Annotated in this window: 219 protein-coding genes and 9 tRNA genes; 160 read left to right on the plus strand and 68 right to left on the minus strand. The window is 48.5% G+C overall.

What is annotated here, in order from left to right:
* Positions 1–81 precede the first annotated feature (81 nt).
* Positions 82–510, plus strand: coding sequence for an IS200/IS605 family transposase (gene tnpA / locus BFC17_RS05430; RefSeq protein WP_070174559.1), 429 nt, complete (start codon positions 82–84; stop codon positions 508–510).
* Positions 511–551: 41 nt separating this feature from the next.
* A complete protein-coding gene (gene tilS, locus BFC17_RS05435; protein ID WP_175439532.1) occupies positions 552–1,916 on the plus strand; it encodes a tRNA lysidine(34) synthetase TilS in 1,365 nt (454 codons plus the stop codon).
* A 37-nt stretch (positions 1,917–1,953) separates the two neighbouring features.
* Here the strand turns inward: tilS and BFC17_RS05440 are convergent, their stop codons facing one another.
* Positions 1,954–2,853 (minus strand): GGDEF domain-containing protein, encoded by a 900-nt coding sequence (locus BFC17_RS05440; RefSeq protein WP_139142008.1) that lies wholly within the window; start codon positions 2,851–2,853, stop codon positions 1,954–1,956.
* Between the two features lie 176 nt (positions 2,854–3,029).
* Between BFC17_RS05440 and BFC17_RS05445 the strand changes: the two genes are divergently transcribed.
* Positions 3,030–4,970 (plus strand): cation:proton antiporter domain-containing protein, encoded by a 1,941-nt coding sequence (locus BFC17_RS05445; protein ID WP_070176241.1) that lies wholly within the window; start codon positions 3,030–3,032, stop codon positions 4,968–4,970.
* A 3-nt stretch (positions 4,971–4,973) separates the two neighbouring features.
* Here BFC17_RS05445 and BFC17_RS05450 read toward each other — a convergent pair whose 3' ends face one another.
* Positions 4,974–5,861: a GGDEF domain-containing response regulator gene (locus tag BFC17_RS05450; protein WP_070175461.1), complete on the minus strand. Its 888-nt coding sequence runs from the start codon at positions 5,859–5,861 to the stop codon at positions 4,974–4,976.
* 194 nt (positions 5,862–6,055) lie between these two features.
* Positions 6,056–6,292: a hypothetical protein gene (locus BFC17_RS05455; protein WP_070175462.1), complete on the minus strand. Its 237-nt coding sequence runs from the start codon at positions 6,290–6,292 to the stop codon at positions 6,056–6,058.
* A 223-nt stretch (positions 6,293–6,515) separates the two neighbouring features.
* Here BFC17_RS05455 and tadA point away from each other — a divergent pair, with 223 nt between their 5' ends.
* Positions 6,516–7,007: a tRNA adenosine(34) deaminase TadA gene (tadA, locus tag BFC17_RS05460; protein ID WP_070175463.1), complete on the plus strand. Its 492-nt coding sequence runs from the start codon at positions 6,516–6,518 to the stop codon at positions 7,005–7,007.
* A 215-nt stretch (positions 7,008–7,222) separates the two neighbouring features.
* Here tadA and BFC17_RS05465 read toward each other — a convergent pair whose 3' ends face one another.
* Positions 7,223–8,497 carry a membrane-bound lytic murein transglycosylase MltF gene (locus tag BFC17_RS05465; protein ID WP_070175464.1) on the minus strand — a complete coding sequence of 425 codons (1,275 nt, stop codon included), beginning with the start codon at positions 8,495–8,497 and terminating at the stop codon, positions 7,223–7,225.
* A gap of 209 nt (positions 8,498–8,706) precedes the next feature.
* Between BFC17_RS05465 and purL the strand changes: the two genes are divergently transcribed.
* Positions 8,707–12,594 carry a phosphoribosylformylglycinamidine synthase gene (gene purL, locus BFC17_RS05470; RefSeq protein ID WP_070175465.1) on the plus strand — a complete coding sequence of 1,296 codons (3,888 nt, stop codon included), beginning with the start codon at positions 8,707–8,709 and terminating at the stop codon, positions 12,592–12,594.
* Positions 12,595–12,773: 179 nt separating this feature from the next.
* The gene (locus BFC17_RS22510; protein ID WP_175439533.1) at positions 12,774–12,911 is read left to right on the plus strand and encodes a hypothetical protein; all 138 of its coding nucleotides are present in this window, start codon (positions 12,774–12,776) and stop codon (positions 12,909–12,911) included.
* A gap of 47 nt (positions 12,912–12,958) precedes the next feature.
* Here BFC17_RS22510 and smrA read toward each other — a convergent pair whose 3' ends face one another.
* Positions 12,959–13,555: a DNA endonuclease SmrA gene (smrA, locus tag BFC17_RS05475; protein ID WP_070175466.1), complete on the minus strand. Its 597-nt coding sequence runs from the start codon at positions 13,553–13,555 to the stop codon at positions 12,959–12,961.
* 69 nt (positions 13,556–13,624) lie between these two features.
* Positions 13,625–13,700: transfer RNA gene (locus BFC17_RS05480), tRNA-Arg, on the minus strand.
* Between the two features lie 128 nt (positions 13,701–13,828).
* Between BFC17_RS05480 and BFC17_RS05485 the strand changes: the two genes are divergently transcribed.
* Positions 13,829–14,827, plus strand: coding sequence for a restriction endonuclease (locus tag BFC17_RS05485; protein WP_070175467.1), 999 nt, complete (start codon positions 13,829–13,831; stop codon positions 14,825–14,827).
* Between the two features lie 52 nt (positions 14,828–14,879).
* Here the strand turns inward: BFC17_RS05485 and BFC17_RS05490 are convergent, their stop codons facing one another.
* Entirely contained in the window at positions 14,880–16,061 is a 1,182-nt protein-coding gene (locus BFC17_RS05490) for a flagellar assembly protein T N-terminal domain-containing protein (RefSeq protein ID WP_083271608.1), read from the minus strand.
* Positions 16,062–16,357: 296 nt separating this feature from the next.
* Between BFC17_RS05490 and BFC17_RS05495 the strand changes: the two genes are divergently transcribed.
* Positions 16,358–16,840: an LPP20 family lipoprotein gene (locus BFC17_RS05495; RefSeq protein WP_083271665.1), complete on the plus strand. Its 483-nt coding sequence runs from the start codon at positions 16,358–16,360 to the stop codon at positions 16,838–16,840.
* A 101-nt stretch (positions 16,841–16,941) separates the two neighbouring features.
* Positions 16,942–17,382 (plus strand): SRPBCC family protein, encoded by a 441-nt coding sequence (locus tag BFC17_RS05500; protein WP_070175469.1) that lies wholly within the window; start codon positions 16,942–16,944, stop codon positions 17,380–17,382.
* A gap of 62 nt (positions 17,383–17,444) precedes the next feature.
* Here BFC17_RS05500 and flgN read toward each other — a convergent pair whose 3' ends face one another.
* The 3 genes from flgN to flgA all read right to left on the minus strand — a co-directional run bounded on the left by flgN (position 17,445) and on the right by flgA (position 19,078).
* Positions 17,445–17,876 (minus strand): flagellar export chaperone FlgN, encoded by a 432-nt coding sequence (gene flgN, locus BFC17_RS05505; RefSeq protein ID WP_070175470.1) that lies wholly within the window; start codon positions 17,874–17,876, stop codon positions 17,445–17,447.
* A 13-nt stretch (positions 17,877–17,889) separates the two neighbouring features.
* A complete protein-coding gene (gene flgM, locus BFC17_RS05510; RefSeq protein WP_070175471.1) occupies positions 17,890–18,231 on the minus strand; it encodes a flagellar biosynthesis anti-sigma factor FlgM in 342 nt (113 codons plus the stop codon).
* A 112-nt stretch (positions 18,232–18,343) separates the two neighbouring features.
* On the minus strand, positions 18,344–19,078 hold the full coding sequence (gene flgA, locus BFC17_RS05515) for a flagellar basal body P-ring formation chaperone FlgA (RefSeq protein WP_070175472.1): 735 nt from the start codon (positions 19,076–19,078) through the stop codon (positions 18,344–18,346).
* A 146-nt stretch (positions 19,079–19,224) separates the two neighbouring features.
* Between flgA and BFC17_RS05520 the strand changes: the two genes are divergently transcribed.
* The 13 genes from BFC17_RS05520 (at position 19,225) to flgL (ending at position 31,884) form a co-directional block, all read left to right on the plus strand.
* Positions 19,225–20,151 carry a chemotaxis protein CheV gene (locus BFC17_RS05520; protein ID WP_070175473.1) on the plus strand — a complete coding sequence of 309 codons (927 nt, stop codon included), beginning with the start codon at positions 19,225–19,227 and terminating at the stop codon, positions 20,149–20,151.
* Between the two features lie 19 nt (positions 20,152–20,170).
* Positions 20,171–21,004 carry a CheR family methyltransferase gene (locus BFC17_RS05525; RefSeq protein ID WP_070175474.1) on the plus strand — a complete coding sequence of 278 codons (834 nt, stop codon included), beginning with the start codon at positions 20,171–20,173 and terminating at the stop codon, positions 21,002–21,004.
* A gap of 100 nt (positions 21,005–21,104) precedes the next feature.
* Positions 21,105–21,509 carry a flagellar basal body rod protein FlgB gene (gene flgB, locus BFC17_RS05530; RefSeq protein ID WP_070175475.1) on the plus strand — a complete coding sequence of 135 codons (405 nt, stop codon included), beginning with the start codon at positions 21,105–21,107 and terminating at the stop codon, positions 21,507–21,509.
* The gene (gene flgC, locus BFC17_RS05535; protein WP_070175476.1) at positions 21,506–21,928 is read left to right on the plus strand and encodes a flagellar basal body rod protein FlgC; all 423 of its coding nucleotides are present in this window, start codon (positions 21,506–21,508) and stop codon (positions 21,926–21,928) included. Before flgB ends, flgC begins: the two co-directional genes overlap by 4 nt.
* Positions 21,929–21,953: 25 nt before the next feature.
* On the plus strand, positions 21,954–22,646 hold the full coding sequence (flgD, locus tag BFC17_RS05540; protein WP_070175477.1) for a flagellar hook assembly protein FlgD: 693 nt from the start codon (positions 21,954–21,956) through the stop codon (positions 22,644–22,646).
* A 14-nt stretch (positions 22,647–22,660) separates the two neighbouring features.
* Positions 22,661–24,046 carry a flagellar hook protein FlgE gene (gene flgE, locus BFC17_RS05545; RefSeq protein WP_070175478.1) on the plus strand — a complete coding sequence of 462 codons (1,386 nt, stop codon included), beginning with the start codon at positions 22,661–22,663 and terminating at the stop codon, positions 24,044–24,046.
* Between the two features lie 124 nt (positions 24,047–24,170).
* Positions 24,171–24,914: a flagellar basal-body rod protein FlgF gene (gene flgF, locus BFC17_RS05550; RefSeq protein ID WP_070175479.1), complete on the plus strand. Its 744-nt coding sequence runs from the start codon at positions 24,171–24,173 to the stop codon at positions 24,912–24,914.
* 47 nt (positions 24,915–24,961) lie between these two features.
* Positions 24,962–25,750, plus strand: coding sequence for a flagellar basal-body rod protein FlgG (gene flgG, locus BFC17_RS05555; RefSeq protein ID WP_070175480.1), 789 nt, complete (start codon positions 24,962–24,964; stop codon positions 25,748–25,750).
* 16 nt (positions 25,751–25,766) lie between these two features.
* The gene (flgH, locus tag BFC17_RS05560) at positions 25,767–26,450 is read left to right on the plus strand and encodes a flagellar basal body L-ring protein FlgH (protein WP_070175481.1); all 684 of its coding nucleotides are present in this window, start codon (positions 25,767–25,769) and stop codon (positions 26,448–26,450) included.
* Positions 26,451–26,460: 10 nt separating this feature from the next.
* Positions 26,461–27,570 (plus strand): flagellar basal body P-ring protein FlgI, encoded by a 1,110-nt coding sequence (locus BFC17_RS05565; protein ID WP_070175482.1) that lies wholly within the window; start codon positions 26,461–26,463, stop codon positions 27,568–27,570.
* The gene (gene flgJ / locus BFC17_RS05570) at positions 27,570–28,523 is read left to right on the plus strand and encodes a flagellar assembly peptidoglycan hydrolase FlgJ (protein ID WP_070175483.1); all 954 of its coding nucleotides are present in this window, start codon (positions 27,570–27,572) and stop codon (positions 28,521–28,523) included. The genes BFC17_RS05565 and flgJ overlap by 1 nt, the downstream gene beginning before the upstream one ends.
* Entirely contained in the window at positions 28,520–30,652 is a 2,133-nt protein-coding gene (gene flgK / locus BFC17_RS05575; RefSeq protein WP_070175484.1) for a flagellar hook-associated protein FlgK, read from the plus strand. The genes flgJ and flgK overlap by 4 nt, the downstream gene beginning before the upstream one ends.
* 5 nt (positions 30,653–30,657) lie before the next feature.
* Positions 30,658–31,884, plus strand: coding sequence for a flagellar hook-associated protein FlgL (flgL, locus tag BFC17_RS05580; RefSeq protein WP_070175485.1), 1,227 nt, complete (start codon positions 30,658–30,660; stop codon positions 31,882–31,884).
* Here flgL and BFC17_RS05585 read toward each other — a convergent pair.
* Entirely contained in the window at positions 31,872–32,801 is a 930-nt protein-coding gene (locus tag BFC17_RS05585; RefSeq protein WP_070175486.1) for a hypothetical protein, read from the minus strand. The two genes, flgL and BFC17_RS05585, sit on opposite strands and share 13 nt — an antisense overlap.
* A gap of 247 nt (positions 32,802–33,048) precedes the next feature.
* On the opposite strand from BFC17_RS05585, the gene BFC17_RS05590 reads away from it, so the two are divergent.
* The 38 genes from BFC17_RS05590 to BFC17_RS05775 all read left to right on the plus strand — a co-directional run bounded on the left by BFC17_RS05590 (position 33,049) and on the right by BFC17_RS05775 (position 74,795).
* Positions 33,049–33,873, plus strand: a complete 825-nt coding sequence (locus tag BFC17_RS05590) for a flagellin N-terminal helical domain-containing protein (RefSeq protein WP_070175487.1) — start codon at positions 33,049–33,051, stop codon at positions 33,871–33,873.
* A gap of 351 nt (positions 33,874–34,224) precedes the next feature.
* Positions 34,225–35,055, plus strand: coding sequence for a flagellin N-terminal helical domain-containing protein (locus BFC17_RS05595; protein WP_070175488.1), 831 nt, complete (start codon positions 34,225–34,227; stop codon positions 35,053–35,055).
* Positions 35,056–35,515: 460 nt separating this feature from the next.
* Positions 35,516–36,346: a flagellin N-terminal helical domain-containing protein gene (locus BFC17_RS05600; protein ID WP_070175489.1), complete on the plus strand. Its 831-nt coding sequence runs from the start codon at positions 35,516–35,518 to the stop codon at positions 36,344–36,346.
* A gap of 892 nt (positions 36,347–37,238) precedes the next feature.
* Positions 37,239–38,066: a flagellin N-terminal helical domain-containing protein gene (locus tag BFC17_RS05605; RefSeq protein ID WP_070175490.1), complete on the plus strand. Its 828-nt coding sequence runs from the start codon at positions 37,239–37,241 to the stop codon at positions 38,064–38,066.
* A 107-nt stretch (positions 38,067–38,173) separates the two neighbouring features.
* Positions 38,174–38,611, plus strand: a complete 438-nt coding sequence (locus BFC17_RS05610; RefSeq protein WP_070175491.1) for a flagellar protein FlaG — start codon at positions 38,174–38,176, stop codon at positions 38,609–38,611.
* Positions 38,612–38,620: 9 nt separating this feature from the next.
* Positions 38,621–40,072: a flagellar filament capping protein FliD gene (gene fliD / locus BFC17_RS05615; RefSeq protein ID WP_070175492.1), complete on the plus strand. Its 1,452-nt coding sequence runs from the start codon at positions 38,621–38,623 to the stop codon at positions 40,070–40,072.
* A 27-nt stretch (positions 40,073–40,099) separates the two neighbouring features.
* Positions 40,100–40,528 carry a flagellar export chaperone FliS gene (gene fliS / locus BFC17_RS05620; protein WP_070175493.1) on the plus strand — a complete coding sequence of 143 codons (429 nt, stop codon included), beginning with the start codon at positions 40,100–40,102 and terminating at the stop codon, positions 40,526–40,528.
* The gene (locus tag BFC17_RS05625) at positions 40,525–40,842 is read left to right on the plus strand and encodes a hypothetical protein (protein ID WP_070175494.1); all 318 of its coding nucleotides are present in this window, start codon (positions 40,525–40,527) and stop codon (positions 40,840–40,842) included. The genes fliS and BFC17_RS05625 overlap by 4 nt, the downstream gene beginning before the upstream one ends.
* Positions 40,843–41,142: 300 nt before the next feature.
* Positions 41,143–42,147 carry a UDP-N-acetylglucosamine 4,6-dehydratase (inverting) gene (gene pseB, locus BFC17_RS05630; RefSeq protein ID WP_070175495.1) on the plus strand — a complete coding sequence of 335 codons (1,005 nt, stop codon included), beginning with the start codon at positions 41,143–41,145 and terminating at the stop codon, positions 42,145–42,147.
* Entirely contained in the window at positions 42,144–43,289 is a 1,146-nt protein-coding gene (gene pseC / locus BFC17_RS05635) for a UDP-4-amino-4,6-dideoxy-N-acetyl-beta-L-altrosamine transaminase (RefSeq protein ID WP_070175496.1), read from the plus strand. The genes pseB and pseC overlap by 4 nt, the downstream gene beginning before the upstream one ends.
* On the plus strand, positions 43,286–43,987 hold the full coding sequence (gene pseF, locus BFC17_RS05640) for a pseudaminic acid cytidylyltransferase (protein WP_070175497.1): 702 nt from the start codon (positions 43,286–43,288) through the stop codon (positions 43,985–43,987). Before pseC ends, pseF begins: the two co-directional genes overlap by 4 nt.
* Positions 43,980–45,059 carry a pseudaminic acid synthase gene (gene pseI / locus BFC17_RS05645; protein WP_070175498.1) on the plus strand — a complete coding sequence of 360 codons (1,080 nt, stop codon included), beginning with the start codon at positions 43,980–43,982 and terminating at the stop codon, positions 45,057–45,059. The genes pseF and pseI overlap by 8 nt, the downstream gene beginning before the upstream one ends.
* The gene (gene pseG, locus BFC17_RS05650; RefSeq protein WP_070175499.1) at positions 45,056–46,105 is read left to right on the plus strand and encodes a UDP-2,4-diacetamido-2,4,6-trideoxy-beta-L-altropyranose hydrolase; all 1,050 of its coding nucleotides are present in this window, start codon (positions 45,056–45,058) and stop codon (positions 46,103–46,105) included. Before pseI ends, pseG begins: the two co-directional genes overlap by 4 nt.
* Positions 46,099–46,683: a GNAT family N-acetyltransferase gene (locus BFC17_RS05655; RefSeq protein WP_070175500.1), complete on the plus strand. Its 585-nt coding sequence runs from the start codon at positions 46,099–46,101 to the stop codon at positions 46,681–46,683. Before pseG ends, BFC17_RS05655 begins: the two co-directional genes overlap by 7 nt.
* A gap of 7 nt (positions 46,684–46,690) precedes the next feature.
* Positions 46,691–46,933 (plus strand): acyl carrier protein, encoded by a 243-nt coding sequence (locus tag BFC17_RS05660; protein ID WP_070175501.1) that lies wholly within the window; start codon positions 46,691–46,693, stop codon positions 46,931–46,933.
* A complete protein-coding gene (locus BFC17_RS05665) occupies positions 46,914–47,681 on the plus strand; it encodes an SDR family NAD(P)-dependent oxidoreductase (RefSeq protein WP_083271609.1) in 768 nt (255 codons plus the stop codon). Before BFC17_RS05660 ends, BFC17_RS05665 begins: the two co-directional genes overlap by 20 nt.
* Positions 47,678–49,051: an AMP-binding protein gene (locus BFC17_RS05670; protein ID WP_070175503.1), complete on the plus strand. Its 1,374-nt coding sequence runs from the start codon at positions 47,678–47,680 to the stop codon at positions 49,049–49,051. The genes BFC17_RS05665 and BFC17_RS05670 overlap by 4 nt, the downstream gene beginning before the upstream one ends.
* Positions 49,045–52,545, plus strand: coding sequence for a motility associated factor glycosyltransferase family protein (locus BFC17_RS05675; RefSeq protein ID WP_070175504.1), 3,501 nt, complete (start codon positions 49,045–49,047; stop codon positions 52,543–52,545). The genes BFC17_RS05670 and BFC17_RS05675 overlap by 7 nt, the downstream gene beginning before the upstream one ends.
* A gap of 48 nt (positions 52,546–52,593) precedes the next feature.
* The gene (locus tag BFC17_RS05680; protein ID WP_229680892.1) at positions 52,594–53,700 is read left to right on the plus strand and encodes a LuxE/PaaK family acyltransferase; all 1,107 of its coding nucleotides are present in this window, start codon (positions 52,594–52,596) and stop codon (positions 53,698–53,700) included.
* 12 nt (positions 53,701–53,712) lie between these two features.
* On the plus strand, positions 53,713–54,924 hold the full coding sequence (locus BFC17_RS05685; RefSeq protein WP_070175505.1) for an acyl-CoA reductase: 1,212 nt from the start codon (positions 53,713–53,715) through the stop codon (positions 54,922–54,924).
* A gap of 5 nt (positions 54,925–54,929) precedes the next feature.
* On the plus strand, positions 54,930–56,831 hold the full coding sequence (locus tag BFC17_RS05690; protein WP_070175506.1) for a sulfatase-like hydrolase/transferase: 1,902 nt from the start codon (positions 54,930–54,932) through the stop codon (positions 56,829–56,831).
* Complete coding sequence (locus BFC17_RS05695) at positions 56,828–59,152, plus strand: HAD family hydrolase (RefSeq protein WP_070175507.1); 2,325 nt, start codon at positions 56,828–56,830, stop codon at positions 59,150–59,152. Before BFC17_RS05690 ends, BFC17_RS05695 begins: the two co-directional genes overlap by 4 nt.
* Before the next feature lie 35 nt (positions 59,153–59,187).
* On the plus strand, positions 59,188–61,422 hold the full coding sequence (locus tag BFC17_RS05700; RefSeq protein WP_070175508.1) for a class I SAM-dependent methyltransferase: 2,235 nt from the start codon (positions 59,188–59,190) through the stop codon (positions 61,420–61,422).
* Positions 61,423–61,443: 21 nt separating this feature from the next.
* A complete protein-coding gene (locus BFC17_RS05705) occupies positions 61,444–62,712 on the plus strand; it encodes a hypothetical protein (RefSeq protein WP_070175509.1) in 1,269 nt (422 codons plus the stop codon).
* Positions 62,709–63,647 carry an NAD-dependent epimerase/dehydratase family protein gene (locus BFC17_RS05710; protein ID WP_070175510.1) on the plus strand — a complete coding sequence of 313 codons (939 nt, stop codon included), beginning with the start codon at positions 62,709–62,711 and terminating at the stop codon, positions 63,645–63,647. The genes BFC17_RS05705 and BFC17_RS05710 overlap by 4 nt, the downstream gene beginning before the upstream one ends.
* Positions 63,644–64,207 carry an SIS domain-containing protein gene (locus BFC17_RS05715; RefSeq protein ID WP_070175511.1) on the plus strand — a complete coding sequence of 188 codons (564 nt, stop codon included), beginning with the start codon at positions 63,644–63,646 and terminating at the stop codon, positions 64,205–64,207. The genes BFC17_RS05710 and BFC17_RS05715 overlap by 4 nt, the downstream gene beginning before the upstream one ends.
* Complete coding sequence (locus BFC17_RS05720; RefSeq protein WP_070175512.1) at positions 64,204–65,193, plus strand: GDP-mannose 4,6-dehydratase; 990 nt, start codon at positions 64,204–64,206, stop codon at positions 65,191–65,193. The genes BFC17_RS05715 and BFC17_RS05720 overlap by 4 nt, the downstream gene beginning before the upstream one ends.
* A 13-nt stretch (positions 65,194–65,206) precedes the next feature.
* Positions 65,207–65,860 carry a class I SAM-dependent methyltransferase gene (locus BFC17_RS05725; protein WP_070175513.1) on the plus strand — a complete coding sequence of 218 codons (654 nt, stop codon included), beginning with the start codon at positions 65,207–65,209 and terminating at the stop codon, positions 65,858–65,860.
* Positions 65,857–66,816 carry a thiamine pyrophosphate-dependent dehydrogenase E1 component subunit alpha gene (locus BFC17_RS05730; protein ID WP_070175514.1) on the plus strand — a complete coding sequence of 320 codons (960 nt, stop codon included), beginning with the start codon at positions 65,857–65,859 and terminating at the stop codon, positions 66,814–66,816. The genes BFC17_RS05725 and BFC17_RS05730 overlap by 4 nt, the downstream gene beginning before the upstream one ends.
* A complete protein-coding gene (locus BFC17_RS05735; protein ID WP_217494016.1) occupies positions 66,791–67,882 on the plus strand; it encodes an alpha-ketoacid dehydrogenase subunit beta in 1,092 nt (363 codons plus the stop codon). The genes BFC17_RS05730 and BFC17_RS05735 overlap by 26 nt, the downstream gene beginning before the upstream one ends.
* A 5-nt stretch (positions 67,883–67,887) precedes the next feature.
* Positions 67,888–68,667: an SDR family NAD(P)-dependent oxidoreductase gene (locus BFC17_RS05740; protein ID WP_070175515.1), complete on the plus strand. Its 780-nt coding sequence runs from the start codon at positions 67,888–67,890 to the stop codon at positions 68,665–68,667.
* A gap of 5 nt (positions 68,668–68,672) precedes the next feature.
* Positions 68,673–69,443 (plus strand): transketolase, encoded by a 771-nt coding sequence (locus BFC17_RS05745; protein WP_070175516.1) that lies wholly within the window; start codon positions 68,673–68,675, stop codon positions 69,441–69,443.
* Positions 69,440–70,369, plus strand: coding sequence for a transketolase family protein (locus BFC17_RS05750; RefSeq protein ID WP_070175517.1), 930 nt, complete (start codon positions 69,440–69,442; stop codon positions 70,367–70,369). Before BFC17_RS05745 ends, BFC17_RS05750 begins: the two co-directional genes overlap by 4 nt.
* Positions 70,356–71,507 (plus strand): class I SAM-dependent methyltransferase, encoded by a 1,152-nt coding sequence (locus BFC17_RS05755; protein WP_070175518.1) that lies wholly within the window; start codon positions 70,356–70,358, stop codon positions 71,505–71,507. Before BFC17_RS05750 ends, BFC17_RS05755 begins: the two co-directional genes overlap by 14 nt.
* A 2-nt stretch (positions 71,508–71,509) precedes the next feature.
* A complete protein-coding gene (locus BFC17_RS05760) occupies positions 71,510–72,361 on the plus strand; it encodes an FkbM family methyltransferase (RefSeq protein ID WP_083271611.1) in 852 nt (283 codons plus the stop codon).
* Entirely contained in the window at positions 72,355–73,218 is an 864-nt protein-coding gene (locus BFC17_RS05765; RefSeq protein WP_070175519.1) for a hypothetical protein, read from the plus strand. Before BFC17_RS05760 ends, BFC17_RS05765 begins: the two co-directional genes overlap by 7 nt.
* Entirely contained in the window at positions 73,211–74,011 is an 801-nt protein-coding gene (locus tag BFC17_RS05770) for an SDR family NAD(P)-dependent oxidoreductase (protein ID WP_083271612.1), read from the plus strand. The genes BFC17_RS05765 and BFC17_RS05770 overlap by 8 nt, the downstream gene beginning before the upstream one ends.
* Entirely contained in the window at positions 74,001–74,795 is a 795-nt protein-coding gene (locus BFC17_RS05775) for an SDR family NAD(P)-dependent oxidoreductase (RefSeq protein WP_070175520.1), read from the plus strand. The genes BFC17_RS05770 and BFC17_RS05775 overlap by 11 nt, the downstream gene beginning before the upstream one ends.
* Position 74,796: 1 nt before the next feature.
* Here the strand turns inward: BFC17_RS05775 and BFC17_RS05780 are convergent, their stop codons facing one another.
* Genes BFC17_RS05780 through BFC17_RS05790 form a run of 3 tightly spaced genes read right to left on the minus strand, consistent with a single transcriptional unit; the run spans position 74,797 to position 78,049 of the window.
* Positions 74,797–75,513, minus strand: a complete 717-nt coding sequence (locus tag BFC17_RS05780; protein ID WP_070175521.1) for a nucleotidyltransferase family protein — start codon at positions 75,511–75,513, stop codon at positions 74,797–74,799.
* Complete coding sequence (locus tag BFC17_RS05785) at positions 75,510–76,997, minus strand: PfkB family carbohydrate kinase (RefSeq protein WP_070175522.1); 1,488 nt, start codon at positions 76,995–76,997, stop codon at positions 75,510–75,512. Before BFC17_RS05785 ends, BFC17_RS05780 begins: the two co-directional genes overlap by 4 nt.
* Before the next feature lie 2 nt (positions 76,998–76,999).
* Positions 77,000–78,049, minus strand: coding sequence for a zinc-binding dehydrogenase (locus BFC17_RS05790; RefSeq protein ID WP_070175523.1), 1,050 nt, complete (start codon positions 78,047–78,049; stop codon positions 77,000–77,002).
* Positions 78,050–78,346: 297 nt separating this feature from the next.
* Between BFC17_RS05790 and BFC17_RS05795 the strand changes: the two genes are divergently transcribed.
* The 38 genes from BFC17_RS05795 (at position 78,347) to BFC17_RS05980 (ending at position 119,250) form a co-directional block, all read left to right on the plus strand.
* A complete protein-coding gene (locus BFC17_RS05795) occupies positions 78,347–79,147 on the plus strand; it encodes a flagellin (RefSeq protein ID WP_070175524.1) in 801 nt (266 codons plus the stop codon).
* A 325-nt stretch (positions 79,148–79,472) separates the two neighbouring features.
* Positions 79,473–80,906 carry a sigma-54 dependent transcriptional regulator gene (locus BFC17_RS05800; RefSeq protein ID WP_070175525.1) on the plus strand — a complete coding sequence of 478 codons (1,434 nt, stop codon included), beginning with the start codon at positions 79,473–79,475 and terminating at the stop codon, positions 80,904–80,906.
* Between the two features lie 198 nt (positions 80,907–81,104).
* Positions 81,105–82,253 carry a sensor histidine kinase gene (locus BFC17_RS05805; protein ID WP_083271613.1) on the plus strand — a complete coding sequence of 383 codons (1,149 nt, stop codon included), beginning with the start codon at positions 81,105–81,107 and terminating at the stop codon, positions 82,251–82,253.
* 3 nt (positions 82,254–82,256) lie between these two features.
* Positions 82,257–83,603: a sigma-54-dependent transcriptional regulator gene (locus BFC17_RS05810; RefSeq protein WP_070175526.1), complete on the plus strand. Its 1,347-nt coding sequence runs from the start codon at positions 82,257–82,259 to the stop codon at positions 83,601–83,603.
* A gap of 223 nt (positions 83,604–83,826) precedes the next feature.
* Complete coding sequence (gene fliE / locus BFC17_RS05815; protein WP_070175527.1) at positions 83,827–84,165, plus strand: flagellar hook-basal body complex protein FliE; 339 nt, start codon at positions 83,827–83,829, stop codon at positions 84,163–84,165.
* A gap of 18 nt (positions 84,166–84,183) precedes the next feature.
* On the plus strand, positions 84,184–85,872 hold the full coding sequence (fliF, locus tag BFC17_RS05820) for a flagellar basal-body MS-ring/collar protein FliF (protein WP_070175528.1): 1,689 nt from the start codon (positions 84,184–84,186) through the stop codon (positions 85,870–85,872).
* Positions 85,873–85,887: 15 nt separating this feature from the next.
* Entirely contained in the window at positions 85,888–86,931 is a 1,044-nt protein-coding gene (gene fliG, locus BFC17_RS05825) for a flagellar motor switch protein FliG (protein WP_070175529.1), read from the plus strand.
* A gap of 18 nt (positions 86,932–86,949) precedes the next feature.
* Entirely contained in the window at positions 86,950–87,732 is a 783-nt protein-coding gene (gene fliH, locus BFC17_RS05830) for a flagellar assembly protein FliH (RefSeq protein WP_070175530.1), read from the plus strand.
* Positions 87,722–89,056 (plus strand): flagellar protein export ATPase FliI, encoded by a 1,335-nt coding sequence (fliI, locus tag BFC17_RS05835; RefSeq protein WP_070175531.1) that lies wholly within the window; start codon positions 87,722–87,724, stop codon positions 89,054–89,056. The genes fliH and fliI overlap by 11 nt, the downstream gene beginning before the upstream one ends.
* A 3-nt stretch (positions 89,057–89,059) precedes the next feature.
* Entirely contained in the window at positions 89,060–89,524 is a 465-nt protein-coding gene (gene fliJ, locus BFC17_RS05840) for a flagellar export protein FliJ (protein ID WP_070175532.1), read from the plus strand.
* A gap of 122 nt (positions 89,525–89,646) precedes the next feature.
* Complete coding sequence (locus tag BFC17_RS05845; protein WP_070175533.1) at positions 89,647–91,773, plus strand: flagellar hook-length control protein FliK; 2,127 nt, start codon at positions 89,647–89,649, stop codon at positions 91,771–91,773.
* Positions 91,774–91,853: 80 nt separating this feature from the next.
* Complete coding sequence (gene fliL, locus BFC17_RS05850) at positions 91,854–92,387, plus strand: flagellar basal body-associated protein FliL (RefSeq protein ID WP_070175534.1); 534 nt, start codon at positions 91,854–91,856, stop codon at positions 92,385–92,387.
* A 12-nt stretch (positions 92,388–92,399) separates the two neighbouring features.
* Positions 92,400–93,458: a flagellar motor switch protein FliM gene (gene fliM, locus BFC17_RS05855; protein ID WP_070175535.1), complete on the plus strand. Its 1,059-nt coding sequence runs from the start codon at positions 92,400–92,402 to the stop codon at positions 93,456–93,458.
* A 32-nt stretch (positions 93,459–93,490) separates the two neighbouring features.
* Positions 93,491–93,901 carry a flagellar motor switch protein FliN gene (gene fliN / locus BFC17_RS05860; RefSeq protein WP_070175536.1) on the plus strand — a complete coding sequence of 137 codons (411 nt, stop codon included), beginning with the start codon at positions 93,491–93,493 and terminating at the stop codon, positions 93,899–93,901.
* A complete protein-coding gene (gene fliO / locus BFC17_RS05865; RefSeq protein ID WP_139142009.1) occupies positions 93,861–94,343 on the plus strand; it encodes a flagellar biosynthetic protein FliO in 483 nt (160 codons plus the stop codon). The genes fliN and fliO overlap by 41 nt, the downstream gene beginning before the upstream one ends.
* A gap of 22 nt (positions 94,344–94,365) precedes the next feature.
* Positions 94,366–95,094, plus strand: a complete 729-nt coding sequence (gene fliP, locus BFC17_RS05870) for a flagellar type III secretion system pore protein FliP (protein WP_229680905.1) — start codon at positions 94,366–94,368, stop codon at positions 95,092–95,094.
* 4 nt (positions 95,095–95,098) lie between these two features.
* Complete coding sequence (fliQ, locus tag BFC17_RS05875) at positions 95,099–95,368, plus strand: flagellar biosynthesis protein FliQ (RefSeq protein ID WP_070175538.1); 270 nt, start codon at positions 95,099–95,101, stop codon at positions 95,366–95,368.
* Complete coding sequence (gene fliR / locus BFC17_RS05880) at positions 95,369–96,151, plus strand: flagellar biosynthetic protein FliR (protein ID WP_070175539.1); 783 nt, start codon at positions 95,369–95,371, stop codon at positions 96,149–96,151. It begins immediately after the preceding gene.
* 15 nt (positions 96,152–96,166) lie between these two features.
* Entirely contained in the window at positions 96,167–97,291 is a 1,125-nt protein-coding gene (flhB, locus tag BFC17_RS05885; RefSeq protein ID WP_070175540.1) for a flagellar biosynthesis protein FlhB, read from the plus strand.
* A gap of 165 nt (positions 97,292–97,456) precedes the next feature.
* Positions 97,457–99,556 (plus strand): flagellar biosynthesis protein FlhA, encoded by a 2,100-nt coding sequence (flhA, locus tag BFC17_RS05890; protein ID WP_070175541.1) that lies wholly within the window; start codon positions 97,457–97,459, stop codon positions 99,554–99,556.
* A gap of 31 nt (positions 99,557–99,587) precedes the next feature.
* Positions 99,588–100,940 (plus strand): flagellar biosynthesis GTPase FlhF, encoded by a 1,353-nt coding sequence (gene flhF, locus BFC17_RS05895; protein ID WP_070175542.1) that lies wholly within the window; start codon positions 99,588–99,590, stop codon positions 100,938–100,940.
* On the plus strand, positions 100,937–101,797 hold the full coding sequence (locus tag BFC17_RS05900; RefSeq protein ID WP_070175543.1) for a MinD/ParA family protein: 861 nt from the start codon (positions 100,937–100,939) through the stop codon (positions 101,795–101,797). The genes flhF and BFC17_RS05900 overlap by 4 nt, the downstream gene beginning before the upstream one ends.
* A gap of 1 nt (position 101,798) precedes the next feature.
* A complete protein-coding gene (locus tag BFC17_RS05905; protein WP_070175544.1) occupies positions 101,799–102,527 on the plus strand; it encodes an RNA polymerase sigma factor FliA in 729 nt (242 codons plus the stop codon).
* 47 nt (positions 102,528–102,574) lie between these two features.
* Entirely contained in the window at positions 102,575–102,958 is a 384-nt protein-coding gene (gene cheY / locus BFC17_RS05910) for a chemotaxis response regulator CheY (protein WP_070175545.1), read from the plus strand.
* Between the two features lie 35 nt (positions 102,959–102,993).
* Complete coding sequence (locus BFC17_RS05915; protein WP_070175546.1) at positions 102,994–103,743, plus strand: protein phosphatase CheZ; 750 nt, start codon at positions 102,994–102,996, stop codon at positions 103,741–103,743.
* Between the two features lie 12 nt (positions 103,744–103,755).
* Positions 103,756–105,966, plus strand: coding sequence for a chemotaxis protein CheA (locus BFC17_RS05920; protein ID WP_070175547.1), 2,211 nt, complete (start codon positions 103,756–103,758; stop codon positions 105,964–105,966).
* Between the two features lie 32 nt (positions 105,967–105,998).
* Positions 105,999–107,159, plus strand: coding sequence for a protein-glutamate methylesterase/protein-glutamine glutaminase (locus BFC17_RS05925; RefSeq protein ID WP_070175548.1), 1,161 nt, complete (start codon positions 105,999–106,001; stop codon positions 107,157–107,159).
* A gap of 31 nt (positions 107,160–107,190) precedes the next feature.
* The gene (locus tag BFC17_RS05930) at positions 107,191–107,958 is read left to right on the plus strand and encodes a ParA family protein (protein WP_070175549.1); all 768 of its coding nucleotides are present in this window, start codon (positions 107,191–107,193) and stop codon (positions 107,956–107,958) included.
* A 1-nt stretch (position 107,959) separates the two neighbouring features.
* Positions 107,960–108,751: a chemotaxis protein CheW gene (locus BFC17_RS05935; RefSeq protein WP_070175550.1), complete on the plus strand. Its 792-nt coding sequence runs from the start codon at positions 107,960–107,962 to the stop codon at positions 108,749–108,751.
* An 18-nt stretch (positions 108,752–108,769) separates the two neighbouring features.
* The gene (locus BFC17_RS05940) at positions 108,770–109,258 is read left to right on the plus strand and encodes a chemotaxis protein CheW (protein WP_070175551.1); all 489 of its coding nucleotides are present in this window, start codon (positions 108,770–108,772) and stop codon (positions 109,256–109,258) included.
* Positions 109,259–109,285: 27 nt separating this feature from the next.
* Positions 109,286–109,711 (plus strand): DUF2802 domain-containing protein, encoded by a 426-nt coding sequence (locus BFC17_RS05945; RefSeq protein ID WP_070175552.1) that lies wholly within the window; start codon positions 109,286–109,288, stop codon positions 109,709–109,711.
* 242 nt (positions 109,712–109,953) lie between these two features.
* Positions 109,954–110,892 (plus strand): homoserine O-acetyltransferase MetA, encoded by a 939-nt coding sequence (gene metA, locus BFC17_RS05950; RefSeq protein ID WP_070176248.1) that lies wholly within the window; start codon positions 109,954–109,956, stop codon positions 110,890–110,892.
* 3 nt (positions 110,893–110,895) lie between these two features.
* A complete protein-coding gene (locus BFC17_RS05955) occupies positions 110,896–111,951 on the plus strand; it encodes a homocysteine S-methyltransferase family protein (protein ID WP_070175553.1) in 1,056 nt (351 codons plus the stop codon).
* Between the two features lie 9 nt (positions 111,952–111,960).
* Complete coding sequence (metH, locus tag BFC17_RS05960; RefSeq protein ID WP_070175554.1) at positions 111,961–114,585, plus strand: methionine synthase; 2,625 nt, start codon at positions 111,961–111,963, stop codon at positions 114,583–114,585.
* A 5-nt stretch (positions 114,586–114,590) separates the two neighbouring features.
* Positions 114,591–115,184: a DUF938 domain-containing protein gene (locus BFC17_RS05965; RefSeq protein WP_070175555.1), complete on the plus strand. Its 594-nt coding sequence runs from the start codon at positions 114,591–114,593 to the stop codon at positions 115,182–115,184.
* Positions 115,185–115,389: 205 nt separating this feature from the next.
* Positions 115,390–115,920 carry a PAS domain-containing protein gene (locus BFC17_RS05970; RefSeq protein WP_070175556.1) on the plus strand — a complete coding sequence of 177 codons (531 nt, stop codon included), beginning with the start codon at positions 115,390–115,392 and terminating at the stop codon, positions 115,918–115,920.
* A gap of 13 nt (positions 115,921–115,933) precedes the next feature.
* Positions 115,934–117,427: a methyl-accepting chemotaxis protein gene (locus tag BFC17_RS22900; RefSeq protein ID WP_083271614.1), complete on the plus strand. Its 1,494-nt coding sequence runs from the start codon at positions 115,934–115,936 to the stop codon at positions 117,425–117,427.
* Positions 117,428–117,579: 152 nt separating this feature from the next.
* The gene (locus tag BFC17_RS05980; RefSeq protein ID WP_217494017.1) at positions 117,580–119,250 is read left to right on the plus strand and encodes a vWA domain-containing protein; all 1,671 of its coding nucleotides are present in this window, start codon (positions 117,580–117,582) and stop codon (positions 119,248–119,250) included.
* A gap of 35 nt (positions 119,251–119,285) precedes the next feature.
* Here the strand turns inward: BFC17_RS05980 and BFC17_RS05985 are convergent, their stop codons facing one another.
* Together BFC17_RS05985 and BFC17_RS05990 are read right to left on the minus strand one after the other, a co-directional pair.
* On the minus strand, positions 119,286–120,131 hold the full coding sequence (locus BFC17_RS05985; protein ID WP_175439534.1) for a cupin domain-containing protein: 846 nt from the start codon (positions 120,129–120,131) through the stop codon (positions 119,286–119,288).
* Positions 120,132–120,255: 124 nt separating this feature from the next.
* Complete coding sequence (locus BFC17_RS05990; protein ID WP_070176250.1) at positions 120,256–120,597, minus strand: hypothetical protein; 342 nt, start codon at positions 120,595–120,597, stop codon at positions 120,256–120,258.
* 219 nt (positions 120,598–120,816) lie between these two features.
* On the opposite strand from BFC17_RS05990, the gene BFC17_RS05995 reads away from it, so the two are divergent.
* Positions 120,817–121,719, plus strand: coding sequence for a hypothetical protein (locus BFC17_RS05995; RefSeq protein WP_070175559.1), 903 nt, complete (start codon positions 120,817–120,819; stop codon positions 121,717–121,719).
* 124 nt (positions 121,720–121,843) lie between these two features.
* Here BFC17_RS05995 and BFC17_RS06000 read toward each other — a convergent pair whose 3' ends face one another.
* The 3 genes from BFC17_RS06000 to BFC17_RS06010 form a co-directional block, all read right to left on the minus strand.
* Positions 121,844–122,617 (minus strand): fibro-slime domain-containing protein, encoded by a 774-nt coding sequence (locus tag BFC17_RS06000; RefSeq protein ID WP_070175560.1) that lies wholly within the window; start codon positions 122,615–122,617, stop codon positions 121,844–121,846.
* 328 nt (positions 122,618–122,945) lie between these two features.
* Positions 122,946–125,021, minus strand: coding sequence for a M13 family metallopeptidase (locus BFC17_RS06005; RefSeq protein ID WP_070175561.1), 2,076 nt, complete (start codon positions 125,019–125,021; stop codon positions 122,946–122,948).
* A gap of 2 nt (positions 125,022–125,023) precedes the next feature.
* A complete protein-coding gene (locus BFC17_RS06010) occupies positions 125,024–126,262 on the minus strand; it encodes a GNAT family N-acetyltransferase (protein WP_070176251.1) in 1,239 nt (412 codons plus the stop codon).
* A 92-nt stretch (positions 126,263–126,354) separates the two neighbouring features.
* On the opposite strand from BFC17_RS06010, the gene BFC17_RS06015 reads away from it, so the two are divergent.
* The 8 genes from BFC17_RS06015 to BFC17_RS06050 all read left to right on the plus strand — a co-directional run bounded on the left by BFC17_RS06015 (position 126,355) and on the right by BFC17_RS06050 (position 132,046).
* Entirely contained in the window at positions 126,355–126,810 is a 456-nt protein-coding gene (locus BFC17_RS06015; protein ID WP_070175562.1) for a regulatory protein RecX, read from the plus strand.
* Between the two features lie 202 nt (positions 126,811–127,012).
* On the plus strand, positions 127,013–129,610 hold the full coding sequence (gene alaS, locus BFC17_RS06020) for an alanine--tRNA ligase (RefSeq protein ID WP_070175563.1): 2,598 nt from the start codon (positions 127,013–127,015) through the stop codon (positions 129,608–129,610).
* Between the two features lie 126 nt (positions 129,611–129,736).
* The gene (csrA, locus tag BFC17_RS06025; protein ID WP_070175564.1) at positions 129,737–129,928 is read left to right on the plus strand and encodes a carbon storage regulator CsrA; all 192 of its coding nucleotides are present in this window, start codon (positions 129,737–129,739) and stop codon (positions 129,926–129,928) included.
* A 279-nt stretch (positions 129,929–130,207) separates the two neighbouring features.
* Positions 130,208–130,298, plus strand: a tRNA-Ser gene (locus tag BFC17_RS06030).
* 21 nt (positions 130,299–130,319) lie between these two features.
* A tRNA-Arg gene (locus BFC17_RS06035) sits at positions 130,320–130,396 on the plus strand.
* Positions 130,397–130,415: 19 nt separating this feature from the next.
* Positions 130,416–130,492: transfer RNA gene (locus BFC17_RS06040), tRNA-Arg, on the plus strand.
* A 23-nt stretch (positions 130,493–130,515) separates the two neighbouring features.
* Entirely contained in the window at positions 130,516–131,133 is a 618-nt protein-coding gene (locus BFC17_RS06045; RefSeq protein ID WP_070175565.1) for a hypothetical protein, read from the plus strand.
* A gap of 118 nt (positions 131,134–131,251) precedes the next feature.
* A complete protein-coding gene (locus tag BFC17_RS06050; protein ID WP_070175566.1) occupies positions 131,252–132,046 on the plus strand; it encodes an SDR family NAD(P)-dependent oxidoreductase in 795 nt (264 codons plus the stop codon).
* A 4-nt stretch (positions 132,047–132,050) separates the two neighbouring features.
* Here BFC17_RS06050 and BFC17_RS06055 read toward each other — a convergent pair whose 3' ends face one another.
* From BFC17_RS06055 to BFC17_RS06080, 6 genes are all read right to left on the minus strand, one after another.
* Positions 132,051–133,016: a hypothetical protein gene (locus BFC17_RS06055; protein WP_139142010.1), complete on the minus strand. Its 966-nt coding sequence runs from the start codon at positions 133,014–133,016 to the stop codon at positions 132,051–132,053.
* On the minus strand, positions 133,013–134,380 hold the full coding sequence (locus BFC17_RS06060) for a hypothetical protein (RefSeq protein WP_070175568.1): 1,368 nt from the start codon (positions 134,378–134,380) through the stop codon (positions 133,013–133,015). The genes BFC17_RS06055 and BFC17_RS06060 overlap by 4 nt, the downstream gene beginning before the upstream one ends.
* Positions 134,381–134,492: 112 nt before the next feature.
* Positions 134,493–134,834: a nuclear transport factor 2 family protein gene (locus tag BFC17_RS06065; protein ID WP_070175569.1), complete on the minus strand. Its 342-nt coding sequence runs from the start codon at positions 134,832–134,834 to the stop codon at positions 134,493–134,495.
* A gap of 123 nt (positions 134,835–134,957) precedes the next feature.
* Complete coding sequence (locus BFC17_RS06070) at positions 134,958–135,551, minus strand: hypothetical protein (protein ID WP_070175570.1); 594 nt, start codon at positions 135,549–135,551, stop codon at positions 134,958–134,960.
* The gene (locus BFC17_RS06075; RefSeq protein ID WP_083271616.1) at positions 135,548–136,102 is read right to left on the minus strand and encodes an RNA polymerase sigma factor; all 555 of its coding nucleotides are present in this window, start codon (positions 136,100–136,102) and stop codon (positions 135,548–135,550) included. Before BFC17_RS06075 ends, BFC17_RS06070 begins: the two co-directional genes overlap by 4 nt.
* Positions 136,103–136,117: 15 nt before the next feature.
* A complete protein-coding gene (locus BFC17_RS06080; protein WP_070175571.1) occupies positions 136,118–136,756 on the minus strand; it encodes an energy transducer TonB in 639 nt (212 codons plus the stop codon).
* 195 nt (positions 136,757–136,951) lie between these two features.
* On the opposite strand from BFC17_RS06080, the gene BFC17_RS06085 reads away from it, so the two are divergent.
* A complete protein-coding gene (locus tag BFC17_RS06085; RefSeq protein WP_070175572.1) occupies positions 136,952–137,335 on the plus strand; it encodes a hypothetical protein in 384 nt (127 codons plus the stop codon).
* 63 nt (positions 137,336–137,398) lie between these two features.
* On the opposite strand, the gene BFC17_RS06090 is transcribed toward BFC17_RS06085, so the two are convergent.
* Both BFC17_RS06090 and BFC17_RS06095 read right to left on the minus strand, forming a co-directional pair.
* Positions 137,399–138,106 carry a response regulator transcription factor gene (locus BFC17_RS06090; RefSeq protein WP_070175573.1) on the minus strand — a complete coding sequence of 236 codons (708 nt, stop codon included), beginning with the start codon at positions 138,104–138,106 and terminating at the stop codon, positions 137,399–137,401.
* Positions 138,103–139,614, minus strand: coding sequence for a HAMP domain-containing sensor histidine kinase (locus BFC17_RS06095; RefSeq protein ID WP_308421319.1), 1,512 nt, complete (start codon positions 139,612–139,614; stop codon positions 138,103–138,105). The genes BFC17_RS06090 and BFC17_RS06095 overlap by 4 nt, the downstream gene beginning before the upstream one ends.
* Before the next feature lie 246 nt (positions 139,615–139,860).
* Here BFC17_RS06095 and BFC17_RS06100 point away from each other — a divergent pair, with 246 nt between their 5' ends.
* On the plus strand, positions 139,861–141,606 hold the full coding sequence (locus tag BFC17_RS06100; protein WP_070175575.1) for a PAS domain S-box protein: 1,746 nt from the start codon (positions 139,861–139,863) through the stop codon (positions 141,604–141,606).
* Between the two features lie 6 nt (positions 141,607–141,612).
* On the opposite strand, the gene BFC17_RS06105 is transcribed toward BFC17_RS06100, so the two are convergent.
* Positions 141,613–142,806 carry a diguanylate phosphodiesterase gene (locus BFC17_RS06105; protein ID WP_070175576.1) on the minus strand — a complete coding sequence of 398 codons (1,194 nt, stop codon included), beginning with the start codon at positions 142,804–142,806 and terminating at the stop codon, positions 141,613–141,615.
* A gap of 266 nt (positions 142,807–143,072) precedes the next feature.
* Here BFC17_RS06105 and BFC17_RS06110 point away from each other — a divergent pair, with 266 nt between their 5' ends.
* On the plus strand, positions 143,073–143,708 hold the full coding sequence (locus tag BFC17_RS06110; RefSeq protein ID WP_070176253.1) for a phosphoribosyl-AMP cyclohydrolase: 636 nt from the start codon (positions 143,073–143,075) through the stop codon (positions 143,706–143,708).
* Between the two features lie 44 nt (positions 143,709–143,752).
* Here BFC17_RS06110 and BFC17_RS06115 read toward each other — a convergent pair whose 3' ends face one another.
* Positions 143,753–144,631 carry a 5'-methylthioadenosine/S-adenosylhomocysteine nucleosidase gene (locus BFC17_RS06115; RefSeq protein ID WP_070175577.1) on the minus strand — a complete coding sequence of 293 codons (879 nt, stop codon included), beginning with the start codon at positions 144,629–144,631 and terminating at the stop codon, positions 143,753–143,755.
* A gap of 17 nt (positions 144,632–144,648) precedes the next feature.
* The gene (locus BFC17_RS06120) at positions 144,649–145,911 is read right to left on the minus strand and encodes an NRAMP family divalent metal transporter (protein ID WP_070175578.1); all 1,263 of its coding nucleotides are present in this window, start codon (positions 145,909–145,911) and stop codon (positions 144,649–144,651) included.
* Positions 145,912–146,204: 293 nt separating this feature from the next.
* Here BFC17_RS06120 and BFC17_RS06130 point away from each other — a divergent pair, with 293 nt between their 5' ends.
* The 4 genes from BFC17_RS06130 (at position 146,205) to BFC17_RS06145 (ending at position 151,741) form a co-directional block, all read left to right on the plus strand.
* On the plus strand, positions 146,205–146,735 hold the full coding sequence (locus BFC17_RS06130) for a nucleotidyltransferase family protein (RefSeq protein ID WP_070175580.1): 531 nt from the start codon (positions 146,205–146,207) through the stop codon (positions 146,733–146,735).
* A 136-nt stretch (positions 146,736–146,871) separates the two neighbouring features.
* Positions 146,872–149,934 (plus strand): DUF748 domain-containing protein, encoded by a 3,063-nt coding sequence (locus BFC17_RS06135; protein WP_070175581.1) that lies wholly within the window; start codon positions 146,872–146,874, stop codon positions 149,932–149,934.
* Positions 149,935–150,007: 73 nt separating this feature from the next.
* Positions 150,008–151,141 carry a PocR ligand-binding domain-containing protein gene (locus BFC17_RS06140; protein ID WP_070175582.1) on the plus strand — a complete coding sequence of 378 codons (1,134 nt, stop codon included), beginning with the start codon at positions 150,008–150,010 and terminating at the stop codon, positions 151,139–151,141.
* Between the two features lie 90 nt (positions 151,142–151,231).
* Positions 151,232–151,741: a GNAT family N-acetyltransferase gene (locus tag BFC17_RS06145; protein WP_070175583.1), complete on the plus strand. Its 510-nt coding sequence runs from the start codon at positions 151,232–151,234 to the stop codon at positions 151,739–151,741.
* 74 nt (positions 151,742–151,815) lie between these two features.
* Here BFC17_RS06145 and BFC17_RS06150 read toward each other — a convergent pair whose 3' ends face one another.
* The 7 genes from BFC17_RS06150 to miaB form a co-directional block, all read right to left on the minus strand.
* A complete protein-coding gene (locus BFC17_RS06150) occupies positions 151,816–152,271 on the minus strand; it encodes an Hsp20 family protein (protein WP_070175584.1) in 456 nt (151 codons plus the stop codon).
* A gap of 196 nt (positions 152,272–152,467) precedes the next feature.
* Positions 152,468–153,742: a Xaa-Pro dipeptidase gene (locus BFC17_RS06155; protein ID WP_070175585.1), complete on the minus strand. Its 1,275-nt coding sequence runs from the start codon at positions 153,740–153,742 to the stop codon at positions 152,468–152,470.
* Between the two features lie 110 nt (positions 153,743–153,852).
* Complete coding sequence (gene lnt / locus BFC17_RS06160; protein ID WP_070175586.1) at positions 153,853–155,370, minus strand: apolipoprotein N-acyltransferase; 1,518 nt, start codon at positions 155,368–155,370, stop codon at positions 153,853–153,855.
* 5 nt (positions 155,371–155,375) lie between these two features.
* Positions 155,376–156,239 (minus strand): CNNM family magnesium/cobalt transport protein CorC, encoded by an 864-nt coding sequence (gene corC / locus BFC17_RS06165; RefSeq protein ID WP_070175587.1) that lies wholly within the window; start codon positions 156,237–156,239, stop codon positions 155,376–155,378.
* A 101-nt stretch (positions 156,240–156,340) separates the two neighbouring features.
* Complete coding sequence (gene ybeY / locus BFC17_RS06170; RefSeq protein WP_070175588.1) at positions 156,341–156,814, minus strand: rRNA maturation RNase YbeY; 474 nt, start codon at positions 156,812–156,814, stop codon at positions 156,341–156,343.
* Positions 156,815–157,867, minus strand: a complete 1,053-nt coding sequence (locus BFC17_RS06175; protein ID WP_070175589.1) for a PhoH family protein — start codon at positions 157,865–157,867, stop codon at positions 156,815–156,817.
* Positions 157,868–157,883: 16 nt separating this feature from the next.
* Positions 157,884–159,320 (minus strand): tRNA (N6-isopentenyl adenosine(37)-C2)-methylthiotransferase MiaB, encoded by a 1,437-nt coding sequence (miaB, locus tag BFC17_RS06180; protein ID WP_070175590.1) that lies wholly within the window; start codon positions 159,318–159,320, stop codon positions 157,884–157,886.
* Positions 159,321–159,613: 293 nt separating this feature from the next.
* On the opposite strand from miaB, the gene BFC17_RS06185 reads away from it, so the two are divergent.
* Both BFC17_RS06185 and BFC17_RS22515 read left to right on the plus strand, forming a co-directional pair.
* Positions 159,614–160,786 carry an FAD-dependent monooxygenase gene (locus BFC17_RS06185; protein WP_070175591.1) on the plus strand — a complete coding sequence of 391 codons (1,173 nt, stop codon included), beginning with the start codon at positions 159,614–159,616 and terminating at the stop codon, positions 160,784–160,786.
* Positions 160,786–160,962, plus strand: coding sequence for a hypothetical protein (locus BFC17_RS22515; protein WP_175439535.1), 177 nt, complete (start codon positions 160,786–160,788; stop codon positions 160,960–160,962). Before BFC17_RS06185 ends, BFC17_RS22515 begins: the two co-directional genes overlap by 1 nt.
* Positions 160,963–160,985: 23 nt before the next feature.
* Here BFC17_RS22515 and BFC17_RS06190 read toward each other — a convergent pair whose 3' ends face one another.
* The gene (locus tag BFC17_RS06190) at positions 160,986–161,561 is read right to left on the minus strand and encodes a TetR/AcrR family transcriptional regulator (protein ID WP_070175592.1); all 576 of its coding nucleotides are present in this window, start codon (positions 161,559–161,561) and stop codon (positions 160,986–160,988) included.
* Between the two features lie 113 nt (positions 161,562–161,674).
* On the opposite strand from BFC17_RS06190, the gene BFC17_RS06195 reads away from it, so the two are divergent.
* Positions 161,675–162,223, plus strand: coding sequence for a carboxymuconolactone decarboxylase family protein (locus tag BFC17_RS06195; protein ID WP_070175593.1), 549 nt, complete (start codon positions 161,675–161,677; stop codon positions 162,221–162,223).
* A 45-nt stretch (positions 162,224–162,268) separates the two neighbouring features.
* Here the strand turns inward: BFC17_RS06195 and BFC17_RS06200 are convergent, their stop codons facing one another.
* From BFC17_RS06200 to BFC17_RS06225, 6 genes are all read right to left on the minus strand, one after another.
* Entirely contained in the window at positions 162,269–163,672 is a 1,404-nt protein-coding gene (locus BFC17_RS06200) for an alanine/glycine:cation symporter family protein (protein WP_070175594.1), read from the minus strand.
* Positions 163,673–163,775: 103 nt separating this feature from the next.
* Positions 163,776–164,681: a CE1 family esterase gene (locus BFC17_RS06205; RefSeq protein WP_070175595.1), complete on the minus strand. Its 906-nt coding sequence runs from the start codon at positions 164,679–164,681 to the stop codon at positions 163,776–163,778.
* 108 nt (positions 164,682–164,789) lie between these two features.
* Positions 164,790–164,865 (minus strand) — tRNA-Gln (locus tag BFC17_RS06210).
* Positions 164,866–164,911: 46 nt separating this feature from the next.
* Positions 164,912–164,987: transfer RNA gene (locus tag BFC17_RS06215), tRNA-Gln, on the minus strand.
* A gap of 2 nt (positions 164,988–164,989) precedes the next feature.
* Positions 164,990–165,074, minus strand: a tRNA-Leu gene (locus BFC17_RS06220).
* 47 nt (positions 165,075–165,121) lie between these two features.
* Positions 165,122–165,198: transfer RNA gene (locus BFC17_RS06225), tRNA-Met, on the minus strand.
* 260 nt (positions 165,199–165,458) lie between these two features.
* Between BFC17_RS06225 and BFC17_RS06230 the strand changes: the two genes are divergently transcribed.
* Complete coding sequence (locus BFC17_RS06230; RefSeq protein WP_139142011.1) at positions 165,459–166,130, plus strand: hypothetical protein; 672 nt, start codon at positions 165,459–165,461, stop codon at positions 166,128–166,130.
* Positions 166,131–166,189: 59 nt separating this feature from the next.
* Here BFC17_RS06230 and ychF read toward each other — a convergent pair whose 3' ends face one another.
* The 9 genes from ychF to lolB form a co-directional block, all read right to left on the minus strand.
* On the minus strand, positions 166,190–167,281 hold the full coding sequence (gene ychF / locus BFC17_RS06235; RefSeq protein ID WP_070175597.1) for a redox-regulated ATPase YchF: 1,092 nt from the start codon (positions 167,279–167,281) through the stop codon (positions 166,190–166,192).
* Between the two features lie 24 nt (positions 167,282–167,305).
* On the minus strand, positions 167,306–167,893 hold the full coding sequence (gene pth / locus BFC17_RS06240; protein ID WP_070175598.1) for an aminoacyl-tRNA hydrolase: 588 nt from the start codon (positions 167,891–167,893) through the stop codon (positions 167,306–167,308).
* Positions 167,894–167,898: 5 nt separating this feature from the next.
* Positions 167,899–168,531, minus strand: a complete 633-nt coding sequence (locus BFC17_RS06245; protein ID WP_070175599.1) for a 50S ribosomal protein L25/general stress protein Ctc — start codon at positions 168,529–168,531, stop codon at positions 167,899–167,901.
* Positions 168,532–168,687: 156 nt separating this feature from the next.
* Positions 168,688–169,080, minus strand: a complete 393-nt coding sequence (locus BFC17_RS06250; protein WP_070175600.1) for a hypothetical protein — start codon at positions 169,078–169,080, stop codon at positions 168,688–168,690.
* 189 nt (positions 169,081–169,269) lie between these two features.
* The gene (locus BFC17_RS06260) at positions 169,270–171,207 is read right to left on the minus strand and encodes a sensor domain-containing diguanylate cyclase (RefSeq protein WP_070175602.1); all 1,938 of its coding nucleotides are present in this window, start codon (positions 171,205–171,207) and stop codon (positions 169,270–169,272) included.
* A gap of 129 nt (positions 171,208–171,336) precedes the next feature.
* Positions 171,337–172,284 (minus strand): ribose-phosphate pyrophosphokinase, encoded by a 948-nt coding sequence (locus tag BFC17_RS06265; RefSeq protein WP_070175603.1) that lies wholly within the window; start codon positions 172,282–172,284, stop codon positions 171,337–171,339.
* 32 nt (positions 172,285–172,316) lie between these two features.
* A tRNA-Gln gene (locus BFC17_RS06270) sits at positions 172,317–172,392 on the minus strand.
* A 6-nt stretch (positions 172,393–172,398) separates the two neighbouring features.
* A complete protein-coding gene (gene ispE / locus BFC17_RS06275) occupies positions 172,399–173,271 on the minus strand; it encodes a 4-(cytidine 5'-diphospho)-2-C-methyl-D-erythritol kinase (RefSeq protein ID WP_070175604.1) in 873 nt (290 codons plus the stop codon).
* Positions 173,256–173,855 carry a lipoprotein insertase outer membrane protein LolB gene (gene lolB, locus BFC17_RS06280; RefSeq protein WP_070175605.1) on the minus strand — a complete coding sequence of 200 codons (600 nt, stop codon included), beginning with the start codon at positions 173,853–173,855 and terminating at the stop codon, positions 173,256–173,258. Before lolB ends, ispE begins: the two co-directional genes overlap by 16 nt.
* A 116-nt stretch (positions 173,856–173,971) precedes the next feature.
* On the opposite strand from lolB, the gene hemA reads away from it, so the two are divergent.
* From hemA to kdsA, 6 genes are read left to right on the plus strand one after another with little or no spacing between them, the layout of a single operon-like run.
* Entirely contained in the window at positions 173,972–175,228 is a 1,257-nt protein-coding gene (hemA, locus tag BFC17_RS06285) for a glutamyl-tRNA reductase (RefSeq protein ID WP_070175606.1), read from the plus strand.
* Between the two features lie 51 nt (positions 175,229–175,279).
* Entirely contained in the window at positions 175,280–176,365 is a 1,086-nt protein-coding gene (gene prfA, locus BFC17_RS06290; RefSeq protein WP_070175607.1) for a peptide chain release factor 1, read from the plus strand.
* Between the two features lie 2 nt (positions 176,366–176,367).
* Entirely contained in the window at positions 176,368–177,231 is an 864-nt protein-coding gene (prmC, locus tag BFC17_RS06295; protein ID WP_308421321.1) for a peptide chain release factor N(5)-glutamine methyltransferase, read from the plus strand.
* Between the two features lie 45 nt (positions 177,232–177,276).
* Positions 177,277–178,821, plus strand: coding sequence for a DUF3369 domain-containing protein (locus tag BFC17_RS06300; RefSeq protein ID WP_070175608.1), 1,545 nt, complete (start codon positions 177,277–177,279; stop codon positions 178,819–178,821).
* A 34-nt stretch (positions 178,822–178,855) separates the two neighbouring features.
* Positions 178,856–179,227, plus strand: a complete 372-nt coding sequence (locus BFC17_RS06305) for a SirB2 family protein (RefSeq protein ID WP_070175609.1) — start codon at positions 178,856–178,858, stop codon at positions 179,225–179,227.
* 17 nt (positions 179,228–179,244) lie between these two features.
* Positions 179,245–180,096 (plus strand): 3-deoxy-8-phosphooctulonate synthase, encoded by an 852-nt coding sequence (gene kdsA / locus BFC17_RS06310; RefSeq protein ID WP_070175610.1) that lies wholly within the window; start codon positions 179,245–179,247, stop codon positions 180,094–180,096.
* A gap of 74 nt (positions 180,097–180,170) precedes the next feature.
* Here kdsA and BFC17_RS06315 read toward each other — a convergent pair whose 3' ends face one another.
* Positions 180,171–180,446: a hypothetical protein gene (locus tag BFC17_RS06315; RefSeq protein WP_070175611.1), complete on the minus strand. Its 276-nt coding sequence runs from the start codon at positions 180,444–180,446 to the stop codon at positions 180,171–180,173.
* A gap of 219 nt (positions 180,447–180,665) precedes the next feature.
* On the opposite strand from BFC17_RS06315, the gene BFC17_RS06320 reads away from it, so the two are divergent.
* From BFC17_RS06320 to BFC17_RS06355, 8 genes are all read left to right on the plus strand, one after another.
* On the plus strand, positions 180,666–181,565 hold the full coding sequence (locus BFC17_RS06320; protein ID WP_070175612.1) for a transcriptional regulator GcvA: 900 nt from the start codon (positions 180,666–180,668) through the stop codon (positions 181,563–181,565).
* Entirely contained in the window at positions 181,558–182,187 is a 630-nt protein-coding gene (locus tag BFC17_RS06325; RefSeq protein ID WP_070175613.1) for an alpha/beta family hydrolase, read from the plus strand. Before BFC17_RS06320 ends, BFC17_RS06325 begins: the two co-directional genes overlap by 8 nt.
* The gene (locus BFC17_RS06330) at positions 182,184–182,573 is read left to right on the plus strand and encodes a DUF423 domain-containing protein (protein WP_070175614.1); all 390 of its coding nucleotides are present in this window, start codon (positions 182,184–182,186) and stop codon (positions 182,571–182,573) included. Before BFC17_RS06325 ends, BFC17_RS06330 begins: the two co-directional genes overlap by 4 nt.
* Positions 182,570–183,655 (plus strand): 23S rRNA (cytidine(2498)-2'-O)-methyltransferase RlmM, encoded by a 1,086-nt coding sequence (gene rlmM / locus BFC17_RS06335; RefSeq protein WP_070175615.1) that lies wholly within the window; start codon positions 182,570–182,572, stop codon positions 183,653–183,655. The genes BFC17_RS06330 and rlmM overlap by 4 nt, the downstream gene beginning before the upstream one ends.
* A 153-nt stretch (positions 183,656–183,808) precedes the next feature.
* Positions 183,809–185,896 carry an elongation factor G gene (fusA, locus tag BFC17_RS06340; RefSeq protein WP_070175616.1) on the plus strand — a complete coding sequence of 696 codons (2,088 nt, stop codon included), beginning with the start codon at positions 183,809–183,811 and terminating at the stop codon, positions 185,894–185,896.
* 234 nt (positions 185,897–186,130) lie between these two features.
* Complete coding sequence (locus tag BFC17_RS06345) at positions 186,131–188,302, plus strand: SUMF1/EgtB/PvdO family nonheme iron enzyme (protein WP_070175617.1); 2,172 nt, start codon at positions 186,131–186,133, stop codon at positions 188,300–188,302.
* Positions 188,303–188,625: 323 nt separating this feature from the next.
* The gene (locus tag BFC17_RS06350; protein WP_175439536.1) at positions 188,626–191,022 is read left to right on the plus strand and encodes a CHAT domain-containing protein; all 2,397 of its coding nucleotides are present in this window, start codon (positions 188,626–188,628) and stop codon (positions 191,020–191,022) included.
* A gap of 106 nt (positions 191,023–191,128) precedes the next feature.
* Complete coding sequence (locus tag BFC17_RS06355) at positions 191,129–191,374, plus strand: hypothetical protein (protein WP_070175619.1); 246 nt, start codon at positions 191,129–191,131, stop codon at positions 191,372–191,374.
* Positions 191,375–191,381: 7 nt separating this feature from the next.
* Here BFC17_RS06355 and BFC17_RS06360 read toward each other — a convergent pair whose 3' ends face one another.
* Positions 191,382–192,239 (minus strand): TraB/GumN family protein, encoded by an 858-nt coding sequence (locus BFC17_RS06360; protein ID WP_070175620.1) that lies wholly within the window; start codon positions 192,237–192,239, stop codon positions 191,382–191,384.
* Positions 192,240–192,340: 101 nt separating this feature from the next.
* Positions 192,341–192,835, minus strand: coding sequence for a DUF2244 domain-containing protein (locus tag BFC17_RS06365; protein WP_070175621.1), 495 nt, complete (start codon positions 192,833–192,835; stop codon positions 192,341–192,343).
* Between the two features lie 134 nt (positions 192,836–192,969).
* Here BFC17_RS06365 and BFC17_RS06370 point away from each other — a divergent pair, with 134 nt between their 5' ends.
* The 15 genes from BFC17_RS06370 (at position 192,970) to BFC17_RS06440 (ending at position 207,048) form a co-directional block, all read left to right on the plus strand.
* Complete coding sequence (locus tag BFC17_RS06370) at positions 192,970–193,869, plus strand: sulfite exporter TauE/SafE family protein (RefSeq protein WP_139142012.1); 900 nt, start codon at positions 192,970–192,972, stop codon at positions 193,867–193,869.
* A 106-nt stretch (positions 193,870–193,975) separates the two neighbouring features.
* Entirely contained in the window at positions 193,976–195,292 is a 1,317-nt protein-coding gene (locus tag BFC17_RS06375) for an alpha-amylase family glycosyl hydrolase (RefSeq protein WP_070175622.1), read from the plus strand.
* Between the two features lie 65 nt (positions 195,293–195,357).
* Complete coding sequence (gene yoaA, locus BFC17_RS06380; RefSeq protein WP_070175623.1) at positions 195,358–197,295, plus strand: DNA repair helicase YoaA; 1,938 nt, start codon at positions 195,358–195,360, stop codon at positions 197,293–197,295.
* Positions 197,296–197,298: 3 nt separating this feature from the next.
* Complete coding sequence (gene tsaB, locus BFC17_RS06385) at positions 197,299–197,979, plus strand: tRNA (adenosine(37)-N6)-threonylcarbamoyltransferase complex dimerization subunit type 1 TsaB (protein ID WP_070175624.1); 681 nt, start codon at positions 197,299–197,301, stop codon at positions 197,977–197,979.
* 98 nt (positions 197,980–198,077) lie between these two features.
* Positions 198,078–198,380 (plus strand): hypothetical protein, encoded by a 303-nt coding sequence (locus BFC17_RS06390; protein WP_070175625.1) that lies wholly within the window; start codon positions 198,078–198,080, stop codon positions 198,378–198,380.
* Between the two features lie 245 nt (positions 198,381–198,625).
* The gene (locus BFC17_RS06395) at positions 198,626–199,327 is read left to right on the plus strand and encodes a Slp family lipoprotein (protein WP_070175626.1); all 702 of its coding nucleotides are present in this window, start codon (positions 198,626–198,628) and stop codon (positions 199,325–199,327) included.
* A gap of 162 nt (positions 199,328–199,489) precedes the next feature.
* Positions 199,490–200,335 carry an alpha/beta fold hydrolase gene (locus tag BFC17_RS06400; protein WP_070175627.1) on the plus strand — a complete coding sequence of 282 codons (846 nt, stop codon included), beginning with the start codon at positions 199,490–199,492 and terminating at the stop codon, positions 200,333–200,335.
* Positions 200,336–200,459: 124 nt separating this feature from the next.
* On the plus strand, positions 200,460–202,112 hold the full coding sequence (fadD, locus tag BFC17_RS06405; protein WP_070175628.1) for a long-chain-fatty-acid--CoA ligase FadD: 1,653 nt from the start codon (positions 200,460–200,462) through the stop codon (positions 202,110–202,112).
* Between the two features lie 57 nt (positions 202,113–202,169).
* Complete coding sequence (rnd, locus tag BFC17_RS06410) at positions 202,170–203,324, plus strand: ribonuclease D (RefSeq protein WP_070175629.1); 1,155 nt, start codon at positions 202,170–202,172, stop codon at positions 203,322–203,324.
* 6 nt (positions 203,325–203,330) lie between these two features.
* Positions 203,331–203,624 carry a YcgL domain-containing protein gene (locus BFC17_RS06415; protein ID WP_070175630.1) on the plus strand — a complete coding sequence of 98 codons (294 nt, stop codon included), beginning with the start codon at positions 203,331–203,333 and terminating at the stop codon, positions 203,622–203,624.
* A 10-nt stretch (positions 203,625–203,634) separates the two neighbouring features.
* Positions 203,635–204,618, plus strand: a complete 984-nt coding sequence (locus BFC17_RS06420; protein ID WP_070175631.1) for a lytic murein transglycosylase — start codon at positions 203,635–203,637, stop codon at positions 204,616–204,618.
* Positions 204,618–205,283, plus strand: a complete 666-nt coding sequence (locus BFC17_RS06425; protein ID WP_070175632.1) for a fumarylacetoacetate hydrolase family protein — start codon at positions 204,618–204,620, stop codon at positions 205,281–205,283. Before BFC17_RS06420 ends, BFC17_RS06425 begins: the two co-directional genes overlap by 1 nt.
* A gap of 1 nt (position 205,284) precedes the next feature.
* Positions 205,285–205,779 (plus strand): YcgN family cysteine cluster protein, encoded by a 495-nt coding sequence (locus BFC17_RS06430; protein ID WP_083271618.1) that lies wholly within the window; start codon positions 205,285–205,287, stop codon positions 205,777–205,779.
* Positions 205,780–205,957: 178 nt separating this feature from the next.
* Positions 205,958–206,191: a hypothetical protein gene (locus BFC17_RS06435; protein ID WP_070175633.1), complete on the plus strand. Its 234-nt coding sequence runs from the start codon at positions 205,958–205,960 to the stop codon at positions 206,189–206,191.
* 164 nt (positions 206,192–206,355) lie between these two features.
* Entirely contained in the window at positions 206,356–207,048 is a 693-nt protein-coding gene (locus BFC17_RS06440; protein WP_070175634.1) for a hypothetical protein, read from the plus strand.
* A gap of 8 nt (positions 207,049–207,056) precedes the next feature.
* Here the strand turns inward: BFC17_RS06440 and BFC17_RS06445 are convergent, their stop codons facing one another.
* From BFC17_RS06445 to nhaB, 3 genes are read right to left on the minus strand one after another with little or no spacing between them, the layout of a single operon-like run.
* A complete protein-coding gene (locus BFC17_RS06445) occupies positions 207,057–207,605 on the minus strand; it encodes a GNAT family N-acetyltransferase (protein WP_070175635.1) in 549 nt (182 codons plus the stop codon).
* Positions 207,602–208,126: a disulfide bond formation protein DsbB gene (dsbB, locus tag BFC17_RS06450; RefSeq protein ID WP_070175636.1), complete on the minus strand. Its 525-nt coding sequence runs from the start codon at positions 208,124–208,126 to the stop codon at positions 207,602–207,604. The genes BFC17_RS06445 and dsbB overlap by 4 nt, the downstream gene beginning before the upstream one ends.
* Positions 208,127–208,140: 14 nt before the next feature.
* Entirely contained in the window at positions 208,141–209,718 is a 1,578-nt protein-coding gene (nhaB, locus tag BFC17_RS06455; RefSeq protein WP_070175637.1) for a sodium/proton antiporter NhaB, read from the minus strand.
* A gap of 446 nt (positions 209,719–210,164) precedes the next feature.
* Between nhaB and fadR the strand changes: the two genes are divergently transcribed.
* The 5 genes from fadR to BFC17_RS06480 all read left to right on the plus strand — a co-directional run bounded on the left by fadR (position 210,165) and on the right by BFC17_RS06480 (position 214,888).
* Positions 210,165–210,875 (plus strand): fatty acid metabolism transcriptional regulator FadR, encoded by a 711-nt coding sequence (fadR, locus tag BFC17_RS06460; protein ID WP_070175638.1) that lies wholly within the window; start codon positions 210,165–210,167, stop codon positions 210,873–210,875.
* Between the two features lie 121 nt (positions 210,876–210,996).
* Positions 210,997–211,356 (plus strand): phasin-related domain-containing protein, encoded by a 360-nt coding sequence (locus tag BFC17_RS06465; protein ID WP_070175639.1) that lies wholly within the window; start codon positions 210,997–210,999, stop codon positions 211,354–211,356.
* Between the two features lie 47 nt (positions 211,357–211,403).
* Positions 211,404–211,937, plus strand: a complete 534-nt coding sequence (locus BFC17_RS06470; protein WP_070175640.1) for a hypothetical protein — start codon at positions 211,404–211,406, stop codon at positions 211,935–211,937.
* Positions 211,938–212,350: 413 nt separating this feature from the next.
* Positions 212,351–214,084 carry a hypothetical protein gene (locus BFC17_RS06475; protein ID WP_070175641.1) on the plus strand — a complete coding sequence of 578 codons (1,734 nt, stop codon included), beginning with the start codon at positions 212,351–212,353 and terminating at the stop codon, positions 214,082–214,084.
* A gap of 30 nt (positions 214,085–214,114) precedes the next feature.
* Entirely contained in the window at positions 214,115–214,888 is a 774-nt protein-coding gene (locus BFC17_RS06480; RefSeq protein ID WP_070175642.1) for a hypothetical protein, read from the plus strand.
* Between the two features lie 142 nt (positions 214,889–215,030).
* Here the strand turns inward: BFC17_RS06480 and BFC17_RS06485 are convergent, their stop codons facing one another.
* From BFC17_RS06485 to BFC17_RS06510, 6 genes are all read right to left on the minus strand, one after another.
* Positions 215,031–215,537 (minus strand): DUF2059 domain-containing protein, encoded by a 507-nt coding sequence (locus BFC17_RS06485; RefSeq protein WP_070175643.1) that lies wholly within the window; start codon positions 215,535–215,537, stop codon positions 215,031–215,033.
* Between the two features lie 75 nt (positions 215,538–215,612).
* Positions 215,613–216,671 carry a hypothetical protein gene (locus BFC17_RS06490; RefSeq protein ID WP_070175644.1) on the minus strand — a complete coding sequence of 353 codons (1,059 nt, stop codon included), beginning with the start codon at positions 216,669–216,671 and terminating at the stop codon, positions 215,613–215,615.
* 82 nt (positions 216,672–216,753) lie between these two features.
* Positions 216,754–217,230 (minus strand): LabA-like NYN domain-containing protein, encoded by a 477-nt coding sequence (locus BFC17_RS06495; RefSeq protein WP_070175645.1) that lies wholly within the window; start codon positions 217,228–217,230, stop codon positions 216,754–216,756.
* A gap of 36 nt (positions 217,231–217,266) precedes the next feature.
* The gene (locus BFC17_RS06500) at positions 217,267–217,842 is read right to left on the minus strand and encodes a sugar O-acetyltransferase (protein ID WP_070175646.1); all 576 of its coding nucleotides are present in this window, start codon (positions 217,840–217,842) and stop codon (positions 217,267–217,269) included.
* 100 nt (positions 217,843–217,942) lie between these two features.
* Positions 217,943–218,272: a DUF2834 domain-containing protein gene (locus tag BFC17_RS06505; protein ID WP_070175647.1), complete on the minus strand. Its 330-nt coding sequence runs from the start codon at positions 218,270–218,272 to the stop codon at positions 217,943–217,945.
* Positions 218,273–218,308: 36 nt separating this feature from the next.
* Entirely contained in the window at positions 218,309–219,781 is a 1,473-nt protein-coding gene (locus tag BFC17_RS06510) for a DUF3336 domain-containing protein (protein ID WP_070175648.1), read from the minus strand.
* A gap of 229 nt (positions 219,782–220,010) precedes the next feature.
* Between BFC17_RS06510 and BFC17_RS06515 the strand changes: the two genes are divergently transcribed.
* From BFC17_RS06515 to BFC17_RS06545, 7 genes are all read left to right on the plus strand, one after another.
* On the plus strand, positions 220,011–221,222 hold the full coding sequence (locus BFC17_RS06515) for a DUF445 domain-containing protein (protein ID WP_070175649.1): 1,212 nt from the start codon (positions 220,011–220,013) through the stop codon (positions 221,220–221,222).
* A 13-nt stretch (positions 221,223–221,235) separates the two neighbouring features.
* Complete coding sequence (locus BFC17_RS06520) at positions 221,236–221,892, plus strand: TetR/AcrR family transcriptional regulator (RefSeq protein ID WP_070175650.1); 657 nt, start codon at positions 221,236–221,238, stop codon at positions 221,890–221,892.
* Positions 221,892–223,334, plus strand: a complete 1,443-nt coding sequence (locus tag BFC17_RS06525; RefSeq protein ID WP_070175651.1) for a wax ester/triacylglycerol synthase domain-containing protein — start codon at positions 221,892–221,894, stop codon at positions 223,332–223,334. Before BFC17_RS06520 ends, BFC17_RS06525 begins: the two co-directional genes overlap by 1 nt.
* Before the next feature lie 35 nt (positions 223,335–223,369).
* Positions 223,370–224,194, plus strand: coding sequence for a putative RNA methyltransferase (locus BFC17_RS06530; protein ID WP_070175652.1), 825 nt, complete (start codon positions 223,370–223,372; stop codon positions 224,192–224,194).
* Positions 224,195–224,281: 87 nt separating this feature from the next.
* Positions 224,282–224,719, plus strand: a complete 438-nt coding sequence (locus BFC17_RS06535) for a DUF3291 domain-containing protein (protein ID WP_070175653.1) — start codon at positions 224,282–224,284, stop codon at positions 224,717–224,719.
* Between the two features lie 280 nt (positions 224,720–224,999).
* Entirely contained in the window at positions 225,000–225,242 is a 243-nt protein-coding gene (locus BFC17_RS06540; RefSeq protein ID WP_070175654.1) for a type II toxin-antitoxin system ParD family antitoxin, read from the plus strand.
* A complete protein-coding gene (locus BFC17_RS06545; RefSeq protein ID WP_070175655.1) occupies positions 225,239–225,541 on the plus strand; it encodes a type II toxin-antitoxin system RelE/ParE family toxin in 303 nt (100 codons plus the stop codon). Before BFC17_RS06540 ends, BFC17_RS06545 begins: the two co-directional genes overlap by 4 nt.
* Positions 225,542–225,846: 305 nt before the next feature.
* On the opposite strand, the gene BFC17_RS06550 is transcribed toward BFC17_RS06545, so the two are convergent.
* Positions 225,847–226,590, minus strand: a complete 744-nt coding sequence (locus tag BFC17_RS06550; protein ID WP_083271619.1) for a hypothetical protein — start codon at positions 226,588–226,590, stop codon at positions 225,847–225,849.
* Between the two features lie 182 nt (positions 226,591–226,772).
* On the opposite strand from BFC17_RS06550, the gene BFC17_RS06555 reads away from it, so the two are divergent.
* Positions 226,773–228,386 (plus strand): GMC family oxidoreductase, encoded by a 1,614-nt coding sequence (locus tag BFC17_RS06555; protein WP_070175656.1) that lies wholly within the window; start codon positions 226,773–226,775, stop codon positions 228,384–228,386.
* A gap of 119 nt (positions 228,387–228,505) precedes the next feature.
* Here the strand turns inward: BFC17_RS06555 and BFC17_RS06560 are convergent, their stop codons facing one another.
* Together BFC17_RS06560 and BFC17_RS06565 are read right to left on the minus strand one after the other, a co-directional pair.
* Complete coding sequence (locus BFC17_RS06560; protein ID WP_070175657.1) at positions 228,506–229,078, minus strand: cytochrome b; 573 nt, start codon at positions 229,076–229,078, stop codon at positions 228,506–228,508.
* A gap of 224 nt (positions 229,079–229,302) precedes the next feature.
* Positions 229,303–230,589 carry a cation:proton antiporter gene (locus BFC17_RS06565; RefSeq protein WP_070175658.1) on the minus strand — a complete coding sequence of 429 codons (1,287 nt, stop codon included), beginning with the start codon at positions 230,587–230,589 and terminating at the stop codon, positions 229,303–229,305.
* Positions 230,590–230,686 lie beyond the last annotated feature (97 nt).

Here is a 230,686-nt window from a genome sequence, read left to right on the forward strand (position 1 = left end):
TTTATGTGACCGGTCGCGAAGCGACAGAACACCACGGGTTTACCCGTGGATGAATGAGTCCGAGGCCTGTATGCTACGAAGATGGAAGTTCGAGTCTCATCACATGGTCTATATAGACTTCAATATCACGTCGTCTGGGTAACCAAATACAGGCGTCGGATACTGAAGCCTTTCGTCGTGGAGTATTTGCGCAAAGTGTTGCCGAAGCTGCTTCGAAGTATGCCCGGCGTAACGATAGAGCGAATGGGCTTTGATAATGACCATATGCACATGTTGATGGTCATTCCACCGAAATACTCGATAGCAGAAGTGATGGGTAAACTCAAAGCCCAGTCAGCGTCAAACATGAGAAAGACATTCAAATGGCTAGGAAAGGTCTATTGGAATGAAAATATTGTTTGGTCGCCGGGTTACTTTGTAAGCAGCGTAGGCTTAGACGAGCACACAATACGGAACTACGTTGAGCATCAAGGTCGGAAGGATTCAGATCAGCTCCGAATGGAGCTGTAACAGAAAGAACCCCGGGCATGCCCGGGGGAATCTATTCGTTATTGACAGGTATCACCCCATCCATGGACCCGATTGCCCACGCGCTAAAAATCAGCCTCAGCAGACTTACCGAGGAGCATCGGCCCGAACGTCTTATCGTTGGGCTTAGCGGTGGCGTGGATTCGGTGGTGCTGTTACATGCACTGACCCGATTACAAACCAGCGATGAAATACCCGTGGTAGAAGCGGTATACATTAATCACGGTTTAAGCCCTAATGCGGCCTCATGGCAAACATTCTGCGCAAGCTTTTGCGCTTCACTGGCAGTGCCGTTTACGGCTTACACGGTGGAAGTGATGCCAGCGCCGCGAGAGAGTCTGGAAGCCTGTGCCAGAGAACAGCGTTATGCCGCATTAACCCGGCATGCAAAAGCCTGCAACGGCGTAATTCTGACAGCCCATCATCAGAATGATCAGGTCGAAACCGTGCTTTTGCAGTTAAAGCGCGGGGCCGGGCCGAAAGGACTAGGCGGTATTCCGGCACTAACCCGCCTGCATGATGTAACGGTTGTCAGACCGTTGCTGGAGGTAAGCCGTCAGCAAATTGAAGTCTATGCCCTGGCGCAACAGTTACACTGGATAGAAGATGAATCCAATGCGGATGATAGCTTCGACCGCAATTTCCTGCGCCAACTAATCCTGCCGCCTGTTATGTCGCGCTGGCCGTCTTTTGGTCAGACTGTTGCGCGCAGTGCCGGTTTATGTGCTGAGCAGCAGGGGTTACTTGATGAAGTTTGTGATGAACGTTTACAAAGTATCTGCTCTGGGCCTGAACGAATCAGTGTCAGCGGCCTGAAACGTTATTCTCAGGCCTGGCAAAAAGCGCTGCTCCGCCGCTGGCTGGAAAACAGATCAGTACCAATGCCGGGCAGCAGGCAGCTTGAGCAATTATTGTTAATGCTGGAGGCTAAACCTGATGCACAACCTGTGGTGGTTCTTGGCATTCACGAATTTCGCCGCTTTCAGGATGCGCTTTTTTTGCTGACAAAAAAGGGTTGCCCAGGCCCTTCGGTCGAAGGGCCATTACCGCTTAACAAAACCGTGACCCTCGATGCTTTATCGCTGCGACTGACGCTGAGTACATCGGCTGAAGGGGCGCAATATGAAGTAAAAACGGTCACTGGTAATTCGCTTTTCAGTTTGGCCAGGCCGCTTTTGAGTCATTCAGTCAAGCCGCTGGATGCCGCGCATCACAAACCGCTTAAACAGTGGTTAAAACTATGGGGAATTGCGCCCTGGGAGCGAACCGATGTGTTGTTGCTTAGTGACACAGAGCAAGCGCTGGCAGTTGTGCTTAAAGGTAAAATAGTTCCTTTATCTTCGGTGGGGGATGCCAGCGTTTATTTGCAGGTCGAACTGACAGCCTAGCGTGCCAGTGCAGACAATGAGGCAAATGTTTGCCTCATCAGGCTGCCTGGTACGTATCCTTGCCGTCTTCTTTGGCTACGTAAAGCGCTTTGTCTGCACGGTCAAATAACTCACCCATACTGTCATTTTCCCGCAGCAGCGAACCGCCAATACTGCAGGTAACGCCATGTTTTCTGAACAAAGGATGAGCGTGCATAGCGTCGTGAATACGTTCGGCAATGGCTGACAGCTCGGCCGCTGAGGAAACATCTAACAGGCAGCAAAACTCGTCGCCACCAAACCTGTAAGCCTCTTCATGACCTCGAATGGTGTCAGTGAGGATTTCAGCGGTAGTGATTAGCACTTCGTCACCTTGCTGGTGGCCGAATTTGTCGTTTACCTGCTTAAAATTGTCCAGGTCTACCACTAGTAACCCAAAGGTTTGGCCATTGCGGGTAAAGCGATTGATCAGGCGCTGCGTGGCTTCATTAAAACCGTTGCGATTGCCCAGATTAGTCAGCGGATCCTTTGTTGCCATCAGGCGCAAACGCTGGAATTCAAGGGCGTGTAGCAACGGTCGGGTAAATAGTTGGTGAAGCGTTGCCAGCACACGACGTTGTGCCGGTGTCAGGTTTTCGTCAAAAACATAATGCACAAAGGCAGCATGTTTGCCGTGGTCCAGGCGTATTGCACTGACAGGCAGGCTCACAGTGTATTCGCTACTGGCGATACCGGCGCTAAGCTGCTTGTCAAATTCGCTCATATTGATACCGATAAGCGGCAGATATTTATTTACCTGCGTAAAATAAAGGGATACCAGTGTAGAAATTTCAATCGTGGAGGTCAGCTGATTCATTACGCTGTTAACCTGTTCACTGGTAAGTATTTCTGGTTCCACGGAACTAAGAAAACTCCCTTCTGATGATGCGTGCTCATACTGAATCATTGAAATATCCAATTGCTGCCCCTCACTACGTGGCTTGTATTTCACTTAACCGATGACAAAAAAATGTCGTTTCTTGTGAAATTGTGTGCTTCGATTAGACTTATTCGATAGATTGCAAAACACATGCCCAAAATGCATTGCGGGGAAGTTAAGTGGTAGAACAAGGTTTCGTTCAGATTGTACTGTTAATGCTGCTGGCAGTTGCCAGTGTGGCGGTTTTTAAGCGTATTCATCTTCCGCCCATCCTGGCGTATTTGTTTGCCGGCGTTATTGCCGGACCGAGCGGTCTGGCGCTTTATTCCCACCCGGAGGATATGCATCTTGCTGCTGAGGTGGGGATTGTTTTTTTATTGTTTTCTTTGGGGTTAGAGTTTTCACTGCCAAAACTCATGGCTATGCGCTCGCTGGTATTCGGCGCCGGGCTAATGCAGATGGTACTGACAACCGTACTGGGGTCTTTGGTGGTCTGGTTACTGGTTGACACCTCACCGTCGGCTGCCATTGTGATGGGGGGCATGCTGGCGTTAAGTTCTACCGCAATTGTTATCAAACAAGTTACTGAGATGGGTATTCTCAATAACGTTCGTACCCAGCTGGCCGTCAGTATTTTGTTGTTTCAGGACCTGGCGGTGGTGCCTTTTCTGATCGTTATTCCGTTGCTGTCGGGGGAAAGCGATACCAGCCTTGCCATGGCGCTGAGCCTGGCACTGGTTAAGGGTGTATTGGTGGTTGGTTTGTTAATGTCGGCAGGTAAATGGGTGTTGCCCTGGGTCTTTCGCGAAGTCGCCCGGACCCGCACCGATGAGTTATTTGTTTTAACCACTATTCTGGTGGCCCTGCTGGCCGGCGGCTTAACTTATGCCTTTGGTCTGTCGATGGCGCTAGGGGCCTTTCTGGCCGGTATGATGTTGGGCGAGAGTCAGTATAAATACCAACTCGAAGCGGATATTCGTCCGTTTCGTGATATTTTGATGGGATTGTTTTTTGTTACTGTGGGGATGCAGTTAGATATTTCCGTGTTGATGAGTTATGGCCACTGGGTGATCCTTGGCGTGGTGATACTCATGCTCTCTAAAGTGATTTTAGTGCGGCTTTCTGCAAGTGTGTTTTCAATTTCCCCAATCGATGGCTGGTCAGCCGGCTTAAAACTTTGCCAGGTGGGGGAGTTCAGTTTTGTTATTGCATCACTGGCAAGCTCCCATTCAGTTATTACCGCTACGCAGTCTTCTATCCTCATTTCTATTGGTGTAATCAGTATGGCTTTTACGCCCTGGCTGGTTGAGAACAGTCTGGCACTGGCGCAAAAGTTAAGTCCCGAAAATAACACCAGTATCGAACCGGAAGTACCGGTTATCAATGTGAGCGAAATTGAGGGGCATGTCATTATTTGCGGTTTTGGCCGGGTAGGGCAGTCGGTTGCCAGAATGCTAAGTATGGAAGATGTCCCGTATCTGGTAATCGACGTCGACCCGATCCGGGTGTTAGAAAGCCGTAGTGCCGGTGAACATGTAATTTATGGCGATGCCACGCAAAAGGATATTTTACATTCTGCTGGGGTAGACAAAGCCAAACTGGTGCTGGTGACCTTTGCCGAGGCTGATAAAGCAAAGCTGGTAATAAGTTCAGCCCGCCAGGCTAAAGACACCATTGATGTGATGGTGCGCACACCAAGAGATGCCGAGCTTGACGCATTGTATAACGCTGGTGCGAGTCAGGTGGTGCCTGAGTTGCAGGAAGGCAGTCTGATGCTTATTTCACAGGTTATGCATTACGCTGGCGTACCCATGTCGAAAATCCTCAAACGGGTTAGGGAAGAACGTAAAGGCCGTTATGATCACCTGCATGGCTTTTATCCTGGCGAAACCACCGAAATAAGTTATCAAACCGCCGATAAGCTGGAGTTTATCCATGCCATCGCGCTGGGCGCTAACGCTTATGCAGTGGGCAAACCTTTATCGGAGCTGTCCGTGTTGCGTAAAAAAGTGAAGATAAAAGCAATTAAACGGGATGGCGTCGAATCTACCGTGGAGAACTGGCAAGGCGAATTTGTTGCTGGTGATGTATTAATTATTGCCGGTAAGCCCGGGCGCGTCGAGCGCGCCGAACGGTACCTGCTGGATGGCTATTAAGCGCTAATTCAAGCGGTTGTGGGGCACACAAAAAATGTCAGCAGGTGTGGGGAGCGAGTCAGCGAGATGCTCAGAAATACCAATTTTAGGCGCAATCCCAATGTCCCTGGAGTTTTTAAGGCTATCCACGTAACTGACTAATACCTGGGAGAGATTTTGCGCAAAGCGTTCGGTTTCTGCCAGGTTATACTCGGGCAATACAACCACAAGGTTATCGCCGTGCAGACGCCCGCCAAAGCCCTCTGTGTTGGTTAACTGTTGACGAACAATATTGGCAAACTCCGCAATTAATTTGTCGCCGGCTGAAAAACCGTTTTTCTCGTTATATTGCTCTAACTTGCTGATACCCACAGTGACGGTGCAAAAGGGTACGCCAGAAAGCTGGCTCTGTAACCAGGCTTGTTCAGCCTTTTCGGTAATAGAGCGACGGTTAAACAGCATGGTCATTGGATCGGTAAATGCTTCAAGCTGTAATAAATCCCAGTGCTTCTGGTAATTTAGTAACAGCTTGGTTTTATGAAATAAAACAGTGGTATTTAGTGGCTTAATCAAATAATCGGTAGCACCCGCCATAAATGACGCGGTGATATCTTCTGACCGGTCTGAACTGGTGGTAACAATAATCGGCGTGTTGACATGGTGCGGTATTTTGCGGATGTGCTTAATCAGGTTTAAGCCTGAACCATCCGGTAAATTTAAATCAATAATGAATAACGCGATATCCCGTCTGAGGTGTCGGTTTGCACCGGCTTCAGTACAAACGGGTAAAATAGTAATATTGTCACCGGAGAGGGTATCTTCGAGAATGGTGAGCGTGGCTAATTCATCTTCAACAATTAAAATTGTGGACGTATTATTGCTTTGACTTTCCTTACTGTTGTCTGTCCACATAATGCCGGACCCTAACTACTTTTAACTGAACTGATACTAAAGTATAGAAGGCGTTATGGGATTTTAAAAGGTGTAGTGCAAATGAGTGGTAAAAACATTATCTCCGTTCAGTTCAATACAAAGTACACCTACCCGCTGAAAGCGGGTAGGTTGTTCAGGTCAGGTGTTTGAACATCTGAAGGGCGTCGGCCTGATCAGGCGACCTTGTCATTTTCCAGATCTTTAAATTGTTTCTTTAAATCGTATCCAGGGTCGGTAACGATTTTTTCCAGCGTCGCAATTCTTTCCTTTAACTGCGCAATCTCTTTTTCCAGTGCCTCGGTATTGTCGCTCGCCCCGGCATGTTTGGATTTATGTTTTGAAATTGACGTGATCATGCTCGCCAGGGCACTAATTGCGACGATCACTACTATTGCTGTCCAAAAGCTCATAATTTTTCCCTTCTTTTTTAGAGTTACGTATAATTCAGCACAAATTCCACTCTAAGTGCAAGACTGACACTAATGGTTTAGTGGAATACTTATTTGAAGCAAGAGCAGCAAAGAGCTAGCCAAGTATAATAAATCTTTTTAAAACAATTGGTTATATTTTTATTGGTATAATAAGTAATGCTTTTGTTCGCTGATTTGACTATTAAGTTAGGTTTTTTCACCAATGAATGAGCAAGTTAGTCAAGATGAAGACTGGATGCGTCATGCCTTAATGCTGGCAGCAAAAGCCGAAGCCATGAACGAGATTCCGGTTGGTGCGGTGGTCGTGGCTGATGGCAGGATTATTGGCGAAGGCTGGAATACGCCTATTGCGGATCACGACCCTTCTGCCCACGCAGAAATGAAAGCTCTGCGGCAAGCGGCGAAAGCCGTCGAAAATTATCGCGTTATTGATGCTACTTTATACGTCACTCTGGAGCCTTGCCCAATGTGTGCTGGTTTGCTGGTACACAGTCGCATAAATCGCCTGGTGTTTGGCGCTTTTGATGAGAAAACCGGCGCGGCTGGCAGTGTGATGCAACTTTGTCAGCATCCTCAGTTAAATCATCAAATCGCGGTGTCGGGAGGTGTTTTAGCCAGTGAATGCGGCGGTGTAATATCGGCGTTTTTTAAGCGAAGAAGAGCAGAAAAGAAGGCGGCAAAAGCGGGGAATTAGCTTGCTTTTGCCATTTGCGCCAGGTCAAAATTTAAAAACTGACGGCGTCTTTGAAAGATTTTCTGGCTCGTTTTACGCACCTGATGGCGTCTTCTGTTTGTATTTTTCATAAGATTTTCCTTTTGTTATTAATGGTTAGGCATTTTCCAGTTGGCCTTTCCAGTGATTACATGTATCACTTTAGTAAAGTTATATGAAGGTGATATGACAAAAGATCAAGTACCTTTCAAAAGTAAGGCAAGGGTCTCTGCGTAGAAGCGAACCAGTGCAACAAACCTGACAGCCCGTTGACCATCAGCGAAGCCATTGGGCGTAGCGGCATACTGAGTACTTAGCTTAGGCAACTGTTGTTTTACATCTATCCACAAATCCGGATTGCCGCCGGCCGCCTGGGTGAGTTGGCGGGCATCCTCAATATGCTCAATGCCAATTGCGTAGGCTGCCAGTGTAAACCAGCGTCGATCCGGTGCACCGATCCGGGCCGGTAAGCGGGCATCAATAAGGTCAATAGCGCCACTTATTTGCCCCAGACGTTCACCGGGTAATGGCGTTGCAAAGGTGTTATCCGGTTGGTTTGTTTGCCAGTTGCCTTGCAGATAATCGATAGCGGCGATAAACAAAATATCCTGATTACTTTGCAGGCGCTCCAGTTGGCGTTTTATGTGAGGATAATGTTGTTCAAAGGCCAGCATAAATGCCCGGGCATCCTGATTTGCTAATGGCGGCATTGGCGACATTAGTTGATCCCGTAAAATTGCGAGAGATCCGTTAGTCCGGCTTAGGTGGGTATATTCAAACAAACTGGCCAGTAAGGCTACATCGGACGCACGGGTGAGCCATTGCTTAACCAGCCTGCTATCGGTAACGGATTCGGTACGAAACTGACTAAAACGATTACCGATCAACGGCAACCACACTTCAGGTAAAAGCGTACAGCCATTTTGCTGGTGACTAAGTTGCTCCAGCAAACTCATACTGTCAGGCGTTGTGGCTGTTTTCCAGGTAACCTTTGTTTGCGCATTCGCCGCATTTAGCAGCGCTGGTAAAACCAGGCGCTGTTCCACTGGCAGCGCCTCACAAGGCGTGTCAGTAGCGTTAGCGGATAAGTAAACCAGAGAGCTGGTAAAAAGCTCAGGGCCATTACTTAGCAATGGATTATCGCTCGGTCCGGAGAAGTGGGGGGCGGCAATATCTATTGTTTGTCTGGTGAGTGCGTTTAGCAGGTCTTGCTCGCCGTAAAAAGGCACAACAGTAAGCGCAACTTCAAGATAATCGGCGTAACCACGCGCATAAAGATAATCAAATCCCTGGGGGCCATCAGCAGTGGTGTGATAGTGGTGACGGTCATTAAGCACCCCCACTTTCAGCTCACCTTTTTGCAAAATATTGATAAGGCTGGTCTGTGCCTGAACGCAGCACAAGGCTGAGAAACCTAAACACAGTGGTAACAGCAATAATCGGATAAATATCGGGGGAACAAAGCGCTTCATTATTTTCTTTTATTATTCTTTTACTGGGACATCGTCGTTAAAACGACGGGATCCGGATTTTTTGGTAAAAAAATTACGGTTGAATAACCCTTGCTGGTTATCAAGCCGCCGCTTTTCCACTATAATCCGCGCCAAACAAGTTCACAACCAGGACCGGCGGTTGAATGGCATTTACTCTGCTCCGGTTCTCTCAAATTAGGTAGCAAACTATGTTGGTCCTACGTGGCGCTCCGGCGTTATCTGACTTCCGCGCAGCTAAATTAATCCAGCGACTACAGCAATCCGGTATCGAGGTCACTCATCTTTATAGTGAGTTCGTTCATTTGGTCGACTGTGACAACTCACTGACCGAAGAGCAACTGTCGGTGCTGGATAAATTGTTAACCTATGGACCGAAGCAGGCGCAGGAAGCAGCCACAGGCGAGTGCTTTTTTGTCACGCCTCGTCCGGGCACGATTTCGCCCTGGTCAAGTAAAGCAACCAACATTGCGCATAACTGTGGTTTAACCGACATCAGCCGCGTAGAAAGAGGGTGCGCTTATTATGTGGCAGCTGCCGAGGCGCTGACCGAAGAACAGCGTAATGCCATAGCCGCAGCGCTGCACGATCGCATGACCGAAAGCGTGTTTGCCGCGCCTGAAGCGGCATCGGTGTTGTTTGATAAGCATCAGCCCCGCGTATTTACCTCTGTGGATATTTTAGGTGAAGGCAAAGCGGCGCTGGTGTCTGCAAACCAAACTCTGGGCCTGGCTCTTGCGGATGACGAAATTGATTACCTGTACGACAACTTTGTTAAGTTAGGTCGTAATCCTAACGACATTGAACTGTATATGTTTGCCCAGGCTAACTCAGAGCACTGCCGCCATAAAATCTTTAACGCCGATTGGACTATCGACGGTGAAGTGCAGCCTAAATCATTGTTCAAAATGATTAAAAACACCTTTGAGGTGTGCCCCGAATATGTTTTCTCGGCCTATAAAGATAACGCGGCCGTTATGGAAGGCTGGCAGGCAGGGCGCTTCTTCCCTGAGCCACAGTCTCATGAATATGCCTATCATCACGAAGATATTGCCATCCTGATGAAGGTTGAAACCCACAACCACCCAACCGCGATTTCGCCGTTCCCTGGTGCTGCTACCGGTTCTGGTGGCGAAATTCGTGACGAAGGGGCTACCGGTCGTGGCTCTAAGCCGAAAGCCGGTTTAGTGGGCTTTACCGTGTCTAACCTGAAACTGCCTGACGCTGTGCGTCCCTGGGAAGTGGATTACGGCAAACCGTCCCGCATAGTTAGTGCGCTGGATATTATGATTGAAGGCCCATTGGGTGGTGCGGCGTTTAACAATGAGTTTGGTCGTCCTAACCTGTTAGGTTATTTCCGTACCTACGAGCAGGAAGTTAACAGCTTTAACGGCGTAGAGGTTCGTGGTTACCATAAACCTATTATGCTGGCTGGTGGTCTGGGGAACATTCGTAAAGACCACGTCGAAAAAGGCGAAATTACCGTTGGAGCTAAACTGATCGTACTGGGTGGTCCGGCCATGAATATCGGTCTGGGCGGCGGTGCCGCGTCTTCAATGGCGTCAGGTCAGTCAAGCGAAGATCTGGATTTTGCATCGGTACAGCGCGATAACCCGGAAATGGAACGTCGCTGTCAGGAAGTGATTGATACCTGCTGGCAGCTGGGCGATGAGAACCCCATTCAGTTTATTCACGATGTGGGCGCTGGTGGTTTATCCAATGCCATGCCGGAGCTGGTTAACGACGGCGGTCGTGGCGGCCGCTTTGAATTGCGCAAGGTATTATCAGACGAGCCGGGTATGTCGCCGCTGGAGATTTGGTGTAACGAATCTCAGGAACGTTATGTGTTGTCAGTTGCGCCAGAAAAACTGGCCGTGTTCGAAGCTATCTGTCAGCGTGAGCGTGCCCCCTTTGCGGTAATTGGTGAAGCCACCGAAGAACAACATCTGTTATTGAATGATGAACACTTCGATAATCAGCCAATCGACCTGCCACTGGAAGTGTTGCTGGGCAAGCCGCCTAAAATGCATCGTGATGTAGCGAGTACTTCGCACAGTTCAGCCGAGCTGGATTGCAGCAATATTACGGTTGCCGATGCGGCCGAGCGTTTACTGCGCCTGCCGGCTATCGCAGAGAAAACTTTCCTTATTACCATCGGTGACCGCAGTGTTACCGGTTTGGTTAGCCGTGATCAGATGGTGGGTCCATGGCAGGTGCCGGTTGCTGATGTTGCGGTAACGGCTTCGGCTTTCGACACCTATCACGGTGAAGCAATGGCGATGGGCGAGCGTACACCGGTTGCATTACTGGATTTTGCTGCCTCGGCGCGTTTAGCTGTTGCCGAATCCATTACTAATATTGCCGCTGCTCATATCGGCGATATGAAACGCATTAAACTTTCTGCAAACTGGATGGCCGCCGCCGGTCACCCGGGTGAAGACGCGGGTCTTTACGAAGCGGTTAAAGCCGTGGGTGAAGAGCTGTGTCCGGCACTGGGCCTGACGATTCCGGTGGGTAAAGATTCCATGTCGATGAAAACGGCATGGCAGGATGAGGGCGAAGATAAAGCCGTTACGGCACCGCTCTCACTGGTGATTACCGCTTTTGGCGCTGCCTCTGATATTCGTAAAACGGTGACTCCGCAACTGCGCACCGACAAAGGTGATACCGTACTGTTGCTGGTTGATCTAGGCGCTGGTAAGAATCGCCTGGGAGCAAGCTGTCTTGCTCAGGTTTATAACCAGTTGGGTAACACACCGGTGGATCTTGATGCGCCGGAACTGTTGCTGAACTTCTTTAACTCAGTGCAAGCCTTGTTAGCCGACAATAAACTGCTGGCTTACCATGACCGTTCTGACGGCGGCTTGTTTGTAACCGTGGCTGAAATGGCTTTTGCGGGTAAAACCGGGGTGAGCATTGCACTGGACAGTCTTGGTGATGATGACCTGGCTGCATTGTACAGTGAAGAACTGGGTGCAGTGCTGCAGGTTAAGGCAGAAGACGCCGAAGCAGCGCTGGCGTTGTTTGCCAGCAATGGTCTGGGTGATCTGGTTCATCAGATTGGTACGCTTAACGCTGACGATACCATTGAGTTTAGCCGCGCTGGTGAAACCGTGCTTAGCGAAGCGCGCACCACTTACCGCGCAATCTGGGCAGAAACCACTCACGCTATGCAGCGTTTACGGGATAACCCTGATTGTGCTGATCAGGAATTTACTGCTAAACAGGATGCTAAGGATCCGGGCTTACACGCTAAGCTGAGCTACGACATTAACGAAGATGTTGCCGCGCCTTATATTGCTAAGGGCGTTAAGCCTCGTATTGCAATTTTGCGTGAGCAGGGGGTTAACTCGCATCTGGAAATGGCTGCTGCGTTTACTCGTGCAGGCTTCACCGCTATCGATGTGCACATGAGCGATGTATTGTCTGGCGCGGTTTCGCTGGAAGAGTTTAAAGGTTTAGCGGCCTGTGGTGGTTTCTCTTACGGTGACGTGCTGGGTGCCGGTGAAGGCTGGGCGAAGTCAATTCTGTTTAACCCACGGGCACGTGAACAGTTTGAAGGTTTCTTCCATCGTGATGACACCTTTAGTTTAGGTGTTTGTAACGGTTGTCAGATGCTGTCTAACTTAAAAGCCTTGATCCCGGGCACCGCCAGCTGGCCACATTTTGTGACCAACCAGTCAGAGCGATTTGAAGCCCGCGTGGCCATGGTTGAAGTGCAGCAGTCTAAATCAGTCTTGTTTGCTGATATGGCTGGATCAAGAATGCCTATTGCCGTCTCTCACGGTGAAGGCCGGGCAGAATTTGCCAGCGATGCTGATTTACAGTCTGTGCAGGAAAAGGTAGCGCTGCGCTATGTTAACAATTACGGGGACGTGGCAACGCAGTATCCGGCGAACCCGAATGGTTCACCCCTGGGGATTACCGGTCTGACTACTGATGATGGTCGTTGTACCATCATGATGCCACACCCGGAGCGTGTATTCAGGGCGGTAGCTAACTCATGGCGTGCCGATGAGTGGCAGGAAGATTCACCGTGGATGCGAATTTTCCGCAACGCACGACGTTTTGTTGATTAATTTCAAAAAAATGACGGTAAGGTGTCAAATAATTGTCCAGACACCTTGCCAGCGCCCCTTTACTGCATTAAAGTAGTGCAAGCAATACGGAATGCTTTGTGGTTACAAGGACTTGTAGGGGATGGGTGAACATCACTGTATAAGTCAATACAGTGGTACAGCAATAATAAGAGACGAATATGAATCGTTCTTCAAAAGGTTTTGGTTTAACCGGCGTAGCTGTAGCAGTGCTGCTTATGATCGTCACGGCAGCCTTTGGTACCTCCGCCCAGTCAGCCGAAACTGCAACTGAAGCAGAACAAGTCACTTCTAAATAATTCTTTAGAATCAATAAGTAACGATAGATTATGTCAGTAATGGCAGGCTATCGTTTTGCCTGTTTTTCACGATTTATCAATTTTTGGTTGGGATGTTTTTTAAGTAAAACATAGGTTGCGCCAAGTCCGCCATGCTGTGGTTGGGCAGTGTGAAAGGCAATTACGTTGTTAAACTGTGGCAACCAGTGATTTACGTAAGATTTTTTCAGCGCCGGAAAGGGTTGGCTTTGTTCACCTTTGCCGTGTTGAATAAGTAACGTCCGAACGCCTCGCTCGTGAGCAGCATTGATTTTCTGATAAAGTGTAATGCTGGAATCACGCAGGGTGAGGCCGGCCAGAGACAGCTTCTGTTCAATGGGGTACTTACCCTGACGCAGATTTTTGTACACGCCATCCTGAATCCCGGCTTGCTTGTATTCCAGATAATCATCTGGTGCAACGGGCTTAACGCCGTCAAAGGTTAATGGGCTTTCCTTGGGTTTTTGCGCCAGCAGAGCTTCACGGCGCAGCTGTTTTTCGAGGCTTTGTTGCGTTTGCTGCAGGTGGACTTTATCGTCAGATTTTAACGGCTTTACATCGCCAAGTTCCTGCAGGAAATCCTGAAAACTATCGAGTTGTTCAAAATCCTGGTCTTCGTCGCGCATAACTCCCCCGCATACACTCTGACAATGCAACTAATACGCTATCGCAGCGATAAAGTTCAATCAGTTAACTGGCGTCCCCACCGCGACTCGAACGCAGATCTAAAACTTAGGAGGTTCTTGTTTTATCCAGTTAAACTATGGGGACCTGGCTCGATTATACGCAAAAATACGGATGTGTTAACCCTTAGATTTATCTACGAATTACATTCGCTTTTAATGTAACCAGTATATTTATAAAAATCAGAATAACCGCAAAATCAAGGAGCTGATGAAATGAACTACGATGCACAGACAGCTAATATTGTTTTACTCAGAAGTCCCGTCGCACTGCTGGCTGAAGGGTTTGCCGGTATTGGCTGGGGGCAGTTTGATCTGAGTAATTGCCACTCGGCAGAGGAAGTTGATAACTGTATTGAGGCCAGTGGTCATGGGGTAGGGCGTAGTCGCAATCAGCTGCGCCGCTTTGCCGAAATAAAACAAGGCGACATTATTGTTGTGCCGGCGCCAGCACGTATATTTATTGGCATAGCTACCGGTAAAAAGCGTTTTTGTTGCGATTTTCCCTGGGGCGAAAACCAGGTAGGTGTCGATTTCTTCTCTGACAAAGACATTGGCCCGCTATCCATTGCCCGCTCAGAGCTGATGAAAAACTTGCAGGCACGCTTACGGATCAGGTTGACCGTGGCCGATCTTAACTATTTCAGAGAGGAAATTCTGGGTTGGGTTGAACAAATGGCTTCCAATGGCTCAATAGTCGGTTATTCAGCGCTAAATGAGAAAAAAGAGGCACTGCTCGAATCATTTAAATTGTCATTGTTAAGTAATTTACGCCAGGGCAAACATTACCTTAAGGCCGGCGGAGAAGGCCTGGAAGTGCTGGTAAAAGAGTTGTTAGAGCTGGAAGGATATAACGCGGTCATTCCGTCGAAGAATACCTACGAAGCAGGCATAGACGTGGATATTGTTGCAGAGTATACAGGCCCGTTTTTAACGCAAAAATTGCTGGTACAGGTGAAAGATCATACCGGAATGACGTCGGCACATGGTCTTGAGCAGTTACTCAGGGTTCCAGAAAAAGACGATTATAATTTATGTTTGATTTCGTTAGGTGAATTTGACCAATCCGTCACTGAAAAGGCGGGTAAAAAAGGGGTTACCCTGATGGATGGAAACGCTTTTGTAGAATGGTTGTCGGAACGGGTTGATGAATTATCGCCTGCTACCCAACAAAAACTGGGCCTGGTGACTACACCCAGCATTATTATCGAGTAGTGCCTGACACATAACCCTGCCTGGTAGCAGGGTTATATCGACATTCATAGAATTAGCGCTTAGCCACAAAGTCATTAGCCTGAATGTTAGCCAGGAAATCATCATTGACCGCTTTAACCCGGGCATTATCAGCGTAGGCTTCGATGACCTCTACTTCTGACGGGTAGAGGTGATACTGCAAAAACTTAACGCCGCGATAGTCGGTGACTTCCTGCACCTGATACACCGAAAGGGTATCGCCCACTTTAAGACCATGCTGACGGCCAAGTGAAATATTCAGCTCATTACCGGCGCTGATACTGATGACTCTGCCAGTGGCGGGCACGCAGGCGAGTACCTCATCCACATCGCTCTGTAATTGCTGAAGCTGATGCTGTAGTGCCTTGCCATAAGCGCTTTGCCAAAAATGGTTTGAAGAGGCATCGACCTGAGCAAAACGATCAAACTCCCATTCTGACTCTGCTTCGTAGGTTTTTTCCAGCAGCGGGGCACCGTTTACACCGTCAATGAGTTCTACTTTCAGGCGGAAATTGCGCATTGCCGTGTCATCCTCCCAGAAGGCCAGGCGGTTTGGCTGCGGACGAAATACGCTGAGATCCTCAATGATCCCGGTTAACACAAACTGACTTTTAGTCTGGGTCGCCAGTGCGGTAGCCTGGTCGCGGATTTGACGTGATTGCCACTGTACCGTGTAGGGTTCAACCACACTGATAACAGCGAATTCAGCTGACCTATCGAATTCGCGTTTTATTTGGGAGGTTACCAGTCGACCAAGCTCCTGAACCTGACCATCCTGGGCATGCTGAGGTTCCAGCATCGGAAAATAACTGGTAGCGATGGTTTTACTGAACGTGGCAGCGGAGCATTGGCGGGCGGCAGGAAAAATGTCGGCGCGAATGCGCACGGTCACGGCGTCATCGTGCCAGGATTCTGAAATCAACTCTAGCTGACGGACTTCGCCTGTGCTACTGATTTCCATCTGTTCCTTATTTAACAGGCCATCGGTTAATTGCTGAACACTGCGTACCGAAGCCCCGGCAAACAGCATTGCTTGTCGTAGGGCTTCCTGGGTTGCCTGATGTTTGGCCTGAATTTTATTGCCATTATAGACTGCAGCCTGCCCCTGGGTTTCATACCAGGCGGCATAACTTTGCCCTGAAAATCCAGCTAACAGGCAGGTAGTCGCCGATAGTAAGCCGGCCAAACGGGTTAATTTCATCCAAGTTGTCTTCATCAGTATTACTCTTAACTACTCTTAGCGTTGGCAAAAATGGCCGCTAACTTGTTATAACTTGCTTTAGCCTGCCTGTGAATACAGGGTATAGTGCTGTTAGTAACACTTCGACGTTTCATACCGTCAAGCCGCTGACATCCTGGCAGGTGTTTCTTGCTATCTGTCCAAGCTCTGCATATTTCGTTCCTACAATGATTCTCCGTCAGTGTCCCATAGCAAAACATGTTGGGCACAAAAATTGCTGAACAAACATCACAACACAGCCGATGGCTGGAAGCTTAAATTTTGGTGATGCTATGCGTATTATTTCTATCCGACTTTTGCACAAATGCCTGATTGGTGTTGCCTGCCTGGTGCTGATGAGTGGCTGTACGTCGATGTTCGACAAATATGTTGAATGGGAATCCGTTGAGCCCGAGGCTTACCCGCTGCTTAGCGCGGTAGGTTATGCGCCTATCGCTTCCCAGCATGGTAACAGTGATTCTGAAAAGGCATTAATGGCAATGAAAGCGTCTAAACTGGATGCTTATCGTGAGTTGGCAGAGCAGGTTTATGGTCAGCAGATTAATGGCCAGCAATCGGTAGCTAATATGGTGATGAATAATGCTCAGCTACAGGCATCGGTAGAAGGAGTGATCCGTGGCGCCCGGGTTGTTAAAACCTACCCGGTAGGTGAGGACACCTACGCCACAGAATTAGAGCTGGACATGGAGCAGGTTTACAATATTTATCTTGCTACCGCACGCCCCCAACGTTTAAAAACGGTGAAATACTATTAATTGTCGACTCTAATCTGCAAGCACGTGGGCAGGCCAGCCCTTTTCAGCTCCGGTGAAGTCTTTTATAGTGGCAAAAACAATAGGAAGACCAGGGGGCATACATGGACAAGGTTATCAACCTGACAGAAACAGTTTGTTGTTCTGTAGCAGAGGCGTTTCAGTGTTTTACCGATGTCCGAAGAGTATGTCAGTGGTTAACCCTTGAGGCAAACATAACACCGCAGGTCGCGGGCGAATACGAATTATTCTGGGACCCAGAGAATAAAAATATTAACTCAACTATTGGTTGTAAAATTACGGCAATAAGCAAGAATCAGTTGCTCGCGTTTGAGTGGAAAAGTCCGGTCATGTTTAAATCGTTTGCTAATACTGGGGATCCGCTGACACACGTTGTTGTCTCTTTTCATTCACTGGGCGATAAAACAGTAATTCATCTGATTCATAGTGGTTGGCGAGCATCGCCAGAGTGGCAGGAGGCCTGTGCGTGGCAGCAACGAGCTTGGGAAACCGCGTTTGACAACCTCAAGTCTATGTTTTTCTGATAAAGCGGGAGACTGCAGTGCAAAGAAATAACACGGAATGCAACCGACCAATTAATACTTGGTCAGGCGCTGACGCCTTTGCCTGAAAAACCGCCTTTCTTTTTACCGGCTTTATCATAGGTCAGGGATTCTTTGGCGCGAACGTCCATCATCAGGTTGCGTAAATGAACCAGACGCAACTGGCCTTGCTCTACTGCGAGCTGATTAACTTCAGTGCAATACTGGCATTCGCTTAGTAATGTCTTGGCTTCGTCGATATGACTTTGAATTTCGTCTGGCAACGGTGCTGCCTGTTGCAGCACCTGAAGCTGAGGATTGATGATCTCATCAAGGTTCTGGATAGTGCTTAATAATGCTTCTTTTTCTTTCAACAAGGTCATTAGCGCCTCTGCATCACGTGAACCTATCAGATGCAACTCTTTATCCAGCAGCACTTTCAATGCCGCCAGGTTGTCAGTTTGTTGCGTCAGCTGTTCGGTTAATGCTGCGGTCATGCCTTGTCACTTATCAGGATTTTAAGCCAAAAATCTCAGATTCCAGTCGGGCAATTTTTTTAGCCAGTGACTGTGGATCAACCTTGTACTCGCCATTTTGAATAGCTTTCTTCAGTTTGTCGACCTTCTCCTGGTTTACCGGAGCGTCAGCACTTTTCTTTTGCACCTGATTCAGCTGCTGAGCAGACTGAGTCAGAGACACAGAATCCTGTCTTGGCGCACTGGTGGCCTGAGCGGTCGCAGCAGCGGCTTGTTGCGCAGCTGCTTTATTTTGTTGTGGCTGTTGCTGGCTGTTGACCTTGTTGTTGTCAACAGGAGCTTTGGGTAAGCCATTGTTTATATTGTTAATTGCCATAATTAATATCCACTACCTTCTTAACCTCACATATTATATCGGCCAGAGGCAGAATTTCTTTAGGCTCAATACCGTTTTTTGGGTAAAAAAACTGCGATATTTTTACACCTTATCACAGATTCACCACGACTTCCTGTGTGCTGGCAACTTCAGCAATAACAGACTTGTTGGAACTGCTGTTCACGACTTCAATATAATCGCCGATAACACCATCCTGCCGGGCGATGCCGGAGGTTTTTACCCGCATAGCACCAACCACTGCACTAATAGTAATTCTATCACCTTTGCAGATAAAGCATAGCATATTACTTTGCACTGGTTGACCTTCTCTGACCCGGTATTTAAGCCGGGCGCCAATTAACTGACTGAGATCGTTAAACGGGGTGTGGCGTAACTGCTTAACATCCACATCGGCCAGGGTCAGGTGCGATGAAGTTAAAACCGTATCGGGACTGATCATACTCGCTGTGACCACAATGGTGCGGGTGCGGGTTACCTTGGCACTGGAAAACAAATACCAGTTGTTGCTGTCACAGCTTACCCTTACGTTGAGATAAGACTGTTGCAGCGTGGCGGGGTCTACGTCAAAACTAAAAGGAACAGTGCAATCGGGAATATTAATCCGACTGTCTATCGGTGTCACACTGACATTAATATTATCTGCAAAATCAGATTCTTGGGTTGACTGCAAACGCGTTGTCAAATAGTTGGCAACGGCTTTGGTCAGGCGTTCATGAGAGGTTAATGCCTTTTGTTGGGCAATTACGTCAAAGTGAGCTAAGGTGATAGCTGTAGTCAGTATGAAAGCAAGTTGTGAAGGCAAAAGTAATGTTTTCAATATTTTCATGTTCAGATGTTTTCATTTTGACTATCATTAAATACAAATCAGCGAGTTTTGCTAATCTCAAAAAGCCGCGACAGTTTATTGACGCCACCTTTGTTTAACATGAAATACGCAAACTCTATGCCCATATTGAGAGAATGAGGTGAAGTATGTCTGGAATTTTAGATTCGGTTAATCAGCGTACGCAGCTTGTCGGTCAAAACCGACTCGAGTTATTGCTGTTTCGATTAAACGGACGCCAGCGCTTTGGCATTAACGTGTTTAAAGTTCGGGAAGTGTTGCAATGTCCGGCACTCACCTCCATGCCAAAGTTGAATCCCCTGGTTCGCGGTGTGGCGCATATTCGTGGACAGACCATTTCGGTGATCGATTTAAGTATGGCTACCGGTGGCCGGCGGATTGAAGATCTCAAAACCGCATTTATCGTGATTGCCGAATATAACCGCTCTGTACAGGGCTTTCTGGTTGGTGCGGTAGAGCGGATCATCAATACAAACTGGGATGCTATTATGCCTCCGCCACAAGGTACTGGCCGTGCGAGCTATTTAACGGCAGTAACCGAGGTGGAAGGGGAGTTAGTCGAAATTCTCGACGTTGAGAAAATTCTCAACGAAATTTCTCCATTAAATACCGAAGTGAGTGCAGAAGTTGCGTCTACACTGGATACCGAAGCATACAAAGATAAAATTATCTTTATTGCTGATGATTCCTCGGTTGCACGCAATCAGGTAAAACGTGCGCTAACAACTTTGGGACTAGAGATAGAAGTGGCCAAAAACGGTCTCGAAGCGCTTAAGCGACTAAAAGAAATTGCTGCTGAAACCGGCGATGTGACTGATAAAGTCGGTGTGCTAGTGTCGGATATCGAGATGCCGGAAATGGACGGGTATACCCTGACTGCAGAAATAAAAAATACGCCTGAACTTAAAAATTTACACGTGGTTCTGCATACTTCTTTAAGTGGTGTATTTAATCAGGCCATGGTGAAGAAGGTTGGCGCTGACGACTTTATTGCTAAATTCCACCCCGATGAACTGGCGTCTGCGGTACAAAAATGGCTGGGTCCTGATCAGTGATTAGCGGAGTAAAATCTGATTGATTAATAAGGAAGTATCGCCTGACGCTTACCGTCAGTTTCGCGAGTTTTTACAACAACAGTGCGGAATAGTGTTAGGTGATAATAAGCAATACCTGGTGCGCAGTCGCTTGGGCGGAATTTTGCACGAGCGCGATATCAAGAGCATTGATGAACTGTTGCGGCAATCCATTTCCGGTCGCGATCGCGCCTTGTTGCAGCAAGTTATCGATGCCATGACAACTAACGAAACCTTATGGTTTCGTGATGGTTACCCCTTTGAATTACTCATCCGACAAATTTTACCGGAACTTGCCACACGTCAACGGCGATTCCGGATCTGGAGTGCAGCCTGTTCTTCCGGACAGGAGCCTTACTCCATTGCTATGTCCGTGTTGGAATATCAGCGACTAAATCCTGGCGCAGCTAATCTGAGTGTCGAAATTGTGGCGACGGATCTATCCAGTAATATGCTGCGCAAGTGTGAAGAAGGGACTTATGACGAACTTTCTTTGGCCCGTGGCCTGTCGGCAGAACGCCGGCAGCGTTACTTCCAGCAACATGCCAGCGGCATGCTGCAAATTAAGCCTGAAGTGCGGCGGATGGTAAGCTTCCGTAGTCTTAACTTGCTGCACAGCTATTCTTCGCTGGGTAAGTTTGACATAGTGTTCTGCCGCAATGTGCTGATTTATTTTTCCACTGAACTGAAACAAAAAATACTGCAACAAATTGCCGCCCAACTAAATCCAGGCGGCATACTATTCCTCGGAGCGTCAGAATCTGTGGCGGCTGCGGCGGATCATTACCGCATGGTTAAATGCAACCCTGGTTTGTATTACGCCAAAAAAGACTAATCAAAACAATTAATTAGTATATTCTCTTCGTTTATTGCTAAATCCTTCTCTGCTGTTGGCATTGTGTTTGCTTTCTTTTAGATGTCAGAGGAGAAGTGTTATGGCAATCAGTTTAGACAAGTTAGTGGGATTCCATCAGAAGGCGCTCAATGTGCGCAACGATCAGATGGAAGTTATCGCCGGTAATCTGGCAAATGCCAACACCCCCGGTTATAAAGCCCGCGGCATCGATTTTCAGAAAGCTATGGCACAAGCCCAGCACTCAAGCGGCCAGTCGATGACCCGCACCCATGAAAAACATATAAGTGGCAACATGGTTTCGTCGAGCGAAATTGGTTTTCGGGTGCCAACTCAACCAGATACCGGCGACGGCAACACGGTTGAGGTACAAAACGAACGAAACGCGTTCCTGGACACCGGTATGCGCTATCAGGCAACGGTTGAATTCCTGAACGGAAAAGTTAAAGGCATGAAGAAAGCACTGAGTGGAGGACAAGGTCAATGAGTTTATTTGATGTTATGTCAATTTCTGCAACGGGTATGCACGCCGAGAGCGTTCGCCTGAACACCACCGCAAGTAATATTGCCAATGCAAACTCCGTTAGCAGCAGCGAGAACGAAACCTATCGTGCCCGCCACGCAGTATTTGCTGCCGAACTTAACCGCGCCTCCAGTGAGCTTAGCAAAGGTTCCGAAGTAAAGGTGATGGGGATTGTTGAAAGCGACCGTCCACTGCAGGTTGAGTACGCACCACACAATCCACTGGCCGACGATAATGGTTATATCTATAAACCCAACGTCAATATTGTTGAAGAGATGGCAGACATGATGTCAGCGTCTAAAGCTTATGAAACCAATGTTCAGGTGGCTGATACTACCAAACGGATCTTCCGTCGTGTGCTGACCCTGGGTCAGGGCCAGTAGTAGTGGTCATTAAGAGGATACTATTGTGAGTACGATAAGTAATACAACCACCGGACTGAACAACGACCTTTACTGGCAGGAAGAGACAGTAAAGGTTGCAGACGGCACTGAGCAGTCCTTATCTCAGGAAGATTTCTTTGCGCTGTTAACCGAACAGCTGGCGAATCAGGACCCGACCAAGCCTGTAGATAACGATCAGATGGTGTCGCAGATGACACAGTTCACCACCGCTGATGGTATTAACAAGCTCAATGAAAAGTTTGCAAGCTTTGCCACGTCAATGACATCTAACCAGGCATTACAAGCTTCCAGCCTGATTGGGCAGGATGTATTGGTTGAAGCCAATGTGGGTTATATGGGCAGTGAGGGCGCTGGGATTAGTGGCTTTGTGGTTAATGACCAGACTGTACAGGACATGGAAATTACGATTACCAATTCCACCGGTGAGATTGTTCGCACCATCAACGCCGGTACTCAGGCGCCAGGTAACATCGAGTTTAACTGGGACGGCACGGACAGCAGCGGCAATCTTATGCCGCCCGGCGAATATCAGGTCAGTGCCAGCGGCAATGTGAATGGTGAGGGCGTGGCAATTTCCACCGCTGTGCATCGTCATGTTAGCAGTGTTAGCCTGGCCGGTAGCAGCCAGGGCATTATTTTAAATTTAGAGGGTGATGTCAGTATTAATCTGAATGATGTCATCCAGATCGGCAGTTAGTAGGAGCAAAGCATATGTCTTTTAACATAGCACTTAGTGGCGTCTCTGCCGCACAAAAAGATTTGGACACTACCGCGAATAACATCGCTAACGTGAACACAGTAGGTTTTAAAGAGTCCCGGGCTGAATTTGGTGATGTGTATGCTGCCTCACTACTGGCAGGGGGTAAAACCAAAGTCGGTGATGGTGTGTTGACGCAGGAAGTCGCCCAGCAATTTACCCAGGGTAGCCTGCAGTTCACCAATACTGCTTTGGACTTAGCCATTACCGGTAATGGTTTTTTTGCTACGGTGCCTGAAATCACTTCCAGAGACTTTTCTTTCACTCGTGCAGGCCAGTTTAAGCTGGACTCGGATAACTTTGTGGTTAACAGTGCCGGTGAGAATCTGGTTGGTTTTCCGGTTAACGCCGATGGTACCAGTGCCTCGGTAGCCTTAAGTACCACAGTGCCAGTACGTATTCCTGATTCGTCAGGTAGCCCGCAACAAACCTCAGAAGTGGATATTCGCATGAACCTGCCTGCTGGCGATGCCGGGCTGGATCCGGATAACTTTGATCCGGAAGATCCACTTACATACAACGCTGCCACCTCAGTAACCGTTTACGATTCACTGGGTGACAGCCACGTGATGACTTATTACTTTATTAAAGACAACGCAGCAACGACGACTAACGAGTGGTATGTGGTATCAGCGGTCGATGATAATCTGGTGGATATGGTTAACTCCGATGGAACTAATTCTGATCCTACAACCGCAGTGAATACAGCGGGCACAGCAAGTGGTAACGCGGTTACTGCAGCCAAGCTTATCTTCAGTCAGGGCGGTGATTTCACGGGTATCGAATCACCGGATGGCATTGCTCAGTCAGATTTTAAAATTCGAACAGAAGCTTTAGGCGGAACAATCCTGGCCAATGGGTCTGATCCAACACAGCAAATTAACATTGATTTTAATTTGGAGCCAGGCGCTGCTACACCTAACGAGCCGACCCAGTTCGCCTCTGCATTTGAGGTGACTTCACTGGAGCAGGATGGTTTGCCGGTAGGTCGTTTAACCGGTATTGATATCGGTCCGGACGGATTGGTAAGAGCTACCTTCTCTAACGGTACCTCAGAGCCAATTGTGCGGGTAGCGCTGGTGCGTTTTTCCAACGAACAGGGTCTGACGCAGCAAAGTAATACCCAGTGGAAAGAGAGTATCTTATCAGGCGAAGCCCTGGCGGGTGAGGCCACCACAGGTACCTTTGGTGAAATTAACTCATCAGCACTGGAGCAGGCTAACGTTAACCTGACCACTGAGCTGATTGACCTGATTATCGCTCAGCGTAACTTCCAGGCTAACTCCCGTTCACTGGAAGTGAATAACCAGCTAAACCAGACTATCCTAAATATCCGATAGTCAATAATTTGTTACTCTAAGGCCGCATTCTGCGGCCTTTATTTTTCTCATTGTATATTCCTGCCGCATTGGCACTGCCTTTGCAAAGCTATAGATAATCTTTCTAAAGCGTCAAAAGGCAGTCATGGACAAATTACTCTATATCGCCAGTAGTGGCGCCAGTCAGGACCTGGTTGGCACGTCATTACGCGCCAATAATCTGGCTAATGCCCAGACCAACGGCTTTAAAGCACAGCTGGAACAGGCAAGGGCAATGCCGGTATACGGCGAAGGTTTGCCGTCCAGGGTATTTGCCATGACCGAAAGCCCGACCAACAACTATGAATCAGGTCCCATGATTCAGACCCATCGTGATTTGGATGTAGCGATTCAGGGCGATGGCTGGTTTGCTGTGCAGGATGCACAGGGTAACGAAGCTTACACCCGGGATGGGAATTTTCAGCTCGGCCAGAACGGTGTACTGGAAGACGTTCACGGTAACGTTGTGATGGGCGATGCTGGTCCCTTATTTCTGCCGGTGCCTTTAGATAATTTAAACATCGCCGCAGACGGCACCATATCGATTCGTCCCCAGGGCGCGCCGGCAGCAGTAATTGAAGAAGTCGGGCGACTAAAACTGGTTAAACCCGAATACAGCGACATGGAGCGCGGTAACGACGGCTTATTCCGCCTGAAAAATGGCACTGATGCCCAGGCTGATGAAACCGTTTCTGTCATGACCGGTATGCTCGAAGGTTCCAATGTGAACGCTATCGAGGAAATGGTCAGCATGATCAACCTGCAGCGCCATTATGAGCTGCAGGTCAAAATGATGAAGAAGGCTGACACGCTAGATACGCGCGGCAACATGTTATTACGCATTATCTAAATCTAATAGTTTGCCGTTAGACACGAACAGGCAGAGGAGAAACCATTATGCATCCAGCACTTTGGATCAGTAAAACCGGGCTTGACGCCGCCCAAACCGATGTCTCGGTGGTGTCCAACAATCTGGCCAACGCATCAACGGTAGGGTTTAAAAAAGACCGGGCAATCTTTGAAGATTTGCTCTATCAGAATATCAATCAGCCGGGCGGTCGTTCGTCTGCCGATACAGAGTTGCCCTCCGGTCTGATGATCGGCGCTGGCTCTAAAGTGGTGGCTACGCAAAAAGCCCACACTCAGGGGAATTTGCTCACCACGGATAACGCGCTGGATATGTCCATTCAGGGCCGTGGATTTTTCGAGATTTTGCAGCCCGATGGCACTATTGCCTATACCCGCAACGGTCAGTTTACGCTGAATGATCAGGGCCAGGTCGTAACCCCGGGCGCAGGTTTCCTGCTCCAGCCGGAAATTGCGATCCCTGAAGATGCTCAGCAAATTACTATCTCTCAGGATGGTCAGGTGTCAGCGTCTGTTCGTGGTCAGGCGGAACCACAGGTGCTGGGTCAGCTGAATATTTCTGATTTTGTTAACCCTACCGGTTTACAGCCTATTGGTCAGAACCTGTATGTGGAAACCGCCGTTTCGGGTGCGCCGTTACAAGGGGTTCCGGGCCTTCAGGGGCTTGGCACACTGGTCCAGGGCACGCTTGAAACCTCCAACGTTAACGTTACCGAAGAGCTGGTCAATCTGATTGAAAGTCAGCGCCTGTACGAAATGAACTCCAAGGTGATTTCGTCGGTAGACCAAATGCTTGGTCAGGTTATTCAGCAGCTTTAGTGATATAGGTGAGCGTATGTTACGTCTACTTCTGGTGATTATGTCTGTCGTCCTGGTGAGTGGTTGTGCCAGCACGGCGGCTAATCATGTACAGGCTAACGATCCGTCCTTCGCGCCGGTCATTCCCGAAATGCCGCGTGAACAAATCGTCGAGGACGGCGGATTGTTTCGTCCTCGCATGGCCAACAGCCTGTACTCAGATGTAACGGCACGCCGGGTAGGTGACATTATCACCGTTACGCTAAGCGAAAATACCAACGCATCTAAATCTGCGGGCACCACGACCAGTAAACAAACCGGGGTAGACGTACAGCCAATTACCGGGTTAGGCGGAAATGTCCTTAACCTTGGCAGTCAGTCTATTCAGCTGGGTGTTAATGCCTCCAACGATTTCGCCGGCGATGCGCAGGCCAACCAGAGTAACAGTCTGAACGGCAGTATTTCGGTCACCGTGGTGGAAGTGCTGGCTAATCAGAATTTGGTTATCCGCGGCGAGAAATGGCTGACCTTAAATCAGGGTGATGAATACATTCGTTTAACCGGTATTATCCGGGCGTCAGATATTTCACCGGAAAATGAAATTCTGTCTACCCGCATTGCCAATGCTCGCATTCAGTACAGCGGTACCGGCAGCTTTGCCCGTTCTCAGGAAAAAGGCTGGTTAACCAAATTCTTCTCATCCGAATGGTGGCCTTTCTAGGAGATATGACATGAGTAAATTGATTGCAGTAGTACTCTGTTGTCTGACGATGTGTTCTGTTGCTCAGGCACAACGCATTAAAGATGTGGCCAGTATTCAGGGCGTCCGGAGCAACCAGCTGATTGGTTATGGTCTGGTTGTCGGTTTACCCGGTACCGGCGAACAAAGCCCGTTTACCGAACAAAGTTTCCGAACCATGCTGACCAACTTTGGTATCAGCCTGGACCCAAACATTAAGCCTAAAATTAAAAACGTGGCTGCCGTGGCTGTTCACGCTGACTTACCGCCGTTTATTAAGCCGGGTCAAACCATTGACGTAACCGTGTCTTCGGTAGGTGAGGCGAGCAGCTTGCAGGGCGGTACACTGTTGCAAACGTTTCTGAAAGGCGTTGATGGCAATATTTATGCGGTAGCACAGGGCTCACTGGTGGTCAGCGGTTTTGGCGCTCAGGGCGGCGACGGTTCACGGATTATTGTTAACACCCCAACCGTTGGTCGAATTGCCAACGGTGCCTTGGTGGAACGTGCAGTACCGAGTGGTTTTGCCAGCGGCGACAGCCTGACCCTGAACTTACATTATCCGGATTTTTCTACCGCCAAAGCGCTGGCAGATGTGATTAATATGCGCCTTGGGGCACAGCCCGAAAAAGGCTATTCCATAGCAGAACCTCTGGATGCCGCGTCGGTGCGGGTAACGGCACCACGGGATCCCGGTCAGCGAGTTGGCTTCCTGGCCACCCTGGAAAACTTTGAATTTACGCCAGCCGATGCACCTGCCCGGGTAGTAGTTAACAGCCGCACCGGCACTATTGTGATTGGCCGGGACGTTCGATTGCTACCTGCTGCTATTACCCATGGTGGCCTAACGGTCACTATTAGTGAAAACCAACAGGTAACTCAGCCTAATGCACTGGCTGAGGGTGAAACCGCTGTCACAACGCAATCCATTATCGACGTGAACATGGCTGATAGCCGCATGTTCAAATTTGAACCCGGGGTAACGCTGGATCAACTGGTGCGTGCGGTTAATGAAGTCGGCGCTGCACCGGGCGATCTGATGGCCATTCTGGAAGCGCTGCGTCAGGCGGGTGCCTTACAAGGTGAGCTGGTGGTGATCTGATGGATATTCTTAACACAAAATCGCAGTTGGAGTCGGCACGAAACGTTCATGACTTATCCAGTCTGAACCGCTTGCGTGAAGCCGCCTACAGCAAAGATGACAAAGCGCTTAAAGAAGCGGCGCAACAGTTTGAAGCGATTTTTGTGCAAATGATGCTGAAATCCATGCGTCAGGCGCAGGATGCCCTGGCCGACAAAGAGAGCCCGTTTAACAGCGAGCAGGTTAAATTTTATCGCGACATGCACGACAAGCAGCTGGCCCAGGACCTTTCCAGTGGCGGCGGTGTTGGCCTGGCTGAAATCATCGTTCAGCAGCTTGGGCAGCACGATATTGAGGATTACATCCCTGCAAGTGTGGCGCGTAACGACGGCAATCTGGCATCGTTAAACCGGCAGCGGCAGTTGCGTACCGAGCAAGCGCAGCAAACGGCAGAAGTACTAAGTAGTGCCGAACACCGCCAAGCCTTCAAAGCGGCAGCATTTGAAAGTCCTCAGGCTTTTGTTGAACAACTATGGCCGGCGGCCAGCAAAGCGGCAGCACAGTTAGGCATAGAGCCACAGGCGTTATTGGCTCAGGCTGCGGTTGAAACGGGCTGGGGACAACATGTTATTCATCAGGGTAACGGCGAAAGTGGCAACAATTTATTTGGCATAAAAGCCAATGCCAGCTGGCAGGGCGGATCAGCGGCAGTCAGTACCATGGAATTTGATGGCACCGTCGCTCGCCAGCAGCGGGCAGCATTTCGTACTTACGATAGCCTGGAACAGGGCTTTGCAGATTACGTGCAGTTTATTATGCAGCAGGACCGATATCAGAGTGCGGTGCAACAAGCTGATGATCCCAAAGCCTACTTTAAGGCATTGCAGGATGCCGGCTACGCTACGGATCCAAACTATGCTGATAAAGTTATGGCGGTGTACCACAGCGACTCATTCAGGAGCTACCTGCCATGAGTAGTAATATCGATTTATATTCAATTGCTACCAGTGGCGTTAACGCCAGCAGTCGTCTGCTTTCAACCACCAGTAACAATATCGCCAACGTTAACTCAGAAGGATACGTGCGTGAGCGCACGGTATTCATTAATGAACTCACTGGTGGCGTGGGCCGGGCATCAACTGAACGGGTTGTCGATAAATTTGCGCAGAACCAAATGCGCCGCGACATTACGCTGGTGGGTGAGTGGGAAACTTTCTCAACCAAAACCTCCGCCATTGATAACTTGCTGGCGAATGAGGCGAATTCTTTAGCAACCGGCTTAAGTGATTTTTTTGCATCGGTGCAAACTGCTGCCGACGACCCCACCAATCTGGCTTCCCGCGATTTGGTGCTGAGTGAAGGTGATGCGTTATTGCGCCGTATGTCATCCATTGCCGATTACATGAATTACAAGGAAGAAGAGCTTAATTTAGAATTTGAAAGCATGGTGAACAATGCGAACAGCCTGATAGGCACCATTGGCGATCTGAATAAAGCGATTCTGGTGGTTTCTGGCAATGCCACGGGCGATCAACCCACAGCGCTGCTTAACGAGCGCGACAATGCGATTAACGAATTAGCGGAGCTGATGGACATCACGGTGCGCGAAAGCTCCAATGCCAGTGGCTCGTTGCTGGTTAATCTGGCCAGCGGTGAGTCGCTAGTACTCGAAGATGGCAGCTTTAATTTGTTTGAACTCACCGATAATGCCGACGTGATGTACAAACAGCTGCAACTGGCCACTAATTTTGAAGGTAACAAAAATAACACTGACATCCGGATTACGGAAAACGATCTCGGCGGCGCTTTAGGCGGCCTGTTCCGTTATCGTGATGAGATCCTGGGCCCGGCACAGCGCGATGTGGGCCAGTTGGCGGTTTCTTTTGCCGATGCGGTAAACACTCAGAACAAACTGGGTATGGATTTGGATTTTCAGCTGGGCGCGGATATTTTCACACTACCTGAGTTAGCTGGCATGCCCTATACCGGTACGCCGGATACGTTAATGGCATCAGGTCAGTTTACGCCAGGCAAAGGCCGCGAAGTGACCGATGCGGATATTCGGGTAACGGTGACCAATGTTTCCGCGGGTGTGCCAACCGAAGTCTCAGTGGAACTGTTAAACGGTGATGGCACGCCTAAACTGGATGAAAACAACCTGCCGGTAACGTTTACCGGAATCTCTTTAGGTGCAGGGTATACCGAAATACCGGGCGGCATAGAAATCGATTTTCAGTCAGCCGGTGGGTATAGCATCGGTAACGAATTTTTGTTCCAGCCAGTAAAATACACAGCCAGTGATATCACCATGGCGACCACCCGACCGGAAGATTTGGCCTTTGCCAGTCCAATTCGGGTGAACGTAGGGCAAAACAATTTGGGTGATGCCAGCGTTACGTCCACAAGAGTGACCAACACCACCGTAGATAATACCCTGGGCGCAGAAGCTTCTGCTTTTAACGGCGCCGGTGGGATCCATAATTTAGCGGCATCGCCAAGCCCAACGGTAGGTGCGCCGGTGCAGATTGTGTTTACCTCGGAAACCAGCTTTGATGTACTGGACGGAGAATCGCCTGCCAATGTGATCACCAGCGTAACCGGCGTAACCAACTACGAAAATTTGCTGGGGCAGGCTGAAGCTTCGGGTGTGCCCGCCTGGCCCTCGCAGTTTTCTGCATTAAATGACTATCCGGGTTATGACTTTAGTCTGCAGGGCAAGCCGGTAGCCGGTGACTCTTTTACTATTGGCTATAATAGTGAAGGCAGTTTTGATAATGAAAATGCGCTGTCGCTGGCCGGATTACAACGGGAATCCCTGGTTCAGTTAAGTACCAATGCCAACAGCAAGCCGCGTACCTTGCATGAAAGTTACTCTACGCTGGTAAGCCGTATTGGTGAAGAATCGGCCTCAGCCAGTATCGCATTGCAAGCTGCCGAAACTATGAAAGTACAGTCAACGGAATGGTTTGACTCAGTATCCGGCGTCAGTTTGGATGAAGAGGCGGCTAACCTGGTGCGCTATCAGCAGTCCTATGCGGCAGCCGCGAGAATATTGAGCACAGCTCAGGAATTGTTTAATACTATATTATCGGCGGTCAGGTAATCACCATGCGTATTTCAACTAATCAGCTCTACGATCAGAATATCCGTGCCATTATGGATAATCAGTCCGGTCTGGCTGATACTCAGCAGCAGCTGGCCACCGGCAAAAAAATTAATAAGCCGTCGGACGACCCGGTTGGCGCGGCCAAAGTATTGCGGATGACCGAAGAGCTCGATAGCCTTAAACAGTTCCAACGCAATAACGATTTAGTGACCGGTTCCCTGACCCAGCAGGAAACCATCCTGCGTAATATTACCGATTCGGTTAACCGGGCCCGGGTGTTGACCTTACAGGCGGGGGATGGCTTGTTGTCTGACTCTGACCGAAAGGCGCTGGCATCCGAAATCGGCCAAATCAAAGATGAAGTTTTTGATTTGATGAATTCGCAAAATGCCGAGGGGGATTACTATTTTTCTGGCTATCAGTCCGAAATTCAACCCTTTGTTTTAAATGGTGCGGGCCCCGGCAATGCTTATACTTATCAGGGCGACAGCGGCCAGAACGAAGTGCAGCTTTCCAACAGCGTCACTATTCGCAGCAGTGCCTCGGGTCAGGCTATTTTTGATGATGTAGCCGCCCGCCGCAATTTTAGCATTACCGGAAGTTCAGGCATTTCGGTCGACGAGGCGCTGGTTGCCGGGCAGGGCGACTTTGATGCCTTCTACCGTAACAACTACGATCCGCTCACTCCGGCCAATAATAACTACCGCATTACGATAACTGCACCTAATCAATTGCAAATAGAAAACGTGGGTACCAGTACTGTGGTATCGACGCAAAGCTTTGCGCCGGGTTCGCCTTTTACCTTTGCTGGTATCGATTTTAATTTGCAGGGCGGTGTGGGCAACACTCTTGATTTTCAGTTGGATGCGCCGGAAAAGAAAAACCTGGCCACCACCTTATACGACTTACAACAGGCGCTGGATAACGAGCAAATTGGTGATGCGGATTATCGCGAAGCGCTGGCCGACGCGCTGGTAGGCATTGATAACGGGCTGGAAAAAATCTCTTTGGAAGTGTCCTCCATTGGTGCCCGTTTAAATGTGGCAGAGTCGGTTTACGAGACCAATCTGGATTTAGAAGTGTCGACCAAAGAAGCCCGCAGCGCCATCCAGGATGTGGATTACGCCGAAGCCTCAGCAGAGTTTGCCAAGCAGGAAGCCGCATTAACGGCGGCTTTAACTACCTTCCCGCGTATTTCTAACCTGTCTTTATTTAACTATATTTCGTAATTAAGCTCGGCCAGATACATCCGGCTTTGATTGTCGATATGGCTGGAGTAATACGCGATGTACAGTTTATCATTATGGAAAATCATGCCCGGATAGCTGTTATCGCCACCACTTGGCAAAGTCGCCAGCGGTGTCAGACTGGCAGTTGCCAGGTGCAATGCCCACAGCCGGGTAACAAACTTTGCGCCGGTAAACTGCCTGCCGCAAACCAGAGTAATCTCATCATTAACCGGCAACAACACCGGTGCCCCAATGTAATCGCCCAGATCCTGCCATTGCCAACGGGTGTAGGGCGGTAAGCTGCGACCCAGCTGAGCGGTAAAGCTATCGGCATCGCGCCGGGCTACCGCAATTATTTCCCCCTGGGCAGTAAAATAACAATCGGTTTCATTCGGGTAACCCAACTGATGCCGTTGCTTTGACATCGCTCCGGTGACCACCCGATGCATTTTTCCCCGTAGATGTCCGGCGAATAAGTCCAGTTGCTCGGAAGGCCGATGATAGGCCAGCCCCCAATGCACGCCCTTAAACTTAGTCGCGCGCCACAACCACCAGTTATCCGGACCCGGATCATGACGGGATGACCAGCTAATACCATTATCGCTGAACCAGGTGTAGGTTTTAGCCGCGCCGAGGCTGGGTAACCAGCGCTGATGGGCAAGCAGGTAGAGTCGGTTATTGTCTACACAAAAATGGGGATCGCGCAGATCACCGCCCGGACTAACCAATTGTTGAAAACGCGATGGTTTGCCGTTGGCGTCTATTTCGGCAATAACAATAATGCCATTTTCACTCATATGGTGAGCGCCCTGACGGTAACACACCAACAGACGACCATTAAACAACACCAGATCGCCAAAAGCATTGTGAGTCGGGCCTCTGCATACCCGGGTCAGACGCTTAAGAGTTACTTTCATAGGCCATTTTCTCTTCGTATTTTTGTTTTACCGGCAATACGTTATCACGAACTGACCGGCAACTTTGTGCCGCTGTTTAAAAAAAGAGTGATTTTTTATTAAAGGGAATTTCCCTTTCGTCGATAAAGATGATGAGAGAGCCAGTTCATCAATTACCCCTCAGGTTTTGATGACTACTATTTAAATTGCAAACACCGGAGATCCCGGTAGCCAGCTCGTGCTGGATTGAGAGTGTAGGAGAGACTTTATGTCTATGTTCGTCAATACCAATGTGTCTGCATTAAACGCGCAACGCCAGTTGTTCGATGTATCTAATGCGTTAAGCACTTCATTTGAGCGTCTTTCATCAGGTTTCCGTATTAACGGAGCTGCTGACGATGCTGCAGGTCTGCAAATTACCGATCGTATGACTTCTCAGATCCAGGGTCTGAACCAGGCTGTACGTAACGCTAATGATGCAATCTCATTAACTCAAACCGCTGAAGGCGCGCTAAACGAGACCACGACTGCTCTGCAGCGTATTCGTCAGCTGGCCGTACAGTCACAAAACGGTATCAACAGCTCGGCTGACCGTTTGGCACTGCAAAAAGAAGTATCGGCACTGAAAACCGAAATTTCACGTATTTCAACTGACTCACAGTTTAACGGCCTGGATCTGTTAACCGGCACTTACTCAGCTAAGTTCCTGGTTGGCGCCAACGGCGGTCAGACTATTTCTGTTAACCTGTCTCGTTCAGGCGGCTTTGGTGCTTCAGGCCTGGGTGTAGGTACATTGTCTGTATCTTCAGCCAGCGGCGCATCTGGTGCTTTGGCCCTGGTCGATGCAGCAATTTCCAGCATTGGTGGTGTACGTGCCGACTTAGGTGCACTGCAAAACCGTTTCCAATCGACTATTCGTAACCTGAGCAATATCTCAGAAAACGTATCAGCAGCCCGTTCACGAATCAAAGACACTGATTTCGCGGAAGAGACTGCGCAACTAACTCGTAACCAGATTATCCAGCAAGCGAGTACGACTGTTTTGTCTCAGGCAAACCAGCGTCCTCAGGCAGCCTTACAGCTGTTAGGATAATCCGTTATGACACCCAAGTCAGGGAATGGGGCCAGGAGGTAGTGAACCAGGTATCCGCCTGACACCGGGAGTAAGCTCACTCTCAATCAAAATGAGCATCAGCCGGACGAAAGTCCGGCGCTTTATTGCTTCTAACTAATTGATTTATAAGCTCAATAAAATTTAGTAAAAAAAGGCTAAAGGATTTCTCCTGTCTGCACGATAACTATTACAAAGGCACTGCGAACAATAATAATAAATACGCAAAAGTGTCAGGTTGATCGCCCCAATAACAACAACATGATCGGCCAAACCAGGTTAACAAAAATAATAAAAACCTGGGTAATACAAAAATCGTTAGGAGATTAAAAAATGAGCTTATACGTTAGCACGAATGTGTCGTCGCTGAATGCTCAGCGGCAACTGTTTACCTCAAATAACCATTTGAGTACCGCCTTTGAGCGCCTTTCTTCCGGTTTCCGGATCAACAGCGCCAAAGACGACGCGGCTGGACTACAAATTTCAGACCGCATGACATCACAAATTATGGGCCTGGATCAGGCCGTTCGAAACGCCAATGACGGTATTTCTCTTGCTCAGGTTGCTGAAGGCGCCATGCAGGAAATCACCACCGCGTTGCAGCGTATCCGTGTTCTGGCTATCCAGGCACAAAATGGTATCAATACCTCAGCCGATCGTCTGGCACTGCAAAAAGAAGTGTCTGCGTTGAAAACCGAGATTTCGCGAATTGCGTCGACCTCTCAGTTTGCTGGCGGCGACATTCTTACCGGCACGTTTTCGACTGCCTTTTTGGTAGGCGCACAGGCTGGTCAGTTTATCAATTTCAACCTGTCACGCACCGGGGGCTTCGGCTTCTCTGGCTTAACCAACGGCTTTGATGCCAGCGTGTTAACGGCGGGTCAGGCGTCTGCCACTTTGCCAGTCATTGATTCAGCTATCTCGGCTATTGATGCTAAGCGGGCAGATTTGGGTGCGGTACAAAACCGTTTCCAGTCAACTATCAGAAACTTAAGCAATATTTCGGAAAATGCCTCGGCTGCACGGTCACGTATCAGAGATACCGACTTTGCCACTGAAACGGCGGAATTAACCCGCTGGCAGATTATCCAGCAGGCCAGCACCACGGTACTGGGCCAGGCTAACCAGCGGCCACAGGCTGCACTACAGCTACTGCAAGGTTAATCCTATGCATAAGCTTACGAATGCAAAAAGCGGGGGCAGACTGCATTCGGTAATCGAATAACGATGAGTAGATAAGTAAGAAAAACGGTCGAGTTGCAATATGTGGGGGCAGACTGCAATCGACCGGTGAGTAGAGTGATTTTTTGCAAGACAACGTGTTTAAGCGGGCTAAATAACAAAAGCCACTGGGGCTTTTGTATGTTGAGCTAAGCTGCCGACTGACAGGAATGAAGCCAGGAGGTAGTGAGAGGTATGAGGTCTGAACATCATACCCGCAGTCAGCATGAGCTTGTGCTCAATTTAGCACTGCTTAACCAGGCATTTGCCAGGCAAAGCGTCAGTTTTTTATCACTGACGCAAAAGATAATGCATAGGCTGTGCCAACACGTTGAAGTGATTTTTAAACTGCGTTGAAAACAATTATAAACACAACGCGTACTTTAACTGTTAGGAGTAATCCATGAGTCTATACGTTAACACCAATGTGTCCTCCATGAACGCGCAACGTCAGTTGTTTAGTTCTGGTAACGGACTTGATACCGCTTTTGAACGTCTGTCTTCGGGTTTCCGCATTAACTCTGCCGCGGATGACGCTGCCGGTTTGCAAATCTCAGACCGCATGACCAGCCAAATCCAGGGGCTTGATCAGGCTGTAAGAAACGCCAACGATGGTATTTCTCTGGCCCAGACAGCTGAAGGTGCGATGCAGGAAATTACCACGGCGCTGCAGCGGATTCGGGTACTGGCTATCCAGTCTCAGAACGGTATTAACACCTCCGCAGACCGCCTAGCGCTGCAGAAAGAAGTGTCGGCGCTAAAAACGGAAATCTCACGGATTGCTTCAACCAGTCAGTTTGGTGGGGTAGATATCCTCACCGGTGGTTACTCAGCTAAGTTCCTGGTGGGCGCCAATGCAGGACAGTCTATCAGCGTCAATATTTCACGTACCGGTGGCTATGGATTCTCTGGCCTGACTAACGGCGGCAGTGATCTATCGGTGGCCGATGCGGCGAGTGCGTCAGGAGCGTTAACCACTATCGACTCTGCCATCTCTGCTATTGATGCCAAACGGGCTGACCTGGGTGCGATTCAAAACCGCTTCCAGTCGACTATCAGAAACTTAAGTAATATATCTGAGAATGTTGCAGCGGCAAGATCGCGCATCCGGGATACAGATTTTGCCACTGAAACGGCACAACTTACCCGCTTCCAGATTATTCAGCAGGCAAGTACAACTGTATTATCCCAGGCCAACCAGCGGCCGCAGGCAGCATTGTCGCTACTGGGATAAGTTAAGAAATACCATGAGAGGGTGGAACTGAGAGGCCAACCCTTGCCAGGGAAGGCGGCCGTAAGGCCACCAACAAGGATTAAAACGCCGACTAGCAGAATTGAGAGTGTAGAATTTAAGGTTGAGAGGCCAGTATATTTCTACTATTTCCGCCAGCCGACTGAAACTGAATTTGCTCAAACTCCTAACGTGAGCAAGTTGGCCGGGTCACTATTGACTCGGCCTTTTTTATTTTTATTGCCGAATCGTTTCCCGTCACTTACACCAGAGTTAAAGCAACCACAGTGCCAGAATTTCCAATCTGCCGCTTATTAAATTTATAAGCCCCGGTCTACAAGGGTTCCACAGCTGTTTATTATTTTTAAACTGAACAACGTTATGCTGTGCTGACAATAAATTGACTACCTGAAGCGGTTAAATGTTGCCACCATGGGTTTACCAGCGAGGCAAGAATGTCGCTTAAGCACTGCCGCTTTTACCCTTCCCTATTTTTGTTTGATGCTATGTCAGCTACTGATTCTTTTCATCAAACTCCCGGTATTTTTACGCTCTGTTGGGCGCTGTAAGATGCTTTATTACCTGAATTTAGATAATTTTTTAAAACAAATTACCCATTAAAAACAATTGGTTATATTTTTATTTTGGTTTTTTTTAATTTTTTTCAAAAAAACACTAAAGATTCTCAAGGTTAGGCCGATACCTTTAGTTGAGGGGTAATTCATTTGATGAATTGCGTAGTGTCTGAGAAGCGCTACAACATGAGGTGGTTTAGCAGTTGTTTTTGCGATGTTACATCGCGATAAATGATTCAGTGCTAAATCAGGTACGAAAGGTTATAGCTTAGCAGGATCTGGGGAGATTTTGCTACAGGGATAACCCCAGGAGGTTAACAATGAGTTTATATGTAAATACAAACGTCTCGGCCCTGAATGCACAGCGTCAGCTTTTCGATGTGAGCAACAAACTAGGCACATCATTTGAGCGCCTGTCTTCAGGTTTCAGAATCAATAGCGCTGCAGATGATGCTGCAGGTCTGCAAATTTCCGATCGTATGACATCGCAAATCCAGGGGCTTAACCAGGCCGTGCGTAACGCGAACGATGCGATTTCATTAACCCAGACTGCCGAAGGTGCGTTGGCTGAGGTAACAACCAGCTTACAACGTATCCGTCAGTTAGCGGTGCAATCACAAAACGGTATCAACAGCTCAGCTGACCGTATTGCACTGCAAAAAGAAGTGTCAGCACTGAAAACCGAGATTTCTCGTGTTGCAACCGACACTCAGTTTGGTGGTGTTGATCTGCTTAACGGTGGTTACTCTGCTAAGTTCCTGGTAGGTGCAAACGGTGGTCAGACTATCTCTGTAAACCTGTCTCGTACCGGCGGTGGTTATGGTACTTCTGGTTTATCGCTATCTGACTTATCAGTATCTTCAGTCGGCGGTGCATCAGCGGCATTAACCTCGATTGACTCAGCAATCTCTACCATTGGTGGTGCACGTGCTGATCTGGGTGCCTTGCAAAACCGCTTCCAGTCTACTATTCGTAACTTAAGCAATATCTCGGAAAACGTGTCAGGTGCACGGTCTCGTATCCGTGATACAGACTTTGCAACAGAAACTGCTGAACTGACTCGTAACCAGATCATTCAACAGGCGTCTGTTTCTGTACTGAGCCAGGCTAATCAGCGTCCACAGACAGCGTTATCGCTGCTGGGCTAATAGCCGGATGGTTTATAACCGGCAATTAGTTGCCGGTTAACAAGTTACTAAAACGGGCGTCTGTGTAAGCAGGCCCGTTTAATGCGTTTTAGAACAGGGGGTTAGTTGTGGAAATTTTATCAACACAAATTGGCCAGAATTTTGCTGGTAACATACCCAAAGAGCAGCCAAAAACTGAAACGGAATCCACTCAGGCCGCGATGGAAAGTTCGGCGCGGAATACGCAAAAAAATGTGATTCCGGCAGCAGAAGATGTTCAAGCTGAGCAGAATTCTGCCGATAACTATCAAAGAGAGGAACAGAACCAGGAACTCGATGGTGCGGTTCAGGAAATCCAGTCGTTTTTGCAGGCGCAAAACCGTAACCTGGCATTTTCTGTCGATGAAAACACCAAGCGTTCGGTGGTGACTGTTAAAGATTCCACATCTGGTGATGTTATCAGACAGATTCCATCAGATGAGGTTTTGAGGCTGGCAGATAGAATTAAAGACCTTCAACAAGACATCGGAAGTAGTGTGGGGGTGTTATTTAATAAGCAAGTGTAGAGGTAAGCTATGACTATTCAATCGTTAGGTGTTGGTTCCGGGCTTGCGCTTGACGATTTGGTCACGCAGCTCCTCAATGCTGAGCGCGAGCCGAAAGAAGCGCGCCTTAATGACAAAGAAGAAAGGATAGAAGCAGAGATATCTGCGCTGGGCCAAATCAAGTCCAAACTGTCTGACTTTAAAGACACGGTTGATGAAATGCGGCGGGACTCCGACATTAATGGCCGTGAACCTACTATTACCCACCCGTCAGAAGATAAAGAGATATTTACCGCTGATGCAGCAAACTCTGCACTGCGTGGCACCTATGAGATAGCGGTTTCTGATCTTGCCAGTGGTTCTCGCATCGAGACCGACAATGGCGCATTTAATTCGTCCGCCGACAAAGTGTTGACCGATGGTCTGGGTAAAGCAACCATGACTTTTAAAATCAACAATACTGGTGATAGCTTTTCGGTTGAAGTAACACAAGACATGTCACTGGCAGAGCTGCGTGAAAAGATTAACAACAACAGCGATAATTTTGGTGTTAATGCCAATATTATCGACACCGGAACCGCCATTGGTGGGGCCAAACTGGTGTTTACGTCTGATGTTACCGGTACCGGCAACAATTTGGTGATCGTCAATGATGGCAATCGTACAGAGCTGGATAAGCTAACTACCACCAACTCAACTGAAACCATCACTAACCTGAGCCCGGTAAAAAATGCCAGCAATGCGAAAGCGACCATTGATGGTATTCCGGTAGAAAGTGCCACCAACGAGTTTGAAAACACCATTCAAAACGTGTCTTTTGAGGTCTCCAGCGTGTCACCGCTGGACACTGACGGTGTGACCCGAAAAACGTCCACCCTGGAGATTGGTTATGACCGTAAGGGGTTAGAAACCAAGATCCGTGATTTTGTTGATAACTACAATAAAATCATTGCTGATATCAAGTCATTAACCCGTTACGGTGAGTCTGACTTAGAAGAAGATGGCGCGTTGGCGGGAGACTCCTTACTGCGTGGTATCAGTAATAGTCTGGCCAGTGTTGTAGGCTCAAGCGTGGATAACTCATCTTTGGGTAGCCTGTTTGCCCTGGGGGTTGAGCTGAATTCAGACGGTGAACTGGAGATCCCGGCCACAGATTTCGGTCTGGGTTCGGGTACCGAGCGTCTGGAGGCGGCGCTGGAAGACAATTTTGACGAAATTGCTAAATTGTTTACTGATGAAAATCAGGGCATAGCAGTGCGCCTTTTCGAGCTGACCAAAGAATATACGTCTTACAGTGGCCTGATCAGCCTGCGCGAAAGGGCAGCGAAAGATGACAAAGACCAAATTGCCGATGAGCGGGAGCGTTTCGATCTGCGCATGCTCAACTACGAGCAAATTTTGCGTGATCGATATCTGAATCTCGATCAGACCGTTGCAAGATTAAATCAAACTGGTTCTGCATTGTTAGCAGCATTAGGTTAAGAATAAATAGTTAAACGAGGAATTTTCATGGCACTTTCCGGAATCAATGCTTATCGCAAAGGTAATTTAAAGCAGGATATCGCTAATGCCGATCCGCATAAATTAACCCTGATGTTAATGCAAGGCGCGCTGGACCGTATAGCCTACGCAAAGGGCGCTATGGAGCGACGTGAGTTCGAAATGAAGTCACAGTATATTTCCAGAGTTACCGCAATTTTAATTAATCTGCGCGACACGCTGGATTTAAAAATTGGCGGGGAAACGGCCGAGAACCTGTTTGCGTTGTATGACTTTATGATTGAGCGTCTGAATGAAGCACATATCAAGAATGACTTGAAGATGCTTGATGAAGTGACTAACCTATTAGTACCTATTCGAGACGCTTGGGTTCAGATCCCTGAAGAAGCCAAACAGGAAGCTTATGAAGCTCAGCGTCAAAAACGCCAAGCTGTGTGAACTTAGACGAACTCAACCACGAACTCACGCCCGACGCTTTAAGCGTCATCAATTCTCAAATAATTCAGTTTTTGCAGCAGCCTGATGAGGAATCATCAGGCTTTGAGTCCTTTTATCAGTTAATCAGTCAACGCGACGAGTTTGTGCAGCGCTTTTTAAAAGATGCGGCACCAGCTGATGCCCGCGCATTTGCAGAAAAGGAACTTGTGGTTAATGATAAATTAACGGCATTAGCGCAGGATTTACTGAAATCAGCGAAAGATGATGCAAGCCGTTTTATTCGCAGTCAGGCTGCCATTAAAAAGTACAAATAAGCAACGCTTGTAGTTTGCCGTGCAGTAATAAATGGATTTTTTTGGCGTGAATGACTATATTTGCAAACAAGCGATTTATAACCAATTGTTATGCTTAGTATTTTAGAATTAAGCGAATCTTAGCACGATGTCGCTGTATTTTTAGGCACTGTTGTTGCAAAAACAATTCAATTTCTGGCAATTAGTAACCTGATTGACGAATTTTTGACACCTGTCAGGTTCCGGCTAAAGCGCAGGGCGAATAACAACACAAAATGCCAGCACGCCAAAACAATAACTGATTACAAAGCGGTGGATACAATGACAGTATTTGATAATAAAACAATCCTGATTACCGGTGGTACCGGGTCATTTGGCAAACGCTTTGTCAGTTATTTGTTGACCAATACGGCGCCTAAGAAAGTCATTATTTATTCCCGGGATGAACTCAAACAGTTTGAAATGCAGCAGCAGTTCAACGCGCCCTGTATGCGTTACTTTATTGGTGATGTGCGTGACAACGAGCGCTTGAAAATCGCCATGAAGGATGTCGATTATGTGGTGCACGCTGCTGCGCTGAAACAGGTGCCAGCCGCAGAATATAATCCCAATGAGTGTATCAAGACCAATATTAATGGCGCGCAAAATGTGATTGATGCGGCGATGGCCAATGATGTTTCCAGAGTTATCGCGCTATCCACCGACAAGGCCGCCAATCCGGTAAACCTGTATGGCGCAACCAAGCTGGCTTCCGATAAGCTGTTTGTGGCTGCCAATAATATTTCCGGGGCAACTGGCCCGCGTTTTTCCGTGGTTCGCTATGGCAATGTTGTTGGTTCCCGCGGTTCCGTGGTGCCTTTTTTCCGTAAGTTACTGGCCGAGGGGTGCGAGGAACTGCCCGTGACTCACCCTGAAATGACGCGCTTTTGGATCACCCTTGATGAAGGCGTCGAATTTGTTGTGAAGAATTTTTCACGTATGCAGGGCGGTGAAATATTTGTGCCTAAAATTCCCTCGATTCGGATTACTGATTTGGTTACCGCGATGAGTGGCCGTCCTGATTATAATGTGGTGGGAATTCGGCCGGGCGAAAAACTCCATGAAGTGATGGTGCCAGAAGAAATGGCGCACCATACCCTGGAATTTGAGGATCACTATGTTATCGCCCCTGCAATTGTATTTTTTGATAAGAATATCAATTACAAAGTAAATAAACTGGCGGAGAAGGGCGTGCCGGTCAGCGACAAGTTTGAGTACCATTCGGGTACCAATCCACACTTCTTGTCGATTGATGAGTTGCAGGAATTAGACAAGAGCACGCTATGATCCCGTATGGCAAACATACGATATTCCCTGATGATGTCAGTGCCGTAACCGAGGTGCTGGAGCAAGGCTTTTTAACCCAGGGGCAACAGGTTCCAGCTTTTGAAAAGGCCTTGTGTGACTACACTGGTGCTGGTTACGCGGTTGCCTGTAACAGCGGCACTTCAGGATTACACATTGCCTGCCTGGCCGCTGGCGTAAAAGCCGGTGATGTGGTCTGGACCGTGCCTAATTCCTTCGCGGCGTCGGCAAACTGCGCACGCTACTGTGGTGCCGAGGTCGACTTTGTCGATATCGATCCTCACACCCGTAATATTTGCACTTCTGCACTGGTGGATAAACTGCATCTGGCGGCGGCCGCTAATAAAGTCCCAAAGGCGATAATTGTGGTCCATTTTGCGGGAAGTAGCTGCGATATGGCGGCTATCTCCGCAATAACAGAACCCTTTGGTATCTTGCTTATTGAAGATGCAGCCCATGCCCTGGGGGCAAAGGATCCACAAATGCATAAGGTCGGTGCTGGCAAATATTCCGCTATGACCGTGCTCAGCTTTCATCCGGTGAAATCCATCACCAGCGCCGAAGGCGGCGCTGTACTGACCAATGATGAAGATTTAGCCGCAATGCTGCGATGTTACGCCAGTCACGGTATCACCCGCGATCCGGCTATGTTGGGGGATGAACACCAGGATGAGCCATGGTTTTATGCGCAGTTTGAACTCGGCTTTAACTATCGACTGAGTGACGTGCATGCGGCCCTCGGGCGTTCTCAGTTAAAACACCTTGACGACTTTGTTGCACAGCGTCTGGCTCTGGCAAAGGTTTACCATGATGCGCTTAGCGAACTACCACTGATCCGGCCCGTTTTGGATGAAAACAGCGCCTGGCATCTGTATATGATTGAGCTGACCCAGCACGACCGTAAGCAGGTCTTCAATGCCTTACGTCAGCGGGGTATTGGCGTAAACGTGCACTATATACCAATCCATTTGCATCCTTATTACCAGCAACTGGGTTTTAAAGCCGGGCAATATCCCCATGCCGAGCACTATTACCGCAGAGCGCTGACATTACCTTTATTTCCTGCCCTGACTGCCGATAACCAAATGGAGGTTATAAAGCAGTTAAGCGAGGTATTATCTTGAACATTGCAGTGATCCCGGCCCGTGGCGGCAGTAAGCGGATCAAGGGCAAGAATGTGCGCCCATTCGCAGGCAAACCACTAATTGCCTATTCAATTGCCGCCGCGAAGGCTGCCGGTGTGTTTGATGAGATTATTGTGTCGACGGATTCGGCTGAAATTGCCCGGGTGGCAACGGCTGCTGGCGCCACCTTAGTTATTGAACGTCCTGAGTCGCTGGCCGATGACTATACGGGAACCACGCCTGTGGTCCGTCACGCTATTGAAACTTACACCAGTGCTTCTGGTTCGCCTGACTATGTGTGTTGTATTTATGCCACCGCGCCATTCCTGAACGGTGAATTTATCACCGAGGGCTTATCCCGTTTGCAGCAGGCCGAAGCTATGCATTATGCGTTCTCGGTGACCACTTTTGACTTTCCAATCCAGCGGGCAATTCGTCTGGCCGGTGACGGGGTGGTGCCGGTAGATGCCAGTCAAATGGGCAAGCGGTCACAGGATCTTGAGGAGTGTTATCACGACGCGGGTCAGTTTTACTGGGGACGCACCGATGCATGGCTCACTCATCAACCCATGTTCGCGCCGCACAGTATACCGGTGGTGTTACCTCGTTATCTGGTGCAGGATATCGACACCGAGGAAGACTGGACAAGAGCTGAGCTGATGTATCTGGCTTATGTAAAAGGAGGTAGCGATGATTAACCAGGCAGGATTGACCGCGCCGACGATCATGATTGGCGGCCGCGCTATAGGCCGTCATACACAGCCTTTTGTCATTGCTGAACTGAGCGGTAACCACAGTCAGTCGCTGCAAACCGCCCGGGCAATGGTGAAAGCGGCGGCAGAAAGTGGCGCGCATGCGATTAAATTACAAACCTACACCGCCGATAGCATGACCCTGGATGTCACCGAAAAAGGTTTTGTTATAGAAGAAACCGATAGTCTCTGGCACGGTGCCAGTCTCTACAGTTTGTATCAAAAAGCCGCCACGCCCTACGAATGGCATGCAGAACTTTTTGATTATGCTAAGTCGCTGGGAATGCTGGCATTCAGCTCTCCCTTCGATGAAGCGGCGGTCGATTTCCTCGACGAGCTGGATGTGCCCTGTTTTAAGATTGCCTCTTTCGAGCTGACGGATATCCCGCTGATCCGAAAGGCCGCGTCGAAAGGTAAACCGCTGATTATGTCAACGGGCATGGCGAGTTTGAGCGAGATAGAACTGGCAGTAGACACTGCCCGTCGGGCGGGTTGTGATGAGATTATTTTGCTCAAGTGCACCAGTACGTATCCGGCCGAACCGGTGAATACGAATTTGATGACAATCCCGCATCTACGTGATGCCTTTGGCTGTGAGGTAGGGCTTAGCGATCATACTGGCGGTATTGGTGCTGCCGTAGCCTCTGTGGCGCTGGGTGCCAGTGTGATTGAAAAACATTTTGTGCTGGACCGTAATGGCGGTGGCGTAGATGCCGCATTTTCCCTTGAACCCCAGGAACTTGCTGCGCTGGTAACCGAAAGCGAACGGGCCTGGCAAGCGCTGGGGCAGGTGCGTTATGGTGGCTCTGTAGCTGAAGATAAGGCTAAACAATATCGCCGGTCTATTTATGCCAGTCAGGATATTCAACCCGGTGAGCCACTGGGCCGCCACAATTTAAAAATTGTCAGGCCCGCTTTTGGTTTGGCACCCAAACACTGGGATGCTGTGATAGACAAAAAAGCGACCGGCTTTATCCGTAAGGGCACAGCGTTAAGTTGGGAGCATGTAGGTCAATGAGTACCTTAGTGTTTTGTACTGGCGGTGGTCAGCAAAGCGGTATTGGTCATGTTATGCGCTGCCAGGCGTTGGCGCAGGCAGCAGAAGAGCAGGGTCTTGACAGTGTGTTTATCGTTAACCCTGCTGCCCGGCAGTTTATCCTGCAACGCCATGACTGGACTGGTCGCGTGGAACTGGCCGTTGAAGGGGAAAATGCTTTAATCGAACAGCTACTGAACACGGCAGATTCGGCTGAGGCCGCGCTTATTGTGCTCGATGGATACGGCTTCAGCGAAGCTTTTATCCGAGCTATTAGTGTTGCCAATGCGCCGCTTTTACTGCTGGACGATATTCGCCAGCCAGGCTATCAGTATGCCGACATTATTTGCAATCCGGCGGGAGAACCCTGGCGGGATGCCTATGCTCAGGCAAACCCCGGGGCGTTATTGTGTCTTGGGGCTGGTTTTCGGCTGTTGCGACGGGAATTTGTTGCCACTAACCCGCTACCATTGGCGCAGCGCTTTAGTTTAACGGTTAATCTTGGGGGCAGCGATCCGACCGGATTAACCTTGCCGTTGCTAAAGGCACTTTGTCATGAGTTACCAGAAGCGCCTTTTCGGGTAGTAACCGGGCCAGGATTTGATGGGGCGTCGCTAAGTGCGTTAGCAGACTTTATTGCGACTTCAGAATGTGCCATTCAGCATATCCATAACTGCCAGGATATGGCGGATTTGTGGGTTAATTCCCGTCTGGCGGTAGCCGCTGCCGGTGGTAGCCAGTTTGAGCTTGCCGCCTGTCATACACCCTCGGTGTTGTTGGTGGTGGCAGAAAACCAGCGTCAGGCCAGTAATCAGGCTGCCAGTCAGGGTTGGTGTGAGGTGTTTGAGGCAACCGACGTTGTGGCGTTAAACGCATTGGCTGCCCGCGTTAAGGCGCTGTGGCATGATGATAAACAACTTAATACTATGTATGAATCGGCAGCGCCGGTAGCCGTTCGCGATGGTGCCTGGCAGCTTATGGCGGCCATTGCCACCTGGCGCAATCGAACAATGGAAACTTCATGTTAAGTGATGAGCCGGTTAATCATTACACGTTGTCGGGGTATCAGGTTGAACTGCTGCCCATGACACAGTTGCATCAGGAGCAACTGCGTAACTGGCGTAATCAGGCAGAGATACGTCAGCAAATGTTATCCGATGAACAGATTAGTGAAGAACAACAGCAGGCATGGTTTAAAAAAACCGAGCGGGATCCCAAGCAATTACACTGGGTGATCAGTTTTCGTCAGCAGTTGATTGGTGCTACCAATGTTAAATCATTGGAAAACGGTAAGTCTGTGGCGGAGTCCCGGGTGCTTGAACCCGGTTTATATATTGGTGAGCGGCGCTATCAGGGTAATATTGTGGCTTTCGCTCCAACACTGGCCATGTATGATTTTTGTTTTACTTCGTTGGCAACCGAGGTCTTTCGGGCGGTAGTTAAACGGAGTAATGTCAATGCAATGAGTTACAACCTTAAGCTGGGCTATAAAATTGTGGAAGATAACGAACTGTGCGTACTGGAGCTGAATCAGGCGGCTTATGAAGCGGCGACAGCGCCCATCCGCCAGTTTCTTGCTCGCCCGGCACGTAAAAAAAATAAATGAGGTAAAGGTGGATACGCAGCAACAATTACAACAAGCTTTTAGTGATGCATTAGGGATCCCGGCTGCCAGCGTTACCGATGATCTCACCTATAACACTATCCCGGAGTGGGATTCGACGGCGCATATGATCCTCATCGCAGAACTCGAAAATGTCTTTGATGTCATGCTCGATACCGATGACATTATTGATATGAGCTCCGTCGCCCAGGCAAAATTGATTTTGCAAAAGTATGATGTCAGCTTCGGATAACGACCTATTGCATAATGCCTCTGTGCTGGTTACCGGTGCTACCGGTGGAATTGGCCAGGCCATCGTAGCCGCCTGCATTGAGCGGGGCGCCACCGTGTTTGCCGGCGGGCGTGACAAAGAGGCGCTCAGCGCATTGCAAGCGCGTCTGGGCAAGGCCTTAAAACCGCTGGTTTACGATGTTACCGATGAACAGGCGGTTAAAGAGATATTTCGCCAGCTGCAACGGCAGGTTTCTGACGGTGTGGCACCACCGCTGTATGGTTTGGTAAATAACGCCGGTGTGATGCTGGAATCACCGCTGTCGGTTACCAGCATGGATAAGCTTAAACAGCAGCTTAATGTGAACTTTCTGGCACCTTATCAGCATATGCAACTGGCCAGCAGGTTAATGAGCCGGTTGCGACGTGGCAGTATTGTTAACCTTGTTTCGCAGGTGAGCGAACAGGGCAGTAAAGGCATGAGTGCCTACGCGGCCAGCAAGGCGGCGCTGACCGGGGCCACCAAATCCCTGGCCAAGGAGCTTGCGCCAGTGGGTATCAGGGTCAACGCCGTTGCCCCTGGCTTTATCGACACGCCGCTGACCGGCCATTATGAAGAGCAGGGCAGGCAGGCAGTTCTGGCAAGAACAGTAATGCAACGAGCGGGAACCGCTGGCGAAGTGGCTCAGGCCGTGCTGTATTTACTGTCGCCGCGAGCCAGTTACACCACGGGGCATGTGTTGCCGGTTGACGGACTTTTTTGCCCATGAATCAGGCTGCTATTGAGATTCCGTTTTTCCGGGCGCACCAAACATCAGAGCGCATTGCGCTTTATGATGACGCTGACTCGTTATCTTATCGCGCATTAACGGAAGCGATAACCCGCCGTGCGCAAAACTGGCAGCAAATTGTGCCGGTCAGGCGTCCGGTGGTGATGATGCTAATTGATAACAGTATTACCAGTGTGGTGGATTATCTCACCGCGCTGAGTCTGGATTATGTGGTGTTGTTGCTCAATCCGGCCTGTTCGCTAACCGTCCGGGAGCATTATGCCCGCTCGCTACGGCCCAATGTGGTCATTGGCGATGGCACTTTAACTGTATTGCACAGTGAAACTTTGCCGACGGATCCCAGGGGCAGCCTGTTGTTATCCACATCAGGCAGTACCGGTGCAGGTAAATGTGTAGCGCTGTCTAAACACAATCTGGCTGCTAATTGTGCCTCTATTGTTAGCTATTTGCCGATTGAAAAAAGCGATATTACGCTGGCGACACTACCGTTAAGTTATTCCTACGGTCTGTCGGTACTGCACAGCCACCTGAGCGCAGGAGCGAGTATCTGTTTTACTGCGCACAGCGTGTTTGATAAAGGTTTCTGGGAGATTGTAAAGACCAGGCCAATCCATTCACTGTCGGGTGTTCCCTCTTTTTATGAAATGCTGCTAAGACTCCGTTTTACCAAAATGGACCTGCCCGAGTTACGGTATTTTACCCAGGCAGGGGGGAAGCTCGCTTCTGCCCATGTGACCCAACTGGCTGAATATGCCAGAGCAACTGATAAAGCATTTTATGTGATGTACGGACAAACCGAGGCCACCGCGCGCATGGCGTACCTTGCGCCGGATAAAGTGCTGGCCAAGCCCGGTGTGATTGGGCAGCCCATTCCCGGCGGCGAATTTAAGCTTGAGAATGTCAATAACCGTGGCGAAGGGGAGCTGTATTACCGGGGGGACAATGTCATGCTTGGCTATGTGGAGCAGGCCAGTGACCTTGCTCGCTTTAATCCTGACAGCTGGCTGGCTACCGGCGATATTGCCAGTTGCGATGCAGACGGGGATTATGCCATTACCGGGCGAACCAAGCGGATGATTAAAATCGCCGGTGAACGGGTCAGCCTGGATGCCATGGAACAAAATTTTAGTGATAAGGATGTCGTAGTACGCTGTGTCGGTGAAGACGATAAACTGGTGTTAGTAACGCTGACATCACAAGGTCGCAATATTGAGCAGCGCATTCAGCGTCAGCAAATACTGCCACAGCGGAATATTCGGTTAGCCAGCGTAGCAGAGTGGCCATTACTGGCTAATGGAAAAATAGATTACCAATCTTTGCAGCAACTCGTGGTTGAGAAAGCATGTTAAAAAATATCAAACTACATATCGACGAAGACGAAGTCGTTCAGTCGGAACTGGAAGCTGATCTGGCGCACACGCTGCAATTGCGTTTAAAAGAAAATATTCAGGCATTCCAACGAAACATCCCCAATCTGGTGCCATTTGTCAGAACCTCAGTCAGTCAGAATATTTCGATTTTCTGTAATAAGAACGGCCAGCCAAATATTGTGGATTATGGTCAGGGGCGTGTGATGTACGGCTTTGATCCGCTGCAGGAGGTGACCAGTCAGGTGGCCCATTTTCTTGCCCACAGCCCCCAGGTAATACTCGACAGTGAAACACCGGCAACCACCAAACCAGTGGTAAGTGGTCCGGATGTTGAAGCCTATCAGCGTTTGCTGCACTATCCACCGCTGCCCGATGAAGTGCAGGTTGTGGTTGTGCTTGGGGTTGGATTAGGCGAACACATCAAGCAACTGCTGGCGGCCCGGACGATTAAAAACCTGGTTATTTATGAACCGGAAGCACAGTATTTTTCCTGTTCGACTATGGTGGGGCACTGGAAAGAGATCTTTGCCCTGGCCAGTCAGAAAGGCACAGCGCTGTTTATTCAGTTGCACAAGGATGGCCGTGACATTGTTGACGATATGGCAGAACTTAAAGACCATTTCGAGTTTGACCGTTTTTATGTTTATCAGCATTACAACAGTCCGATATTTAACGCCATCGCGCAAGATTTACGTGAACGCCCCTGGCCCGAGATTAAGCACAAAGGGCTCAAGCTACAAACGGAATACAAGCGTAATAATTTCGAACCATTATGGTTGGACGCAGTCGATTTAAATAATGCCGAACTTGCGCAAAGCTCCGAGCAGCGTTTTAACAAAAACCTGGCCGCTTTCCAGCATTATTTTCCGGCCATCTACAACGAGTTTAAAGACTATACGCCTGATACCTGGTTAACCGTGAAAGTCGACGAAGACGACTTTAATTTGCTTAATCATAAGAGTCTGCACACCTGGTATGGTGAGTCAGCCAAAGAGGAATCCGCCGCGGCTTATACTGCTTATGCTTCGCATCCTAACCGTGATGGGCTGGTACTCGGCTATAATGGCACCAAGCTACGGCACTATTTGCACTATAAGTTTGTGCTGGAGAGCGAAACCCTGTTGCATTCCATCAGTGAACGCAATGGCGCACTGCCGGATACCATAAAATCGCTGATCATGTTTGGCTTAGGTGCTGGCTATCAGCTGGAAGCGTTGCTTGAACAACACCAGGTTGAAAAGCTGTTTTTGTGTGAGCCAAATAAAGACTTTTTCTACGCCTCACTGTTTGCCATTGACTGGCACGACATTCTGCACAAAGTCGATGAAGCCGGTTATCGCATTTATATTAATATTGGCGACGACGGCACCCATTTATTCCGCGATCTGTTAAATCAGTTTTATGCCATTGGCCCTTACAACCTGGCGCAAACCTATTTTTATCAGGTGTATTACAATGCCGAACTGAACGGTGCTATTGCCCAGCTGCGTGAACAGTTGCAGGTGGTCATTTCCATGGGCGAATATTTTGACCATGCCTACTATGGTATCAACCATACCGTGGAAGGCATAAACCGTAATTATCCCCATTTGCTAAATAATCCCCAGCGCTTTTTGTCGGCCGAACAACAAGAGTGCCCGGTATTTATTGTCGGCAACGGCCCCTCGCTGGATTACTCTATCGAGATAATTAAAGAATACCGCGAGCAGGCTATTGTCGTGAGCTGTGGTACTTCTTTGCAGGTTTTACACCGGCATAACATCGTGCCCGATTTTCATGCGGAGATAGAACAAAACCGTTCTACCTTTGACTGGGCGGTTCGTCTTGGTGACTTTGACTACTTAAAACAAATTACCCTGATATCCTGTAATGGTATTCATCCGGATACCTGCCAGTTGTATGGCAATACGCTCATTTGTTTTAAGGATGGTGAGTCGTCGACGGTATCCAATTTAAACCTGTTGGGCAGAGACAATTTCTCGGTATTAAAGTTTGCCTTTCCTACCGTGAGTAACTTTGCCCTTAACCTGTTTACTACTCTTGGTTTTAATCAGCTTTATCTGTTTGGTGTGGATCTGGGCTTTATTGATAAAAACCACCACCACTCAAAACTGTCGGGTTATTACGACGAAAAAGGCGTACCGCTGTACGACTACGAGGAAAAGAACAATACCGCGCTGATTGTGCCGGGAAATTTTCGACCTTCGGTCAGTACCAAACATGAGTTTAAGGTCTCCAAGATGTTTATTGAGGACCTGCTCCGTACCTACAAGGGCGACTGCTACAACACCAGTGACGGGGCTAAAATAATGGGTACCCAACCACTGCCAGTCGATGACGTACTTATCCTGTCATCGGCACAGAACAAACAGGCGGCCTTGCATACGCTGAACCACAAGGCCTTTGTTGAAGTGGGGCATAATGATTACCAGGCCCGCTTTAATGAGCGCTATGAGCATGCGGTTATGAAGCAGGAGCTGGCTACTATGACCGACAAGATAAGCGCGGTTATCGACGGTGAACAGGATGCTATGTGGTTGATTGAATATTTAAAAACCGCTTTGTTTACGTCTTATTCTGGTGGCCGCTCGTTACTGTTTTACTATCTGTACGGCACCCTTAATTTTGCCAATGCCTTTTTACTTAAAGTTATCGCGTCGGACAGTTCCGAGGAAGCGCAGCAGGATGCTCTGGCGATTTTCCTGAAACGGTTTAAGCAGTTTAGCGCCAAGATCAATGCCGATTTTTACAGCTTCGATATTACCTCATCCTTTGGTGGGCTAAGAGAGCGAGAATATTTGCGTAAATTAGAAAACCCGCCGGTGATCACCTTAAAACGACACTATGGTGAAGAGTCATCCGCCGTGGCGTTAAACTATGCCAACTGGTGGGAAATTCCGCTGGATGAACAGCCTGTGGTTGATCCGGCACAGGCGTTAGTGTTGTCTGATAACCCGGCTTATCTGGATTCGCTTGAGCCTTCAACAGGCCGGCATAAGGGCATTTTTGCCCTGATAAATAATAACCTCGACTGGTCACCAGCAAACGTTTCCGGCCTGTCTTACAGCAAAACAGTGCCGTTGCCAGATTTCGACGCAGACGAGGAGCTTATTTGTGCTGGGCATTTACCGGTGTTAAACCTTGAAATGTACGAAATCCTGATGAAAAAATGCTATTTGCTCACCGAGCATACCCAGTGGTTTATCCCTCGTTACAGTTTTGTCTCAGGAGGCCGTGAAGTGGCGCTGCAGTGGTTGCAGGAAATAGTTGAAAAGCTGCCTGAATGGGACCGCTTTATCGTCTTTCCGGGTTATCTGGCCATTCCAAAAGATCCGCTACAGCCGGTGCTGGTGGATAAACTGGGCAGCCGCGGTGAGTGGGTACAGGAAAAGCTTAATGCAGAGCATTTGCTGGCCGACACATTAACTCAGAAAGAATTTTTTAATCTTAAGCGTCTGTTTCATAAAACCTGACGAAAACACTGCCGATACAAAAAAAAGTAAACCAGGGGAAATGTAGCGTTGCTGAAAGAAACAGCCAACAATATGAGCTATCCTGAGCAGCTTGAAGCGCTGCTCGGGCAGGCTGTGTACGAACTACCGCAAGCCGAAAAAGAACAACAGCTCGGTTCGTTGTTACTGGCGCTGCACCGGCACCATCAATTGCAGTGCAACGAATATAGCCAGCTCTACCCGCAGCCGTTGAAGGCCACAGAAAACATGGCCGGGTTACCTTATCTGGCCGTGCGCCTGTTCAAATTGCTCGATTTAAAAAGTGTCGCTGACGATGAGGTGCTAAAATGCCTGAGCTCGTCGGGTACCACAGGCCAGATACCGGCGCGCATTTATCTGGATGCCGTTACCAGCCGCTGGCAGAGCAAAACCCTGGTGAAAATTCTGCAGCAATTTTTAGGTAAGCAACGTTTGCCCATGCTGATCATTGACTGTCAGGCCAGCCATATGAGTGGTGCTGCATTGAATGCGCGCTCCGCTGGTATTCAGGGGCTGGCCATGTTTGGTCGTAATCACACCTATGCGCTTAACGCTGATATGAGCCCCAACTGGGCCGCTATCGACGCATTCTGTGCTCAACATCAGCATGAAAAAGTCCTTATTTTTGGCTTTACCTTTATGGTCTGGCAGTATTTTGTAAAAGCTCTGCAGCAACAGGGTCGAAGCATAAATTTGCCACAAGGACATCTGTTTCACAGCGGTGGCTGGAAGAAATTACAGTCTGAAAGCGTTGACAATGCAACGTTTAAGCAAGGGGTTGAAGCATCAACCGGTATTCAGCAGGTCACTAATTTTTATGGCATGGCCGAGCAGGTCGGTACCGTATTTATGGAGTGTAGTCACGGCTACTTACATGCGCCGGCTACGGCTGATGTGATTATGCGTAATTGTTTTGATTTGAGCGAACAGCCGACAGGTGAACAAGGATTGATTCAGGTATTGTCCGCGTTACCGTTTTCGTATCCGGGATTTAGCCTGTTAACCGAAGATTTAGGCACCGTGCATGGTGTCGACGACTGCGAGTGCGGGCGTAAAGGTAAATACTTTACGGTACAGGGGCGTTTGCCCAAAGTTGAACTTCGAGGCTGCAGCGACACCGCTGCTGCCGCGGTATAAAAGAGATGTAGCGTGAATCAGTCTACCGGTATTCAGTACCAACTGTCCGCAGCAAAAACGCCACAGGACGTGAGTAATGCGTCTTTGTTGGGCGTTGGCAGCGATGTGGTCATCGCGTTTTTACAGGCCTTGTCAGCCCGGTTGTTAAAATCACCGCAAATGAAACCCTATCCTGACATCATTGCCCTGGGATTCTGGCTGCGCGATGCGCAGGTGAACCAGTGGCTGAATCAGCTTCGCCCGCATAATGCCAACGTGCTTATCAAACCGGTAGGGTGTGTAGTGCATTACACACCAAATAACGTCGACAGCATGTTTATGTACAGCTGGATCTGCGCATTACTGGCTGGCAACAATAATATCGTGCGCCTTGGCAGCGGCCAGAGTGAAGCTAAGCGTTTGCTGCTGACCACCGTTGAAGCCTTGTTTGCAGAACCGGCGTTTCATGCTGTCGCTGAGCGAAATATGCTGCTGTATTTTGATAAAACCTCGCCACTTAATGCTGAGCTTGCCGCGTTGGCCGATGCCCGGATGTTATGGGGAGGGGATGAGAGTGTTCAGCGTATTCGTGAGTTTGCCGCTAAACCCCGTTGTCGTGATATCAGCTTTGCAGATCGTTATTCAGCAACGGTAATCGACCCCGGGGCTGAGTCAGAATCGGCACAACTGGAAAAAGCCGCCGCCTTACTCTGGCAGGATAGCAAAGCCCATCATCAGCTGGCGTGTTCGTCTCCGCGGGTAATTTTCTGGTTAGGCGACGATGATTCGCTCAGGCAATTTGCAGCGCTGTTAAACAGCCAGGCGGAGCAGCAGGATTCTGCGCCGGAACGACTGGTGGGACAGTCCCGGGCCAATGAGCACCTGATTACCGCACAGTTATTACAAATGCAGGGCAAAGCCGATGCGCCATTATGTAATAAGCGGGTCTGCCTGTTGCCCGTACATACCCTGAATGATGCCTTGTTGGCGCAGCACAATGGCGATGGCTTGTTTTATGTTAAGTCGATTAATAACCTCGCAGCATTACAAAATGAACTGCCAGCCAAAGTACAAACCCTGACCTACTGGGGCGTGGAGCAGGGGGCATTATTAAAGTTACTGGCCGATCCGTCGATACAAGGGGTCGACAGGTGTGTTTCGATAGGTAAGGCGCTGACCTTTGCACCTGACTGGGATGGATACCGTTTGTTTACCGACCTGACCCGTTATGTACATTTGGATTAACGATAATGCTGCACAATTTTGCCAATGCCTGTATCACACTGATTATCAGTATACTTCTGGTGCACTGTGTAAAGTCGGTGCGCAGTCAGCGCGGCGCATTATCCAAACGCATTAATCTGGACGATCTGATTATTCTGCTGCTGCCGGCTGCGTTGGTATTGGCGGCACAATGGCTGGCGTCGTCTGTGGTAACCGCTGCCATATTCGGGGGGCTCAGCGTATACGGCATACTGGTGTGGCTTGATGCCATCCTGTTTGTACAATACCGAATTGAAATTAATCGTCAGACCATCGCCTGGTTTTTTACCGGTAGTAAAGGGTTAAGCAAAGGGCTACCGCATCTGCTGGCCTTATTTCATCGTTTTCCGGTAGCGGCACTCATTCCGCTGGTATGGTTAACGAGCTTATATCTGTTGCTCTATTCATCCTTTTTGCCGGTGCAAGCCATTATCGCCTGTGCTTTACTGGCCGCGGTGTGCCGCTGGCATATTACTGCCAGTAAGACGCAGGTGGTGGTGTTCGCCATCGTCGCGGCATGGGCAATCACACAGCCTTTGGGCATGCCGGCCGACGGGGCATTAGTAACGAGCCTGATATTTGGCGTAATGGTTGGTGTGATTATGATGCTGGCGATTTTACGTACACTATTTATTTCCCAGCATGAATTTCTGACTGCGCCGACCTTGCTGGCCAACATTTTAGTGGACGACTCCTTTGAGGCCGCCTCTGCTTTTTCTCCGCGTGAAGAACACCGTCCATTTATCAGTCCGGCTACGGCGGCAAAACAAAAAAGCCCGTTCTTTGGCCACTGTAAAAATGCCAACATCATTCTGGTTACGATGGAATCCCTGGGGTGTTATATCAACCCTTACAGCGAAAATGGCGCGCACTCACGCCTGGCGCAGCGACTGCAAATGCAACAGGGAGTCTGGCTGTCACAACAACATTTCAGCCTGTGCCCGAATACCACGGTGTCGACCAATCAGATGTATACCGGGCATTACTCCAATAATCCGTATAACAAAAGCGACTCATTATTTCCCGGCAAAGAGCCGAAACACATTGCCCATTTGCGGGCCAACGGCTATAAAACCCTGTTTTTAGACAGTGCCGATACACACTTGTATGACTACGAGCGCCTGTTAGCCCGGATCGGTTTTGACCGAGTGTGGGGAACCCGGGATATCCCGGCCAAAGGATTAAAAGCCGACTACCGGTTATGGAATATGGTGGATGTGATTGCCGAAGAAGTAGCAGACGGCCCGTTTTTCCTGCATGTGATTAACGACCAAACCCATATGCCCTATGAAGTGGTGGATGAGCAGCGTTTTAACCGGCATAGCGGTAACAGTCAGAAAGCCAAATACATGAATGCAGTAGAAGAAGTTGATTTTATCCTCGATGAGTTTTTACTCAGGTTGGGTAAAAAAGTGGATTTATCCAATACCATCGTGGTGTTTACCGGCGATCACGGCGAGTCCTTTGGTGAGTTTGGCTACAGTTTTCACAGCAATTCGGTGATTTTACCGCAGATTACCGTGCCCTTTATGCTATGCCACCCAAAACTGAATCAGCGACAACTTGAACATTCCTGTCATTTTGATTTGTTTCCCACCTTTTTCGACCTGCTCGGCATTGAGTTTGATTACCCGTCGCTGGGTAGCCCGCTGGGTTGCGAACAACGTGACTTTGCCTACTTTGCCCACTCCGCCACGCTTAAAGGCAACAGCCCGGCTAATTTTGGGTTTATCAATAATGGCGAGTTGTTGTGGATGGACAGGTTATTTAATCAGGTGAGTTTATTGTCCAGTGAACAAGTGCGCCGTCCGCTGAGCGCCAAAGAGCAGTCCTATGCTAAATCACTGTTACATAAAATGCTCAGTGAAAGGGGAGTGTTGGTATCATGAATAACACGACCGATTCGGTGCTAACGCCGTTTACCCAAAATATCCTGGACAGCGTCGAGCGGCAGAATATACAGATGGTGTCGTTTGATATCTTCGACACGCTGGTGCATCGCAAAACGGCGAGGCCGGTTGATGTGTTTGCGCTGGCCTTTGAACAAATCCAACATCAGTATCCACTGGCAATGACGGCGGCAGAATACCGCGAGCTGCGCCAAAGTACCGAGATGCGTGTAAAGCGTGGGGCAGTAAGTGGCGAAGTGGGGCTTAATGACATCATTAGTGCACTGCCTTTTAATGCCGATATAAAACGGTCGCTACTGGATGCCGAGTTAGCTGCCGAATCAGCCTGTGGTTTTCTGAATCAGGCCATTTGTCAGCTTATTGCCACCTTGGTGAATAACGGCGTAAAAGTGGTGCTTATCTCAGATATGTATTTAAGCGCAGAGCACATCCGGCGTTGTTTTTTTGCGGCCAGCGAAACGCTGCAACAACTGCCCCTGTACGTTTCTTGTGAGTTACAGTGCAACAAAGCCACGGGCAAACTGTACCAGCATGTTCAGCGCGTTGAGCAAATAAATCCTAGGCACTGGCTGCATATTGGCGACCATCCGGTGTCTGATGGCGAAATGGCTGACAAAGCCGGAATTCATTGTGCTTTGTTGCGGGGTGCATTAAACGAAGCTGATATTGTTAAACAAGAAATTACACTGTTTACCAGCGATCAGCATTTTAACGCGGCACGGTTAATTTCAACCGCCCATTATCACCACAACCGCAGTGCTGCCTTTGATATTGGTAGTTTTGTGTGGGGGCCGATTCTGTTTGCTTTTGCCGACTGGGTTATTGGCCAGGCACTTAAAACCCAAAGCAGGGGCATATTGTGTTTGATGCGCGAAGCGGAAGTATTTGCGCCAATTATCGAATGGCGGCTTGCCCAGCGGGATATCCACAGTGTTCGGGTGGAAAAGCTGTATGCGTCGCGTAAGTCTACCTTTTGGCCTGGCATCGACGTATCACAGCCGGATTGGTTTGAAGATTTGATTTATGTTCTGGTACAGCGGCGCGGCTATACCGTGGCCGACTTCTACCGGGATTTCAGGCTATCTGCCGATGGGTTATTAACCCGCTATGCCGGGGTGGCTATTCGTGATACCGATGGTTTGTTTGAACAGGGCGAAAACCTGTTAAAACTGCTCACCAGCAACGCCCGGAGCAACAAGTCTGTGGTGCAGGACTACATCGGCGAGCAGCGGGCTCGCTTTACCCGATATTATCAAACCCATATTAAGATGGGGCTGGATGAATGTGTGACGGTAGATTTGGGTAATGGCGGTACGATCCCTCACCAGATTGAAGCCATAATGCAAACCAGCAGTAAGGCTAACTTACTGTTTTATTCGTCTGAACGTATTTATCGTTACGCCGATAAAACCCATTACAGCAGTTTTGTCAGTGCCCATTCAGACTCGCGTAATTTACGCCAGTTACTATCCCGTTCGCCGGAATGTATCGAGCCTTTTTTAGTGGGCGACTGTGGCACGGTTACCGGCTACAGCGACGATGAAATGGCCACGCCAGAGCAAGCCAGTAGCCTGCCGGAAAACTCAGCGTATGTGCAGGATTTCCTCGCCGGGCTTAAATGTTATTTCGAGGTGCATCATCAGTATCAGTTAGCGGCGATTGATGTGCAGGACGTGCTGCCATTGCTTTACCGGTATATACAGTTACCTACTCGCACAGAAGCGCTGTTATTTACCCATATTCTGCACCAGGATAACTTTGGTTCTAATGATGCTTACCCCATCATTACCCAGGCCCAGGGCGATGAAGTCAGCCACTGGCCGGTAGCTGAATTTTATCAGGCCTTCTGCCAGTACCCCAAAATCAAAGTGGGTAAAATACACTGGCCGCAGGCCGTCATCACCTTACTGGATGATAAATATTTAAGTCGCCAGAATGGCCTGTTATCCATGGATACCGACGCCGACGTACTTAATCTGATGGAACGGGTGTTAGCGCAGCAGTGGCAACGCTTTGCCGTATATGGAGCCGGGCTGTTTTTTGAAAAGCTCCTGCCGCACCTGCAAAAACATAATTTACATATTGAGCAGGTCATTGACCGAAAAGCCGAAATTTCCGGGCCTTATCAGGTTGCTGGTTTTGAGGTGCAGTCCTTACAGTCTGCGCTGCAAAACGGCTGTGACAAAATCCTGATTTCCTCCTTTGCATTTAAAGATGAAATTGCCCGCAATATCTACGAGCAATCACAACTGCAATCTCAGGGGCAATCCAAGGGTGCCATTGACATACTGAGTTTGTAAAAGGGCGCACAAAGCATGTGGAGCAAGACAATAAAATGAACCAGATCACCCATAGCGGCATTCCCGAGGCACCTTACACCGATCGATTGCGGTTTATTGTATTAACCCCGCAGTCTTCAGACCGGCTGATCGGGACTTTACCCGCGACCATGTTAGAGGTTGCTGAAGCGGCATCAGATTATAGCGGTGCTTGTCATATTATTTGTTTCGATGATGAGCTGGATAAAGCGTTTAACTATATCGGCAACCATACCGTCAGTGACCAGGACTGCTATGTCACCGCAGTGAAAACTGCCGCCGGTAATGCCAGCCAGCAACACATCGAAAATCGCTTTTACCAGGCAGGTTTTCATCTTGACGCGCGGGAATGGTTAAAGCGTGAGTATGCCCCACTAACGGATAACCGGGCTTTTGTTACCACGACGTTTCGCCGTATCAAGCAAACCGGGCACCCGCTGTGCACACTGAATAATTTGCTGGCCGAACGTGACTTGCACATGGATATGTTGCGCGAGTTTTCCAGTCGTTCCGATGCCCATGTATTTCGTTATGCTTTTGCCCAGCAGTTTATTCGTCCGGGCGACCGTTTGCTCGACTGTGCCTGTGGGCTCGGCTATGGCAGTTACCTGATGTCGTTAAACGAGCAGGTAAAACAGGTTACCGCGGTAGATATTTGTGCAGAAAGTGTCAGCTACGCTAATCAGGTTTATGGCCATGAAAAACTGGGGTATCAGACCCTGGACATCGATGAATATGCCCAGACAAGTTTTGCACCCTTTGATTTAATTACGTCGTTTGAAACCATCGAGCACGTAGTGGATTACCACTCCTTTTTTAAACTGTGTCTGAAAAGCTTAAAACCAGACGGCAGGGTGATTGCCAGCGTGCCGTATATGTGGGTGGATGAAACCGGCAAAGACCCGAACCCCTACCATTTTCATGAGTTTGACTGGCGTAAGTTTGCCGATCTATTTGCCCAATACGGGTTTATTTTAGAAGGCCGTTATCATCAAACCGCGCCGGGCGGGTTTAAACTGCCCCAGTCTCCGCGCCGTTTTGAAAAAGCCTCACTGGATGCGCCGGAAACGGAAACCGAGTGGTTAGTGGTTATTGCTACACCGGACTTAACTCATCCGCTGTGGCAGACCCAACAACAACAGCCTTATACCAATCCCCAGTATCCGCAATCGAATCTGCCCGCGTATGTTGATTTTGCCAGGGGCTATCAAAATCCCTGGTTACACCGCCAGTTAGTGCAGGTAGGGCAGCGAATCGAAGATGCCGGGGTCAGACAGCAATATGTTCAAAAATTGCTGAACCAAAGCAATGGCGATACTTCCATGCTGCTTACCTTGCAGGGATATGGCTTAGCGAACGAGATGAGCGAATGGCAAAGCTGGTTTGCTGCGTCTGAACAGGCACTTGCAGGCCAGGGTGAGGTAACAACGCCATTCAGCTTGCGCTGGTTTGTATCGCTGGCCTACCTGACCGCGGTTAAACATCTGGAAGCCGGTAACAGCGACAAAGCCATACAGTATTTTGGATTAGTGCTTAAAAGCGACTGCAATCTGTTTTGTCCGGTACTCAATATCAAAGCCATTGAGGCGGAGTATCAACTGGCTAAACTCGCCTTGTGCAACGATTCACGGCAGCAAGCCCTGGACCATTTGCAGGCTGCAAAGCAGCGTATTTTCACCTCAACCCAGGTGTTTCAGCACTGTGTTGAAAATCAGCAAGATGAGATTGCCGAATTTTTATGGAATGAAATGGCCGACCTGTATGACGCCGGTGCCCTGGTCAATAAGCTGATGATAGCCCTGCGCAGTGAAAAACCGGCTGGCAAACTACTTCGACAGTGCGGCGAGTGGGAACATAACAAGCGCTTTGGCTTATTTAATCTGGTGGAGAAATACCGCAAATCAGGCGATTTAACTTTTCAGGCAGATATGCAACTGATAGCCCAGTCATACGTTAACAAGCTCGTCAGCAAGCTCAGTCAGCTCGAAGCGCCGGGAACTGTATATATCTGGGGAACCGGTGTGGTCGCTACGCAGGTTTATTCTGCGCTGAGCAAAAAAGGTGTCAGTGTGGCTGCGTTTATCGATTCTCAGGCTCGCACCGGGCAAACGCTTAGCAATATCCCGGTATATACGATTGCTGATACGCCGATTGCTCAGAGAGATACTGTGATCCTGACTTCAGTGGGTTCCTCCGGTGTGCTGGCTAAGCCACTGGAAGAGCAGGGTATCCAGTGTGTTTATCTGGCCTGATTATCTTGATAAGAGACTGAAATGAAAACACAAAAGGTAGCTGTGGTTGGCACGGGGAGCAGTGCAGAGAAGTTTATCAGCACGGTTAGTTCTGCGTGTTCCTTTACTTTTTTTAATTCTACTGGCAGCGGAGAATGTCAGGGGCAGCCGGTGTATGCGCTGAATCAGCTTGTTCACAACGAATTCGATAAAGTGGTGCTTGCGGTATACGACTATGGTGAGCTACTGCCTTTGATTGAAAATTCGGATAAAGCCCCGCTTTACTGGTTCGACGCAAAAAACACGGAATTAGCTTTATTAACCGATCCGTATTTCGATAACGCTCAGGCTTGTCGGCAAAAAACAGAATTACTGACCGTGATTTATGACATGCGGATTGCGCCACCAACCTATGATTTTGTGGTGTTTTTAATCAAAAGCCAGTTGGTTGCGCAAGAAAGAGGCCTGAAGGGACTACGCGTGATTATTGCGCCCGGCGATAAACAAGGTTTTCGTGACAACATCGATTTTTTTTCCCAGGGGGAAATGGCATTCAGGGTAAGCCATCTGTTATTGCCGCTGATAAAACTGGTTGATCCCGGCGCTGACATCTTCTTATGTTCGAACAGAGAGGATGCCCGTGATATCTATTTTTCCGCTTGCCACCGCTTTCCTGATAGCCATAATTTCGTTAAGCCCATTGCCCGTCATTTTTATTCTGAGTTTTTTGAAGCTATCGACAAAGGTATCGAGCACCGTTTAATCAGGGCGTCAGAAACTTGTCGTGAACGTATAGCAGAGTGGATGAGATACAGCAATATTGCACCACAGCGGGCGATTACCCTGACACTCAGAGAGTCAACAGCACACAATGACCGCAATAGCGAACTGGCCATCTGGCACCAGGTAGCCACTGCGCTTACCCAGGCCGGTTATCGGGTGATTGTGGTACGGGATACCGCTAAGGCACTGTTTCCATTAGGGTGGCAGAGTATTGATGAGTTCCCCGTAGCCGCCCTGGATGTTGAAATGAGGACGGCGCTGTATGAGCAGAGCTGGCTGAATCTTGGAGTGTGTAACGGTCCGGCAGTACTTTGCTTTCTCATGGCGCAATGTCGCTATCTATTCTTTGGCATGTATAATGCTTCTTGTACCTCAAACACTTACGAACACCTGGAAAAAGTCGGGATTAAAAGAGACCGGGATCAGATTGCTGGCGCTGGCGATGGTCAGTATATCTGCTGGGATGATATCACGGCTGAAAACGTACTTTTTGCAATACAACAAAAATTTGGAGTAACCATCCAATGAGAATTTTAGTGACCGGCGCATGCGGTTATAAAGGCTCGGTGTTGATCCCGAAGCTTTTACGGGACGGATATTCAGTTGATGCGCTGGACATTCAGTGGTTTGGTAATTTTTTACCGGAACACGAGAATTTAAACGTGATCCACCACGACGTGCGCGATACCGCAGCGATTAATTTAGCGGGTATAGATGCCATTATTCATCTGGCCTCGGTGGCTAATGACCCCTGTGGTGATCTTGACCCCAAGCTCACCTGGGAAGTGAGTGCGCTGGCCACCATGCAGCTGGCCGATCGCGCTGCCAGAGAAGGGATAAAGCACTTTATCTACGCTTCTTCGGGCAGTGTTTATGGTGTTAAGGATGAAGATCAGGTGACTGAGGATTTAACCTTAGAGCCGATATCCGAATACAACAAAACCAAGATGGTGTCTGAGCGGGTATTGCTAAGCTATGCCGACCAGATGACCGTACAGATTGTGCGTCCGGCAACAGTGTGTGGTTTATCACCAAGAATGCGCCTTGATGTAGCCGTCAATATGTTGACCATGCAGGCGTTATTAAACGGCGAGATCACGGTATTTGGTGGCAAACAGGCGCGGCCCAATATTCACATTGACGACATTACCGATCTTTATTTGTTTTTGTTGGCAAACCCACAGCACACCGGCGTGTATAACGCAGGATTTGAAAATATCACGATTCTTGATATTGCCGAGCAAATTAAAAACAGCATCGAAACCAATATCGTGGTGACACCGTCGAATGATCCTCGCTCGTACCGGATTAATTCAGACCGCTTACTGGCCACCGGGTTTACCCCTAAAAAAACGGTACAGGATGCCATAGACGAGATTACCGCGGCTTTCCATAGTGGCAAGCTAACCAATGAGGATCGTTGGTATAACCTTAAGTGGATGCAGCAGGAAGTCTTAAAATGAAAGCCTTCATTGAGCAATATCAATCCCGACTGGCAGCACAAATTGCCGCGCTGGACAGCGATGCCATAGAACAACTGGCGGTAACCTTAATTGATTGCGTAAAGCACCAGCGTCAGGTGTTTATTTGTGGCAATGGCGGCAGCGCTGGTAACGCGATGCATCTTGCCAATGATTTCCTCTACGGCATTAGTCCGGATGGTTCCAGGGCGCTTAATGTTGAAGCGCTGCCAGCAAATTCGGCAGTGGTAACCTGTTTGGGCAATGACATTGGCTATGCCAACATTTTTGCGCATCAGTTAAAGGTGAAGGCTAAAGCGGATGATGTGCTGATAGTGCTGTCAGGCAGTGGTAATTCAGAGAATATTGTAGCTGCATTAAACGTGGCCAAAGAAACCGGCATGAAAAGCTTTGCTATTGTTGGGTTTACCGGTGGTAAGGCCCGTACTCTGGCGGACTGCTCTATTTACAATGAAATACATGATATGCAGGTGGCTGAGGATTTACAGTTAATTGTTGGTCATATGCTGATGCAATATCTGTGTGAGGCGTTGGCAAAATGAGTGATACCGTTGCGATTTTAGGCAGTAATTCATTTTCTGGTGCCAGCTATGCTAAATATCTGCTGAGTCAGGGCAAACAAGTGATTGCCATCAGCCGTTCGCCGGAACCGGTTGAGGCTTTGTTACCTTACAAATGGGTTGACCATCAACAGCTGAAATTTCATCAGCTTGATTTGAATCGCGACCTTGATGCGATTGATGCGCTGCTGGACGAGCATAAAGTGCCGGTAGTGGTGAACTTTGCGGCGCAGAGTATGGTTGGACAGTCCTGGGACTGGCCTGAGCACTGGTTTATGACCAACGCTGTATCGACGATTAAGTTACATAACCGGTTGCGGCATAAAGATTACCTTGACCGTTATGTGCATATTTCAACGCCGGAAGTGTACGGTTCCATGTCGGGCTTTGTGGCTGAACATGACCACTATACGCCAAGCACTCCCTATGCAGTATCTCGTGCGGCTGCCGATTTAAGCCTCAAAACTTTCTTCGATGTGCATCAGTTTCCGGTGGTTTCTACCCGCGCGGCAAATGTATACGGCCCGGGTCAGCAACTCTATCGGATTATCCCTAAAACCATGATGAGTATTCTGCTTGGTCAGAAATTACCCTTACATGGCGGCGGCCACTCAGAGCGTTCATTTATTCATATCGACGATGTGTCGTCGGCCACGCAATTGATTGCCGAGCAGGGCACGTTGGGAGAAAGCTACCATATCTCTACCGAGCGCACCGTAACAATACGCGCCCTGGTAGAAATGATTTGCGAGCTCATGAACGTGAATATTCACGACGTATGTGAAATTACCGAAGACAGACCCGGTAAGGACTCCGCTTATTTACTGGATGCGACCAAACTGCGCAGCCAGTTAGGCTGGTGCGACAAGATTAGCCTTGAGCAAGGCCTGGCGGAAACCCTGTCATGGGTTAACCGTTACTTTGATGTGCTAAAACATCAGCCGTTATCCTACGAACATAAAGAATAGGACGTTATTTCATATGGAAATCGACCTGCTACGAAATTACCCAAAAACCAAACGTAATACCCAGGCGCGCAGCGAAGAAAAAACGCCGGAAGTCCGGGCGATTGCCCGCCAGTTTGGCGCCGAATTTTTTGACGGCGATCGCCAGTATGGCTACGGCGGATTTAGTTATCAGTCTCGCTTCTGGCAACCGGTCATCCCTGATCTTAAGGCGCAGTATGGTTTAACCGCAGACAGCAAAGTATTGGATGTAGGTTGTGCAAAAGGCTTCTTCCTTTACGACCTTGAGCAGATTATCCCCGGCATTACGGCCAAAGGTGTTGATATTTCTGAATATGCCATTACTAATGCTAAGCCCGAGGTCGCTGCCAACATGCAGGTAGCCTGTGCCACTGATTTGCCCTTTGAAGACGATAGCTTTGATTTGGTGATGAGCGTTAACACCGTGCATAACCTTGAAAAAGACGCCTGTGGTAAAGCGTTGCAGGAAATTATGCGGGTGAGTCGTGGCAACGCGTTTATCACCGTGGATGCCTATCGCGACGACGAAGAAAAAGCGCGCATGTACGAATGGAATCTGACGGCTAAAACCATTATGCATGTGGATGAATGGAAAGCATTTTTCAAAGAGGTTGGTTATACCGGCGACTATTACTGGTTTATTCCATGAACAGCTTGCTTGAGCATTACCAGAACATGCTGCGCATTCGACGGGTCGAAGAAGCGATTGCGGCCCGTTACTCTGAACAGCAAATGCGCTGTCCCACGCATTTATCCATCGGGCAGGAAGCCGCAGCGGTTGGTGTGTCTGCCAGCCTGACGGTGAAGGATAAAGCCTATAGCTCCCATCGGGCCCATGCCCATTATCTGGCCAAAGGCGGCTCGCTTGATGCGTTAATTGCGGAGCTTTATGGTAAGCAAACCGGTTGTACGGGCGGGCGCGGCGGCTCCATGCACCTGACAGATTTAAGCGCAGGCTTTGTTGCCAGTACGGCCATTGTAGGTAACAGTATTCCTCTGGCCGTAGGCAACGCGCTGCATCAACAGGTGCAAAAACTCGATGAAATATCGGTAACCTATTTTGGTGAAGGTGCCACCGAGGAAGGGGCCTTTTACGAGTCGGCTAACTTTGCTGCGCTGCGTAAGCTACCTGTATTATTTGTTTGTGAGAACAACCGCTATTCCGTATACAGCCCGTTATCGGTGCGTCAGCCTGAATCCCGCTCTATAGTAGCCCTCGCCAATGCGATTGGGCTTAACGCTATCGAAGTCGATGGTAACGATGTGGAACAGGTGGCAGCGGCAACGGCCGAACTGGTTAAGGGCATTCGAAATGGTGACGGTCCGGCGCTGATTGAATGCCATACCTACCGGCACCGCGAACATTGCGGCCCCAACTTTGATGATGATTTAGGCTACCGGCCAGAAGATGAGGTGGCGCATTGGTTAGCACGGGATCCGGTAACCTTGTTGCAGCAAAAACTGCTCGATCTGGGCGCATCTGCGCAACAGCTGGAAGCCCTGGACGGCAAAATTGGCAGTGAAATAGCCAACGCATTTGAGCTTGCTCAGGTGGCCGATTTCCCCAATCCGGATGATAATGAGCGGTTTGTCTATGCAGAGTAATCAAACGACCACTTTCGCCGAGCAAATTAATCAGGCTCAGCATCAGGCAATGCAGGACGATCCTGCCATGTTAGCTTTTGGCCTGGGTATTTCCGATCCGAAGGGCATTTTTGGCACCACCACCGGTCTGGCTGAAAGCTTCGGTCATGAGCGCGTGTTTGATATGCCCACCGCCGAAAATGGCATGACCGGGATAGGCATTGGGGCGGCCCTGGCGGGTAGCCGGGTACTGATGACGCATCAGCGGCTCGATTTTTTCTTACTGGCAATGGATCAACTGGTTAATAACGCCGCCAAGTGGCATTACATGTTCAATGGGCAGATGAAAGTACCGTTGACTATTCGCCTTATTATTGGTCGCGGCTGGGGACAAGGTCCTACCCATGCACAGAACCTGCAATCCTGGTTTGCGCATATTCCCGGGCTTAAAGTGATAACGCCGAGCAAAACGGATGCCGTCGCTGCACAGTTGTACAGTGCCATTATGGATGACAGTCCGGTGATATTTATTGAGCACCGCTGGCTACATCAGCAACAGTGTGAAACCAGCCAGATTAAACCACTTACGCTGCGCCCTGAGCCGGTCAGAGTGCACAAAACGGGAGCGGATTATACTATCGTTGCTAACAGCTATATGGTGCTCGAGTCATTGATCGCAGCGCGTAAACTGGCTGAACTGGGCATTGATGCTGAGGTATTGGAAACCGCTGAACTAGAGCCTGCCTGTTGGCAACCGGTTTATCAGTCCGTAGCGAAAACTGGTCGCCTGCTGGTTTGTGATAGCGCACATACTTCATTTTCGGTGGCGGCCGAAATCATCAGTAGTGTAACCGAACGCTGTTTCGGGCAGCTAAAACAAGCCCCGTTGCGGCTAGGCTTGCCGGATTATCCCGAGCCAACCAGTATCGCCCTGACTAAACATTTTTATCCATCCGCCGATAGCATTACAAAGAAGGTAATGATGTCGTTGCAGCGTGAGTTACCCGCGAGCATTCAAGATGCTGACGAACATCATTCAACACGGCCTCATGATGTCCCTGGGGAATGGTTCAAAGGACCTTTTTAATCAGTATGAATCTAAATATAAACAATAAATTAGCCCTTGTGACAGGCGCATCCGGCGGCTTAGGCCGGGCAATTGCACAATCACTGTGTGCCGAAGGCGCCAGTGTTATCTGGGTGGCCAGAAGTGAGCAAACGCTTAAATCCCTGACGGCCCAGGCTGAGCAGGAATACGGCACCAAACAATATGCAGTTTGTGCCGATTTAAAAGATAAAGCGGGTGCCTTAAAGCTTATCGATGCGCTGGAACAGCAAGGGTTACAACCGGATATCGTGGTCAACAATGTTGGCGGAAATCTGGATATGCCGGATCCGCTGAGTCCGACGGACAGCTGGCGCGATGTGATGGAGTTTAATCTGTTTAATGCGATTGAAATCAATAACGCATTGTTACCGTCAATGCGCAGCAAGAAGTGGGGACGAATTTGTCATGTCTCTTCTATCGCGTCGCTGGAAAATCAGGGGACGCCCATGTACTGCGCGGCAAAAGCCGCATTGAATGCTTATGTGCGTAGTGTTGGTCGCTATGTGTCGGCCGACAACGTCATTATGACAGCGGTACTTCCGGGCGCGGTATTTACCGAAGGCGGCTATTGGGATACCACTTTGCAGGAGCGCCCTGAACACGTCGAAAAATATTTAAATGAGCGAATGGCTATAAAGCGCTTTGGGACGCCTGAAGAGATTAGTAATTTTGTCGCATTCCTGGTGTCGGAACATGCTTCGTTTGCCGTCGGTTCAGCCGTGTTGCTGGATGGTGGTCAGGGCAGAGTATTCTTTGAGGGCTGAACAGTATGCTGAATAAAGCGTTAAGACGTCGAATTGTCGAAATCGTTACCAAAGCGAAAGAAGGGCATATCCCCAGTTCGTTTTCCATTGTCGATCTGATCGATCATATCTACGGAAATCTGTTGCGCTTTGACCCGCAAAACCCCGACTGGCAGGAGCGGGATCAGTTTATTCTGTCCAAAGGGCATGGCTGTGCGGGATTATATGTCGTGCTGGAAAAGTATGGCTTGTTAAGTGCTGACCAACTGGCGTCTTATTCAATGACCGGCGGCATACTCGGCGGCCACCCGGATAGAACAACCGTACCTTTTGTTGAAGCTTCAACAGGCTCCCTTGGTCATGGTTTTCCATTCTCAGTAGGCATTGCCCTGGCCAATAAAATCAAACAACTCCCCGGGCGTGTTATCACTTTGGTGGGTGATGGCGAGTGTCACGAGGGCACGATTTGGGAATCTGCCCACGTGGCGGCAAATCAAAAGCTGGATAACCTTACCGTGGTGGTTGACTGGAATCAGTCTGGCGCGCAACTGTGCCCGGTTGATGATTTACCGGCAAAATGGCGGGCATTTGGCTGGCAAACTCACGTTTTTAATGGCCATGATGCGGCTGAAATCGAAGCGGCTTTTGCCCTGGTAGGAAAGGCTGATGGCCCCCTGGCGCTGGTGGCAAAAAATATCAAAGGCCATGGGGCTAAGCTCACCGAAGGGCATGGCCGCTGGCATCATCGGATACCCGATGAACAAGAATATCAGGAACTGATGGAAGCATTGTCATGAAAGGCTTACGCGAACAATTTGCTGACACCATGCTGCGCATTGGCCAGCAAGACGAATCCTTAGTTGTCATGGTTGGCGATATCAGTCATGGCATTTTACAGCCCTTTGCCAAAGCATGCCCGGGACGATTTTTCAATATCGGTATCCTGGAGCCAAGCATGGTTTCCATGGCTGCTGGTTTTGCCAAACAAGGTCTGGTTCCGGTGACACACACCATTGCACCGTTCCTGATTGAACGCTCATTTGAACAGCTTAAGCTGGATTTTGGTTACCAGGCGCTTGCTGGCAATTTTATCTCGGTAGGTGGCGCTTTCGACTATGCGCAACTTGGCTGTAGTCATCACTGTTATACCGACGTGTCATTGCTTGCTCATTTGCCTGGTTCCCAGGTATTTTGTCCGGGCTCTGCGGTGGAACTGGATGTTCTGTTTAGTTCCCAATACCGCGCCAATGCGATTAATTACTTCCGCTTAACCGAAAACCCTCATGGCGTCGAATTTGCCCCTGAAAGTATTAAACCCGGCAAGATTATTAGCGCCCGGGAAGGTCAGGACGTCACCATCATTGCCTTAGGACCGCAGTTAAAAAATGCCCTGAGTGCAGCAACCTCGCTTAGTGCACGCGGCATCGAAGCAGAAGTCCTTTATGTCCATACCTTCAAGCCTTTCGATGCGGCTGCGGTGGTCGACAGCCTGACGAAAACACGGCGGATAGTGGTAGTAGAGGAATTATCTGCCCAGGACGGTTTGTATAACGCGGTGCTCAGAGCGTGGGACGGGCGTGGACGAATGTTAAGCCGACAGCTCGCTATCAACGAATTTATTCATGGTTATGGCAGCTACGAAGACTTATGTGAACGCAGCGGTCTGTCCGCCGGGCACATTGAGCAAGCCGCAGCCGAGCTGGTGAGCCATGAAGTGGATTGAGCAATGCACCCTTTGCGAGTCATCCGAACTGGCTCTGCTGTGGGATTTGCCGCAATTGCCGTTATCCGAGACCTTTGGTAAATATGATCCGGACTTTTTAAGTTACGACCAGCAACTGGTGATATGTGACCAGTGCGGGCATGTTCAGCTCAAATGTCAGCTGGCACCAGAAGTCATGTACAACCAGGATGATTACCACTACAAAACGGCAAATTCAGGCGCAACGCAACGTCGTTTTGCCTGTTTGCACCAGTTTATTCAAACGCATCTGACTAAACGGCCAGAGGTTGTGGTGGATATTGGTGGTAATGACGCGTCACTGGTTAATGTCTTTGATTGCCCGGTTAAGTACGTGGTTGATCCCAGTATTAGTGAGTCTGGTTTGATCGACGGCGTGCAGTTTATTAAAGGCTTTGCTGAGTCCGTTGATTTTAGTGCGTTGCAAGCTGATGTGGTGGTGTTCTCCCATGTGCTTGAGCATATGGTCAGTCCTAAAGCCTTTATCAGTCAGCTTTTTTCTTCGTGCGATGACACGACGGTGTTTGCGTTAGAAGTACCGTGCTTCGATCGTCAGATAGAAGCGCTAAGATTTGATGCATTTTTCCATCAGCACTTACATTATTTTCATGCACAATCATTACGCTATGTTATTGAAAGCGGTGGTGGTGAAATAATCGCAATGGAGCCAAGCTCTGTGCCTACCTGTGGTGGCGCACTCATGGTAGTGTTTAAAAAAAACGCACAAAAAACGGCGGTGAAGCACACCGATACCGATATAACCGCAACGCGAAAAGCGGTGTTTGGCAAACAACTGGCCGTATTTAAACAGCGTAATCAGGCTATTTCGACTTGGTTGGGTTTGCAGAAAAAAGTGTATGGCTATGGTGCCAGCTTGTTGTTACCCGTGATTTTTTACCACATTCCCAATGTGTCAGACGCAATTCAGGTGATATTGGATGATGACCCCGGCAAGGATGGATTGACTTATAAAAATCTGCCGGGTATTACCGTGTCATTACCAGCGCATCAGTCGTTATCCTCTGAGACCGCGATGCTGGTGACCTCCTATGAAAATATCGGTGTGTTGCAAAACGTAATAAAAGTCCGCTTCGGCGCCAACCTATTTGAAGGATTTTAATTGTGTCTTTATTTACTGATTTATTTGCCATGTTAGCAGAGTCGCCACAATTACATGGCCATCAAACCCCCTTTTATTCCTTCACTAATCATGTTTGTGCTGAGTATGTTGCCCGTAGCGGTTTTGCCGAAGAAACGAGTATGCCGGTTGAACTGGGCCCTTTTGGCCAGTTAATCCTGCCCTATTATTCAATGGGAAATATCGACTCATTAAAATTGTTCGGGCTTGATGAACTCATTTTGTTCGCGTTTTACCTTAAACACCAAAAGCGCTATTACAAAGTGGCTGACATGGGGGCGAATATCGGTCTGCACAGTATACTGATGGCAAAGCTTGGCTGGCAGGTTACCGCATTTGAGCCAGATCCTGTGCACGTGAAAAAAATAACTGAGCATATGCAGCTTAATGATGTCGACACTATCACGATCCGTGAAAATGCCGTTGCCGGACAACATTCGTTATTAACCTTTACCCGCTTACTCGGTAACCGCACTGGCAGCCATATTAAAGGCAAGAAAAGCGAAGTGTATGGTGGCACGGAAGAGTTTGACGTGACCTGTCTGGCATTTGCCGATCTCATTACGGCTTTTGACTTCGTTAAGATGGACATCGAAGGCGCTGAAGCTGATGCCATTTGTTCTACTTCAACCGCTCACTGGCAGCATACCGATGTGATGCTGGAAGTTGGCGGTGAAACCAACGCCGAGCGCATCTTTATTCATGCCCGGGAATTAGGTTTGTCGATGTTTAGCCAGAAAACAGGTTGGCAAAAAGTTACCGCACTGGCTGATATGCCGACAAGTCACCGTGAAGGCAGCTTGTTTATTTCGAGTCAACACGACACGGTATGGTAAGTTCCGCAAGCACAGAATTAGCCCATGACATTGTGGGAGTATGGGATGTTAATCAGCAGGATACCCGGTTAGGCAGCGTCTTTTTATTTATTCATGAGTTAAATTGTGCGCTGGATATGCCGGGCAAGATAGTGCTGCTCAATACTAACGAAAAACATCAGGCGCTGATTTCGTTGTTCAGGCGGTTTTCAAAACATCACATCGAAGTATCAGATAATCCTTATGCGGGTTTGCAGACAACGCAGTTACTGCATAATCAAATAGCCGAATCGCGGACCAGCCGGACCGGCAGTATGCGTTATCTCGACTCGCTGTTTACTCAGGGGAGGCGAATTAATCCGCTCGCCAGCCCCGCTTATCCTCTGAAAAAATCGGCTAAAGACACAGTCATTGCTGTGCATTTAAAACACCACTTAACTGATACGCAAAGCAATGCAAATCAGGCCTGCTGGTATGCAGCGGTCTCGAATCTGGTTGCTTTGTTCGATGATGTACAATTTGTGCTGATTGGTGATGATGTTATTGAGCTGCCATTCACTGAGCTACCCAGGGTGTCGCGCATACAAGGCAGTGTGGCAGACTACTTTGCCGTAGTGTGTGCAGCGGACGCTTTTGCAGGCATGTCCAGTGCGTTTTGCGCTGCTGCATTAGTGGGTGATAAACCTTACCGGGTTTGGAAACACATTGGTCATCATACTGAAATCATGGCCAGTGAGCTCAATCAGCATCAACAGTTTCCCTTCGCGTTGGATAATCAGCGCATGCTTATAGCATGGGATGAAACCGATTTAATAGTTAGTGAAATATCAGCAATGCTAACTACTATGCAATCTTTGAGGGCGAAACAAGGTGCTTGATCTTACGGTATTTAAAAACCGCTCTGTGATGATTACCGGCGGCAGTAACGGCATTGGCGCGCATATTGTGCGGCGTCTGTTAACCGCAGGGGCGAAGGTCATTATCGTGGATTTGTCTGCGCCGGAAATTGAATTGCCAGACAATGCTCATTTTTACCAGTGTGATCTAAGCAGCGAACAGGCAATAGCAGATTTGTTTGGCTTACCGGCTTGTCAGAGCGGCATAGATTACCTGATTAATACGGCTCGCGGCCCAAGAGGGGTTGAGCCATTGGCAGAAACCAGTGATTCCTTTGAGGCCGGTCTGGGCGTATCGTTAAAAGCACCGTTACTGTTGGCTCAGCATTTCATCCGCCAGGCGGGGGATCCGCTGACTGCACAACACCGGTCAATCGTTAATATTTCCTCGGTGTGCGCGCAGTCGGTAGCCCAGGAAAGCGCCAGTTACCATATCGCCAAGGCGGGCATTGAGTCTTTAACCCGGTATCTGGCTGTTTTTGCTGGTGCTAAAGGGATCCGTGCGAATGCCGTGGCACCAGGGTTTATTGTTGCTGATGTGCATCAACAGCGCTTTATGGCCGACGATAACCAGGCGTATCGCCAAAAAGCGCTTCAGGCTCACCCGGTTAACCGCATCGGGACGGAGCAGGATGTTGCTGATGCTGTGCTATTTCTGGCTTCGCCGGCAGCAAAATTTATTACCGGTCAAACGCTCACCGTTGATGGCGGATTAAACTTAAAGGATGGCTGGCATCAGGTGGCAAATTTTGAGGTAAACCCGAATGAGCGTTAACACAACGGCAAAGCCTTTAGCTATTGTAACCGGCGCAACAGCAGGGATCGGCAAGGCCTGTGTTTACCAGCTGGCAGAGCAGGGCTACGCGATTCTACTGGTGGCAAGAAATTCGCAAAAACTAACGGGTTGTGTCGCCGAACTTGCCCAGAAAGGCTTTACCGATTGCTATTTTTTATCGCTGGATATGTATCAACCTGAGTCAGTGCACGAAATTAAAACCTGGGTAGAGCAAAGTAACTTTGATCTAACGGTTTTGGTTAATAATGCGGGGGGCGCGGAAAAAAGTGCGCCTCTGGAAGGCTTGTCGGATGAAGACTGGTCTCGAACCTTTGAAATTAACGTTTTTAATGTGGTTCGAATGTGCCGGGAGTTATTACCCTTAATGGGGGCCTCTGGCAGAATTATTAATATATCCAGCGTTACGGCTAGTGAGCCCGGGCACTTCAATCCTCACTATTCTGCGGCTAAGGCTGCTCAGAACAATTTTACCAAGCATTTTGCACAAGTTGCTGCCGCTCGTGGGGTGACCGTGAACTCTGTCTCGCCCGGAGTTATCGAAACAGAAGGGTGGCAGGCGCATATGCAAAAATCTGCTGGTGGAGCAAGTGCTGACAGCGCTCTAGAGCAAGGCCGGGATAAAGCTAGTGGCAACATTCCGTTAAAGCGACTGGGCTTACCCGCAGAAGTTGCCAGTGTGGTAGCTTTTCTCGCTAGTGAGGGCGCAGCGTATATGACCGGCAGTGATATTACAGTTGACGGTGGCAAGCGGCGTCAGTTGTAAGTCAGTTTTGTGCGGGACTCAAAAACTGCATACTTTCTGTTTGTGCGGCAGCATAGCTCTGGGGATTGCCAATATCCCGATGATAAGTAGTATTGGTCCAGGCACAAATTTTTCCCAAAAGTCGCGGGATAACCTCTGTACTGATATCGCTAAAGTCAGTAGCAGCAAGCCATTTTTGGGTTGTGGCAGATAAAATATAGACCGCGCCGTTGGCCAGGTTACCCGGCGGGTTAGCGACTTTTTCGTGCATAGCGACAACGGTTTCATCGTTAAGCTCAACAATGCCGCAGGAAGAAGGGTTGTCGGTAGCAAACAGCATCATACTCATTTCGCAATGGGGTGGACGCATCCTGAAGCTATTAATAAACGCAGCTAAATCGAAAAAGGACAGATTATCAGCGTGGATCACCAGTACATCATCACCCTCAAGCTCTGCACTGTGGTTTATCAGCGTACCAGCGGTACCGAGCAATTCAGGTTCATACCAGCAGGTAATATTGGTTACATGTGACCACTCGGTTTTAAGATAATCCTCTACCTGCTGATGCAGATAATGGGTGTTGATAAAGATTTCCGTAATTTCAGGGCTATTACTGAGCATGTCCAGCCAGAAACCCAAAAGAGGCTGGCCGTTAATGGGTACCAGGCATTTGGGGACGGTATCGGTAAGCGGCTTAAGCCGCGTGCCAAAGCCAGCAGCTAACAATACGGCTTTCACGGTAATAATTCGCCAAGCTTTTGGTAAATCGATTGCTTGGAGATCGGCACGTTGCCGCGCACACCTACCTGAATACAGGAAGCAATGCTACCCACAAACGCGGCCTGCCAGATATTTGCGCCACTGGCCAGCATCAGAGCGGTGGTAACAAACATGGCGTCACCAGCACCGGCGGTGTCGATAGCGGCATCGGCAAAAGCTGGCAGATTATCGGTTTCAAGCACATTGGTGTCAGGATTCAGGTGACGAATTAAAACGCCTTCGCCGCCCAGTGTTACCAGTACATTTTTGGCGTTGAGTTTTTCGGCAACCCCTTTGGAGACTTCAATAAGGCCATTGCTGTCATCCTGAATTGTCTGTCTTGCCTCCAGTTCGGTAGGCGAGGTCAGTAACAGGTTGTTAAATTTACCCAAATCACCGGTTTGCGAAGAGGTTTGGCTGTCGGCCACAATAGGAATATTTTGCGCATGGCAAATACTGCTGATTCGGTCTACCAAAGCAGGGCACAGTAAGCCAAAGTTAAAGTCGGCAAAGAGCACAATGTCAAATTCGGCGGCGCGGCGCTCAAAATCGTTTACGAAAGCATTAATCAGCGGCGCATCTATGTCGTGGCGGCGGTACTGATTTACCCGTAACAGGGTTTTGTCCTTGGCCCGATAGCGCAGTTTATGCGTGGTTGGGCGGGAAGGATCCGTTTTAACAATGGCGTTAATGCCGTATTCCTGGAGTTTTTGTTTAGCAAACTCGCCATGTTGATCTTCACCACAGATACTAAAGAAAGTGACATCGGCACCCAATCGGGCGCCATGGCCGGCAACAATGCCCGCGCCACCCAGGTAGCGAAAGGATTCCAGCGGACTTACCGCTATGGTGGGGTCTTCCTGGGACATGCCGATTGCCATGCATTCCTGATATTCATCAACGATAATGTCGCCCAGAACGGCAATTTTCAGCTGGTTGAAGTTGGCCAGATAGTGTTCAACCGTATCGCGGCTGATGTTGTAACGTTCATGATAGCCTTGCAGCAGTTGCGACAGTCTGGAGTCTTCATTGAGTTGCTGTAACAGCAGTTCGCGGCTGGATAGTAACTTGTCGCCCGAGCTGAAAATAAGTCGTCCACCGTAACTGTCGACGATAGCCTTTTCCGGATTCTCCGCTTTGGAAAACTCTTTTCCTTTCACAATTACGTTGGGCTGAATTTGCTTAATGACATCGAGGCGGTCACCGTTTACTACCATGACCTCATCTACACAGGACAGGGCTTTTAGCGCCATTAGGCGTTCTTCATTATCGAAGAAGGCATGCAATGAGTCGTGCCGATCGTATAACCCCACCACCAGGATGTCAGCCTGCTCGGAGGCAAACAATAAAAAGCGCAGGTGGCCCGGGTGGATGATATTAAAATTGCCCGACACAAAGCAGAGCGATTTACCACTTTCGCGGGCTTGTATTAAGCGTTCAATCATGGCTTGCTTGGTGGTCATGGCTAGTCTCCGTTGCCCGGTAGTCTGATAACTGCTCTGACGACTTTTTGCTGCTGTAAATCGGCCACTGCCTGGTTGATTTCGTTTAACGCGTAATCGTCGGAGAGAAGTTGTTGTAATGGTAGTGGCGGGTTATCGCAGCACGTTACCTGTTGAAGCAATTGTGCCGGGTCTGCGCCGCCGCCCCAGGAACCTTCGATGGTTTTGCCGCAAATCAGCTCAAAAGGATCCAGCTGAATCTTATCACCCTTTGGCGGGTGTGAGGCAAACACACACTTGCCGGTTTTCGGATTAATCAGCGAAAAGGCCGCCTCGATAGTCCGGCAACTGCCGGCAGCTTCAACGGCAAAATCAAGATACTGACCGTGGGTGACTTCAGCAACAATATCAGCCGCTGGGTGGGTGTTCGGATTAATGGTTACATGGGCACCCATCTTTTTAGCCAGTGCGAGCTTATCTTCGTTAGTGTCGATGGCAATGATTAATCCGGCCTGACAGTTAACCGCAGCAATGAGCGCCGCCATGCCTATACCACCTAATCCTATAACACCAATGGAATTGGTGGGTTTAAGGGACAATTGATTTTGCACCATTCCCATACCGGTTGGCAGCGCACAACCAAACAACACGCCTTCTTTCAGGCCAACGGTTTCCGGCAGGCGATAACAACGGTTCTCAGACACCACACTGTAATCACTAAAAGTGGTAACAGCGCCCGCATTGAGTTTGCCGATAGGCGAATCGTACACGCAGCCCCCGGCATCAATACCGCTTCCTTTAAGCCAGCTCAGTACTACGCGATCCTGTGGGGCAACCGTGGTTACCTGCGGGCCGGTATCAATTACCGTGGCAGTGGCTTCGTGGCCAAGTAAATGTGGCAGGTAACGGTCTTCTCCCCGGGCACCGGCAATTTCCATTAACTGACTATGGCAAATGCCGGTGTAATGGATTTTCACCAGTACCTGGCCCGGCTTTAATACCGGAATGCGGATATTTTCTATTATATCCAAAGGCTGGCCACATTGTGTAAGCACGGCTGCTGTAATAGTCATTATGGTTTGCTGCTTTTTAATTTGTTATTTATATTATCGGTCATATCGTCAGGGCCTTTAATATATGGGCCTGAGCCTGATTTCCGGGTTGGGTAACAACCGGTGAAAAATGCAATTATTACTAAAATTGACACCGTATCCAACGTGAAAAACAAGATATTCAATAATCGTTCCAGTTAGTTAGCGTTTTTTTGACGCCACAGGGCATACCAGGGTATCGATTCGTATACCCTCTAACAGTAATGTTGCTTACTTTATCGCCAATCCTTTGCTACACTTTGTTAAGAGGTGAAAGGTATGATCAACTTTAATACAGAAAAGCCAATGTCGCTGCTGGAGCAAGTTCAGCAACGTCAGGAAAAGCTGTCTGAGAAACTGGCTTCAGGCAAGCAAATCAACAGTGCTGCTGATGGTGCAGCGGCGCAGCAGATTATTGACAGACTAACCTCAGAAGTTGAAGGCAGTCGTCAGGCAGTGAATAATGCCTACGACGGAATTTCCCTGGCCCAGGTTGCCGAAAGCGGACTTGAGGGCATTAACAATGATGTTAGTCGTATCCGCGAACTGACGCTGCAATCTGGTAGCGGTATTTTAAATGATGCCGACCGTCAGGCCATTCAATCTGAAATTTCCCAGTTACAGCAAAACATCTCACAGACCATCGAGCAAACTGAGTTTGCCGGTAAGCCATTGTTGTCGGGTAACGGCGATATTGATTTTCAGGTAGGCAGCCAACCCGGCCAGCAAATTAGTGTTGGTACCCGTGATATTGGCAGTGAATTATCTGACATTCTGTCGGTTGATATTACTTCACAATCACTGGAAGATTCGCTGGCCGCGGCCGATGCGGCCATCGAAACTGTGGGTGGTGCCCGGGGTGATTTAGGCGCAGTGCAAAATCAGTTTGCCTCTGCGGCACGTAACCTTACCGAAACCAATATCAATCAGACCGCTGCCCGCAGTCGCTTGCAGGATACGGATTACGCCCAGGCAGCGTCGCAACGAGCCGCAAATGATGTCCTCGGTCAGGCTGCTCTGACTGTCCAGGCCCAGGCGAATCAGCAGCAGGGTCAGGTACTTAGTTTACTTAACAACTAATTCGCTTAAAAATAATACGAAGGCAGGTTTTCCTGCCTTTTTTATTTTCAATATTGCTGTTTTTCTCATTGCGATTCACGTTGTTACAGCTACAATTGCCAGTGCGCTCTTTACTCGCTTAAGCATTTTTGGCGCTTAGCAGTAAAGCCAGTCACAGTGGCGTCGTTCAGCTCATTCGTTGTAAACATCAATGACGATATTCCTGATGAAAGGGCCTGAAATGACAGGTGCCGGCAAAAATCATGTCTGTTTTTTGACACATGCACACACAAAACTGTGGTTTGGTATAAACTAGTAAATATAACAATAGCGTTTTGGGGACTGAATGAAGGATATCTTGCTTGTTAGTGATAACAATGCATTAAAACAAAATCTGCACACGATCCTGACCTTCCTGGGGGAGCCGTGTATTTCGCTTTCGGTTTCTGATGCCCAGGTACAGCTCGAGAACAAGTCACCCGTTGCCGTCATTCTGGATGTTGCCGGCGGTGAGAAATCGTTAGCGCTGATCAAAAGATACCCTCAGCATCCGTTTGTCGCTATTAATATGGCCGAGCAACAGAGCCCGGCAGTGGGCAATTTAGTCGGGCACATTACCTTACCCATTACCTATCCGGTACTTACCCAGGCCATCCATCGCTGTCAGGAATATATCCGCAGTCATCCGGTACGCAACGGAGCGGTACCAACCAAAACCCGTTTGTTCCGCAGTCTGGTTGGTAAGAGCGAACAAATCCAGGGGGTACGACGACTGGTAGAGCAGGTAGCGCCTACTGATGCCACTGTGCTTATTCTTGGCGAGTCGGGTACAGGTAAGGAAGTGGTTGCACGCAATGTCCATTTTCTGTCAGAGCGAAAAGATGGCCCGTTTATTCCGGTAAACTGTGGTGCGATCCCCGGCGAATTACTCGAAAGTGAATTGTTTGGTCATGAAAAAGGCGCGTTTACCGGCGCCATCAGTGCGCGTAAAGGGCGCTTTGAACTGGCCGAGGGCGGTACACTATTTCTGGACGAAATCGGCGATATGCCGCTGCAAATGCAGGTTAAGCTACTGCGCGTACTACAGGAAAGGATGTTCGAAAGGGTCGGTGGTAACCGGCCTATTCAGTGTGATGTTCGGATTATTGCCGCGACCCACCGCGACCTGGAGCAAATGATTGCTGACGACAAGTTCCGTGAGGATTTGTACTACCGTTTAAACGTGTTTCCTATCGACAGTCCGGCGTTGCGGGAACGACGTGAAGATATTCCGCTGTTATTGCAGGAATTGATTAGCCGTATTCAGGGCGATGGTGTGGCACCGGTGAAGTTTACCGAGCGAGCCATAGGGTCGTTAATGGAGCACGCCTGGTCGGGTAATGTTCGCGAACTATCTAACCTGGTTGAACGGCTGATGATTTTATTTCCGGGTCAGATTGTCGATGTGCAGGAACTGCCTGCTAAATATCAGTACGGTGACGTTGAACGCTTTGAACCGGATTATCCTGAAGAAGTACTCGAGCGTGATGCCTTTAACGAACTCTTTGCTGAGTCGGCTTCCCACGATGATGAAGAGCTTGAAACAGAGCCAGCCGTCAATGGCTTCCTGCCAGACGAAGGGGTTAACCTGAAAGAGTACTTGTCTGAACTCGAGATCAACCTGATTCAACAGGCGCTTGAACAACAGGACTGGGTAGTGGCCCGCGCTGCTGATAAGCTGGGTATGCGTCGTACCACACTGGTCGAAAAAATGCGTAAGTATAACATTCAGCGCGACTAGTTTAATTTTGCACACCGCGCCAACCTGTTGTGGCTGGCGCTCATAAACTCATCAGCTTTTTCTATTAGTCAGTAAATTGACGTCCATAAAAATCCAAAGTTAATCCTATCTCATTGAAATTTAAGGTTTAATTTCTGGCACGGCAAATGCAATTCCTCAGATATTCCAAATGAGTGTCTGCAAATTGACGAGGAACCTATGGCATTGAATAGTCGTGTCGTCCATCACGTAGAAAAAGTACCGGTAAATCCGGTTAGCGCGGTCAGGCCTTCGGCCGAGTTGTCGCTGGTGCACGAAACCGCACAAAAGCAGGAGCTCGACTCGCTGCGTCAACAGGCTTCTCGTCTCAACCATTTGTTACAGGTGATGCCCGCCGGTGTGATCGTGCTGGACGGCAAAGGTTTTGTTAAGCAGGCCAATGAGCAGGCTTCCCTATTGCTTGGCGAGCCCCTTGAAGGTGAGTTGTGGCGAACCATTATTGCCCGCTCATTCAAGCCCCGGGCTGATGATGGTCATGAAGTATCCTTGTTTGATGGCCGCCGGGTAAAGCTTTCCATCACGCCTTTGGTAAACGAGCCGGGCCAGTTAATAGTGCTCACCGATCTGACCGAAACCCGTCAGTTGCAGGCCCGTTTGAGCCATTTGCAGCGCTTATCTTCACTGGGCAAAATGGTGGCCTCACTGGCACATCAAATCCGCACACCGTTATCAGCGGCCATGCTTTACGCAGCAAATTTAACCCGCAAAAATCTGCACCCTGAAGCGGGCGTTCAGTTTGCTCATAAACTGCAGGATCGCCTTAAAGAACTGGAAAGTCAGGTCAATGATATGTTGCTGTTTGCCAAAAGCGGCGAACAACAAGTGGTTAACGATATTACCGTCGAAGCCCTGTATGAATCCATAGCGGCTACGGCGCAAACCATCACTCAGGGCCAGGAGCAGATCATAGTTTTTAAAGGCCATGATCTTGACGCAGCAATAACGGGTAACCTGACAGCTTTACAAGGTGCGCTGCTTAATCTGATCCAAAATGCCAGCCAGATAAGTCCCAAAGGCAGTGAGGTGACGGTGCGGTTCAGCGTGCAGGATCGCTGGCTGAATATTGCTGTCAGCGATCAGGGACCCGGTGTACCCGAGCCACAAAAACAGAAAATATTTGAACCCTTTTTTACTACCAAAACGCACGGTACCGGCCTTGGTCTGGCTGTTGTTCAGTCAGTTGTTAAGGCCCATCAGGGGCGGCTTAGCGTTGATAACCTGCCCGACAAAGGGGCGTGTTTTTCAATTATGTTACCCCGTGTATTTACCAGTGAAGCCGTTGATAACCGTCTGGAGCGAGAGGATTAACCCATGCCTAAAACAACCGTACTGATTGTTGAAGATGATGCCGGATTACGCGAAGCGCTGGTGGATACCTTGTTATTGGCTGACTACCAGGTGGTCGCGGCAGATTCGGCCGAACAGGCGATTATGCTGTTAAGCCGACAGCCTGTTGATATCGTTGTCAGCGATATTCAGATGGGGGAAATGAACGGCTTAGCGCTGCTTAAGGCCATTAAGAGTAAAGATGCTAATTTACCGGTGTTGTTAATGACCGCCTATGCCACGGTAGATGATGCGGTTAGTGCCATGCGTGACGGTGCCACCGATTATCTGTCCAAGCCATTTGCGCCGGAAGTGTTACTTAACCTGGTGGGACGGTATGCACCGGCACAAAAGGTCGAGTCCCGGCAGCCCATCGTAGGCGATAACAGCAGTCTTGAACTACTGCAACTGGCCAGAAAAGTGGCGCGCTCTGAAGCTACGGTGATGGTGCTTGGTCCAAGTGGCTCGGGTAAAGAAGTGTTGTCGCGTTATATTCATGATAACTCCCAGCGCAGTCAGGCGCCGTTTGTGGCGATCAACTGTGCCGCGATCCCGGAAAATATGCTTGAGGCTACCTTGTTTGGTTACGAGAAAGGTGCGTTTACCGGTGCCATCCAGGCTTGCCCCGGCAAGTTTGAACAAGCCCAGGGCGGCACACTGCTGCTGGATGAAATAACCGAAATGGATTTAGCCTTGCAGGCTAAACTTCTGCGCGTGCTGCAGGAAAAAGAAGTAGAACGGCTGGGCGCCCGGAAAACCATTTCGCTGGATGTGAGGGTGATTGCTACCAGCAACCGCGACTTAAAAGAAGCGGTGGCCCGTGGCGAGTTCCGCGAAGATTTATATTACCGGTTAAACGTGTTTCCTATTACCTGGTTGCCACTGGCACAGCGGGTGGGTGACATTGTTCCGTTGGCAGAGCATCTGATTAACCGTCATGCCTCGCAGCAGGGGTTGGGCCAGTACAAACTGAGCGCCGCTGCGCGCAACAAGCTGTTACAGCACAGCTGGCCGGGTAATGTGCGCGAACTGGAGAACGTTTGCCAGCGGGCGTTGATTCTGTGTGAAAGCGATGTAATCGATGCTATTGATCTGATGATTGAGCCAATGAACGGTCAGTCATTTAATGTTGCGGCAGAACCGGATTACGAAGAAGACGACAGTCGTCTGGGCTCGGAACTGCGTCAGCAGGAGCACCAGATTATTCTTGATACGTTGATGTCGTGTAACGGCAAGCGCAAGGCTGTGGCCGAAAAACTGGGGATTAGTCCGCGTACACTACGTTATAAACTGGCTCGCATGCGTGAGCAGGGCATAGATGTGCCAGCCTGAGTATATTCTTTTCTAATTTAACGGGTGCCATTCGCGGCGCCCGTTTCGTCGTTCCCGTCACCAGCCTGTCCTGCCGCCGTCATTAATTTGGCATAATCATCTAAGTGTATGATTTTAAGTGTAAATAAAAGTTGGTCTGGTCCTTGCTGTAGATCCTGATAAGTCATCATAAAAGCCAGAATTCCGGCACCGTCGGAGAGGCATTAAATTATCAGGAGCCGTTATGGACGTTAAAGCCAACAGTTTGTATCAGGAAATGCAGGCTATGATCGCGCAGACTCGTCTGGACGTTAATCCGCAGCAGGGCCTGGAACTCAATACCGGGTTGAACACGTCAAAAAGCGACTTTGCAACCATGCTGGGTAATGCCGTGGAAAAGGTCAACAGCATGCAGCTCGAATCCAAAGAAACGACCCAGCGATTTGAAATGGGTGATAAAAGTCTGAGTCTGGCTGATGTCATGCTGGCCAAAGAAAAATCCGGTATCGCCTTTGAAGCGACCGTGCAGGTGCGCAACAAAGTGCTCGAAGCGTACAAGCAAATCATGAATATGCCGGTTTAGAGAGTGGAGTAACAGACTGTGGCTGAAGCAACGGGAACCAATCTGGCGGTATCTGATTCAATGGATGCCGATTCCGAACAAAAATCTGGGTTTATGGATACCATTGGCAGTACCGATATGGTCCGTCAGATGACACTGGTGGTGGTGCTGGTGATCAGCGTGGCCATTGCCATCTTTGTGGTGTTGTTTATACAGGAGCCGGACTTCCGCCCACTGGCCAAAATGGATACTGAGGAACTCATCGAAACCCTCGATTATCTGGACGCCAATCAAATCGAATACCGCCTGGAAGGGAATATCGTTCACGTGCGAGTGGATGAATACCAAAAAATCAAACTTGGCATGAGTCGGGAAGGGCTCGCTCAGGCAGAGCAGGCCGGCAGCGATATTATCATGCAGGACATGGGATTTGGTGTTTCACAACGGGTCGAAATGGAACGTTTAAAGCACGCCCGGGAAATGCAGATAGCAGCCACAATCGAAGATATGGGGAGCATCAAGAAAGCCCGTGTATTACTTGCCCTGCCTAAAGAAAACGTGTTTGCCCGCCGTGAGAAAAAAGCCAGTGCGACAGTGGTTATTACTGCAACCCGTGGCGCTGCGATTACTGGTGAAGAAGTGGATGCAGTAGTGGATATCGTTGCCTCTGCTGTACAAGGAATGGAGCCGGAACGGGTTACTGTGACTGACAGTAATGGCCGGTTACTGAACTCCGGCTCGCAGAACTCTGTGAGTGCCAGAGCACGCAAAGAGTATGAGATTGAGCGTCAGCGAGAGAGCGAGTATCAGGAAAAAATTGATGCCATTTTGATTCCCGTACTGGGCATTGGTAATTATACCGCGCAGGTCGATGTCAGTATGGATTTCACTGCAGTAGAGCAAACCCAGCGTCGCTATAATCCTGATCTGCCTGCGGTTCGCAGCGAAATGGTGATTGAAGAAAATTCCGTTGGCTCAGTGGCTGGCGGTATCCCTGGGGCCATCAGTAATCAGCCTCCGCTGGATTCTAACATTCCGGAGAACGCTGTTGGTAATGGGCTGGGTGCGCCGGTGCCTGGCAGAACCACCAAGGAATCTACCCGTAACTACGAGCTTGATACCACCATCAGCCACACCAAGCAGCAAACCGGAGTGATCCGCCGGTTAAGTGTGTCGGTAGCCGTGGATTATCTGCAATCTACTGCTGAAGACGGTACCGTTACCAGCGCAGCGCGCAGTCAGGAAGAATTACTCAGTATTCGTCGCTTACTGCAAGGTGGCATTGGCTTCGACGTAACCCGTGGTGACAGCCTCGAAGTGGTGAGTATGCCCTTTAGCCGCATTGATGCGGGCGATATGGAAGAGCTACCCATTTGGGAGCAGCCGTTTTTCATGCCTATAATTAAATGGGTCATGGGCGGACTGGTTGTTATTGCGCTTATCTTTGCGGTAATCAGACCGATGCTGTCAAAACTGATTAATCCTGCGGATAATCAGGCTGGCGACGAGTTTGATGCGGATGAAGGTCTGGATCTGGGTGATGACACCATCAATATGCTGTCCAGCGATTTTGATGCAGGTCAGGTCGGGTTTGCCCCGGATGGCTCGCTAATGCTGCCTGATCTGCATAAAGACGAAGATGTATTAAAAGCGGTACGCGCGCTGGTCGCTAACGAACCTGAGCTGTCGGCTCAGGTGGTTAAAGGCTGGTTGTTGCAGGATGAGTAATTAAGGGGTCGTGAGATGGCTGAAGAAATCGCCACACAAGAACAATCACAAGCGTACGACGTTAGTAAGCTCGAAGGCGTTGAGAAAGCCGCGATCCTGCTGCTAAGTTTATCTGAAGAGGATGCAGCACAAATCCTTAAACATCTGGAACCCAAGCAGGTACAAAAACTAGGCGCTGCCATGGCGCGCATCGATGACATGACACAGTCTAAAATTACGTCTGTGCATAAACATTTTATCGAGGAAATCCAGAATTACTCAACTATTGGCTTCCAGAGTCAGGATTTTGTGAAACGTGCATTAACCGCTGCGTTGGGAGAAGATAAAGCGGCTAACCTGATTGATCAGATCCTGATGGGCTCCGGCGCTAAAGGTCTGGATTCCCTCAAGTGGATGGACTCCAAACAGGTGGCCAGTATTATTCGTAACGAACACCCGCAAATCCAAACTATCGTGCTGTCTTACCTGGAGCCTGAGCAATCCGCCGAAATTTTGTCGCAGTTCCCGGAAAAAGTGCGCCTGGATCTGTTAATGCGGGTGGCCAACTTAGAAGAAGTTCAGCCAGCAGCCTTGCAAGAGCTGAACGAAATCATGGAGAAGCAGTTTGCCGGTCAGGCTGGCACCCAGGCAGCCAAAATGGGCGGCCTGAAGTCTGCCGCCGATATCATGAACTACCTCGATACCAATATCGAAGGTCAGCTGATGGATGCGATCCGCGAGCAGGACGAAGAACTCAGTCAGCAAATTCAGGACCTTATGTTTGTATTCGACAATCTCGTGGATGTCGACGACCGCGGTATTCAGGCGATTCTGCGCGAAGTCCAGCAAGACTCGCTGCTTAAAGCCATCAAAGGCGCAGACGAAGAGCTTAAGAACAAGATTACCAATAACATGTCTAAACGTGCTGCTGAAATGCTTACCGACGATCTGGAAGCCATGGGGCCGGTACGGATTAGTGAAGTGGAAACTGCCCAGAAAGAAATTCTGTCAGTGGCCCGTCGATTGGCTGACGCCGGCGAAATTATGCTGGGCGGCGGCGGTGGCGAAGAGTTCCTCTAATAGCGAGGCTGTCTGTTTATGAAAAACGCGAGACCGTTTTCGGTAGCGGAGCTTGAAGAAGCCCAGAACTGGAATCTGCCGTACGTGGATGAGGCGGTGTCATCACAGGATGACAAAACTAATGCGCTGAATCGTAGAAGCGACTGGAAATATGAGCCGCCGGAAGAAGTAGAAGAAATTTTGCCGCCGACCGCGCAGGAAATCGAAGCTATTCGTCAGGCTGCTTTTGATGAAGGCTACGCCGAAGGTAAACAAACCGGTTTTGATGAAGGTAAAGCCGAAGGTATTCCTCAGGGGCACGAAGAAGGACGAGCAGCGGGTCATCAGGAAGGCTTTGAACAAGGGCTGCAAGAGGGCCAGAGCCAGATTACCCAGCAGGCTGAGGTCTGGGAATCACTGGTATCACAGCTGCACGCGCCTCTTGAGAAAGTCGATGAGCAGGTTCGTCGGGAAGTGGTTAAACTGGCGGTGGCGTTGGCCCGGTCGGTGATCAGAACGGAAGTACAAACCAACGAAGCCATTATTTTACAAGCCTTAAGCGAAGGGCTTAAGGTTCTGCCGGTGGAAGAAAATCACTACAGTATTCACATGCATCCGGAAGATATTCAGCTGGTTCAGGCGCACTTTGGCGAAGATAAAGTGAAAGAGCGTGGTTGGACGCTGATTGATAGTCCGGCAATGGCCCGGGGTGGCTGCGACATTGTGACCCAGCGTAATGCTGTGGACCTGTCTATTGAGCGCCGCAGCCGGAATGTATTGGATAAGTTCCTGTTAGAGCAGGGATTATCTGATGACAGTTAGCTTAATTAGTCATCTGCAGCAGCTGCAAAAGCAGGTGCCAGTGCCGCCAATCGTGGCTGCCGGAAAGCTGGTCAGAGGTATTGGCCTGACCCTTGAGGCGGTTGGTTGTCAGCTGCCGGTAGGCAGTCAGTGCATGGTGCAGACGATTGATGGCGAGATCGAGGCCGAAGTCGTTGGCTTTGGCGATCATATTACCTATCTGATGCCAACCGAAGCTGTGCGTGGCATTGTGCCAGGCTCACGGGTATTACCACTGAATCGTGACAGCGGTTTATCAGTTGGGCTCGGTATGTTGGGACGGGTGGTTGACGGTAATGGTCAGCCCCTTGACGGTTTAGGCCCCATTGAAGCCAGTGAGCGGGTTCCCACAACCAAGCCGCCGATTAATCCGCTGGCCCGTCGCGCAATCTCAGAACCTATGGACGTTGGTGTGCGAGCCATCAATGCTATTACTACCGTGGGCGTCGGTCAGCGTATGGGGTTATTTGCCGGAAGTGGTGTGGGTAAAAGCGTGTTGCTTGGCATGATGACCCGCGGCGCAAAAGCCGATGTCGTGGTGGTGGGCCTGGTGGGCGAGCGGGGCCGCGAGGTAAAAGAATTTATCCACGATATTCTGACCGAAGAAGAGCGTCAACGGGCCGTCGTTGTCGCCGCGCCTGCCGATACCTCTCCGCTGATGCGCCTGAAAGGGTGTGAAACCGCCGTTACTATCGCCGAATATTTTCGCGATCAGGGTATGAATGTACTGTTACTGATTGACTCGCTGACCCGCTATGCCATGGCGCAACGTGAGATTGCTCTGGCTGTTGGCGAACCGCCGGCCACCAAAGGTTACCCGCCATCGGTGTTTGCCCGGTTACCGGCACTCGTGGAAAGAGCCGGTAACGGCAGTGAAAACCAGGGCTCAATTACCGCCTTTTATACCGTGCTTACCGAAGGTGACGATTTACAGGATCCCATTGCTGATTCTGCCCGGGCTATTCTGGATGGTCATATTGTATTATCCCGCTCGCTGGCTGAAAGCGGTCATTATCCTGCGATTGATATAGAGGCATCGATTAGCCGCGTAATGCCACAGGTGGTTAGCGAAGAGCATTTATTCCAGGCCCGACGGATCCGTCAGGTCTATTCAACTTACCAGCAAAACCGCGACCTTATTACCCTTGGTGCTTATACCCGGGGCACCGATCCCCGCGTTGATTTGGCGATTAATGCCGAACCGGCCATAAAAGCCCTGTTACAACAGGGCATGACTCAGGTGCTGGCCTATGATGAAAGCCTTGATGCTATGAGTAAACTGGCTGGCGGACTGGGTAAGGGCTAAAGCATGGCACGCAGTGACGTAACCCGCTCAATTGGCCAGCTGGCAACGGTACTGAAAATGGAGCAGGACAAAGAAAAAGCCGCCTTGCAGGCATTTCGTCTTGCTGAAGATTACCATCAGCAGCAACGGGCTAAACTGACCAGCCTGCAACAGTACCGGGTGGAATATGTGCGACAGATCCAACAGGAAGGTAGCGGTGGCGTAACGGCCAGCCATTATCAACAGCGCTTGTCATTTGTGGGCAAGCTGGATAAGGCCTGTGAACAGCAGGGCCATATTATCGCTCAGTGCAAAATGGCGGTGGACCAGCGTCGCAGTCAATGGCTTACCCAGCAGCGCCGACGTCAGGCTGTAGAAAAACTTATCGACAAAAAACACCACACCCTGCAAGTCATGGATAACCGGGCTGAACAACAAATGATGGATGAACTGGCCATGCAGCGCTTGCTGCGCCGCTCGCTGGTATAAAATGCCCGTTGTTTACCGCGTTGTTAAATTGTGGAACGCTCCTTGCTTTCTCTTTCCCGTAACAATAAATAAATGTGTAACAACACATCTGTTTCAAGCAGTTAGGTTTTGAGGACTCGGTTATGATGCAACAGCTTGCCACCCAACGATCACAAATTGCCGCCCTGGCGGAAAGCGCCGTACAACGTGATTCGGCATCTAAATCTGAGTCCGTCCTGCCATTGGGATTTGATTCTGTTACACCTGCATCCAGAGACGCCTTTGCTGACATTCTGAACCGCCAGCAAGATACCGCGGCGGCACCTGTCAGCAATAAAAAACTGCCAGAGGGTCAACAACAAGAAGCCGGGATGGCCGTAGGGGCCACAGAACAAAACAGCGCGCCGGAACAAGACAAGAATGCCGCTGAGAGTACCGTGGACGAAGACAGCATTAAGGTAATTGCTGAGCAGGGCAGTGATAAACCACAGGTACTGATTAATGCTACTGAGGCCGAAGTATCAGCATCGACGCAACAAATAACCTCAAAAGCGGATAGCGATGAAGCCGAACTACCTGGCATCCCGGAGCAGTTGGCAGATGGGGTGACTAATCCGCAAGAAAATGCGCTGCTACAGACCAGCGACCTCGTCGCAGGCGCTGAAGATGTGTCGTTTGCAAATGTCGAAACCGATTATTTAGCGATGGTGGATGCCATCCGCTCGCTACAGGAAAAACTTCAGCAGGGTAAATCCAGCGACGCGACTAAAGAGGCAAGTGCTATTGCTAATATTAAAAATATTCCCGATATCAGTCTTGCTGACTTTACATCCGGCGATGCTGCGGTTGCTGCTCCCGAAGAGGTACTGAGTGAACTCAGAGACTGGTTAAATGATCTGATACCACAGGCATTACCCGAACAGAATCAGGATGTTTCCTTACAGCAATGGCAGGGCGCTGAACATGCCTTATCTGATTTACTGACGCTGATTAAGCAGGTTAAAGCGGTTTCTGAGACTGAGGGAAAGACAGAAACTGATACCGTCCTCGCTACTGAGATTGAATTAGACCCGTCAATACTGTCAGGTGAGATAGCACAAGTCGAATCCGGCGTAACAGAAGCGCAGATCGAAGAAAACACACGTGCTCTGGCGGCGGCACTGCTGAAAGGGTTACAACAACACACTAATGAGCAGCCAAATGAAACCGTGACCGATGCTGAGCTGACGCTCGCCGAATTTGACGGTGACACCATTCAACTGGCTGAAGAGCCTGTTATCGTTGCGCCACCGGCAGAAGAAACCGTGCTTCATCAGGCCAGTCTGCTGGTCAGTTTGATGAAGCAGGTGCAAAAAGACGGCAGCACCACTGATATAAATAATACCAAAGCACAAACCCCAGAAGCAGCGCAAGATACCCTGCTACCTGTGCTTGAGCAGGCGAGTGATAAAACCATCGCGGAACTGGCTCAGGTAATGACCGACAGCGCCGCTAAAGCCAATACGCAATTAAGTGATACACAGCTGGGACAAATACGCAGCCAGCTGACATCTGGCCTTGAAGAAATGCGTTCACAGCTTAAACAGGGGCATACCCCGGCCATTGATTTAGCCGCGCTGGTTAATCAGAGCGTTCAGGAAATTGTGCCGGAAAATACTCAGAATGTAGCCGTCCCGGTAATGCAGGACGTGCAACAGCTGATGCAGTTAGCGTCCATGGCGACCCTTAATGAAAACCAGGAACACAAACTGACCGAGCTGGTCCATGCAGCCCGTGATGTACTGGTGCAGGAAAGCCGGCAACAGCATGGCGATACGTTAAAAGCCCTGCAACAACAGGTTGTCATGGATAAGCCGGTTAATATTCAGCAGCCTGAAGGCCAACAGCAAATGGCCGAAAAGATCCGCTGGATGGTCAGCGGGCGTCAGGCTATGGCTGAAATACGTTTGGACCCGCCCGAGATGGGAAGTATGCAAATTCGCCTTAATGTAAGTGGTGACAGCGCCTCGGTAAGCTTTATCGTGCAATCACAGCATGCAAAGGAAGCGCTGGCCGATGCCATGCCGCGATTACGCGATATGTTTGCTGAGCAAGGCATTGATTTGGGAGAGTCTTTTGTCAGTCAGCAGCAAAGTGGTGGAGACAGCGGTGATGGCGAAACGAGCGGCCAGCACGGCGGTCAACTGGCAGATCAGGAGCTCGACGACAGTAATAGTCAGGAAACCCGTGTCGTCAGAGCGGCAAATGGTTTAATTGACGACTATGTTTAAGGAAACCTGGTGTTTGTCGTTGCCATTTACTGGCGAGCAGACATAATACGCCTAACCTGAACGCATAAGAGATGTTTTAAATGGCTGATGAAGAATTACAAATTGAAGAAACCGGTGGTAAGAAAAGCAAACTAATGCTGATCATTATCATTGCTGTGGTGCTGATTGGTGGCGGTGGCGCAGCGTATTTCTTCTTGTTTGCCGGTGGCGATGAACCTGCGGCAGCAGAGGAACTCGCAGCCGCAGGCGGCGAAGGTGCCCCGGCGCCAGTAGCAGAGACTAACGCCAGTGTAGGTACGGCGCTGTATGTGGCCATGCCACGTCCGATTGTATTTAACGTGCCTGGGTCGGGTCGTGATCGTCTGGTGCAAATAAAAGTGCAGTTAATGGTACGTGGTACCGACAACGAAGAGAAAGCGAAAACGCATATCCCATTAATTGAAGGTACCTTACTGCAAACCTTCAGTGCCAGTAATGCCGATGATTTGGTTACTGAGCCGGGTAAAATTGAACTCCGGGACAATGCCCTTGAAGCCGTTCAGAATGCGCTTAAGGATATTGCCGGTGGTGAAGTGGTTGAACGCGTGCTGTTTACCGACTTTGTGATGCAATAACAGGAGTCTGCTGTGAGCGATTTATTATCACAAGATGAAATTGATGCCCTGCTCCACGGAGTAGACGACGTCGAGGAAGAAGAGGTCCCCCAGGATGCGGGTGACTCGTCGGCGCTCGAGTATGATTTTTCATCTCAGGATCGGATCGTTCGTGGCCGGATGCCCACACTGGAAATTGTTAACGAGCGCTTTGCCCGCCATTTACGGGTGAGTCTGTTTAACATGATGCGCCGCAGTGCCGAGGTGTCCATTAACGGTATTCAGATGATTAAATTTGGTGAGTACATTCATACCCTGTTTGTACCCACCAGTTTAAACATGGTGCGTTTCAGACCTTTAAAGGGCACTGGCCTGATTACTATGGAAGCACGGCTGGTGTTTATACTGGTGGATAACTTCTTTGGTGGTGACGGGCGTTACCATGCCAAAATCGAAGGACGGGAATTTACCCCCACTGAACGGCGCATCATTCAGATGCTGCTGAAGATTATCTTTGAAGACTACAAAGAAGCCTGGGCGCCCGTGATGGACGTGTCCTTTGAATACCTGGATTCTGAAGTAAACCCGGCCATGGCTAACATTGTCAGCCCCACTGAAGTGGTGGTTATCAGTTCATTTCATATTGAACTGGATGGCGGTGGGGGTGACTTCCACGTATCTTTACCTTATTCCATGCTTGAGCCAATACGCGAATTACTCGATGCGGGTGTGCAGAGCGATAAGGAAGATACGGACCTGCGCTGGAGTAAGGCGCTGCGTGATGAGATTTTAGATGTACAGGTGGAACTCAGCACCCATATGCTGGATTTTGATGTGACGCTGGAAGATCTGATGAATTTTAAACCGGGCGATATCATCCCGGTGGATATGCCGGAATACATCACCGTATTAATTGAAGATTTACCCACTTTTAGGGCCAAGCTGGGCCGTTCACGGGAAAATCTGGCACTGAAAATTGCCGAAAAGATAGCCAGACCGACATCAGTGAAGTCGGAATTACAATTACTCACCCGTGGCGGACGTATTATTGATAATGACGCCGAGCTACAGGTGTTGGAAGAAGATTTATAATCGCAAGCAAGTAAGACATAAGAGGCGAGATCATGAGTGAAGAAGACGGTATGGACGATTGGGCAGCAGCGATGGCTGAACAGGCCGACGCTGAGTCCGCAGAAGGCGAGCAGGGTGACGACGGCGTCCGCGTTGCTGAACTTGATGAGCTGTCTGATGACGCGCCTATCACCCAGGAAGAAAAGAAAAAACTCGATACGATACTGGATATCCCGGTCACCATTTCGATGGAAGTGGGCCGCAGCCAGATTAGCATCCGTAACCTGTTACAGTTAAACCAGGGCTCGGTTGTCGAACTGGACCGGGTTGCCGGTGAACCGTTGGACGTTCTTGTAAATGGCACGCTGATTGCTCATGGAGAAGTAGTAGTGGTCAACGACAAGTTCGGGATTCGGTTAACAGATGTTATTAGTCAAATCGAGAGAATCAAAAAACTCAGGTAAATTTCCTTTTAAAACAGGGGGATGCCTTGTCTCCCTGGTTTCCACACTGTATTGTGCTGAGGCTCAGGCCACCAACTCAATCACCAATCCGACCTCTGTACTGTCAATTTTTCTATCATTATTGCTGATTGTCGCGATTATTTTTTCGCTGGCTTACATCATGCGTCGATTTAATGTCACTCCCGGTAGTTCAGGCCAACTTAAGGTCGTTGCCAGTCTGTCTGCCGGTGCCCGTGAACGCATTATGGTGTTGCAGGTGGGCGAAGAGCAGCATTTGATTGGCGTGACTGCACAGAATATTAATCATCTCAGCAAACTAGAAACCCTGATTGATGTGCCCGGTACGGCAGCACCTGGCGGCGCCGCATTTAAACAAAAGCTGGTCCAGGCTATGGCGCAGAAAATAAACCCTGGTATGAAAGGACAGCACGATGACAACTAAACTTAAGTGGTTAGTGGCCGTGATGCTGGCGGCACTGGCAGTGGCTATGCCCGCCGAGGCGCAACAGGGTATTCCCGCGGTAACGGTGACCACCAACGGCGACGGCACCCAGGATTACACCATGACGTTGCAAGCGCTGTTTATCATGACTGCGCTGAGCCTTATTCCGGCGTTCATTATGATGATGACGTCGTTTACCCGCATCATTATCGTGCTGTCAATTTTGCGTCAGGCCATTGGTTTGCAGCAGTCACCTTCTAACCAGATCCTGATTGGCGTGAGCCTGTTTTTATCCATGTTCATTATGACGCCGGTTTTTGATGAAGTGAACGAGCGTGCACTACAGCCTTATCTGAGTGAGGAAATGACGTCGATGGAAGCGCTGGAACAGGCTAAGGGGCCGATGCGGGCGTTTATGCTGTCGCAAACCCGGGTTAAGGATTTAGAGACCTTTGTGTCAATTGCCGGTGATGAGGATAAATATCAGGATCCGGCTGATGTACCGCTGAATATACTGATCCCCGCGTTTGTTACCAGTGAATTGAAAACGGCCTTTCAGATTGGCTTTATGTTGTTTATTCCCTTTTTGATTATTGATTTGGTGGTGGCCTCCATCCTGATGGCGATGGGTATGATGATGCTATCGCCAATGATTGTGTCGCTGCCCTTTAAATTAATGCTATTTGTTCTGGTTGATGGCTGGAATCTGATTTTTGGTACCCTGGCAACCAGTTTCGGAATGGGAGTGTAGACCCATGAGCCCAGAAGTCTTTGTCGAAATTCTTCGTGAGTCCATGTTTATGGTGATCCTGCTGGTGTCGGCGGTGATTGTACCGAGCATGATAGTGGGTTTGATTGTTGCTGTATTTCAGGCCGCCACCTCCATTAACGAACAAACCATGAGCTTTTTACCCCGTTTAATCGTGACCTTGCTGGCATTGAGCTGGGGCGGCAACTGGCTGGTTCAGAAACTGATGGATTTTACCTTTCACATGGTTGAGCAAATTCCGCAGGTGGTAGGTTAAATGGAAGTTGAACTGGCAACCATAAATCAGTTTCTGGCTGACCTGATGTTGCCGTTTATGCGTATCAGCGGCATGTTTGCCGCTATGATTGGCTTAAGCGCTAAATCCATTCCGCCACCGGTGAGGGCATTACTCGCCATTTTATTGTCGCTGGTGATCATGCCGGTGGTACCGCCGGTGCCAGTACGGGAAATTGTTGACGTTGGCACTTTTCTGTTGGTTATCCAGCAGCTACTTATTGGCATTGCCATTGGCTTTGTTTCCATGATGGTACTCAATACGTTTGTGTTGGCCGGTCAGGTTATTGCTATGCAAACGGGCCTGGGGTTTGCCAGCATCGTTGATCCGGTTAATGGTATTAACGTGCCTGCGGTGGGGCAGTTTTATCTTATTCTGGCCACGCTGCTGTTTTGGGGGCTCGACGGGCATCTGGCGATGATCCGCATGATGGTAATGAGTTTTGACGCTTTTCCCATTGGTGAGGCCTGGTTTGCGCCAGAACAGTTGCGGGATATAGCGCACTGGGCTGGCTGGATGTTTGTGGCGGCGCTGACACTGGCACTCGCCCCCATTATTTCGCTGTTAATTGTAAACCTGGCGTTCGGGGTAATGACCAAGGCCGCCCCTCAGCTGAACATTTTTAGCATCGGTTTTTCCATTGCCCAGATTATGGGACTGATCATTATCTGGCTGACGCTGGATAATTTCTCCACTCACTTTGAAAATCAGTGGCAACGCTCGCAGCAATTTATGTGTGAATTGCTACTGATATGTCCAAGCTGATAAGGCAGACAGACTATGGCAGATACGTCGGATAAAACAGAAGACCCCACGGGGAAACGAATACAGGATGCTCGCAGAAAGGGCCAGTTGGCGCGGTCTAAAGAGCTTTCTACTGCACTGGTTCTGATAGTCAGTAGTTTGATGTTTTTGCTGTTCGGAAGTTTTATCGCCGAAGCGCTATTTGCGGTTACCAACCGAACTTTCACGCTGTCGCGGGATGAAACTTACGATCCCACGCATATGTTTTCGGCCTGGGGCGAGGCGCTGTCTATGGTTAGCATACCGGTGATCGCCTTTATGCTGGCGTCGATGATTGCCGGCATTTATGGCTCTATCGCCTTAGGCGGCTACAACTTTACCTGGTATTCAGCTGCGCCGCGATTTTCCAAATTAAGCCCGATGGCTGGATTAAAGCGAATGTTTGGTGTGAATGGGCTGGTGGAGTTACTCAAAGCGTTTGCTAAGTTCTTCGTTATAGGAGGAATGGCGCTGGTGTCATTGTCTTTGTTTCAGGATGAAGCGCTGCATCTGGATCAGGAAATTTATCCGCTGAACATATTCCATGCGCTGGATATGATTGAGTGGGCGTTCTTTTTATTGACGCTGGGTATGATCCCCATTGCCTTGTTCGATGTGCCGTATCAGTCGTATAAGCACAACGAACAGATGAAAATGACCAAGCAGGAAGTGAAGGACGAGCGCAAAAACTCAGAAGGTGATCCTCAGGTAAAAGGGCGTATTCGCCGCTTACAATATCAGGCTGCCGCGCGCAGAATGATGCAGGAAGTGCCCAAGGCCGATGTGGTAGTAACCAACCCGACACACTATTCCGTTGCCCTGAAATACGATGTGGATGGCAACCGCGCACCGGTTGTCGTGGCTAAAGGTTCGGATGAGCTGGCGATGCATATCCGTAAAATTGCTACCGCCCATGATGTGCCGCTGATCCCAACGCCCATGCTGACCCGGGCGATTTATTATACCACCGAAGTCGACGAAGAGATCCCGCACAAACTGTTTATGGCGGTAGCTCAGGTGCTGGCTTATGTGTTCCAGCTGAAAAAATACAAAGCGGGCAAAGCCAAGCGACCAAAACCACTTACCCGCGACCTGCCGATACCCCCCGATATGCGTTACTGATTGGGTTTCCCACGGGTGCCTAAAACTATTGCCGGCACCCGTTTTATATTAGTTGCTGTAAATTCGAGCACTTAACCAGATGACAGTAAAAGCTGGCACGGGGATTGAAGTACCCATGCTAAGCGATGTTTAGTGTCAAAAAACGGTTATTGAGAACGTCTATTTATGGTGTTATCGAATTATTTACAGCGTATAGATAAAGCCCAGCTGCAACAAATGAGTCAGGGTCTTGGCGTGCCGCTGGTGCTACTGGCCATTATGGGCATGGTTATTCTGCCCATGCCGCCCATTTTGCTGGATGTTTTATTTAGCTTTAACATCGCTTTATCCCTGGTCATTATTTTGGTGGCAGTACTGACTCAACGTCCCGTTGATTTTGGTATTTTCCCATTAGTCCTGCTGATTGCCACCGTATTGCGACTGGCTCTGAATGTTGCCTCTACCCGGGTGGTATTACTCTATGGTCACGAAGGCGGCGATGCTGCCGGTAAAGTGATTGAAGCCTTTGGTGAAGTGGTAATTGGAGGCAACTATGCAGTGGGTGTCGTGGTCTTTGCCATCCTGCTGATTATTAACTTTAAAGTAGTTACTGCCGGTGCGGGCCGTATTTCTGAGGTGAGTGCACGGTTTACATTGGATGCAATGCCAGGTAAACAAATGGCCATCGATGCCGACCTTAACGCTGGCTATATTGACCAGGATGAAGCTCGCCGCCGCCGCGAAGACATTACCGCAGAAGCCGACTTTTACGGTTCTATGGACGGTGCGTCAAAATTTGTAAAAGGTGATGCCGTTGCGGGCATGTTTATTATGCTCATCAATATTGTTGGTGGCTTGTTTATTGGCATGATCCAGCACGACCTGAGCTTTGGTAATGCACTGGAAGTCTACACCATTCTGACCATCGGTGATGGTCTGGTGGCACAGATCCCGTCACTGTTACTGTCTGTTGCTACTGCCATAATTGTGACGCGTGAAAATGAAAGCCAGGAAATGGGCAGCGAAATTACCACTCAGTTGGGAAATAAAAGAGCGCTGTATATTGCTTCGGGTATTTTATTTGTCATGGGTATTGTACCAGGCATGCCTCACGTTGCCTTTTTAGGGTTTTCTGCGCTGGCCGGTGGCTATGCTTATTACCAGACTTACACAGAAAAACGCAAAGCAGCGCAACCGCCTGCACCTGTCGTTACCAATGAAAATGATAATGTTCCTGCCGAAATTAAAGAGCTGGGTTGGGATGATGTTCAGCACGTAGATACCATAGGGCTGGAAGTGGGCTATCGCCTGATCCCGCTGGTAGATAAAACCCAGGGCGGGGAACTGCTGACACGCATTAAAGGCGTGCGTAAGAAGCTTTCGCAGGAACTGGGCTTCCTGATCCCTCCGGTGCATATTCGCGATAATCTGGATTTGGATCCCAACGCTTACAATATTTCTATGCTGGGCGTCACCATTGGCGCTGCTGAAGTCAGTCACGATGAAGAGCTGGCCATCAACCCGGGTCAGGTTTTCGGTAAACTTGAGGGGCGTGCCACTAAGGATCCGGCCTTTGGACTGGATGCAGTGTGGATTAAACCTGCTCAACGTGAGCATGCGCAAACCCTGGGTTATACCGTGGTGGATGCGGCAACGGTTATCGCTACGCATATGAGTCAGTTACTCACCAGTAACGCCTATCAGCTGCTGGGATTTGAAGAAGTGCAGCAGCTGATGGACATGCTGGCTAAACATAATCCGAAGCTGGTGGAAGGGTTAATTCCTGACCTGCTGTCACTGGCTACCGTGGTGAAAGTGCTGCAAACCCTGCTTTACGAAGGTGTGCCTATCCGCGATATGCGAACAATTGTACAAACCCTCACCGAATATGCGCCGAAGAGTCAGGATCCTGACGTGCTGGTATCGGCCGTGCGCATTGCCCTGAAACGCTTAATCGTGCAGGAAATTAATAACGGCGGTGCCGAGCTGCCGGTCATTACCCTGGCCCCAGAACTTGAACAAATGTTGCATCAGTCGCTGCAGGCGGGTGGTGAAGACGGTGCGGGTATTGAGCCTGGTCTGGCAGAACGTCTGCAACAATCGTTGCAGCAGGCCGGTCAACAACAGGAACTGGCCGGTGAGCCAGCCGTATTATTAACATCGGGCATGTTACGCCCGGTATTGTCGAGATTCTTAAAAAATGCCGTGATGAATCTGCATGTCTTATCTTATCAGGAAATTCCTGACGACAAGCAGGTTCGCATTGTGTCATCGGTCGGTCAGTAAGTGGCAGACACCCTATACCTAAGAGGTCATTATGAAAATTAGACGATTTTTTGGCAAAGACATGCGTGAAGCGTTAAGCCAGGTAAAAAATGAGCTGGGTAGTGATGCGGTGATCATGTCCAACCGCAAAGTGGCTGACGGTATTGAGTTGGTAGCCGCTTATGATAAAGAGCCGGTAGCCAAGCTGTCAGTGCCGCCTAAAGCTTCGGCGAGCGCGCCTGCTGGCAGAGCGCCAGAGGGGAAATTACCGACACTGAGCGAAATTATTGGCGATGATGGTCCGGATACCTTACGCGCGTTACTGGAAAAACAAGCTGAGCAAAAAGCCGCAGTAGCCCAGCGGGTTGAAGCGTCAAATGCCCAGGCTCAGCAGCGAGAGCAGGCGGCGCCGGCAGTGACGCCACGAGCAGCAGCGCCATCATTTGTTAACAGCGTTGCGGAGCCAGAGCAAACCGGCGGCGAAAGTCTGGCTGATATCCGCGCAGAAATTGCTTCTTTGCGCAATGTACTGCAGTTTCAGCTGGCCGACATGCAACAACAGCAACAATCACGTTTGAATCCTCAGCAACGTTACCTGCATCAGCAACTCTGTGATATGGGGATAACGCAAAACCTGGCAGCACAGCTGGTGACTTATACGCCGGCTGACTGTAACGAACGTGAAGCCTGGCTTTATTTATTAAAACTTTTGTCCAATCGTCTGACAACAAATAACGATGATATCCTTACACAACAAGGAGTTGTCGCTCTGGTTGGGCCAACTGGCACAGGTAAAACCACTACAATTGCCAAACTGGCGGCACGCTATGCACAAAAATACGGTGCCGATCAGGTCGCATTGATCACCATTGATACCTACCGTATTGCGGCTTATGAACAGCTCGCGACCTACGGCAAGATTATTGGTTGTCCGGTACGTAAAGCGCAATCGGGTGAGCAATTAGCGGATTTATTGTTCCAATTACGCAATAAGCGACTAGTCTTAATCGATACGGCCGGGTTTAGCCAGCGTGACAGTCGCCTGATCAGTCAGCTTGCCACGTTTAAACAAGTTAGCGGTCAGCAAGTAAAAAACTATTTAATTGTGCAGGGTAATACACAACAGGCTACACTTAAGCACATAATAAATGCATATAAGAGTATTGATTTGCAAGGATGTATCATCACTAAGCTGGATGAGTGCTATAGTTTAGGTGAGGTTATCAGTAACGTCATTGAAGCGCAGTTGCCAGTGAGTTACGTTGCCGATGGCCAGCAGGTGCCTGAAGATATTCATGTTGCGAATGCAAAATCTATAATCTCTTTGGCAGCAAAGCTTTATAAAAAGTATGGTTTGAATCATACTATTAACAGTTCCGATGTAAACACAGCACAGGCAGTATGATTGAAGACCAGGCGAGTAGCTTACGAAAGATGAATCAATCACGATTAATCAAGGTAATAGCCGTGACAGGCGGTAAAGGTGGGGTTGGTAAAACCAACGTAACGCTGAATACCGCTATTGCAATGGCAAAACAAGGGAAGCGGGTGATGGTTCTGGATGCAGACCTTGGCCTGGCAAACGTTGACGTGATGCTCGGCTTACGGGTAGAAAAGAATCTGTCTCACGTGTTATCCGGTGAATGCACGCTTGACGATGTGCTGGTGACCGGCCCCCATGGTATTAAAATAGCGCCGGCTACCTCAGGTGCCCAGTCAATGACTGAGTTGTCACCGACCCAGCACGCCGGCCTGATCCGCGCGTTCAGCGAGTTACGCTCACAAATCGACGTATTAATTGTTGATACCGCAGCCGGTATCTCAGATATGGTGCTGAGCTTTTCCCGGGCGTCACAGGATATTCTGGTGGTGGTTTGTGATGAGCCTACCTCACTCACAGATGCCTACGCGCTGATTAAAATTCTGAACCGCGACCACGGTATTTTCCGCTTTAAGATTGTCGCCAATATGGTGCGCGACGTGCGCGAAGGTCAGGAGTTATTCAGCAAACTGTCCAAGGTAACCGGCCGGTTCCTGGATGTCGCGCTGGAATTAGTGGCCACAATACCATTTGACGAAAATATTCGCCGTGCGGTGCGTAAACAAACCGCCATTGTCGATGCCTTTCCTTCATCTCCGGCTGCCGTAGCGATTGGGCAACTGGCCACCAAGGCCATGACGTGGCCAATTCCGGCTCAGCCTGGCGGGCATCTGGAGTTTTTCGTTGAGCAACTGATCGCTCCGAAGTTGGCAGGGAGATAGAGTGAATAACAGAGCTGCTGCATACCAACAACAATCCGACAAAGCGCAGCTGGTCGAGCGACATGCTTCTTTAGTTAAACGAATTGCTCACCATCTGATGGCGCGGTTACCCGCCAGCGTGATTGTGGATGATTTAATTCAGGCGGGCATGATTGGCTTGCTTGAAGCGGCCAAAAATTTTGATGGCAGTAAAGGTGCGAGTTTTGAAACCTTTGCCGGGATCCGTATCCGCGGCGCGATGCTGGATGAAATTCGTAAAGGCGACTGGACACCACGTTCAGTGCACAAGAATGGCCGCGCCATATCAGAAGCCATTGCCCAGGTAGAAAGGGAAACCGGGCGTGATGCCAGGGACGTGGATATCGCCGCCAGGCTGAATATCTCGTTACCCGAATACCATCAGATGTTATCAGAGGTCAATGCCGGTAAATTGGTCGGTATCGAAGATTTAGGGGTGTCAGAAGATGTTATCGCCACCGAGGAATCGCGTGGGGCAGATTCACCTCTGGAAGATTTAATGCAAGGTTCATTTCAAAAAGCGCTGGCGCATGCTATTACTACATTACCCGAGCGCGAAGCAATTGTACTATCCTTGTACTACGATGAAGAATTAAACCTCAGAGAAATTGGTGAAGTTCTCGAGGTAAGTGAATCACGGGTCAGTCAAATTCACAGCCAGGCGATGTTAAAACTAAAAGCGCGCATGCGTTCCTGGCAGACCGGTGAGTAACTTTAACTATACTAACAACAATATGACTATCCTCACTGGAGGCAATTTTGGATAAGAATATGAAAATTCTCGTGGTAGATGACTTTTCTACGATGAGACGTATTATCAAAAACTTACTCAAAGACTTGGGTTTTTCTAACATTCAGGAAGCAGATGACGGGAGTACTGCACTGCCTATGTTACAACAGGGCGACTTTGACTTTGTGGTCACTGACTGGAACATGCCGGGCATGCAGGGTATCGACCTGTTACGGGCTATCCGGGCGGATGATAAATTAAAGCACCTGCCTGTTCTGATGGTAACTGCTGAAGCCAAAAAAGAACAAATCGTTGCGGCAGCACAGGCTGGCGTTAATGGCTACGTGGTAAAACCGTTCACAGCGGCAACGCTAAAAGAAAAACTAGAAAAGATTTTTGAACGTTTAGGTTAATCCAGTAACGTGTTTAACCACCTGAGGACAACTGGATGACTGATAATAAGAAAGTCCCCATGACGCTGGATGAGGCGAAACAGTTAGTTACCTTTCTGGAAGAAGGGGACACTGATTCAGCTAATGCGTTGCTTGATGCCGTTACAATGAAAGAATCGGTGGAGTTATTTGCTGAAGTGGGTAAGTTAACCCGCCAACTCCACGACTCACTCAATAATTTTCAACTGGATGAACGTATCGCTGGCCTGGCCAACGAGGATATCCCCGATGCGCAAACCCGACTAACTTACGTCATTGAAGAAACTGAAAAAGCGGCTAATACTACAATGGACGCGGTTGAAACTTGCATGCCATTAGTAGAAAGCATGAAAGGACAACTGGACAGTCTGCTTCCTGAGTGGAAAAAGCTCATGAACCGGGAAATCGAACTGGATGAATTTAAGTCCATGTGCCTGGAACTGGATAAATACCTGGAATCAAGCGGCGAGAACGCCGATAAGCTGATGTCATTGCTCACCGAAGTACTGATGGCTCAGGGTTACCAGGATTTGACTGGTCAGGTCATACGCCGGGTTATTGATTTGGTTAAGGAAGTTGAGGACAGTCTGGTTCACATGCTAACCGTGTTCGGCGGAGCCGGAATTACCAAAACGGCTAAAACTTCACAGCCAGCGGTCGATAGCGCAATTGTTGCCGAAGGCCCCATCATTGATGCTGACAGTCGTGACGATGTAGTGTCAGGCCAGGATGATGTGGACGACCTTTTATCCAGCCTGGGCTTTTAGGGGAGCGGGTACATGTCTTTTGATGTCGATGAAGATATTTTACAGGACTTTCTGGTTGAGGCCGGAGAAATCCTTGAACAACTACAGGAACAGTTAGTTGATCTGGAAAATAATCCAGAGGACAAGGATCTTCTCAATGCGATTTTCCGTGGTTATCACACCGTTAAAGGTGGTGCCGGGTTTTTGTCACTGACCGAGTTGGTAGAAATCTGCCACGGCGCAGAAAACGTCTTTGACGTTATGCGCAATGGTCAGCGCTCGCTGACACCCGAGTTAATGGATACCATTTTGCAAGCCACCGATGTGGTGGTCGAAATGTTCGAAAAAGTGAAAATGCGTGAGCCGCTCGAACCGGCTGATGCAACACTGGTCGAGGTACTGCATAAACTCAGTAATCCGGAAGTTCCTGGTGAAAATATTTTTGCTGATGTTGAAAGCGCTGCACCCGTTGCTGAGCCAGAACCTGAAGTCATCGAAGAAACTTTCGAGCTTGAAGATGACGATGATACTGGCAGCCCATCAGAATTGATTGAAGAAATCACCGAAGATGAATTTGAAGCCTTGCTGGACGAATTGCACGGTACTGGCAGTGCTCCTGGAGCCAAAGCGGCCCCAGCCCCGTCAGCAGCACCGGCTGCGTCAGGTAATGAAGATATTACCGATGACGAGTTTGAGGCCTTACTCGACGAATTACATGGCAAAGGCCAGTTTGGCGGCGAGAGCGCAGCCTCTGCTCCACCGCAACCGACTGCGCCTGCCGCTGCTGCGACAACTGACAGCGATGAAATATCGGACGACGAATTTGAAGCCTTACTTGACCAGTTACATGGCGCAGGTAAGGGGCCTGGCGCCGATGCGCCGGCTGAAAAACCGGCCGAGAAACCGCGGGTTAAAGTAGAAAATCCTGCACCGGTCGCAGCAGCACCAGAGAAAAAACCTGCAGCGCCAGCGCCTAAGCCTGAACCTCAGGCGGCAAAACCTGCTCCGGCGCCGGTAGCCAAACCTGCCGAACCTGCAGCGAAAAAGGACGAGAAGAAAGCCGCGGCAGCGGCACCACAGGCTGAAACCACAGTGCGGGTTGATACCCGCAGACTGGACCAAATCATGAACATGGTGGGTGAATTGGTTCTGGTGCGTAACCGGTTGCTTAGCCTGGGTATCAGCGTAAACGATGAATCCATGTCCAAAGCAATAGCAAATCTGGATGTGGTGACGGGTGACTTGCAGGGTGCGGTAATGCAAACCCGCATGCAGCCAATTAAGAAAGTATTTGGCCGTTTCCCCAGGGTTGTGCGGGACTTGGCGCGCAGTCTCAAAAAAGAAATTACCCTGGAGCTGGAAGGGGAAGAAACCGATTTAGATAAAAACCTGGTAGAAGCACTGGCAGATCCCCTGGTACATTTGGTTAGAAACTCAGTGGATCACGGTATCGAAATGCCCGACGAGCGTCAGGCATCGGGTAAAGCCCGAATGGGGACCGTTAAGCTGTCAGCGTCTCAGGAAGGAGACCACATCCTGCTGGTTATCGAAGATGACGGTAAGGGAATGGATCCGGAAAAACTCAAGGATATTGCTATATCCCGGGGCGTACTGGATGCCGATGCGGCGGCCAGAATGTCAGATGTGGAAGCCTTTAACCTGATTTTTGCACCCGGTTTCTCAACCAAAACAGAGATCAGTGATATCTCTGGGCGTGGTGTGGGCATGGACGTGGTGAAAACCAAAATCAATCAGCTCAATGGCTCTATCAATATTGATTCTCAGTTGGGTCGTGGTACCCGATTAGAGATTAAAGTGCCGCTGACCCTGGCAATCCTGCCAACGTTGATGATTGTGGTTGGAAAACAAACCTTTGCACTGCCGCTGGGCGCGGTTAGCGAAATCATTAATATGGACATCAAAAAGACCAACACGGTTGATGGTCAGCTGACAATGATTGTTCGTTCTAAAGCGATTCCACTGTTTTTCCTTGGCGAATGGTTAATTCGCGGACCGAAAAATATTGAGCGGGATAAAGGCCACGTGGTTGTTGTGCAAATGGGTACCAAACAGGTTGGTTTTGTCGTTGATGCCCTGATAGGTCAGGAAGAAGTGGTTATCAAACCATTGGATGCTTTATTACAAGGGACTCCGGGCATGGCCGGCGCAACCATAACATCAGATGGTGGTATTGCGTTAATTCTGGATATTCCCAGTTTACTTAAACGCTACGCGCGTAAGTAATAGTAAAGCATCATAAAGAGGGTTGTTATTCAATGACTTTTAAAGTCCTTATTGTGGACGACTCCAGCTTTTACCGTCGTCGGGTCAAAGACATTCTTGATCAGGACCGTTCGCTGGAAGTTGTTGGTGAAGCGGCAGACGGCAAGGAGGCTGTACAAAAAGTAAAATCGCTACGGCCAGATGTGGTGACTATGGATGTTGAGATGCCCCTGATGGATGGCATTGAAGCGGTAAAGCGGATTATGGCTGAATGTCCGGTATCCATTATTATGTTTTCGTCTCTGACCCATGAAGGGGCGAAGGCAACGCTTGATGCACTGGAAGCCGGTGCCGTGGATTTTCTGCCCAAACGGTTTGAAGATATCGCCAAGGAGCGCAGTGACGCGGCCACCTTGTTACGCACCAAAGTGCGTTTACTGGCAAGACGAGCGCCAATTGCGCCAAGTCGTCCTAAACCGGCAACTACCACCGGTTTACTGAAAAAAGTACCGCCTCCGCCAGCACGAAAAATGCCGGCCAACGCGCCAAAATCTACTTTTGTTCGCAGTTCTACGTTACTCAGCGGTAGCCATGAAGCCACCGAACCGGTCAATGTTTCCCATGTTCAGCGCAGCGGTAAACGTTATCGTTGCCTGGCCATTGGTGCCTCAACCGGCGGGCCGGTTGCGCTGCAAAAAGTGTTAACCCATTTACCCGAGCGCTTTCCGTTCCCGGTGTTTCTGGTTCAGCACATGCCGGGTACTTTTACCCATGCCTTTGCCGAACGCTTAAATCAAAACTGTAGGATTAAAGTGAAGGAAGCCGAACATGGAGAAGCGGTAGTGGCAGGTTGTGCTTATCTTGCGCCTGGTGGCAAACAAATGGAAATTGAAAAACGTGCCGGTCAGGCTTACATCGCCATTCGCGAAGTCGATCCTGCCGACATCGGTTACAAACCCAGCGTGGATATTACCTTTAACAGCTTGTCGCACATTTACGGCGGCGACACTCTGGCGGTTATTTTAACCGGTATGGGCGCTGACGGCCGTGAAGGTTGTCGAACCCTTAAATCTCTGGGTGGCAAAATATGGGCCCAGGATAAAGACAGCAGTGTGGTATACGGTATGCCACAGGCGGTAACGGTTGATAAACTGGCCGAAGTGAATATTGATATCGACGCAATCGGTCAATGCATTCTCACCGAGATGTCCTGAATAAAGTGGCAAACACAGCGGGAGAATCACGTTGAAAATATGGACCATTGCCAATCAGAAAGGAGGCGTTGGTAAAACCACTACAACCGTCACCCTGGGTGGTATTCTGGCCAAGCGTGGCTACAATGTGTTGTTAGTGGATATGGACCCTCACGCATCGCTGAGTTACTACTTTGGCATTGATTCTGAAGAACTTTCCAGCTCCATTTATGATATTTTTATTAATCCTTACGAGCTAACGGACGATAAAGTACTGGACTGCCTGTGTTCCAGTAAGCTCGACAGCCTGTTTATTTTGCCGTCGACCATGGCCTTAGCCACATTGGATCGCTCCCTGGGTAACCAGGCTGGAATGGGGTTGGTACTGAAAAAAGCCCTGCAAAAAATATCCACGCAGTTTGACTACGTGCTAATTGATTGTCCGCCGGTACTGGGTGTGCTGATGGTCAATGCGCTGGCCGCTTGTCAAAAGGTGGTGGTGCCGGTGCAAACTGAGTTTTTGGCGCTCAAAGGCCTGGACAGAATGATGCATACCCTGAAAATTATGGGTAAAACCCTGTCGCGGGAGTTTGATACTACAATAGTGCCAACCATGTTTGACCGCCGCATCAATGCCGCTATTGCGGCGCAAAAGCAGTTAATGCAAGACTACAAAGAACAGATTTGGAAGGGTATGATACCAGTGGATACACGTTTCAGAGATGCCAGCCAGCAACAAGCGCCGGCCTCTGTTGTTTATCCTAAGGCTCGGGGCGTGTTTGCCTACGAGAAATTACTCAATGTCCTGGATAGTGACTAAGATGAGCAAAGATACGCCGTTTGCCCGTGAAGAGGTAATGGAAGAATACCTCAGCAGCTTATTACTGGATGCCGAAGACCCGGCCGATGTAACAGCGCGCGCGGCTAAATTGCTCGAACAGGCAACGGTTGAGCTTATTCCCTCGGACGCAGATGAAGCATCGCTGTTAGTTGATAATCCAACCGATGAGACACTTGTACCCGTCGTTGAGGATGAGGTTGCAGCTCAGGCAGTGGAAGAGGTGGTAACTGATGCGGTTGCCGAAGTTGTTGCGAAAGAGTCGGTTGAGGCCGCTATAACACCACCTAAGGTGCCGGTAGATAGTCTGGAACAGCGACTCGAGAATCAGTTTCAGGCGTTATTTTTTGAAGTGGCAGGCCTTACGCTGGCGGTGCCATTGATTACCCTTGGCGGGATCCACAACCTGGGCAAAATTGGCCCTTTGTTTGGCAAGCCAGCCTGGTTTTTAGGCGTAATGCTGCACCGGGAAGAGAAATACAGTGTCGTTGATACTGCTTTGTGGGTAATGCCGGAAAAATACGACCAAACTCTGGCGGATAAGCTAAACTATCAGTATCTCATTATGTTAGGTGACAGTCCGTGGGGATTAGCCAGTGAGAAACTGGTCAATACGGTGACCCTGAACAAAGATGATGTGAAATGGCGTCAGGCAAATGCGAAGCGTCCCTGGCTCGCCGGAATGGTAAAAGATAAAATGTGTGCATTGTTGGATGTTGATGAACTAATATCAATGCTGAATAACGGCTTGGGCAGTAAAGACCAGGTACTATAGTCAAGTGGAGCCAAGTGCATGAGTGATGACAGAAATAATAACGCAGGTAAAGGCGATGATCAGGTATTGCAGTGGGTAACCTATCGGTTAGGGGATGAAACCTACGGCATTAATGTAATGCAGGTTCAGGAAGTCTTGCGCTATTCGGAAATCGCTCCGGTTCCGGGTGCGCCTGACTATGTGCTAGGTATTATCAACTTACGTGGTAACGTGGTAACGGTTATTGACACACGCGCCCGCTTTGGTTTGCCACCGGAAGAAGTAACCGATAATACCCGGGTAGTCATCATTGAGTCAGATGAACAGGTCGTCGGCATTCTGGTGGATAGTGTTGCCGAAGTGGTCTATCTCAAATCTTCAGAAATCGACAGTGCACCTAACGTAGGAACAGAGGAAAGCGCCAAATTTATTCAGGGCGTAAGTAACCGCGATGGCGAACTGCTTATTCTGGTGGATCTTAATAAACTCTTAAGTGATGACGAGTGGGACGAGTTAAGCAGTCTGTAACGACGCCATCAAATAGCTATTCTGTACATGGACGTTAATCTGTCATTACTGATTGCTGTGGTTGCGTTGGTGGTATCGGTGTTATTAACCACAGTCATCTGGCTGCTGGGACGTCGAAAACTAACGCAACTAAGTAGCGAACTTCTGCATCATCAGCAACAGCTTAGTTCAATGAAAAAACAACTCAGTATTACCGCCAGCACACTTGAAGAAGTGCAGGCGCGTAGTATTGTGGTAGCAAAAAATACCGAGAGTACAGCCGCCGCATTAGCCGACTTACACAAGCAGTTAACCACGCTGGGTGAGCAGGATCCCGAAAGCAAAGTTTATCAGCGCGCGGCGGCCATGCTGCAATCGGGAGCGTCCATCGACGAAGTCATCCATAGCTGCGACCTTCCCGAAGCTGAAGTACAACTGCTGCTTAAAATTCATCACCCGGCCACAGGCGGCTGAATTTTCGCTTTCCGTTACGGTTTTACGCCGTTTTCTGTCGCTATGGTTGTGCCATTAGCTACAATGATATTGATAATGCCACCAACAATACCTGCATCTGCTTTACACTCAGTGTTTTAAGCTAACACTCGCTGAATGCAAAGGACGATTCTTGTAAACGTTTAGACGTCTAGACGTAAAGATGTTGACATTGCCGGTACTTTAGCGACAATAGCAGCAGTATAATAATGCCCGGAGTTGCCATGCCTATCAGGATCCCAGAAAATTTACCCGCACAGAACGTGCTACAGGGTGAGAATATTTTCACCATGGATAGCCAGCGAGCGGCGACCCAGGATATTCGCCCTATGGAAGTGGCGATCCTGAATCTTATGCCGAATAAGATTGAGACCGAAGTTCAGCTGTTACGATTGCTGTCGAACACGCCTTTGCAGATTAATGTGGATTTAATTCGCATTAATGATTTAGCCCCTAAACACACGCCGCAATCCCATATGGATGCGTTCTATCATGACTTTAGTGATGTGGCCGAGAAACGCTACGACGGTTTGATTGTTACCGGCGCACCACTGGCACTGCTGGATTACGAAGACGTCAATTACTGGGATACCATGAAGGTTATCCTTGAATGGGCCAATCGCCACGTGCAGTCAACCCTGTATCTTTGTTGGGCGGCGCATGCAGCGATGTATCACTTTCACGGTATTCAGCGCAAACTGCGTGAAGAAAAACTCTCAGGCGTTTTTCGTCATCACGTTAATGACCCGCTTAACGAACTGTTGCGTGGCTTTGACTCGGAATTTTTTGCTCCGCACTCCCGCTATGGCTACATTGATTCAGCCGATTACAACAGTATTCCGGGCCTGAGCGTCATTGCCGAGTCAGACGAGGCAGGGGCCTATGTGGTCGCATCAGATGATAAGCGCATGGTGTTTATTACCGGCCACCCGGAATACGATCCTGAAACACTCAATGATGAATACGTTAGAGATGTTAAAGCTGGCTTAGAACCAAATATTCCTTGTAACTACTATCCGGATGACGACCCGGCTAAGTCTCCCATGGTAAGATGGCGGGCTCATGGCAGTCTCCTTTTTACCAACTGGATAAACTATTACGTTTATCAGACAACGCCATACGATTTAAATCAGCTGGTTGAAAAAGACCAGCGTAAGAGGTAGCACGTGAGCCGTTATACAGACAAACACATTTACGACCTGGCTGCTAAGCGCATTCTTATTCTGGATGGCGCCATGGGCACGATGATTCAGCGTCATAAGCTGGAAGAAGAAGATTATCGTGGTGAACAGTACAAAGACTGGCACTGCGACATTAAAGGTAACAACGACCTGTTAGCCATTACTCAGCCGGATATCATCTATGACATTCATAGCCAGTATCTGGAGGCCGGGGCCGATATTATCGAAACCAACACCTTTAATGCCACGACGATCTCTATGGCTGATTATGATATGCAGTCTATCTCTCGTGAAATTAACATCGCAGCGGCCAAACTGGCGCGTAAAGCCTGTGATGAGTTTACCGCTAAAACGCCGGATAAACCGCGCCTGGTAGCAGGGGTTATCGGACCAACCAGTCGTACCGCGTCAATTTCGCCAGACGTTAACGATCCGGGTAAACGTAATGTCACCTTTGATGAGCTGGTTGAAGCCTACACCGAAAGCTGTGAAGCATTAATTGAGGGTGGTTCAGACCTTATTCTTATTGAAACCATCTTTGATACGCTTAACGCAAAAGCGGCCTCTTTTGCGGTAGAAACCGTGTTTGAAAAACTTGGCCTGCGCCTGCCGGTAATGATCTCCGGAACCATTACTGATGCTTCCGGACGTACGTTGTCCGGCCAGACAGCCGAAGCCTTTTACTATTCCATGCGTCATATTAAACCCGTGTCCTTTGGCCTTAACTGTGCATTAGGACCAGATTTGCTGCGCCAGTATGTGGAAGAAATCAGCAATGTGGCGGAGTGCCTGGTGTCAGCTCACCCCAATGCCGGTTTACCTAACGAGTTTGGCGAATACGATATGGAAGGGCCGGAAATGGCGGTGCATATCAAAGAGTGGGCTGAATCTGGCCTGGTTAATATCGTTGGTGGTTGTTGTGGCAGTACGCCTGAACATATTCGCGATATTGCAAACGCGGTCGCCGGTATTGCACCGCGAGAAATCGTTAAACTAGAGCCGAAGATGCGTTTATCCGGCTTAGAACCGTTCGTGCACTGAGGTATTGTTGTGTCAGCAGAGTTTTCCAGTTTTATTAATATCGGTGAGCGCACGAATGTCACCGGTTCTGCCATGTTTAAACGCCTTATCCTGGAAGGTGATTACGAAACCGCCCTTGATGTGGCTCGCCAGCAGGTAGAAAACGGCGCTCAAATTATCGATATCAACATGGATGAAGCCATGTTGGACTCGGTACAGGCCATGCAGACGTTTCTTAATCTGATTGCTTCTGAGCCGGATATCAGCCGCGTACCAATCATGATTGACTCTTCTAAATGGGAAGTAATCGAAGCGGGCTTAAAATGCGTTCAGGGTAAAGCCATCGTTAACTCTATCAGCCTGAAAGAAGGCGAAGAGAATTTTATCTATCAGGCTAAACTGATTAAGCGCTATGGCGCGGCCACCGTGGTGATGGCCTTCGACGAAAAAGGTCAGGCCGATACCAAAGAGCGCAAGATTGAAATTTGTCAGCGCAGTTATCAGGTGCTGATGGATAAAGTGGGCTTTGCGCCGGAAGATATTATTTTCGATCCGAATATTTTTGCCGTAGCGACCGGTATTGAAGAACACGACAACTACGCCGTCGACTTTATTGAAGCGACCCGCGTGATCCGCGAAACCTGCCCGCATGTGCATGTGTCCGGCGGACTGTCGAATATCTCATTCTCGTTCCGGGGTAATAACCCGGTGCGTGAAGCCATGCACTCCGTATTTTTATATCACGCTATTCGTGCTGGTCTGGATATGGCCATTGTGAACGCGGGCCAGCTGGAAGTGTACGATGAGATCCCGGCCGAACTGCGTGATGCGGTGGAAGACGTCATTCTTAACCGTCACCCGGGGGCTACCGATAAACTGCTTGAACTGGCGCCGAAATATCAGGGCGACGGCAAAACAGTGGTAAAAGAAGATCTCGCCTGGCGCGAACTGCCGGTGAATAAACGCCTTGAACATGCTCTGGTAAAAGGCATCACCGATTTTATTGAAGACGATACCGAAGCGGCCCGACAGGCAGCCGAAAAACCACTGCACGTTATTGAAGGGCCGTTAATGGACGGCATGAACGTGGTGGGTGACTTGTTCGGTGAAGGTAAAATGTTCCTGCCTCAGGTGGTGAAATCGGCCCGGGTAATGAAAAAAGCCGTGGCCTATTTGCAGCCCTACATTGAAGCGGAAAAGTCAGGAGATACCAAGAGCAACGGTAAGATCCTGTTGGCTACGGTTAAAGGCGATGTCCACGATATTGGTAAGAATATCGTAGGTGTGGTGCTGCAGTGTAATAACTTTGAAGTGGTGGATATGGGCGTTATGGTGCCTTGCGCCGCCATTTTACAAAAAGCCAAAGAAGAAAACGTTGATATGATAGGCCTGTCCGGGCTTATCACACCGTCACTGGATGAAATGGTCCATGTGGCGAAAGAGATGGAGCGTTTAGAGTTTGATTTGCCGCTACTGATTGGTGGTGCGACGACCTCTAAAGCCCATACCGCAGTAAAAATTGAGCAAAACTACCATGCGCCGGTAGCCTATGTGCCTAATGCCAGCCGTGCGGTGGGTGTTTGCCAGAAACTGCTAAACCGCGAATCCCGCGAGATTTTTGCCAAAGAACTGGCTAAAGAATATGACATCGTGCGCGAACAGCACGCGCGTAAAAAGCCGCGTTCTAAGCCTGTTAGCCTGGAAGAAGCACGCGCTAATGCCCATCTGCCGGATTTCAGCATGCCGCCGGTTACGCCGAATAAACTGGGTGTTACCCCGGTTGAAGCGGACATTGCGACCTTACGTCAGTATATCGACTGGACACCTTTTTTCCTGACCTGGTCACTGGCTGGAAAATATCCGCGTATTCTGCAGGACGAGGTGGTTGGCGAGCAGGCGCAATCGTTGTTTAACGATGCCAATGCCATGCTGGATAAACTCATTGCCGAGGGTGGCCTTGAGGCCAAAGGCGTAATGGGCTTGTTCCCGGCTAACCGTCAGGATGATGACGTGGTAATTTACGCTGATGAGTCCCGCACCGACACTCTGGGTGTTGCGCATCATCTGCGTCAGCAAACACAAAAGCCAAAAGGCGCTAACTATTGCTTAAGTGACTTTGTGGCACCGGTTGGCTCGGGTATCAGGGATTATATTGGCGCTTTTGCCGTTACCGGTGGTATTGGCGAAGACGAACTGGCAGCACAATACGATGCCCAGGGCGATGATTACAACGCCATTATGGTAAAAGCCGTGGCAGACCGCCTGGCGGAAGCCTTTGCCGAGTACCTGCATGAGCGGGTGCGCAAGGAAATCTGGGGCTATGCACCAGATGAAGACCTGGACAATGACGCGCTGATACGGGAAAAATATCAGGGGATCCGTCCGGCACCGGGTTATGCGGCTTGTCCGGAACACACCGAAAAACAGCTTATCTGGGATCTGTTGGACGCAGAAAAACACACCGGCATGAAACTGACCGAGAGCTACGCCATGTGGCCGGGCGCATCAGTATCAGGCTGGTATTTCTCGCATCCGGAAGCACGTTACTTTGCGGTAGCGAAAATACAGGATGACCAGTTGGAAAGTTACTGTCAGCGCAAAGGCTGGGATCGGCCGACGGCAGAAAAATGGCTGGGGCCAAACCTCAGTGACTAACAGTAATGACTAAACCCTTTAGTCAGGCCTGCGAAAACAACAAAGCCCCGATTTTAGCGGTGCTGGAAAGTGTGTTTTCACAGGCAACCAGGGTACTGGAAATTGGTAGTGGTACCGGTCAGCACGCTGTGCACTTTGCGGCAGCCTTGCCCCATGTGCAATGGCAAACCAGCGACGTACCCGCGCATCATGAGGGCATTAACGCCTGGCTGAATGAGGCTGCTTTGCCTAATCTGTTGCCGCCGGTAGCGCTTCAGGTGGGTAAAGATGCTTTTCCTGCCAGCGGCTATGACGCGGTGTATTCTGCTAATACGGCGCATATCATGTTTGCTGATGAAGTCGCTCTGATGATGACGGGGATTGCTGAATTACTGCCTGACGGCGGTGTGTTCTGTCAGTATGGCCCTTTTATTCAGCAGGGCGAGTTTTCCAGCGAAAGCAATCGGGCCTTTCATCATAATCTTTTACTGCGTGGTTTAGGCGGGTATAAATCTATTGAGGATTTACAGGCCTGGAGCGGAGTGTCGTTAAAATTAAAAGACATAATTGCAATGCCTGCCAATAATCTTTGCCTGCTCTGGCAAAAGCAGGTTAGCTAAGCACACTGTTTATTTCCTCCCTGTGGTGAATTCTGTGTTTAGAATCTGACCGTATTGACGATATAACTAAAAATGACGAACTCGCTGATATTTAACTTATTTTTAAATGCATAACGGAAAATATGCTCTAGAATTATTGAATATGGCTAATTCAGGTGTTTTTAGCCCCTTGCTGAAAATCCAAACCAAATAAAGTGAGATTAATGTGATTGCAGTTTCTGCGAATGCCAGGGAAATTACTTTTTCTGCTGATGAACTCATTGTCAGCAAAACCGATTTACGCGGCAATATAACCTACGCAAACCGCCATTTTATGCGGATATCTAATTTTGCTGAGATCGATTTGCTGGGTCGTCCACACAGCATTATTCGACATCCTGATATGCCGCGGGGGGTGTATCACGCCATGTGGAAAACCCTTAAATCGAAAAACGAATTTTTTGGCTTTGTTAAAAATCTGACCTCAGATGGGGATTATTACTGGGTGTTTGCTAACGTGACGCCCGACTTTAACAAAGGCAACATAGAAGGCTTCTTCTCAGTAAGGCGTCAGGCTCCCCGCGCTGCGCTGGCGATGATTACACCGCTGTATCAGCAGATGCTGGAAATTGAAAAGCGCAGTCGCAAAGAATCCGCTCCCACGGAATCCTGGAACTGGTTGCAGGACCACATTAAAAGCGAAACCGGCCTGAGCTACGAAGAATTTATCATTGGTCTTTACGAGCAAAACAGTTAAGGGAATGGCCATCATGAAAGAAAACACCAGTAACGTTAGTAAAAATATTCCCTTTCTGACCCAGAAGTTTCTGATTAACTGCGTTGTGTTTATTGTGCTAACCGTTGTGTTGGCAGTGTATAGCATTATCACTAACGGTATTGGCCTGGTTAATTTAAGCTCACCACTGATTGCAATAGCGTTTGCGGTGTACGCTTATCGCGATCATCAGCGCCCAATTGATGCGTTAAGTGCCATCCACCTTACCTTAAAAGAGGCTATCCAGGGCAATACCCATGTTCGTGTTACCCAGACCAGGGGCCTGGGTGAAGTGGGTAAAGTCGCCTGGGAGCTAAATGACTTTTTAGATATCGTCGAAACCAATTTTAAAGAGTTGTCGAACAGTTTTGAGCGGGCCGGAAAACGCCAGTTCTACCGCAAAGGGTTAGTCATGGGCCTGCCCGGTGAGTTTGCCGAGATTATGAAAAACGTAAACGAAGCGATTGGCGCCATGGAAAAAGCCGATACCTTTGCCCGGCAGAACCGCTTACTGAGCGAAATGCACCACTTAAACACCAGTAATCTGTTGGATAATCTAAAAGATAGCCAGGCTCAAATGGTGAATCTGTCGCAGAAAATGGATGATGTACTGGCGATTGCCGGAGAGAGTAAATCCGGCGCTGATCGCAGTTCTAAAACAGTCGGTGAGTTAAAAATTTCCATAGAGCAGGTCAATCAGCGCATGATTTCAGTGGAAGAAACGGCGAATCTGCTTGCGCAGGAAAGTGGCAGAATTGCCGATACCGTTAAACTTATTGGTGATATTGCGGAACAAACTAATCTGCTGGCGTTAAATGCCGCCATTGAAGCCGCTCGGGCAGGCGAGGTCGGCCGGGGTTTCGCCGTAGTTGCCGATGAAGTTCGCCATCTGGCTGACCGCACCCGTAAATCAACTGGCGAAATCAGCGATATCATTTTTAATCTTACCGGAAAAATCGACACCATGGTGTCGCAAACCCTGGAAGTTGCTCAGGGCACCAAGCTAATTGGTGAGGAAGTAGCAAGTTTCTACAATAACTTTGAGTCGGTGGCGCAGGCAGCCGACGATACCATTACGTTGGTAGGTCAAACCAAAGACAGTTCTTTTGCTTCACTGGTTAAGCTCGACCACATCATTTACATGCAAAATGGTTACATTGCGATGGAAAATGATGCCGAAGGCAAAGAAGCCGATGCGGTAAAAGTCGACCACATGAATTGCCGCTTAGGTAAGTGGTATTACGAAGGCATTGGCCAGGAAATGTTTAGTGGTTTATCCGCCTTCAAAGAAATGGAGTCTTATCATGCCGGAGTGCACAGCAATGTACATAAGGCGATGGAATATGTTGCGCAGGACTGGTTACGCAATGATGACGTATTTAACGGTATTATCCATCACATGAGCTTAGCCGAAGACAACAGCTCGCAAGTTATTGGTTGCCTGACCAGACTGGTAGAGGAAAAGCATAATTTACCAGCAATAAGATAGTTATTTTCGCTTTGACAGATTGATAATAAAGCAAGCTAACGAGCTTGCTTTATTGTTTTCAGGGAGTGGGAAATTGTCTCATATTCAGCTTAAAGTTAGTTTAAGGATGTTACCTTAGCAAAAATACTACCGGTATTATCATGGAGCAGAATATGGCAAGAACAATAAGCTTAGGCCGCACGGCGATGGTGCTGAGTATCACTATGGCTTTGGTTAACTGTACGTCCGGCCCATCAGAAGAAGAGATTGCGGCAGAGCAGGTTGCCAGAAATCAGGTCGAAGCAGAGCAACTTCAAGTCACCGCAACTAAACGTGAGCGCAAAATTATGGCTGATGCAGTGATGCCACTAAGCCTGGTTTCTGCGGTCAGCGAGCCAATGCCCGCTCCGCCTCAATCGCAATACAGTGATAAATTCGAATCCTTTGAAATTAACAGCGTAAAGCAAGTATCAGAAGAACCGGTGTCGACTTTTTCCGCTGATGTTGATACCGCCTCCTACAGTTTTGTCCGTAAACAGCTAAAGCGGGGTTATTTACCAGACAAAGAGGCTGTTCGACTGGAAGAGATGATTAACTATTTTGATTATGACTACCCGCTGCCACAAAGTGCAGAGCAGCCATTTCTGGCCAGTGTGGTAGTGCATGACTCGCCCTGGGCAGAGCATCGCAAGCTTGTTCATATCGGGCTTCAGGGTTATGAGCTGGCCCAAACAGAGCAACCCGACAGTAACCTGGTCTTTTTGCTGGACGTGTCGGGATCGATGAACGCGCCGGACAAGCTGCCACTGGTCAGGCAATCCATTAAGTTGCTGCTGAAAACGCTAAAACCTACGGATACTGTTTCTATTGTTGTTTATGCTGGTGCTGCCGGTACGGTGCTTGAACCTACCGAAGTGAAAGAGTCTGCCAGGGTGATTGAAGCGCTGGATAAACTTCAGGCTGGTGGTTCAACGGCCGGTGGACAAGGTTTGCAGTTGGCTTATCAGCTCGCCGAAAGTCACTTCAACAGCGAAGGAGTAAACCGCATTATTCTGGCTACAGATGGTGATTTTAATGTGGGTATTTCTGATCGTGAGCAGCTCAAGGATTACGTTGAACGTAAACGGGAGAGCGGCGTTTATCTTTCTGTCATCGGCTTTGGCCGGGGAAATTATAACGATGCCTTGATGCAAGCCCTGGCGCAAAATGGCAACGGCATCGCGGCTTACATAGATACCCTGGCAGAAGCGCAGAAAATCTTTGTAGAGGAAGCCACCTCATCGCTGTTTCCCATTGCCAAAGATTTGAAAATTCAGATGGAATTTAATCCTGCGGTGGTGCGGGAGTATCGTTTGCTGGGCTATGAAACCCGTGCATTAAAACAAGAGGATTTTAACAACGACAACGTTGATGCTGGCGATATTGGTTCTGGTCATGCGGTAACGGCGATTTATGAAGTGACTTTGGCAGGTGAACCTGGTGCGTTTATCGATGAATCTCGCTATGCGGGTAAAGCCGAGGGCACCACGGCCCGCTTAAGCGATGAGCTGGGTTTTTTGAAAATCCGCTATAAATTACCAGAGCAAGAGACTTCCCGTTTGCAGGAGCAACCGGTATTGCTGCATAGCCACACAGACAGTACATTGCTGCAGGAAGTGAACTTTGCCACGGCGGTTGCCGGGTTCGGCCAGTTACTCAAAGACGGTAAATATACCGGCAGTTGGTCCATGGACGATGCCTTTGAACTCGCTCTTAAAAACAAAGGGCAGGATTTTTATGGTTATCGCAGCGAGTTCACGCAGTTAATACGCCAGGCGAAAACAGCCGAAAAGGCCGAGTTTTAAAGCCGCGTTTTGGCGCATAAATGGCGGACGCCGGTTTAAAAATTGGCGTCCGGTTTATACTGCGAAGTACGCTCCATCCAGTCTGGCAGGATAGGCTCGTAAGCCTGATTGTAATTAAAGCCGTATTGTTTATCTGTCCAGATATTCACATGCTCACCTTCCACAAACCTAATTAACGACAAACTGCCACCGCGGGTACCAAAGGGCCCGTGAGGAATATGCGGCGGACGCCAGAAGTAGGCACCGGGGTACATGGTACCCACATGGCCGGTTAAGTCGCCATGCAGCTGATAAGCTTCTTCCGGGGTAGGATGAGACTCTCTGGCGCCATGAAAATTAATCGGGTGCGACTGCGGCGAGGTCATAAATAAAAAGGTTCGCTGGCCGGTTACCGGATCAATACGCAGGTTTTTGCGCGCAAAACCCAGATGGGTAAGGTGCAGCTCGTGCATGCTGGTATCCCAGGACATGCGGTAGGTATCCAGACAAGGAATGGCTTCCCGGCCTTTCGCCCGGGCTGCGGCACCTTCAGGATCCTCTGCAAAAGGTGCAGGCTGATGATCGAAAAAGCGCAAAATCACGGTTTCTTCCGGGACATAAAATTTACTGCGCTCATAGCCCGCCGGAAAAAAGCCATAACAGCCTGGGGAATAACCAAAATGATTCAGGAAAAAGCAGCCTTGTAACACGTAAAATTCTTCGTTACAGGTTAATGCATGCGGCGTGTGGCAATGATAACCAGGTTCATATCGTTGCAACTGCGTTCTGGCGCCCGTTTCGTTGTCGATGCTCAGAAGTTTACGCTGGGCTTCAGGAAAACACTCATCACTGGTCCAGCTTAGTTCCTGAGCCTGGATAAACTCAACGTAATCTCTTGCCATAACTTCATTTCCCATCGGCTTTTTACAAAGTCCTCACTTTGCCGGGTTGAGAGAAATTGGCATTGCGCTATGTCAAAAGTCATAATGATAATTCATTGTTGTTTTTGAGTGGCGGGCGACTTAGCTACACCGGACTGATTTTACCCAGTTTTTCCAGTCTGGCTTTAATCGAGCCGGAGGTGCGGTGATGTTGTTTGGCTAATTCTGCGAGTGAAGTACCTTCATCAAACAGGCGAATAAGTTGCTCGTCTTCCGACAAGTCCCAGGCTTTCCCCGCATTTTCAGGCAATGCTCTTTTACGCTTCTCGTAGGCCAATGATTTTTCCAGCGCACTATGAGCAGCGTAAAGCGCCCGGATAACAGCCGGTTGATTAAAGCAGCTGTCCTGATGAAGCATTTCACCTGAGACCGGATCGATGCCCTGCGATAAAGCGTGGATTAGTGTTTTGGCCTGTGCAATGTCCATAGTGTTTTCCTCTGCGTTGCTGGCGATAATCACGGCATATCCTGCACGCTGATGTCACGTGTTTACCCTGATAGCTTCATGTTAATCTCAGAAGATAAAGGGACAACTGTACTTTTTGCGCGTTTTCACCGCTATTAGCAGAGAGTCTGTGTCGTTTCGCTAGCAAGCTTCATGGTATTTGTTCATAATTCCTGTCGAATAATTCTTGTAGTTACCCCCATGCTAAAAAAATCCATTATTGCTTCTGTTTGTCTGGCGACTCTGATTGCAGGCGGCTTTACGCTAAAAGCCGTTTACGACCTTTACAGTAAAAAGCGCACTAGCGTTGATCCGCAGCTTAAAGAAATTTCTGGTATTGAGTTTGATAAAAAAGGGCGTCTATGGGCTATCAATGACAGTGGTGATGATCCTGTGCTGTATCAAATGGAACGAGATGGCTCCATTACCCGCAAAGTCACCGTATCGAACGCGAAAAATATTGATTGGGAGGACATGACTCAGGATGCTTTTGGGCATTTTTTTCTGGGGGATTTTGGTAACAATGACCAAAACCGAAAATGGCTGACGATTTATAAAATTGAAAATCCTATCGACATAAAAACTGAGACCACCGAAGCAGAGATTATCAAGTTTACCTATCCGCAAATGGATGGTTCACCGATAGCGCCTGAACAGCGAAATTTTGATTTGGAAGCTTTTGTTGAGTTTAATCACAACCTGTATTTGTTTACCAAAAATCGTACAGAGCCCTTTGACGGTATAACCAATCTCTACAAAATAGGTGACTACGCGGCCAACTTTGACGCCGAATTACTCGGCTCGTTCAAAACCTGCACGACGCTGGAAAAACTGTGTTGGGTGACTTCAGCCGCACTCAGCCCCGACCGAAAAATGCTGGTGCTGCTTGATTCCACCAGTTTGTGGTTGTTTGAAAATTTTCCGGCAGATAATTTTTTTGCGGGCGAGGTCTCCCGAATTGACCTTGGGATCGTAACGCAAAAAGAAGCCGTCACCTTTTACGACAGCAATACCATTGTTTTTACCGACGAAGAATTTAACGGTATTGGCGGCAATGCTTATGTCATTAAACTGGATGAAGTGACAAAAATTAAAGTCAGGTAGAGGCGGCTATTCGGTTATAAAATTTGTGGCAGCGGGCAGGATTGTAACTGAGTTTTGATTGGTGAAATGGTGCCAGGAGAGATACAGACCTGCAAAGCAATGCAGGTCTGATTTAATAATTAACTTACTTAACTTTGTTTCTTCTGAAACCTAAAGCCATCAGGCCTAATCCCAGCAGTGCCAGGTGATTTGGCGAAGATACTTCAGATGGTTCTACGCTTTGTAACACGGCGCTGGTGGTAAAGTTAAAGTTAGAGCCCACTGTTTGTCTTTCTGCATGGAAAATGTCCAGGCTGTAAGTGTTACCAGTAGTCAGACCCAGGGTATCCAGGTTAACTGAGCTTGACAGAGCTGCGTGAATACCACCCAAATCGATAGCTAACTCGTTGTTGATAAATACCCATACATCGTCGTCGCCGGTAAAAGAAAAGGTTTCGCCGCCAGTATAGGTAAACTGAGAGTGAATTTCGGTAGTGAAGTGGTAGTTTTGGCTAAATCCTTCATTGCCAAAACCTTGTCCATTGATTGGGAAATAGGCGCTGTTTGAGTATTGAAAAATGCCACTGCCAGCAAAAGTTTCATTTGCAGTGAGCGTAGTACTGAAAGTGTAATTAACACCTGCAGTGTCGTTATACCACTGGTTGAAGTTAGCAGAGTTCGACATAGAGTGAGAATTATCTGCGTAAATACCGCTATAAACAGGCTTGCCGTCGGCGCCAAGAGTGCTGTTAACTAAACCTGTAAAAGCACCCATTCCACCCACCGCGCCTTGAAAATCATTATGGCTTGCGCTGAAATCGCGGATAGTGGCGTTAAGCTCGATAAAGGCCGCTGATACGTTAGTGCTAACCAGCAGAGAACCAAGTAACGCTGAGGCTAAGATATATGATTTTTTCATAACTGCATCCTGTTTGATAATAGTAAATATGAAAATTGCTTTTCCCAATTTAGCATTAGTTGTGCCAATATTAATATTCCTTGAAAATCATATGTTTAATTTTATTCGAGTAAGTGCTTCTGAAACTTGTGTAAATAATTTCGACACAGCTTATGTGTGGTGTAAATAAATTTGACAGGTAATGGCGCTTAATCGCAGGGCTATAATTCCAGGCGATGATTGCTTTTGCTTAAAAGGATAGGGGACTTCTGCGTTTTACTATTAAATAAGAAAAATCCGATGGCCTTAGCACATCGGATTTTTTATAGAGTCATCTACTTTATTGCCGTTACCAAATCTTAACACGGTCTTCCGGTGCCAGGTAAAGTGCATCACCCGGTTGTACGTTAAACGCTTCATACCACGCGTCGTGGTTACGTGGTGCCAGCGCACGGTAGCGACCAGGAGAGTGGGTACCGGCACGCAGCTGATTAAGCATACTTTGCTCGGTACGTTTTTCTTTCCATACCTGAGCCCACGCCAGGAAGAAACGCTGATCGCCGGTCAGGCCGTCGATAACCGGGGCTTCTTTGCCTTTCAGGCTAAGCTTGTAGGCATGGTAGGCCATAGACAAGCCGCCTACATCACCAATGTTTTCGCCTAAGCTGTTACGGCCGTTAACAAAATTGCCTTCGATAGGCTCATAGGCACTGTACTGTTCGGCCAGCATATCGGTTTTTGCTTCAAAGGCAGCGCGGTCTTCATCAGTCCACCAGTTTTGTTGAATACCTTTAGCATCTGATTTAGAGCCCTGGTCGTCGAACCCGTGACCCATTTCGTGGCCGATGACTGCGCCGATAGCACCGTAGTTAACTGCCGGGTCAGCGTTTGGATCGAAAAACGGGGGTTGCAGAATGGCAGCCGGGAACACGATTTCGTTAAACGAGGAATTGTAGTAGGCATTCACCGTTTGCGGTGTCATTCCCCAACGTTCACGATTGGTTGGCTCTAATTCTTCCTCGATTTCTTTAGCGTGGAAGAACTCCGCGATATTCCGCTCGTTAGTCAGCAGATCTTTATCGGTGATTTGTAACCCTGCAAATGAAATCCACTCGTCCGGGTAACCAATTTTAGGATTGAATGCGGCCAGTTTTGCCTTGGCATTCACTTTGGTTTCTGCACCCATCCAATCCAGGTTATCAATGCGCTCGCCCAGCGCGGCCCGCAGGTTTTCTACCAGCTCTGCCATTTGCGTTTTGGAGCTTTCCGGGAAGAATCTGTCAACATAACTCTTGCCGATAGCAAAGCCCAGGGATTCGGTGCCAGACATAGCACTCAGGGCTCGCTTCCAGCGTGGACGAGGCTCTTGCTGACCGCTTAAGGTTTTGCCGTAAAAATCAAAGTTAGCCATATAGATGTCGTCAGACAGCAGAGAGGCGTTGTTTGAAATGGTGTGGTAGGTCAGATACGTTTTCCAGTCTGCCAGCGGCGTGTCGTTAATGATCTCAATAACACCCTTAACCGGTTCTGGCTGAGAAATGTTTAATTCAGGGGCTTTAAAGCCCATGGCGTCTAACCAGGTGTTCCAGTTAAAGTCCGGGTAAACATCAGCCAGGGCGCTGCGCTCAATCTGATTCAGGGTTAAATCGCGGTCACGACGTTTTTCACGCGGCCACTGAACTTCAGCAATTTTGGTTTCCAGCGCCAAAATGGTTTGCGCTTTTTCAGCACTGTTCTCAACGCCAGCAAAGTCCAGCATTTGCGCAATATGTTTTACGTAGGCTTCACGGATAGACACAAACCGCTCAGAATCGTTCAGGTAGTAATCACGGTCCGGCAGACCTAAACCACCAACGCCTACACTTAGTTGATATTCGTTAGGATCCAGTCGGTTGTACCACAAACCAGCGTAGAGTGGTGACGAACTGCCATTCAGCCAGCTTTGGCCAAAGAAGTTGGTCAGTTCCTGTACCGAGGATAAGCTGTCGATGTCAGCTAATGTTGGATTAATTGGCGTGATACCTTTGGCATTAATGGTGTCGGTATCCATGTAAGCTTTGTAGTAGTCATGCACTAACTGCTCTTCAGCGGTTAAGTTGTCTGACGCCATAATGTCATCGATAATTTGTTTTACCTGTTCTTCACTGCGATCGGCCAGTGCATTAAAAGCACCGAAGCGGGTTTTGTCAGCAGGCAGTTCGTAGGTGTTATACCAGGTGCCACTGGCGTACATAAAAAAATCATCGCCGGGCTTTACGCTTTCATCACGAGCGGTTAAATCAACACCAAAACTACCAATTTCGGCTTTGGCGGCAGGGGCTGTTTCGGTTTGTTGGGGAGTCGCCTGAGATGTTGTTTCTGGTTTTGAACAGGCTGTAAGCGCTAGTGATGCAGCAATGGTTGCTGCGAGTAATGTGTACTTCATTTTTACTTCTCTGTGTTAGGATTTTCAGGCGCTTTAATCGCCTCGTCTTGACTTGTTGGTGTTACAAATTCTTTTATATAGTCAGCATTAAACGGTAATACATCGCGGGCCTGATTGAAATAGTCTTCGATTGCCGGCTTTTCCTGCTGTAAAAAATCCGCCACAGCCTGATGGAAGCGTGGATCATGCATCTTGTGATGAGATACGCAAAACACAGGCTCAAAGCCACGCAGGATTTTATGTTCGCCCTGGGTCCCAGGGTTAAATAACGGTAATCCTTGCTCTATCGCAAAATCGATGCCCTGAAAATAGCAGCACTCAAAATGCAGTTCGTCGATATCCTGCAGGCATCCCCAGTAACGGCCGTATAACCCGTTCTCGTCATACAGAAATAAAGCGGCAGCAACAGGCGCATCCTGAAAGCTCGCTTTTACTAACATCAGTTGTTCACGGCAGTTATCATAAATTTGTGTAAAAAAAGCAGGCGTCAGGTAGCCGGTATGACCGCTGCGTTTTAAATAGGTATCCTGATAACAGTGGACAAAAAATGCCATATCTTCCCGGCGTAAGGCGTCACCATGGAGGCGTTCGATGGTGATTTCCGGGGCATTAACAAAACGCTGGCGGGTTTTACGAATACTTCTGCGCTTACGTGACGTCAACCGGCTAAGAAAATCATCAAAGCTGCTGTAGCCTCGGTTGGCCCATTGAAACTGCACGCTGTAGCGGGACGCCAGACCCAGAGCCTGAAAATCCTGCTGACTGGCAGGCGGGCAAAACAACCAGTGGCAGGAAGAATACCCCTGGGTGCTGGCCCAGTGATTGATATGGTTAATGAGTGCCGCAGTATCGTTAGCCGTTAGGTGCTCGGCTTTTAACAAGCGAGGGCCGGTAACCGGGGTAAAAGGAATAGCGGCAATCCATTTAGGATAGTATTCAAGATGATGCTGGTGGTAGGCGTTTGCCCAGCTATGGTCAAACACGTATTCGCCGTAGCTGTGGGTTTTAAGGTAGCCCGGCACGACCATCACCAGCTTGTCATTTACCCAGGCGCTCCAATGGGCCGTCTGCCAACCCGTCTGGCCGTCAGTACAGCCACTGTTTTGCAGGCTTTTAAGCCATTGATATTGTAAAAACGGACCCGCGCCTACGGCCAGAGCGCGCCACTGCGTTTCATCAATCTCGTCGATGCTGTGATGCAGCTTAAACTGAAAATCAATGTTTGTGGCTTGTGTTTGCATAGTCTTATAAATATCCTGCCCGTAAAGGTCTGTCATTACACGCAGACCGACCAGCATATATTGTGCGCTAAGTTCATTAGATCATCACGAACATGACAGATAACCCACGAAAAATCATTATTGAGTCGATTACCCGCATGCTTTCACGACGAGAGCACGCCTATCACGAATTGTTACGAAAATTATCCCACAAAGGATTTGCTATCGAAGATTGTGTTGTAGTGGTAGAGGAGTTTAAACAGGCAGGGATCCAAAGTGATACCCGGTTTGCCGAAATGAAACTGCGTGCCGGTATCGCCAAAGGGCAGGGGCCAGCGAGATTTAAGGCAGAATGTCAGCAATTTTCCATTGCCGAGCAATGCTTGGAGGCCGCGATAAGCGAAACCGACGCCGACTGGTTTGAACTGGCCAAACAGGTCAGAATTAAGCGGTTCGGCAGTGATGTGCCACAGGATGCCAAAGAAAAGTTTAAACAAATCCGGTTTTTACAATATCGTGGCTTTTATTCTGACCACATTCAATACGCTTTTTCTGACGACGAGTACTAAACTCCGGCAACAACGCTTAATCAATATTTTCTATGGTGATGATTCGCCTAATTCACAGTGGATTGCTTAACAAAACAGCATCATCCATGGTATTGTTGCGCCCTCGTAAAAATGCCGCCGTTTTGCGCGTGAAAAACTTGATTTCAACGCCCTCCGGCTGCATATAAGCTTCTACAGGTTAACTAAGGATTGCAGGATTTCAATGACATTATCAACTGCTGATATTCGCCGTAAATTTATCGAGTATTTTGGTCGCCAGGGCCACCAGGCTGTTTCCAGTTCGTCACTGGTACCAGCAGATGATCCCACCTTATTGTTTACCAATGCAGGTATGAACCAGTTTAAAGATGTTTTTCTGGGAACGGAAAAGCGCAGTTACACCCGGGCTGTGTCGTCACAGCGCTGTGTTCGCGCGGGCGGTAAACATAACGACCTGGAAAACGTGGGTTACACAGCCCGTCACCATACCTTTTTTGAAATGCTGGGTAACTTCAGCTTTGGTGACTATTTTAAGCAGGAAGCCATTAAGTTTGCCTGGGAGTTTTTAACTGAAGAATTAAAACTGCCTAAAGAAAAGCTGCTGGTAACGGTTTATTCCGAAGATGACGAAGCCTTTGATATCTGGGAAAACCAGATTGGCGTGCCAAAAGAAAAAATCATTCGTATCGCAACTTCAGATAACTTCTGGTCGATGGGGGATACCGGTCCTTGTGGCCCGTGTTCAGAAATTTTCTATGACCACGGCGAGCACATCTGGGGTGGTCCTCCGGGTTCGCCTGAAGAAGACGGTGATCGTTTTATTGAAATCTGGAACCTGGTTTTCATGCAATTCAATAAACAAGCCGACGGTACTATGGAGTCGTTACCAAAACCGTCTATTGATACTGGTATGGGGCTGGAGCGTATTTCTGCCATTATGCAGCACGTTCACAGTAACTATGAAATCGACCTGTTTGTAAATCTTATCAATGCTGCGGCTGAAATTGTTGGTACCGATGACCTGGAAAACAAATCACTGCGCGTTATTGCCGACCATATCCGTTCTTGCGCGTTCCTGGTTTGTGATGGCGTAATGCCGAGCAACGAAGGTCGAGGCTATGTGCTGCGCCGGATTATTCGTCGTGCTGTTCGTCATGGCTACAAGCTGGGTGCAAACGACATTTTCTTCTATAAGCTGGTAGCTGCGTTAACCAAAGAAATGGGCGAAGCCTATCCTGAACTGGCTGATCAAAAACCAGTTATCGAAAAAGTGCTGCGGGTAGAAGAAGAGCAGTTCAGCAAAACCCTGTCTCGTGGTATGAACATTCTTAATGAAGCGCTTAGCGACCTTGAGGGTGACACCATTCCGGGTGAGCTGGTATTTAAACTCTATGATACCTATGGTTTCCCGGTTGACCTGACCAACGACGTTGCCCGTGAACACGATTATAAAATTGACGAAGAAGGCTTCGAGGCGGCGATGCAGGCTCAGCGCCAGCGCGCTCAGGAAGCCAGTCAGTTTGGTGCCGACTACAACAGCACCTTAAAGGTTGAGCAGCAAACAGCCTTTACCGGCTACACCGAAAACGAAGGTGACGCCAACGTGGTTGAGCTCATCAGCGGTAATAGTTTCTGTGACGCGCTGACCGATGGTCAGGAAGGCGTAGTGGTGCTGGATCAAACCCCTTTCTATGCTGAGTCTGGTGGTCAGGTGGGTGATACGGGTGTACTGAAAGTTGCCAATGGCGAGTTTATTGTTACCGACACGCAAAAAATGGGCAATGCATTTGCACACCGCGGCAAAGTGGTTGGCACAATTAATAAAGGCGACAAAGCCGTTGCTAAAATTGATGACACGAAACGCAGTGCGATTCGCAAAAACCACAGTGCTACGCACCTATTACACCAGGCATTACGCGACATTCTGGGCGACCACGTTACGCAGAAAGGTTCATTGGTAAATGCAGAGCGTCTGCGTTTTGACTTTTCGCACTTTGAAGGTGTGACAGCAGAGCAGCTGACCGAGATCGAAGTTCGCGTTAACCAGGATATTCAGGACAACCATCCGCTGACGACGCAACTGATGGACCTGGACGAAGCGAAAAAGACCGGCGCCATGGCGTTATTTGGTGAGAAGTACGACGAAAAAGTGCGTGTTGTTTCAATGGGCCCGGTTTCTACGGAACTTTGTGGTGGTACTCACGTTAAACAAACCGGTGACATCGGCTTGTTTAAAATTGTCACCGAAGGTGGTATTGCGTCGGGCGTGCGTCGTATTGATGCTGTCACGGGTATGGGCGCGCTGGCTTATGTGCAACAACAACAAGCGGTAATTCAACAAACCTGTGGTTTGTTAAAAACCGATGCCAGCGGTTTGACCGAGAAGGTTACCCAACTGCAGACGCAACAAAAAGAGCTTGAAAAAACAGTTACATCACTTAAACAGAAGATGGCCAGTCAACAAGGCGCTGATCTACTTGGTAGTGCAGTGGATATAAAAGGTACCAAGGTACTGATTGCTGAGCTGGAAGGTGTTGAGGCGAAATCACTGCGCGGTATGGTTGACGATCTGAAAAACCGCATCGGCGAGGGCATCATTGTGTTAGGTGTTCCGGCCGACGGTAAAGTAAGTCTGATCGTGGGCGTAACCAAAGGCTTAACGGCTAAAGTAAAAGCGGGTGAGCTGGTTAATCACATTGCCGTACAGGTAGGTGGTAAAGGCGGTGGTCGCCCGGATATGGCCCAGGCCGGTGGTAGTCAGCCAGAAAATTTATCTACAGCTTTACATTCTGTTAACACCTGGCTGGAAGATAAGCTATAATGCATTTACAGGTGGCTTAACACTGTCGTGACACCAGTGTTAACACCCACCAACAGCGTCTTTATGGATCGATAGACGTCGAAGACCGCATGGATGCAATGTAATCAAGGAACCAGGAGCAATCGAATGCTTATTTTAACTCGTCGTGTGGGTGAAACGCTGATGGTGGGTGACGAAGTCACCGTAACTGTATTAGGCGTTAAAGGTAATCAGGTACGTATTGGTGTTAATGCACCTAAAGAAGTCTCAGTACATCGTGAAGAGATTTATATGCGCATCCAGGCCGAAAAAGGCGGTCAGCCTGATGGCAATAAATAAAAAATAAGAGGTAAGACCAGTTTTTTTGGTTTTTTTCTCTTAATTAAGGCCGGATTTCCGGCCTTTTTTATGCCTGAGACTTTTGCGATGCTTTAGTTCGCAGTAGAGCAACCGATTATAAATCCCTTTAATCAGTAAAAATGGCGGATTTTCAAACACAAGTAGCGGGCTTTTTAAGCAAAAAAACAGGATTGATTAAAATCCCGGCATACGAATTTTATTTATCTAAAAAAGCATTGACTTCCCAACGCATGTCATTAAAATGCAGCCCCACATGACGGAGAGGTGGGTGAGTGGCTGAAACCAGTTCCCTGCTAAGGAACCATACCTATTACTGGTATCGAGGGTTCGAATCCCTCCCTCTCCGCCATTTTTAATTTAGTGTATCAGCGCGTGCGTAGCTCAGCTGGATAGAGTACCTGGCTACGAACCAGGCGGTCGGAGGTTCGAATCCTTCCGCACGCGCCATTCGCTAAATTAAAACCTCGCGTGTGTAGCTCAGCTGGATAGAGTACCTGGCTACGAACCAGGCGGTCGGAGGTTCGAATCCTTCCACACGCGCCACCTTCTTAAAAAGGCTTGCAGAAATGCAAGCCTTTTTGCTTTCTGCGCGGTGTCAGGCTCCTGAACTGAAAGTAGATGCTATCAGCTTCATCGGTTTATCGTCCAACAGAGGTAAATACATCCCTGTAGCATTGCCCAGCCACGCCATCCATGGCGTGTCGTTCAGCACACTGCGTTATGCCACGGGCATAACGGTTGCGCCTCACCCTTCCACACGCGCCACCTTCTTAAAAAGGCTTGCAGAAATGCAAGCCTTTTTGCTTTCTGCGCGGTGTCAGGCTCCTGAACTGAAAGTAGATGCTATCAGCTTCATCGGTTTATCGTCCAACAGAGGTAAATACATCCCTGTAGCATTGCCCAGCCACGCCATCCATGGCGTGTCGTTTAGCACACTGCGTTATGCCACGGGCATAACGGTTGCGCCTCACCCATCCATCTTAAAAAGGCTTGCAGCGATGCAAGCCTTTTTGCTTTCTGCGCAGTTACAAAATTATCTGTCCCCAGTCTTAAGGGGCCTTTCGTTTACGCCTGTAATTTCAAAGCATACCTTCAGCAGTATTACTTTCCGTAGTAAGCCTGTTATACCGCTGCCTGAGCTAAATTCCTGGCTGGCACCAGGACTCCAATGCTTGGCTGCTTAATCGATCACTTAGCGCCTTTCTAAACTTTAGATTGGTTTATCCCATAACCAACAATGAATATTTCTGACGATGGGCGTATAACTCTAAGGTAACAAAGCATTATTAAGGAGTTATTACCATGCAGATTAAGTTAACAGGAAAAACGGCCCTGGTGACCGGTTCAACCGAGGGTATTGGTTTAGGGGCTGCTAAACAGCTTGCGGAATGTGGTGCCAGGGTTATTGTGAATGGCCGTACCCAACAAAAGGTGGATAAAGCAATAGAGGCTGTTATTGCCGCTGTACCCAATGCTGAGGTGACTGGTGTCGCAGCGGACCTCAGCACTAGTGAAGGGGGCCAGGCGCTTTTTGAGGCGGTCCCAGAGGCTGATATTCTGGTAAATAATCTGGGCATTTACGGTGCGCTGGATTTTTTTGAAACCGACGACGAGACCTGGCAGCAGTATTTTGATGTTAATGTTATGTCGGCAGTGCGAATGAGTCGCCATTATGCGCCAGCCATGGTCGATAACGGTTGGGGACGAATTGTCTTTATTGCTTCTGAGTCATCGGTAAACATTCCTAGTGAGATGATTCACTATGGGGTCAGTAAAACCGCGTTACTGGGATTATCCCGTGGACTGGCTAAACGTTTAGCCGGAACCGGTGTAACGGTAAATGCCGTTCTGCCAGGCCCGACAATGAGTGAAGGTGTACAGAATATTATGGCCGAGTCTGCCGCGAGAAACGGTATCTCTGTGGAAGAAGCCGGCGTTCGATTTGTGCAGAAACACCGTCCTTCCTCAGTAATCCAGCGCATGGCAACGGTTGATGAAGTCGCCAGCATGATCACCTATACCTGTTCTGAGTTAGCTTCTGCAACTACAGGCAGTGCGCTGCGTGTAGATGGTGGTGTTGTTGACTTTGTGATGTAGCAATTTAAAGTGCCGCATTAGCGGCACTGGCCTTTCGTACTGAGGGCACTACAGAGGCCAGCATTAACGCATTCAGAAAAGCACTAAAATCTGCCAGATAAATGACATGAGAGTAGCTTTTTTGCAGTGCGAGCAGCTTTTCATGCACATCCAAATCTATTTTTAACAATAACGCCAGACGTTGCTCTGTCATGGGCGTATTTATGTCACGGTTTATCTGACATTCAATACCACAGATATAAAGCCCGACTTCATTTTCCTGGAGCGCTTGTTTAATGGCGTTGCGCAGCGAAGAGCCAAAGCATTGGTAGGCGGTTAAACTGATAAGCTTCTGATCTGATTTACGCTCGCAGTTAATGGCGAGATGAAAACGCTCTGCTTTTTGTAACAATCGTCGGAGTGCCGATGAATCAGGTGGTGACTTACCCATGTCGGCAAAAAAGCCGTGTAGCGGTGCCTTATGGTCACTCATTTCAAACGGGTAAAGAGCCGCTGCACACTCTGGCATGTACAAGGTTTTCAGACGATTAACCATTTGTCGCCCTGTAATGACTTGTAAAGCCGGGGCAGGAAAGTGGCGGCAGGTAAGTTCCCACACATACCGAAACAGCATACTGTGCTGTTTTACCAGGTTTTGTACCCGCGGTTGAACCATTGCGACAGAATGAAGCTGCCTGACGAGTCTTGTCAGATTTTCTTTGTTAAGCGCTTTAAGTCGCAACAAGCCAGTGACGCTATCATAATCCAGTACCTTATAGCGTTGGGATTTTAGTTTTAACTCGGCAATGCTCACTTTAACGTCGGGCGGCAGCACGTGTTCATTACAGTCGGTAAGACACAGTTGTAAGCCGGTTTTGGATATATCACTCACCACCGCAGTGAACTGATTGATCAGGGTCGTTTTAACCACAGCTTCGGTGGTAATACCAAAGCGGATCTCCCGGCGTTTATCCAGACTCTCATCCATCACAAAGCGTAACGGATAAGGTTGTCATCGTCGATTAACAGCCGCGGAAACCTGGTTTTCTCAGGCTGATTCAGCAGTTGTAGTGGTCCAATCGCGTCTGTAATACGCCTTATAAATAACATATCCTGCATAGCCACAACATCGCCAGACGATTTTGTCGATAAATCGTGCAAGGCCTGGGCTGTGGCGCGGCTATCGTCAGCAACGTGAGTCAAACGATAATGCCAGATTTCCAGTGACTGGTGTTCGTTGGCCAGCTGGATAAATGGTGCGAGCAGACCCTGTTGTTCCAGCTGTTTCAAGGTTGCACACAACTTTACTGGCGTTTGATTGCTGGAAACTATGGTCATGCGCAACACAAAGGCTTCAGTGTTTTTTTCCAGTTCAGCCATGATTGCATGCAGGGCCGTTTTCCCCGGCAGCAGCTGAGCACGGGGTGTAGTGCTGCTTGCAGCTAAGTTGCTCTGAGTCAGCAGGGCCGTACCGGGCACCAGTTGTTCATTTTTGCGCTGCAGCAGTATGGGTATCCATGGCGAGTTTTGCACAATCCGGTCGCGGTCGAGCGCCTGCATGGCACGCTCAATTTCAAGCTCCCTGTCTAAGGGCATTCGCAGCATAACCCGATTCAGGTATTTAGCGATTTGTGGGTACCAGTATTTGTCCTTTTCCGCCAGGGATAAGGTCGTGTGATAACGCTGTGAGCTGGCATTGAAGTCGACACCAACAAAATTATAGTGAATAACCGCCGCCGAAAAACTCAGCCCCGGAATAGTCGGGAAATGCACGGGAATGTCAGTGGGTGTCGTAAATTTGGGTAATCGGGTACAGGCTATTGTAATTTGGCCAGCGCTTAGGGAGACCACCACTACGCTTCGCCCGTTTTGATACGCTGGGCTGGTAATCGAAAAATTGGGCGTAATGGAAAGGTCGTCATTAAAACAAATATCCCGAAAAGACTGGGTCTGGACGGTAAATGCGTTGATAATCTTTTCTCGTAACTGCCGTTTCACCAATCCCTGATAGTGGTCAGAATTGGTTAACGACTCAAAAACACCCACGGTATACTGCTCCATGTAGCGAGCGGTTTCCCGGTTGAGAATTTCGGTGCCCACTTTATCCAGCGTCATTTCCACGCCAAAGTGTGAAAAACGTTTAACCGGAAACCGGGCAAATTCAGAATTGTCTGCCGGGGCGGTGGTTTGCGAGGTCAATCGAATAACTTCGTCTTTTATGATCTGACGTGATTTTGGGGTTAGCCGCGATGAAAACTTGTTTAATCCTTCCATCAGACGCCCTTGCTGATGATAGGGAATTAATGCGCGGATAACAGAGCGGTGCTTGTTTATGATTTCCTGTTCTGTACTCATTGTTGTTTTTGTTGTTCTGACAGTACATTACCTGAATAACAATTTAACATACAAATGGGCTAAAGCGAACGGGTTTTGCCGGCCGTGGACAATCGCTGCTGTTAACCCGTATTTAACGGTAGAGTTCGGAGTTATCGACGAAGATAAGGTATTCTTCTATCAGGTTGTCTCGTATTTTAAATACATTACAAAAGGGAACGGTGAGAGTGCTGTTGTCCAGGCGGGTGTAGGTTACTGCACCATGACTGACTGCCCCGGCCGGCGTTTGCCAGGCTTCGTTTAATGTATGAGATATTGCAGAAATACTGTCAAAAAAGCCGCTTACCGCAGCTTTAATGGCCTCGCGGCCATGAACTGCCGGTGCATTGCCAAAACGAAAGGTGGCGTTTTCAGCTAAGAATGCAGCGAAAGAGTCGGCATCCTGATTATCGATGGCCTGAAAAAGACTTTTCATGGCGATATCCCTTGTTGATTGCGTGTTATGAACTGGCGTTACCCATCAAAAATGCATGAAACCATGTTGGTCGTGTTCTGACCAGTAAAAATGTCTTTTTTTACATACTGACGATGATATACATCAGCAGTGTTCTGCCGGCGCACTATCAATGTTAATTAAACGGCCTTGTTCATCAAAGGACAGGGCGACAAATGTACCTTTCATCAGGGCCGGGTCAACACGTTGCAATGCGCGCAAATCATCAATCAATTCATGCGAAACGGTAATTTTCTGATTTTGACAATCAGTGAATAACCAGTCGCCATCAAGGCTGGCGAGCATCGCGGGGCGGGAATAGAACACATTCAGCGTGTTCAGTTGTTGGGTATATTCACGGGTATAAACAGTGAGTTTCTCGCGATAATCAGGCGAGTCATTAATCTCATCCTGATAGCCGTGGTATTCCACCTCAAGTGCAACAAATTTGCTTTCCCCCGCCGGGGGAACAGGCGAGGTATAAATAGTTAATAACACCAGTAAGCAGCCCAGAGCGGCGGTTAAGGCCAGCCATTCACGCCCGGGTAAGCGGCCAGGGCGAACGAGTAAATACCACCAGTTGCTGCCGGTATCGTGATGTTCCGTCACTGCTCGTTTAATTCGCCCCGGTGCGGGATAACGTTGTTTGGCGGTTTGATAGGCTTGTTTTAGCGCATCGTTTTCGTCGTGCTCGTTCATGACTCTTTCCAGTGTTTCCTGAGGGTGTTGCGGGCATAGCGTAAGCGGGTTTTCACGGTTTCGACTGGCACTGAGCAAATGGTAGCGATATCCTGCAGACTAAAGCCTTCCTGTTGTAGCGAGAAGGCCTCCCGCTGGGCAAAGGGTAATTGTTTGAGTAACTGATGAAAATCCGATGTATCAATGTTAGTCAGCAAGGGCGCGCCCAGCGTATCGGGATCAGTGTCGGCCTGCCAGCGCTTATTAGCTCTGAATTCATCGATCAACATGCGGTGACCAATGGTAAACAACCAGGCCTGAAAACGGCCTTTGTCCTGATAATCGTGGCAGGATTCAATAATTTTCAGCCAGACTTTCTGGGTAACATCTGCGGCAGTAATCGGATCGCTCATGACCAGTAAATAGTAATAAAGGTTATTACTGTGCTGGTCATAAAGTGCGCTCAGGGCTGCAGTATCGCCCGTTTGGCGATACTGCCTGAACAGCGACTCATTACAGTTTGTGGTACTTTCCCGCCTGAGAAACCCACGCAGAAAGCCTAGTTTAGCCATACCCACAAGCGCTCCCTACTGCTCCAGTTTGAACGTTAATACTACTTGTAACCCGGATTGCCCGACAGGTACACCATTTTCTATCTGCGGCTGATAACGCCATTTTGCCAGCGCGCGGCGGGCTTCGCGGTCAAAGATGCGGGAAGGTTCGGCGTCGACGACTTTGATGTTTTCCACCGTCCCCTGAGGGCTTATATCAAAGGAAAGCTGAACCCAACCCTCTAATCCCTGGCGGGCGGCATCGGCCGGATAGCCAGGGTTTACTCTGACAATTGGACGGGCTGAGGCATTATTTTCCCGGCCCAGTTCGGTGTTTATGGTTAACTCATTTCCGGGTATAACCGGGTTTACATTTACACTTATTTCGGTCGGGCCTGGCTCAGACTCAATGGGTACGGGTAGGGAAGGCGGTTGCTCAATGGTTTTCTCCATCGGTTTGATGGGCTTTTTGATTTGGGTAACCGGCTCTTCAACGTGAAGCCGAAAATCATCAATAATCACCGGGTCGTCAACCGGTGGTGCTTCGCTGTGTTGTTCAATTAATTTTGCCATAAGGACAAACAGACCAAATGTGACCAGTGCGCCAAGCAGGAGGTAATTAAACGGACGCACGAAGTGGCTGACAGAAAACGTCGGATTGGCGGTAAGTTGCATAATGTGTACTCCCTGGTTTTGGGTATAACGACCGGCGAGCACAAAAGGGGTGAATTATTTTTATAAAAATATGTTTTACAACTTTTTACCATTTTTTTGTTGCCTGCAGCAGGCTCATTAAGGATGCTGTTCATCAATCTGAGCAGTGCAGTCAGAATGTAGACAAGCACTACTAACTTAGCGGGAGGCGTGAATATGAATGGTAATAACGACCACCGGGCAGACTATTTTGGTTGCTACGGCCAGACTACAGAAGACGCGTTAGGTCAGTTACTCTGGGTGGTCGAGCAGGCACTTATGGCCCATGAATCCGGCGATTATCAGGCATTACGTGCCGTAATAACAGACTCGCTGGCAGGCAAAATTACCCCGGCAGGTTTTCAGCGGGCTCACGAAACCCTTGCTCCAGAGCTTGGCCGGCAGGTGTCAAAGCGATTATTGGGGGCGCTTAACCGGGGGGGCAATCCCAGATTGCTGTTTGTCGCCCGCTATGAGGGTGCTCAGGATGACATCCTGATAAGCGTGACCTTTAGCAATCATACCTATCCGCCATTAATTGATGAATTGTGGATAGAGTAATCGCAAACCCGCAACGATGGCTGGTTCGAATCCTCCCCGAATGCCGCGCTGAGAGCATACTTATCAGGATGGATTGGTATTATTTAATGCTTTTAACCGGTAGCCATTTCCCCGGATAGTGGCAATTTCAATTCCAGTAGCCTTTGGCAGTTTTTGCCTTAACCGGCTGATATAAACATCAACAATATTGGTTAACGGGTCTGTATTACTTTGCCATACCCGGCTTAAAATGCGCTCTCTGGTGACTACCTTATTTTGTGACTCAACAAAATAGTTGAGCAGGTTAAACTCTATATTTGTTAACGAAAGCTCTTCCGTGCGCCCATTTTCAGTGATGCTGGCAAGCCTGGATTCCAGATCCAGCTCAAGGTTGGCAAATTGCAGCTTTTTCGCTTCAGCGTCCAGTGGCGCTCTGGGTCGTCGTCCCAGTGCATTGACCCTGGCGAGTAGTTCGTCAAAATCGAAAGGTTTACATAAGTAATCATCCGCGCCTTTATCCAACCCTTTCACTTTTTCACTGGTATCGTCGAGAGCGGTTAACAATAAAATCATCGGCGCGGGCGAGAGCTGCTTTAACGCCGGGAGAAGCGCTACGCTGTCATCGTTATCAAACATTCTGTCGAGCACCAGTAAATCCGGTTTTTCCCGTTTCACCCGATCCGGCAGGTTGTGAAGCGCGGTCTCTTTACTACATTCAAACCCTTCAGCACACAGCCCGCGGTAGAGGAAATTCACCAAAGAGACTTCATCGTCAGCAATCAATATTTTCATGATACAGCTTCCATTGGCAGGTAAATTTGAAAAGTCGTTCCTTCACCCAGAGTAGAATTGACCTGAATATCGCCATCGTGGGCTTCAACTATTGCTTTGGCAATTGCCAGGCCAAGGCCCAGCCCTTCTGATTTATGTTTAAACCGCACGAAACGTTCAAAAATGTGGTTGATATCCGATGGCGATATCCCTTCGCCAAAATCCTTTATTTCGATACAGAATCGGCTTTTTTCTTCTCTTGCAAACACTTTCACTGGCGATTGTGGGGGCGAGTACTTACAGGCGTTGTCCAGCAGGATCGCCACAACCTGTTTTATGCGCTGAGGGTCAAAATACAGTTTTATCATTTTAAGATCGTCTTCGATTTCAAGCGTAAACTGTCGTTCATCATGTACTCGCTGCCACTGGCTGACCTGAAGTTGAATAAATTCACCGATTGGCTGACAACTCATGTCCAGCTGTAGCCTGCTCAGTTCCGCACGGGCCAGTAACAGAAGATCATCCACCAGGTCGCTCAGGTTCACGGCCTGAACCAGAATGGAGTTAAGCGTTTCCCGGTACACCGTTTCTGCAGCAGAGGGCTGGCGCAGTGTTACCTGCGCTTCGCCACGAATAATGGTGAGGGGGGTTCGCAGTTCGTGCGATACATCGGCAAGAAACTGACGTCGCCGTGAGTCGATTTTGGTAAGTTGTTCGTTAACCTGGCTAATTTCGCGGGTACGTTGCTCTACTTCAAACTCCAGTTGCTTGCGGGATTGTTCAGCCTTGGATTCATGTTCGGCTAACTTGGATGCTAAGAGGTTGAGCGATTTCACCAACTGATAAAATTCACTGTCCAGTGTTTCAGGTAAGCGCTGCTGGTAGTCTCCTGCGGCAATTGCTTTGGTTCCGTTATTTAAAATAGTCAGCGGCTGATACAGCTGATTAAACAACCAATAGCAAGCGAGGATAATGCAGGGCATGGCAAACAGGGCGACTCCAACCGCAAACCAGATGATTGCAGTGTTAAGCGTTTCAATTTTTGCGTTAATTGCCGACACCACGTTACCCTGGCGGACCACAGCGGCATTGATCGCTTCACGAAATTCGTTATCAATCTTTACCTCAAGCAGGGTTTGCAAGCGATACTGTTGATCAAGAGGGGTGTTGGTATACGCTGCCGTAATCGCTTTAAATTCACTGATTATCGCGTTAATGAGTGCGGCCAGTTCATCGGTATCCTCAACACTACCGGCGGTCATTTGGCTGCCTAGCGCTTGTCGTTGTTGTTGTTCAAGGGTGCGAATTTTATCGAGGGACTGAGCTATGAGAGCCTGTTTATTGCGAATAATGGCCTGATTAGCACTCTCGCCAAAAATAAGCTCGTCGGTGAGCTGCTTAAACATTCTGTAAGAAATACTACTCAGCTTTTGATGCTCTGCCAGAAGTGTCTGGGCGGTATTGCTCTGCTCCAGATTATTTTGTGTCAGATAAGCTGACACCGCTGTCGCACAAAGTGCAATCATCATAATGAGCCCGGAACTAATCCCAAACAGATAAATTTTTCGCTTATACATAAATGAAATGTGCAAATATTTAACAAGTTGTACGTTGCTTCCGAAGAAATGGCACATTTTAAACTATGCTTTGTGAACAAAATGTAAGTATTGGTCGTATTACGTTCGGTTTGGATGCCTGTTCGGGGCACAGCGGAGAAGCCCGAAATACGTTAAATGCCATTTTGATGCAGTGATTTTTAATTGGTGGAGTGAAGCATGTTCTGGCAACAAAAAACTAACCAAGCTATTCAAGCCCTTGAACAAAGTATTATCGCCGTCGTCAGTATCGACGAAAAAAACAATGTGACCTTTTTTAATCAGGCCGCTGAGAAAATTTGGGGCTACCGTAAAAATGAAGTGGTTGGTAAAAATGTCGCCATGTTGTTGCCTCATGCGTTACGGGCGAATCACGATAGTTTTGTGAATCACCACCGCCAGACCGGACAGGATAAAATTGTTGGCAGCTCCAGAGACGTGCAACTGCAGCGTAAAGACGGCAGCAAATTATGGGTACAACTGTCACTGTCTAAAATTGTGCTTAACGGACAAATTCACTACACCGCCTTTGTCCGTGATATTTCACAGGAAAGGGATTCCAGAGAAACCATGGCGCAAACCCTGGAGCAAGCCCTTGACGCTGTAGTCTGTATAGATGAACACAATTGCGTGACCTTATTTAATGCGGCAGCAGAAACGTTGTGGGGATACGATCGTGAAGAAGTACTCGGGCAAAATGTAAAAATGCTGGTGCCACAGGCGATCCGGTCCAATCACGACAACTATGTCAATGCGAATCGTGAAACAGGACAGGATAAAATTGTTGGCACCAGCCGCGAGATAAAAATCGAACGCAAGGATGGAAATGTACTTTGGGGGCAGTTATCGCTGTCGAAAGTAAGGCTGGAAAATAAAACACTGTATACCGCCTTCGTTAAGGATGTGACTCAGGAAGTCTTAATGCGGGAAGAGCGGGAAATGCTTTCCATGGTGGCCAACGAAACCGACAATTCTGTGGTTATTACCAACGCAGATGGTTTGATTGTTTATGTCAATAAAGGTTTCGAACGCCTTACCGGCTATTCGCTGGACGAAATAAAACACAAGAAGCCCGGCAGTTTTCTACAGGGGGCTGAAACATCCAAGGAAACCATCGCTCGTATTCGTCAGAACCTTCACGACCGAACACCATTTTATGACGAAATACTCAATTACACCAAAAGCGGTGAGCCGTACTGGGTGTCCTTATCCATTACCCCTATTCTGAACGAACAAGGCAGCGTTAAAAACTATATTTCGGTGCAGGCTAATATTACCGAGGTTAAGCAAATGGCACTGGATTTTACAAGAAAAATCAACGCAATAGATAACTCTCTGGTGTTGATTGATATCGATAAGGATGGTCAGCTTAAAACCCCCAGTGATTTGCTGGCCGGTAAACTTGGTTCAAGGGCCACCCAACAAGAATTTGTTGATCACGTGTTGAATTCGCTGACGACTGAACAAAAAAATGAGCTACAGGGCAGCGGGAACATTAAATTACAGATCAATTTCGGGCAGGGGAATTTCCTTTTATCTCTTGATGCCGGTATTTGTGCCCTGAAGAATTTCAAAAATGAAATTACCCAGTATGTGTTATTTGGGATAGATATTACCGCCCGTCGAATAGCGGTTAACCAAACCCAGGAAGCGATGAAAGGCGTGTTAGGTGTCAGTCAGACCATCAGCAACATTATCGGCACGATTAATGGTATTTCCGAGCAAACTAATCTGCTGGCTCTGAATGCGGCAATAGAAGCGGCGAGGGCTGGTGAAGTGGGGCGTGGTTTTGCCGTGGTCGCCGATGAAGTCAGAAATCTGGCGTCACATTCACGGGATGCCAGCGATGAAATAGATAAGCTGGTTAAAGATACAGTTACGCGGATAGATGGACTCGCCGTAATGTTAGACAAAATCGACCAGTAGAAAATCCTATTCCGAATGAATTAACAGGCGGGCGTCAAAACTGATGGCGCTTGCTCCGTTTAACTGTGGGCGGGCAAATAAGTAGCCCTGAAATTTGCGCACGCCTGCATTGTTTAACCACAGCCATTCTTCGAAGGTTTCAACCCCTTCTACAATAAGATGACTACCGGTAGCGTTGGCAAACTCGAATACCGAATGCAAAATAGCCTGGCGCGGGCCGCTTTCGTGGATCCCATTCGTAATCGCCCGGTCCAGCTTAATCTTATCCGGCATCAGATCGGCCAGTAACGTCAGACCGGCATAACCAGCCCCAAAGTCGTCCAGAGATAAGCGGATCCCCGCCGCGCGGATGTCTTCAATTACGGCGAAGAAGGCATCGCTTTCTTTTACCATTTCGCTTTCGGTGATTTCCAGAATTAACTGTTCAGGTTTTAATCCTGCTTCTTGCAGAAAGCTCAGAAGCTGAGACACAATGTGCTTGTTCTGGGTTATCGCTCCCGGCAGTAAATTAACCGATAATGACTGACCGGTTTGTAATAATTTTGCTCCCTGGGTGATAGCAATTCTCTTAGAGGCCAAGTCAAATTCATATCTTTGTTGCTCTGGTAAATCTGCCAGTATTAATTCCGGGTATCGCCCTTTGCTGTTTCTAAGTAATGCTTCATACGAAGATACCCCCCTTGTTTGCGTATCTACTATCGGTTGATAGGCAAATTGAATATCACTCGACGGATACGGCTCGATTGTTACAGCCTTGGTGAACACTGAGCAGTTAACAGACGCTTTTTCTTCGGCTGAAACACAGCTGCGCCAGCGCCCGGTAGCAAAACTGTTAAGCAGCGAAAATACACGACTGTCACGTCTTACAGACAGATCCGACGGTAGCCAGTAGCAATTGTTTTGTGGATTCAGTATTAAAGTGCGCAAGTGCCATTTACCGAATTCACGTTTTGCGCAGGCTGTGTCGAGGACTTTCACAATATTGGTGTGGCGCCTGTCATTTTTTAAATGTTCAAACAGACCATGAATAACGTTACCGTCACCTTCTAAAACCTGAAAAAAGAACTCTCCGTCAAATAATAATAATCCGGTGACATTATTCTGCGCGTTAAAGGGCACGGAATCTTCGACAATCTTATCGATATCCGACGTTGACATCTTGTGGGTTGCGCGACTTCGGTATACCAGCTGTCTTAACATCTATAGACTCCAGTGAGTAATAATGAGTAACTGCAGTAAATAAGCATAGGTTATAAACGGCATACGAGCGTTGTTAACAATTAGTTTACTTGTGTGACCCTGAAATAACGCTGGTAATCCAATGTCCGTGTTTGTGCTTTTAATGTTCTTTTAATCTTACTTTCAAGTTTTATTCAGGCTTAAACAATAACCTTACACCTGAGCAATCAAGCAGTGATGAATGATCACTGGTGAGTTATCCAACTTTGGAATAAGAGAGTATGGTTATGCAAAAAATGAATGTAAAAATGTTAGTTGCGCTTTCAATTTCTTCAGCCGTTTTAACCGGATGCGCCACCGCGCAGTCTCAACAATTAAGTAAAAACCTGAGCGAGCCTGTGGCAAGTAATGCGCCGGTACCGATGGTCGATAACCGGTTGCTATATTCAGACGCCTGTATTTCAGAGCGGGAAGTGGTTGAGGCACAGAAACTCTGGGGCGAGGGTATCGTCAGAATCGGCTCTGTATTTTCTTCAAACGGCGATTACAAAACGGCTGCCGCCGACTTTATTCAGGATATGTATGGCTATGATCTCAGCAGCGTATTATTCAAGCCAACACTGGCGGCTAAGGTTCAGTTCCGCTCAAGCTTCGATGCTGCGTTATCGTATTTCGTGGGAGGCAATGATGCTTATTCAGAGGACAAGGGCTTCGCAATAAAGCCATACACTAAAGTGAAATTTGATAATGTGGGTATTATCAATAATAGCTGCAGTATGGCGGTGGCGATGGGGAACTACTATTTCACAGATACTAACGGTGGCGAAACGAAGGTAGAATATACCTTTGCATATGTTAAGGATAAGGCCGGTAAAGTAAGAATAGTGGCGCACCAGTCTTCGCTGCCGTATTCGCCTTCTTAAGCGTTGTGGTGTTAACTGAACGATAAGGTAGTTACTCTGAGTGACTACCTTTTATTTTGTTTAATCAGTTGCTCTATCACTCGTTGCACAAATTGCTGACAATCTTTTGCTGTTGACGGGTCGTAATGGCCACCGTTTGTCAGATTGTTCGACAATACCCTCACACCCAGAAATGGCACACCGTAACTATGGGCAATTTGTGCCGCCGCTGCCGTTTCCATTTCTTCGGTACTAGTGCCAAAGTTGTCGTGTAGCCAGGCAATTCGGTCGAGTTCATTATTCCAGAAATTACCACTGGCAATAGTGCCTTCAACGACTTTGCCACGTTGATAGCTGGCTTTCACAGCATTGGCGATGGCCAGTAACTCACTGTCTGCCAGATAATAGCGGATACGTTCAGCATCCTTGGCGGAATCGCCTTCTCCGGCGCTGCCCGCGGATGCCAGTAAATCCATGGGTAACCAATCAAGCGGGGCAGAGCCCTGACCTTTGTCGCGGAATGGCGTTTTAAAATTGCTGGCATTGACACTGCGCTTGCCCAGCACGATATCGCCAACGTGCAAGGTTGGATCATGGCCTCCTGATGTCCCCTGATTAATAATGGCCATAGGATGATAACGCTCAATGCCAACAGCGGTGGCGGCGGCCGTATTTTCCAGCCCTTTACCCGTTTGGGCAACGACAATGGGGTAACCATTTAGCCTACCCAGATAAAAAGTCGCCTGGCCGGCTTTTTCTATACGTACATCCTTTAATAACGAGGCAAAAAACTCTGCCTCGATTGGCATTGGCCCCTGAATCATCACCGGCTGTAATGCCGGTTGGCTGGTTGCAATTTCCACGTTGCGAAAACTGTCAGCGTTGGTATTTGTGCTGCCAAAGGACAACACAATGAGCGTCAGAAGAACGTGGAGTGAGCGCATATTATTTCCCTAAAAAATCAGAGGAACCACTTCCAGATAACAAAGACAACCAGGAAGCCGAACAGATAAACCAGTCCCGCCCGACTAAGCCACAACACAACCGGACCACCACGTAAGGACTCCGGAATACTGTTGCGGTTTACCAGGCGATAGTTCAGCCAGGCAAATACCGGTGTTGTCATAAAGGCCAGAGTCATGGCAAAACCAAGCATGGCCAACAGAGCGGCTTTAAAAAACAGCACCATAGCAAAACTGGCCGCGGCGACTAACATTAACCATACGGCAAAAACGTTGTCGGTTACGTCCTGTTTGCCCTTGAGCAGGGTATAACATTCAGCCAGTGCTCGCGAGTAACCATCGTAAACGGTAATGGCAGAACCAAAGATACACAGAAAAGCGATCACAGCGATAAGATATCGGGACCATTCGCCAATGGTAGAGGCATACAATTCCACCAGTTGATGAGAAAATCCGATGCCGCCGGCTGCCAGCTCCTGCCCGCTACCGTGCAGTACCAGATTGCCCAGAGCTAAAAACATCAACGCGAGTAACAGAGTAACCAGATAGCCCAGGTTAAAGTCGAACAGCGCCGATTGTGGCGTTACTTTTTGTTCATGACACTGCTCTTTTAACCATAAGGAGGTAATACCTGAAATTTCAATCGGCGCGGGCATCCAGCCCATAGTAACCACTAAAAAGCCGATGGCGGCGAGTGTCCAGGGCGAGGGCGACTCAAAGTCCGCAGGCGCTACCGGTCCTTGCTGCCAGGCAATCACAGTGGCGGAAACCGTGGCAATCACCAGCGCCACCATAATAACTTTGGCCACCTGATTAAGTGCGTGGTAATGCCCGGCAATGAGTATCGCTAACGAGACAATTAACAGCCCGGCTGCCAGCCAGGGCAGGGCAATGTCAAAAGGAATAAAATAGCCCAGTAAGCTGGCCGAAAATAACAGAAGCGCGGCGGCATTAACAAAAGAGGAAATGGCGTTGAGCGCAAAACTCATCAGCAGGTAAGGTTTACCCATTTCAAGATAGCCTTGCTGCAAGGTTTTATGGCTGCTGATGGTATAACTTACGCCAGCCCGGAAAAATGGATACTTAAACAGGTTCACTAGCAGAATAAGCAGCGCGAGCTGCCAGCCAAATTTCGCGCCGGCCTGAGTTGAGGCGACCAAATGACTGCCGCCAATGGCAGCGGTTGCCATTAACACGCCAGGGCCTAGCAGTTTGATTAATTTAAAAAATGGTAATTGCGGGCTGTCAGCGCCAGACTGCATGGAGGGCACCTTATCTTCCTGTTGATTGCGAGCTGTATGGTTACGGCCAGTGTAAACTAAATTGTGCTGGTATTTGAAAGGAATTTAACGGTAATTCTGAGCTTTACAGCAAAAAGGCAGCGGAAGTTTCTAAAATATTTAATTTTGTAGGACAAGACTGTTGCTGTCGGTGCAAATAGACCGTGTTCTGAATTTGGTCAGCCGGGATTATACGGTATGCTGTAAAGCTCAATTTATTCATCATAATCATCATGCTGCCTTCTGGGCCAGCCTGGCAGGGTGAGAGGTAAGCCATGGCGTCAATAGAATCATTACTGGCCGGTGATGAATACCGGATGGATCTGCTGCAAACCGTTGCTTCATTAGCATTACCCGACTGGTATATCGCCGCAGGATTTGTTCGCAACATGGTGTGGGATCATCTGCACGGCTTTTCCACTACGCCACTGACGGACATAGATGTGCTGTTTTTTGATAATACCGCAACCTACGAGGCGCGTGAGATTGAAAAACAACTGGTGGCATTGCGTCCCCGGGTGCCCTGGCAGGTAAAAAATCAGGCATTAATGCATCAGCGCAATCAGGACCCACCTTATCGTGACTGTGCTGATGCAATGCGCTACTGGCCGGAACAGGAAACCGCAGTTGGCGTTCGGCTGGATGTGGACAATGGTATTGTCGTCGCCGCCCCTTTTGGTGTAGCGTCGTTGTGGGCAGGGCAGTTAACCCCTAATCCTAAACGAGACTTTACTATCTTTGCCCGGCGAGTTGCTACTAAGGATTGGTTGACCCGCTGGCCAAACTTGTCTGTTGCCGGGATTTGATTGAGCCTACACCGGGCCGATAAGTCCGCTAAGTCACGCGCCGGATGCATTTGTTCGCCTGGGTGATTGTTGCTAGGGTTGTGTTATTAATCCAGCTAACTGGCGGGCTGGTTATTTTATAAGGATGTTCGGGTAAATGAAAAAGTTAGAGACTCTGCAAAATGCTTATCGCACCCAGCCGCGAGCCGTGCGGATAAGTACCTGGCTGATTGCCTTTTACCTGCTTTATGCTTTATTGCTTGGTTTGCTAACGCCTTACGTGCTGCAGAGCAAAGTGCCGCAATGGCTTGGCGACTTTACGGGCCGACAGGTCAGCATCCAAAAAATAACTATTAACCCGTTTTTGTTACGCATCAGGGTGACAGATTTTCGTATAGCAGAAGCTGATAGCAACGACGATTTTTTTCGTTTTGGTTTGTTGGAGCTGGATGCCGGTTTTTTGACATCGCTGTTTACGTTTACCCCCACCATTGAACACCTTTATATCGATGAGCTTTATTCACAGTTGATAAGGCAACAGGGCGGCGCGGATCCCCGCTTTAATTTTTCGGACATGCTTAACCGGATTACAGCGCAGCCAGCGCCAGAAGCCGCAAAGCAAGAGCAAAAAGAAAATAGCGGCATTCCCCATATTCGTTTGGGCTTGTTACGTTTTAGCCGAGGCGAATTAAAGGTATTGGATAAGGTTACCGGCGCAGAACTGGTTTATCCTGATTTATCCTTCGAACTGGCACAGCTTGATACCCGGGCAAACCTGCCTTCGTCGGTTCGAACTGAAGAAGAGGGCAAACCGGACAACCTTTATCAACTAGCGCTGGCAACTCAGGAAGGCGGCTCAATAGAACTGGACGGCCTGTTTCAGCTTGCCCCGCTGGCGGTGAGTGGAAACGTAGCGCTTAAGCATATTGCATTACCCCCACTGTGGCCTTTGTCAGAAGATATTGTCGAAGCCAGATTAACCCGCGGACGACTGGATTTTTCCATTCAGTATCAACTGCTGGAAACACCACAAGGATTTGGATTTAAGGCCGGGCAAGGGCAGCTGACTCTTAGCGAAATTGCCTTGTCAGATGCCAGTGATGAGCGAATAACGGTAGAATCCCTGGCCGTAAATCAATTAGCCATTGATAGTTTCAATCAACGGGTGGACATTGCTGACGTGAGCATTGATGCGCCGGTTGTCAGCGCAACCTACAGTCACGATGGGATTGATTTAGCCCGTATGTTTACGCCCAAATCCGGCTCGGCAGACGCCGTTAAGCCTGCTACAAAGGCCAACAACGAAGCGCAATCTGACTGGCGCATAGTGCTGGGCGGGCTCAGGCTCAGCGGCGGGGATATCCAGCTGCAGGAAAAAGCCATCGCGGAGCAAATGTACTGGCGGGCCTTCCCGATCAATATCACTACTGGCACCGTAGATACCCGCTTTACTGCACCTGTTGAATACGCCATTGATCTGGCCATGAGTGGCGAGCCTCAGGCGTTGCCGGAGTCTGCGCAGGGTAAGTTCAGCTCACAAGGCCTTATTTATGTGCCTGAGCAGAAGGTTGAAGCTTCTGTAAATGTGAGCGATTTAGTATTGTCGCAGGCGCAACCTTATCTGCAATCTATCATCAATATCGCCGTTGAAGATGGCACTTTTTCTACTACGGGTAATGTTAAAGCCGGTGCTGATGGCCAGATTGAGTTAAGTGCCAGTGCCAGGATTAATGATTTAGTCGTACTCGACGGCCTGCAGCATGAACCCTTGCTTAAGTGGCAGGTGATGACGGTAGATGGAATTCATTATGTGAGTCAGGATAATCGTCTTGCCATTGCCGGGATAACACTTGAAAAACCCTACGCTAAATTGTTAATTGACGAGCAAAAACGCACTAATATCAGTGCCATCATGGTAAGTAATACACCCTCTGTAGCACAGCAGGAATCTGCTCAGCAAGCGCCGCCGCGTGAGTCTGACGATACGTCTGCCCCGATGGATGTCAGGATTGAAACAATAAAAGTAAAAGAGGGCACCGCTTATTTTGCCGATGAATCCTTAACCCCTCAGTTTGCCTCGAGCCTGGAATCGTTAAACGGCTCTGTTAACAAACTGTATTCTGATACGGGTACTGCTGCCGAGGTGGCCATCAGTGGCAAGATAGACAGCTACGCGCCGGTGTCATTAAACGGGGAGATAAATCCATTGCTGGACGATATGTATCTGGATCTGGATTTTGCTGTTAGCGGTGCCGAACTCACCTCCGTAAACCCTTATTCCGGCACCTATATGGGGTATTACATCGACAAAGGTTTATTGTCTCTGGATGTGCGTTACAAAGTACAGAATAACGAGCTGGACGGAGATAATCATGTGGTTATTGATCAGTTGACACTGGGGCGTCAGAGCGACTCCGAACAGGCACTGAGCCTGCCGCTTGGCCTGGCAGTGGCGCTTCTGCAGGACAGTGACGGGGTGATTGATTTAGGACTTGAGGTCTCCGGCGATCTGGAGAATCCGGATTTTAGTTTCGGCTCAATCATTCTGAAGGCGCTGGGGAATCTTATTACCAAAGCGGTAACCGCCCCCTTTAGCTTTCTGGCCAGTCTGGTCGGCAGTGAAGACGAGCTCAATCATATCGAATTTACCGCGGGGCAGGACTCGCTGAGTGAGCAGGCCAGTTCCCGGCTTGCCACACTGGCTGAGGCGTTAAACCAGCGGCCGGGTCTGCGGGTCAGCATCGAAGGTGGGGTAGATGCGGTTAGCGATGCCCGCGAGCTGGCAGTCAGCCAGTTGCATCAGACACTGCTGCAACGCAGCGGCCTGGCGTCGTTACCTGAAGATTTATCTGCCAGCAACATACCGTTGCAGGGGCCATTGCCGGCGGCACTCGAAGCGATGTTCACCGAGCAGTTTACAATCCCGGTTGAGCAGGAGCGTGAGCGGTTTACAACCCAACTACAAGCCAACAGCGAAGAGCCAGTTACGGCTGAACAGATTCCACGAGCCATGCATATTGCAATGTACAACCGCTTACGTGATGAGATTTCGGTAACTGAAGCACAGCTGGCAGGCCTGGCCCAACGGCGAGGGAAAATGGTAAAAGCTTATCTGGCTAACGAGGCGGGTGTGGATGCCAGCCGTTTGTTCTTACTTAACAGCCGCCAGCATCTTCAGTCTGCTGCCAGTCAGGTGGTGCTTTCTTTAGAAGCGAACTAAAACGTCATATTGGCGCGACAGGTTATTAACGACTACAGTTAGTATAGAAGTGGGTTGTAGTTGGATTAATGGATTGAAGTACGCTTTTACCGAGATTTTCGATATTCCTAAACTCACCGAGTTGTGTGAGAGTTTTACGCGGATAAATGGCACCGTAACCGCGTTATTGGATCTTGACGGCAACGTTCACATAAAAACTGGCTGGCAACCCATTTGCACTCAGTTTCACCGGTTAAACGAGAAGTCTGCAGCCCGCTGCCTGGAAAGCGATACAGCCATAGCCAATAAACTTGCCCAGGGCGAAAAATACAACGTGTATCAGTGTAAAAACGGGCTGGTGGATGTTGCTGTCCCAATTTATGTGGGTAACCAGCATGTGGCTAATTTTTTTACCGGTCAGTTTTTATTTCAGCCAGCTGATCATTCTTATTTTCACCAACAGGCAAAAGAACTGGGTGTAGAAATTATTCCCTATATGGACGCGCTCAAAAAAGTGCCTGTTTTCAGCGAAGATGAAATCAAACGTATTATGACGTTTTTGGTGGCGCTTGCGCAGACCATTGGCGAAATGGGCAAGGCAAGACTGGATTTACTGCGCTTAAGTGAAGCAGAACGCGTACAAAATGCGGCTTTAAAAAGAAAAACATCAGAGCTTAAAGTGGCTAAACAGGCATTAGAAAAGCTCGCGTCTGAAGACGCTCTCACCGGGCTGTGTAATCGCCGCTATTTTGATAAAACCTTGTCCCAGGAGATATTGCGCGCCAGGCGCTATCAACACAGTTTGGTATTATGTCTGTTTGACGTCGATAAATTTAAAGTAATAAACGATACCTACGGCCACGGAATAGGTGACGCGGTCTTGCAACACATTTCTACCATAGTCCTTAATTCTTTGCGTAAAACCGACACGGTGTCGCGGATTGGTGGCGACGAATTCTCAATACTTTTTCCAGAAACTGAAAACGAACATATTGAAGCTTTGTTGCAATCCATCTGTAATAAAATAGCCAACACTCAAATAGAAATTAATGGTTATCAGATACGGGTAAGTTGCAGTTTTGGCACCGCGAGTAGTGAAGGCGGTAATTTATCAGAGCGAGAGCTTATGGAACGCGCGGATAGGGCTCTATATGGAGCCAAAAGCGAGGGCCGTAATCAGGTAATGCACTTTTCCAGCTTACTGCAAACCACGTCGCTGCTGAGTTAATTTAAGTTTCACCAGCTTCTTGGTCCGGGACTAATCTCCCAAGATTGTGTCACTCGTATTGTCTGTAAGTATTATCCTTTGGAGCGTCGCTTGAGTATCCAAATCCGCCCTGAGCAACCTGACGATATTCCGCAAATTCATGAGCTCACGGTCGCAGCTTTCCGTACCGCACCTCACTCCGATCATAATGAACAGTTTATAATTGAGGCTCTGCGTAGCGCCAGTGCTTTATCCATTTCGCTGGTTGCAGAAGATAAATCACGCCTGGTTGGTCATGTAGCGGTTTCACCGGTTGAAATTACCAACGGGGCCGGGGAGTGGTTTGGTTTAGGGCCTGTCTCTGTATCGCCAGAACGGCAATCCTCCGGGATTGGCTCAGCGCTGATGGTGGCAGCTATTGAAACACTTAAACAAATGGGGGCAAATGGCTGTGTCGTACTTGGCGATCCGGGCTTTTACCAGCGTTTTGGTTTTGCGCCAAAGGACGGTTTGATCCTGCCTGGAGTGCCCGCTGCGTATTTTCAGGCTCTGGTGTTCAAAGGCAATGCTCCCGAGGGCAAGGTGAGTTATCACGAGGCTTTTTTGCCTACAAGGGGTTAATCTTTAAGTATTGTCAATAAGAAGCGGCGCAAATGCGCCGCTAATAATGTGAATTTACGATTAACCAGTCAGCTTTATTGCTTGCTTTCCAGCAGAGCGCTACCAATTTCAATTTGACGCGGCTTTTTCTCTTCTGGGATCTCACGTTCCAGATCGATATTCAGCAGGCCATGTTCAAGATTGGCCGCAGTGACTTTTACATGGTCACCTAAGTGAAATTTACGTTCGAAACTGCGCTCTGAAATACCTTTGTGCAGAAACTGGCGTTGTTGTTCGCTGTCTGTGGTTTCTTCGGCTTCTTTTTTACCGGTAACGGTCAGGGCATTTTCGAGCACCTCAATGGTGACATCTTCTTTGCCAAATCCGGCCACAGCCATACTGATTCGGTATTTATCCTCGCCCAGCAATTCAATGTTATAGGGCGGATAAGTTGCTTGGTTGCCGTTTTGAGATGCCGCATCAATCATGGATGCAAGACGGTCAAAACCAATAAAAGAACGGTAAAGTGGAGATAGATCGATAGTACGCATAGTCATATCCTTTTTATTAAGCAATATGTTATTTAACTTGAAATACCATCCCGCATAGCGGCGATGGAGCCGTCGGTCTTGTCTTTAAGCCCCGACACTAAAAGAGATAGGTGCGCGGGAAAAATTTTCAATGGGGAAAATAAAAAAATCCCGCATATTTTTGCGGGATTCTTTAAAACTCAATAAAAACAGATGATTACATTGCTACCGGTTTGACGATGTGACCATCTTTAACGACCAGGCCAACGTTTTCAAGTAATGAAATGTCATCCAGTGGATTGCCTTTTACACCCACAATGTCGGCTTTTTTACCAGCGCTGAGACTGCCCAGCGTATCCTGTTGCTTAAGTAGGGTAGCCGGATGAATCGTCGCCGCCTGGATTGCCTGCATCGGCGTCATACCAAAACGCACCATGCGGGCAAATTGCTTACCGTTATCACCATGAGGGTACACGCCGGCGTCAGAACCAAACACCATGTTTACGCCAGCCTTTACCGCTTTTTCGAAGTTTTCCCGCTGACGTTTGCCGACTATGCGCTCCTTGGCAAGGCTCTCTTCCAGAATGCCGGCTTTTGCGCCTTCACCTAAAATATACTCGGTCACATAGATATCCATAGAAAAATAGGTACCGTGCTCAAGGGCCAGCGCGATGCCTTCATCATCCAGCAGGCTCACGTGCTCCACCGAATCGACACCGGCTTTTATGGCAGTTTTAATGCCATCAGTGCCGTGGGCATGAGTAGCCACTGTAAGGCCGCGCATGTGGGCCTCATCGACCAGCGCCTGCATTTCTTCAAAGGTGTATTGCTGAACACCTACCTTGGTGCCTTTAGAGAGTACGCCACCAGTACCGCAGAATTTGATTACAGTGGCGCCATATTTGATATTACGGCGGACGATTTCACGTACCGCCCAGGGGCCATCAGCCACACCTTCACTTACCGTATGAAATTCATAAGGCAGCAGATTGTTATCACAGTGGCCGCCTGTCACACCCAGTGACGGGCCCGAAACAAACATCCGCGGGCCTTCAATATCGCCATCATTAATGGCGTCGCGTAACGCCACATCAGCAAAGCCTGGTGCACCCACATTACGAACCGTAGTAAAACCGGCCATCAGCGTTGCTTTGGCGTATTTTACCCCGGTGAGTGTTACGCGGGGCAGTGAATCGGCCAGGCCCTTATAGCCATGTTTGGTGGCGTCTGAAGTAAGGTGAACATGCATGTCCATTAAGCCGGGTAACAGTGTGTAATCACCAAGTTCATGAACTTCTGCATTCGCTGGGATGTCAACGGTACGACGGGCACCGGCGGCGACGATATCATTGTCTTCAATAACAACAACCGCATTTTTAATAAGCTTACCGTTATCCACATCAATCATGCGGTCGGCAGTTAATACGGTGGTCTTAGCACATACAGCTGAGGCACTTAGCGCCAGTGCAACGAGGGTTATAATAGCTTTCATTTTACGCCCTGTGAGGTTTATACAATAACCGTTAAAACTACCAGTATGCAGGGCTCTGGTATAGATAATTCGCGATTAACCGGTGCTATTCAGCGAGGAACTTCCAGTGGTTAATCGCGGCTGCGCTGACGGGTGTGACGGATGAATAAAAACAGTACAACACCGGCGGTGAAAAGGGTGAGTGGTATATCGCCCAGGCGCCGGTAAGGTGTCGAGCCTTTTACGGTCGAGAGGGTAGCTGACATGGCAGCCGTTTCAAACTGTGGCAATTGAGCGACCACGTTACCGTGATAATCGATAAATGCCGAGATCCCGTTGTTGGTCGAACGAATAACGCCAATGCCCAGTTCCTTAGCGCGCATACGGGCAATCTGTAAGTGCTGGGCCGGGCCATGGGAATGACCAAACCAGGCATCGTTGCTAACGGTAATGATAAAGTCGGTAGCAGTGTAGATATTGGCTCGTACCTGGCGGGGAAAGGCTATCTCAAAGCAAATTGCCGGTGCCAGGTGAACACCATTGGCCAGCAGATTCGGCTGTTGAAAATCCCCCCGACTAAACGATGACATGGGCAAGTCAAAAAACGGTGCCAGTGGCCTTAACCAGTCTTCAAAGGGCACAAATTCACCAATCGGTAACAAATGGTGTTTGGCAAAGCGGTTACCGTGAAAATAGCTGTACTGACCATAGCTATCCTCCGGGCGGGCTTTACCCAGCACAATCAGGTTGTTCCAGGCTTGCTGACTTTCAAAATTATAATTCACAATGCCGGTAACAATAGCGGTGTCATAGCGGGTCGCCTGCGCATTCATGTCGATAATATAATCCTGGGCCAGCAACTCAAGCTTGGGGATAGCGGCTTCCGGCCAGATAATAATATCGTTGTCCCACAACAGTTCGGTAAGTTCCCGATAAGTATTCATGGTGGGGGCGTCCTGTTCCGGCACCCAGCGCAACGATTGCGGGATATTGCCCTGAGCCATGCCAATAGACACCGCTTTGTCTGGCTGCACCCAGTTGACTGAGTTGAGTAGTAATGCAGCAATGGTTGTTACGCCGGTAACGCTAATCGCCAGCAAAAAGCGTTTGGTCAGCGTTGCCAGCGCAATAGCACTGGTCATGGCTATCAGTAACAGGGTCAGGCCTGTTTCACCTATCACCGGCAGCCAGCCTGCCAATGGGCTATCTAGCTGACTATAACCTAAAGATAACCATGGGAAACCAGTCAACAGCCAGCTGCGCAGCCATTCGGCGATAAACCAGATGGCAGGCAGCGCAAGCGGGGTTAGCCCGGGTTTTACAAATCGTTTGCTAAGATAAAAGCTTAGTGCCGGAAAGAGTGCCAGATAGGCGCACAGCACAAACATCAGCAGAAGCGACACCACCAGCGGCATGCCGCCAAAATCGGCAATGCTGACATGTACCCAGCTAATGCCCGCACCAAACCAGCCTAAACCAAACGTCCAGCCGAGAGCGAAAGCTTGTTTATTTGTGCTGGTTTGTAGCAGTTGGCGCAAGGCGACAACCAGCGCCACGGGAGTGACTAACCAAATATTGAAGGGGGCATAAGCCGCAGTTAATGATGCGCCGGCCAATAAAACCAGCGCATAGGGTAGCCACTTTCTCAAACCATTTACTCCAGGTCTGGCAGGGTCACTTTCAATTGCACTAACCGGCGTTTATCCGAGTTGGTAATTTTAAACAGAATATTGTCTATGGTGATTTCATCATTGGTCGCAGGCATGTGACCAAAGGCTTTCAGTACAATGCCACCAATGGTATCGGCTTCTTCTTCACTGAACCTGGTCTCGAAAAAGCGGTTAAATTCGTCCACCGGCACCAGTGCCTTAACCGAGTAGGTGTACTTATTTAACGGGCGAATATCGTCGGTACCGTCTTCTTCCAGATCGTACTCGTCTTCTATCTCACCAACAATCAGTTCAAGGATATCCTCAATGGTCACAAGACCAGATACACCACCATATTCGTCCACCACGATGGCCATATGATAACGTTGCTGACGGAACTCTTTTAACAGCACATCCACCCGTTTACTTTCCGGAACAATCACGGCAGGGCGTAAAACGTCACGCAGATGGAAGCCTTTTTCATCGTCGGTGATAAATGCATAACGTAGCAAATCCTTGGCAAGCAGGATGCCCTCGATATGATCTTTATCTTCGTTGATAACCGGGAAACGGGAGTGGGCACTATCGAGCATCACAGGCAGAAATTCTTCAACCGGCTGGTCGATATCGATGGTAACCATCTGAGCGCGTGGGATCATGATGTCCCTTACCCGCATTTCGTTGACGCCAATAACGCCTTCGATCATTTCTCTGGTTTGGGGGTCGATCAGCTCGCGCTGTTCGGCTTCGGTGATGACCTCAACCAGGTCTTCTTTACTTTGCGGCTCTCCGGAGAAGGAATGTCTTAGTTTATCAAACCAGCTTTTTCCCGAGGAGCCGTTGGTAGAGTGGGGGTTATCGTCGCTCATAATGTCCGTGTCTAAATTAGCGTTATAGGGTGTGTTTGTTGTTTATTACTGGTGTGTAAACCAACTCGAACAATAACAATGCCCCTTCATCTTTAGCAAAGTTAATCGTCTTGATACGGGTCGTCAATGGATAATTTGGCTAACAGGGTGATTTCGAGTTGTTCCATCGCCTCGGCTTCGTCGTCTTCAATGTGGTCAAAGCCCAGTAGATGCAAGGTGCCGTGGATAACCATGTGGGCATAATGGTCATTAACCGATTTTTGTTGTACGTCTGCTTCCCGGGCAATAACCGGCACACAAATCACTAAATCGCCGAGTAGATTCAGAGGCACTTCTGGTGGGCATTCAAAAGGAAAAGACAACACATTGGTAGGCTTATCCTTGCCGCGGTATTCACTATTAAGCGCCTGCGACTCATCGTCATCGACAAAGCGAACGGTTAATTCTTTTTCACCGGTATTCAGGTGTTCAAGTACCAGAGAAGCCCATTGGGTTAACTGAGCTTCATCGGGAATTGAGGCAATTAACTCGGCATCACCTTCAAAGGCTTGCTGATAATCAACAATGGCGCTCACTTAATCGTCACTCGCATCAGGCTTGTTTAATTTTTCCTGTTCCTGTGCTTCTTTTTTGGCGATCCGAATACGTTCCTGTTCGGCATCATATTCTTCGTACGCCTGCACAATTCGGGCAACCACAGGGTGACGAACCACGTCACCAGCAGTAAAGAAGTTAAAGGAGATATCGCTCACACCCTGAAGCACATTAATGGCATGACGCAGGCCGGAGCGGACGCCACGGGGTAAATCTACCTGAGTGATATCGCCGGTGATCACGGCTTGTGAGTTAAAGCCAATGCGGGTCAGGAACATTTTCATCTGTTCCACCGTGGTGTTCTGGCTTTCGTCCAGAATAATAAACGCATCGTTTAAGGTACGTCCGCGCATATACGCCAGCGGGGCGACTTCGATTACGTTGCGTTCCATGAGCTTTTCAACCTTTTCGAACCCCATCATTTCAAACAGGGCGTCATACAGCGGGCGCAGGTAAGGGTCGACTTTTTGTGAAAGGTCGCCGGGCAGAAAACCCAGTTTTTCACCGGCTTCTACCGCCGGGCGGGTAAGCAGAATACGGCGCACTTCCTGACGTTCCAACGCATCTACCGCACAGGCAACAGCCAGATAGGTTTTACCGGTACCGGCAGGGCCAATCCCAAAGGTAATGTCATGATTGACCACATTAGCCACATACTGAGCCTGATGCGGGTTACGCGGCTTTATCACGCCGCGCTTGGTTTTGATATTGATTTCTTTGCCGTACTGACCGGATTCTTCACGCTCCAGACAGTTAGCTTCCTGAATAGCCAGATGCACCTGATCCGGTGGTAAATCCGGGATGTGCCCTTTAACCGGTTGCGTTTCGATGTAGAGTAACTTGAGTAATTCACCGGCGCCTTTGGTTTGCTGAGGTTCACCCACAATCTTAAAAAAGTTATTGCGATAGGTGATTTCCACGCCCAGCCGACGCTCAATTTGTTTAATGTTGTCGTCAAACGGGCCGCACAAGCTGGATAACCGTTTGTTATCTTCCGGCTCCAGTACTACTTCATTACTTACCAGTTTACTCAAGTTACTTTACTGCCTCTTAAAGGGTGGGTTGAAATTGGCTAACGCCCAGCGCATCAGGTAATTCGGCCTGATGCTTGGCTAAAATACTCTGTGGCGATACGGCCACACGCAGGCCCATATCAGCCTCGCGACGAACCACTTCGCCACGCAGGGAGTTACTGAATACATCGGTGATTCTGACATCGACAAATTCGCCAATCATATCCGGGGTACCGGGGAAGTTAACCACCCGGTTATTCTCGGTACGGCCCTGTAACTCCATAATGTCTTTCTTCGATGGACCTTCCACCAGAATTCGCTGCTCGGTATCCAGCATGTTGCGGGCAATTCGCAGTGCCTGCTGGTTAATACGTTGCTGCAGCAAATACAGACGTTCTTTTTTGGTGTCTTCGCTAACATCATCCACAGCATCAGCCGCTGGCGTACCAGGACGTGCTGAGTAGATAAAGCTAAAGCTCAGGTCGTAATCCACGGCCTGAATCAAATCCATGGTGGCTTCAAAGTCAGCATCGGTTTCACCCGGGAAGCCAATGATAAAATCTGAAGACATGCTGATATTCGGGCGCACTTTACGTAATTTGCGGATCTTTGATTTATATTCAAGGGCGGTATGGCCACGTTTCATTAAATTCAAAATACGATCCGAACCACTTTGCACCGGTAAGTGCAGGTGGTCTACCAGCTCAGGCACGGTTTCGTATACCGCGATAATATCGTCGGTGAATTCTACCGGGTGTGAAGTGGTGTAGCGAATGCGGTCGATGCCATCAATAGCGGCAATCAGTTCCAGCAGTTCTGCAAAGCGACAAATGCTGCCGTCGTGATGCTCACCACGGAAGGCGTTTACGTTCTGACCAAGCAGGTTTACTTCGCGCACACCTTGCTCGGCCAGCTGGGCGATTTCCAGCAGCACATCATCCACCGGACGGCTTACTTCTTCGCCGCGGGTGTAAGGCACTACGCAAAAGGTACAGTATTTTGAACAGCCTTCCATAATGGAAACAAAAGCGGTTGGGCCTTCGGCACGGGGCTCAGGCAGGCGGTCAAACTTTTCGATTTCCGGAAAGCTAACGTCTACCACAGCGGTTTCACCGGCTTTGATCTGGTCAATCATTTCAGGCAGGCGATGCAGGGTTTGTGGGCCAAAAATCAGGTCAACAAAAGGCGCGCGCTGGCGGATATGGTCGCCTTCCTGCGATGCAACGCAGCCGCCTACACCAATGATCAGTTCAGGGTTGGTCTTTTTCAGGTTTTTCCAGCGACCTAACTGATGGAACACTTTTTCCTGGGCTTTTTCGCGGATAGAGCAGGTGTTGAGCAAAATAACATCGGCTTGCTCCGCTTCTTCAGCCAGCGTATACCCGTGAGTTGAATCGAGCAGATCGGCCATTTTTTCCGAATCATACTCATTCATCTGGCAACCCCAGGTTTTGATGTACAGCTTTTTACTCATAACAATTCGATAATCACGTTGGGCCGGCGCAAAAATGGTTTAATACAGGCTAAACCGGGGCGCACAGCGATATTGGTCAAAATAGCCGCGTATTTTAACTGTTATAAATCCCGATCGCCAGCCTTGTGAGCCAGTCGATTTGTGATTTTAACGCTTTTTCGATCCAGCCCAAGGCAAGTTTACGTAACAGCATAAACCCCATGATTTTTGGCTAACACACTGATATAACGCCGATGTTAGATTTAGCCCTTGAGTTGGGGCATAATCGCCAGAGGTAAACAGGGCTTATTTTTATGTTTGATTTTTGTATTAATGGCGCAGGTATGGTTGGCGCAGCCACCGCCCTGGGCCTTGCGCAGCAGGGGTATCAGGTCGCGATTATCGAACAGCGCCCACCACAGCCTTTCAATGTGCAGCAGCCGCCAGATTTACGCATGTCAGCCATTAGCGTGGCGTCGGTTGACCTGCTGAAAGCTTTAGGTGCGTGGCAGCACATTGAAACCATGCGTCTGCGTTCGTACAGCAAGTTGTCGGTGTGGGAGCATCCCGATTGCCGAACGGATTTTGATGCGAAGGACGCAGGCTTTGATCGCCTGGGCTATTTTGTGGAAAACCGCCTTATTCAGCTTGGCTGCCATCAGGCACTTAAAGCCTTTGATAATGTGAGCTGGTTTTCACCGGCTCATATAGCCAGTTTCACCCGATCCAATAACGCAGACGATACGGTGTCGGTAACGCTGGAAAACGGTGAAACCCTTCAAACTAAATGGTTAATTGGTGCTGACGGCGCTGAATCACAGGTACGCCAGTTAGCCGGTATTGGTATTTCTGGCTGGCAATACGCACAACAGGCTATGGGCATTATCGTTGAATTTACCCAGCCGGTTACTGATTGTACCTGGCAGCAGTTTACTGCTGATGGGCCTAAAGCGTTGTTGCCCATGCATGATAACTTTGCCTCGCTGATATGGTACGACAGTGCGGCGCGTCTTGCCGGGTTATCCAGATTGTCGTCTGCTCAGCTTAAACAGGCCATTATTACCGATTTTCCGCCGTTGGATGACGACTTTACGGTGCTGAACAAAGCTGCCTTTACCCTGATTCGCCGCCATGCAAGCGATTACGTGATACCGGGAGTGATACTGGTAGGTGATGCTGCCCATACAATTAATCCGCTGGCCGGGCAGGGGGTCAATCTGGGTTTTAAGGATGTGGCTTGCCTGCTGCAGCAAACCGCTCATCAGCAAGCTTACAGCGACGACTTTTTGTCGCAGTTGCAATCGGGCTACGAGCGGCCGCGCAAGCGGGATAATCGGTTAATGATGTCAGCGATGGATGGTTTTTATACCGCCTTCAGCAACAATCACGCGCCGTTAAAGTGGCTTCGAAATGGTCTGTTGAAACTTGCGCAGCATACCGGGCCGTTAAAGCATCAGGTGCTTAAATATGCAATGGGATTAGCCTAATGACCATACTCTATATTATCGGGATCTTGTTTTTAGCGCTGGTAGTGATCGTGCCGCTGCTGGAAAAGTCTAACTGGCGCATGAGTGGTCAGGACATGTCAAAACTGACACGCTGGTTCTGGCCATTACTAATGATTTTATTAGTTGCGCAGTTAATTAAAATGATGGTGAGTTAAGCTCATCATCATTTTCCATTTTGCTACCATTGCTTTTTCAGATCACTGAACATTTTATCCAGCATCCAGGACAATGACGACGCATCATCTACGGTTGTTGCCATGGTGCGCAAGGCAATGAACTGGCCTTGTAACCAGGTGGCTGCTTGTTCAGTAGGCAGCGACTCGGCTAGCGCTTGTTTTGCCTTGGCTGCTTCGATTACCGCGATCAGGCCGTCTCTCACATTACCCAGTGCCTTGCGTAATGAATTCTGAATACCTTCGGGAAGCTCCAGCCAGTCAGCCTGAGTTTTAACAATCAGGCACTGGCGCATATAGGTATCTTCGTCGTTTTGTAATAATGGCGTACCCAGAAACTCTTTCAGTGCGTCTAATGGCTCTGCTGCATGACTACAGGCAATCAGCCGGTCGGCAATACCCTGGGTGTAGACTTCCAGTGCTGCCAGATAAAGCCCTTCTTTATTGCCAAATGCTGCGTAGATACTTCCCGGACGTTTATCCAGGGCGGTCTGAATATCACGCATGCCCGCACCCACATACCCTTTTTGCCAAAACACCGTCATGGCTTGCTGAATACTTTGCTCTCGTGAATTACTCATAAATCTACCTTATATCGAAACGTTTGAACGATCGTTCAGAAATAAATTGAACGAGTGTTCAGCTGGGTTTATTGTAATCACTCCCAACCACAACTGAAAGGTTTATTTTTAATATGTCTTATTTAACAGTTCACACTTTTGAATCTGCGCCAGATGCGGCGAAACCCATGCTCGACGAATCGGTAAATGCATTTGGCTTTGTGCCTGGTTTACACGGCGTAATGGCTGAAGCTCCCGATGTACTGGAGAGTTATAAATTTCTGCATGGCAAAGCCTTGTCGACCTCTTTTACTAAAGAAGAAATAACCGTTGTATGGCAAACCGCTAATGTAGAGCACGGCTGTCACTATTGTGTGCCTGCGCATACGGGAATCGCCAAGGCGATGAAAGTGGATGACAGCATTACCGAGGCGCTGCGTAATAAAACGCCTTTACCAGAAAAACTGGAAGTATTGCGGGAAACCACGAAAGCGATTTTATTGGAGCGGGGCAAGCCTGCTGCTTCACAGGTTGAGGCGTTTTTTGCTGCCGGGTACAGTCAACGCCAGTTGCTGGAGATCATTTTAGTGCTGGCGCAGAAAGTCATGAGTAATTATATCAACCAGCTTGCTGATACACCGGTGGATAAACCGTTCGCGAAATTTGCCTGGCATCCGGCCTGATAAACAACAAGGGGCTAAAATGCTTAGCCCCTTGCTTTTGTTGGGTTACCAGATCCCTTTTTCGGTTTTACCCTGAATTTCACAGTCGCCGGTTTTATATTCCGGGAGTTCTCCGCGCTCGCGCTTGGAAAAATAGTCTTTACTGATATTAACGATGGTGGGGGTCATCCACATAATGGCGATAATGTTTATCACCGACATCAGACCTAACGCCATGTCAGCCGCCGCCCATACTTCGGGTAAAGCCGCCATGGAACCCCAGAAGATCATGGCCAGATAGCCACAGGTATAGGCAATCCGCCCAATCTTATTATCCAGCTTAAACATGTGCAGGTTACTTTCGCCGTAGGCATAGTTGGCAACCACCGAAGTAAAAGAGAAAAAGCAGATTGCCGCCGCAACAAAATCTGCGCCGCCGGCACCAATGTGTGTTTCCATTGCTGACTGAGTCAGGCGGATCCCTTCCATTTGTTCACTGCTTGAGCCGCCTGCCAGTAAAATAATAAAAGCAGTAGCGGTACACAGCACCATGGTATCTAAAAATACGCCAAGCATCTGAATGTAGCCCTGGGAAACCGGATGGTTAGGGTAGGGCGCTGCACTCGCAGCCGCATGCGGCACACTACCAGAGCCGGCTTCGTTAGAGTACAAACCGCGCTGAATACCATTTTTAACGGCTGCACCCATGGCGCCAGCGCCGGCTTCCTGCAAGCCAAACGCAGACTGAAAGATATTCAGCAGCATCGCGGGGAGTTCGGAAATGTTGAGGGCGCAAACCAGTAAAGCCGCCAGCACATAGCTAATTCCCATAAAGGGCACAACCCACTCGGCAAAGCGGGCGATACCACGCAGGCCACCCACCACAATTAACGCTGCCAGAACAATAATCACAATGCCTGAGTAGCTGGTTGGAATGCCGTAGGCCGCGTTTAGTGCGTCTGTTATGGTATTGGCTTGTACAGCAGAGAAAATAAACCCGTAGCCTAAAAATAAACACAACGAGAAAGCGACCGCCAGCCAGGTTTTATTCAGGCCTTGTTTGATGTAGTAAGCCGGACCGCCGCGAAACTCGCCATGGTCGTCCCGGACTTTGTATAGCTGGCCCAGTACACTTTCGGCAAAACCGGTTGCCATACCAAGCAGTGCAATTACCCACATCCAGAAAATGCTGCCCGCACCGCCAAGTGAAATGGCCACAGCCACGCCCGCCAGATTACCGGTACCAACCCGGGCGGATAAACTGGTACACAACGCCTGAAAGGAGCTTATGCCTTCCTTGTTGCTGCTGGTGCTGCCTTTGAGCAGGCTGAACATATGGCCGAAATGTTTAATTTGTACGCCACCCAGGCGAACCGTAAACCAAATGCCGCAAATCAGCAGCATATAAATGAGAACCTGGCCGTTACCCCAGAGAATATTATTGATAAACGCAACGATGTCGTTGAGCACTAAAGAGTTCCTGTTTAATTATTATAAGGAGGGAATGGATTTAGTGTGCCGACCAAAGCCGGCACTGTAAAGGAAAAAACACACCAGGGGAGGTCTGCTCTCCCTATTGAGCCGATGACTGACGCTGGTACTGACGGAAAAAAGTCCAGATGAATTGTGTCATGGCAATGTTGTCGGTTTTACCAAGGCCATATTTGGCCAGTAACTCGGCCTTAGGGCTATCCGGCCAGGTGTGGCCTCCCTCTGCAGAACGATAAAACACCACCTGTACGTCATCCTGACACTGAGACCAGGTGAGTTTGGTGATTCCCGCTTGTAAGTTTTCTTCACTCACCGAATGACACTGATTATGGTTTACCCAGTCATGGATAGCGTCTTCTACTCCAGCGTGCCAGTAACGGGGGGAGTCTGGCTGATGAACATAGTGATTTACCGGATCTTTTTTGCCATGGTAGGTTAACACGGGCATGGCGCTGGCAGGCTTACAATTATCTGCAAATCGTACACCGGCTATGGGCGCGATGGCGGCGAAGGTTGTGGCCAGCTCGCAGGCCAGAAGACTGCTCATCCTCGCACCGCCAGAAAATCCGGTGGCGTAAATACGGGTTAAATCTATCGGATACTGGCTGATTAAATGTTCAATCAGCGCCCGGATAAAAGCGACATCATCGTAGGGGCTCTCAAGTTGCTCAACATTCCATGTTTTGCGCCCACCAGGTTCGTAGCTGAATTCAGCCTGTGGGGCGACCACAATAAAATGTTCCTGCCCGGCCAGTTGTTCGAGTTGATTGAGTGCCGAAATGTTCTCCGGGCTAGAGCCGGTGCCGTGAAAATTAAACACCAAAGGCAGCGGCTTCGCAGAGGAGGAAGAGGGCATGTACAAACGCCAGCTTCTTAACTGACCATCCAGCGTAGCTTGTTGCATTACCGGGTCAGCAAGGCCGGGCGTGCTGATGGTTAAACAAATGACATAAAACAGTGAAGAGAGAAGTACAGCAGGTTTAATCATAAACGACGGGTTGTAGTGTGTGTTCGTCGTGAAAATGTAACACAATGGGCAGACAATGTGGAAAGTGCAGAAACAAAAACGCCAGTCATAAGACTGGCGTTTAATGTATGGCTGGGGTAGCTGGACTCGAACCAACGGATGGCGGGATCAAAACCCGCTGCCTTACCAACTTGGCTATACCCCAATCAACTGGGTGTGTTAGCTGATGTTGCATCAACGTAACGAAAAAATGGCTGGGGTAGCTGGACTCGAACCAACGGATGGCGGGATCAAAACCCGCTGCCTTACCAACTTGGCTATACCCCAAATGGTGCGGAAGGAGAGACTTGAACTCTCACGCCGTGAAGCACTGGAACCTAAATCCAGCGTGTCTACCAATTCCACCACTTCCGCGCAGTGTCTCGCACAATAAAAAACCCAATTAACTGGGTTTGCGAGAATGGTGGCTACGGCGAGATTCGAACTTGCGACCCCATCATTATGAGTGATGTGCTCTAACCAACTGAGCTACGTAGCCTCCGATTTTTTTACTTCCCTCTCAGGAAGTGGCGCGTATTATGCTGAGTTGATTATTCATCGTCAACCCCTTTTTTTAAATCAATGTTCAATTGCTTGTTATATATTCAAAGTGGTGCGATTTTGTGCATTGCTGGTGGTTTTATAAACGGTTTCCCTTGTGTGGGCAGGCAATTCAGCGCGCTTTTACGCTGGTAAAAACAATCTGAACTATACTTTTTTGAGGTTTTAGTCGCATTTTTTTTCGTAAATGGTGAAGTGATGACGAAAAAAATCGTGTTGTGCTGCATTTTTTTGTTATTGAATGGCTGTGGGGGGGCTGAGGAGCCCTCATCTGCGCCTGAAATATGCACTGAAACGCAACTTTATTTTTGCCCGACATCCGCATTTCAGGACCCTTTGGGGATTGGGCTTACCCTAGCCTGGTATACCGGACAATGTACCCGCGAAGTTTATTGTCAGGAAAATCCTGATAAGCCAGCAGTGAACCCTGAAAATGGCGTTATTGATGATGCCTTTGTCGCTTCAAACTGGACCACAAGCTCCCTTAGCGATTCTGATACAAACGATGATTATGAATCTGCCACGGCTTTCATCCTGCGCCCCCGAAACGGTGTGCTGATTGAAGGGCAGCTTCAGGGAGATGATATCGCGGATTATTATGCGTTTATAATGGATGGTGAGGCCACCATCACGATTTATCTGTGTGCCAGCCCGTCTGACTGCCAACAGCCCTGGTACCAGGGCAATGAGATGTATCTGACTCTGCACGATTATCAGCAGAATATGATTGACTCTACCGAATCACCTGGCGAATTTGGCCACGCATTTACCGCTCCGATTTTAACCAGCGGTGAGCAATATTACCTGATTGTGCATCTGGCTGAGCAAGCAACAGGTTCGGTTCAGTATAAGTTGGTCATCACAGACTAAGGTGAGCCCGGAATAACGGAGATGGTACAAAAAAGCCGGCGTCTGCCGGCTCTTTGATATTAAACGTTAAAGCGGAAGTGGATAACGTCGCCGTCTTTAACGATGTATTCTTTACCTTCCAGACGCCATTTACCGGCATCCTTAGCACCTTGTTCGCCTTTAAACTCAACAAAGTGCTCATAACCGATGACTTCGGCACGGATAAAGCCTTTTTCAAAGTCGGTGTGGATCTTACCGGCAGCCTGAGGCGCAGTAGAGCCTTCCGGGAAGGTCCATGCACGTACTTCTTTTACCCCGGCGGTAAAATAGGTTTGCAGTGTCAGCAGGTTGTAACCGGCGCGAATAACGCGGTTTAATCCTGGCTCTTCCAGGCCCATATCAGCCATAAACTCTTCACGGTCTTCATCGTCCAGTTCGGCAATGTCAGACTCAATAGCAGCGCATACAGCAACCACAACGGCATTTTCGTCGGCAGCGATAGCTTTTACCTGATCAAGGTAAGGGTTATCTTCAAAACCGTCTTCGTTCACATTGGCGATGTACATGGTTGGCTTCAGCGTCAGCATGTTCATATAGCTGATCGCGGCGAGTTCTTCCTTGCTCAGCTCCAGTGAGCGCAGCAGAAGCCCTTCGTCCAGCGTTGGCTTAATTTTTTCCAGTACTTTTAATTCAAATTTGGCATCAGCATCACCGCCTTTAGCACGTTTGGCTACGCGATGAATGGCTTTTTCGGTGGTTTCCAAATCGGCCAGGGCCAGTTCAGTATTGATGATATCAATATCGTCCTTTGGGCTTACCTTGCCGGCAACGTGGACAATGTTCTCATCGTCGAAACAACGTACTACGTGGCCAATGGCATCGGTTTCGCGGATGTTTGCCAGGAATTTGTTACCCAGGCCTTCGCCTTTTGATGCACCTTCAACCAGACCGGCGATATCCACAAATTCCATGGTGGTTGGAATAACACGCTGGGGATTTACAATCTCTGCCAGCTTATCTAAGCGCAGATCCGGCACCGGTACCACGCCTGTGTTAGGTTCAATGGTACAAAACGGAAAGTTTGCAGCCTCGATACCAGCTTTGGTTAATGCATTGAAAAGCGTAGACTTACCAACGTTTGGCAGGCCGACAATGCCACATTTAAATCCCATAATGGATCCCTTGAAAATTTGAAGTTAACTGTCTGCTTTAAAACTATGAAGGCGATTTTGCGCCATTTTCAGATCATTTTTAAGCAAAATTTCGGTGCAACGAACCGCTTCATCGATTGCCTGTTCAATGGCTTCTCTTTCCGCTTGGGCCGGTTTACCCAAAACATGGCCGGTTACTTTGCTTTTATGACCAGGATGCCCGATACCAATGCGTAAACGCAGGAAATCCCGGTTATTACCCATACGCGCGACAATATCGCGGATTCCATTCTGGCTTGAGCTGCCGCCTACTTTAAATTTGGCCACGCCGGGAGGTAAATCCAGTTCATCAAAGGCAACCAGCATTTGTGCCGGCTCAATACGATAAAAATTCGCCAGTGCTGCAACAGACTGACCGCTTTTATTCATAAAGGTAGTAGGGTAGAGCAAACGAATGTCCTGACCAGCAATGGTGATTCGGGCAGTTTTGCCAAAGAATTTGCTTTCAGGCGTAAGAGAGGTGTTAAACGTCGATGCGAGCTGTTCTAAAAACCACGCCCCCGCATTGTGGCGTGTTTGTTCGTATTCGGGGCCTGGATTACCCAGGCCCACAATAAGACGAATGTCTGCCAAGGGAATTATTCCGCAGCAGCTTCTTCACCTTCTGCATCGTCAGCTGCAGCTGCTTTAGGAGCAGGCTTAACAGTAACAACAGCAAGGTTGTGTGCTTCGTCTTCTTTAGCCAGTTCAACTGAAGAAACGCCAGCAGGCAGAGTCAGGTCTGACAGGTGCAGAGTTTGACCCATTTCAACGCCAGCCATGTCAACTTCGATGAACTCAGGCAGGTCTTTAGGCAGACAAGTGATTTCAACTTCAGTTACGTGGTGCTCAGCAATACCGCCGTCTTTAATCGCCTGAGATTTCTCTTCGTTTACGAAGTGAATTGGCACAGAAGTGTGAACGTCCTGACCTGCGATTACACGTTGGAAATCCATGTGAGTAATTTTAGGCTTGTAAGGGTGACGTTGAACGTCTTTCAGTAGCGCTTCAACTTTCTGACCATCGATGTTCAGTGTCAGAACGTGAGAGTAAAACGCTTCAAATTCAGAAGCCTGAATTACTTTGTTGTGTGCCAGAGTCAGAGCTAAAGGCGCTTCTTCGCCACCGTACAGGATAGCAGGAACTTTGTCAGCGTGACGAAGGCGGCGGCTCGCACCTTTCCCCAGGTCAGCACGGACTTGTGCATCCAGGTTAAAAATTGCATCAGACATTGAAATGTCTCCAAATAATAAAAATGAATATTTACAGATTTTTGCGACCAAAATCTGCCATGTAAGCCGTAATTAAGGGTTTTAAACCGCAATAATTACCGGCCCCCAAATTAAAGGGCGGCGAATTCTACCACTCGAAGCAAAAAGATACAAACCTCAAAGTGATTTTACCTGACGCGGCTGTTGCGGGGCTGGTTTCGCGTTACGCTCGTCGAGTACCAGTACGTCGCTAACGTCCAGCACTTCGCCAAATTGCGTAAAGGTAATGATGTCTTTGTTTACCTGGCCGGTTATTTTAACCACCAGGCCGTCACGGCGGTATTGTGGCGGCAAATGGCGCAACGTGAAACGCTGACTATCCGGCGTTATCAACGAAAAAAAGCCGCCTTCTAAGGTTTGATAGACAATCGTGCCGGTGTAAGCGGTTAATGCCTGTTGATTCGTTGCCTGTTGGGGTTGGTCCATCGACACAGACTCCTGGCTGGTTGCGCAGGCCACTAAGCCAAATACCGCAGTAAGCAATAATAAAGGTGCAAAGAACAAACGCATTGTTAAAACCCTCTGATGTCAGGCGAGTTTATCATAATCCAGCCTCTGCGCTGAATACTGCCTGAATGTATTATGCAGGTTAAGTCACAGGTGTATCTGGCAATGGGGGTTGCCAGTAAAAATGTATAACAATATACCGGTAAGCGGCCAACGTTGCGTCTGCTGCTGATAACAACGTTGTCCGGCTGATTAATTTTCGGCTTCAATCAAAGCGTAATTTACCACGCAGTTGCGGCCGCCTCTTTTCGCTTTGTATAAGGCATCATCTGCTTGTTTCATTAAGCTGGAAGCGGTAATGATTTGTGATGGGGTAATACAGGTAAAACCGATACTTACTGTGTAATTAATGTGGTTGTTTTCATGAACGGCTGTTTCATTTTGTGCGGTCTGGCGCAGGTTCTCTGCCAGTTGAGCCACACTCGACGCGGTTTCTCCGGCTACCAGTAAGCAAAACTCTTCGCCCCCCACCCGGGCTGGCAAATCACTGGCTCTGCCGCTAACTCGCTGGATCAACGCTGACAGGGTTTGAATAACCTTATCGCCAGCCGGATGGCCGAAGGTATCATTGATTTGCTTAAAATGATCAATGTCCAGCATGAGTAGTCCCAGCGAGGTCTCGTTACGGGTAGCACGGTTAATTTCGTCGGCTAAACGGTCGTCAAAATGGCGACGGTTGGCCAGGCCGGTGAGCGCATCTGTGAGGCTGAGCCTTTCCAGTTCTTTATTCATTATTTGTAGCTTTTGCATTGCCACTTTGAGTTCCCGGGTTTGTTCGTGCACTTTAAGCGATAACTCTTCCTTTACCCGTCGTTCAATGCCAAGCAAACGCTCCTGGGCAGACACTTCGCTCTCTTTGGCTTTGCTGGCTTCTTTAGACATTTGCAGGGCCATATCCTGGGCTTCAAAGCGCATCTGTCGTTCACGGTTGATACGTTCTGCCAGTGCCATGGACAACAGCAATACCTCAATAGTGACGCCCACATTCTGTAAATAGTGAAGCTCTATCTGATAAGGAATAAAGTCTCTCAGGCCCATAATTAAAATAACCGTACTGAAAATCAGAATGGCCCAGGAAAGGGTAAGATACTTGGCAGAAGCGTCACGTTTCCACCACAAATAACTCGACGTAGTAAAACCATAGACACAGTTAATAAAGCCAAAAACTTCAATAGCTGGGATCAGCACAGCAGGGGAGACAAAAGGGATCAGCAGCAAAAATAAAACCCAGATTGCGCAGGCCAGCTGACTGGTAATATCAAAAAAAGCCCCTTGCTTTTTTAACATTAAAAAATCACGGATAAAAACAACGGCGCCTAAAAAGGCCAGCGGAACCGTGATGCGATAGGCATAGTCGAGAAATTCCGGCATGGCTGACCAAAGCCACGCGACGCCGGAGCCGTTCATTACCGAGGTGTAGGCGGCCATTGTCAGCACATAAAAGCAGTACGATGCAAACCCCCGGTTTTGGACAAATGCAAAAAGCGAAAGGTTGTAGGCAAACATCGCCAGCAAAACTCCGTAAAATAAGCCGAGAAACCAGTTTCGATCGAGTTTGTGGCTGGCAAAGGTCTCCGGAGTCCAAAAAGTGACCGGGACCAGCGCCTTTTCGGAATGTTGAATGCGCAAATACAAGGTTTCGGTGGCGTGACTTTCGATTTTCAGTTCAATTGCAAAGGGAAATTCGTCCGGTGCGCCTGGGGGAATTTGCCAGTTAGTGAAACTGCCCTGAGCTTGAAGCTGGTTATTTTCGCCGGTGACATGGTACCAGTCGATAGCCCGGATCAGCGGCCAGTCGATGGTCATTATCCACTGTTCCCCGGCGTTATTGGCGCGTTGTAAAGGCATTTTTATCCAGGTGTACTGGTCTTCGTCGGTCAGATGCAGTGATGAATTGGCACGAAACACCCAGGGGCGGGGCGGGCGCAGAATAGCCTGTTGCAGAGACAGCTTTGTACCCACTCTGAAATAATACATGCCCGCGGAAAGATGGCTGTGCTGCTGGCCCGCCGGCAAAATATTAACCTGTAAGGAATCGTTCTGAGTGACTGATTGCGACTTTGCGCTGGCGCTGCAAATGAGAATCAAACTGTACAAAAAGAAACTCAGCAACGCTTTGGGTAACGCCATTGACTAAACAGACCGGATAACTATAAGTATATCAACTATAGCAACGGCTGAATATTTTGCGTGATTGCAGGATGAGGAATAAAAAAGCCAGCATAAATGTGCTGGCTCCTTTAACAAAGACGAGGTTGCTTAGTATTCAAACATCGCCGAGATAGACTCTTCGTTGCTGATACGACGGATTGTTTCAGCCAGCATTTCTGATAACGTCAGTTGTTTAACCTTACCAATTGCAACCATATCAGTACTCAGAGGAATACTGTCGGTAACGATAATTTCGTCAATCACAGATTCTTTGAGGTTATTTGCCGCGTTGCCAGAGAAGATCGCGTGAGTAGCATAAGCGTAAACCTTGCGCGCGCCGTGCGCTTTAAGCGCTTCGGCTGCTTTGGCCAGCGTACCGCCGGTGTCAATCATGTCATCAACAATAATACAGTCACGGTCGGTTACGTCACCGATGATATTCATTACCTGGGCAACGTTTGCTTTCGGACGACGTTTATCGATGATTGCCAGATCACAGTCATTAAGTAGTTTGGCCGTTGCACGTGCACGAACTACACCACCGATATCCGGTGATACGACGATTGGATCAACAAAGTCACGCTGGAACATGTCATTTAACAAAATTGGTGTACCGAATGCGTTGTCTACCGGTACATCAAAGAAGCCCTGGATCTGCTCTGCGTGTAAATCGATTGTCAGTACGCGGTCTACGCCAACGTTAGACAGAAAGTCTGCAACGACTTTGGCAGTAATAGGTACCCGGGCAGAACGCACACGGCGGTCCTGACGAGCGTAACCAAAGTAAGGGATAACGGCAGTGATACGACCGGCAGAGGCACGACGCAGGGCGTCGATCATCACGATCAGTTCCATCAGGTTATCGTTGGTTGGGGCACAGGTAGACTGGATAATAAAAACGTCCGAGCCACGGACGTTTTCATGAATTTCTACTGCGATCTCACCGTCGCTAAAACGGCCAACGGTGGCGTTTCCAAGTTTGGTATAGAGGCGATTGGCAACTTTCTGGGCTAGTTCAGGAACAGCGTTACCTGCAAAGAGCTTCATGTCTGGCACAAGTGTTTCCTCAGTGCTTTAAAGTAAGGAGGTGGCTGGGGTAGCTGGACTCGAACCAACGGATGGCGGGATCAAAACCCGCTGCCTTACCAACTTGGCTATACCCCATCAATGTTAAGTCGTTTGGGCTTGAGACACTTGTTGTAGTTTTAATTGAAGTGGTGAGATATTTACGCCTTTTGCCACAAAACCTGACCATTTTGCAGGGAGTGCCTGTTGCACGGCCCTGGCCTGATCCGGATCGCTAAAAGTCGCAAACACGCACGCACCTGTGCCCGTCATCCTCGACGGTGCGTAGTGTACCAACCACTGTAATAAATTTGCAACTTCAGGTTGGCTTTTACAGACAATTTTCTGACAATCATTTTGCGTTGCATCAAAAGTATAATCCTGCCAGTCAATCGGTGCGGTATTACGCGGTAATTCATCGTGGCCGAATACCTCGGCGGTGCTGACATGTACGCCGGGAAAAACCACCAGATACCAGTATTCATCAAGGTTTACCGGGTATATCTGTTCACCGACGCCGGCTGCAAATGCGGTCCTGCCGTGTACAAAAATCGGTACATCGGCACCCAGCGATAAACCTATCCCGGCCAGTTCCCGGGTACTCAGGTTACACTGCCAGTAATGATTAAGTGCAACCAGCGTAGTGGCTGCATTCGACGAACCTCCGCCGATGCCGCCTCCCATAGGTAACTGTTTTTCAAAACGAATGTCGCAACCCTGAGTCACTTTGCAGTGTTCTTGCAGAAGTCTCGCAGCACGGTAGATCAGGTTATCCTCAGTATTAACACCGGAAATAGTCGATAACAGCCGAATGTCTCCACTGTCATTGGGTACAAAGGCCAGTGAATCCCCGGTATCCAGCATCTGAAACAGGGTTTGTAATAAATGATAGCCTTTATCGTTGCGGCCAGTGATGTGTAAAAACAGGTTGAGTTTGGCCGGACTCGGCCACCAGTCAGAATTTAATGTAGTGTCCATTGCGAAATTCGTATTTTAATCCACTGATTGGGTTGTGCTGTGTTAGTCAGCTTTATATTGTGGGGCAACCAGACATCGCCGACCTGGCCATACTGGGCATAATCTACCTGCCAGCCCTTACAGCCAATGCAGCCAGGCTTAAGCTGCTGGAGCAGGCCATTTTCGTTGAGCTGATAATCGTCGCCAGGGCGGGGGACGCCTTTTACCCAGCTTAACAGCTGGGCAAGGGGAATATCCCATCCGGTGGTCTGGTAAAGCAACATTGAGGCTGATGGGTCGGTGTAAACCTCATCATCGGCTTCCAGACGGGCACCGTCAGCAGTTTGCACCATATCAACCAGCGTGACGCCTAAAAAGTTTGTCAGCCGAAAATTAAACAAGGGCGCTTCTACCTGCCAGCGCAAAGTTGCACTCACCGATTTTTTTGCTTCCTTGAGCGCCAGCTTACCGTTGATGTCCCAGTGTTTGATGGCATCCAGTTTTACCAGTTGCGCGGGGAGGTTGATTATCCCTTCAGGCGCTGGCGGACGGGCGGCGCAGGCACTTAACAAAATCACAATCAGGCAAATAATTAACGGGCGCAATACGGCATAACCTAATTAATCTATCAAAACGATAGTTGAACATAGAACTAACGACACTTTCAATCATTTTGGCTTTTTCGTACAATGCCGCTCCACTGTAGCCGTAAACGAACCTCATGACCCTGATTGCCCTCGGAATTAACCATAAAACTGCACCGGTAGAACTGCGTGAAAAAGTCGCTTTTACGCCGGATTCGCTGGTCGAGGCGTTGTCGTCATTAAAGGGCCTCAACGGCGTTGAAGAGTCTGTTATTGTTTCTACCTGTAATCGAACCGAAGTGTATGTCTCGTCTGAGAGCAGTTGTGCCGATCAGCTTATTGAATGGCTGGCCGCGTTCCACAAGGTCGATGCCTCGCAGTTAAGCGCTAATGCCTACATTTACGAGCAGGCCGCAGCAATTGAACACGTGATGAAAGTGGCCAGCGGACTTGATTCTCTGGTGCTGGGTGAACCACAGATTTTAGGCCAGATTAAACAGGCATATAACAATGCCAAGCATTCCGGCATGGTTAACACGCAGTTTGATAAATTGTTTCAGCACACCTTTGCGGTTGCCAAACGCGTGCGCACAGAAACCGAAATCGGTGCTAATGCCGTGTCTGTTGCATTTGCGGCGGTACAGCTGGCGAAGCATATTTTTGCCCGCTTACCCGAGCGCAAAGTACTGCTGGTGGGGGCCGGTGAGACCATTGAGCTGGTCGCCCAACATCTGAAAGAGCAGGGCGTTCAGCATCTGGCGGTGGCAAACCGCACCAGAGCCAGAGCAGAAACACTGGCTATGACTTTAGGCGCTGAAGTAATGACGTTAAGTCAACTGCCGGAAACGCTGCATAAGTTTGATATTGTTATCAGCTCAACTGCCAGTCAGTTACCATTAATTGGTAAAGGGATGGTGGAAGATGCACTGAAGCAACGCCGTAATTTGCCTATGTTTATGGTTGATTTGGCAGTGCCCCGGGATATCGAAGCACAAGTTAATGAGCTTGGCGACGCTTACCTTTATACCGTTGATGATTTACAGCATATTGTGCAACAGAACATGGCATCCCGTGAGCAGGCTGCCGAAGAAGCTGTTAAAATCATTCAGCAACAGGTGATCAGTTATCTGCAATGGCAGCAGTCGCGCCAGACGGTCGATTTAGTTAAGCAATACCGCGATCGTGGTAATCAGCAGCGACAGGAATTGGTCGACAAAGCCCTTAAGCAGTTACAGGAAGGTAAAGCCGCGGAATCCGTGGTAGAAGAACTGGCTTATAAATTAACCAATAGTTTATTACATGCACCCACCAGAGCACTGCGTGATGCGGCAACCCAGGTTGATCAGCGCACCACCCATTGGTTAAGCCGGGTGTTTGAACTGGACAATGACTAAGGTCAGCAAAGTAATCTGTCCAGGCAATCTGTATTTTAGTTCAGGAAAAGTATGAAAGAATCCGTTGTCATTAAGTTGGAAAATCTGGTTGAACGTTTTGCTGAGGTGCAGGCGCTGCTGAGCGATCCTGGTGTGATTGGCGATCAGGAAAAATTTCGCGCACTGTCAAAAGAGTTTAGCCAGCTGGAAGACGTTGTGGCCGGGTTTAATGCCTACAAGCAGGCTGAGGAAAACCTGAGTTCGGCAGAAGAAATGCTGAACGAAGACGATGCAGAAATGCGCGAAATGGCGCAGGAAGAAATGAAAGCGGCCAAACAGGATATTGAGCGTTTGGAAGCCGAGCTCCAGGTATTGCTACTGCCCCGTGATCCCAACGACGACCGCAACTGCTTTTTAGAAATTCGCGCCGGTGCGGGCGGTGACGAAGCGGCCATTTTTGCCGGTGATTTGTTCAGAATGTACAGCCGCTACGCCGAAACAAAAGGCTGGCGTGTAGAAATGGTCAGTGCCAACGAAGGCGAACACGGCGGTTTTAAAGAAGTGATTGCCAATGTCACCGGTGATGGCCCCTATGGCGTGCTTAAGTTTGAATCGGGTGGCCACCGTGTGCAACGGGTACCAGAAACCGAATCTCAGGGCCGGGTGCATACCTCAGCCTGCACCGTAGCTGTGCTGCCTGAAATTCCGGAGTCTGAAGCCATCGAAGTTAATCCGGCTGAATTACGTATTGATACCTTCCGGGCTTCTGGTGCCGGTGGTCAGCACGTAAACAAAACCGATTCGGCAATCCGCATTACCCACTTACCTACAGGCTTGGTGGTGGAATGTCAGGATGAACGTTCACAGCATAAAAACCGCGCTAAAGCGATGTCGGTTTTAGTTGCTCGCCTGAATCAGATTGAAGAAGAAAAACGTGCCGCAGAAGAAGCATCTACCCGTCGTAATCTGGTGGGAAGTGGTGACCGTTCAGAACGCATTCGAACCTATAACTTCCCGCAAGGGCGGGTTACTGACCACCGAATCAACCTGACACTCTACCGCCTGGACGAAGTGATGGAAGGTAGTCTGGGACTATTGCTGGAGCCGATTCGCCAGGAGCATCAGGCCGATCTGCTGGCCTCTCTGGCCGACGAATAATCGTGCATCACAGTGATGCCGGGGCAATGAATATCAGTCAGGCGCTTAGCTGGGCAACCACTCAGCTAAGCGATGGTGAATCGCCACTTGTTGATAGCCGGGTATTGTTATGTGCGGTGCTTGACTGCAATCGCTCTTATTTGTTTACCTGGCCTGATAAAGCCCTTTCCGACGACCAACTCACTACTTTTAAGCAGTTAGTGCAAAAACGCCAGCAAGGTCACCCGGTAGCCTATCTTATCGGTAGCCGGGCGTTCTGGACGCTGACTTTAAAAGTCAATGAAAGTACCTTAATTCCTCGCCCTGAAACCGAATTATTAGTTGAAACGGCGCTGCAATTACCGCTGCCCACAGCTGCCCGGATTTGTGATTTGGGCACTGGCACGGGGGCCATTGCTTTGGCGTTAGCGGCGGAAAAGCCGCAGTGGTCAGTCACCGGTGTTGACAGGGTAGAGGCAGCGTTGCAACTGGCAAAGGAAAACGCCTCACTTAACGGTAACCTGCAGGTTAACTGGTTGCTGAGTCATTGGTTTAACGACCTGCCGGCAACTGCCATGTTTGACTTAATTGTTACCAATCCACCGTACGTCGAGACCGGCAGTGTCTATCTGCAACAGGGCGATGTGCGTTTTGAGCCGGCGTCGGCACTGACCGCCGGGGCCGACGGGCTGGCTGACATTCGTGAAATCATCAGTCAAGCCCCTGACCATTTATCGTTAGGTGGTTGGTTGTTAATTGAACACGGGTATACTCAGCATGATGCAATCAAAGCCTTGTTGCAGCAACGAGGGTTTACTGCCTGTCAGGGCGTTGATGATCTTAACGGAATGCCCAGGATAACCCTGGCAAAGTGGCATAAATCGTAGTTTGAACATATGCTTATGGACTAATAACCAGCAGGGAAACGTGTTATGAACGATGATGAGTTTTTATTTGCCGAAGATGACGACGAAGTCGAACAGACAGACATTAGCTTTTGGAAAGTGCTGATTGTTGACGACGAACCGGAAGTGCACGCCATTACCAAGCTGGCGCTGAATGACTTTGCGCTTAATGGCCGTTCGTTAACCTTTATCAGTGCCTTTAATGGTGAAGAAGCCAAGCGGATCCTGCGCGAAAACGATGACATTGCGGTGGTATTACTTGATGTGGTAATGGAAACCGATGACGCTGGTCTGAAAGTGGCCGATTATATTCGAAATAGTCTGGATAACCACTTTACCCGCATTATTCTGCGCACCGGTCAGCCGGGGCAGGCACCCGAAAAAGACATCATTATTAATTATGACATTAACGACTATAAGTCTAAAACCGAACTCACGGCACAAAAACTGTTTACTGTGATCATCGCTGCACTTCGCTCTTATCGGGATATTATTGTGATTGAAGAAGCGCGCGCGGGTCTGGAAAAAATTATTGATGCCTCAGCCGACCTGTTTTCAACACGCTCCCTTGAAGGGTTTATGCGAGGGCTTATACAGCAACTGGCGTCAATTCTGGGTGGGGCAAAAAATGCCGCTTACATTACCTCCGCCGTAGCGATGTCAAAACCTGTCAGTCAATCCAGCGATATGATTATCTTCGCCGGTAACGGCGATTATGCCGGTAAAGAAGGATTCAGGTTAAAAGACTCACTAAGCGAGTTTGAATATGAGTTGTGTAAGGAAGCGCTAAAGCAAAAGCAGGTAGTTTATGCCGAAGAACACCTGGTCGCGTTTTGTCGCAGTGATCGCAATCACGGCTCGTTATTGTTCTTAACAGGGTTACCCCGACCGGTTAATGATATTGATAAACGGCTGGTGCAAAAATTTACCGACAACGTGCAGCTTGCATTTGATCATCTGCTTGAAAGCCGCGAAATCAGCGACACTCACCAGGAAATTGTGCAGCGTCTTGGCGATGCACTGGACACCCGGCAAACTGATGATAACCATGGCCAGCGCCTTTACGAAATGAGCGAGCTGTTTGCCCGCTTAGTCCATCTGCCAGAGCCGGAAATTCAGCAGTTCCTGACCGCTATTCCTTTGCATAACGTGGGCAACTCGTTTGTACCCTATTCGTTACTGAATAAAGAAACCAGCCTGACCGATGATGAGTATCATCAAATTCTTAAGCATGCTGAATTTGGCTATAAGATTTTTAAAGGATCAAAGCGCCCGGTGATAAGATTGGCCGCACAGTTAGCTCGCCATCATCACGAACGGTGGGATGGTAAAGGTTACCCTGATGGGCTGGTGGGCACAGATATCAGCCTGCAAAGCAGGATGCTGGCTATTTTGGATGCCTATGATGCGCTCAGAAACAAGCGTAGCTATAAACCTGCCTGGCCTTTGCAAAAAACCATCGATACGCTCAGTGAAGCCGCAGGTCATCATTTTGATCCGGGTTTGGTTGATCTGTTCTTAAAACATATTGATCAGTTTGAATCTGTGCAGCGTAAGTTTGCCGACCAATAAGCATAATTAATAACACCTCAAGGAGCGCTAAGCTATGTACATGATGGCCAAACATTTACACCTCACTGCAGTCGGATTAAGCATTCTGCTGTTTGTCATTCGTTTTTTATACGGGCAGATGAATCCGGCTTTTTTACAGAAAAAGTGGGTTAAAATAGTGCCCCACGTGATTGATACTGTTTTGTTACTAAGCGCTATCTGGTTGTGCTTTATCATCTCACAATACCCATTGGTAAACGGCTGGCTGACATTTAAAGTATTTGGCGTTGTGGCTTACATCTTTTTGGGGTTAGTGGCGCTGAAAAAAGCCAAAACCCCGGCAATGAAATGGGGAAGCTTCGTTGCTGCACTCATCGTTCTTGGCCTGACAGCTAAGGTCGCTGTTACCAAACAACTGTTTTTCTAATAAGCGGAAATTGTTATATGACTCAAATTACTCAGGTAGCCGTGGGCGACATTACTGTTGCTAACGACCAGCCATTTGTTTTGTTTGGCGGTATGAATGTACTGGAATCCCGGGACCTGGCGATGCAAATTGCTGAACACTATGTCGAAGTGTGTAGCAAGCTTAATATTCCTTATGTGTTTAAGGCTTCCTTTGATAAAGCGAATCGTTCCTCTGTACACTCCTACCGCGGACCGGGCATGGATCAAGGCCTGAAGATTTTCGAAGAAATCAAGCAAACCTTCGGGGTGCCGATCATCACGGATGTCCACGAACCCTACCAGGCGGCGCCGGTTGCTGAGGTCGTTGATGTTATTCAATTGCCTGCTTTTTTAGCCCGTCAGACGGATTTAGTGGTAGCCATGGCTCAAACCGGTGCGGTTATTAACGTTAAAAAACCCCAGTTTTTAGCGCCGCACGAAATGCGCCACATCATTAAAAAGTTTGATGAAGCCGGTAATAACAACATTATCCTTTGTGAGCGCGGCAGCTGTTTTGGCTATAACAACCTGGTGGTTGATATGCTGGGTATGGATGCCATGAAAGCCTATGCGCCGGTGATTTTTGACGCAACTCACGCACTGCAAAAGCCCGGCGGCCGGGAATCTTCCGCTGATGGTCGTCGTGCCCAGGCGGCACAGTTAGCCCGCAGTGGTATGGCATTAGGTTTAGCCGGATTGTTTATTGAAGCCCACCCGAATCCGGACGAAGCTAAATGTGACGGTCCTTGTGCGTTGCCGTTATCAAAACTGGAAGGGTATTTAGAACAAATGAAAGCGGTGGATGAGTTGGTTAAGCAGTTTGCGCCACTCGATACCAGTGCTCAGTAGCAGAACAAGTGAAGACCTGAAATGCCGTGCTGACTGAGTCAGCACGGCATTTGCCAGGTGTGAAGGCCAGGAGATTACTCGGTACGAGTAGTTGCTTCCTGATTGAGACCCAGATTGTTCTCGCGGGCGAGAAGTACTGAGCCATTGTTTTTAGTTTGTTGCAGAGTTTCATTGACCTGGTCGATAATGCTCGACTTAATGTTTAATACAGGTTGGTCAATGCTGATTTCTATAGCAACCAGTGCCGTGTTAACCGGCTGTAACTGGGTTGCTTGCAGATTATTTGCTAAAGTAGAGGCAGACCAGCCCATAGAGGCCAGCATTACCAGAGCTGTTAGTTGTTTTTTCATATTCACACCTAATAAAATTCATATTTTTGATTGTTTCGGAAATGTTAATTATTAACATTTTTTAATTTTGATAACCTTCTGCGTTAAAAGAAGATTTCTCAAATTTCGCGTGAATAATAGACAGTTTTGTAACGCCTGAAAAATGAAAAAATTTACGCTATTTGGATTAGAAAAACTTATGATTATGTCATCGCATTGTCATATTGAGGGAGACGCCTGATGCAGCGTCGTTTACCTCCCTTAAATGCGCTGAAGGCCTTTGAAGCCGCGGCTCGCCACCTGAGTTTTACCCGTGCGGCTGACGAATTATTCGTCACTCAGGCGGCTGTGAGTCATCAAATTAAAGCATTAGAAGATTTTTTATCGCTTAAGTTATTTATACGGCGTAACCGTACTTTGCTGCTTACCGAAGAAGGCCAGGCTTACTTTTTGGAGCTAAAGGATATTTTTAAAAACCTGCAGGATGCCACCGAGCGTTTACTGGCCCGGGGCAGCAAAGGTGCGATTACAGTAGCGACGCCACCGAGTTTTGCCAGTCAGTGGCTGGTACCACGGATCAGTCAGTTCAGCCAGTTGTTTCCGGATATTGATGTACGTTTAAAAGCCATAGACTTTGATGAAGGTTTTTTAACCGATGATATCGATGTAGCCATTTATTACGGGCGAGGGCGCTGGAATGGGATTCAGGCTGATAAACTGCACACCGAGTTTTTAACCCCGTTGTGTTCGCCGAGTTTGTTCCAGGGTACCAAGCCGCTCAAAACGCTGTCTGATCTTAAACACCATGTTCTCCTGCATGACTCCAGTCGCGCAATGTGGAAAATGTGGCTGCAGCATTTTGGCGTACACGGCGTTAACGTTAATCAGGGACCGGTATTCAGCCATTCCATGATGGTTATGCAAGCCGCGGCGCTGGGGCAGGGGATCGCGCTGGGTAATTCTGTGTTAGCTAAACCCGAGCTCGATGCCGGCCGTTTGATTATGCCCTTTGAAGAAAAACTGGAAAGCCGGGATGCCTATTATCTGGTGTATCACGAAGGACACGGCGATATGGGTAAAATAGCAGCCTTTCGTGAGTGGGTCATGAAATTAGTCAAAGAGGAACAAGCTTTTGTCTGAGTGGTTTGTCGACACGCCGGAGAATCCGGTAGCAACGCTGATTATGGCACACGGTGCAGGGGCAGGTGCAGAATCTGAGTTCATGGCCGATATGGCCAGCGAACTGGCAGCACAGGCAATTAACGTGGTGCGGTTTAATTTTCCTTATATGGTTACCATTAAAGAAACGGGTAAGAAACGCCCGCCGGATCGGATGCCTAAACTGGAGGCCAGTTTTACCGAAACGATTGCTGCCGTTAAAACGCAGTGGCCCGATCTACCTTTATTTATCGGCGGTAAAAGTATGGGCGGCCGCGTATCGACGCTGATTCTGGATAATTCAGATGCTGTGGGTGGCGTAGCGCTGGGCTACCCTTTTCATCCACCGGGTAAACCGGAAAAACTCAGAACCGAACACTTAGCATCGCTTAACAAGCCTTTACTCATTATACAGGGTGAGCGGGATACGTTTGGACGACAGGACGAGGTAACCACCTATTCTTTGTCGGCAGCCATAGAAACCGTGTTTCTGGCCGATGGCGATCACAGTTTTAAACCCCGTAAAGCCAGCGGATATACCCAGAGCGGACATATCTTAAGCGCTGCTGAACAGGTGAAGACTTTTATTGAGAAGCAACTATGAGAATGTATCTGTTAGTGGGCGCTTTACTCGCCTTGCTGGGCGTCATGCTGGGCGCGTTTGGCGCCCATGGTTTAAAAAACGTACTCACCGACAGTGCGCTCAGTACCTTCGAAATTGGTGTGCGCTATCAGATGTATCATGCGCTGGCTATTATTCTGTTGGGCGGCTTGTCGGCGCATATTGCCAGCAGCTGGTGTCGTCGCGCGGCGGTGTTTTTTATTATTGGTTGTGTGCTGTTTAGTGGCAGCATCTACCTGTTAGCGTTAACCGGGCAAAAATGGCTGGGGCCGATTACCCCGTTGGGCGGTTTATGTTTTATGTTGGGCTGGGTGTCGTTAGTGCTCGGGTTTATTAAAGGGCCACAAACAGGCGAGGCGGAACAATGAACGCAGCCGCTCAGAGCATTATTGCTTATTGTCGCGCAGGGTATGAGGTAGATACGGGAAACGAGTTGACCGCTATCGCCACCGCTCGCGAATTATATGGGTATCCGGCGTTTAAGCCTGGAGATGGCTTTGTCCGCTTCCAGTTTTACGAGCCTGATCACGCCGCACAATTTATTAGCCAGGTGGCTGTGCACGACACTATTTTTCCGCGTCAGTTGTTTTTGGTGCTTGAGACTATTCAAATTGAAGATAAGTCGGATCGGATAGGGCCTATTCTTGACGCCCTGGCAGACGCTGCAACAGGCCGCAGTGGACTTTTGTTTGTTGATTATCCGGATACCGATGAAGGCAAAACGCTGGCTAAGTTGTGCCGTAAGTTTGCCGTACCCCTGCGCCAGGCTCTGCGGGCTAGAGATTTACTGAGTAAAAAAGAGCATACCGGCTTGCCGGCGTTACATGTCTTTTTTACGTCTGGTGAGCAGTGTTATCTGGGAGTTAGTCAGGCAAAACAGCGCAGTCCGTTTGAAAACGGTATTTGCCGGCTTAAATTCCCGCCTAAGGCACCAAGTCGCTCTACGCTGAAGCTGGAAGAAGCCTTGCTGACCATGTTGTCAGCGGCTCAGCGTGATGCTATCTGCCGGCCTGGTGCTCGTGCTGTAGACCTGGGCGCATGCCCCGGCGGCTGGACATATCAGTTGGTCAGCCGGGACATGCACGTAGAAGCTGTCGATAATGGTAAAATGGCAGATGACCTGATGGCCACTGGTCTGGTAGACTATCGCGCCGAAGACGGTTTTAAGTATCGTCCGCAGATGGGCCATGTTGAACTGCTGGTCTGCGATATGATTGAAAAACCCGACAGGGTGGCGGTGCTTATGGCAAACTGGTTAACCCGAAACTGGGCAACCCACGCAATCTTTAATTTAAAGTTGCCGATGAAACGTCGCTATGAGACCGTAACAGCCGCGATTGAAACGGTAAGAGCTCAGCTCAACGCTGCCAATATCAAAGCAAGTATGGTAATTCGTCATCTCTATCACAATAGGGATGAAGTAACGGTAGCTGTAATCCGCGAAAAATAAATATTATTTTTTATAAATCAGTAAATTAAGTGAAAATGGCCGAGTTTTCGCTGGATAAGTTTTAGTCTTTTTTCATAAAGGACTATAAATCCGGTATGGAAATCCTATATAATCGCGCCGTTTTTTTTACTCTGAACCAACGAAAGTGAACTAATGGCAGACTTATCTCATTACAGAAACATTGGTATTTTCGCCCACGTAGACGCGGGTAAAACGACCACTACAGAACGTATTTTGAAACTTACCGGTAAAATCCATAAGACCGGTGAAGTGCACGACGGTGAGTCAACGACTGACTTTATGGAACAGGAAGCTGAGCGTGGTATTACTATCCAGTCTGCTGCGACGACCTGTTTCTGGAAAGATCACCGCATGAACATCATCGATACTCCAGGACACGTTGACTTCACTGTTGAAGTTTATCGTTCACTGAAAGTACTCGACGGCGGTATCGGTGTATTCTGTGGTTCAGGCGGTGTTGAGCCTCAGTCTGAAACCAACTGGCGTTATGCTAACGAATCAGAAGTTGCTCGTGTTATCTTCGTAAACAAACTGGACCGTATGGGTGCAGATTTCTACCGCGTTGTTGGTCAGGTTAAACGCGTACTGGCGGCTAACCCGTTAGTTATGACCCTGCCAATTGGTATCGAAGACGAGTTTAAAGGTGTTGTTAACCTGCTCGACATGAAAGCCTACATCTGGGATGACTCTGGCCTGCCAGAAAACTACGAAGTCGTAGACATTCCTGAAGACATGGTTGAGAAAGCCAGCGAATATCGTGAGCAAATGGTTGAGACTGCTGTTGAGCAGGACGATGACCTGATGATGGCTTACATGGATGGCGAAGAGCCTTCTCTGGAAGACCTGAAGCGTTGTATCCGTAAAGGTACCCGCGATATGTCATTCTTCCCGACTTACTGTGGTTCTGCATTCAAAAACAAAGGTATTCAGTTAGTACTGGACGCAGTTGTTGACTTCCTGCCTTCACCTACTGAAGTTGATCCACAGGATCTGACTGACGAAGAGACTGGTGAGCCTACTGGTGAAGTAGCAACTGTTTCTACTGACGAGCCGTTCCGCGCTCTTGCGTTTAAGATCATGGATGACCGCTTCGGTGCCCTGACCTTTATCCGTATTTACTCTGGTGTACTGAACAAGGGTGACACCATCCTGAACAGCGCAACCGGTAAAACTGAGCGTATTGGCCGTATGGTAGAGATGCACGCTGACGAACGTACTGAACTGCAATCAGCTCAGGCTGGTGACATTCTTGCTGTTGTAGGTATGAAGAACGTGCAGACTGGTCACACCCTGTGTGATCCGAAGAACCCTTGTACTCTTGAGCCAATGATCTTCCCTGAGCCGGTAATCTCGATTGCGGTTAAGCCTAAAGATAAAGGCGCTAACGAGAAGATGTCTATCGCTATCGGTAAACTGGTAGCAGAAGATCCATCGTTCCAGGTTGAAACTGATGAAGATTCTGGCGAAACCATCCTGAAAGGTATGGGTGAGCTGCACTTAGACATCAAAGTAGACATCCTGAAGCGTACTTATGGCGTTGAGCTGGAAGTAGGTCAGCCGCAGGTTGCATACCGTGAAACTATCACTACTCCGGTAGAAGACAGCTACACGCACAAGAAACAGTCTGGTGGTTCTGGTCAGTTCGGTAAGATCGATTACCGCATCAAGCCAGGCGAGCAAAACTCAGGCTTCACGTTCACCTCTACCGTTGTTGGTGGTAACGTTCCTAAAGAATTCTTCCCGGCTATCGAAAAAGGCTTTAAGTCTATGATGGACCAGGGTGTTCTGGCTGGTTATCCGGTTCTTGACGTAGAAGTTGAACTGTTCGACGGTGGTTTCCACGCAGTTGACTCATCAGCAATCGCGTTCGAAATCGCAGCTAAGGGTGCATTCCGTCAGTCAATTCCAAAGGCCGGTCCTCAGCTTCTTGAGCCAATCATGAAAGTTGACGTATTCAGCCCGGAAGACAACGTAGGTGACGTAATCGGTGACCTTAACCGTCGTCGTGGTATGATCAAAGACCAGGAAGCTGGTGCAACAGGTGTACGCATTAAGGCAGACGTTCCTCTGTCAGAAATGTTCGGTTACATCGGTCACCTGCGTACTATTACTTCAGGTCGTGGTCAGTTCTCTATGGAATTCAGCCACTACTCAAACTGTCCGCAAAACGTTGCTGACAAAGTTATCGAAGAAGCAAAAGCGCGTAAAGCGGCTAAGTAATTCGATTACTGCTGAAAAGCATTTAAAAATAAAAACCCGCCTTCCGGCGGGTTTTTTGTTTTCGGTTACTCATTACAAATAGAAATATGACTCCCTTAATCATTTTCTTCTGATATGCTTTAGTGGTAGGTTAAAAAACAATCAGTTAGTAGGCTGGTAAGTTGTGACCAGCTATCCTGCTAAATAACACCTAAGCCAATTTAACTACACTGCGTTTAGATAAAAGGGATTTTTGTGAAAACAGTTCTGACTTTAATATTCGTGTTTTTTTCATTCTGTCTGGTAATCGAAGGTGTGTGGGCACAGAGTCGCGGATTAAAGGTAATAGCAGCAAAAGATGGTGCGTATATTGACGGTTATTCATCAAGTCATGCACTGCTGATTGGTGTTAGCGATTACACTAACGGATGGCCTGATCTTGAGTCAGTTCCGTCAGAAGTAGCTGAATTCAAGTCCTATTTAGAAAGCACAGGGTTCAACTCAGTTACCACCGTTGAAAATCCTTCTAGTGTCGAACTTCATCTGGCGATAGACCGGTTTTTTGATCGATATGGTTATGATGATAATAATCGTTTGCTGGTATTTTTTGCAGGTCACGGATATTCAATGAATAACCGTTCGAAAGGATATCTGGTCCCCGCTGATGCCCCGACTCCTGTAAAAAGTCGTAAGGACTTTCTAAGAAAATCACTGGATATGTCGCAGATCCTTGCCTGGTCCAGACAGATTACTGCTAAACATGTTTTATTTCTGTTCGATAGCTGCTTTTCCGGCACCATATTCAAAACCCGCTCGTTACCCAGTGCCCCTCCACATATAGATAAGTACACCAGTAAACCCGTAAGGCAATTTATAACCGCTGGTAGCGCTGGCGAGGAAGTTCCCGCCAAAAGTATCTTTACTCCCGTACTACTTCGGGCTTTATCCGGGAAAGGAGACATTAATGGTGATGGTTATGTGACGGGCTCAGAGCTTGGAATGCATCTAGAGCAGGAGATGGCTCACTATACCCGCGATCAAACGCCACAGTACGGGAAAATAAAAGATATCGATCTGGATATTGGCGATTTCGTGTTTAAAGTGAATGTGCCGGTTGATAATAGCCAACAAATCACTAAAGCTGAAGTTAAGCCAACGCCGCAGGTAACCGACAATCAGAAGTCAGTTTCAGCAGAATTAGAAGTTTGGAAACTGGTCAGAGAAAGCAACGATATCGATGAATTACAGGCTTTTCTAATCCAGTTTCCCAATGGTATTTTTGCTCAGGTGGCCAGAGCAAGAATCGATAATTTTACACAGTCAAGGCCAGTAGCAGAAACTAGCCCTAAGCTCAGTTTGTATGTAGATACATTTCCAGTGGATGCAAGAGTCAGGGTCCTGAATATAAAACCAGTTTATCAGTATGCGATGCCGCTGAAGCCGGGCAAGTATCAACTCGAGGTGAGTAAACCAGGCTATCAAACCACGGTAAAGTGGGTAACACTATCGGCTCCGAGTAAACCTTTTTTAATCCAGTTATCACCGCAAACTGTGAAGGTTAATAGCGTCGGTAACTTTACCGAAGCTTTGGGCGAAAGTGCTTTTACTATGGTGCACGTAAACTCCGGAGGTTTTGAGCTCAAATTAAGCGCTAATCGCGTAAAAAAAGTCAGTGTGAAAAGTTTTTATTTGTCTGAAACCGAAGTCACCAAAGGACTTTTTTCCTTGTTTGTGGAGGAAAGCGGATACCTGACTGATGCCGAAATTAACCGCGAACATGAAGGTTGTTGGTCTTTTGCTGTAGATAGCAAAAATTTGTTGGGTTTACCTGGTGCTACATGGGAATGGGTTAAGGGCTTGAGTTGGCGAAATGCCAGCGTTGATGGCAATCAGCAGACCGCGACTCATCCGGTTACCTGTGTAAGCTTCTATGATGTGAATGAATTTATTGCCTGGTTGCAGCAAAGGACGGGTAAAAAGTACCGACTACCAACCGAAGCAGAGTGGGAGTATGCAGCAAGGGCAGAGAGTTTATCTAACTACAGTTTTGGCGATGACGAAACCTTACTTTGCAGATATGCCAATATCGCCGACAATACCCTGTTTTCTAATGGTGAAAACTGGAATGAGAAAACAGAGTGTACGGACCGTTATCTTTTTACTGCTCCGGTAAAGTCCTTTAAAGCCAACGCGTTTGGTTTATATGACATGCACGGCAATGTATGGGAATGGGTTCACGATTGCTGGAGTAAAGAGATTTTCGACGAAGCTTATGATGAGCTTAATTTTAGCCAATGTGAAAAAAGAGTGGTCAGGGGAGGCTCCTGGGCAAACGCGGCTAATTTTGTTAAATCTTCCTATCGGGGAGCTGATGTAGCCTTTGAAAGATTTTCCAGTTTAGGCTTTCGTTTAGCGCTCAGTGAGTAGCAGGTCCTGATGACCCAGGCGTGTTTCCGGTCAAGCAACTGATTTAACTATCTACTACTTAAAAAGCATTTATCCAGGGGATGGATAGCGCACAAAATAAATAGTGCGATGAGTATCTGCTTGGAAAAAACCTTATGATCACTTGAACGGTGTATTTGAAGCCGCTTTTTAAGCATAGCGAGTGCTATTATCCTTGCTGGATGAGCCAGTGTCTGAACTTGTTAACACGTGTTCCATGAGATACCTTTTATTCAGTTGCTAATGTGAAGCCAGGCTTAAGCGTTACTCGTTGTCGTGCTATGTCAAAAGAAGTCAAAATTGAAATGATTCGAATACTCTGTTTACTGCTGGTTCTTGCTTTTGTGCAAGGTTGTGCAAATGTCGCCAATTATCAAGCCTATGAAAATCAGGTACTTGACGGCAGGTATGAATCTCTGGTTTCTGACTACGAAACTAATATGGGACTATTTGCTAATCCGGATTACCGCCATCCGAAAATAATACTGGAAGTGTGTCGGGCGTATCTGGAGTTAAAGCGGTACACAACGTTTTTTGATTGTATTGATACCATTGACGTAATGGTGGCCGAAAAGGGCTTTTCTACCACGATGCAAGGGGCATTTCAGTTAAATACCGAGCAGGCTAAAGCTTACACCGCACCATTATTATCAAAGGCTTACCTTGATCTTGGCGATGCGAAAGAGGCGTTGCGACAGGCTCAAATCGCAATCGATGCAGTAGGGCTACTGAAAGACCTGAATAAAAGCTGGTATGACTATGAAAATTTCAAGATGGACCTGTTGCATGAGCCTTTGTCGAGCGGTGTTATTGCAGCAAAGCTGTTAAACGACGAGCAGCAGGTACAGGTGTATTTAACACAGCTAGAAAAAACGGTGGAAGACGTCGTTGAGGCCAATTCATTCCTGAGCGGTCAGATAGAAGATCCCAACCCAAGAAAAGCTCACCTGAATCTGGCCAAAGCCTATTTTGCCATTAATGACTATGAAAATGCCTTAACTGAACTGAAAGAGTCCGGGGAAATTGAGTTTGTTGGCATGGTCAGCAGTATTGTATTTCCAAGTGTCATACTCACCAAACTGGCCTTTAATGACAAAGACTATTTAGCGCAGGGCGACCGTGAATTTATCACTTTTCCACGGGATTATATGGTGGCTAAAATTGCCTATGAAATGGGCGATACCGATTATGCTAAAACGCAATATCAAACTTTATTAAGCAATCCCATTCTGGACAACTTCGGCTCGTTAAAGTGGGCCTTATTGTCAGACTTAGGCAAAATTTATATTAGTAAGAAGAACTTCCCGGTGGCCGAGGAGCATTTGTTTAAAGCCATTGAAGAAATTGAATCGCATCGGGAGAATATCAATACTGAAGCAGGCCGAATAGGCTTTGTCGGCGACAAACAAGCTGTCTATTTTACCTTGATTGATGCGCTTGTAGAACAAGGAAAATATGCTGAGGCTTTCGAATACGTTGAGCGGGCAAAAGCGCGGGCATTAGTTGATATGCTGGCAGAGCAGGACCGTTTTGCAGAAGCTGGCTCAGATAAAATACTGGATGAGTTAAAAGCACTTGAACTGGCTTCAATGGCGGTAAGTTTCAGGGCAAACACCAATGCCGATCAGCGTGGTATTAAAATTCAGGCGCTGAACAATGATATTCAACAAGTTTCGGATGAACTCAGCTCGCTAACCAGCGTCAGGCCAATTTCTGTTGCAGAGATTCAGCGCAACCTGGGCCCTCGCGAGAGCCTTCTGGAATACTACGGCTCAGCGGATACGCTATTTGCCTTTGTTGTAAGCCAACAAAATGTAAAGGCGGTAAAAATAACCGCGGATACATTAAATAGTGAGATTGTTCGATTTCGCAACAGTATTGAATTAAATTCGGCTGAATACACTCATGCTTCGCAACAAGTCTATGACCAGATTATTCAGCCGGTTAAGACGCTTATTAACGGTGATACATTAACCATCGTGCCCCATGGCAATCTCCACTATATTCCCTTTGCTGCACTTTCATCTGGCAATACGTTTTTGATCGACGACTATAATCTACGCTTTTTGCCCTCGGCATCGGTACTGCAATTTCTTGATGAGCCCTCAGAAAATGCCAGTGATTTACTGGCGTTGGGTAATCCAGATTTAGGCGACGCGCAATACGATCTACCCGGGGCGCAATACGAAACCCTGATGATAGATAAAGGCTGGAAAGACTCTAAGATATTGTTAAGACAATTTGCCTCGGAAGCGAACTTTAAGAAATTTGCTCCCTCATTTAAGTACTTACATTTAGCTTCCCATGGTGAGTTTAATAGCCAGTCACCGTTGCAATCCAGAATGTTGCTTTCACCCGGTGATGGGGAAGACGGAAACCTGACCGTTTCAGAGTTATACACTTTAAAGCTCAATGCCGATTTGGTGACCCTGTCTGCCTGTGAAACCGCATTAGGTGAGATTATGAGCGGCGATGATGTCGTTGGATTAACCCGTGGGTTTTTATACGCGGGCACACAATCGATTGTGGCCAGTTTATGGGCAGTGTCTGATGAGGCAACGGCTTACCTGATGGGCCACTTTTATCAGAATTTAAAAACCATGACCAAAGTACATGCTTTGAGGCAGGCCATTATTACCACTAAAGCAAAGTACAGGGATCCTGCGTTGTGGTCGGCGTTTCAGATAACCGGCGCAAATTAGCCGGGCAGGGGTGTTTAGTTTTACCTGTTTATCAATTGGTGACACAGATCAACACGCCTTTCCATTACCTATATTAGATTTAATATATATGTGATGGAGGTGTGTGATGACCGACAAAAAACTGATCTTACTGTTAAAAGTAGTTATGAGTATTGGCATTAGCCTGATACTTGCCGGCGTTTATTGTCATATGTACAGCGAAACCATTGAAGAGATGGGGGTGACCGGTATCGTCATCAGCGCTTGTTTGGTGGCCATAGGCATGATCCTGTCATTACCCACCAAAATGTACCTGACTTTCGTTCTGGTTAAGCGGGAAGAAGATCGTAAATCGTCGCTAAAAGCCAGTTAAATGCTGTCTACAATTGGGTAATTGTAAAACCGCGTTTCTCCAGTAAGTCGAGTACACTGCCTTCACCAGAGAGATGCATGGTTCCTACCAATACAAATTCGATTTCTGCGCTATCAAACATGGCCTCTATTTTTGGCAGCCAGGTGTTATTCCGGTCTATTAACAGCTGTTGGTAAATGACCGGAAAGTTTTCCCTGAAGCTGCTGGCCTGGGTGGCATACAAGTCTGCCATGTCACCGCTGCGCCAATAGCTTTTCAGTTCTTGGATGGCAAGCGGCAGTTGTCGGACATCTTCCAGGGCGTACTTGATCATTTGATCTTCATCGTTTCCGCCCAGTGCAGCGATAAATTCTAACTGTTGCTGTGGTGACTCAAACCAGTCGAGGTTTTTCTGATCGGTCATGGCTTTAAAATAATAGAATTCATCAACGCCCTGACTGGTGAGCCCCATGCGACGTAATTCCGTCATACTCAGCGTAATACTGACCAGGGCCGGGGTGTAATTAGCCAGTTGCTCAATATCGATATTTCTTTCCCGCAAATGCGCACTAAGTTCGTTATAGGTTTGCGCGGATAGCACGTCTTTTAAACGCGTGTCGTTCTGGTAGGTAAGACGAAGTAATGAATCCCGCTGAAATGCCGGGCTGTTAAGACCAGCAATGTCAGTTTCAAAAAACAGTGTGTCAGCGGCTTTGTACGCCAGGCCGTAAGCGTCTGGTAACGGGAAATCCTGGGGGCTCAGAATATGCAGCGTGCCGCCAATATAGACAGTGTGTGAGTCTTTGGTGACTTTCCAAACTGAAGCTGCCTGGGTACAGCCACAAAACGCGGCTAACAGCCAGCAAAACGCTTTTATTGTTTTCATGCGATCCCTCTGGAAAAGGCTAATTTACCTGCTATGTTATTGTTGAGCAATGATTAATGCCCGAAACCGTCGGAAAGGTAAGGTGAATATTGTTTACACTCTTAGTGTTTCCACCAATGATGACGCCAGGCGGGAACGCCCATCTTCTTAATTTCCCGATACAGCTCCTGGCGGTCTGCCTGATTCAGAAATTCACCAACGGCTATGTTGTGATTGGGAGTGACCAGAGTAACCTGCGGTAAATACCAGTCCTGGGCGCTTTCTGTCATTTCCAGATGAACGTCGTTGCGGTTGAGGGTAATAACGCTGCTCTGTCTGGTGCTGCGTTGAATGTGTACGTAGTCTTTCTCAAATGACAGGGTTTCACTGTGATAAGAGCGCAGGCTAACCCGATAGAGCATAAAACAAAGTAAGCTTATTTCGATACCGGCAAAGGGAAAAACCATCCACACCCCAACCCAGGCCCAGGCACATGCAATCATAAAGGCAATTATTGCCATGCCCAGCATCAGCCATTTGTTATGCAGCCAGTCGGCTGAACGGTTTGGCCGTAATGTTATCAGGCTATACTGTGAGAGATGCTTAACTAAAACCATAAGGTACGCATAACAAACCGAAGTCTTTTTCAGTATAGCGTGAAATTACTGACAGTATTAAACCCTACAGACTAAGTCGACTTCCGTTGTGTAATCTGGCAAAGTGCGGCCGTTCATAGTTGTTAATAATTCGTGTGAAAAATACATTTAGTACTCATCCCTGGTTAACGTTGCTGGCTATTGCCTGGTTATTGCTGGTATTGCTAGCCGGTAACACGCAACTATTTACGCTGCTTAGTGATTTTGGTGCTTTTCTGTTTTTAGGTGTTATCGGAGCTATATTCGCCAATGCCACCGGCGCAGGCGGTGGCGTGGTGTTTGTGCCGTTTTTCCAGCAACTGGCATTTACGCCCGAGACCGTCGTGGCGACCAGCTTTGCTATTCAGTGTTGTGGTATGAGCGCCGGAGCACTGAGTTGGGGCCAGTTTTATCGTCACACGCAGCGTCAACAAGCCAACTGGCAACCGTTACCCGGTACGCTAAAGTACAGCATTCCAATGGGATTGTGTGGTCTCTGGCTGGCCCAGTTCGGCTTTGACTATTTTCTTGCAACGCTGAGTTTTTCTGCGTTAGCTTCTCAGCTGCATATTGGTTTTGGCGTTTTTTCTATGGGACTGGCGGTAGCCATTTTGCTGTCGCTAAAGCGACTTAATCAGCGTCACTGCCAAACCGTTCTTGGTCAAATTGACAAATTTGCGCTGCCAATGCTGGCTTTTATCGGCGGCATTCTTACCGCCTATTTGTCGGTAGGTATTGGTGAAATAATAGCGGTTTACCTTATTGTCAGGCGCTTTGACGTTACGCTGGCCATTGGCGCGGCCGTAATCATATCGGCTTGCACCGTGTGGGGCGGCGTACTGCACGGATTGCTGGTAACACAGGCGGTTAACTGGCAGGTCGTTTTATTTGCCGGGGCGGGGGCAGTTATCGGCGGCAGAATTGCCCGCTATCTAGTGCTTTTCTTTTCACCCAGACAGGTAAAGTTGTTTTTTGCATTGTGGGTATTTGTATTGGGGCTAATCAGTCTTTTATAAGGTCATATCCATCCGGGCGTAAAAATAAACTTTAGTCTATAGCTTTAAAATGAACCGCGTACTCTGTTAAGGTGAAACTTCCGATAATTGAAAGGACTCGTTTTTTATGTCTTTAAAGCCCGTTGAGCTTTATTCTCTGAGTCAGCCCGACTGGAGTAAGGACGCGGTTATTTATCAGGTCAACACGCGTCAGTTCAGTCAGCAAGGTAACTTCGACGGGGTCACCGACAAACTCGAAGCCATCGTTGAACTGGGTGCCACTATCCTTTGGCTTATGCCTGTTCATCCAATTGGCGTCAAAAATCGCAAAGGCGAATTAGGTAGCCCTTATGCGGTAAAGGACTATCTGGCCATTAATCCGGAATTCGGTGATGCCAGTGGTTTTCAGCATCTGGTGGATAAAGCCCACGCTCTGGGACTCAAGGTTATTCTGGACTGGGTACCCAATCACAGTGCCTGGGATAATTCCTTAGTTACGACACACCCGGAATGGTATGCCCGGGATCATAAAGGGGATTTTCGTCCTTCTCCCTGGTGGGACTGGAGTGACATTATCGAGTTTGACTACGATCAGCCTGGTTTGCGCGAGTATATGATTAACGCCATGTCGTACTGGGTGACTAACTTTGATATCGATGGCTTTAGGTGCGATGTGGCCGGGTACGTACCCAATGATTTCTGGCAACAGGCACGATCTGCACTGGATAAAATTAAACCAGTATTTTTACTGGCTGAATGGGAGAACCGCGATCTCCATCGTGATGGCTTTAACATGACGTATGCCTGGAGCTGGAACGAAGCCCTACATGATATAGCACATGGCAAAGCGCCATTAGACCGTTTGCGCAAGTACTACTCATGGAATGAAAGAGCCTGGCCGCATTCAGCTTATCGCATGACTTTTGTGAGCAATCACGATAAAAATGCCTGGGATGGCACGCAACGCGAACAATTTGGCGACTGTCTGGAAGCTGCTATTGTGTTGTCTGTGTTGGGGGAGGGGGTGCCACTTATCCATAATGGTCAGGAGGCGGGCGAAAGTAAGCGCTTGGCGTTTTTTGAGCGGGATCCCATCGATTGGCGGGCCCATCCCATTGGGGATTTATACAAGAAGCTTGTCTGCCTGAAAAAAAACATTCCGGCGTTATGGAACGGCGAGTTTGGCGCAAGAATGATTCAGGTGCCTAATTCTGCACAGGCTCAGGTACTGAGTTTTGTACGAATGCAAAATGAGATTAAAGTTGTTGTGGCGCTCAATTTTTCTGCTCAGTCTGTGGTGGTGGATTTTTACGAAAACCTGTTCCCCGGTGAATATCTTGATGTTTTCGCCGAAACGGACAGTTTGGTAACGCTGGGTCAGCGCCTGGTTATGCCTCCCTGGTCATTTCGGGTATTTGTCTCGGCTAATTTCCCCCTGTTCTAACAGACCCACAGACGTGTTCTGAAATCTTTGGCATAATAGGCGTTTTGGAATAACTCAGGAACACTATGCCCAGTTTAGACGACGTATTTTCGGGCTCCGGATTACTGGCAAAAGCGATTAACGGGTTTAGTCCCCGCCAGGCTCAAACTGATATGGCAAAAGCCGTAGCCAGCGCTATTACCCATGCCGACAGCTTAATTGTCGAAGCCGGTACCGGAACAGGAAAAACCTTTGCCTATCTGGCACCGGTGTTATTGTCTAAGGGTAAGGCTATTGTCTCCACCGGTACCAAAAACCTGCAGGAACAATTGTTTCACCGCGACTTACCGGTTATTAAAAAAGCCCTCGCCAGTAACCGCAAAACAGCCTTGCTTAAGGGGCGGGCTAATTATTTGTGTTTACATCGGCTGGCTCAGCATGGTGGAAATTCCACCCTGGTGGAGTCGGATGTGCTGAGCGAGCTGTCCATCGTCAGAGACTGGGCCAATACCACCAAAACCGGCGATATGGGCGAGGTGAAAACCTTACCCGAAGATGCGCGGGTGATCCCTTTGGTGACTTCTACCGTGGATAACTGCCTGGGACGGGATTGCCCGGATTATGAAGACTGTTATCTGGTAAAAGCTCGTAAAAAAGCCATGGATGCCGACATTGTGGTGGTTAACCACCATTTATTTTTTGCTGACATGGCGCTGCGGGACACCGGCTTTGGTGAGCTAATTCCCGAGGCTGACTGCATTATATTCGACGAAGCACACCAGATCCCGGAGATTGCCAGTGAGTATTTTGGTGAGGCGATTTCTACCCGCCAGTTAACCGAAATTTGCAAAGAGATTACCCTGTTATACCGCACGGTGTTAAAAGATGCCGACCAACTGGAAAAAGCCGGTGAGAAGGTTCGGATGCTGGCAGCGGATCTGCGGATTTTATTTGCCGATAAACCACAACGAGGGCATTGGCTCGAGGCGATGGAACGGGAAGACGTTGCAACGCAGGTTAGTCGGCTGGAAGATGCCGTTGGCGTGCTTTACGATATTTGTAAGCTGCATATCGGCCGTGATAAAGACCTTGATAATCTGTTTGATCGCATTGTGCAAAGTCGGGAAAAACTGGCGCTGTTTACCACCCAGGAACACGACGGCATGAGCCTGTGGTACGAAACCACGCCCCGCCATATCGTAATGCATATGACCCCCTTGTCGATTGCGGCTAAATTCAGGCGTTTTGTAGAGTCTGACGACCGCGGCTGGGTATTTACCTCGGCTACCCTGGTAGTGGATAACGACTTTACCCATTTCCAGCGGCGTATGGGACTGGAAAAAGCTAAAACCATGCTGCTCGACAGCCCTTTTGATTACGCCAAACAGGCCATGCTTTGTGTGCCCAGATATTTGCCTGAGCCGCACATGCCAACCATGCGTAAACAGCTGGTGAATATTGCGAAAAAGCTGATAAAGGCCAGCGGCGGACGCTGTTTCCTGTTGTTTACCAGTCATGCCGCCTTACAGGAAGTGGCCAGCGCACTGGAAGAGCAAATCGATAATCCGGTGCTGGTACAGGGCAGCACATCCAAGCAGGCTTTGCTCAGTGCCTATTTGTCTGATCCCGCAGCGGTATTGCTGGGGACCGGCGCATTTTGGGAAGGTGTGGATGTGCGGGGCAATGATTTGGTGTGCGTGATGATCGACAAGCTGCCTTTTGCCGCGCCTGATGATCCTTTGTTGCAGGCGCGGCTGGAAGAGTGCCGTAAAAAAGGCGGCAATCCCTTTGGCAGTATTCAGATACCACAGGCTGTTATTACCCTAAAACAGGGGGCTGGTCGGTTAATTCGTGATCCGGCGGATGCAGGTGTGTTGGTAATCTGTGATAATCGGCTGGTAACCAAACCCTATGCACAAACTTTTCTGGGGAGTTTGCCGCCGATGAAACGTACCCGTGATTTAGCCGAAGTAGAACAGTTTTTACGTCAGATCGAACATAAAGAAGCCGTAACAGAAGAATAACCGATGAACATATTAACTATTGATACCGCTACCGAGGCCTGTTCGGTTGCGCTGGAGTTTAACCAGACCCTTTATACCCGCTACGAAGTTTGCCCACAACAGCACAGCCAGAAGATTTTGCCAATGGTTGATGCCGTTTTAAAGGAGGCCGGAGCCACCCTCGCGCAACTCGACGGGCTCGGATTTGGACGCGGCCCTGGCAGCTTTACTGGCGTGCGTATTGCAACAGGTATTATTCAAGGCCTGGCGCTGGGCAGCGAGTTGCCAGTGGTTGGTGTTAGTACGCTTGCGGCCATGGCCCAGCAGGTAATAGCGTCTGAAAATAGTGCTGAGGTTGCTGTTGCTATCGATGCTCGAATGGGCGAGGTCTATTTTGGTCATTACCGCAGTAATAACGGCGTTGCCGAATTAGTCGGCGAAGAGCAGGTGATTGCGCCAGAGCAGGTGGCTGAACAGTTGGATGTTGCAACTATGGCCATCGCGGGAACCGGTTGGAATGCCTATCCGGTGCTTACGGCTCTGCTTGGGCCAGAGCATAACGTGCGGGTGAGCTATCCTTATGCGCGTTTTATGTTGCCTCTGGCTGTTGCGCAGTTAAAAGCGGGGGCAGGCGTCAGCGCCGAGGCAGTGACGCCAGAATATCTGCGTAATACGGTAACCTGGAAAAAGCTGCCTGGCCGTTAAGGACAGTCGCGGATCGCTTAAATTGGCGTAAAACTTGCTGTGCTACAGGATTGAACACAATGTCAGAATAACGTCATTCAGCGGGCCAAAAAACAGCTATGGAAATTCGTCAGGGATTAATCACCCCCAATGTTGAAGGCAAGGCGCAACAGCCACGGCCGGTAGCGAAGCCTGGTACGGTTAAACCTGCAGACGGCGCTCAGCCGCTCTCTGTTGCTGAATTACAGCCGCGGGCCGGCAATGCCGAGTCTAAGGCCCGGGCGGACGCTTTTCGCCAATCAACAGGCTATGATAAACCGCAAGGGCCGGCTATTCTGGCTATCGAAGCTTACGGCAGTCATGAACGTGAAACTAAAAAAGCCGCAATAAGAGAAATGATGGGCGTCGATATTTACGCTTAACGCCCGGTATTTCCGGCTTTTTCTCAAAATTTCTACTTTTGCTTTAATTGGTTGATTCACGTCGATGAATACGCCTGAATTCAGTTGTCGTTCAGTTTACTCTTCTATAATCATACTAAGGCAGATTTTTTCATTCGCTCTACATTGCGGTGATCCGGCAATTAGTCGTGGCGAGTATGTATAATTAATGAAAGAATAGGTTTTTCCGCTGCACTTTTTACGTAACGCTAAAGCAAGGAACCATTATGTTATTTCGTGCATTCGTCGTGTTATTCGCACTTAGCTTATCCGCTTGTGCCATTGTTCCTGAGCCTATCCAGGTCGCAGAAAATACGCCATTAATTGGTTACAATAAGGCTGTAGTAGCCGGTGACGAGGTGTTAGGGCAGAAAGCCCGTTGGGGAGGGATTATTACGGATGTGCAAAACAAACCCGATAAAACACTGATTGAAATAGTGTATTTTCCGCTTAATCACTACGGCAAGCCGAACACCAGTGAAGACACCATCGGTCGATTTAAAGCCGTGATTAACAAATTTGTTGATCCGATCCTGTTTGAAAACGGTCGTACCGTGACATTTTTAGGTACGGTAGGGCAGCCCATTGCCGGCATGGTAGGCGAGCAGCCCTATATGTATCCCACGATAATGGTTGAAAACTACCATCTGTGGCGCAATCAGCAAGTTTACGATACCTCAACTCTCTTCTTTGATTATTACACTGGCTGGTACTCGCCCTTCTATCACCCGTACTGGCATCCTTATTGGCGGCCCTGGGGATTTGCGCCGCGGGTACGTGTTATTCGTACATCGAATAATCTGAACTGGAACGGCAGCAATAATGGGGCAAGCAAGCCGCCGTTATCGCCTAATTACACGCCAAGACCAGCACAGAATCCACGCAACAACAATTCAGGCAATCGCTCACTGCGCCGACATGAACCCTAGGCGGCAAATTCTGTCCGCGAATGGCAAAGAGATACCGGCGGCATGGCAAGTTCATGCCGCCGCTTGTCATAAACGTCATTAAAGCATCAACTTTTAGCTGAAGCGCTGCTACACTGCTGCTCATTGAATCGATTTTGATGGGCACAGACCAAAGGAGTTGTAATGCAAGAATGTGAATTTAAACTGTCTACCGGCACCTTACGCGGGCTCACTAATGGCCGCAGCGGCCCGCTGGTTCTGGCGTTACATGGTTTTCTCGATAACGCAGCCAGTATGGCTTGTCTGGCGCCCTACCTTGAACAGTTCCAGTTTATTGCTTTGGATTTACCCGGGCACGGCATGAGCGATCACCGGCCTAAAGGCGGCCAGTATAATCAAATGGATTATGTGCAGGATATTCACGAACTTGTAGTGAGTCAGGACTGGCAGGACATCATTATTGTTGGCCATTCCATGGGGGGGATTTTAGCCAGCTTATATGCAGCGGCATTCTCTGACTACGTTAAAGCCATTGCATTAATTGATGCTGGTGGTCCACTCACGCTACCTGCTGAAACCAGTGCAGAGCAGTTACGCGCCTCTATTCTTTCCCGCTTACCTAAAAACAAACCGCAATCCGGGGCAAAAGAGGTTGATTTGCAAGCCGCCATTGCTGCTCGCTGCAAGACTACCGATATTTTGCCTGAACACGCTCAAACCATTCTGCAGCGAAATATTTGTGTTCTGGAAAGTGGCGTTACTGGCTGGCGTAGTGATCCGCGTTTAAGAACCAAGTCATCCCTGCGATTAACCGAGGCACAGGCACAAAACCTGATGGAAGCAATTGAATGTCCGGTATGGATAGGCGGCGCATCAGATAGCTTTAAAGAAATGGAATCAACCTACGAAAAACGTAAAACCTGGTTGAAAAACAGTCGTTTTGAACTATTCTCAGGAGGACATCACTTCCATATGAGCAAACCTTCAGCGGTTTGCAAATCAATTTGTGAATTTGTTGAAGAAATGTAAACAACAGCGTTTATCTTTTGCTAATCATCCTATAGTATATGCAACACATCAGACCAGTGGTCTGGCATAGTAGTGGTTAATACAAAGAAAAAAGTCAAAGGACTTGGTTTGACAGGAGAGCTTGGTGGAAAAAATCTGGCTTAAGCATTATGACTCAAGAGTAACGCCAGAGATCGATCCCGATCGTTACGCGTCCATTACGGATATTCTTGATGAGTCAGTAGCAAAATACGGTGAGAATACTGCCTATATCAATATGGGCCAGAAAATGAGCTTTAACGAGCTCGACAGCTTGTCCCGGCAGTTCGCGGCTTATCTTCAGCACAACGGTTTTAAGGCCGGCGATGCTATTGCTATAATGATGCCCAATCTGCTGCAGTACCCGGTGGCGATGTTTGGTATTTTGCGTGCCGGTATGACCGTAGTTAACGTTAACCCGCTTTATACCGCCCGTGAATTAAAACATCAGCTCAACGACAGCCAGGCAAAAGCCATTATTATTGTGGATAATTTTGCCCATACACTGGATAAGGTCGTTGCTGAAACCGGCGTACAGCAAGTGCTGCTGACGTCCTTAGCCGATATGCTGCCAGCGCCAAAACGCTGGGTAGTCAACTTTGTGGTTAAGCACGTTAAAAAGATGGTGCCGGATTTCAAACTGCCGCAGGCTAAATCCCTGATGAAAGCTATAAAATCAGGCGAAAATCTCACCTACACGCGGCCCTCAATTAACGGTGAAGACCTGGCGTTTTTGCAATACACCGGTGGTACCACCGGGGTATCTAAAGGCGCTATGCTGACTCACCGCAACATGATTGCCAATCTCGAACAGGTGTCAGGCATTCTGGCAACCGTAATTACGCCCGGCAAAGATTTGGTAGTCACCGCACTGCCGCTTTATCATATTTTCGCATTGCTTGCTAACTGCTTGTTATTCTTAAAATTTGGCTGTCCAAATTTGCTAATAACCAATCCTCGGGATATGCCTGGTTTTGTTAAAGAGCTAAGTAAACATCCCTTTGCTATTTTACCGGGCGTAAATACGTTATTTAACGGCCTGCTTAATACGCCGGGTTTTAAGGACCTGGATTTTTCTCAGTTTAAGTTTGGTTTGGGCGGCGGCATGGCCGTGCAGCGCCCAGTAGCCGAAAAATGGCAACAGGTAACCGGCACAGTCTTGCTGGAAGGTTATGGATTAACAGAGTGTTCACCGGTAGTTGCGGTTAATCCGCCACAACTGGAAGCCTATAAAGGCGCTATTGGTCTGCCTGTGCCTTCAACTGACATTATGTTGGTTGATGACAACGGTAATGAAGTCGCCGAAGGGGAAGCCGGCGAAATGTTGGTTAAAGGTCCGCAGGTAATGAAAGGCTACTTCAACCGCCCCGAAGCTACCGACGAGATATTAAAAGACGGTTGGCTGGCTACGGGTGACATCGCAAAATGTGATGAGGAAGGATATTTCTACATTGTTGACCGGAAAAAGGATATGATTCTGGTATCCGGGTTTAATGTATTCCCGAATGAGATAGAAGAAGTCGCAGCGATGCACGAGGCTGTGCTTGAAGTCGCCGCCATTGGTGTCCCTCATGATGTCAGCGGGGAAGTGGTTAAACTGTTTATTGTCAGAAAAGACGATACCCTGACCGCTGAGGCCGTAATTTCACATTGTCGAACTCACCTGACCGGGTACAAGGTACCCAAGCATGTGGAGTTTAAGGATGAATTACCTAAAACCAATGTAGGCAAAATATTACGACGCGAGCTAAGAGATTAGCGGCGTCGTCAGGCCCTAATAAAAGAGAATAACCGGCCTTAGGCCGGTTTTTTGTTTATGGAATATATATATATACAGGATCAGGAAACGCTGGACCTTGTTTGTGCCAGAGCCGCCCGGCAGCCCGCCGTTGCGCTGGATACCGAATTTGTTCGCACTCGTACGCTGGCACCTGAATTAGGTTTGGTTCAGCTTTTTGATGGTCATCAGCTGGTGCTGATTGATCCGCTCGCCATTGACGATATGTCATCGTTAGTGCATCTGCTTACTAACCCGAACGTGATCAAGGTATTACATTCCTGTTCGGAAGATCTGGAAGCATTTCTGGCAACCTTTAACGAAGTGCCTGCTCCTATTTTTGATACGCAGTTTGCCGCCAGTTTGTTAGGCCTGGGGGTGACCATGGGGTATGGCAGGCTCATTGAAATGCTGTTAAATACGGAGCTTGAAAAAGGGGAATCACGAACCGATTGGTTGGCGCGTCCTTTGTCTGACAAGCAGTGTCGCTACGCCGCTGATGACGTACTGTACCTGTTGCCAGCATTCGAGCAGCTGTACAATATGGTGGAAGCTAAAGGTAAAACCGCATGGGTATTATCTGAATCTGCATGCCTGAGTGACAAGAAAAAAGCCAGTCTGCCTGAAGATTATGCCTACCTGACTATCAGTAACAACTGGCGCTTGTCCAGTCAGCAACTGACGGTCTTAAAATATCTGGCAGCCTGGCGGGTGCGCCGCGCAAAAGAGCGGAACATGGCACTTAATTTTGTGTTTAAGGAAGCCCACCTGTACGAACTGGCGCTGCGAATGCCACAATCAAAGTCGGCGCTGGCGCGTATTCACTGCCTCACGCCACAGGAGCGCAGGCTCAATCCGGATTTGTTGCTCAACCAAATTCATGCAGGCTTACAGGAATTTGAGCAAACACCACCGGCAGACCATATTCCCAGAGTGTTGAGACTGGTAGATTTTCCCGCGTATAAACAAACCCTCGCGCGATTTAAGCAGGCCGTTAGCGAAATGGCCGCTGAGTACGGGGTGGCAGAAGAGGTACTCGCCTCTAAAAAACAGCTTAATCAGCTGCTAAAATACTATTGGGCAGACATTGATGAATACCGCTTAATGGGATTGAAACCTGATGTCCTGACCGGATGGCGCGAACCCCTGTTTGCACCCATAGTTGAGACCATACTGAACAAAAACGAAAACTGAAAAAACATGTTGATTGCCGTATATAAAACCGCCAAAAAAGAGGGGATGTTTCTTTATGTTCCCAAAAAAGATGACTTTTCCGCCGTACCTGAAGCATTGATGAGCCGTTTTGGTCGTCCGCAACTGGTAATGATGTTACCGGTGCAGAAACGTGAGGTGTTAGGCGCTGTCGACAAACAAAAACTGATTGAGGCCATGGATGATCCGGGCTTTTATTTACAAATGCCGCCTAAGGAAGAAAACTGGCTGGAAGTTCATCGCGCTGAGCTTGGCCTGGCACCAATATCGCCTAAATCCTAGGGAGGGTAAGATGCGAAAGTTTGTCTCCCTGCTGCTGTGCTTCGTCGCGGTTTCTTTTACCGCAGTGGCGCAGCAAGCCGAACAACAGCAATTTGAACAATATAAAGAAACGCTTAAAGCCGAGGCCGTCGCCGCCGGCTTTGGCCGCCAGTTTGTTGAGAACGTGTTCGCGACCATTTATTATCGCGCGACGGTGGTCAAAGCCGACAAAAATCAGCCTGAAAGCAAAATTACCCTCGATAAATACCTCAAAACCCGGGTGCCGGACTGGAAAGTAACCCAAGCGGTAACCTTGCTCAACGAACACCATGCACTGCTGACTAAAATAGGTAAGGAATACGGTGTTCAGCCGCGCTTCATCGTCGCTTTGTGGGGCAATGAATCGAATTTTGGCCGTATTCAGGGTAGCTATCCGGTGCTGTCGGCGCTGGCCTCACTGGCATTTGAAGGGCGTAGAGAAGCCTTGTTTAAAAAACAGTTTATGGCGGCGCTGACAATATTGCAGGAAGGCCACATTATGCTGAAGGATTTTAATGGTTCCTGGGCTGGCGCCATGGGGCAAAGCCAGTTTATCCCTACCTCTTTCTTACAGTATGCGGTTGATTACGATGGTGACGGCCGAAAAGATATCTGGAATACCCCGGCTGACGTTTTCACATCCATCGCTAACTTTTTAGCTTCGGAAGGCTGGCAGGTAAATCAGACCTGGGGCCGGCAGGTTAGTGTTAAGGACGGTTTCAACTTTGAGCTTGCCGGATTAGCCAAAGCCAATTTTAAGCCCCTGACTTTTTGGCAGCAGCAAGGTGTCAGACGATTTAATGGTAAGGATTTGCCCGCGGTGGCTATTAATGCCTCACTGATCATGCCGGACGGCAAGGACGGGCGAATTTATCTGGTGTATCAGAATTTTCACACGCTGATGAAATGGAACCGGTCGAGCTATTTTGGCATTTCTGTAAGCTATCTTTCTGAACGAATTAAACAGGGTAAATAATGTATCAACATCAAAATGACTCCGGACAGGCTATCGATTTACCCGTGGGTAAAGTAGTTTGTGTCGGACGTAACTATCTTGATCACATTCAGGAATTAAACAACGAAGTGCCTTCTGAGCCACTGTTGTTTATGAAGCCGGCCACTGCGTTATGTGATGTTACATTGCCGGTGCATATTCCACTTGGTTTGGGTGAGTGTCATAACGAACTTGAAGTGGCATTGCTCATTGGCCAGCCGCTGAGCCAGTGCACAAGTACCGAAGCCGCCGCTGCAGCGATTTGGGGAATAGGATTGGCGCTTGATCTGACCCTTCGTGATGTCCAGCAACGCTTAAAAGACAAAGGGCAGCCCTGGGAACGAGCCAAGGCTTTTGATGGTGCTTGCCCGGTGAGTGGTTTCACGCCATTAACGGATCCGGCATTGCTATCAGGGCTGGAATTTGGCTTAACCATTAACGGTGAGACTCGCCAGCAAGGCAATACTAAAATGATGATGCGCGATGCGCTCAGCCTGCTTTGCGCAATTTCCGAGGTGTTTTCACTCCAACCGGGTGATATTGTGCTTACCGGTACGCCAAAAGGGGTTGGGCCCCTGCAACAGGGTGATAGTTTGCAACTGCAAATGGCCCCTTGGTTTGATATTTCGACCCGGGTGGGAGCGTAACGTGGAAGACCGTTTTTGGGAAACCAAGTCACTGGATGCCATGAGCCGCGAAGAGTGGGAAGCGCTGTGTGATGGCTGCGCCAAGTGTTGTTTGCATAAGTTTATTGATGATGACGGCAGTGAAGAACCCGCTCCGACCAACTATATGCAGGCTAACGAAGTTCTGCACTACACCAATATTGCCTGCGATTTACTGAACACCAAAACCTGCAGTTGCAGTCGCTATGCAGAGCGTCAGGAGTTAGTACCTGACTGCGTAAAACTTACGAAGGAAAACCTCAAAGACATCTTTTTTATGCCTACCAGCTGCACCTATCGCCGCTTACATGAGGGCAGGGGTATTCCATCCTGGCATCCTTTGCTAAACCGGGGGAAAAAATCCGCCATGCATAAGCAGGGCATGTCGGTGCGTGGTAAAACAATCCCCGAGTCACAGGCCGATCTAGATAACTTTGAGCAATACATTGCGATCTGGCCTCTGGAAGATTTAGATTAGCCCTGCGCCTTGAGCATCACCTTTCTTCGGCATCCGTTCACTGAGCGGTGCCGTCGTTCATCTGATTCACTGGTAAGCCGACAAGGAATTTGCTATCACTTTATAGCAAGCAAGGCAGGCTGTGCCCTTGTCGCAGCCTGCTTAAACATTCTTGCGAATGTGTTTAAGGATTAAACCCATGCCCTACAAAATTAACTTTTTCGCACCACCGGTAGATACCGATTACCGACTCAACTGGGAAAGCCTGCTCATCGAGCTTTCACTGGCCATTATTTGTACCACCATGGCATTCTACGGCTGGCACACAGGGATGCTGCTAATGGCCTATCCTGCCGGATTTGTGGCTGTTATGTGCTATGGCTCAGTAATTTATACCCTGATTTCTTTTGTTCGGGCAAAAATCAACTCCTGATAGTCCTCTGTGCCTAAAATCATATCCATTACAGCAAAGCCGAACGCTGTTAATGCGCATTGGCTGAGGGACTTTCTTTTATTTACCTGACTTGAGCTAAACTAATGGGTAATAAACAACTTTTATTAATTATCTACGCGCAAATGGTGCAGGAGAAATAGTTTATGGCAGTCGCATCTAATCCCGTTGTTCGTTGGTTTTTGGCTACAATTGCCGTTGTAATAATGGCTGGTTGCGCGTCTAATGGTACCACCATCGGGGATTTGCTAGGTGGTGGGCCATCGCCGCTACAGGGTGACCCCGCGAGAACGGGGTTAGTGCTAGTGGATGTGAAACTGATGCCACCTGAAGGCGAGATGTTTGACGGAGTATCAGGGTTGTCTGCGGCTTATCCTGTTCTGCAAAATATCCACGATAACACGACAATTAATTACACTGACGAGCGTTACGGACATATTTTGTTCTCTGATGTACCAGCCGGTGAATATCGTTTTGTTATGCAAAATGTCACACGGTATACCTTTGACTCTGACCAGTATTATGACAAAAAGCGCGACCGTAATCGTCAAAATTATAATTACCGGGCTGGCGAAGTCTGGCAGGACATAATCATAGTTAAAACTGGTGAGCCTGTTTATCGGGGGCAAATTGTCATTACCCCGGAGTCTGCCGAAATATTTGAGATTGGGATAGGTGACGCTTTCAGTGATGACGAAACACCTGAGCCGATTTCTCAAGTGCAGTTAAAAACAGACAGCGCTGCAGAAAAAGACAGTTGGAAAAACTACTTTTTAAAGGTCTATCGAAATTCAGTTTGGGGGCCCAGAGTGCAAAGCTATCTTGTTACCATTGAATAACGCATTCATTACAGCAGCAGGCTAAACAGCAGGGCATCCTGATTAAGAATACGGCGTTTGCACAGGGCTTCTTTCCGCGCACCAAGGGCCTGTGCCAGTTTAATACTGGCCTGGTTATCAGGCAGGGTGAAATATTCTATTCGGTTAAGGCCTAAGGGTTGTCTGGCTATCTCTATCAGGCGTTCACACAGTTTAACGGCCAGGCCACGTCCTCTGGCGGCAGGAACCAGCCACAGGCCTAAATTGGCATTCAAATGCACCGGGTGGATATAATTCAACAGACCCATGCCCAGGCACTGTTCATTCCACATGAGTAAGTAGGTAATCCCATAACCAATCTGACGCTGTTGCTCAAGCGTTGTGATTAGTGATTCTGCATGTCGAAGGGTTACCGGCGTTAAGCCTGGGCCCATGTACGGCTTAACACTGGATAATGCCAGCTTTCCTGCTTCAGATAACGGCAGGGCGTATTTGTGATGAGCGCGGATAATTTTGACTGGCCCGGCATCGGTGAAAATGGGAGCCAGTCTTACAGGAAGGGTAGTGAGGTCGATCAAAAGAGTTTCTTATCGATAACTCTGGCTAACAGGACTATAACGAGCACCGCAAAATAAGCGCCGAAAATGATCTGCATCCATTCGGCCATGCCCATCGACAAAAACTGCCAGCTGTTTTCCAGACAGTCACCACGGGCAGCAAAAATTTCCGGCAGCCACTCATGTAAAGGAGCCCATTCCGGAAAGTTAGGGAAAATTTCACAGGTACCAAAGAAGGGATCATCAGACTCTATAATTTCAATATGCTCAGACGCAATCATAAAACCGCGGACGGCGCTGTAGCCCCACAGGGCGTAGCCGCCTAACCGGGTAATCGGGTGATTGAACAGCAGCACCAGCAAGCCAGCCAGAACAATGCCCCACATGGCCGTACGCTGGTATATACACATAATACACGGCTGCAGCCCCATACCATGCTGAAAATACAACGCGGTCAGCTCTAGGGCAAACGAGGTTGCAAATAATACCAGCCAGGCAGATTTTTGTTCTGCCCAGCGGCTGAGTCCCTGAAAAATTCCCATTCCCTGATGGTCTCCTAGTGGCTTGGGGTAGCACCCGGAACACCGGTATGGTGTTCTATTAGATGCATATCATAAAGCCATTGTGTGACGTCTGCCAGACCCAGGTAAGTTGCTGCTAAACCAACAATTGCCAGCACGATAGTGTAAGGCAGGGCCATGTAAACCATGCGGCCATAAGATAATCTTAATAACGGTGCAATGGCAGAGGTTAGCAGGAACAGGAACGCTGCCTGACCATTTGGTGTCGCTACACTTGGCAGGTTAGTACCTGTGTTAATAGCTACCGCCAAGAGGTCAAACTGGTCGCGGGTGATATCACCATTGGCCAGCGCAGTGCTCACTTCGGTTATATACACCGAGCCCACAAACACGTTATCACTCACCATGGATAGTACCCCGTTGGCGAGATAAAACATCACCAGTTGGGTTGTTCCTTCAAAGCCCAGTACCCAGTGAATAACCGGTGCAAATAAGCCTTGGTCAATAATCACTGCTACTACGCCAAAGAAAACACAAAGCAAAGCGGTAAAGGGCAGGGCTTCTTCAAACGCCTTACCCAGAGCGTGTTCTTCGATAACGCCGCTCATGGAGGTTGCCAGAACAATAACCGACAAACCAATTAAGCCAACGGCCGCCATATGTGTTGCCAGGCCGACAACCAGCCAGATACCAATAAGTGCCTGCACACCAAGGCGGGCTTTGTCACGAACCGAACGCGCGCTGTCCATGGATTTATCGTAATCAACCAGAATCTGGCGTACTGCCCCTGGCAGCTTCGCGCCGTAACCAAAGGCTTTGGTTTTCTCCAGTAGTACGGTGGTAAGAATACCTAACAGGAATACTGGTACAGTAATAGGTGACATACGGATAAAGAACTCAACAAAGTTCCAGCCGGCTTTATCGGCAATGATCAGGTTTTGCGGTTCGCCTACCATAGTCATTACGCCACCCAGTGCTGTACCAACCGCAGAGTGCATCATGAGGTTGCGTAAGAAGGCACGGAAGTCGTCGAGATCATTGCTGCCGAAGTCTTTTACGCTGTCATCAGAGGTATGGTCGTGATCGTGGTGGAATTCTTTCCCCGACGCGACCTTGTGGTAAATGGTGTAGAAGCCCAGGCCAACAGCAATAATTACGGCGACCACGGTTAGCGCATCAAGGAAGGCTGATAAAAATGCCGAAGCAATAATAAACGCCAGAGACAGTACGGTTTTATTGCGTACCCGAATGACCAGCTTGGTAAACAAAAACAGCAGCAGGTCTTTCATAAAATAAATACCAGCCACCATAAACACCAGCAGTAACAGCACTTCGAGGTTTACCTCGATTTCGTGCATCATATGTTGTGGTGTTGTCATGCCTATGAAAAGCGCTTCAATTAGCAGCAGACCGCCGGGTTGTAGCGGGTAGCATTTGAGTGCCATAGCGAGCGTAAAGATAAACTCGACAATCAGTAACCAACCGGCCAGAAAGGGATCGAGCATAAAAATGAGTGGGTTAGCAATTAAAAAGCCAATAATGGTCTTTTTATACCAATCTGGCGCATGTCCCAGAAAATTCTTATAGATCGCCATGGTCATAGAGGTTTGCATGGAGTAATTTCCTTTTGTATCACAGGCTTAATTTGTTGTTCTCAATAAATAATAGACGAGATTTATAAAAATATGTCACTAAGTTAGTGACAGTTTTGTTGTGAATGTCTGTTTTTACGAGACTTTTCGTCTAAGTTTGCAAAGACTAACCGAAAATAATCCCGACAGGAAGTAGTAAAGCGACGTATGTCACACCATAAGCGCATAGCTGTTCGAAAATCAGCCTACCATGAAACTTATGTGTCAAAAGCCAGTTTGCGGTGATAAAAAAGGCCGTTGATTATAAGTTATTGTGCTGATTTGGTGGTTAAAACTGTTACACTTTACCGAATGAGTTTAAGTAAGTCCGGATTCGCAGGTAAGCGGCGATTTATTCATTGTGCATATGAAAATGCATCTGGTACAATCAGTTTGAAAATAAAAAGAACGTTCAGTGGCGAGCAATTATGATATACAAGGCACAAAGTCCGGCTGGTTTTGCCGAGGAATACATCGTAGAGTCAATCTGGAGCGGTCGTTTCCCTCCCGGCACCATTCTTCCCGCTGAACGGGAATTATCCGAACTTATCGGTGTTACCCGAACCACGTTACGCGAAGTGTTACAGCGTTTGGCCCGTGATGGCTGGTTAACCATTCAGCATGGCAAACCAACCAAAGTGAATAACTTCTGGGAAACCTGTGGCCTGAACATTCTCGAAACACTGGCGCGCCTTGACCAGGACGGTATTCCGGAACTGGTGGATAATCTGCTAGCCGCCCGAACTAACTTAAGCGCTGTTTTTATTCGCGGTGCGATTAAAAATAACCCGCAGGAATCTGCTGCCATTATTGCCCGATATAAAGATGTCGAAGAAGACGGCAAGGCATTTGCCCAATTTGACTATCAGCTTAACCATGATTTAGCGCTGGCCTCAGGTAATAATGTGTTTGTGCTGATGATGAACGGATTCCGTGGCCTGTATTCTCGCATCGGTGGTTTCTTCTTTTCTGATCAGCGTGCCCGTGATGTGGCAAAAGAGTTTTACGCCAAGCTGCAGGAAGTGGCCGAAAAAGGCGATTATAAAGCCGTTCCCGTAGTGGTGCGGCAGTACGGAGTCGCATCCGGCGAAGTCTGGAACGAAGTGCGCGATACCATGCCGCAGGATTTAGTTGATTAAGAGCCGTTTTCACGGCTCTTTATGTTTGCACTAAAACAATTCTCCATTCTTTTTGTTTTTAGTATGTGATTTCTAAATTCTCCTTTTACACTGAGTACAGATAGCAAAAGGAGACCAAATCATGGCAGCTAAAGACGATATCAAAAGCAAAATCAGCGAAGCTGAAGAATTCGCCCGTAAAATCTGGTTGGCAGGTTTAGGGGCATATGGCAAAAGCGTTGACGAAGCACAAGGCCAGTATGAAAAACTGACCAAAGATGCGAACAAGATGTTTGAAGAACTGGTGTCCAAAGGCGAGACGCTGGAATCTGAAGCCAAAGACAAATTTAAAGAAACCACCAGTGAAGTTGAAAGCCGCGTAGCGGACGTTCGTAAAAAGCTGGGTCTGGATACGGATGATACCGATCAGAAGATCGAAGAGCTTTCTGCCAAGGTCGACGCCCTTACAGAAGCGGTTGCTAAGCTGGCAGCAAATAAGTAATACCTGGACAGGCAGCATCTGCTGCCTGCATCAGCTAAGGAGTTACTATGTCAGATAAAAAACCGACATCGCCCATTTTGGGTTGGTTTGAGGCCGGGTTAGGCCTGTTTACCGAGCAGCTCAATGCCGCTAATCAGCAGGTACAGCAAAAAGTGGGCGAGTCGCAGAAAACGCTGGATGAACTGGCTTCACGCGGCGCCGAAGTAGAAGCGCAACTACGCAAGACAGTCGATCCATCTCAATGGTTAGAGCTGTGGCGGCAGTCGCCCCTGCACAACTGGATGCCTGCGTTTACAACACCCAAGCAAAAACGCGCGATGCAAATTGAAGCGCTGTCGACGAAAGTGGATTTGCTGGTAGAACAGGTGGCATTGCTGGCAGCAAAGCAAGCCGCCGCCAAGGCACAAGCCGAAGCAACAGCTAAAACGCCTGCGACCAAACGTGCAGCAAGCACTACCCGTAGCACGGCCAAAAAGCCAGCCGCTAAAGCAGCAACAACAAAGCCTGCAACCCCGAAGGCCGCCACAACGCGTAAACGCGCTCCGGCGAAGCCAAAGGATGATGCTGACAAGGCTGAATAGCCTGAATTAAACGAAACCAAAAAGCCCGGTGACTTGAAAAAGTACCGGGCTTTTTATTTACTCGGCCTTTTTCATCACCAGCCGCTCTGTAATAGAGTAGTGTTCATTTTTCTCTCAGAATAGTGAAATTTTGCCTGGATCTATTTTTGTTGCATGAAATGTATCTCAAGCAATCAATGTATCGGTATTGACTAACTCCCATCGTAACCAGAAAGCCAACCGCCTATTAAACTTTGGTTCTATTTGGCGGTTGAACAGTAATATAACGCTATACATGTCGTGCCTTGTTTGATTAACTAGAGCAAAATTTAACCAAACCTTTTCGTTTTGCCGAATATTCCAGTTTAGGTCTTAGAACATCGTTGCTCGATTGGTAGAGACTAAATGGTATCCAGGTTGTTGTGAGTTAAATAATGGAAGTGCCAGATTTAAATAGCTGCATGCGTAAAAATATTATTCTCATTATATGGGCGGCTTTGGGCTGTGTGTTTTGCGGTGAAGTGCGTGCTAATGCATCTGCATTAGCCGAATTTACCTATACCGTCGGCCAACTGCAATCTCGATGTGAAGTATTGAATGAGGTGTTAGTCGACGTAGACCGGAGTAAGCAACTGCTCGACAAGCGCATTGAATTACAACTATCGCCTGCTGACTCTGAACAACAAGATGCAATAAACTCACTGAAGGCTGTTCAGGCGAACCTTGCTATATTGGCAAAAAGTTTTAACCAGCGATACGAGCAATGTCAGTCAGCGTTAGAGCTCTCTGAAACCGAATTGGCAGATCAGGAATTTCGGCTAATTGACACGCGCTTCGCTGATAAAGTCGCTGCTATTACTACCCCTCGGGATATTACAGTTGAGCATCAGGAATATTGTAGTGCTGATGAGCGGAAAGTCCTGTGTCGTGCTCGCGGCGAACAAATTGCAAAACGCATTGCCGCTGAGCGAGGTGGTGAAATAGCGGTAAGTTCTGTTTCTAAAATGTCTGATTTTGAGATTGAGGAAGATTTAGTTATCTCTAAATCTGATTCAAAGTTAAGTGACATAGATATTAATACAGATTTCAATGAAACGGATTCTAATGAACGATATTGGATAATTGAGTTAACGACTTTAGTTGCCATTACGCCCAGAGAGACCTCATTGAAGGAGTTGAGAGACACGATTACCGATCAGGTACTTCTTGATTCAGGATTACAGGTCAAGCAGGCTTATCTTGCAAGTATGAAGACTGCGGCTGCATCGGACATTGATGGCTATCAGGATTTTTTGTCAATAAAAGCCCATATAAGCGCTTTGCTTTCTGCTCAGGTTGATGCTGCTACTCGGGCCATCAACAAACAGTTTTTCACGCAGGCGCAGTCTTTGCTGACAGCATTGACCTACGCTAACGTTGATGCCACTCGTTCCAATTACCAGCTCTTGATCAATGAACAGCCCGCGTTAGCGAGTTACCCGGTGTTTATCCAGCTGCAAAGAGAAATAGAAAGCACTGCCATCACCCGAGCTCAATATGACAGCACTGAAGCGCAGCTTAAGGCTTACTTAGAAAGTGGTATCACTGCGACAAAAACAGACGCATTTAGTCTGTATCACAAACTGATTGCACTTATTCCGCAACACACAAGAAACGCGAGTAATCTTCAACGATGCATACAAGCGATAACTAATACCTTTAACACTTTGTCTCTGAAAGACAGCCTTGAATTGACCAATATTGGCATTGACAAGTTAGGTATTCAGGAGCAGCTGGTAGAATATAAAGCAATGCTGCTGGGCAAAATAGAGGTGCAGAAAAAACTGGCACTCTACAGACAGCTATTCCTGAAGTCACTTAACCAGGAACGATATTTTGAACCCTTTGAAATTAGCGCGCTGTATTATCTGAACAAAATTGAAACCTTGGGTGTGGAAAATAACCAGTACCAGCAAACCAAATACTTATTACTTGAGTCAATCGACCGCTTCATAGAGGAAGACGGTAATCAAAGAACAACAGCACAACAAATTAATGTGTTGAGTAATCTGATTAACTTTTTTACTGACATTGATACCAGTTACATCGTGCTGCTCGATAGAAAACAACAGCACTTGCAGGAAGAAAAAAACAAAAAGAAAAAGCGCCCCATCGTTACTGGATTTTAAACTTTCTCAATTAAGGACAGAGGATTACGTATGATCAATAAGAACCTGGTAGCGTTATCTACAGCGCTTTTTGTTAGCGGTAGCCTCGCTGATGGCATCACGATTATTCCTAGTATGGAATTTGGCCAAACCCATTACTCACTGGGCTTTAAAGGTGACTTCCCGCTTCCCGTAGGCATTACAGAGGTGGACAATCAGTTTTCCGAGTCAGGAAGTGTTTATAAGTTCAACTTAACTTTTGCTTACAACAAAATATATCTTGATTTAAGTTCATCCGTTACTGCAGACATGCAGTTTGTACAGGTTGTCCCAGAAGTACCAGCGATTGAAAGCTGGGCCGGTGATCGAAAGGAATATACCGTCACTGCAGGCTACAGTATTTTTGAGAGCGGCTCAGTGTTTATTGGGTATCGCAAGGGGAAGCTTCAGTCTAAAGGTCTTGCGCCTACCAATGGTCTGGCACAATCTACATTCCTGTTTGAATCAGATGGCCCGTTTATTGGTGCCAACTATGGAATTATTGCTAACGAAGATGGCGTCCTGGCAGTAAACATCGCCTATGCCGATCTGGAAGCTTCGCTGGAAGAAACCATTTTTGGTTTTCCTATCCCAGCTACCGGGGGGGATGGCGATGGACTTAAGGCCGGAATTAGCTGGCGTGCGGAGCTTACTGACAATTTGCGTTACTCTGTGTCAGTTGACCGTTATCAGTACACAACTAACCTCAGTAATCAGTTAGGGGTTAATTCAAAAATGGTCGAAGAAGAATCAACAATAAAAGTTGGGATTTCATCCTCGTTTTAGAACATGTCGTCCATTTCATAGCAAACCAGTGCTTCCAAAGTAGGATGCACTGGTAAATGTCGTTTGATAGCAGGGAAAAGCCATCTTTGAGTAAACCTTACTGTTCACCTATCGATGCAACATATCAGTAACCGGAGCGGTATTAATCGGCTTTTTTCTTCGCTCTTTGGGTTCTTAGCGATTCGCTGTACTGTTTAGTCATCGCCTGAATTTTCGGCATGATGTCGCCCATCATGCCCTGAGTAATTTGCATGGATGCAGCAATCACTTCAGGCATTTTGCGTACCATTGCCTGACCGGTTTCAGACTGGTAAAAAGCCAGCATATCCTGTAATTCCTGCTCGGTGTAATGAGCCATGTACAGGTCGATCATCGGGTCGCGCAGCTTTTCCCAGCTCATTTCATCCCGCAAGAGTTGGTTAACGTTTTTCATGTGCTTTTCAAAACCTTCACGCTCTGCGTCTTTTATGTCTAATTGCCTGGACATGGATATCATCGCGACATCCATTTGATCGTACATGGTATTAACCATTTGATCGGCGCCAGAGGCCAGTAACAGTGCCTCAACGGTAGCGCGCTGGCCCGTTTCTGCCAGCGCGTTTGAGCTGATACACAACGAGGTGAAAAGTATAAGTAGTATTTTTCGCATGGGTTATTCCTTTAACGGGAGGGATTAATATTTTTGTATGTCATCGTAAAAGTGAAAGAACAGGACAACAGCGGCTTAACGCCAGTCGCCTTTGCCTTCCAGGTGACCATAGTCACCGCCGCTGATGATAAATTTTCCATCTGGCTTGAAGGTGGCGACTTTGCTTCCCCGGTACCATACGTCGCCATTTTTTTCGATTGAGCCTAGCGACCTGGCGCTGCTCCACACCTGACCGTCGTCTTCAAACCCGCCTTTAAAATTGCTTTTTACATAAATATCGCCGTCATCTTCAACCCAACCACCGGAGGTGCCACCAAACCAGACTTCGCCTTTGCGGGTGATTTCGCTGTACTTACTCCCATTAACGTAGATATGCAGGCTTTTGGGGTTATTCCGTTTGCGTGTAATCGGGTATTGAGCTGTAGTGTTGAGTGATGCAGGACTGTCAGCTGTGGCCGGTGGTTGCTGTTGCTCTTTAGTTGCAGCCGTTTGGCCGCTGACAGGCGATTTTTGGGGGTAGCCGGTTAACTGGCTGAACTTATCGCGGGCAGCGATAAACTCTGCCAGCTGTTGCTCCCGACCAGCTTTGTTATCAACGCCCGTGAGTTCGTCCAGTACCGATGCAATGTTAACGGCACTGACTGCGGTATCGAGAGTTTCCCCGGCATTCGCAAACGGGCTGCCTTCCATATTTAGCATCGCCTGAGCCGTACTTTCATCCAGTTGCGAGATAACCGGCGCGATGCCACTGGCCCGGGCGACCTGCGTTTCAACCTGAATATACAATTGCTGCACCTGAGCGATGGCCTGGTTAAACCAATCGTTGTTGATTTGTTGGTCAAAGAGGGCAACGTGAGACGGTGTTAATCTGCCTGCACTCACCGCTTCGCTGATGTAGCGGGCATCTTCGATGCGTGAGGTTTTAATCAACGCAAGATATTGATTCGACCATTGACTAGCCGTTTCAACGTCCGGATTTGACGATAATGTGATGAGGTTGTCAGGCTGATATTTAGCAATAATGGCCTGGTACAGCTTATCACCCTTGAGACTGTCGAGCTCGTTGGCAGAAGCGGTTACCGATAACATCAGGTACATCAGTAATTGTACGAACACTAAAGTAGTTTTTTTCATCTTTATGTTTTCCTTAACACTGGCAGATGGCGCCGTTTATCTATCCTGTCAGCCAAACCGGGCTGCTATTGTAAAGTTCAGTCTACCCCAGTAACAACTGCTGGTCGATAGGGATAAACGTGGTAGCCGATTTCATTAGTGATGCTGCCGTTAAGGCGGGTACACCATATACCTCCACCTTTTTGGTGTCGTCTTGTCTTAGTCTGTCACAGAGCAGACTAAAGTCGCCGTCGCCAGACACCAACACCAGGGTATCGGCCTCTTCTGCATAATCCATCATGTCGATAGTCAGGCCAACATCCCAATCGCCTTTGGCGGAGCCATCGGCACGTTGAATAAAGGGTTTGAGTTTTACCTCAAAACCAATGGCGCGCAGGATATTCTGAAATTCGTGTTGCTTGGTGTCACCGCGTTCGATGGCATAAGCAATAGCTTTAACGACTTTGCGATTAGCGGTGGCCCGCCGCCAGAACGCATTGTAATCAAAGTTTTTCTTATAGGTCTGTCGACTGGTGTAATACACGTTTTGTACGTCAACAAAAATGGCTACTTTTTCCATCGGTTACTCTTCTTTATTGCGGGTTACATTGTGCGGTTAATCCGCAATATTTTCTTTCAGTACTTTGGCTGGTACACCGCCTACAACAGTATTATCCGGCACGTCCTGGGTCACAACAGCGCCAGCGGCAACCACGGTATGTTCACCAATGGTGACGCCGGGTAAAATGGTGGCATCAGCGCCAATCCAGGCGTTCTTTTTAATAATCACTTTACCGGGTACCAGGGTTTTGCGCTCAGCCGGTGAGACAGGGTGGTTTTCTGACGTAATGTTTACACGAGGGCCAATCATCACTTCATCGTGGATCTCAATGCCGCCTAAATCCAGCATAGAACAGGCATGGTTTATAAATACCCCTTTGCCAAGGGTAATGTTTTTGCCGTGATTGGTGTAAAACGGAGGGTAAACCAGTGTGGTGTCGTCCAGCTTGCTGCCAATTACCTCAGCAAATAAATCACGCATTTCGGCAATTTCATGGGCCTGATTAAAGGCTTTAAGCGCAGCAAAGGCGTCGCTGGCAGCTTGAGTAAGCAGTGGCATATCCGGGTGCGAAATGGAAACAGCCTCTCCGGCGTGTAAGGCGTTAATAATGGCTGGGCGCTCAGTACTCATAGATTTACTCCAAACTAATACTTTGTGTGAAAGTGGCGCTGTTTTGTGGCGCTTCAAGCCAGGCTGAGACGAATAACCCCATCATCTGATAAACTACAGGTTAGTTCTGTGCTGCAGAATCGAGCTTTGCCTGGCGCTGATACAAAAAGAGCGGTAAACCCACCGATACGCCCACGCAAAGTGTGGCCACGATCCCCACCCAGTATTTTTGAATATTAAGGCGCTTGCCTTCCACCAGTATAAAAGTGAACAGTACGAGTGCTGATACCACTACATCAAAAGCGAAAAAGCGACTGACAGGTGTCGCTAACAGTTGTTTAAAGAATAGCGGGATATCAAGGCCATTGGCGAGCAGCCAGGGAATAAACTGAGACAGGGGTAATGCCGCGCCAACAATCGTTAAAATCAGGTAGATGTGTTTGAGTGACAATGGCTTATCCTTGAGAGCAATCTTTCCTGGTGGATGTTACTCCATAATACCCTCTGGCACGTGGTCGAACAATCGCGCCTCGCGAGCTTTTAACGCCCGTAACCGACTGCGCAGGGTTTCACTGATTTTGGTGTTGCGTTCAATTACGTCCAGTTGTGGCCAGGTGGCCCGTTCCCCGCTGCTGATTAGCTCCTGAATACTTTCAAGGGTGGGGTTGGCGGCAACCTGCATTAAATTGCGCAACTGCTTTTGCGGCAGAATATTAATATTGCCAACATATTGCTGGTCGATCACCGAGCGCACTTTATGGATAGCCAGTTTGCTGCTGCGGTTGGGCATCAGGTGCTCCATGATGTCAAATGCATAAATGCTGTTGGCCTTGGCCAGTTGGCGTATATGACGGAATGTCATACTCGACAACGTTTTGGCCTGGGTGCGCGAGCCTGATAAAAAGGGCACGGCCAGCGGGTTGGTCTGGCTTACGATACTATGATTTACGCCATATAAACGGGCCAGCCGCTCAAAGGGCAAGTCTGCCATGATTGAACCATCGGCAAAGCGCCGGTTAGGTATGTACGGCACAATATCGCCACTAGCGGTTTTGGCTTTAAGCTGAACCGAAGTAAACAGCAGCGGCACCGCACAGGATGCTCTGATGGCCTGCATAATCAGTGCATTGGGTGAGGTCTTGGCATTTAACAAGCGGGAGTACTGATGTAAATCTGCCGGGGAAACGGTAACCGTAATATGTCGCCCGGTTTTTTTATAGGCTTCCTCAAAGGTGGTCAGGTCGAATAACGTGATCAGGGTGTTTTCCAGCGCGCGCGAGTCCAGCAGGCTTTTGCGGCCCAGGCCTCCCCATAAGCGCCAATTCTGAAAATGCTCAAAAATAAATTCGGCACTTAAGGCTTCAAGCAATTCACCGTGGGTGCGGGTACCCAGCATACCGGCGATAATTGAACCGGCACTGGCACCAGAAATTACCGTGGGTAACAGGTTTTGTTCGTTGAGGGATTTCACCACACCGCAATGGAAGAAGCCCAGTCCGGCGCCGCCGGATAGCATCAGGCAACTGCGCCCAAAGGCATGGGCGGTTTCTTCAAAAAACGACAGTTTGTCGTAAAAGTCGATATGGGCTTCGTCGGCGTGATAAATCTGTTCCAGCGCACTGACCACCTGAGTGATAAATTCTTCAATCAGATGCTTAGTACCAATTTTACAATGCCCCAAAAGCTCCGGGTTGGCGATGTTGCCCAAATTGCCGTGCAGGCCTTCGTGTAATATCGACATCAGGCCGCTGATATTGTTCTGACTCTGGGCAAATTTAATGCGCTGTACCCGTTTTCTGATCAGGCGGTAATCATATAAGCGGCAGGGATCCTTGGCTTTCCAGTCATTAGCACCAGAGAGGTCATCGTGGGCTTCACAGGCTTCTTTATATTGCTGATAGCTACCGGCGTGCTCAATGGCTCGCTCTAACTGGCCTAATTGTGATTGAAACAACGTCATACTTCCCCCGGCACCGTGTTCATGAGTTTCCGGAATGGTGGTTCCGGCATTCGCGCCTATACTGGCAGTGTAGAGCGAACAATTAGAATCGGCTAACTAATTTCTCAGACCACAAAAACCGGCAAGGGTTTGATCTTTCGCTATCTATAAGCAAAGTTAATTTGACCAATACCCGGCCACAAAGTAGCCTGAACAGTGACAATGATAACAATAGCCTTGTAGCACCAACATGGAATGGAATGTACAAACCCTTAGTTTGCTGTCGATCCCGCTAATCAGCGCAATAGTGGGATGGGGGACTAACTATCTGGCGGTTAAAATGATGTTTTATCCCCTCAAGTTTGTGGGGATCCCGCCTGTGTTTGGCTGGCAGGGCCTGATCCCGGCCAAACGCCGGCAAATGGCAGAAATCGAAGTGGAGTTGGTGCTGGGCAAATTGCTGAGCGTGGAAGAACTCGCCGGCCGCCTTGAACCTGAAGCGCTCACCAAGGCTATCGAACACCGCCTGAATCAGGTGGTGCGTAAAATCGTTAATGAAGTCATGGAAGAATCCGCCCCCCAGCTATGGGCTGCATTGCCTGTTCAGGGCAAAAACCTGGTGTATCGCCGCATCGAAGACGACATTCCCTATGTGGTTACCAAAATGGTGGAAGACTTCCAGCACAACGTTAACGAAATTCTCGACATTAAAGAGCTGGTGGTTGAACAACTGGTGAATTCCCCCGAGTTGATTAACGAAATTTTCCTGCGTTCCGGTGAACGGGAATTCCCGTTTATTGTTCGGTCTGGTTTTTATTTTGGTTTCTTATTCGGTTTACCTACCATGGCGCTGTGGTACCTGTACCAGGCCTGGTGGATATTACCGCTTGGCGGTTTACTGGTGGGCTATGCAACTAACTGGATAGCGATAAAGATTATCTTTGAGCCTAAACGCCCCATTCGGTTTATGGGCTTTACTATTCAGGGCATGTTCTTAAAGCGCCAGGTAGAAGTTTCCCGGGTGTATGCCGATATTATCGAAACCAAACTGATTAACTCCAAAAATATTACGCATATGATTCTGCACGGGTCGGGCTCGGCGCAGTTACTGGAGCTTATAGAGCTGCATGTGAACGACGCCATCGAGCGCTATGTGGCCATTGCACAGCCTTATTTTGCCCTGGGTGTGGGCTCAGAAAACTACTTCAAAATGAAATCCATGGCGGTTAAGCGCCTGTTTGAGGATACCGATAAATACCTGCTTTACGCCTTTGACTATGCTAATCAGGCGTTACGGGTGGGCGATGATTTATGCGAGCGGCTGCGGGCGCTAAGCAGCGAAGAATTTGAGGGCGTGTTAAGACCGGCCTATCAGCAGGATGAATGGAAGCTGATTATCACCGGCGCACTGCTTGGAATGGCGGCCGGTGTGGCGCAACTTTATCTGTTAATGATGGGCTAGGGCACAACTGGTTATGGCAAGTAAAACGGCAGAGCGGATCCTGGCCACCGCACTCACCCTGTTTAATGAGCAGGGCGAAAACAGTGTTACGTCGGTGGATATTGCCATGGAGCTGGATATTAGTCCGGGAAATTTGTACTACCATTTTAAAGGTAAAGAGCAAATTATTGACGGGCTGCTGCATTGGTATACCGAAGTCATGCAAACCCTGTTACGTCCGGCCACGCTGGAAAAAGTGCAGGCCGAGGACTTCTTTTATTTTTTGGCCATCGTGCTGGATAAACAGCAGTTGTTTCGGTTTATGTATCGAAGTCCGGCCGATTTAGCCGAAAAATACCCTAAGGTGAAGCACTGGCACAAACAGCAATTACGCCACCTTGAATCGAGTTTACGGGAATTGTTACAGAACTTCGCCACACAACAACAGCTACTGGCCAGCGCCGCCGAACAGCGCCTGATGGTGGATTTAATTATGATGATTTTAACCCAGTCCAATCAGTATGATGATTTACGCAGTAACGACGATCCCCAGGCGCAGAAATTCCATGCGCTGAGTCTGATCATGACAGCGTTACTGCCGCGTTTTACGCTTGCCGAGCAAACCGTCGGGCAATTGCGTAAAGCCATAGAGCATCATTCTATGGCCAACCTCACGGTACAGGGCAGCTGATGAGCCAGAAGCTGTCATTTTTAGACCGCTCTTTCTGGATCACCGAGTCCAGAGCCAACCCCAAACATGTGGGTTGCCTGCAGTTGCTGGAAATGCCAGAAGGGAGCGAGCCAAAAACCTATGTAACCGCGCTGCATGAAGAAATGCAGGGCTTCGCCCGGGCGTGCCCGCCATTTAACTGCCGGGTAAAGGCGGTATTTATCTGGCCACTGGGCTTACAGCCGGTTAAGCACATGTACATGGATTATCACGTGCAATGCCATCAGGTGGAGGATGTGCACGACAGAGTGGCACTGGATGATTTTGTTGCCCGCATGCACGAAACCCGGCTCGACCCGGATAAGCCGTTATGGCAGTACCATTTTCTGTATTCGCCTAAGCAGCGTACGTTTGCCATTTATGCCCGGGTGCACCACATGTATGGCGATGGTGCAACGCTGGTTCGCTGGTTCCAGGCGGGCTATCTGGATGATGCCCAAACGGAAGGCTTTGTGCCGGTATGGGCCATAAAGCGCTTGCGCCAGCAAAAAAGAAAGCACTATAAACCCATGAAACGCTTTTGGGTAAACGTGTGGGAAACCTTGCTCACCGGTAAGGATTTAGCGGTGATATTTACCCGTTTGTTGCTGCGACTGGTACGGATTAACCGCCATTATATGCCGGTGCCCTTTACCGGTACCCGCACAGTGCTGACAGGCCAGGTAAAATCGGGCAGGGCAGTCGCTACCTTTGATCTGGAATTTGCCCGGGTACAGGCATTAGCCAAACGCACCCGTGCCTCGGCCAACGAAGTGCTGTTAACGGCCTTTGATATTGGCGTGCACCGCCTGTTGCAGGATCATGGCCATGTATTTACCCGCGCACTGTATACCAACATGCCCATTAACCTGCGCAAACCCGGCGAGAAAACCACCGGCAACCGTATTGCCATTGTGCCGGTGCAACTGGCCCATGACGAAAGCGACCCTTATTTGCGCCTGCGGCAGATTATTTATCATCACCGCATTGTAAAACAGGCCGCCCAGCGTGCCCGGCCATCGGCCTTTAGCGGCTATACCATTGTTATTCAGGCCGTCGCACTGGTATTTGAATGGCTGCATATTTCCGATTGGGTAAAACCCATTGCCAATGTGCTGGTGTCGAATATTCCCGGACCAAAACACCAGAAGTACTTTAAAGACAGTAAACTGCTGGCTTGTTATCCCATTTCTACCCAAACGCCCGGTGGCGGCGTGAATATTACCTTGATGACCTACAACGGCGTAGCTAATATTGGCATGGTGTGCTGTAACCAGCATATTTACTCATTGCAGCCACTGGCCGATTATTGTCGCGAAGCCTTTGATATGCTGGAAGCCAGTATCGACGATCCGAGTCTGAGTATCGATGATATTGGTGAGCACAGCGATGAGGTGCCACTTTCCATTGTCAGCGATCACTAGTAGCATTGCCGCTCCTGTTTTACTGAGGTATTGCCATGTGGCGTTGTCCCCTTTGTCAGCAACCATTACACCAATCCGAGCGCACCTGGCGCTGTGAGAATCGTCATGCCTTTGATGAAGCCAAATCGGGTTACCTGAATCTGCTGCCGGTTCAGCAAAAAAAGTCTAAACAGCCCGGTGATGATAAAACCATGTTGAATGCCCGCCGCAGCTTTCACGACGCTAAAGGCTATGCGCCACTCATGGCTGCGCTGGTGGAGATCATTGCCGAACACATGCCAGCGGATCAAGCGTTAACCGTGTTTGATGCCGGCTGCGGCGAGGGCAGTTACTTAGGCTATATTGCTGACGCGTTAACTGAGTGTGGGCGAGCTGTGCAGGCATCAGGTAGTGATATTGCCAAACATGCGGTGGATTTAGCGGCAAAACGGTATAAAAACTGCTTTTTTGCGGTGGCCAGCAGCGTTAATTTACCCTTAGCTGATGCGTCACAAAATGTGATGCTGCAGGTATTCGCCCCCGGCAGTGACAGCGAATACGAAAGGCTGATTGCTCCCGGCGGATTACTGATTAAGGTGGACCCGGCCCAGCAGCATCTGTGGTCTATTAAACAGGCCATTTATGATAACCCCCGCGAACATGAGGTAAATTTCGCTGAAAAGCCCGGTTTTACGCGGCTTACCGAGCAACGGGTGAGCTTTACCGTAGACCTGAGCGACGATCAAACCCGCCAGGCTTTGCTTGAAATGACACCTTATTACTGGCGACTCCCTAGAGATAAAGCGGATGACGTGTTTGCGGATATTACCCGGGTCGAAGCTGACTTTGCGGTGCATGTTTGGCAGCGCACACACAGTTAAGCCGCTTTTTTAGTCTATTTGTGTATTGAGTAATTATTCAACAGGCCACATAGTAGTGAGATGCCACCCGATTGTTAAGGAATGACAATGCATCTTGCCCAGCTTAATATTGCTAAACCCAAATTCGCCATGGATTCTGTTGGCATGGCGGATTTTGTTAATAACATTGACCCAATAAACACCATTGCCGAAAACAGCCCTGGTTTTATCTGGCGTTTAAAGGATGACAGCGGTAATGCCACGGGGATCCATATCTTCGACGACCCGCAACTCATTGTGAATATGTCGGTGTGGCAGAATGTACAGTCATTAAAGCAATTTATGTTCAAAACCCATCACATCGATTTTCTTAAGCGCAAAAAAGAGTGGTTTGAACCCCTTGATAGCGCATCTTATGTGATGTGGTGGATTGAAGACGGGCATATGCCCGACGTTAAAGAAGCGGAAAAACGGCTGATTCATCTTCGGGAACACGGCGAAAGTGAGTTTGCGTTTAGCTTTAAATTTGCTGCGAAAGCGGGCTGAAATAAAAATTAGCCAAAAATATCCTCACTGCCCAATCACTTGGGTGAGTTCTAACTTAATCATTGCTGAAAATTCCAATTAAGTCTGTCTCAGTATAGGGTAACTGGGCACGGTTATTTCGATAAAGTCCACCAAGCTCACTCTAGAACCAATAATTTTCTAAAGCGGATATCACACTGACAAAAGGGGTAGTAACCGGCTAAATGTGCTTGATATGCGCTATTGACTCACAACGCACAAATACCATAATTAGGTATATATTGGTACTTGGAGAAATCAAATGGCTAAAAATACCAGCATAACCCTTGGAGACCATTTTGATAGCTTTATTGCTAGTCAAATTCAAACTGGTCGGTATGGCTCAGCTAGCGAAGTGATTCGCTCAGCTCTTCGCTTGCTAGAAACACAGGAAACCAAATTAAACACTTTGCGTCAATTACTTGTAGCAGGTGAGGAAAGTGGCGAAGCTGAATACGACCTTGAGCACCTGATATCAGAACTAGATGGTGAATTAAAAGAGTGAAACCATTTAAGTTAACTGTACTCGCAAAATCCGATTTAAAAGATATCGCATTGTTTACACAACGGAAATGGGGTCGAGAACAGCGTAATGTATATCTAAAACAGTTCGACGATTCATTTTGGATGTTGTCTGAAAATCCTGATATCGGCAAAAGCTGCAACGAAATAAGGGCCGGGTACAGAAAGTTTCCGCAAGGTAGTCACGTTATTTTCTATAAGCAAACAGGTAGCCAGGAAATTCTGATTGCAAGAATTCTTCATAAAAGTATGGATGTAAATCCTTTACGAGTCGGCGTATAACGCCGCTAACAGAGGTAGTTTGTAGTGGCGAATTTTCAGCTGTTGCCTCGTTCTGCACACATAGCGTCATAATACTTTTCGCATTTTACGGTATAAGACTGGCGCTCGCCGTCTGGAAACGCCAATGCAAAATGTGCTTCATCTTTAAGCGGAATAGGCTCTCTTTCGAACTGAGCGTCAACGCATTCAACTACTTCGCAGGCACTGACTAACGCTGTCGTGAATAGTAAAATCAAATATCTTAATGGTCTCTTCGAGTCCCTCTTAAGGCATTAAGATTTTGATTTTTAAATGAGAATTACAAATTAAGGGGCTTCAGTAAAATAAAACTTGAGCTGCTGGTCTTCTACATCCACGCGTTTGCCATAGCGGGCAAACAAAAACTCACGCCAGTGGTTGTCGTCCATGGTGTATTCCAGCGAGCGTTCTTCCAGCTTTGCTAACAAGGCTTTGGCCAGTTTGGGTTTGTGGTAATCCAGAATACGTTGGGTGCTGCCTTGTAAGTAAAGCTTCAGGTAGTCCAGAGCCTGATCGGTTGAACCGGCAGAGACCAGACTAAGCGCAGAGCGTAGCGGTTGTCCCAGCAGTGAACCCAGGCCTGATAAGGGCAGGGGTAAGAGCTTATCAATAATAAACTGGGTGTCCTTTACCAGACTGTAGTGGTCGTTAAGCAGGTGGATAAAGTCCACCCGGGTATCGGTGATATGCAGCGAAGCACTGGCGGGAAAATAATTCGGTAAAGCACTTAAACCAGCCGCAGCATGGGCTTTATAAATGGGGGTGCCCATAACTTTTACTTCAATAGCGCACAGCATTTGCAGGGTTAACCGGTTGCTCGAAACGGGCATACTCAGCTGCCCTTCCAGGCAGCTAAAGTGGCCTTCGCCGATAGGCACCGTCAACTGTTCCGAGAACGGGAAGTACGGCGCAATCAGCGCATTGAGTTCCTGTTCGGTAAAAATATCATGTTGCAGGCGGCCGGTTTTTATCAGGCAATAGCCAACCAGTGTATTAAGCTTATCGCGCCAGCTTAGTTGAGGTAACAGCACTCTATTCCTTGGTCTTTGTATCGACACAGTCCGGGTCTTTTGCGGTAAATCATAGCAGTGCTGTTCTGTGCGGCTCAAGGGATAAAATGTTTTGCTTAGTTAGCCTGAATGGCGTAGCGTTAACTCAACTGGTACAATGAGTTGATTGTGCTTCTGGCGGTTCTACGGCGTTTGGGTGGCTAATGCATATTCCGGTTCAACAATTTGATTATGTCATTGTCGGCGGCGGCTCGGCAGGAGCAGTGCTGGCCGCACGTTTAACCGAAAACCCCATGATCAGGGTTTGTCTGGTAGAAGCCGGTGGCAAAGACAATAACCCCTTTATTCATATTCCCTTTGGATTATCCCTGCTAGCGCGCTTTGACAGTCTCGGCTGGGGGTATTATACCGAGCCACAGACTGCGCTGAATGACAGAGAATTATTCTGGCCGCGGGGTAAAACACTGGGTGGCTCCAGTTCGATTAACGCTATGTGTTATATCCGCGGTCAGGCTGAAGATTATGACAACTGGGCCAAACAAGGCGCATCGGGCTGGGATTTTGCTTCGGTATTGCCGTATTTTAAGCGGGCCGAGAATTTTTGTGGTGGCAGTGATGAATTTCACGGGGCCGGTGGGCCTTTAGATGTCAATAATCTGCGCCATACCGCTGAAATCTCAAGTGCATTTGTTGAGGCTGCACAGTGCGTTAATCTGCCGGTTCGCACCGACTTTAATCGCCGGGAACGAGAAGGACTGGGTTTTTACCACGTCACCCAGCGCAATGGGCAGCGCTGCTCTGCGGCCAAAGCGTATTTAAGCGAGGCGCGCCAGCGTGGCAATCTCACAATTCTTACTTCTGCATTGGCAGAACGTGTGCTTATCAAACAGCAACGGGCAACGGGCGTGCAGGTTCGTTGTAAGGGCAAAGCCATGCGGTTAATGGCCTCCCGCGAGGTTATTTTAAGTGCCGGGGCCATTAATTCGCCGCATTTGCTGATGCTTTCAGGCATAGGCCCGGCCGCTGAGCTACAGGATAAAGGCATTTATGTGCAGCAGGATTTACCCGGCGTGGGTAAAAATCTGCAGGATCATCTGGATGCCATAGTGCAATACCGCACCAAAAAGCCCGTTGGCTATCCCATTGCAGCCAGCGCTATTCCTCGGTATGCAAAGGCTGCATTTCGCTATTTGTTTAAACGGGATTATATCTTTTCATCCAATGTAGCCGAAGCCGGCGGTTTTGTCCGTTCCTCGCAGGCCAGTGACATCCCTGATATTCAGTTTCACTTTTTACCGGCGATTTTACAGGACCATGGCCGCCGGTTTGTGCACGGCTTTGGTTATGGTTTACATGTTTGTGCGTTGTACCCAAAAAGCCGCGGGGAAATTACCCTGCAAAGTAACCATCCGGCCGATCATCCGGCGATTCAGCCTAATTACCTGGCCGCGGGGGAAGACCTTACTGTGATGAAAGATGCGGTAAACTGGGCGCAAACTATCCTCCGCAGCAGCGCGTTTGCAGAGTATGAAGGATACCTTAGTATTAGCGGGCATAGCCTCGACTCCGATGAGGATATTGAGGCCTTTATTCGCGAGCGGGCTGAAACTATCTACCACCCGGTGGGCACCTGTAAAATGGGGGCGGCGAACGATCCTATGGCAGTGGTAGACACTCAGTTAAAGGTAAAAAACATTGCCGGATTAAGAGTGGTGGATGCTTCGGTAATGCCGAGTCTGGTAGGCGGCAATACCAATGCGCCAACCATAATGATTGCCGAAAGAGCGGCGGAATGGATCCGGGCTGAACAAATGTAAAAGCCGGCATAAGCGGAATTTCAGGACGTTGAAATAGCTACCTTAACGACAAAAACAAAACGGGCAAAGTGGAGTGCTTTGCCCGTTTTACGTTTATATATTTAAGTAGCTAAAGAAGATTAACTGTTAAAATCAATCCGCTTACCTTTCATGCGCATCAGCGTACCATCTTTATCGATAATATGATGCTTCAGGGCGCCGGCAACGTGCAGCACAATACACAGGATAAGCAGGTAACCTACAATAGCGTGCACGGCTTCAGCAACTTCGCCGAGTTCAGCATTACGTGCCAGTACTGCCTGCGGGTTAGCCGGATCGTGATTGGCCGGAATCAGATCAAAACCAAACAGCGGTACGTTGTGGCCACCCATGGAAGACATTATAACGCCGGAAATGGGCATAATCAGCGTACCGATAATTAATATCCAGTGCACGATATGCGAAAGCTTGTGCTCCCAGGCTTTGTAATTTCCGGCAGCCAGTGGCCAGCCGTTTTTAATTCGCCAGGCTACCCGTGCCAGCGCCAGTACCAATACCACAACGCCAAAAGATTTATGTAAGCCGTACAGGCTGTAGTCTTTGTTTTCGGTCATGTAAATGCCTACGGCAAGCAGGGCAATCATCAGCAGGGCAACCAGCCAGTGGAGCAAAATAGTGGTTTTACTTAATTGTTGTTGGGTATCTGTCATCATGGTGAATTCTCTTATCAATGCAGCATAAGGATAAACAAAACTAACGGCGGCAAAGGCATTAACTGCGCCGTTTTGGCCGGTGCTAGTAGATGATAAAAATCAGGCCAAGACAATGACTTTTTGTGAAATACCTGAAAAAGATCAATGAATTGGTTGGGGGTAGGCTTTTACGGCAAATACAAGAAAAGCTGGCCAGCGCGGGTTGCTGGCTCAGCTTCTGCGCGTTATCGGGTTGTATTGGCCGCTTTAATACTGGTGCGGATCATTGGGGCAATTGTGAGGCCTTGTACCACAATGGAGAATATTACAATTACGTAGGTAATAAGCAGGATAAGGTTATGAATATCCACATTATTAACACTGGCAACCTGAGTAGGAATAGAGGCCGCCATGGCTAAGGCCAGACCGCCGCGTAATCCGCCCCAGGTGAGAATTTTAACCGAGTTTACATCATATTGCCGGAACCGGCGGAACACACTAAAGGGCAGGCCAACACTAATAAATCTGGATAGCAGCACCACCGGAATAAACAGCAAGCTGACCGCCATTTCTGCAAAGGTTATCGGCAGCATTACCAGAGCCAGACCGATCAGCAAAAACAGCAGTGAGTTTAAAAAACTGTCGGTGGCATGCCAGAAGTTGCTGATATAGTTTGCACTTCTGGGATCGTCCTGGTTCGCTACTTTGGCGCGGGTAACATTACCGATAAAAATGCCCGAAACAACCATGGCCAGCGCGCCGGACACCTCCATTAAGTTGGCCAGGGCAAAACCAGCCGAAGGAATAATCAGCGTGATTAGCAGACGAATATTCACGTCGTCCTTCGACAACAACATTAAATAATGCCCGCTTACGGCTAGCGCAAAGCCAAATAAAATGCCGCCCAGTGCATCACTGATAAACAGCTCGGCTACACCGCTAAAGGTCGCTTCACCGCCGTTAAAGGCTACTGCGAAAATTGTGGTAAAGACCACCAGGCCAACCCCATCGTTAAACAGCGATTCACCTTCTACCTGAATGGAAATACCTTCCGGGGCATTCATCTGTTTGATAATGGCCAGTACGGCAATCGGGTCGGTAGGACTTATCAGTGCGCCAAACAGCAAACAATAAATAAAGGGCACCGGCCAGCCTATTGCACCGAGCAACCAGAACGAAAGATAGCCCACCAGTAACGTCGAGGTCAGGGTCGAAAATATTACCAGCACCGTGATTTCCCAGCGTTGCTTTTTAAGCTCATGTAAATCGATTTCCATGGCACCGGCAAATAACAGGAACCCCAGCATCCCTTTAAGCAGTAACTGATTAAGATCCAGACTTTGTAGCGCCTGGCTAATAGGCGCGGCTATGTCTTCGCCCATTAATGAGTAGGAAAACATGAGTACCAGAGAGAGCAGTACCGAACCGGTAGTAATAGCAATAGTAGTTTGAAGTTTAAGGAGGTATTGATTGGCAAACGCGATCAAAATGGCCAGTGCCGATAAAAAGCACAGTAGGTACCACGTATTCATTAAAAGATCCTGATATAAAACAAATTGTAAAACTGGTATTTAGGGGCAGCCGTAACGAATGATGCGCATTATTTGTTATAGCTGCGTTGCAGCCCCG

Source organism: Marisediminitalea lipolytica (genome assembly GCF_001758465.1).
Taxonomy (GTDB): domain Bacteria; phylum Pseudomonadota; class Gammaproteobacteria; order Enterobacterales; family Alteromonadaceae; genus Alteromonas; species Alteromonas lipolytica.

Coding starts and splice junctions, on each gene's coding strand:
- tnpA (WP_070174559.1), top strand. CDS start 82: ATGGAAGTTCGAGTCTCATCACATGGTCTATATAGACTTCAATATCAC.
- BFC17_RS05445 (WP_070176241.1), top strand. CDS start 3,030: ATGCTGCTGGCAGTTGCCAGTGTGGCGGTTTTTAAGCGTATTCATCTT.
- BFC17_RS05450 (WP_070175461.1), bottom strand. CDS start 5,861: ATGTGGACAGACAACAGTAAGGAAAGTCAAAGCAATAATACGTCCACA.
- BFC17_RS05455 (WP_070175462.1), bottom strand. CDS start 6,292: ATGAGCTTTTGGACAGCAATAGTAGTGATCGTCGCAATTAGTGCCCTG.
- tadA (WP_070175463.1), top strand. CDS start 6,516: ATGAATGAGCAAGTTAGTCAAGATGAAGACTGGATGCGTCATGCCTTA.
- BFC17_RS05465 (WP_070175464.1), bottom strand. CDS start 8,497: ATGAAGCGCTTTGTTCCCCCGATATTTATCCGATTATTGCTGTTACCA.
- purL (WP_070175465.1), top strand. CDS start 8,707: ATGTTGGTCCTACGTGGCGCTCCGGCGTTATCTGACTTCCGCGCAGCT.
- BFC17_RS22510 (WP_175439533.1), top strand. CDS start 12,774: ATGAATCGTTCTTCAAAAGGTTTTGGTTTAACCGGCGTAGCTGTAGCA.
- smrA (WP_070175466.1), bottom strand. CDS start 13,555: ATGCGCGACGAAGACCAGGATTTTGAACAACTCGATAGTTTTCAGGAT.
- BFC17_RS05485 (WP_070175467.1), top strand. CDS start 13,829: ATGAACTACGATGCACAGACAGCTAATATTGTTTTACTCAGAAGTCCC.
- BFC17_RS05490 (WP_083271608.1), bottom strand. CDS start 16,061: ATGAAGACAACTTGGATGAAATTAACCCGTTTGGCCGGCTTACTATCG.
- BFC17_RS05495 (WP_083271665.1), top strand. CDS start 16,358: ATGCGTATTATTTCTATCCGACTTTTGCACAAATGCCTGATTGGTGTT.
- BFC17_RS05500 (WP_070175469.1), top strand. CDS start 16,942: ATGGACAAGGTTATCAACCTGACAGAAACAGTTTGTTGTTCTGTAGCA.
- flgN (WP_070175470.1), bottom strand. CDS start 17,876: ATGACCGCAGCATTAACCGAACAGCTGACGCAACAAACTGACAACCTG.
- flgM (WP_070175471.1), bottom strand. CDS start 18,231: ATGGCAATTAACAATATAAACAATGGCTTACCCAAAGCTCCTGTTGAC.
- flgA (WP_070175472.1), bottom strand. CDS start 19,078: ATGAAAATATTGAAAACATTACTTTTGCCTTCACAACTTGCTTTCATA.
- BFC17_RS05520 (WP_070175473.1), top strand. CDS start 19,225: ATGTCTGGAATTTTAGATTCGGTTAATCAGCGTACGCAGCTTGTCGGT.
- flgB (WP_070175475.1), top strand. CDS start 21,105: ATGGCAATCAGTTTAGACAAGTTAGTGGGATTCCATCAGAAGGCGCTC.
- flgC (WP_070175476.1), top strand. CDS start 21,506: ATGAGTTTATTTGATGTTATGTCAATTTCTGCAACGGGTATGCACGCC.
- flgE (WP_070175478.1), top strand. CDS start 22,661: ATGTCTTTTAACATAGCACTTAGTGGCGTCTCTGCCGCACAAAAAGAT.
- flgF (WP_070175479.1), top strand. CDS start 24,171: ATGGACAAATTACTCTATATCGCCAGTAGTGGCGCCAGTCAGGACCTG.
- flgG (WP_070175480.1), top strand. CDS start 24,962: ATGCATCCAGCACTTTGGATCAGTAAAACCGGGCTTGACGCCGCCCAA.
- flgH (WP_070175481.1), top strand. CDS start 25,767: ATGTTACGTCTACTTCTGGTGATTATGTCTGTCGTCCTGGTGAGTGGT.
- BFC17_RS05565 (WP_070175482.1), top strand. CDS start 26,461: ATGAGTAAATTGATTGCAGTAGTACTCTGTTGTCTGACGATGTGTTCT.
- flgJ (WP_070175483.1), top strand. CDS start 27,570: ATGGATATTCTTAACACAAAATCGCAGTTGGAGTCGGCACGAAACGTT.
- flgK (WP_070175484.1), top strand. CDS start 28,520: ATGAGTAGTAATATCGATTTATATTCAATTGCTACCAGTGGCGTTAAC.
- flgL (WP_070175485.1), top strand. CDS start 30,658: ATGCGTATTTCAACTAATCAGCTCTACGATCAGAATATCCGTGCCATT.
- BFC17_RS05585 (WP_070175486.1), bottom strand. CDS start 32,801: ATGAAAGTAACTCTTAAGCGTCTGACCCGGGTATGCAGAGGCCCGACT.
- BFC17_RS05590 (WP_070175487.1), top strand. CDS start 33,049: ATGTCTATGTTCGTCAATACCAATGTGTCTGCATTAAACGCGCAACGC.
- BFC17_RS05595 (WP_070175488.1), top strand. CDS start 34,225: ATGAGCTTATACGTTAGCACGAATGTGTCGTCGCTGAATGCTCAGCGG.
- BFC17_RS05600 (WP_070175489.1), top strand. CDS start 35,516: ATGAGTCTATACGTTAACACCAATGTGTCCTCCATGAACGCGCAACGT.
- BFC17_RS05605 (WP_070175490.1), top strand. CDS start 37,239: ATGAGTTTATATGTAAATACAAACGTCTCGGCCCTGAATGCACAGCGT.
- fliD (WP_070175492.1), top strand. CDS start 38,621: ATGACTATTCAATCGTTAGGTGTTGGTTCCGGGCTTGCGCTTGACGAT.
- fliS (WP_070175493.1), top strand. CDS start 40,100: ATGGCACTTTCCGGAATCAATGCTTATCGCAAAGGTAATTTAAAGCAG.
- pseB (WP_070175495.1), top strand. CDS start 41,143: ATGACAGTATTTGATAATAAAACAATCCTGATTACCGGTGGTACCGGG.
- pseC (WP_070175496.1), top strand. CDS start 42,144: ATGATCCCGTATGGCAAACATACGATATTCCCTGATGATGTCAGTGCC.
- pseI (WP_070175498.1), top strand. CDS start 43,980: ATGATTAACCAGGCAGGATTGACCGCGCCGACGATCATGATTGGCGGC.
- pseG (WP_070175499.1), top strand. CDS start 45,056: ATGAGTACCTTAGTGTTTTGTACTGGCGGTGGTCAGCAAAGCGGTATT.
- BFC17_RS05655 (WP_070175500.1), top strand. CDS start 46,099: ATGTTAAGTGATGAGCCGGTTAATCATTACACGTTGTCGGGGTATCAG.
- BFC17_RS05665 (WP_083271609.1), top strand. CDS start 46,914: ATGATGTCAGCTTCGGATAACGACCTATTGCATAATGCCTCTGTGCTG.
- BFC17_RS05670 (WP_070175503.1), top strand. CDS start 47,678: ATGAATCAGGCTGCTATTGAGATTCCGTTTTTCCGGGCGCACCAAACA.
- BFC17_RS05675 (WP_070175504.1), top strand. CDS start 49,045: ATGTTAAAAAATATCAAACTACATATCGACGAAGACGAAGTCGTTCAG.
- BFC17_RS05690 (WP_070175506.1), top strand. CDS start 54,930: ATGCTGCACAATTTTGCCAATGCCTGTATCACACTGATTATCAGTATA.
- BFC17_RS05695 (WP_070175507.1), top strand. CDS start 56,828: ATGAATAACACGACCGATTCGGTGCTAACGCCGTTTACCCAAAATATC.
- BFC17_RS05700 (WP_070175508.1), top strand. CDS start 59,188: ATGAACCAGATCACCCATAGCGGCATTCCCGAGGCACCTTACACCGAT.
- BFC17_RS05705 (WP_070175509.1), top strand. CDS start 61,444: ATGAAAACACAAAAGGTAGCTGTGGTTGGCACGGGGAGCAGTGCAGAG.
- BFC17_RS05710 (WP_070175510.1), top strand. CDS start 62,709: ATGAGAATTTTAGTGACCGGCGCATGCGGTTATAAAGGCTCGGTGTTG.
- BFC17_RS05715 (WP_070175511.1), top strand. CDS start 63,644: ATGAAAGCCTTCATTGAGCAATATCAATCCCGACTGGCAGCACAAATT.
- BFC17_RS05720 (WP_070175512.1), top strand. CDS start 64,204: ATGAGTGATACCGTTGCGATTTTAGGCAGTAATTCATTTTCTGGTGCC.
- BFC17_RS05725 (WP_070175513.1), top strand. CDS start 65,207: ATGGAAATCGACCTGCTACGAAATTACCCAAAAACCAAACGTAATACC.
- BFC17_RS05730 (WP_070175514.1), top strand. CDS start 65,857: ATGAACAGCTTGCTTGAGCATTACCAGAACATGCTGCGCATTCGACGG.
- BFC17_RS05735 (WP_217494016.1), top strand. CDS start 66,791: ATGAGCGGTTTGTCTATGCAGAGTAATCAAACGACCACTTTCGCCGAG.
- BFC17_RS05740 (WP_070175515.1), top strand. CDS start 67,888: ATGAATCTAAATATAAACAATAAATTAGCCCTTGTGACAGGCGCATCC.
- BFC17_RS05745 (WP_070175516.1), top strand. CDS start 68,673: ATGCTGAATAAAGCGTTAAGACGTCGAATTGTCGAAATCGTTACCAAA.
- BFC17_RS05750 (WP_070175517.1), top strand. CDS start 69,440: ATGAAAGGCTTACGCGAACAATTTGCTGACACCATGCTGCGCATTGGC.
- BFC17_RS05755 (WP_070175518.1), top strand. CDS start 70,356: ATGAAGTGGATTGAGCAATGCACCCTTTGCGAGTCATCCGAACTGGCT.
- BFC17_RS05765 (WP_070175519.1), top strand. CDS start 72,355: ATGGTAAGTTCCGCAAGCACAGAATTAGCCCATGACATTGTGGGAGTA.
- BFC17_RS05775 (WP_070175520.1), top strand. CDS start 74,001: ATGAGCGTTAACACAACGGCAAAGCCTTTAGCTATTGTAACCGGCGCA.
- BFC17_RS05785 (WP_070175522.1), bottom strand. CDS start 76,997: ATGACCACCAAGCAAGCCATGATTGAACGCTTAATACAAGCCCGCGAA.
- BFC17_RS05790 (WP_070175523.1), bottom strand. CDS start 78,049: ATGACTATTACAGCAGCCGTGCTTACACAATGTGGCCAGCCTTTGGAT.
- BFC17_RS05795 (WP_070175524.1), top strand. CDS start 78,347: ATGATCAACTTTAATACAGAAAAGCCAATGTCGCTGCTGGAGCAAGTT.
- BFC17_RS05800 (WP_070175525.1), top strand. CDS start 79,473: ATGAAGGATATCTTGCTTGTTAGTGATAACAATGCATTAAAACAAAAT.
- BFC17_RS05805 (WP_083271613.1), top strand. CDS start 81,105: ATGGCATTGAATAGTCGTGTCGTCCATCACGTAGAAAAAGTACCGGTA.
- BFC17_RS05810 (WP_070175526.1), top strand. CDS start 82,257: ATGCCTAAAACAACCGTACTGATTGTTGAAGATGATGCCGGATTACGC.
- fliE (WP_070175527.1), top strand. CDS start 83,827: ATGGACGTTAAAGCCAACAGTTTGTATCAGGAAATGCAGGCTATGATC.
- fliG (WP_070175529.1), top strand. CDS start 85,888: ATGGCTGAAGAAATCGCCACACAAGAACAATCACAAGCGTACGACGTT.
- fliH (WP_070175530.1), top strand. CDS start 86,950: ATGAAAAACGCGAGACCGTTTTCGGTAGCGGAGCTTGAAGAAGCCCAG.
- fliI (WP_070175531.1), top strand. CDS start 87,722: ATGACAGTTAGCTTAATTAGTCATCTGCAGCAGCTGCAAAAGCAGGTG.
- fliJ (WP_070175532.1), top strand. CDS start 89,060: ATGGCACGCAGTGACGTAACCCGCTCAATTGGCCAGCTGGCAACGGTA.
- BFC17_RS05845 (WP_070175533.1), top strand. CDS start 89,647: ATGATGCAACAGCTTGCCACCCAACGATCACAAATTGCCGCCCTGGCG.
- fliL (WP_070175534.1), top strand. CDS start 91,854: ATGGCTGATGAAGAATTACAAATTGAAGAAACCGGTGGTAAGAAAAGC.
- fliN (WP_070175536.1), top strand. CDS start 93,491: ATGAGTGAAGAAGACGGTATGGACGATTGGGCAGCAGCGATGGCTGAA.
- fliO (WP_139142009.1), top strand. CDS start 93,861: ATGTTATTAGTCAAATCGAGAGAATCAAAAAACTCAGGTAAATTTCCT.
- fliP (WP_229680905.1), top strand. CDS start 94,366: ATGCTGGCGGCACTGGCAGTGGCTATGCCCGCCGAGGCGCAACAGGGT.
- fliQ (WP_070175538.1), top strand. CDS start 95,099: ATGAGCCCAGAAGTCTTTGTCGAAATTCTTCGTGAGTCCATGTTTATG.
- fliR (WP_070175539.1), top strand. CDS start 95,369: ATGGAAGTTGAACTGGCAACCATAAATCAGTTTCTGGCTGACCTGATG.
- flhB (WP_070175540.1), top strand. CDS start 96,167: ATGGCAGATACGTCGGATAAAACAGAAGACCCCACGGGGAAACGAATA.
- flhA (WP_070175541.1), top strand. CDS start 97,457: ATGGTGTTATCGAATTATTTACAGCGTATAGATAAAGCCCAGCTGCAA.
- flhF (WP_070175542.1), top strand. CDS start 99,588: ATGAAAATTAGACGATTTTTTGGCAAAGACATGCGTGAAGCGTTAAGC.
- BFC17_RS05900 (WP_070175543.1), top strand. CDS start 100,937: ATGATTGAAGACCAGGCGAGTAGCTTACGAAAGATGAATCAATCACGA.
- BFC17_RS05915 (WP_070175546.1), top strand. CDS start 102,994: ATGACTGATAATAAGAAAGTCCCCATGACGCTGGATGAGGCGAAACAG.
- BFC17_RS05920 (WP_070175547.1), top strand. CDS start 103,756: ATGTCTTTTGATGTCGATGAAGATATTTTACAGGACTTTCTGGTTGAG.
- BFC17_RS05925 (WP_070175548.1), top strand. CDS start 105,999: ATGACTTTTAAAGTCCTTATTGTGGACGACTCCAGCTTTTACCGTCGT.
- BFC17_RS05935 (WP_070175550.1), top strand. CDS start 107,960: ATGAGCAAAGATACGCCGTTTGCCCGTGAAGAGGTAATGGAAGAATAC.
- BFC17_RS05940 (WP_070175551.1), top strand. CDS start 108,770: ATGAGTGATGACAGAAATAATAACGCAGGTAAAGGCGATGATCAGGTA.
- BFC17_RS05945 (WP_070175552.1), top strand. CDS start 109,286: ATGGACGTTAATCTGTCATTACTGATTGCTGTGGTTGCGTTGGTGGTA.
- metA (WP_070176248.1), top strand. CDS start 109,954: ATGCCTATCAGGATCCCAGAAAATTTACCCGCACAGAACGTGCTACAG.
- BFC17_RS05965 (WP_070175555.1), top strand. CDS start 114,591: ATGACTAAACCCTTTAGTCAGGCCTGCGAAAACAACAAAGCCCCGATT.
- BFC17_RS22900 (WP_083271614.1), top strand. CDS start 115,934: ATGAAAGAAAACACCAGTAACGTTAGTAAAAATATTCCCTTTCTGACC.
- BFC17_RS05980 (WP_217494017.1), top strand. CDS start 117,580: ATGGCAAGAACAATAAGCTTAGGCCGCACGGCGATGGTGCTGAGTATC.
- BFC17_RS05985 (WP_175439534.1), bottom strand. CDS start 120,131: ATGGCAAGAGATTACGTTGAGTTTATCCAGGCTCAGGAACTAAGCTGG.
- BFC17_RS05990 (WP_070176250.1), bottom strand. CDS start 120,597: ATGGACATTGCACAGGCCAAAACACTAATCCACGCTTTATCGCAGGGC.
- BFC17_RS05995 (WP_070175559.1), top strand. CDS start 120,817: ATGCTAAAAAAATCCATTATTGCTTCTGTTTGTCTGGCGACTCTGATT.
- BFC17_RS06000 (WP_070175560.1), bottom strand. CDS start 122,617: ATGAAAAAATCATATATCTTAGCCTCAGCGTTACTTGGTTCTCTGCTG.
- BFC17_RS06005 (WP_070175561.1), bottom strand. CDS start 125,021: ATGAAGTACACATTACTCGCAGCAACCATTGCTGCATCACTAGCGCTT.
- BFC17_RS06010 (WP_070176251.1), bottom strand. CDS start 126,262: ATGCAAACACAAGCCACAAACATTGATTTTCAGTTTAAGCTGCATCAC.
- BFC17_RS06015 (WP_070175562.1), top strand. CDS start 126,355: ATGACAGATAACCCACGAAAAATCATTATTGAGTCGATTACCCGCATG.
- alaS (WP_070175563.1), top strand. CDS start 127,013: ATGACATTATCAACTGCTGATATTCGCCGTAAATTTATCGAGTATTTT.
- csrA (WP_070175564.1), top strand. CDS start 129,737: ATGCTTATTTTAACTCGTCGTGTGGGTGAAACGCTGATGGTGGGTGAC.
- BFC17_RS06045 (WP_070175565.1), top strand. CDS start 130,516: ATGCAAGCCTTTTTGCTTTCTGCGCGGTGTCAGGCTCCTGAACTGAAA.
- BFC17_RS06050 (WP_070175566.1), top strand. CDS start 131,252: ATGCAGATTAAGTTAACAGGAAAAACGGCCCTGGTGACCGGTTCAACC.
- BFC17_RS06060 (WP_070175568.1), bottom strand. CDS start 134,380: ATGAGTACAGAACAGGAAATCATAAACAAGCACCGCTCTGTTATCCGC.
- BFC17_RS06065 (WP_070175569.1), bottom strand. CDS start 134,834: ATGAAAAGTCTTTTTCAGGCCATCGATAATCAGGATGCCGACTCTTTC.
- BFC17_RS06070 (WP_070175570.1), bottom strand. CDS start 135,551: ATGAACGAGCACGACGAAAACGATGCGCTAAAACAAGCCTATCAAACC.
- BFC17_RS06075 (WP_083271616.1), bottom strand. CDS start 136,102: ATGGCTAAACTAGGCTTTCTGCGTGGGTTTCTCAGGCGGGAAAGTACC.
- BFC17_RS06080 (WP_070175571.1), bottom strand. CDS start 136,756: ATGCAACTTACCGCCAATCCGACGTTTTCTGTCAGCCACTTCGTGCGT.
- BFC17_RS06085 (WP_070175572.1), top strand. CDS start 136,952: ATGAATGGTAATAACGACCACCGGGCAGACTATTTTGGTTGCTACGGC.
- BFC17_RS06090 (WP_070175573.1), bottom strand. CDS start 138,106: ATGAAAATATTGATTGCTGACGATGAAGTCTCTTTGGTGAATTTCCTC.
- BFC17_RS06095 (WP_308421319.1), bottom strand. CDS start 139,614: ATGATGATTGCACTTTGTGCGACAGCGGTGTCAGCTTATCTGACACAA.
- BFC17_RS06100 (WP_070175575.1), top strand. CDS start 139,861: ATGTTCTGGCAACAAAAAACTAACCAAGCTATTCAAGCCCTTGAACAA.
- BFC17_RS06105 (WP_070175576.1), bottom strand. CDS start 142,806: ATGTTAAGACAGCTGGTATACCGAAGTCGCGCAACCCACAAGATGTCA.
- BFC17_RS06110 (WP_070176253.1), top strand. CDS start 143,073: ATGCAAAAAATGAATGTAAAAATGTTAGTTGCGCTTTCAATTTCTTCA.
- BFC17_RS06115 (WP_070175577.1), bottom strand. CDS start 144,631: ATGCGCTCACTCCACGTTCTTCTGACGCTCATTGTGTTGTCCTTTGGC.
- BFC17_RS06120 (WP_070175578.1), bottom strand. CDS start 145,911: ATGCAGTCTGGCGCTGACAGCCCGCAATTACCATTTTTTAAATTAATC.
- BFC17_RS06130 (WP_070175580.1), top strand. CDS start 146,205: ATGGCGTCAATAGAATCATTACTGGCCGGTGATGAATACCGGATGGAT.
- BFC17_RS06135 (WP_070175581.1), top strand. CDS start 146,872: ATGAAAAAGTTAGAGACTCTGCAAAATGCTTATCGCACCCAGCCGCGA.
- BFC17_RS06150 (WP_070175584.1), bottom strand. CDS start 152,271: ATGCGTACTATCGATCTATCTCCACTTTACCGTTCTTTTATTGGTTTT.
- BFC17_RS06155 (WP_070175585.1), bottom strand. CDS start 153,742: ATGAAAGCTATTATAACCCTCGTTGCACTGGCGCTAAGTGCCTCAGCT.
- corC (WP_070175587.1), bottom strand. CDS start 156,239: ATGAGCGACGATAACCCCCACTCTACCAACGGCTCCTCGGGAAAAAGC.
- miaB (WP_070175590.1), bottom strand. CDS start 159,320: ATGAGTAAAAAGCTGTACATCAAAACCTGGGGTTGCCAGATGAATGAG.
- BFC17_RS06185 (WP_070175591.1), top strand. CDS start 159,614: ATGTTTGATTTTTGTATTAATGGCGCAGGTATGGTTGGCGCAGCCACC.
- BFC17_RS22515 (WP_175439535.1), top strand. CDS start 160,786: ATGACCATACTCTATATTATCGGGATCTTGTTTTTAGCGCTGGTAGTG.
- BFC17_RS06190 (WP_070175592.1), bottom strand. CDS start 161,561: ATGAGTAATTCACGAGAGCAAAGTATTCAGCAAGCCATGACGGTGTTT.
- BFC17_RS06195 (WP_070175593.1), top strand. CDS start 161,675: ATGTCTTATTTAACAGTTCACACTTTTGAATCTGCGCCAGATGCGGCG.
- BFC17_RS06205 (WP_070175595.1), bottom strand. CDS start 164,681: ATGATTAAACCTGCTGTACTTCTCTCTTCACTGTTTTATGTCATTTGT.
- BFC17_RS06230 (WP_139142011.1), top strand. CDS start 165,459: ATGACGAAAAAAATCGTGTTGTGCTGCATTTTTTTGTTATTGAATGGC.
- ychF (WP_070175597.1), bottom strand. CDS start 167,281: ATGGGATTTAAATGTGGCATTGTCGGCCTGCCAAACGTTGGTAAGTCT.
- BFC17_RS06245 (WP_070175599.1), bottom strand. CDS start 168,531: ATGTCTGATGCAATTTTTAACCTGGATGCACAAGTCCGTGCTGACCTG.
- BFC17_RS06250 (WP_070175600.1), bottom strand. CDS start 169,080: ATGCGTTTGTTCTTTGCACCTTTATTATTGCTTACTGCGGTATTTGGC.
- BFC17_RS06260 (WP_070175602.1), bottom strand. CDS start 171,207: ATGGCGTTACCCAAAGCGTTGCTGAGTTTCTTTTTGTACAGTTTGATT.
- ispE (WP_070175604.1), bottom strand. CDS start 173,271: ATGGACACTACATTAAATTCTGACTGGTGGCCGAGTCCGGCCAAACTC.
- hemA (WP_070175606.1), top strand. CDS start 173,972: ATGACCCTGATTGCCCTCGGAATTAACCATAAAACTGCACCGGTAGAA.
- prfA (WP_070175607.1), top strand. CDS start 175,280: ATGAAAGAATCCGTTGTCATTAAGTTGGAAAATCTGGTTGAACGTTTT.
- BFC17_RS06300 (WP_070175608.1), top strand. CDS start 177,277: ATGAACGATGATGAGTTTTTATTTGCCGAAGATGACGACGAAGTCGAA.
- BFC17_RS06305 (WP_070175609.1), top strand. CDS start 178,856: ATGTACATGATGGCCAAACATTTACACCTCACTGCAGTCGGATTAAGC.
- kdsA (WP_070175610.1), top strand. CDS start 179,245: ATGACTCAAATTACTCAGGTAGCCGTGGGCGACATTACTGTTGCTAAC.
- BFC17_RS06315 (WP_070175611.1), bottom strand. CDS start 180,446: ATGAAAAAACAACTAACAGCTCTGGTAATGCTGGCCTCTATGGGCTGG.
- BFC17_RS06320 (WP_070175612.1), top strand. CDS start 180,666: ATGCAGCGTCGTTTACCTCCCTTAAATGCGCTGAAGGCCTTTGAAGCC.
- BFC17_RS06330 (WP_070175614.1), top strand. CDS start 182,184: ATGAGAATGTATCTGTTAGTGGGCGCTTTACTCGCCTTGCTGGGCGTC.
- rlmM (WP_070175615.1), top strand. CDS start 182,570: ATGAACGCAGCCGCTCAGAGCATTATTGCTTATTGTCGCGCAGGGTAT.
- fusA (WP_070175616.1), top strand. CDS start 183,809: ATGGCAGACTTATCTCATTACAGAAACATTGGTATTTTCGCCCACGTA.
- BFC17_RS06350 (WP_175439536.1), top strand. CDS start 188,626: ATGATTCGAATACTCTGTTTACTGCTGGTTCTTGCTTTTGTGCAAGGT.
- BFC17_RS06355 (WP_070175619.1), top strand. CDS start 191,129: ATGACCGACAAAAAACTGATCTTACTGTTAAAAGTAGTTATGAGTATT.
- BFC17_RS06360 (WP_070175620.1), bottom strand. CDS start 192,239: ATGAAAACAATAAAAGCGTTTTGCTGGCTGTTAGCCGCGTTTTGTGGC.
- BFC17_RS06365 (WP_070175621.1), bottom strand. CDS start 192,835: ATGGTTTTAGTTAAGCATCTCTCACAGTATAGCCTGATAACATTACGG.
- BFC17_RS06375 (WP_070175622.1), top strand. CDS start 193,976: ATGTCTTTAAAGCCCGTTGAGCTTTATTCTCTGAGTCAGCCCGACTGG.
- yoaA (WP_070175623.1), top strand. CDS start 195,358: ATGCCCAGTTTAGACGACGTATTTTCGGGCTCCGGATTACTGGCAAAA.
- tsaB (WP_070175624.1), top strand. CDS start 197,299: ATGAACATATTAACTATTGATACCGCTACCGAGGCCTGTTCGGTTGCG.
- BFC17_RS06390 (WP_070175625.1), top strand. CDS start 198,078: ATGGAAATTCGTCAGGGATTAATCACCCCCAATGTTGAAGGCAAGGCG.
- BFC17_RS06395 (WP_070175626.1), top strand. CDS start 198,626: ATGTTATTTCGTGCATTCGTCGTGTTATTCGCACTTAGCTTATCCGCT.
- BFC17_RS06400 (WP_070175627.1), top strand. CDS start 199,490: ATGCAAGAATGTGAATTTAAACTGTCTACCGGCACCTTACGCGGGCTC.
- rnd (WP_070175629.1), top strand. CDS start 202,170: ATGGAATATATATATATACAGGATCAGGAAACGCTGGACCTTGTTTGT.
- BFC17_RS06415 (WP_070175630.1), top strand. CDS start 203,331: ATGTTGATTGCCGTATATAAAACCGCCAAAAAAGAGGGGATGTTTCTT.
- BFC17_RS06420 (WP_070175631.1), top strand. CDS start 203,635: ATGCGAAAGTTTGTCTCCCTGCTGCTGTGCTTCGTCGCGGTTTCTTTT.
- BFC17_RS06425 (WP_070175632.1), top strand. CDS start 204,618: ATGTATCAACATCAAAATGACTCCGGACAGGCTATCGATTTACCCGTG.
- BFC17_RS06435 (WP_070175633.1), top strand. CDS start 205,958: ATGCCCTACAAAATTAACTTTTTCGCACCACCGGTAGATACCGATTAC.
- BFC17_RS06440 (WP_070175634.1), top strand. CDS start 206,356: ATGGCAGTCGCATCTAATCCCGTTGTTCGTTGGTTTTTGGCTACAATT.
- dsbB (WP_070175636.1), bottom strand. CDS start 208,126: ATGGGAATTTTTCAGGGACTCAGCCGCTGGGCAGAACAAAAATCTGCC.
- nhaB (WP_070175637.1), bottom strand. CDS start 209,718: ATGCAAACCTCTATGACCATGGCGATCTATAAGAATTTTCTGGGACAT.
- fadR (WP_070175638.1), top strand. CDS start 210,165: ATGATATACAAGGCACAAAGTCCGGCTGGTTTTGCCGAGGAATACATC.
- BFC17_RS06465 (WP_070175639.1), top strand. CDS start 210,997: ATGGCAGCTAAAGACGATATCAAAAGCAAAATCAGCGAAGCTGAAGAA.
- BFC17_RS06470 (WP_070175640.1), top strand. CDS start 211,404: ATGTCAGATAAAAAACCGACATCGCCCATTTTGGGTTGGTTTGAGGCC.
- BFC17_RS06475 (WP_070175641.1), top strand. CDS start 212,351: ATGGAAGTGCCAGATTTAAATAGCTGCATGCGTAAAAATATTATTCTC.
- BFC17_RS06480 (WP_070175642.1), top strand. CDS start 214,115: ATGATCAATAAGAACCTGGTAGCGTTATCTACAGCGCTTTTTGTTAGC.
- BFC17_RS06485 (WP_070175643.1), bottom strand. CDS start 215,537: ATGCGAAAAATACTACTTATACTTTTCACCTCGTTGTGTATCAGCTCA.
- BFC17_RS06490 (WP_070175644.1), bottom strand. CDS start 216,671: ATGAAAAAAACTACTTTAGTGTTCGTACAATTACTGATGTACCTGATG.
- BFC17_RS06495 (WP_070175645.1), bottom strand. CDS start 217,230: ATGGAAAAAGTAGCCATTTTTGTTGACGTACAAAACGTGTATTACACC.
- BFC17_RS06500 (WP_070175646.1), bottom strand. CDS start 217,842: ATGAGTACTGAGCGCCCAGCCATTATTAACGCCTTACACGCCGGAGAG.
- BFC17_RS06510 (WP_070175648.1), bottom strand. CDS start 219,781: ATGACGTTGTTTCAATCACAATTAGGCCAGTTAGAGCGAGCCATTGAG.
- BFC17_RS06515 (WP_070175649.1), top strand. CDS start 220,011: ATGGAATGGAATGTACAAACCCTTAGTTTGCTGTCGATCCCGCTAATC.
- BFC17_RS06520 (WP_070175650.1), top strand. CDS start 221,236: ATGGCAAGTAAAACGGCAGAGCGGATCCTGGCCACCGCACTCACCCTG.
- BFC17_RS06525 (WP_070175651.1), top strand. CDS start 221,892: ATGAGCCAGAAGCTGTCATTTTTAGACCGCTCTTTCTGGATCACCGAG.
- BFC17_RS06530 (WP_070175652.1), top strand. CDS start 223,370: ATGTGGCGTTGTCCCCTTTGTCAGCAACCATTACACCAATCCGAGCGC.
- BFC17_RS06535 (WP_070175653.1), top strand. CDS start 224,282: ATGCATCTTGCCCAGCTTAATATTGCTAAACCCAAATTCGCCATGGAT.
- BFC17_RS06540 (WP_070175654.1), top strand. CDS start 225,000: ATGGCTAAAAATACCAGCATAACCCTTGGAGACCATTTTGATAGCTTT.
- BFC17_RS06555 (WP_070175656.1), top strand. CDS start 226,773: ATGCATATTCCGGTTCAACAATTTGATTATGTCATTGTCGGCGGCGGC.
- BFC17_RS06560 (WP_070175657.1), bottom strand. CDS start 229,078: ATGATGACAGATACCCAACAACAATTAAGTAAAACCACTATTTTGCTC.
- BFC17_RS06565 (WP_070175658.1), bottom strand. CDS start 230,589: ATGAATACGTGGTACCTACTGTGCTTTTTATCGGCACTGGCCATTTTG.